228 protein-coding genes, 2 tRNA genes and 4 pseudogenes (2 of these 234 cut by a window edge) are annotated in these 223542 nt (G+C 60.2%); 96 read left to right on the top strand and 138 right to left on the bottom strand.

Features of this window, described 5'->3' with window-relative positions:
- Nucleotides 1-438: the 5' portion of an anti-sigma factor antagonist RssC gene (rssC, locus tag AACV02_RS09675; protein ID WP_003172602.1), read on the bottom strand. 45 nt of this gene lie to the left of the window's left edge; 438 of the gene's 483 nt are visible here — the first part of the coding sequence; it begins with the start codon at nt 436-438; its stop codon lies off the left edge, out of view.
- Nucleotides 438-1619, bottom strand: coding sequence for a two-component system response regulator RssB (gene rssB, locus AACV02_RS09670; RefSeq protein ID WP_064451404.1), 1182 nt, complete (start codon nt 1617-1619; stop codon nt 438-440). The genes rssC and rssB overlap by 1 nt, the downstream gene beginning before the upstream one ends.
- A gap of 276 nt (nt 1620-1895) precedes the next feature.
- Here rssB and AACV02_RS09665 point away from each other — a divergent pair, with 276 nt between their 5' ends.
- The gene (locus AACV02_RS09665) at nt 1896-2192 is read left to right on the top strand and encodes a PilZ domain-containing protein (protein WP_106576914.1); all 297 of its coding nucleotides are present in this window, start codon (nt 1896-1898) and stop codon (nt 2190-2192) included.
- A 60-nt stretch (nt 2193-2252) separates the two neighbouring features.
- Here AACV02_RS09665 and AACV02_RS09660 read toward each other — a convergent pair whose 3' ends face one another.
- Entirely contained in the window at nt 2253-2942 is a 690-nt protein-coding gene (locus AACV02_RS09660) for an MlaA family lipoprotein (RefSeq protein ID WP_106576915.1), read from the bottom strand.
- Nucleotides 2943-3138: 196 nt separating this feature from the next.
- Here AACV02_RS09660 and AACV02_RS09655 point away from each other — a divergent pair, with 196 nt between their 5' ends.
- Together AACV02_RS09655 and AACV02_RS09650 are read left to right on the top strand one after the other, a co-directional pair.
- Nucleotides 3139-3747 (top strand): phosphatase, encoded by a 609-nt coding sequence (locus tag AACV02_RS09655; protein WP_106576916.1) that lies wholly within the window; start codon nt 3139-3141, stop codon nt 3745-3747.
- A 110-nt stretch (nt 3748-3857) separates the two neighbouring features.
- Nucleotides 3858-4124: a DUF4404 family protein gene (locus AACV02_RS09650; protein ID WP_106576917.1), complete on the top strand. Its 267-nt coding sequence runs from the start codon at nt 3858-3860 to the stop codon at nt 4122-4124.
- A 136-nt stretch (nt 4125-4260) separates the two neighbouring features.
- On the opposite strand, the gene queF is transcribed toward AACV02_RS09650, so the two are convergent.
- Both queF and copI read right to left on the bottom strand, forming a co-directional pair.
- Nucleotides 4261-5091: an NADPH-dependent 7-cyano-7-deazaguanine reductase QueF gene (queF, locus tag AACV02_RS09645; protein WP_119739219.1), complete on the bottom strand. Its 831-nt coding sequence runs from the start codon at nt 5089-5091 to the stop codon at nt 4261-4263.
- A gap of 66 nt (nt 5092-5157) precedes the next feature.
- Nucleotides 5158-5679 (bottom strand): copper-resistant cuproprotein CopI, encoded by a 522-nt coding sequence (copI, locus tag AACV02_RS09640; protein WP_119739217.1) that lies wholly within the window; start codon nt 5677-5679, stop codon nt 5158-5160.
- Between the two features lie 156 nt (nt 5680-5835).
- Here copI and AACV02_RS09635 point away from each other — a divergent pair, with 156 nt between their 5' ends.
- Nucleotides 5836-6516: a heavy metal response regulator transcription factor gene (locus AACV02_RS09635; RefSeq protein WP_119739214.1), complete on the top strand. Its 681-nt coding sequence runs from the start codon at nt 5836-5838 to the stop codon at nt 6514-6516.
- Entirely contained in the window at nt 6513-7868 is a 1356-nt protein-coding gene (locus tag AACV02_RS09630; RefSeq protein ID WP_119740782.1) for a heavy metal sensor histidine kinase, read from the top strand. The genes AACV02_RS09635 and AACV02_RS09630 overlap by 4 nt, the downstream gene beginning before the upstream one ends.
- Nucleotides 7869-7983: 115 nt before the next feature.
- Here AACV02_RS09630 and AACV02_RS09625 read toward each other — a convergent pair whose 3' ends face one another.
- From AACV02_RS09625 to AACV02_RS09615, 3 genes are read right to left on the bottom strand one after another with little or no spacing between them, the layout of a single operon-like run.
- A complete protein-coding gene (locus AACV02_RS09625) occupies nt 7984-9228 on the bottom strand; it encodes a lipoprotein-releasing ABC transporter permease subunit (RefSeq protein ID WP_119739212.1) in 1245 nt (414 codons plus the stop codon).
- A gap of 60 nt (nt 9229-9288) precedes the next feature.
- Nucleotides 9289-9972 carry a lipoprotein-releasing ABC transporter ATP-binding protein LolD gene (lolD, locus tag AACV02_RS09620; protein ID WP_164487915.1) on the bottom strand — a complete coding sequence of 228 codons (684 nt, stop codon included), beginning with the start codon at nt 9970-9972 and terminating at the stop codon, nt 9289-9291.
- Nucleotides 9973-9979: 7 nt separating this feature from the next.
- Nucleotides 9980-11230: a lipoprotein-releasing ABC transporter permease subunit gene (locus tag AACV02_RS09615; RefSeq protein ID WP_119739210.1), complete on the bottom strand. Its 1251-nt coding sequence runs from the start codon at nt 11228-11230 to the stop codon at nt 9980-9982.
- Nucleotides 11231-11324: 94 nt separating this feature from the next.
- Here AACV02_RS09615 and AACV02_RS09610 point away from each other — a divergent pair, with 94 nt between their 5' ends.
- On the top strand, nt 11325-11909 hold the full coding sequence (locus AACV02_RS09610) for a PilZ domain-containing protein (RefSeq protein ID WP_119739208.1): 585 nt from the start codon (nt 11325-11327) through the stop codon (nt 11907-11909).
- Nucleotides 11910-11953: 44 nt separating this feature from the next.
- Nucleotides 11954-12676 carry a glycerophosphodiester phosphodiesterase gene (locus AACV02_RS09605; RefSeq protein ID WP_106576925.1) on the top strand — a complete coding sequence of 241 codons (723 nt, stop codon included), beginning with the start codon at nt 11954-11956 and terminating at the stop codon, nt 12674-12676.
- A gap of 42 nt (nt 12677-12718) precedes the next feature.
- Here the strand turns inward: AACV02_RS09605 and sthA are convergent, their stop codons facing one another.
- Entirely contained in the window at nt 12719-14113 is a 1395-nt protein-coding gene (sthA, locus tag AACV02_RS09600) for a Si-specific NAD(P)(+) transhydrogenase (protein WP_005786183.1), read from the bottom strand.
- 234 nt (nt 14114-14347) lie between these two features.
- Here sthA and AACV02_RS09595 point away from each other — a divergent pair, with 234 nt between their 5' ends.
- A complete protein-coding gene (locus AACV02_RS09595; RefSeq protein WP_119739206.1) occupies nt 14348-14890 on the top strand; it encodes a chalcone isomerase family protein in 543 nt (180 codons plus the stop codon).
- Nucleotides 14891-15147: 257 nt separating this feature from the next.
- Entirely contained in the window at nt 15148-16446 is a 1299-nt protein-coding gene (locus tag AACV02_RS09590) for an MFS transporter (protein WP_106576927.1), read from the top strand.
- Between the two features lie 164 nt (nt 16447-16610).
- On the opposite strand, the gene AACV02_RS09585 is transcribed toward AACV02_RS09590, so the two are convergent.
- Nucleotides 16611-18074 (bottom strand): glyceraldehyde-3-phosphate dehydrogenase, encoded by a 1464-nt coding sequence (locus AACV02_RS09585; RefSeq protein WP_023659083.1) that lies wholly within the window; start codon nt 18072-18074, stop codon nt 16611-16613.
- A 340-nt stretch (nt 18075-18414) separates the two neighbouring features.
- Between AACV02_RS09585 and mfd the strand changes: the two genes are divergently transcribed.
- From mfd to AACV02_RS09570, 3 genes are read left to right on the top strand one after another with little or no spacing between them, the layout of a single operon-like run.
- Nucleotides 18415-21864, top strand: coding sequence for a transcription-repair coupling factor (gene mfd, locus AACV02_RS09580; RefSeq protein WP_106576928.1), 3450 nt, complete (start codon nt 18415-18417; stop codon nt 21862-21864).
- A gap of 11 nt (nt 21865-21875) precedes the next feature.
- Nucleotides 21876-22445, top strand: a complete 570-nt coding sequence (locus tag AACV02_RS09575; RefSeq protein ID WP_119739204.1) for a CsiV family protein — start codon at nt 21876-21878, stop codon at nt 22443-22445.
- A gap of 9 nt (nt 22446-22454) precedes the next feature.
- The gene (locus AACV02_RS09570; protein ID WP_119739202.1) at nt 22455-25145 is read left to right on the top strand and encodes a DEAD/DEAH box helicase; all 2691 of its coding nucleotides are present in this window, start codon (nt 22455-22457) and stop codon (nt 25143-25145) included.
- Nucleotides 25146-25246: 101 nt separating this feature from the next.
- Here AACV02_RS09570 and nagZ read toward each other — a convergent pair whose 3' ends face one another.
- Nucleotides 25247-26257: a beta-N-acetylhexosaminidase gene (gene nagZ / locus AACV02_RS09565; RefSeq protein WP_119739200.1), complete on the bottom strand. Its 1011-nt coding sequence runs from the start codon at nt 26255-26257 to the stop codon at nt 25247-25249.
- A 144-nt stretch (nt 26258-26401) separates the two neighbouring features.
- Nucleotides 26402-27109 carry a TetR/AcrR family transcriptional regulator gene (locus tag AACV02_RS09560; protein WP_119739198.1) on the bottom strand — a complete coding sequence of 236 codons (708 nt, stop codon included), beginning with the start codon at nt 27107-27109 and terminating at the stop codon, nt 26402-26404.
- A gap of 263 nt (nt 27110-27372) precedes the next feature.
- Here AACV02_RS09560 and lexA point away from each other — a divergent pair, with 263 nt between their 5' ends.
- Both lexA and sulA read left to right on the top strand, forming a co-directional pair.
- Nucleotides 27373-27981 carry a transcriptional repressor LexA gene (lexA, locus tag AACV02_RS09555; RefSeq protein ID WP_119739196.1) on the top strand — a complete coding sequence of 203 codons (609 nt, stop codon included), beginning with the start codon at nt 27373-27375 and terminating at the stop codon, nt 27979-27981.
- Nucleotides 27982-27991: 10 nt separating this feature from the next.
- Entirely contained in the window at nt 27992-28465 is a 474-nt protein-coding gene (gene sulA / locus AACV02_RS09550; RefSeq protein WP_106576933.1) for an SOS-induced cell division inhibitor SulA, read from the top strand.
- A 299-nt stretch (nt 28466-28764) separates the two neighbouring features.
- On the opposite strand, the gene AACV02_RS09545 is transcribed toward sulA, so the two are convergent.
- From AACV02_RS09545 to AACV02_RS09515, 7 genes are all read right to left on the bottom strand, one after another.
- The gene (locus AACV02_RS09545; RefSeq protein WP_053255041.1) at nt 28765-28998 is read right to left on the bottom strand and encodes a hypothetical protein; all 234 of its coding nucleotides are present in this window, start codon (nt 28996-28998) and stop codon (nt 28765-28767) included.
- A gap of 261 nt (nt 28999-29259) precedes the next feature.
- A complete protein-coding gene (locus tag AACV02_RS09540; RefSeq protein WP_119739194.1) occupies nt 29260-29781 on the bottom strand; it encodes a DUF6586 family protein in 522 nt (173 codons plus the stop codon).
- 127 nt (nt 29782-29908) lie between these two features.
- Nucleotides 29909-32530, bottom strand: coding sequence for a type I DNA topoisomerase (gene topA / locus AACV02_RS09535; RefSeq protein ID WP_119739192.1), 2622 nt, complete (start codon nt 32528-32530; stop codon nt 29909-29911).
- Nucleotides 32531-32644: 114 nt separating this feature from the next.
- Entirely contained in the window at nt 32645-32881 is a 237-nt protein-coding gene (locus tag AACV02_RS09530; RefSeq protein WP_021490990.1) for a DUF1653 domain-containing protein, read from the bottom strand.
- A gap of 97 nt (nt 32882-32978) precedes the next feature.
- A complete protein-coding gene (gene fadA / locus AACV02_RS09525) occupies nt 32979-34154 on the bottom strand; it encodes an acetyl-CoA C-acyltransferase FadA (RefSeq protein WP_106576936.1) in 1176 nt (391 codons plus the stop codon).
- 29 nt (nt 34155-34183) lie between these two features.
- Entirely contained in the window at nt 34184-36331 is a 2148-nt protein-coding gene (gene fadB, locus AACV02_RS09520) for a fatty acid oxidation complex subunit alpha FadB (RefSeq protein ID WP_119739190.1), read from the bottom strand.
- 495 nt (nt 36332-36826) lie between these two features.
- Nucleotides 36827-37264 (bottom strand): hypothetical protein, encoded by a 438-nt coding sequence (locus tag AACV02_RS09515; RefSeq protein ID WP_119739187.1) that lies wholly within the window; start codon nt 37262-37264, stop codon nt 36827-36829.
- A 105-nt stretch (nt 37265-37369) separates the two neighbouring features.
- On the opposite strand from AACV02_RS09515, the gene AACV02_RS09510 reads away from it, so the two are divergent.
- Nucleotides 37370-37822 (top strand): universal stress protein, encoded by a 453-nt coding sequence (locus AACV02_RS09510; protein ID WP_106576939.1) that lies wholly within the window; start codon nt 37370-37372, stop codon nt 37820-37822.
- Nucleotides 37823-38006: 184 nt separating this feature from the next.
- On the opposite strand, the gene AACV02_RS09505 is transcribed toward AACV02_RS09510, so the two are convergent.
- Nucleotides 38007-39929, bottom strand: coding sequence for an ATP-binding cassette domain-containing protein (locus AACV02_RS09505; RefSeq protein WP_119739185.1), 1923 nt, complete (start codon nt 39927-39929; stop codon nt 38007-38009).
- A gap of 213 nt (nt 39930-40142) precedes the next feature.
- Here AACV02_RS09505 and AACV02_RS09500 point away from each other — a divergent pair, with 213 nt between their 5' ends.
- Nucleotides 40143-42071, top strand: coding sequence for a transglycosylase SLT domain-containing protein (locus AACV02_RS09500; protein WP_106576941.1), 1929 nt, complete (start codon nt 40143-40145; stop codon nt 42069-42071).
- Nucleotides 42072-42417: 346 nt separating this feature from the next.
- On the opposite strand, the gene AACV02_RS09495 is transcribed toward AACV02_RS09500, so the two are convergent.
- Nucleotides 42418-44205, bottom strand: a complete 1788-nt coding sequence (locus tag AACV02_RS09495; RefSeq protein WP_169368494.1) for an ABC transporter transmembrane domain-containing protein — start codon at nt 44203-44205, stop codon at nt 42418-42420.
- A 258-nt stretch (nt 44206-44463) separates the two neighbouring features.
- On the opposite strand from AACV02_RS09495, the gene AACV02_RS09490 reads away from it, so the two are divergent.
- Nucleotides 44464-44637 carry a PA1571 family protein gene (locus tag AACV02_RS09490; RefSeq protein WP_027604248.1) on the top strand — a complete coding sequence of 58 codons (174 nt, stop codon included), beginning with the start codon at nt 44464-44466 and terminating at the stop codon, nt 44635-44637.
- Between the two features lie 84 nt (nt 44638-44721).
- On the opposite strand, the gene pdxB is transcribed toward AACV02_RS09490, so the two are convergent.
- Nucleotides 44722-45864 carry a 4-phosphoerythronate dehydrogenase PdxB gene (pdxB, locus tag AACV02_RS09485; RefSeq protein WP_119739181.1) on the bottom strand — a complete coding sequence of 381 codons (1143 nt, stop codon included), beginning with the start codon at nt 45862-45864 and terminating at the stop codon, nt 44722-44724.
- Between the two features lie 301 nt (nt 45865-46165).
- Here pdxB and AACV02_RS09480 point away from each other — a divergent pair, with 301 nt between their 5' ends.
- Complete coding sequence (locus AACV02_RS09480) at nt 46166-47548, top strand: MATE family efflux transporter (RefSeq protein WP_119739177.1); 1383 nt, start codon at nt 46166-46168, stop codon at nt 47546-47548.
- On the opposite strand, the gene tusA is transcribed toward AACV02_RS09480, so the two are convergent.
- Both tusA and rlmM read right to left on the bottom strand, forming a co-directional pair.
- The gene (gene tusA, locus AACV02_RS09475; RefSeq protein WP_119739175.1) at nt 47545-47796 is read right to left on the bottom strand and encodes a sulfurtransferase TusA; all 252 of its coding nucleotides are present in this window, start codon (nt 47794-47796) and stop codon (nt 47545-47547) included. The genes AACV02_RS09480 and tusA overlap by 4 nt on opposite strands.
- A 152-nt stretch (nt 47797-47948) precedes the next feature.
- Nucleotides 47949-49025: a 23S rRNA (cytidine(2498)-2'-O)-methyltransferase RlmM gene (gene rlmM, locus AACV02_RS09470; protein WP_119739174.1), complete on the bottom strand. Its 1077-nt coding sequence runs from the start codon at nt 49023-49025 to the stop codon at nt 47949-47951.
- A gap of 196 nt (nt 49026-49221) precedes the next feature.
- Here rlmM and acnA point away from each other — a divergent pair, with 196 nt between their 5' ends.
- A complete protein-coding gene (gene acnA, locus AACV02_RS09465; RefSeq protein WP_119739172.1) occupies nt 49222-51963 on the top strand; it encodes an aconitate hydratase AcnA in 2742 nt (913 codons plus the stop codon).
- Between the two features lie 133 nt (nt 51964-52096).
- On the opposite strand, the gene AACV02_RS09460 is transcribed toward acnA, so the two are convergent.
- Both AACV02_RS09460 and cysK read right to left on the bottom strand, forming a co-directional pair.
- Complete coding sequence (locus AACV02_RS09460; RefSeq protein WP_106576949.1) at nt 52097-53035, bottom strand: aspartyl/asparaginyl beta-hydroxylase domain-containing protein; 939 nt, start codon at nt 53033-53035, stop codon at nt 52097-52099.
- 468 nt (nt 53036-53503) lie between these two features.
- Nucleotides 53504-54478 carry a cysteine synthase A gene (gene cysK / locus AACV02_RS09455; protein WP_119739169.1) on the bottom strand — a complete coding sequence of 325 codons (975 nt, stop codon included), beginning with the start codon at nt 54476-54478 and terminating at the stop codon, nt 53504-53506.
- Between the two features lie 124 nt (nt 54479-54602).
- On the opposite strand from cysK, the gene AACV02_RS09450 reads away from it, so the two are divergent.
- From AACV02_RS09450 to AACV02_RS09435, 4 genes are all read left to right on the top strand, one after another.
- The gene (locus AACV02_RS09450) at nt 54603-55676 is read left to right on the top strand and encodes a DUF748 domain-containing protein (RefSeq protein ID WP_106576951.1); all 1074 of its coding nucleotides are present in this window, start codon (nt 54603-54605) and stop codon (nt 55674-55676) included.
- 78 nt (nt 55677-55754) lie between these two features.
- The gene (locus tag AACV02_RS09445; RefSeq protein ID WP_119739167.1) at nt 55755-55988 is read left to right on the top strand and encodes a hypothetical protein; all 234 of its coding nucleotides are present in this window, start codon (nt 55755-55757) and stop codon (nt 55986-55988) included.
- Nucleotides 55989-56081: 93 nt separating this feature from the next.
- Complete coding sequence (locus tag AACV02_RS09440; RefSeq protein WP_003210690.1) at nt 56082-56927, top strand: AAA family ATPase; 846 nt, start codon at nt 56082-56084, stop codon at nt 56925-56927.
- The gene (locus AACV02_RS09435) at nt 56927-58105 is read left to right on the top strand and encodes a vWA domain-containing protein (protein WP_119739165.1); all 1179 of its coding nucleotides are present in this window, start codon (nt 56927-56929) and stop codon (nt 58103-58105) included. Before AACV02_RS09440 ends, AACV02_RS09435 begins: the two co-directional genes overlap by 1 nt.
- 121 nt (nt 58106-58226) lie before the next feature.
- Here AACV02_RS09435 and AACV02_RS09430 read toward each other — a convergent pair whose 3' ends face one another.
- From AACV02_RS09430 to AACV02_RS09420, 3 genes are read right to left on the bottom strand one after another with little or no spacing between them, the layout of a single operon-like run.
- The gene (locus tag AACV02_RS09430; protein WP_119739163.1) at nt 58227-59141 is read right to left on the bottom strand and encodes a 5-oxoprolinase subunit C family protein; all 915 of its coding nucleotides are present in this window, start codon (nt 59139-59141) and stop codon (nt 58227-58229) included.
- Nucleotides 59138-59842: a 5-oxoprolinase subunit PxpB gene (gene pxpB, locus AACV02_RS09425; RefSeq protein ID WP_119739161.1), complete on the bottom strand. Its 705-nt coding sequence runs from the start codon at nt 59840-59842 to the stop codon at nt 59138-59140. Before pxpB ends, AACV02_RS09430 begins: the two co-directional genes overlap by 4 nt.
- Entirely contained in the window at nt 59839-60579 is a 741-nt protein-coding gene (locus AACV02_RS09420; RefSeq protein ID WP_119739159.1) for a 5-oxoprolinase subunit PxpA, read from the bottom strand. Before AACV02_RS09420 ends, pxpB begins: the two co-directional genes overlap by 4 nt.
- 189 nt (nt 60580-60768) lie before the next feature.
- On the opposite strand from AACV02_RS09420, the gene AACV02_RS09415 reads away from it, so the two are divergent.
- Nucleotides 60769-61683, top strand: a complete 915-nt coding sequence (locus tag AACV02_RS09415) for a LysR family transcriptional regulator (RefSeq protein ID WP_119739157.1) — start codon at nt 60769-60771, stop codon at nt 61681-61683.
- 124 nt (nt 61684-61807) lie between these two features.
- Here the strand turns inward: AACV02_RS09415 and AACV02_RS09410 are convergent, their stop codons facing one another.
- Genes AACV02_RS09410 through AACV02_RS09400 form a run of 3 tightly spaced genes read right to left on the bottom strand, consistent with a single transcriptional unit; the run spans nt 61808 to nt 63705 of the window.
- Complete coding sequence (locus AACV02_RS09410) at nt 61808-62350, bottom strand: DUF2937 family protein (protein ID WP_106576957.1); 543 nt, start codon at nt 62348-62350, stop codon at nt 61808-61810.
- 11 nt (nt 62351-62361) lie between these two features.
- Entirely contained in the window at nt 62362-63138 is a 777-nt protein-coding gene (locus tag AACV02_RS09405; protein WP_106576958.1) for a class II glutamine amidotransferase, read from the bottom strand.
- Between the two features lie 30 nt (nt 63139-63168).
- Nucleotides 63169-63705 (bottom strand): MFS transporter, encoded by a 537-nt coding sequence (locus AACV02_RS09400; protein WP_106576959.1) that lies wholly within the window; start codon nt 63703-63705, stop codon nt 63169-63171.
- 21 nt (nt 63706-63726) lie between these two features.
- Here AACV02_RS09400 and AACV02_RS09395 point away from each other — a divergent pair, with 21 nt between their 5' ends.
- The gene (locus AACV02_RS09395) at nt 63727-65781 is read left to right on the top strand and encodes a S9 family peptidase (RefSeq protein WP_119739155.1); all 2055 of its coding nucleotides are present in this window, start codon (nt 63727-63729) and stop codon (nt 65779-65781) included.
- Nucleotides 65782-65851: 70 nt separating this feature from the next.
- Entirely contained in the window at nt 65852-66325 is a 474-nt protein-coding gene (locus tag AACV02_RS09390) for a cyclic nucleotide-binding domain-containing protein (RefSeq protein ID WP_119739153.1), read from the top strand.
- Here AACV02_RS09390 and AACV02_RS09385 read toward each other — a convergent pair.
- On the bottom strand, nt 66322-66606 hold the full coding sequence (locus tag AACV02_RS09385; protein ID WP_106576962.1) for a hypothetical protein: 285 nt from the start codon (nt 66604-66606) through the stop codon (nt 66322-66324). The two genes, AACV02_RS09390 and AACV02_RS09385, sit on opposite strands and share 4 nt — an antisense overlap.
- Nucleotides 66607-66684: 78 nt before the next feature.
- On the opposite strand from AACV02_RS09385, the gene AACV02_RS09380 reads away from it, so the two are divergent.
- Entirely contained in the window at nt 66685-67371 is a 687-nt protein-coding gene (locus AACV02_RS09380; RefSeq protein WP_058411058.1) for a spermidine synthase, read from the top strand.
- Nucleotides 67372-67409: 38 nt separating this feature from the next.
- Here the strand turns inward: AACV02_RS09380 and AACV02_RS09375 are convergent, their stop codons facing one another.
- Nucleotides 67410-68330, bottom strand: coding sequence for a ParB/Srx family N-terminal domain-containing protein (locus AACV02_RS09375; RefSeq protein WP_119739150.1), 921 nt, complete (start codon nt 68328-68330; stop codon nt 67410-67412).
- Between the two features lie 151 nt (nt 68331-68481).
- On the opposite strand from AACV02_RS09375, the gene AACV02_RS09370 reads away from it, so the two are divergent.
- The 3 genes from AACV02_RS09370 (at nt 68482) to AACV02_RS09360 (ending at nt 69940) form a co-directional block, all read left to right on the top strand.
- Nucleotides 68482-68856: a YajD family HNH nuclease gene (locus AACV02_RS09370; RefSeq protein WP_003210675.1), complete on the top strand. Its 375-nt coding sequence runs from the start codon at nt 68482-68484 to the stop codon at nt 68854-68856.
- 198 nt (nt 68857-69054) lie between these two features.
- Entirely contained in the window at nt 69055-69522 is a 468-nt protein-coding gene (locus AACV02_RS09365) for an RNA methyltransferase (RefSeq protein WP_003189607.1), read from the top strand.
- A gap of 67 nt (nt 69523-69589) precedes the next feature.
- A complete protein-coding gene (locus AACV02_RS09360; protein WP_119739148.1) occupies nt 69590-69940 on the top strand; it encodes a YgaP family membrane protein in 351 nt (116 codons plus the stop codon).
- 143 nt (nt 69941-70083) lie between these two features.
- On the opposite strand, the gene AACV02_RS09355 is transcribed toward AACV02_RS09360, so the two are convergent.
- On the bottom strand, nt 70084-71304 hold the full coding sequence (locus tag AACV02_RS09355; RefSeq protein ID WP_106576965.1) for a hypothetical protein: 1221 nt from the start codon (nt 71302-71304) through the stop codon (nt 70084-70086).
- 13 nt (nt 71305-71317) lie between these two features.
- Complete coding sequence (locus AACV02_RS09350; protein ID WP_106576966.1) at nt 71318-71767, bottom strand: YcgN family cysteine cluster protein; 450 nt, start codon at nt 71765-71767, stop codon at nt 71318-71320.
- Nucleotides 71768-71920: 153 nt separating this feature from the next.
- Between AACV02_RS09350 and AACV02_RS09345 the strand changes: the two genes are divergently transcribed.
- Nucleotides 71921-72505 carry a nitroreductase family protein gene (locus tag AACV02_RS09345; protein ID WP_119739146.1) on the top strand — a complete coding sequence of 195 codons (585 nt, stop codon included), beginning with the start codon at nt 71921-71923 and terminating at the stop codon, nt 72503-72505.
- 106 nt (nt 72506-72611) lie between these two features.
- Here AACV02_RS09345 and AACV02_RS09340 read toward each other — a convergent pair whose 3' ends face one another.
- The 5 genes from AACV02_RS09340 to AACV02_RS09320 form a co-directional block, all read right to left on the bottom strand.
- Nucleotides 72612-73544 (bottom strand): D-2-hydroxyacid dehydrogenase, encoded by a 933-nt coding sequence (locus tag AACV02_RS09340; RefSeq protein WP_106576968.1) that lies wholly within the window; start codon nt 73542-73544, stop codon nt 72612-72614.
- 106 nt (nt 73545-73650) lie between these two features.
- On the bottom strand, nt 73651-73944 hold the full coding sequence (locus AACV02_RS09335; protein ID WP_056857316.1) for a YcgL domain-containing protein: 294 nt from the start codon (nt 73942-73944) through the stop codon (nt 73651-73653).
- On the bottom strand, nt 73941-75074 hold the full coding sequence (rnd, locus tag AACV02_RS09330; protein ID WP_119739143.1) for a ribonuclease D: 1134 nt from the start codon (nt 75072-75074) through the stop codon (nt 73941-73943). Before rnd ends, AACV02_RS09335 begins: the two co-directional genes overlap by 4 nt.
- A 122-nt stretch (nt 75075-75196) precedes the next feature.
- The gene (locus AACV02_RS09325; RefSeq protein WP_106576970.1) at nt 75197-75796 is read right to left on the bottom strand and encodes a class I SAM-dependent methyltransferase; all 600 of its coding nucleotides are present in this window, start codon (nt 75794-75796) and stop codon (nt 75197-75199) included.
- 216 nt (nt 75797-76012) lie between these two features.
- Nucleotides 76013-77383, bottom strand: a complete 1371-nt coding sequence (locus tag AACV02_RS09320; RefSeq protein ID WP_119739141.1) for a glutamine synthetase family protein — start codon at nt 77381-77383, stop codon at nt 76013-76015.
- Nucleotides 77384-77785: 402 nt separating this feature from the next.
- Here AACV02_RS09320 and AACV02_RS09315 point away from each other — a divergent pair, with 402 nt between their 5' ends.
- Nucleotides 77786-78559, top strand: coding sequence for a transporter substrate-binding domain-containing protein (locus tag AACV02_RS09315; protein ID WP_119739139.1), 774 nt, complete (start codon nt 77786-77788; stop codon nt 78557-78559).
- A gap of 51 nt (nt 78560-78610) precedes the next feature.
- Nucleotides 78611-79447 carry a cache domain-containing protein gene (locus AACV02_RS09310; protein WP_119739137.1) on the top strand — a complete coding sequence of 279 codons (837 nt, stop codon included), beginning with the start codon at nt 78611-78613 and terminating at the stop codon, nt 79445-79447.
- A gap of 59 nt (nt 79448-79506) precedes the next feature.
- On the opposite strand, the gene AACV02_RS09305 is transcribed toward AACV02_RS09310, so the two are convergent.
- Nucleotides 79507-81024 (bottom strand): MDR family MFS transporter, encoded by a 1518-nt coding sequence (locus tag AACV02_RS09305; protein WP_119739135.1) that lies wholly within the window; start codon nt 81022-81024, stop codon nt 79507-79509.
- Nucleotides 81025-81091: 67 nt separating this feature from the next.
- Entirely contained in the window at nt 81092-82285 is a 1194-nt protein-coding gene (gene pobA / locus AACV02_RS09300; protein ID WP_119739133.1) for a 4-hydroxybenzoate 3-monooxygenase, read from the bottom strand.
- Nucleotides 82286-82465: 180 nt separating this feature from the next.
- Here pobA and AACV02_RS09295 point away from each other — a divergent pair, with 180 nt between their 5' ends.
- Nucleotides 82466-83350, top strand: a complete 885-nt coding sequence (locus tag AACV02_RS09295; RefSeq protein ID WP_106576975.1) for a helix-turn-helix domain-containing protein — start codon at nt 82466-82468, stop codon at nt 83348-83350.
- Here the strand turns inward: AACV02_RS09295 and AACV02_RS09290 are convergent.
- A complete protein-coding gene (locus tag AACV02_RS09290; protein WP_164487913.1) occupies nt 83343-83519 on the bottom strand; it encodes a hypothetical protein in 177 nt (58 codons plus the stop codon). The two genes, AACV02_RS09295 and AACV02_RS09290, sit on opposite strands and share 8 nt — an antisense overlap.
- Before the next feature lie 99 nt (nt 83520-83618).
- Nucleotides 83619-84524 (bottom strand): LysR family transcriptional regulator, encoded by a 906-nt coding sequence (locus AACV02_RS09285; RefSeq protein WP_119739131.1) that lies wholly within the window; start codon nt 84522-84524, stop codon nt 83619-83621.
- Nucleotides 84525-84628: 104 nt separating this feature from the next.
- Between AACV02_RS09285 and AACV02_RS09280 the strand changes: the two genes are divergently transcribed.
- Together AACV02_RS09280 and AACV02_RS09275 are read left to right on the top strand one after the other, a co-directional pair.
- Entirely contained in the window at nt 84629-85495 is an 867-nt protein-coding gene (locus tag AACV02_RS09280; RefSeq protein ID WP_119739129.1) for an MBL fold metallo-hydrolase, read from the top strand.
- A gap of 33 nt (nt 85496-85528) precedes the next feature.
- Nucleotides 85529-86143, top strand: coding sequence for an NAD(P)-dependent oxidoreductase (locus AACV02_RS09275; protein ID WP_119739127.1), 615 nt, complete (start codon nt 85529-85531; stop codon nt 86141-86143).
- Nucleotides 86144-86278: 135 nt separating this feature from the next.
- On the opposite strand, the gene AACV02_RS09270 is transcribed toward AACV02_RS09275, so the two are convergent.
- Entirely contained in the window at nt 86279-87151 is an 873-nt protein-coding gene (locus AACV02_RS09270; RefSeq protein ID WP_119739125.1) for a LysR substrate-binding domain-containing protein, read from the bottom strand.
- Nucleotides 87152-87261: 110 nt separating this feature from the next.
- Here AACV02_RS09270 and AACV02_RS09265 point away from each other — a divergent pair, with 110 nt between their 5' ends.
- The 4 genes from AACV02_RS09265 to AACV02_RS09250 all read left to right on the top strand — a co-directional run bounded on the left by AACV02_RS09265 (nt 87262) and on the right by AACV02_RS09250 (nt 92792).
- Nucleotides 87262-88887 (top strand): 5-guanidino-2-oxopentanoate decarboxylase, encoded by a 1626-nt coding sequence (locus tag AACV02_RS09265; RefSeq protein WP_119739123.1) that lies wholly within the window; start codon nt 87262-87264, stop codon nt 88885-88887.
- Entirely contained in the window at nt 88884-90326 is a 1443-nt protein-coding gene (locus tag AACV02_RS09260) for an aldehyde dehydrogenase family protein (RefSeq protein ID WP_119739120.1), read from the top strand. The genes AACV02_RS09265 and AACV02_RS09260 overlap by 4 nt, the downstream gene beginning before the upstream one ends.
- Nucleotides 90327-90531: 205 nt before the next feature.
- A complete protein-coding gene (locus AACV02_RS09255) occupies nt 90532-91719 on the top strand; it encodes a cyanate transporter (RefSeq protein WP_119739118.1) in 1188 nt (395 codons plus the stop codon).
- 137 nt (nt 91720-91856) lie between these two features.
- Complete coding sequence (locus AACV02_RS09250; protein WP_119740780.1) at nt 91857-92792, top strand: LysR family transcriptional regulator; 936 nt, start codon at nt 91857-91859, stop codon at nt 92790-92792.
- Nucleotides 92793-92795: 3 nt separating this feature from the next.
- Here AACV02_RS09250 and AACV02_RS09245 read toward each other — a convergent pair whose 3' ends face one another.
- The 3 genes from AACV02_RS09245 to AACV02_RS09235 form a co-directional block, all read right to left on the bottom strand.
- On the bottom strand, nt 92796-93158 hold the full coding sequence (locus tag AACV02_RS09245; RefSeq protein WP_106577293.1) for a 5-carboxymethyl-2-hydroxymuconate Delta-isomerase: 363 nt from the start codon (nt 93156-93158) through the stop codon (nt 92796-92798).
- Nucleotides 93159-93229: 71 nt separating this feature from the next.
- Complete coding sequence (locus AACV02_RS09240; RefSeq protein WP_119739116.1) at nt 93230-94417, bottom strand: low temperature requirement protein A; 1188 nt, start codon at nt 94415-94417, stop codon at nt 93230-93232.
- 26 nt (nt 94418-94443) lie between these two features.
- Nucleotides 94444-95379 carry a LysR substrate-binding domain-containing protein gene (locus AACV02_RS09235; protein WP_106576984.1) on the bottom strand — a complete coding sequence of 312 codons (936 nt, stop codon included), beginning with the start codon at nt 95377-95379 and terminating at the stop codon, nt 94444-94446.
- Nucleotides 95380-95508: 129 nt separating this feature from the next.
- Between AACV02_RS09235 and AACV02_RS09230 the strand changes: the two genes are divergently transcribed.
- Complete coding sequence (locus AACV02_RS09230) at nt 95509-95688, top strand: hypothetical protein (protein WP_119739114.1); 180 nt, start codon at nt 95509-95511, stop codon at nt 95686-95688.
- 42 nt (nt 95689-95730) lie between these two features.
- A complete protein-coding gene (locus tag AACV02_RS09225; protein ID WP_106576986.1) occupies nt 95731-96123 on the top strand; it encodes a VOC family protein in 393 nt (130 codons plus the stop codon).
- 122 nt (nt 96124-96245) lie between these two features.
- Here AACV02_RS09225 and AACV02_RS09220 read toward each other — a convergent pair whose 3' ends face one another.
- Nucleotides 96246-96392 (bottom strand): hypothetical protein, encoded by a 147-nt coding sequence (locus tag AACV02_RS09220; RefSeq protein WP_164487912.1) that lies wholly within the window; start codon nt 96390-96392, stop codon nt 96246-96248.
- 198 nt (nt 96393-96590) lie between these two features.
- On the opposite strand from AACV02_RS09220, the gene AACV02_RS09215 reads away from it, so the two are divergent.
- Both AACV02_RS09215 and AACV02_RS09210 read left to right on the top strand, forming a co-directional pair.
- Nucleotides 96591-97895: an MFS transporter gene (locus AACV02_RS09215; protein ID WP_106576988.1), complete on the top strand. Its 1305-nt coding sequence runs from the start codon at nt 96591-96593 to the stop codon at nt 97893-97895.
- Entirely contained in the window at nt 97895-98653 is a 759-nt protein-coding gene (locus AACV02_RS09210; protein WP_119740778.1) for a substrate-binding domain-containing protein, read from the top strand. The genes AACV02_RS09215 and AACV02_RS09210 overlap by 1 nt, the downstream gene beginning before the upstream one ends.
- Here AACV02_RS09210 and AACV02_RS09205 read toward each other — a convergent pair.
- A complete protein-coding gene (locus tag AACV02_RS09205) occupies nt 98645-99547 on the bottom strand; it encodes a LysR family transcriptional regulator (protein ID WP_106577295.1) in 903 nt (300 codons plus the stop codon). The two genes, AACV02_RS09210 and AACV02_RS09205, sit on opposite strands and share 9 nt — an antisense overlap.
- Nucleotides 99548-99951: 404 nt before the next feature.
- Here AACV02_RS09205 and AACV02_RS09200 point away from each other — a divergent pair, with 404 nt between their 5' ends.
- The 7 genes from AACV02_RS09200 (at nt 99952) to AACV02_RS09170 (ending at nt 106339) form a co-directional block, all read left to right on the top strand.
- Entirely contained in the window at nt 99952-100803 is an 852-nt protein-coding gene (locus tag AACV02_RS09200; RefSeq protein ID WP_119739112.1) for an STAS domain-containing protein, read from the top strand.
- 2 nt (nt 100804-100805) lie between these two features.
- Nucleotides 100806-101168 carry an STAS domain-containing protein gene (locus AACV02_RS09195; protein WP_106576990.1) on the top strand — a complete coding sequence of 121 codons (363 nt, stop codon included), beginning with the start codon at nt 100806-100808 and terminating at the stop codon, nt 101166-101168.
- Nucleotides 101165-101569 (top strand): ATP-binding protein, encoded by a 405-nt coding sequence (locus AACV02_RS09190; protein ID WP_106576991.1) that lies wholly within the window; start codon nt 101165-101167, stop codon nt 101567-101569. The genes AACV02_RS09195 and AACV02_RS09190 overlap by 4 nt, the downstream gene beginning before the upstream one ends.
- A complete protein-coding gene (locus AACV02_RS09185; protein WP_119739110.1) occupies nt 101560-102567 on the top strand; it encodes an ATP-binding protein in 1008 nt (335 codons plus the stop codon). Before AACV02_RS09190 ends, AACV02_RS09185 begins: the two co-directional genes overlap by 10 nt.
- Entirely contained in the window at nt 102560-103423 is an 864-nt protein-coding gene (locus AACV02_RS09180) for a sensor histidine kinase (protein ID WP_119739108.1), read from the top strand. Before AACV02_RS09185 ends, AACV02_RS09180 begins: the two co-directional genes overlap by 8 nt.
- The gene (locus tag AACV02_RS09175; protein WP_119739106.1) at nt 103413-105347 is read left to right on the top strand and encodes a response regulator; all 1935 of its coding nucleotides are present in this window, start codon (nt 103413-103415) and stop codon (nt 105345-105347) included. The genes AACV02_RS09180 and AACV02_RS09175 overlap by 11 nt, the downstream gene beginning before the upstream one ends.
- 98 nt (nt 105348-105445) lie before the next feature.
- A complete protein-coding gene (locus AACV02_RS09170; RefSeq protein WP_164487911.1) occupies nt 105446-106339 on the top strand; it encodes a hypothetical protein in 894 nt (297 codons plus the stop codon).
- Nucleotides 106340-106367: 28 nt separating this feature from the next.
- On the opposite strand, the gene AACV02_RS09165 is transcribed toward AACV02_RS09170, so the two are convergent.
- The 4 genes from AACV02_RS09165 to AACV02_RS09150 all read right to left on the bottom strand — a co-directional run bounded on the left by AACV02_RS09165 (nt 106368) and on the right by AACV02_RS09150 (nt 110246).
- The gene (locus tag AACV02_RS09165) at nt 106368-106499 is read right to left on the bottom strand and encodes a hypothetical protein (RefSeq protein ID WP_256586935.1); all 132 of its coding nucleotides are present in this window, start codon (nt 106497-106499) and stop codon (nt 106368-106370) included.
- Between the two features lie 74 nt (nt 106500-106573).
- The gene (locus AACV02_RS09160; protein WP_119739104.1) at nt 106574-107596 is read right to left on the bottom strand and encodes a histone deacetylase family protein; all 1023 of its coding nucleotides are present in this window, start codon (nt 107594-107596) and stop codon (nt 106574-106576) included.
- A gap of 66 nt (nt 107597-107662) precedes the next feature.
- On the bottom strand, nt 107663-108913 hold the full coding sequence (locus AACV02_RS09155) for a Zn-dependent hydrolase (protein WP_119739101.1): 1251 nt from the start codon (nt 108911-108913) through the stop codon (nt 107663-107665).
- A gap of 13 nt (nt 108914-108926) precedes the next feature.
- The gene (locus AACV02_RS09150) at nt 108927-110246 is read right to left on the bottom strand and encodes an MFS transporter (protein ID WP_106576997.1); all 1320 of its coding nucleotides are present in this window, start codon (nt 110244-110246) and stop codon (nt 108927-108929) included.
- Nucleotides 110247-110403: 157 nt separating this feature from the next.
- Here AACV02_RS09150 and AACV02_RS09145 point away from each other — a divergent pair, with 157 nt between their 5' ends.
- Entirely contained in the window at nt 110404-111363 is a 960-nt protein-coding gene (locus AACV02_RS09145; protein ID WP_119739099.1) for a LysR family transcriptional regulator, read from the top strand.
- Between the two features lie 2 nt (nt 111364-111365).
- Here AACV02_RS09145 and AACV02_RS09140 read toward each other — a convergent pair whose 3' ends face one another.
- The 5 genes from AACV02_RS09140 to AACV02_RS09120 form a co-directional block, all read right to left on the bottom strand.
- Nucleotides 111366-112133: an anti-sigma factor family protein gene (locus AACV02_RS09140; RefSeq protein ID WP_119739097.1), complete on the bottom strand. Its 768-nt coding sequence runs from the start codon at nt 112131-112133 to the stop codon at nt 111366-111368.
- The gene (locus AACV02_RS09135) at nt 112130-112615 is read right to left on the bottom strand and encodes an RNA polymerase sigma factor (protein WP_119740774.1); all 486 of its coding nucleotides are present in this window, start codon (nt 112613-112615) and stop codon (nt 112130-112132) included. The genes AACV02_RS09140 and AACV02_RS09135 overlap by 4 nt, the downstream gene beginning before the upstream one ends.
- Nucleotides 112616-112687: 72 nt before the next feature.
- The gene (locus AACV02_RS09130) at nt 112688-113239 is read right to left on the bottom strand and encodes a tetratricopeptide repeat protein (protein ID WP_177410078.1); all 552 of its coding nucleotides are present in this window, start codon (nt 113237-113239) and stop codon (nt 112688-112690) included.
- A gap of 34 nt (nt 113240-113273) precedes the next feature.
- A complete protein-coding gene (locus tag AACV02_RS09125; RefSeq protein WP_119739095.1) occupies nt 113274-113831 on the bottom strand; it encodes a cytochrome b in 558 nt (185 codons plus the stop codon).
- A 172-nt stretch (nt 113832-114003) separates the two neighbouring features.
- Nucleotides 114004-114630 carry a response regulator transcription factor gene (locus tag AACV02_RS09120; protein WP_119739093.1) on the bottom strand — a complete coding sequence of 209 codons (627 nt, stop codon included), beginning with the start codon at nt 114628-114630 and terminating at the stop codon, nt 114004-114006.
- A gap of 176 nt (nt 114631-114806) precedes the next feature.
- Between AACV02_RS09120 and AACV02_RS09115 the strand changes: the two genes are divergently transcribed.
- The 5 genes and pseudogenes from AACV02_RS09115 to AACV02_RS30890 all read left to right on the top strand — a co-directional run bounded on the left by AACV02_RS09115 (nt 114807) and on the right by AACV02_RS30890 (nt 121501).
- Nucleotides 114807-115088, top strand: a complete 282-nt coding sequence (locus AACV02_RS09115) for a hypothetical protein (RefSeq protein ID WP_119739092.1) — start codon at nt 114807-114809, stop codon at nt 115086-115088.
- A 6-nt stretch (nt 115089-115094) separates the two neighbouring features.
- Entirely contained in the window at nt 115095-118418 is a 3324-nt protein-coding gene (locus AACV02_RS09110; protein ID WP_119739090.1) for a transporter substrate-binding domain-containing protein, read from the top strand.
- A gap of 108 nt (nt 118419-118526) precedes the next feature.
- Entirely contained in the window at nt 118527-119735 is a 1209-nt protein-coding gene (locus AACV02_RS09105) for an EAL domain-containing response regulator (protein ID WP_119739087.1), read from the top strand.
- A gap of 140 nt (nt 119736-119875) precedes the next feature.
- Nucleotides 119876-120646: pseudogene (locus AACV02_RS30895) on the top strand (MCP four helix bundle domain-containing protein); the annotation flags it as partial.
- A complete protein-coding gene (locus AACV02_RS30890) occupies nt 120638-121501 on the top strand; it encodes a methyl-accepting chemotaxis protein (RefSeq protein ID WP_437128614.1) in 864 nt (287 codons plus the stop codon). The pseudogene AACV02_RS30895 and the gene AACV02_RS30890, both read left to right, overlap by 9 nt.
- Nucleotides 121502-121594: 93 nt before the next feature.
- On the opposite strand, the gene AACV02_RS09095 is transcribed toward AACV02_RS30890, so the two are convergent.
- Nucleotides 121595-121849 carry a hypothetical protein gene (locus AACV02_RS09095; RefSeq protein WP_119739083.1) on the bottom strand — a complete coding sequence of 85 codons (255 nt, stop codon included), beginning with the start codon at nt 121847-121849 and terminating at the stop codon, nt 121595-121597.
- A 274-nt stretch (nt 121850-122123) separates the two neighbouring features.
- Between AACV02_RS09095 and AACV02_RS09090 the strand changes: the two genes are divergently transcribed.
- The gene (locus AACV02_RS09090) at nt 122124-123350 is read left to right on the top strand and encodes an MFS transporter (protein WP_119739081.1); all 1227 of its coding nucleotides are present in this window, start codon (nt 122124-122126) and stop codon (nt 123348-123350) included.
- Between the two features lie 423 nt (nt 123351-123773).
- Here the strand turns inward: AACV02_RS09090 and AACV02_RS09085 are convergent, their stop codons facing one another.
- Both AACV02_RS09085 and AACV02_RS09080 read right to left on the bottom strand, forming a co-directional pair.
- Nucleotides 123774-124505 carry a DUF4225 domain-containing protein gene (locus AACV02_RS09085; RefSeq protein WP_237266698.1) on the bottom strand — a complete coding sequence of 244 codons (732 nt, stop codon included), beginning with the start codon at nt 124503-124505 and terminating at the stop codon, nt 123774-123776.
- A complete protein-coding gene (locus AACV02_RS09080) occupies nt 124502-124987 on the bottom strand; it encodes an Hcp family type VI secretion system effector (RefSeq protein ID WP_119739079.1) in 486 nt (161 codons plus the stop codon). The genes AACV02_RS09085 and AACV02_RS09080 overlap by 4 nt, the downstream gene beginning before the upstream one ends.
- A gap of 1122 nt (nt 124988-126109) precedes the next feature.
- Here AACV02_RS09080 and AACV02_RS09075 point away from each other — a divergent pair.
- The gene (locus AACV02_RS09075; RefSeq protein WP_218568294.1) at nt 126110-128062 is read left to right on the top strand and encodes a BbrUII/HgiDII family restriction enzyme; all 1953 of its coding nucleotides are present in this window, start codon (nt 126110-126112) and stop codon (nt 128060-128062) included.
- Between the two features lie 81 nt (nt 128063-128143).
- Here AACV02_RS09075 and AACV02_RS09070 read toward each other — a convergent pair whose 3' ends face one another.
- The 4 genes from AACV02_RS09070 to AACV02_RS09055 form a co-directional block, all read right to left on the bottom strand.
- Nucleotides 128144-129178 (bottom strand): DNA cytosine methyltransferase, encoded by a 1035-nt coding sequence (locus AACV02_RS09070; RefSeq protein ID WP_119739075.1) that lies wholly within the window; start codon nt 129176-129178, stop codon nt 128144-128146.
- Between the two features lie 31 nt (nt 129179-129209).
- Nucleotides 129210-129557, bottom strand: coding sequence for a hypothetical protein (locus AACV02_RS09065; RefSeq protein ID WP_119739073.1), 348 nt, complete (start codon nt 129555-129557; stop codon nt 129210-129212).
- Nucleotides 129558-129700: 143 nt separating this feature from the next.
- Entirely contained in the window at nt 129701-130978 is a 1278-nt protein-coding gene (locus AACV02_RS09060) for a Y-family DNA polymerase (RefSeq protein WP_119739071.1), read from the bottom strand.
- Entirely contained in the window at nt 130971-131396 is a 426-nt protein-coding gene (locus AACV02_RS09055; RefSeq protein WP_119739069.1) for a LexA family protein, read from the bottom strand. The genes AACV02_RS09060 and AACV02_RS09055 overlap by 8 nt, the downstream gene beginning before the upstream one ends.
- A gap of 103 nt (nt 131397-131499) precedes the next feature.
- Here AACV02_RS09055 and AACV02_RS09050 point away from each other — a divergent pair.
- Nucleotides 131500-132210, top strand: a pseudogene (locus tag AACV02_RS09050) (SOS response-associated peptidase family protein).
- A 545-nt stretch (nt 132211-132755) separates the two neighbouring features.
- Here the strand turns inward: AACV02_RS09050 and AACV02_RS09045 are convergent.
- The 34 genes and pseudogenes from AACV02_RS09045 to AACV02_RS08885 form a co-directional block, all read right to left on the bottom strand.
- A pseudogene (locus AACV02_RS09045) lies at nt 132756-133549 on the bottom strand (DNA adenine methylase).
- A 148-nt stretch (nt 133550-133697) separates the two neighbouring features.
- Nucleotides 133698-134240: a lysis system i-spanin subunit Rz gene (locus AACV02_RS09040; protein WP_119739067.1), complete on the bottom strand. Its 543-nt coding sequence runs from the start codon at nt 134238-134240 to the stop codon at nt 133698-133700.
- Nucleotides 134222-134785 (bottom strand): glycoside hydrolase family 19 protein, encoded by a 564-nt coding sequence (locus tag AACV02_RS09035; protein WP_119739065.1) that lies wholly within the window; start codon nt 134783-134785, stop codon nt 134222-134224. Before AACV02_RS09035 ends, AACV02_RS09040 begins: the two co-directional genes overlap by 19 nt.
- Before the next feature lie 48 nt (nt 134786-134833).
- Nucleotides 134834-135880, bottom strand: coding sequence for a phage late control D family protein (locus tag AACV02_RS09030; RefSeq protein WP_119739063.1), 1047 nt, complete (start codon nt 135878-135880; stop codon nt 134834-134836).
- Between the two features lie 99 nt (nt 135881-135979).
- A complete protein-coding gene (locus tag AACV02_RS09025; protein WP_119739061.1) occupies nt 135980-136186 on the bottom strand; it encodes a tail protein X in 207 nt (68 codons plus the stop codon).
- A complete protein-coding gene (locus AACV02_RS09020) occupies nt 136161-137006 on the bottom strand; it encodes a phage tail protein (RefSeq protein WP_119739059.1) in 846 nt (281 codons plus the stop codon). Before AACV02_RS09020 ends, AACV02_RS09025 begins: the two co-directional genes overlap by 26 nt.
- A gap of 10 nt (nt 137007-137016) precedes the next feature.
- Nucleotides 137017-139884 (bottom strand): phage tail tape measure protein, encoded by a 2868-nt coding sequence (locus tag AACV02_RS09015; RefSeq protein WP_119739057.1) that lies wholly within the window; start codon nt 139882-139884, stop codon nt 137017-137019.
- A gap of 150 nt (nt 139885-140034) precedes the next feature.
- Nucleotides 140035-140319, bottom strand: a complete 285-nt coding sequence (locus AACV02_RS30885) for a phage tail assembly protein (protein ID WP_256680519.1) — start codon at nt 140317-140319, stop codon at nt 140035-140037.
- A gap of 39 nt (nt 140320-140358) precedes the next feature.
- A pseudogene (locus tag AACV02_RS30880) lies at nt 140359-140634 on the bottom strand (phage tail assembly protein); the annotation flags it as partial.
- Between the two features lie 14 nt (nt 140635-140648).
- Nucleotides 140649-141152, bottom strand: coding sequence for a phage major tail tube protein (locus AACV02_RS09005; RefSeq protein WP_119739053.1), 504 nt, complete (start codon nt 141150-141152; stop codon nt 140649-140651).
- Between the two features lie 12 nt (nt 141153-141164).
- Complete coding sequence (locus AACV02_RS09000) at nt 141165-142331, bottom strand: phage tail sheath subtilisin-like domain-containing protein (protein WP_119739051.1); 1167 nt, start codon at nt 142329-142331, stop codon at nt 141165-141167.
- A gap of 102 nt (nt 142332-142433) precedes the next feature.
- Nucleotides 142434-142865: a phage tail assembly chaperone gene (locus AACV02_RS08995; protein ID WP_119739049.1), complete on the bottom strand. Its 432-nt coding sequence runs from the start codon at nt 142863-142865 to the stop codon at nt 142434-142436.
- 2 nt (nt 142866-142867) lie between these two features.
- On the bottom strand, nt 142868-144472 hold the full coding sequence (locus AACV02_RS08990; RefSeq protein WP_119739047.1) for a phage tail protein: 1605 nt from the start codon (nt 144470-144472) through the stop codon (nt 142868-142870).
- Nucleotides 144469-145074, bottom strand: coding sequence for a phage tail protein I (locus tag AACV02_RS08985; RefSeq protein WP_119739045.1), 606 nt, complete (start codon nt 145072-145074; stop codon nt 144469-144471). The genes AACV02_RS08990 and AACV02_RS08985 overlap by 4 nt, the downstream gene beginning before the upstream one ends.
- Nucleotides 145071-145958, bottom strand: a complete 888-nt coding sequence (locus tag AACV02_RS08980; RefSeq protein WP_119739043.1) for a baseplate assembly protein — start codon at nt 145956-145958, stop codon at nt 145071-145073. The genes AACV02_RS08985 and AACV02_RS08980 overlap by 4 nt, the downstream gene beginning before the upstream one ends.
- A complete protein-coding gene (locus AACV02_RS08975; RefSeq protein WP_119739041.1) occupies nt 145955-146281 on the bottom strand; it encodes a GPW/gp25 family protein in 327 nt (108 codons plus the stop codon). Before AACV02_RS08975 ends, AACV02_RS08980 begins: the two co-directional genes overlap by 4 nt.
- Before the next feature lie 5 nt (nt 146282-146286).
- Nucleotides 146287-146565, bottom strand: a complete 279-nt coding sequence (locus AACV02_RS08970; protein ID WP_119739038.1) for a hypothetical protein — start codon at nt 146563-146565, stop codon at nt 146287-146289.
- A 56-nt stretch (nt 146566-146621) separates the two neighbouring features.
- Complete coding sequence (locus AACV02_RS08965) at nt 146622-147155, bottom strand: phage baseplate assembly protein V (protein WP_119740770.1); 534 nt, start codon at nt 147153-147155, stop codon at nt 146622-146624.
- A 29-nt stretch (nt 147156-147184) separates the two neighbouring features.
- The gene (locus AACV02_RS08960) at nt 147185-147700 is read right to left on the bottom strand and encodes a hypothetical protein (protein WP_119739036.1); all 516 of its coding nucleotides are present in this window, start codon (nt 147698-147700) and stop codon (nt 147185-147187) included.
- The gene (locus AACV02_RS08955; RefSeq protein WP_119739034.1) at nt 147693-148358 is read right to left on the bottom strand and encodes a hypothetical protein; all 666 of its coding nucleotides are present in this window, start codon (nt 148356-148358) and stop codon (nt 147693-147695) included. The genes AACV02_RS08960 and AACV02_RS08955 overlap by 8 nt, the downstream gene beginning before the upstream one ends.
- Nucleotides 148355-148675 (bottom strand): head-tail joining protein, encoded by a 321-nt coding sequence (locus tag AACV02_RS08950; RefSeq protein ID WP_119739032.1) that lies wholly within the window; start codon nt 148673-148675, stop codon nt 148355-148357. Before AACV02_RS08950 ends, AACV02_RS08955 begins: the two co-directional genes overlap by 4 nt.
- A gap of 2 nt (nt 148676-148677) precedes the next feature.
- A complete protein-coding gene (locus tag AACV02_RS08945; protein WP_119739030.1) occupies nt 148678-149673 on the bottom strand; it encodes a major capsid protein in 996 nt (331 codons plus the stop codon).
- Nucleotides 149674-149736: 63 nt separating this feature from the next.
- Complete coding sequence (locus tag AACV02_RS08940) at nt 149737-150075, bottom strand: head decoration protein (protein WP_119739028.1); 339 nt, start codon at nt 150073-150075, stop codon at nt 149737-149739.
- Nucleotides 150072-151208, bottom strand: a complete 1137-nt coding sequence (locus AACV02_RS08935) for a head maturation protease, ClpP-related (protein WP_119739025.1) — start codon at nt 151206-151208, stop codon at nt 150072-150074. Before AACV02_RS08935 ends, AACV02_RS08940 begins: the two co-directional genes overlap by 4 nt.
- On the bottom strand, nt 151205-152686 hold the full coding sequence (locus AACV02_RS08930; protein WP_119739023.1) for a phage portal protein: 1482 nt from the start codon (nt 152684-152686) through the stop codon (nt 151205-151207). The genes AACV02_RS08935 and AACV02_RS08930 overlap by 4 nt, the downstream gene beginning before the upstream one ends.
- Nucleotides 152686-152892 carry a phage head-tail joining protein gene (locus AACV02_RS08925; protein ID WP_119739021.1) on the bottom strand — a complete coding sequence of 69 codons (207 nt, stop codon included), beginning with the start codon at nt 152890-152892 and terminating at the stop codon, nt 152686-152688. Before AACV02_RS08925 ends, AACV02_RS08930 begins: the two co-directional genes overlap by 1 nt.
- Before the next feature lies 1 nt (nt 152893).
- Entirely contained in the window at nt 152894-154924 is a 2031-nt protein-coding gene (locus AACV02_RS08920) for a phage terminase large subunit family protein (RefSeq protein WP_119739019.1), read from the bottom strand.
- A 3-nt stretch (nt 154925-154927) separates the two neighbouring features.
- On the bottom strand, nt 154928-155530 hold the full coding sequence (locus tag AACV02_RS08915; RefSeq protein ID WP_119739017.1) for a terminase small subunit: 603 nt from the start codon (nt 155528-155530) through the stop codon (nt 154928-154930).
- A gap of 167 nt (nt 155531-155697) precedes the next feature.
- Nucleotides 155698-156042 carry a phage holin family protein gene (locus tag AACV02_RS08910; RefSeq protein WP_119739015.1) on the bottom strand — a complete coding sequence of 115 codons (345 nt, stop codon included), beginning with the start codon at nt 156040-156042 and terminating at the stop codon, nt 155698-155700.
- Between the two features lie 528 nt (nt 156043-156570).
- Complete coding sequence (locus AACV02_RS08905) at nt 156571-156930, bottom strand: PA0613 family protein (protein ID WP_119739013.1); 360 nt, start codon at nt 156928-156930, stop codon at nt 156571-156573.
- Nucleotides 156923-159139, bottom strand: coding sequence for a VapE domain-containing protein (locus AACV02_RS08900; RefSeq protein WP_119739011.1), 2217 nt, complete (start codon nt 159137-159139; stop codon nt 156923-156925). The genes AACV02_RS08905 and AACV02_RS08900 overlap by 8 nt, the downstream gene beginning before the upstream one ends.
- The gene (locus tag AACV02_RS08895; RefSeq protein ID WP_119739009.1) at nt 159129-159359 is read right to left on the bottom strand and encodes a TraR/DksA family transcriptional regulator; all 231 of its coding nucleotides are present in this window, start codon (nt 159357-159359) and stop codon (nt 159129-159131) included. Before AACV02_RS08895 ends, AACV02_RS08900 begins: the two co-directional genes overlap by 11 nt.
- A complete protein-coding gene (locus AACV02_RS08890) occupies nt 159352-159870 on the bottom strand; it encodes a phage regulatory CII family protein (RefSeq protein ID WP_177413691.1) in 519 nt (172 codons plus the stop codon). The genes AACV02_RS08895 and AACV02_RS08890 overlap by 8 nt, the downstream gene beginning before the upstream one ends.
- 331 nt (nt 159871-160201) lie before the next feature.
- Entirely contained in the window at nt 160202-160462 is a 261-nt protein-coding gene (locus AACV02_RS08885; RefSeq protein WP_119739004.1) for a hypothetical protein, read from the bottom strand.
- A gap of 79 nt (nt 160463-160541) precedes the next feature.
- Here AACV02_RS08885 and AACV02_RS08880 point away from each other — a divergent pair, with 79 nt between their 5' ends.
- Nucleotides 160542-161273, top strand: coding sequence for a LexA family protein (locus tag AACV02_RS08880; RefSeq protein WP_119739002.1), 732 nt, complete (start codon nt 160542-160544; stop codon nt 161271-161273).
- A gap of 35 nt (nt 161274-161308) precedes the next feature.
- On the opposite strand, the gene AACV02_RS08875 is transcribed toward AACV02_RS08880, so the two are convergent.
- The 3 genes from AACV02_RS08875 to AACV02_RS08865 are packed head-to-tail and all read right to left on the bottom strand — an operon-like array spanning nt 161309 to nt 162787.
- The gene (locus AACV02_RS08875; protein WP_119738999.1) at nt 161309-162124 is read right to left on the bottom strand and encodes a hypothetical protein; all 816 of its coding nucleotides are present in this window, start codon (nt 162122-162124) and stop codon (nt 161309-161311) included.
- A 2-nt stretch (nt 162125-162126) separates the two neighbouring features.
- A complete protein-coding gene (locus AACV02_RS08870) occupies nt 162127-162375 on the bottom strand; it encodes a hypothetical protein (protein WP_119738997.1) in 249 nt (82 codons plus the stop codon).
- A gap of 10 nt (nt 162376-162385) precedes the next feature.
- Nucleotides 162386-162787, bottom strand: coding sequence for a hypothetical protein (locus AACV02_RS08865; RefSeq protein ID WP_157986824.1), 402 nt, complete (start codon nt 162785-162787; stop codon nt 162386-162388).
- 253 nt (nt 162788-163040) lie between these two features.
- Between AACV02_RS08865 and AACV02_RS08860 the strand changes: the two genes are divergently transcribed.
- The 8 genes from AACV02_RS08860 to AACV02_RS08825 all read left to right on the top strand — a co-directional run bounded on the left by AACV02_RS08860 (nt 163041) and on the right by AACV02_RS08825 (nt 168710).
- Nucleotides 163041-163631: a hypothetical protein gene (locus AACV02_RS08860; protein ID WP_119738991.1), complete on the top strand. Its 591-nt coding sequence runs from the start codon at nt 163041-163043 to the stop codon at nt 163629-163631.
- A gap of 10 nt (nt 163632-163641) precedes the next feature.
- Nucleotides 163642-163926 (top strand): phage antirepressor KilAC domain-containing protein, encoded by a 285-nt coding sequence (locus AACV02_RS08855; RefSeq protein ID WP_119738989.1) that lies wholly within the window; start codon nt 163642-163644, stop codon nt 163924-163926.
- A gap of 158 nt (nt 163927-164084) precedes the next feature.
- Entirely contained in the window at nt 164085-164402 is a 318-nt protein-coding gene (locus AACV02_RS08850) for a pyocin activator PrtN family protein (RefSeq protein WP_119738984.1), read from the top strand.
- 58 nt (nt 164403-164460) lie between these two features.
- Nucleotides 164461-164880, top strand: a complete 420-nt coding sequence (locus AACV02_RS08845; RefSeq protein ID WP_119738982.1) for a hypothetical protein — start codon at nt 164461-164463, stop codon at nt 164878-164880.
- Nucleotides 164877-165485 (top strand): hypothetical protein, encoded by a 609-nt coding sequence (locus AACV02_RS08840; RefSeq protein ID WP_256680485.1) that lies wholly within the window; start codon nt 164877-164879, stop codon nt 165483-165485. The genes AACV02_RS08845 and AACV02_RS08840 overlap by 4 nt, the downstream gene beginning before the upstream one ends.
- Nucleotides 165482-167284, top strand: a complete 1803-nt coding sequence (locus AACV02_RS08835; RefSeq protein WP_119738980.1) for a DNA cytosine methyltransferase — start codon at nt 165482-165484, stop codon at nt 167282-167284. The genes AACV02_RS08840 and AACV02_RS08835 overlap by 4 nt, the downstream gene beginning before the upstream one ends.
- A complete protein-coding gene (gene xisR / locus AACV02_RS08830) occupies nt 167281-167496 on the top strand; it encodes an excisionase family protein (protein WP_119738978.1) in 216 nt (71 codons plus the stop codon). Before AACV02_RS08835 ends, xisR begins: the two co-directional genes overlap by 4 nt.
- Nucleotides 167493-168710, top strand: a complete 1218-nt coding sequence (locus AACV02_RS08825; RefSeq protein ID WP_119738976.1) for a site-specific integrase — start codon at nt 167493-167495, stop codon at nt 168708-168710. Before xisR ends, AACV02_RS08825 begins: the two co-directional genes overlap by 4 nt.
- A gap of 15 nt (nt 168711-168725) precedes the next feature.
- Here AACV02_RS08825 and AACV02_RS08820 read toward each other — a convergent pair whose 3' ends face one another.
- From AACV02_RS08820 to dapA, 7 genes are all read right to left on the bottom strand, one after another.
- Nucleotides 168726-169334, bottom strand: coding sequence for a hypothetical protein (locus AACV02_RS08820; protein ID WP_157986823.1), 609 nt, complete (start codon nt 169332-169334; stop codon nt 168726-168728).
- A 5-nt stretch (nt 169335-169339) separates the two neighbouring features.
- The gene (locus tag AACV02_RS08815) at nt 169340-170314 is read right to left on the bottom strand and encodes a hypothetical protein (protein WP_119738972.1); all 975 of its coding nucleotides are present in this window, start codon (nt 170312-170314) and stop codon (nt 169340-169342) included.
- Between the two features lie 243 nt (nt 170315-170557).
- A tRNA-Ser gene (locus AACV02_RS08810) sits at nt 170558-170647 on the bottom strand.
- A gap of 83 nt (nt 170648-170730) precedes the next feature.
- Entirely contained in the window at nt 170731-171444 is a 714-nt protein-coding gene (gene purC / locus AACV02_RS08805; protein WP_119738970.1) for a phosphoribosylaminoimidazolesuccinocarboxamide synthase, read from the bottom strand.
- A gap of 27 nt (nt 171445-171471) precedes the next feature.
- The gene (locus tag AACV02_RS08800; RefSeq protein ID WP_119738968.1) at nt 171472-172230 is read right to left on the bottom strand and encodes an MBL fold metallo-hydrolase; all 759 of its coding nucleotides are present in this window, start codon (nt 172228-172230) and stop codon (nt 171472-171474) included.
- A gap of 4 nt (nt 172231-172234) precedes the next feature.
- Entirely contained in the window at nt 172235-173350 is a 1116-nt protein-coding gene (bamC, locus tag AACV02_RS08795) for an outer membrane protein assembly factor BamC (RefSeq protein ID WP_119738966.1), read from the bottom strand.
- 17 nt (nt 173351-173367) lie between these two features.
- Nucleotides 173368-174246: a 4-hydroxy-tetrahydrodipicolinate synthase gene (gene dapA, locus AACV02_RS08790; protein WP_106577012.1), complete on the bottom strand. Its 879-nt coding sequence runs from the start codon at nt 174244-174246 to the stop codon at nt 173368-173370.
- 273 nt (nt 174247-174519) lie between these two features.
- Between dapA and AACV02_RS08785 the strand changes: the two genes are divergently transcribed.
- Nucleotides 174520-175080: a glycine cleavage system protein R gene (locus tag AACV02_RS08785; RefSeq protein ID WP_003172487.1), complete on the top strand. Its 561-nt coding sequence runs from the start codon at nt 174520-174522 to the stop codon at nt 175078-175080.
- Nucleotides 175081-175091: 11 nt separating this feature from the next.
- A complete protein-coding gene (locus tag AACV02_RS08780; protein ID WP_119738963.1) occupies nt 175092-175565 on the top strand; it encodes a peroxiredoxin in 474 nt (157 codons plus the stop codon).
- Nucleotides 175566-175600: 35 nt separating this feature from the next.
- On the opposite strand, the gene AACV02_RS08775 is transcribed toward AACV02_RS08780, so the two are convergent.
- Together AACV02_RS08775 and AACV02_RS08770 are read right to left on the bottom strand one after the other, a co-directional pair.
- Nucleotides 175601-176671: an AI-2E family transporter gene (locus AACV02_RS08775; RefSeq protein WP_119738961.1), complete on the bottom strand. Its 1071-nt coding sequence runs from the start codon at nt 176669-176671 to the stop codon at nt 175601-175603.
- A 31-nt stretch (nt 176672-176702) separates the two neighbouring features.
- Nucleotides 176703-176942, bottom strand: a complete 240-nt coding sequence (locus AACV02_RS08770; protein ID WP_010212198.1) for a sulfurtransferase TusA family protein — start codon at nt 176940-176942, stop codon at nt 176703-176705.
- A 95-nt stretch (nt 176943-177037) separates the two neighbouring features.
- Between AACV02_RS08770 and AACV02_RS08765 the strand changes: the two genes are divergently transcribed.
- Nucleotides 177038-178471, top strand: a complete 1434-nt coding sequence (locus tag AACV02_RS08765; RefSeq protein ID WP_119738958.1) for a M48 family metalloprotease — start codon at nt 177038-177040, stop codon at nt 178469-178471.
- A gap of 55 nt (nt 178472-178526) precedes the next feature.
- On the opposite strand, the gene AACV02_RS08760 is transcribed toward AACV02_RS08765, so the two are convergent.
- The 4 genes from AACV02_RS08760 to rpoE form a co-directional block, all read right to left on the bottom strand.
- The gene (locus tag AACV02_RS08760; protein ID WP_106577016.1) at nt 178527-179966 is read right to left on the bottom strand and encodes a DegQ family serine endoprotease; all 1440 of its coding nucleotides are present in this window, start codon (nt 179964-179966) and stop codon (nt 178527-178529) included.
- A gap of 234 nt (nt 179967-180200) precedes the next feature.
- Entirely contained in the window at nt 180201-181163 is a 963-nt protein-coding gene (locus tag AACV02_RS08755; protein WP_119738956.1) for a MucB/RseB C-terminal domain-containing protein, read from the bottom strand.
- Between the two features lie 16 nt (nt 181164-181179).
- The gene (locus AACV02_RS08750) at nt 181180-181767 is read right to left on the bottom strand and encodes a sigma-E factor negative regulatory protein (RefSeq protein WP_003172479.1); all 588 of its coding nucleotides are present in this window, start codon (nt 181765-181767) and stop codon (nt 181180-181182) included.
- A 32-nt stretch (nt 181768-181799) separates the two neighbouring features.
- A complete protein-coding gene (gene rpoE / locus AACV02_RS08745) occupies nt 181800-182381 on the bottom strand; it encodes an RNA polymerase sigma factor RpoE (protein ID WP_003172477.1) in 582 nt (193 codons plus the stop codon).
- Between the two features lie 463 nt (nt 182382-182844).
- Between rpoE and nadB the strand changes: the two genes are divergently transcribed.
- Complete coding sequence (gene nadB, locus AACV02_RS08740; RefSeq protein ID WP_119738954.1) at nt 182845-184461, top strand: L-aspartate oxidase; 1617 nt, start codon at nt 182845-182847, stop codon at nt 184459-184461.
- On the opposite strand, the gene AACV02_RS08735 is transcribed toward nadB, so the two are convergent.
- Complete coding sequence (locus tag AACV02_RS08735; protein ID WP_119738952.1) at nt 184430-184876, bottom strand: protein YgfX; 447 nt, start codon at nt 184874-184876, stop codon at nt 184430-184432. The two genes, nadB and AACV02_RS08735, sit on opposite strands and share 32 nt — an antisense overlap.
- Nucleotides 184860-185114, bottom strand: coding sequence for an FAD assembly factor SdhE (locus tag AACV02_RS08730; RefSeq protein ID WP_014717362.1), 255 nt, complete (start codon nt 185112-185114; stop codon nt 184860-184862). The genes AACV02_RS08735 and AACV02_RS08730 overlap by 17 nt, the downstream gene beginning before the upstream one ends.
- 140 nt (nt 185115-185254) lie before the next feature.
- Between AACV02_RS08730 and ygfZ the strand changes: the two genes are divergently transcribed.
- Nucleotides 185255-186196, top strand: coding sequence for a CAF17-like 4Fe-4S cluster assembly/insertion protein YgfZ (gene ygfZ / locus AACV02_RS08725; protein ID WP_119738950.1), 942 nt, complete (start codon nt 185255-185257; stop codon nt 186194-186196).
- Nucleotides 186197-186232: 36 nt separating this feature from the next.
- The gene (locus AACV02_RS08720) at nt 186233-187054 is read left to right on the top strand and encodes an HDOD domain-containing protein (protein ID WP_106577021.1); all 822 of its coding nucleotides are present in this window, start codon (nt 186233-186235) and stop codon (nt 187052-187054) included.
- Here AACV02_RS08720 and AACV02_RS08715 read toward each other — a convergent pair whose 3' ends face one another.
- Both AACV02_RS08715 and AACV02_RS08710 read right to left on the bottom strand, forming a co-directional pair.
- The gene (locus AACV02_RS08715) at nt 187055-188440 is read right to left on the bottom strand and encodes a sensor histidine kinase (RefSeq protein ID WP_119738947.1); all 1386 of its coding nucleotides are present in this window, start codon (nt 188438-188440) and stop codon (nt 187055-187057) included.
- Nucleotides 188433-189104: a response regulator gene (locus AACV02_RS08710; protein WP_083359659.1), complete on the bottom strand. Its 672-nt coding sequence runs from the start codon at nt 189102-189104 to the stop codon at nt 188433-188435. The genes AACV02_RS08715 and AACV02_RS08710 overlap by 8 nt, the downstream gene beginning before the upstream one ends.
- Before the next feature lie 235 nt (nt 189105-189339).
- Here AACV02_RS08710 and AACV02_RS08705 point away from each other — a divergent pair, with 235 nt between their 5' ends.
- From AACV02_RS08705 to AACV02_RS08685, 5 genes are read left to right on the top strand one after another with little or no spacing between them, the layout of a single operon-like run.
- The gene (locus AACV02_RS08705; protein ID WP_119738945.1) at nt 189340-190632 is read left to right on the top strand and encodes an OprD family porin; all 1293 of its coding nucleotides are present in this window, start codon (nt 189340-189342) and stop codon (nt 190630-190632) included.
- Nucleotides 190633-190665: 33 nt separating this feature from the next.
- Nucleotides 190666-191649, top strand: coding sequence for a Bug family tripartite tricarboxylate transporter substrate binding protein (locus AACV02_RS08700; RefSeq protein WP_106577024.1), 984 nt, complete (start codon nt 190666-190668; stop codon nt 191647-191649).
- 60 nt (nt 191650-191709) lie between these two features.
- Nucleotides 191710-192168, top strand: a complete 459-nt coding sequence (locus AACV02_RS08695) for a tripartite tricarboxylate transporter TctB family protein (protein WP_119738943.1) — start codon at nt 191710-191712, stop codon at nt 192166-192168.
- A gap of 1 nt (nt 192169) precedes the next feature.
- Nucleotides 192170-193684: a tripartite tricarboxylate transporter permease gene (locus AACV02_RS08690; RefSeq protein WP_106577026.1), complete on the top strand. Its 1515-nt coding sequence runs from the start codon at nt 192170-192172 to the stop codon at nt 193682-193684.
- Entirely contained in the window at nt 193677-194714 is a 1038-nt protein-coding gene (locus AACV02_RS08685) for an AbrB family transcriptional regulator (protein ID WP_119738941.1), read from the top strand. Before AACV02_RS08690 ends, AACV02_RS08685 begins: the two co-directional genes overlap by 8 nt.
- A 126-nt stretch (nt 194715-194840) precedes the next feature.
- On the opposite strand, the gene ung is transcribed toward AACV02_RS08685, so the two are convergent.
- Complete coding sequence (gene ung, locus AACV02_RS08680) at nt 194841-195533, bottom strand: uracil-DNA glycosylase (protein WP_106577028.1); 693 nt, start codon at nt 195531-195533, stop codon at nt 194841-194843.
- A gap of 136 nt (nt 195534-195669) precedes the next feature.
- Here ung and AACV02_RS08675 point away from each other — a divergent pair, with 136 nt between their 5' ends.
- Complete coding sequence (locus tag AACV02_RS08675; RefSeq protein WP_119738938.1) at nt 195670-196782, top strand: enoyl-CoA hydratase/isomerase family protein; 1113 nt, start codon at nt 195670-195672, stop codon at nt 196780-196782.
- 7 nt (nt 196783-196789) lie between these two features.
- On the opposite strand, the gene AACV02_RS08670 is transcribed toward AACV02_RS08675, so the two are convergent.
- Together AACV02_RS08670 and AACV02_RS08665 are read right to left on the bottom strand one after the other, a co-directional pair.
- Complete coding sequence (locus AACV02_RS08670) at nt 196790-197218, bottom strand: DUF3757 domain-containing protein (protein WP_119740768.1); 429 nt, start codon at nt 197216-197218, stop codon at nt 196790-196792.
- A 161-nt stretch (nt 197219-197379) separates the two neighbouring features.
- Entirely contained in the window at nt 197380-197721 is a 342-nt protein-coding gene (locus AACV02_RS08665; RefSeq protein WP_119738936.1) for a hypothetical protein, read from the bottom strand.
- Between the two features lie 343 nt (nt 197722-198064).
- Between AACV02_RS08665 and AACV02_RS08660 the strand changes: the two genes are divergently transcribed.
- The 6 genes from AACV02_RS08660 to AACV02_RS08635 all read left to right on the top strand — a co-directional run bounded on the left by AACV02_RS08660 (nt 198065) and on the right by AACV02_RS08635 (nt 201471).
- Nucleotides 198065-198277, top strand: a complete 213-nt coding sequence (locus AACV02_RS08660; RefSeq protein WP_119738934.1) for a cysteine-rich CWC family protein — start codon at nt 198065-198067, stop codon at nt 198275-198277.
- Nucleotides 198277-198969, top strand: coding sequence for a 16S rRNA pseudouridine(516) synthase (locus AACV02_RS08655; protein WP_106577032.1), 693 nt, complete (start codon nt 198277-198279; stop codon nt 198967-198969). Before AACV02_RS08660 ends, AACV02_RS08655 begins: the two co-directional genes overlap by 1 nt.
- 305 nt (nt 198970-199274) lie before the next feature.
- Entirely contained in the window at nt 199275-200159 is an 885-nt protein-coding gene (locus AACV02_RS08650; protein ID WP_119738932.1) for an alpha/beta fold hydrolase, read from the top strand.
- A 194-nt stretch (nt 200160-200353) separates the two neighbouring features.
- A tRNA-Gly gene (locus AACV02_RS08645) sits at nt 200354-200427 on the top strand.
- A gap of 189 nt (nt 200428-200616) precedes the next feature.
- Nucleotides 200617-201141 carry a DUF3833 domain-containing protein gene (locus tag AACV02_RS08640; protein WP_119738930.1) on the top strand — a complete coding sequence of 175 codons (525 nt, stop codon included), beginning with the start codon at nt 200617-200619 and terminating at the stop codon, nt 201139-201141.
- 24 nt (nt 201142-201165) lie between these two features.
- On the top strand, nt 201166-201471 hold the full coding sequence (locus AACV02_RS08635; RefSeq protein ID WP_106577035.1) for a DUF6482 family protein: 306 nt from the start codon (nt 201166-201168) through the stop codon (nt 201469-201471).
- Nucleotides 201472-201486: 15 nt separating this feature from the next.
- Here the strand turns inward: AACV02_RS08635 and AACV02_RS08630 are convergent, their stop codons facing one another.
- Both AACV02_RS08630 and AACV02_RS08625 read right to left on the bottom strand, forming a co-directional pair.
- Nucleotides 201487-202680, bottom strand: a complete 1194-nt coding sequence (locus AACV02_RS08630; protein ID WP_119738928.1) for an MFS transporter — start codon at nt 202678-202680, stop codon at nt 201487-201489.
- Nucleotides 202677-203840 (bottom strand): MFS transporter, encoded by a 1164-nt coding sequence (locus tag AACV02_RS08625; protein ID WP_119738926.1) that lies wholly within the window; start codon nt 203838-203840, stop codon nt 202677-202679. The genes AACV02_RS08630 and AACV02_RS08625 overlap by 4 nt, the downstream gene beginning before the upstream one ends.
- A gap of 95 nt (nt 203841-203935) precedes the next feature.
- Between AACV02_RS08625 and AACV02_RS08620 the strand changes: the two genes are divergently transcribed.
- Entirely contained in the window at nt 203936-204829 is an 894-nt protein-coding gene (locus AACV02_RS08620; protein WP_119738924.1) for a LysR family transcriptional regulator, read from the top strand.
- Nucleotides 204830-204877: 48 nt separating this feature from the next.
- Here the strand turns inward: AACV02_RS08620 and AACV02_RS08615 are convergent, their stop codons facing one another.
- On the bottom strand, nt 204878-205039 hold the full coding sequence (locus AACV02_RS08615; RefSeq protein WP_157986822.1) for a hypothetical protein: 162 nt from the start codon (nt 205037-205039) through the stop codon (nt 204878-204880).
- A gap of 48 nt (nt 205040-205087) precedes the next feature.
- Here AACV02_RS08615 and AACV02_RS08610 point away from each other — a divergent pair, with 48 nt between their 5' ends.
- Both AACV02_RS08610 and AACV02_RS08605 read left to right on the top strand, forming a co-directional pair.
- Nucleotides 205088-205588, top strand: a complete 501-nt coding sequence (locus tag AACV02_RS08610) for a methylated-DNA--[protein]-cysteine S-methyltransferase (RefSeq protein ID WP_119738922.1) — start codon at nt 205088-205090, stop codon at nt 205586-205588.
- Between the two features lie 114 nt (nt 205589-205702).
- Nucleotides 205703-206128 carry a low affinity iron permease family protein gene (locus AACV02_RS08605; RefSeq protein ID WP_106577040.1) on the top strand — a complete coding sequence of 142 codons (426 nt, stop codon included), beginning with the start codon at nt 205703-205705 and terminating at the stop codon, nt 206126-206128.
- A 55-nt stretch (nt 206129-206183) separates the two neighbouring features.
- Here the strand turns inward: AACV02_RS08605 and AACV02_RS08600 are convergent, their stop codons facing one another.
- The 4 genes from AACV02_RS08600 to AACV02_RS08585 form a co-directional block, all read right to left on the bottom strand.
- The gene (locus tag AACV02_RS08600) at nt 206184-206711 is read right to left on the bottom strand and encodes a DUF4142 domain-containing protein (RefSeq protein WP_106577041.1); all 528 of its coding nucleotides are present in this window, start codon (nt 206709-206711) and stop codon (nt 206184-206186) included.
- Nucleotides 206712-206830: 119 nt separating this feature from the next.
- Nucleotides 206831-207472 carry a LysE family translocator gene (locus tag AACV02_RS08595; RefSeq protein WP_106577042.1) on the bottom strand — a complete coding sequence of 214 codons (642 nt, stop codon included), beginning with the start codon at nt 207470-207472 and terminating at the stop codon, nt 206831-206833.
- 54 nt (nt 207473-207526) lie between these two features.
- Nucleotides 207527-207937 carry a fosfomycin resistance glutathione transferase gene (gene fos / locus AACV02_RS08590; RefSeq protein ID WP_119738920.1) on the bottom strand — a complete coding sequence of 137 codons (411 nt, stop codon included), beginning with the start codon at nt 207935-207937 and terminating at the stop codon, nt 207527-207529.
- Between the two features lie 25 nt (nt 207938-207962).
- The gene (locus AACV02_RS08585; protein WP_445261925.1) at nt 207963-208868 is read right to left on the bottom strand and encodes a LysR family transcriptional regulator; all 906 of its coding nucleotides are present in this window, start codon (nt 208866-208868) and stop codon (nt 207963-207965) included.
- A gap of 77 nt (nt 208869-208945) precedes the next feature.
- On the opposite strand from AACV02_RS08585, the gene AACV02_RS08580 reads away from it, so the two are divergent.
- Nucleotides 208946-209434: a DMT family transporter gene (locus AACV02_RS08580; protein ID WP_119738916.1), complete on the top strand. Its 489-nt coding sequence runs from the start codon at nt 208946-208948 to the stop codon at nt 209432-209434.
- On the opposite strand, the gene AACV02_RS08575 is transcribed toward AACV02_RS08580, so the two are convergent.
- The 6 genes from AACV02_RS08575 to yiaY form a co-directional block, all read right to left on the bottom strand.
- Nucleotides 209435-210766, bottom strand: a complete 1332-nt coding sequence (locus tag AACV02_RS08575; protein ID WP_119738914.1) for an MFS transporter — start codon at nt 210764-210766, stop codon at nt 209435-209437.
- A gap of 59 nt (nt 210767-210825) precedes the next feature.
- The gene (locus tag AACV02_RS08570) at nt 210826-211767 is read right to left on the bottom strand and encodes a hydroxymethylglutaryl-CoA lyase (RefSeq protein ID WP_119738912.1); all 942 of its coding nucleotides are present in this window, start codon (nt 211765-211767) and stop codon (nt 210826-210828) included.
- On the bottom strand, nt 211764-212957 hold the full coding sequence (locus AACV02_RS08565) for a CaiB/BaiF CoA transferase family protein (protein ID WP_106577048.1): 1194 nt from the start codon (nt 212955-212957) through the stop codon (nt 211764-211766). Before AACV02_RS08565 ends, AACV02_RS08570 begins: the two co-directional genes overlap by 4 nt.
- Nucleotides 212958-213173: 216 nt before the next feature.
- Complete coding sequence (locus AACV02_RS08560; protein ID WP_119738910.1) at nt 213174-214085, bottom strand: LysR family transcriptional regulator; 912 nt, start codon at nt 214083-214085, stop codon at nt 213174-213176.
- Entirely contained in the window at nt 214085-214759 is a 675-nt protein-coding gene (locus tag AACV02_RS08555) for an NAD(P)H-binding protein (protein ID WP_106577050.1), read from the bottom strand. The genes AACV02_RS08560 and AACV02_RS08555 overlap by 1 nt, the downstream gene beginning before the upstream one ends.
- Before the next feature lie 92 nt (nt 214760-214851).
- Entirely contained in the window at nt 214852-216000 is a 1149-nt protein-coding gene (gene yiaY, locus AACV02_RS08550) for an L-threonine dehydrogenase (RefSeq protein ID WP_106577051.1), read from the bottom strand.
- Between the two features lie 123 nt (nt 216001-216123).
- Here yiaY and AACV02_RS08545 point away from each other — a divergent pair, with 123 nt between their 5' ends.
- From AACV02_RS08545 to AACV02_RS08525, 5 genes are all read left to right on the top strand, one after another.
- Nucleotides 216124-217140 (top strand): DUF4917 family protein, encoded by a 1017-nt coding sequence (locus tag AACV02_RS08545; protein ID WP_119738907.1) that lies wholly within the window; start codon nt 216124-216126, stop codon nt 217138-217140.
- Nucleotides 217141-217250: 110 nt separating this feature from the next.
- The gene (locus tag AACV02_RS08540; protein ID WP_106577053.1) at nt 217251-217790 is read left to right on the top strand and encodes an RNA polymerase sigma factor; all 540 of its coding nucleotides are present in this window, start codon (nt 217251-217253) and stop codon (nt 217788-217790) included.
- Nucleotides 217787-218755: a FecR family protein gene (locus AACV02_RS08535; RefSeq protein WP_106577054.1), complete on the top strand. Its 969-nt coding sequence runs from the start codon at nt 217787-217789 to the stop codon at nt 218753-218755. The genes AACV02_RS08540 and AACV02_RS08535 overlap by 4 nt, the downstream gene beginning before the upstream one ends.
- Nucleotides 218756-218883: 128 nt before the next feature.
- Nucleotides 218884-221442: a TonB-dependent receptor gene (locus AACV02_RS08530; protein WP_119738905.1), complete on the top strand. Its 2559-nt coding sequence runs from the start codon at nt 218884-218886 to the stop codon at nt 221440-221442.
- Nucleotides 221443-221716: 274 nt separating this feature from the next.
- Complete coding sequence (locus AACV02_RS08525; RefSeq protein WP_119738903.1) at nt 221717-222616, top strand: DMT family transporter; 900 nt, start codon at nt 221717-221719, stop codon at nt 222614-222616.
- 131 nt (nt 222617-222747) lie between these two features.
- Here AACV02_RS08525 and AACV02_RS08520 read toward each other — a convergent pair whose 3' ends face one another.
- Nucleotides 222748-223542, bottom strand: the 3' portion of a protein-coding gene (locus AACV02_RS08520) for a class I SAM-dependent methyltransferase (RefSeq protein ID WP_119738901.1). 423 nt of this gene lie beyond the right edge of the window; 795 of the gene's 1218 nt are visible here — the last part of the coding sequence; its start codon lies off the right edge, out of view — the gene reads right to left on this strand; its stop codon occupies nt 222748-222750.

Raw genomic sequence — 223542 nt, 5'->3', positions numbered from 1 at the left:
GTTGGACTCGTTCAGGCCCATCAGGATCTTGTGCGCTTCGAGCACCTTGACCCGTACCACTTCTTCGGACTGGTCTTGCGACGGCAGGTCGGTCAGGCATTCCGGGCACGGGATCGGGCGGTCAACGATGTTGAACACTTGGTCGAAGCCCATGGACTGCAGCAGCCGGGTGATGTCTTCGTGGGTGGTGACCACAGTCGGCAACAGACCGACCTTCTGCCGAGACAGAATGGACAACTTGGCCAGCAGGCCCAGGGTGGTGCTGTCGATGCTGCGGGTTTCGGTCAGATCGATCACGATCGCCGAGAAATTCAGGGCAGTGAAAATCCGCTCAATCGTTGCATCCAGCGCCGAACACAAGGTCAGGCGCACTTCACCGACAAACTTCAGGACGAAGGTCCCGTCTTGCTCGGCGAATTGGATTCTTCCGGTACTCATCAAAGATTCCTGCTCAACACCAATAGGGCGATATCATCCGGCATCTCCCCTAGCGTGGCCAATCCAAAAACCTGCCGCAGGCCATCCAGGCTGCCGCCCGCCGACTTGACCTTTTCAGGCAAGGCGGCTTCTTTCTCTTTGAGTGTAGGCTCTGGAAGCAGGTCCAGGATGCCGTCGGACATCAGCGTCAGGCTGAAGGTCGGCGGCAGTTCCAGGATGTGGTCTTCGTAGGTGGCTTCATTGAACAAGCCCACCGGCAGACCACGGCCTTCCAGGTAACGCACACTGTCTGGAGTGTATAAAACCGGCATCGGCAGGTGACCGCCGATGCTGTAGGTCAAAAGACCGGTTTCTTCATCTATAACGCCGCCGACCATCGTTACGTGCTTGCCCAGCTTGCAGCTGATCAGGCCTCGGTTGATGTGGCCCAGCACCTCGGAGGGGGTGAACTCCGGCAAGGTGCCATTGCGCTTGGATTCGAACAACAGCCGTGTGGTCATGAACTTCAACAACACGGTGACAAAAGCTGAGGATGCACCGTGGCCGGAAACGTCGGCCAGGTAGAAGGCCACACGTCGCTCATCCACACGGAAATAATCGACAAAATCACCCGACAGGTACAGCGACGGGATGATCTGGTGCGCGAACTTGAACTCATCAATGGTCCAGGGGCTCACCGGCAGCATGTTCATCTGCACCTGGCGACCGGCGTTCTGGTCTTCCTGAAGCAGGTTGAGGCTGGCTTCGAGTTCGCGGTTGGCGGTTTCGAGCTTTTCGCGGTAGCGCTGGTTTTCGAGCAGCAGGCGGGCACGGTCGAGTGCGCGGCGCACCGAGTGCTCCAGCACGGCCAGGTCTTCCAGGGGCTTGATCAGGTAATCGGCGGCGCCCAGGCGCAGGGCCTCGACGGCATCGTTCATCACGCCGGCACCGGACACGACAATCACCGGCGTCTGCGGGGCGAGCTCAGTCACCTGGCGAATCAGCTCGAGGCCGCCCATCTGGGGCATGCGCAGGTCGCAGATCACAAGGTCGGGCTTGTCGCGCTCGAATACCTGGAGACCCTGTTGGCCATTGCTGGCCTGCAGGACGCTGAAGCCACTGTCTTCCAAATAGGCCGCGAGGCTCGCGCGCACTACTTCGTCGTCATCGATTATCAGCAGCGTGGCACTGGTTTTTTGCATGTGGGCAAACGGCGCCAGAATTAGGTTGGCGTAGGCGGCTCGGCAATGGCCGGGCTCACGTACTGGATTCGCTTTCTAGCCACTCTGTCCTACAAAGCATTGGGATTTCGCCCATGCACAACGGTAAAGCAGAGGTGCCCTTCTAAGGCGCAGACGGTACTCCCATCCGTCAGGGGTTTCAAGCTCATGCCGATGGTCGCCGGGCGTCTTTACACCGCAAATCACCGGGAGTTATAAGAACACCCACGACCACAACACAAAGTAAGGATGGAACCCGTGAGCGAACACGAGCGCGACTACGCCGAAAAACGCGATTTCATCCGCATGCGAGTGGATGCCGATGTGTCGCTGATCCACGCCGGACAGGAGATTGCCGGGGTCTGCGTGGACCTCTCCAGCTCCGGCATGCAGGTTCAAGCGCCCCGCCAGTTTCAGGTGGGCGACCCGTTGACCGTGCGCATTGACTCGGAACACGCCGCCCTCGCGGGCCTGGAGGCAGATACCGAAGTGGTGTGGGCCAAAAACGAGGGCGAGCGCCAGCACCTAGGCCTCAAGATCCTGAAAATGCACTAAAAGCCGCGCACAAAAAAGGCGACCACTCGGGTCGCCTTTTTCATTTCAAAACGTCACGGCTTAAAAATCGTCGACGACCTTGCCGTCTTTGACCTTGAACTCGCGGTTCTGCAGGTAAGCGTTACGGATGAAGGTGTACTTATCACCGGTGATCAGCTTCTCGCTGTCGAGCAGGCTGGCACGGGTATCGACGATGTTCAGGCCGAAGGTGCTGTTACGCCAGCCGATGTCGTTCATGTAGCGATACGGTTGGGTGTAGCTGTCGACGTATTTGGACGGCGCATCACGCAAGGTGCTTGGGCCGAGCAGCGGCAGCATCACGTAAGGACCGCTGCCGACGCCCCAGTAACCGAGGGTCTGGCCGAAGTCTTCATCGTTGCGTTGCAGCCCCATTTTGGTGCCGACATCAATAAAGCCCAACACGCCAAAGGTGGTGTTCATCAGCAAACGGGCAGTGTCGACACCGGCCGCGTGCGGCTTGAGCTGGAAAACGTCGTTGGCAAAGTTGCCGACATCACCGATGTTGCGGAAAAAGTTATGGATGCCGGTCTGGACGAATTGCGGGGTGACAAACTGATAGCCCTGGGCCAATGGCTTGAGCGCGTAAGTGTCAACGGTGTCGTTGAAGGTGAAGATCGGACGGTTAACGGCTTCCCATGGATCGTCTTCCGACGCAGCGTTAGCGGCGAACGGGGCCAAAAGAACAGTGGCACACACAGATAGCTGAGCGAAATAGTGGCTCCAGCGCATAGCTTTGGCTCCTTGAATGGTCTGTCATGGGCGCTATGCCCTGAATAAGGCCGTCAGTATATGACGGAAGTGTCGAATAAGGCATCCAGTAGGATCGCTCTCATAGGAAATGCACAAAATTCCTACAATTACTGCCGATGTCACGCGCTTGTCATCCAGCCCCGATAGCGTCACAGCTATTTCAGGGATGTTGAAAATGCCTCACGCCGAGATTGCCGTCGCCAGCGCACCCTCCTTGACTGCCGTACTGTTTGGCCTTAGTGGCTGCCTGGTGGATTTTGGTTCCCTGGCGCGCACCGATAGCCCTTGCCCCGACTCTCACGCCACACCTGGCGCGCTGAAAATCCTGCGCAGCCTCAAAGACCAGGGCGTGCCCTGCGCCTGGCTGGATGAACTCCCTGGCGCGGTAACCACCCCTCTGGCCGCCGTGCTGCCTGATTGGCTCAAAGCCGCATCGCCCTCCTCGATTCGCTGGCCGGCGCCGCATGCGTGTTGGCAGGCCTTGATGGAGTTGAACATCGAACGCCTTGAAGGCTGCGTGCTGGTCAGCGGCGAACCACGCTTGCTGCAATCGGGGCTCAATGCCGGGTTGTGGACCATTGGCCTGGCGTCCTGCGGCTCACTGTGCGGCCTGGCGCCCGAACAATGGCAGGCGCTGACCGAGCAGCAACGCGAGCACAAGCGCGCCAAGGCCACGGTGGCGCTGTATGGCTTGGGCGTGCATTCGGTGATCGATCACCTCGGCGAGCTCGGCACCTGCCTGGCGGACATCAGCCTGCGCCAGCTCAAAGGCGAGAAGCCCTGATCGAGATCATGCACGGTCGGCGCCGGTGGATTAGTCTACTGCTCAGCCCGTAGACCTTTCCCGGCGTGCCGCGGTCTATGCCAGTGCCTATCGATAAAAGGAAGAACGCCATGCCTGCCCGCGAACAGCTGAAAGACCAAGTCAGAGAATTGCGCGAGCAATTGAATAGCGACCCGCTGATGTCGGCGGAGAAACGCGACGAACTCGAAGCATTGATTGCCGAACTTGAAGTTCAAGAGCCTTTGGAAGGCGCGATTCAGGACCCCAGCATTGCCGATGGCGTGAACCTGGCGGTGGAACGCTTCGAGCTGGACCACCCAGGCATTGCCGGGACCTTGCGCAATATTGTGGTGACGCTGGGCAATATCGGGATCTAACCCGAGCTCAAGCCGAACACACAACCAAAATGTGGGAGCTGGCTTGCCTGCGATGACGGTGTATCAGTCGCCAGATGTATGACTGAAAGACCGCTATCGCAGGCAAGCCCGCTCCCACATTTGTTTTGCGTGAACACTACTGGCGGGCCAGGCGCAGGTTCTGGAACTGCATGGCCTCAGTGCTGCGGTAAGGGTTGATATCCAACCCGCCGCGGCGCACATAGCGCGCATACACGCTCAGCTTCTGCGGCTTGAGCAAACGCTGCAGGTCGAGAAAGATTCGCTCAACACATTGTTCATGGAAGTCTGAGTGCTGGCGAAAGCTGACGATGTATTCGAGCAGGCTGGCGTGATCCAACGCGTGGCCACGGTACTCGACCACCACACTGCCCCAATCCGGCTGGCTGGTGACTGGGCAATTGGATTTGAGCAAGTGGCTGTGCACGCTCTCCTCGACAATGCGCGAGTCATCGCAACGCAGCAGTTCCGGGCGCGGGTGTTCGTAGTTGCTGACGCTGATGTCGAGGTCGTCAATGCACGCGCCCGGCAGGGCTTGCACGCCTTCGGCTTCAACCTCGGCCAGGCTGCGGATGCGCACGCTGACCGGCTTGCCGGCGGCAGCGCTGAGGTCGGTGCGCAGTGTCGCTTCCAGGCTGGCCGTGTCGGCAAACGCGGTCTGGTTCAACGAATTGAGATACAGCTTGAAAGACTTGGACTCGATGATGTTCGGCGAGTCGGCCGGGATGCTGAACTCTGCGATAGCCACTACCGGCTTGCCCGATGGCAGCAGCCAGGACAGCTCGAAGCAGTTCCAGAAATCCACACCTTTATACGGCAGGGTTTCGGCGCTCAGGCCCAGCTCGGCCCACTTGGCGGCGCGAGGGATCGGGAACAGCAACGACGGGGTGTACGTGGAGATGTATTCACTGGACTTGCCCAGCGGCGAATGTTCGGCTGCGGGATGCATGGCGGAAACCTGGCTAAATAAACCGCGCCAGTCTACCAGCCTTTGCCCCCGCCCTTAAGAATCGCCTCACTCAACGGTCAGCGTGCCAACCATGCCCGCCTGGTAATGCCCCGGAATGTTGCAGGCAAACTCAAGGCCCGTGGCCTTGGTGAAGGTCCAGGTCAGCTCGGCGGTCTTGCCCGGCTCGACCAGCACGCTGTTGGGATCGTCATGCCGCATGCCCGCCATATCGCCGTGCCCCATTGCACTGTGGTCCATCTTGCCCATGCCGGTGGCGGTGAGCATGCCGCTGGCTTGCATCTTGAGCATCTCTTTCTGGTGTTCGGCGTGCATCGCCGCGTCACCCAGGTTGAATTCGTGAAGCAACTGGCCTTTGTTCACCAGCACAAAGCGCACGGTCTCACCGGCTTTTACGTCCAACGCCTTGGGCGAAAAGGAAATGTCCTGCAGCACCACTTCTACCGTGCGCGTGGCTTTATCGGCGGCGGCTGGCTGGCCGAAGGCGAAAGTGTGGGCCGTGTCCGCCAGCGCATCAAAACTCAATGCCAACAGGCAACCCGCCAATATCAGAGGTGTACGCAGCGCCATGTCGATTCTCCAAAAGTGTGTGAACAGCTCTGTCAGCACTCTAAGATGGCGCCGCTGCCAGCCAGCTGACTGCTAGATTACAACTTTGTCAGGTTGCGCCCCTGCCCTGGCACCCACGGTATAAAGCCCGTTGTTCACCGCTGCCAAGAGTCGTCCATGAAACTGCTGATCGTCGAAGACCAACCGAAAACCGGCCATTACCTGCGCCAGGGCCTGAGCGAGGCGGGCTTTACCACCGAACTGGTGGCCGACGGCACCACCGGGCAGCACTTGGCACTGACCGGTGATTACGACCTGCTGATCCTCGACGTGATGCTGCCGGGCCGCGACGGCTGGCAAATTCTGCAAGCGGTACGCGGCGCCGGCCTGGACATTCCGGTGCTGTTCCTCACCGCCCGCGATGCCGTGGAAGACCGCGTGCACGGCCTGGAACTGGGCGCCGACGATTACCTGGTCAAGCCTTTTGCCTTTTCCGAACTGCTGGCCCGCGTGCGCAGCCTGTTACGCCGTGGCAGCAGCACGCCACAGGAAACCGCGCTGCAACTGGCCGACCTGCGCCTGGACCTGATCCGCCGCCGCGTCGAACGCGACGGCCAACGCATCGACCTCACCGCCAAGGAATTTTCCCTGCTGGAACTGCTGCTGCGCCGCCAGGGCGAAGTACTGCCCAAATCGCTGATTGCCTCGCAGGTGTGGGACATGAACTTCGACAGCGACACCAACATCATCGAAGTGGCCATCCGCCGCTTGCGCCTGAAAATCGACGACCACTTCCCCAACAAACTGATCCACACCGTGCGCGGCATGGGTTATGTGCTGGAGGAGCGGTGCAATTGATCAAGCGCCTGTCCCTGGCCAGCCGTCTGGCGTTGCTGTTTGCGGCGTGCACCGCCGTGGTGTCGTTGCTTGCCGGCGTGCTGTTCAACCACGCCAGTGAGGCGCACTTTATCGAGCTGGACCAGCAACAACTCGACAGCCAGCTGGTGGCGCTGCGCAGCACTTTGCAGGGGGTCGACTCGCCACCATTATTTGCACAACGCGAAGCGCAACTGCGCGCCGAGCTCAATCGCCAACCCGAACTGGCGCTGCGCGTTACTGCCCAGGGCCAGCGCTGGTTTGACGGCGCGCCCGGCATCAGCCTGCCTGAAGCGCCGGGCTTGCACAGCCTGCAAAATGGCGGGACTGAGTATCGCGTCTACAACGCGCCGCTGGTCGCCGGTCAACCCGGCTCGCCGCAATTGACGCTGATGCTCGACATCACCCATCACCAGCACTTCCTGCAACGCATGCAGCACCTGATCTGGCTGACCGTCGGCCTCTCGGCCCTGGCCACCGCGCTGCTCGGCGCCTGGGCCGCGCGCAGCGGGTTGCGGCCGCTACGGCGCATGGGTGAAGTGGCCGCCAGCGTGTCGGCGCACTCCCTGACCCAACGCCTGCCCCAGCAACACATGCCGGTGGAGTTGGCTGAACTGGCCCAGGCCTTCAACGCCATGCTCGGGCGCCTGGACGACGCCTTCCAGCGCCTCTCGGCCTTCTCCGCCGATATCGCCCACGAACTGCGCACGCCCCTCTCCAACCTGCTGACCCACACCCAAGTGATCCTCACCCAGCCGCGCCCGCTGGAGGATTACCGCGAGGCGCTGCACAGCAACCTCGAAGAGCTGCAATGGATGGCGCAGTTGGTGAATGACATGTTGTACCTGGCCAAGGCCGACCACGGCTTGCTCATGCCCAAGCGCGAGGCTTTGGTGCTGGGCGATGAAGTGGAAGCGTTGATCGAGTTCTTCGCGTTGCTGGCCGAGGACGCGCACGTCAGCCTGGTGCGCGAGGGCACGGCGCATACGGCGGGTGATCGCGGCATGTTGCGCCGGGCGTTATCGAATTTGCTCGATAACGCGCTCAGGTTTACCCCGGCCGGTGGCGAGGTGCGGGTGCGGATGGTTGAGACCGAGCGAGGTGTGACGCTGGCCGTGGAAAATACCGGGGAAGGTATTCCTGCGGCGTCGTTACCGAAGTTATTTGATCGGTTCTACCGGGCCGACCCGGCGCGCCGAGAAGGCAGCAGCGAGCATGCGGGGCTGGGGCTGGCGATTACCCAGTCGATTGTGCGGGCACATGGCGGGAGGATTTATTGTGAGTCTGAGGTGGGGCGGACGCGGTTTGTGATTGAGTTGCCCAAGGGGGATTGATGCAAGCTGGGCCGGCCCCTTCGCGAACAAGCCCGCTCCCACATTTGTCCGCGTACATCCTTTGGAAAGCGGTCGAATGTGGGAGCAGGCTTGCCTGCGATGGCGGTCTCAGCCCTTACGAATACCTGAGCGCATGTGCCGGCTCAATCTTCGCCGCCCGATACGCCGGGTAAATCGTCGCCAAAAAGCTCAACACAAACCCGGCCGTGCAAATCAGCAGCACATCCCCACCCTGCAGTTCCGAAGGCAGGTTGCTGACGAAATACACGTCCGAACTGAAGATATGCTGCCCGGTCACGCGCTCCAGCCAACCCACCAGTTCGCTCACGTTCAGCGCCGCAATCACGCCCAGCACGCCGCCGATCAAAGTGCCGACGATGCCGATCACGGTGCCCTGCACCATGAAGATCGCCATGATCTGCCGTGGCGTGGCGCCAATGGTGCGCAAGATCGCGATGTCGGCGCCCTTGTCGTTCACCACCATGATCAAGGTGGCGATGATGTTGAACGCGGCGACGGCGACGATCATCAGCAGCAACAGGCCGATCATGGTCTTTTCCATCTTCATCGCGCTGAACAGGCTGCCCTGGGTGTGGGTCCAGTCATCCGGCTTGTAGGCCACCCCGAGGCTGGCGGCGATGTCCGCCGAGACCTTCGGTGCCGCGTACAGGTCTTTCACCGCCAGGCGCACGCTTTGCACCTGGTTCGGCTGCCAATGCTGTATTTCGGCGGCGTCGGCCATGTTGATCAGGGCCATGGAGCCATCCAGCTCGGCGCCGACCTTGAAGATACCGACCACGTTGAGCCGCTGCATGCGCGGGGTGATGCCACCCGGCGCCGTGCTGATTTCCGGCACGATCAGGGTCAGCTTGTCACCCACGTTCAGGCGGAAGCGCCGTGCAGTGATGTCGCCGATGACCACACCGAACTCGCCGGCTTTCAGGTCGTCCAGTTTGCCGCGCACGATGTGCTGGGCCACGATCGAGACTTTGCCTTCCTGGGCCGGGTCGACGCCGCTGATCTCGATCGGCTGCATCGCGCCCTTGTAGGAGAACATCCCGTCCATCTGCGTGAATGGTACGGCGGCAGTCACTTGCGGGTTCTTCATGGCGGCGGCGGCCACCGGCTGCCAGTCATCAATCGGGTTCACGCCGACGATGGTCGCGTGGGGCACCATGCCGAGGATGCGTGAGCTCATTTCGCGCTGGAAGCCGTTCATCACCGACAACACCACGATCATCGCCAACACGCCCAGGGCGAGGCCGATCATCGAGGTCATCGAGATAAACGAAACAAAACGGTTGCGGCGCTTGGCGCGGGTATAGCGCGTGCCGATGAAAATCGATAACGGTCTGAACATTCGCGGGCACCGTTTAAAAAAATGAAAAAGCCCAGCGCCAGGCGCCGGGCTTGAAACGGGTCAGATGGCGACCAAGTGACCTTCCTGCAGGTGCAGCACGCGGTCCATCTGGCGGGCCATGCTCATGTCATGGGTCACCACCAGGAACGCGGTGCGCATCTGGGTGCTCAGTTCGAGCATCAAATCCTTGATGCCCTGGGCGGTGTGGGAGTCGAGGTTGCCGGTTGGCTCATCGAGCATCACCAAGCCTGGGTTGTTGACCAGGGCACGGGCAATCGCTACACGCTGGCGCTCGCCACCGGACAACTCGGCCGGCTTGTGCTCCAGGCGATGACCGAGGCCGACGCGCTCCAGCAACGCCTTGGCGCGCTGGCGCGCTTGCGGAATAGCGGTCTTGCCGATCAGCAGCGGCATGCAGACGTTTTCCAGCGCAGTGAATTCCGGCAGCAGGTGGTGGAACTGGTACACGAAACCCAACGAGCGGTTACGCAGTTGGCCACGCGCCTTCTCACCCAGGGCCGACAGCTCTTCGCCAGCCAGCCACACGCTGCCCTGGGACGGCGTATCCAGGCCGCCCAACAGGTTGAGCAAGGTACTTTTGCCGGAGCCGGAACTGCCGACGATCGCCACGCGTTCGCCCGGGTGCAGTTCAAGTTGCAGGTTGGACAACACCACCACCGATTCCGGACCTTCCTCGTAGGATTTGCCCAGGTTGCGGCAGCTCAGGATTGCTTTTTCACTCATGCCCGATTCACTCATAACGTAAGGCCTGTGCTGGCTGGGTACGTGCCGCGCGCCAGGCTGGATACAGGGTGGCAAGGAAGCTCAATACCAACGCGGCGCCGCCTACCATCAACACGTCCTGGGCCTGAACCTGGGACGGCAAGTAGTCGATGAAGTAGACGTCGGCGTTGAGAAACTTGTGACCGATGACTTTTTCCAGCGCGGCGATGGCGGCGCTGACGTTCAGCGCGGCCAGGATGCCGACCGCGGTGCCGATCAAGGTGCCGACCACGCCGATCACGGTGCCCTGCACCATGAAGATCGCCATGATCTGCCCCGGCGTGGCGCCCAGGGTGCGCAGGATGGCGATGTCGCCCTTTTTGTCGTTCACCACCATCACCAGGGTGGAGATGATGTTGAACGCGGCCACGGCGACAATCAGCAGCAACAGCAGGCCGATCATGGCTTTTTCCATGCGGATGGCCTGGTAAAGATTGCCGTGGGTGCGGGTCCAGTCGCGGGCGTAGTACTGGGATTCACCCAAATGCTGGGCGATTTCCCAGGCGCCGCGCGGGGCGTCGAACAGGTCGTTGAATTTGAGGCGCAGGCCCTGCACCTGATCCGGCTTCCAGCGGTGCAGGCGGGCCAGGTCGGTGAGGTTGGTCAGGCCGAGGTAGCCATCGATTTCGCCGGCGCCGACGTGGAAGGTGCCGACCACGGTGAAGCGCTTCATGCGCGGGAACATGCCGGCCGGGGTCACGGTGACTTCCGGAGCGACGAAGGTCAGCTTGTCGCCGACGCCCACGCCAAGCTTGGCCGCCGCCTTGTCGCCGATCACGATGCCGAAGCTGCCGGGCGCCAGGTCGTCGAGTTTGCCCTGCAACATGAACTTGTCGATGATCGACACGTTACGTTCCTGGGCCGGGTCGATGCCATTGAGCAGGATCTTCTGCACCTTGCCGTCGTTGGTCAGCAACCCCTGCATCTGGGTAAACGGCGCAACGGCCACCACCTTGGGGTTCTGCTTGACCTTGTCGGCAAGGCTGGGCCAGTCGCTGATGGGCGAATCGCCCTCGATGGTTGCGTGGGGCACCATGCCCAGCACGCGGGTGCGCATCTCATGATCGAAGCCGTTCATCACCGACAGCACCACGATCATCACGACCACGCCCAAGGCGAGCCCGATCATCGAGGTCAGGGAAATGAACGACACAAAATGATTGCGACGCTTTGCACGGGTATAACGCGTGCCGATAAATACGAAGAGAGGTCTGAACATGTCGGGGCTTGTTCGGAGGAAAAGAAGACGTCCCGGTGGCGGGGTCAGGTAAGCAGCTTTACACTCAGACCATTACCGCTACTTTGGGTTCGCCATGTCGACATTAGATGAAGAAGAACGCCGCGAATACTACCGTATCGACGACATGATCGCACTTCAAATCAGCACCCTCTCTGCCCCCGAAGCGGCGAGCAAGGAAGTGTTGCTGGATGATTCGCCGCTGTTCAACCTGCTCAGCGAATTGCACCTCAGCGAATTCGAAGCCCAGCACCTGCTGCGCCAGATCAGCGAGAAAGATCGCAGCCTGGCCGCCTTCCTCAAAGTCCAGAACAAACGCGTGGACCTGCTCAGCCAGATCATGGCGCGCGGCCTGCTGGATGAGGTGGGCGCGCCGCAGCCGGTGATCCTTTCCGAAGGCGGCATCGACTTCAAGCACCCAACGCCGCTGGCGCCCGACACACACCTGGCGGTCAAGCTTGTATTGATGCCCCAGGCGCTCGGCTTGCTGCTGCGTGCCCGCGTGACGCATTGCGACGCCAAGGGCGACGGCTTTGACGTGGGCACGGAATTCGAATCGATGACCGATGCCCAACGCCAATTGCTGGCGCGCTACATCCTGCAGAAACAAGCCCAGGAACGACGCCTGGCGCGGGAACAAAGCGACGCCCAAGACACCTGAATTTCGTATGACCCCGCCGGGCTATCTGGCGCAAAGGAGCAACTGTGACCCTGATTTATGGCCACCGCGGTGCCAAAGGCGAAGCACCGGAAAACACCCTGACCAGCTTTCAGGAGTGCCTCAAGCACGGTGTACGCCGCTGCGAACTGGATTTGCACCTGTCCATGGACGGCGAGTTGATGGTCATCCACGACCCGACCCTCAAACGCACCACCGACCGGCGCGGCAAAGTCGTCGAGTATTCGGCAGCCGACCTTGTGAAGATGGACGCGCGCAAAGGCGGCCCGGGTTGGGTCAGCCCCTGCCCGATCCCACGCCTTGAAGAGCTGTTCGAAAAATGCGACTTCGATCACTGGCAGCTGGAAGTCAAAAGCGCTTCGCGCACCCGCGCCGCAACGACCGTACTGGCAATTCGTGAGATGGCCGTGCGTCATGGCCTGATGGACAAGGTCACCGTGACCTCAAGTTCGCGGGAAGTCTTGAAAGCGGCCGTGGAGCTTACCCCGGACCTGTCACGCGGCCTGGTCGCCGAATACGCGTGGCTCGACCCGCTGAAGGTCGCGCAAAACTACGGCTGTGAATACCTGGCATTGAACTGGACGCTGTGCACCCCCGAGCGTCTGGAAAAAGCCCAGCGTCAGGGTTTGCACGTGTCCGTGTGGACGGTCAACGAACCGGCGCTGATGCGCAGGCTCGCTGACTTCGGCGTAGATAGCCTGATTACAGACTTTCCCGGTTTGGCCACTGCCACCCTCGAGAATTACTGAAATCGGTCTCCCCGGCCGGCTCAGGCCACCGGCCGGAGCCGCTCAAAAAAGCCGGTTGAGGCCGTCGTAGGCCGCTACCCGATAGGCTTCGGCCATGGTCGGGTAGTTGAACGTGGTGTTCACAAAATACTTGAGGGTATTTTGCTCGCCCGGCTGGTTCATGATGGCCTGGCCGATGTGCACGATCTCCGAGGCCTGGTAGCCGAAGCAATGCACGCCGAGGACTTCCAGGGTCTCGCGGTGGAACAGGATCTTGAGCATGCCTTGCGGCTCACCGGCGATCTGCGCACGCGCCATGCTCTTGAAGAACGCCTTGCCGACTTCATAAGGCACCTTGGCCTTGGTCAGTTCGTGTTCGTTCTTGCCGATCGAGCTGATCTCCGGAATCGTGTAGATACCGGTCGGCACGTCGTTCACATAACGCCAGCTGCCATTGTCGACAATGCTGCCGGCCGCTGAACGGCCCTGGTCATGCGCGGCACTGGCCAGGCTTGGCCAGCCGATCACGTCACCGGCACCATAGATATTGGTCACGCAGGTGCGGTAGTTCTCGTCCACTTCGATCTGGCCACGGCTGTTGACCTTCACGCCGATGTTTTCCATGCCCAGCTTGTCGGTGTTGCCGGTACGGCCGTTGCACCACAGCAAGGCGTCGGCCTTGATCTTCTTGCCGGATTTGAGGTGCAGGATCACACCGTTGTCCAGGCCTTCGACCCGCTCGTACTCTTCGTTGTGGCGCACGGTGATGTTGTTGTTGCTGAAGTGGTAGCTCAACGCCTGGGAAATTTCCGAGTCGAGGAAGCTCAGCAACTGGTCGCGGTTATCCACCAGCTCCACCAATACGCCCAGGCCGCTGAAAATCGAGGCGTATTCACAGCCAATCACGCCGGCGCCGTAGATGATCAATTTGCGCGGGGTGTGGCCCAGGCTCAGGATGGTGTCGCTATCGTAGATACGCGGGTGATGGAAATCGATATCGGCCGGGCGATACGGGCGCGAACCGGTGGCGATGATGATGTGCTTGGCCACCAGCTTCTCGACCACGCCGTTGGCGCAGACCACTTCGACGGTTTGCTCGTCGGCAAAACTGCCGGTGCCGAAGAACAGGTCGACGCGGTTACGGGCGTAGTAGCCGGTGCGCGACGCGACTTGCTTGGAGATGACTTTTTCGGCGCTTTTCAATACGTCCGGGAACGAGAACCAGCGCGGCTCACCAATGGCCCGGAACATCGGGTTGGTGTTGAACTGCATGATCTGGCGCACCGAGTGACGCAAGGCCTTGGACGGGATGGTACCCAGGTGGGTGCAGTTACCGCCGACCTGGCGACGGCTATCGACCATCGCCACCTTGCGCCCAGCTTTGGCGGCGTTCATCGCCGCACCTTCTCCAGCCGGGCCGGAACCCAGTACCACCACGTCGTAGTTGTAGACAGCCATGCGTACTCCTCAGAACAGGCCAGGCGTACGGTTGGACGCCTGGCTAAATCATGCCGCGGCCAGCGGGCATGAAGGACAATTTGGCTCAAGTGTGTGAGCCGGGGCACAGTCTATAGAAGGCTCAACGCCGCGAACATTAACCCTTGGTCGCGTCGTAGGCCAGTCTTGCCTTTACTACAGAACCCGCAAATTGCAATTAGACTGCTGACACGCACCTTTGCAGGAAGAGCCATTATGCGGCATGTCGTTTTCTGTTTATTGCTGATTTTCTGTGTGGCAGTGCAGGCCAGTGAGGCGGACCGCCTGAAGCAGGCCGGTTTTCCTGCGCAATCTCATGACCTGGTGCTGAAAAACCAGACGGTGCTGGTGTATCTCTGGGCGGATGTGTATGCGGCAGCGGTGTATGCCCCCGCCGACACCAGCGCGAAAGCCGCCTGGGACCAGCAAAAGAATCTGCGCCTGGCGCTGTATTACTTTCGCGACATCGACCGTAACGACGTGATCAAGGCGGCCACCACGACCTTGGAGCGCCAGCAAAGCAGCGCCACCCTCGCCCGCTTGAAGCCGCAACTGGACCAACTGCATGCACGCTTTCGCAATATCCGCAGCGGCGATCGTTACGCCCTGGACTTTCGGCCTGGGCGCGGCTTGAACCTGGAAATCAATGATCAGGTGGTGTTCAGCAGCCATGATGATGAATTGGCGAAAGCCTATCTCGGCATCTGGCTGGCGCCCAAAGGCCTGTCCGACAGCCTGCGCAACTCCCTCCTCAACTGATCAACACAAAATCCTGTGGGAGCTGGCTTGCCTGCGATAGCGGTGGGTCAGCCACTCATTTGCTGACTGACACACCGCTATCGCAGGCAAGCCAGCTCCCACAGTGATTTTTACCCGCCAAGACACCTGCGCATTTAGTCAGCTTGCTATCAGTTTTTATTGCGGGTAGTGGCCAATACACATATGGTTACAAAGAAGCAGCAAGGATGAGCGATGACCAGGGATCACTAATAAGATAGCCAAAATGAGTGCATGACATGTCCACTACCACGGGCAAAGGCAAGGCGATTTTTCGCGTTGTCAGCGGCAACTTCCTCGAGATGTTCGATTTCATGGTCTATGGCTTCTACGCCACGGCCATTGCCAAAACCTTCTTTCCCACCGACAGCGCGTTTGCTTCCTTGATGCTGTCCCTGGCGACCTTCGGCGCCGGCTTCCTGATGCGGCCCCTGGGCGCGATCTTCCTCGGCGCCTACATCGACCGCCACGGCCGTAAGAAAGGCCTGGTCATCACCCTGGCCATGATGGCCGCCGGCACCGTCCTCATCGCTTGCGTCCCTGGCTATGCCACCCTGGGCGTGGCGGCGCCGTTGCTGGTGCTGTTTGGTCGCTTGCTGCAAGGTTTCTCCGCTGGCGTCGAGCTGGGCGGTGTGTCGGTGTACCTGGCGGAAATCGCCACACCCGGGCGCAAGGGCTTCTTCGTCAGCTGGCAGTCCGCCAGTCAGCAGGCCGCGGTGGTGTTCGCCGGGTTGCTCGGCGTGGGCCTGAACCACTGGCTCAGCCCCGAAGAAATGGGTGACTGGGGCTGGCGCGTGCCGTTCCTGATCGGCTGCCTGATCGTGCCGGTGATCTTCGTGATTCGCCGCTCGCTGGAAGAAACCCCTGAGTTCCAAGCGCGTAAACACCGCCCTACCCTGCAGGAAATTGTGCGCTCGATCGGTCAGAACTTCGGCATCGTCATCGCCGGCATGGCGCTGGTGGTGATGACCACCGTGTCGTTCTACCTGATCACCGCCTACACCCCGACCTTCGGCAAGGCCGAGCTGCACCTGTCGGACTTCGACGCGTTGCTGGTGACCGTGTGCGTGGGCATCTCCAATTTCATCTGGCTGCCGGTGATGGGCGCGGTGTCCGACAAGATCGGACGCAAACCCCTGCTGCTGGGCGCGACAATTCTGGCGATTCTTACCGCGTATCCGGCGTTGTCGTGGCTGGTGGCCAATCCGAGCTTCAGCCATCTGCTGATCGTGCTGCTGTGGTTGTCGTTCCTGTATGGCTCGTACAACGGTGCGATGGTGGTGGCGCTCACCGAGATCATGCCGGTGGAAGTGCGCACTACCGGGTTTTCCCTGGCCTACAGCCTGGCAACCGCGACCTTTGGTGGGTTTACACCGGCGGCCTGCACCTACCTGATCCACGTGCTGGACAATAAGGCAGCGCCTGGGATCTGGCTCAGTGGTGCGGCGATACTCGGCTTGATCGCTACATTGATACTGTTCAAGGGCAACCGGCATGAACTGCGCACTGCGCAGGCGTCAGTGGTGGGCGGCGCCTGATAGACCGCTATCGCAGCCAACCCAGCTCCCACCTTTGACTGTATTCACACATCAACCCTGTGGGAGCCGGGCTTGCCCGCGATGAGGCCCCAACATTCACCACAAAACAGCAGCCATAAAAAAAGCCCCGAACCAGTCGGGGCTTTTTCATTTACCGCAAAGGCTTAGCGCGGGAATGCAGGCGGGTTGACCCCGGCCATGTCTTCCATCACGCGAACCACTTGGCAGCTGTAACCGAACTCGTTGTCGTACCAGACGTACAGCACAACGCGGTTGTCCTGGGTGATGGTTGCCTCGGCATCCACCACACCGGCGTGGCGCGAGCCCACGAAGTCGGTCGACACCACTTCCTGCGAGTTAACGAAGTCGATCTGCTTATGCAGGTCCGAGTGCAGCGCCATGTAGCGCAGGTACTCGTTCATTTCTTCACGGGTGGCGGCTTTCTCAAGGTTCAGGTTGAGAATGGCCATCGACACGTTCGGCGTCGGCACGCGGATCGCGTTACCGGTCAGCTTGCCGGCCAGCTCAGGCAGGGCCTTGGCAGCAGCGGTGGCAGCACCGGTCTCGGTGATGACCATGTTCAACGCGGCGCTACGGCCACGGCGATCGCCTTTGTGGAAGTTGTCGATCAGGTTCTGGTCGTTGGTGTACGAGTGAACTGTTTCAACGTGACCGTTGACGATGCCGAACTTGTCATTAACAGCCTTCAGCACCGGCACGATGGCGTTGGTGGTGCAGGAAGCAGCCGACACGATCTTGTCGTCAGCGGTGATTTCGCCGTGGTTGATACCGTGAACGATGTTCTTCAGCTTGCCTTTGCCAGGCGCGGTCAGCACAACGCGGTCGATACCCGGGCAGGCCAGGTGTTGGCCCAGGCCCTCGGCATCACGCCATACGCCGGTGTTGTCCACCAGCAGGGCGTCCTTGATGCCGTACTGGGTGTAATCCACCTCAGACGGGTTCTTCGCGTAGATCACCTGGATCAGGTTACCGTTGGCGGTGATGGTGTTGTTTTCTTCGTCGATGACGATGGTGCCGTTGAACGGACCGTGTACCGAGTCGCGGCGCAAGAGGCTGGCGCGTTTGGTCAGGTCGTTCTCGGCGCCTTTGCGCACAACGATGGCACGCAGGCGCAGGCCGTCGCCGCCACCGGTTTTTTCGATCAGGATGCGCGCCAGCAGGCGGCCGATACGGCCAAAGCCGTACAGCACAACGTCAGTGCCTTTACGGGCAGCGGCGTTTTGCTGGCCAACCACATCGGCCATTTCTTCACGCACGAACTGCTCGGCGGTGCGGCCAGCGCCTTCTTTGCGGAATTTGTAAGCCAACTTGCCCAGGTCTACCGAGGCCGCGCCGAGCTTGAGCTCGCTCATGGCTTTAAGCAGAGGGAATGTTTCGTGGACGGAGAGTTCGCTGTCGTCGGCGGAACGATGGCGAGCAAAGCGATGCGCCTTGAGAATCGCGATGACTGATTGGTTGATCAGGCTGCGGCCATAGATCGAGCTCACCACATTGTTATTGCGGTACAGCTGACCGATAAGCGGAATCATCGCTTCAGCGAGTGCTTCACGGTCGATCCATTCACCAAGACACTGGTCGGGCTTCTGAGTCACGGGAACCTTCCACATGTAGGGGCAGAAAAAAGGGGCTACATTATGTCGTCCGACCGGCCGTTGAGCAATGCGCCAACCACAACAAAAAGCGCTTGCAAAAAAACACTACCCCGCTACAGCCCAGTAAATACGCGGGTTCCAGAAGGCCACCAATGACGCCGCGCCGCCAACTTGTCCGTAACCCTCCGAAACATCCGTACTTTTTGGCACTACATATTGAGTCAAAACCCACCATTGTTTGTCTTAGCCACTACATTTCCTGCAAACCGTAATAGGCTCAGTCAGCAACTGACAGGCGGCACCTCGGGCCGTTACAATTACCGACTTTGTCGCAACGCTTGGAGCTCAACCTTCCGTGCCCGTTCTGCGTCTACCGATTCTCCCTGCCGCGGCAGGTAAACAGCACTGGGGCAACCTGCCCGGTGCCGCCCTGAGCCTGGCCATCGCCGAGGCTGCCAGCGCAGCCAAGCGCTTTACCCTGCTGCTCACCGCCGACAGCCAAAGTGCCGAGCGACTGGAGCAGGAGCTGAGCTTCTTCGCCCCCGATTTGCCGGTGCTGCACTTTCCCGACTGGGAAACCCTGCCTTACGACCTGTTTTCGCCGCACCAGGACATCATTTCCCAGCGCATCGCCAGCCTGTACCGCTTGCCGGAACTGGCCCACGGCGTGCTGGTGGTGCCGATCACCACGGCCCTGCATCGCCTGGCGCCAACCAAGTTTCTGCTGGGCAGCAGCCTGGTGCTGGATATCGGCCAGAAGCTCGACGTGGAACAGATGCGCACGCGCCTGGAAGCCAGCGGCTACCGCTGCGTCGACACGGTGTACGAACACGGCGAGTTCGCCGTGCGTGGCGCGCTGATCGACCTGTTCCCGATGGGCAGCAAGCTGCCGTACCGCATCGACCTGTTCGACGACGAAATCGAGACACTGCGCACCTTCGACCCGGAGAACCAGCGCTCGATTGATAAAGTCGAGTCGATCAAACTGTTGCCGGCGCGGGAATTCCCGCTGCAAAAAGATGCCGTCACACGCTTCAAGGCCCGCTTTCGCGAACGCTTCGACGTGGACTTCCGCCGCTGCCCGATCTTTCAGGACCTGAGCAGTGGGATTACGCCGGCCGGTATCGAGTACTACCTGCCGCTGTTCTTTGACGAAACCTCCACCCTGTTCGATTACCTGCCCCAGGACACCCAAGTGTTCTCGCTGCCAGGCATTGAGCAGGCAGCGGAAAACTTCTGGAACGATGTGCGCAATCGCTATGAAGAGCGCCGCGTCGATCCATCGCGGCCTTTATTGCCGCCTGCCGAGCTGTTCCTGCCGGTAGAAGACTGCTTCGCTCGCTTGAAAAACTGGCCGCGCGTAGTCGCCAGCCAACAGGACGTGGACGCCGGCAGCGGCCGCGAGCGCTTCCCGGCGAGCACGCTGCCGGACCTGGCGATTCAGGCCAAAGCCACGCAGCCGCTGGAAGCGTTATCCAACTTCCTCGGCGACTTCCCCGGCCGCGTGCTGTTTACCGCCGAGTCCGCCGGCCGCCGCGAAGTGCTGCTGGAGTTGCTCGAACGCCTGAAGCTGCGCCCGAAAACCGTCGACAGCTGGCCGGACTTTGTTAAGAGCAAAGACCGCCTGGCGATCACCATTGCGCCGCTGGATGAAGGTTTGTTGCTGGATGACCCAGCACTGGCGCTGATCGCCGAGAGCCCGCTGTTCGGCCAACGCGTGATGCAGCGCCGCCGCCGTGAAAAACGCGCCGACATCAACAACGACGCAGTGATCAAGAACCTGACCGAGCTGCGCGAAGGCGCGCCGGTGGTGCATATCGACCACGGCGTGGGCCGCTACCTCGGGCTGCAAACCCTGGAGATCGACAACCAGGCCGCCGAATTCCTCACCATGGAATACGCCGAGGGCGCCAAGCTTTACGTGCCGGTGGCCAGCCTGCACCTGATCGCGCGCTACACCGGCAGCGACGACGCCCTGGCGCCGTTGCATCGCCTGGGCTCCGAGACCTGGCAGAAAGCCAAGCGCAAAGCCGCTGAACAGGTGCGCGACGTCGCCGCTGAACTGCTCGACATCTATGCACGCCGCGCGGCCCGCGAAGGCTACGCGTTTGCCGACCCGAAAGCCGACTACGCCACGTTCAGTGCCGGCTTCGCCTTCGAGGAAACCCCGGACCAGCAAACCACCATCGAAGCGGTGCGCGCCGATATGCTCGCGCCCAAGCCGATGGACCGTCTGGTGTGCGGCGACGTGGGCTTCGGTAAAACCGAGGTGGCCATGCGCGCCGCCTTTATTGCCGTGCATGGCGGCAAGCAGGTGGCGATTCTGGTGCCGACCACCCTGCTCGCCCAACAACACTACAACAGCTTCCGCGACCGCTTTGCCGACTGGCCGGTGAGCGTGGAAGTGATGAGCCGCTTCAAGTCCGCCAAAGAGGTGAACGCCGCTGTCGCCGACTTGGCTGAGGGCAAGATCGACATCGTGATCGGCACCCACAAGCTGCTGTCGGACGATGTGAAAATCAAAAACCTCGGCTTGGTGATCATCGACGAAGAGCACCGCTTCGGAGTGCGCCAGAAAGAACAACTGAAGAACCTGCGCAGCGAAGTCGACATCCTCACCCTCACCGCCACGCCGATTCCGCGCACGCTGAACATGGCCGTGTCGGGCATGCGTGACCTGTCGATCATCGCCACGCCGCCGGCACGTCGCCTGTCGGTGCGCACCTTCGTGATGGAACAGAACAAAAGCACGGTCAAGGAAGCGCTGTTGCGTGAACTGCTGCGCGGCGGCCAGGTGTACTACCTGCACAATGACGTCAAAACCATCGAGAAATGCGCCGCCGACCTTGCCGAACTGGTGCCGGAAGCCCGCATCGCCATCGGCCACGGGCAGATGCGCGAGCGCGAACTCGAACAGGTGATGAGCGACTTCTACCACAAGCGCTTCAACGTGCTGATCGCCTCGACCATCATCGAGACGGGCATCGACGTGCCGAGCGCCAACACCATCATCATCGAGCGCGCCGACAAGTTCGGCCTGGCGCAGCTGCACCAATTGCGCGGCCGCGTCGGGCGCAGTCACCACCAGGCCTATGCCTACCTGTTGACGCCGCCGCGTCAGCAGATTACCTCCGACGCCGAGAAGCGCCTGGAGGCGATCGCCAATACCCAGGACCTCGGTGCCGGCTTTGTGCTGGCCACCAACGACCTGGAAATCCGTGGCGCCGGCGAACTGCTCGGCGACGGCCAGAGTGGGCAGATCCAGGCCGTCGGTTTCACCCTCTATATGGAGATGCTCGAGCGTGCGGTGAAAGCCATCCGCAAGGGCGAACAACCGAACCTCGATCAACCCTTGGGTGGCGGCCCGGAAATCAACCTGCGCTTGCCGGCATTGATTCCCGAAGACTACCTGCCGGATGTGCACGCGCGGCTGATTCTGTACAAGCGCATCGCCTCGGCCACCGACGAAGAAGGTCTCAAGGACCTGCAAGTGGAGATGATCGACCGCTTCGGCCTGTTGCCGGAGCCGACCAAGAACCTGGTGCGCCTGACCCTGCTCAAATTGCAGGCCGAGCAGTTGGGCATCAAGAAGGTCGACGCCGGGCCGCAAGGCGGGCGTATCGAGTTCGAAGCGCAAACGCCGGTGGACCCACTGGTGCTGATCAAGCTGATTCAGGGCCAGCCCAACCGCTACAAGTTCGAAGGGGCTACGCTGTTCAAATTCATGGTGCCGATGGAACGTGCCGAAGAACGCTTTAATACATTAGAGGCGCTGTTTGAGCGCCTCATCCCGAAATCTGCTTGAAGGACGCCCCAATGCGCCTGTTCCGCATTTTGAGCTTGTTGTTGGTGGTCGTTGCTCCTTCGGCGTTTGCCGACAGCCCCTATCTGGTGGAAATGATTCTGGTGCGCCAGAACGCCGAGCCGGTGATCAATAGCCGCGCGGCACCGGAAAACTGGGACGCCGGGGCACCACGGCTGCCGGCGGACAAAATCAGCCCGCCGCGACTGGGCAACATCGTCGACAAGCTCAGTGCCGACACCGGTTACACGGTGCTGCTGCACCGGGCCTGGGACCAGAACCTGGGCGAGCAGCCGGTGAAGCTGGCCATCAGCAATGGCCAGGAGCAGTTTGGCCAGTTTCCCATCGAAGGCACGCTGAACCTGCAACTGGGGCGCTTTACCGATATCGACGCAGACTTCTGGATCAACCAGTTCGACGCCAACGGCAGCGTCATCGCCAGCGAACACTTGAGCCAGCAAGGCGTGCGCACCAAGAACAACCAGCTCAACTACCTGGACGGCGGCCACTTGGCCCTGCTGATCAAGATCACTTCGCTGACCGCCAAACCACCCAGCGCACCACCGCCCGACGCTCAGGACTGATCCAGCGCCATGCCCCTGACATCGTCACTGACCAAACCCCTGGCCCCTTCGTGGGCCAATCGCTTTAAAGAGCAAAGCCTTGAGCGCGGGCGGCGCTACGCCCTCGAAAACCGCGTGCGCATCGTCGAGTCCGGCGACAGCACCATTGTTGCCAGCTGCGAAGGCTCGGGCGGTAACGTTTACCGGCAGACCATCTCGCTGCGCGAATCGGCCAAGGGCATGCTGATTCTGGTGGACAGCCGCTGCACGTGCCCGGTGCACACCAACTGCAAACACATTGCGGCGGTGCTGCTCAAGGTCCAGGAAACCCTGGCTTACCCCGCGGCTGCGCAAGATGCCGAGCTGCTGGAGAAACTCCAGGCCGTGCTGGATAACCGCGTGGTACTGCCGCAAGTGGTGATGGAAGATGTGCGGCCGGTGCCGCGCCTGTGGCTGGCGAGTGTCGAGTTCAGCGCGTTTGAACCGCGCAATGGCAAGATGCAGCGCTATATCCAGCACCGTGCGGCGTTGTCGTTCAACTACCTGGGCAACTATGTCAGCGGGCAAAAAAATGCCGACATCGTGGTGCGCCAAGAAACCCAGAGCCTGCGCATCAAGCGCCATCCGGAGCTGGAGCAGCCGTACCGCGAGCAACTGCGCCTGCTCGGCTTCAAGATCGCCACGCGCCAGAGCAAGGCGTTGCCGGAGAGCGCCGGCGAATTGTTCGAGATGGTCAACGACAGTGCCTGGCTGAATTTCACCCTCAACGCCTCGCCGACCTTGCGCGCCGAGGGCTGGGAGTTGCAGATCGATGAGGATTTCGGTTTCGACTTGAGCGCCGTCGATGACTGGTATGCCACCGTCGATGAAGGCCCGGAACGCGACTGGTTTGACCTGGAGCTGGGCATCATCGTCAACGGCGAGCGCCTGAGCCTGCTGCCGATTCTATTGAACCTGATGCGCTCGCACACCGAGATCCTCAACCCGGAAAAGCTCGCCCGACGCCGCGATGACGAGCTGATCCTGGTAAACATCCCCGGCCTGCCCAACGGTCACGGCCCGCTGCAAGTGGCGCTGCCCTACGGCCGCTTGAAACCGGTGCTGGCCACCCTTGGCGAGTTTTACCTGCAGGAATCGGGCACCACCACCCTGCGCCTGGCCAAGGCCGATGCGATTCGCCTCAACCCGCTGGAAGACCTGCCGCTGCAATGGGAAGGCGGCGAGAAGATCCGCAACTTCGCCCAGCGCCTGCGCGACATCAAGGATTTCACCTGCGAGGCGCCCGAAGGCTTGAACGCAACACTGCGCCCGTATCAACTCGAAGGCTTGAGCTGGATGCAGTCGCTGCGCCAACTCGATGTGGGCGGGATTCTTGCGGATGACATGGGTCTGGGCAAAACCCTACAGACGCTGGCGCATATTCTCAGTGAAAAAATCGCCGGGCGCCTGGATCGGCCGTGCATGGTGGTGATGCCTACCAGCCTGATCCCCAATTGGCTCGATGAAGCCGCGCACTTTACGCCGCAACTCAAGGTATTGGCGCTGTATGGCGCGACACGCAAAAAGCACTTCGCCAACCTGCAGGACTACGACCTGCTGCTGACGACTTATGCGCTGCTGCCCAAAGACATCGAGCAACTCGCCGCCCTGCCCTTGCATGTGCTGATCCTCGACGAAGCCCAGTACATCAAGAACCCCAACAGCAAGGCCGCTCAGGCCGCGCGCGAGCTCAATGCGCGCCAGCGCCTGTGCCTGAGTGGTACGCCGCTGGAAAATCACCTGGGTGAGCTGTGGTCGCTGTTCCACTTCCTGCTGCCGGGCTGGCTGGGCGACGTGAAAAGCTTCAACCGCGATTACCGCGTGCCCATAGAAAAGCGCGCCAGTGATGTGCGACTGCAGCACCTCAACGGTCGGATCAAACCTTTCCTGCTGCGCCGTACCAAGGAACAGGTGGCCACGGAATTGCCGCCCAAGACCGAGATCATCCATTGGGTCGATCTCAACGAAGCCCAGCGTGATGTGTACGAAACCATGCGCCTGGCCATGGACAAGAAGGTGCGCGACGAAATCACCCGCAAGGGCGTGGCGCGTAGCCAGATCATTATTCTTGAAGCGCTGCTCAAGCTGCGCCAGGTGTGCTGCGACCTGCGCCTGGTCAACGACGCCGCCCTGCCCGCGCGCGGCAGCAGCTCGGGCAAGCTCGACAGCCTGATGGAAATGCTCGAGGAGCTGTTTGCCGAAGGACGCCGGATTTTGCTGTTCTCGCAGTTCACCTCGATGCTGAGCCTGATCGAAGTCGAGCTGAAAAAACGCGGCGTGGCTTACGCACTGCTGACCGGCCAGACCCGCGACCGACGCACACCGGTGAAGGATTTCCAGAGCGGCAAGTTGCAGATCTTTCTGATCAGCTTGAAGGCTGGTGGTGTGGGCTTGAACCTGACAGAAGCCGATACGGTGATCCACTATGACCCGTGGTGGAACCCGGCCACGGAGAACCAGGCGACTGACCGCGCGTATCGCATCGGTCAGGAGAAGCCGGTATTCGTCTACAAAATGATTGCGCGGGGCACGGTGGAGGAGAAAATCCAACACCTGCAAAAGGAAAAGTCCGACCTGGCGGCGGGCGTGCTGGATGGGCGTACGACGGGAGATTGGCAGTTGGGCAATGAGGACATCGAAGCGTTGTTTGCGCCGCTGCCCAATAAGCAAGAGAAGCGCTGACCTTCAGATTGCTATCGAGGGAAAGCCCGCTCCCACATTTTGATGCGTGAATACATTCAAGTGTGGGAGCGGGCTTGCCTGCGATGGGCGCACCACGGTGTTCAGCCGATCAGTTGAGCATCCCGCAACGCAGTAAGCGCCGTCAGCCACCGCGGGTCCTGCTTATAGTCCGTCGACGCAATCGCCTGCCCGCGCATCCGCGCAATTCGTGCAGACGGCGTGACCTTCATCCGCTGCGCCGCGGTGAGAGCAAGCTCAGCAGCCGCACGGTCGTTGCACACCAAGCCCATGTCGCAGCCGGCGGTCAGCGCCGCTTCGATCCGGCTGGCCGCATCACCGACCACATGTGCCCCGGCCATGGACAGGTCATCACTGAAAATCACCCCATCGAACTGCAACTCGCCGCGCAGGATGTCCTGCAACCAGCGCCGCGAGAAGCCAGCGGGTTGAGCATCCACCTGCGGATAGATGACGTGCGCCGGCATAACCGCTGCCAATTGCTTGCTCAGGCGTGCGAAAGGCACCAGGTCATTGGCGCGAATCTGTTCCAGGCTACGCTCGTCATTGGGAATGGCGACGTGGGAATCGGCCTCAGCCCAGCCGTGGCCAGGGAAGTGTTTACCGGTGGCGGCCATGCCGGCGTTGTTCATGCCGCGAATGAAGGCACCGGCAAGCACGGCGGCGCGCTCGGGGTCGCCTTCAAACGAGCGGGTGCCGACCACGGCGCTGCGCTGGTAATCCAGGTCCAGCACCGGGGCGAAACTCAGGTCAAGGCCAACCGCCAGTACTTCAGTGGCCATGATCCAGCCGCACTGCTCGGCCAGGTATTCGGCATTCGGCTTATCCGCCAACAAACGCATGGCCGGCAGACGCACAAAGCCCTGGCGCAGGCGCTGCACGCGCCCGCCTTCCTGGTCGACGGCCAGCAGCAGGTCGGGGCGCACGGCACGGATCGCCGCGCTCAACTCGCGCACCTGGCGTGGGTGCTCGATATTGCGTGCAAAAATGATCAGGCCGCCCACTTCAGGCTGACGCAACAGGTGACGATCCTCGGCCGTCAGCCAGGTACCGGCCACATCAACCATCAAAGAACCTTGCAGGGCAGCAGTCATAAACCTTCCTTAAATAACGCACACAACCCGTTGCCCTCACCTGGCGCAATAAGCGCGGTGAGCACAACGGGTTGCGAGTAAATAGCTGAAATCGGCATGGCGGCTAGCTTAGCGGATGCAAGGGGCCGCGCACACCCGCGGCAATCACGCCTTGGCGACGGCTGGCGTGGATTTACTGCGTGGGCGCAACTGCGCGGCCGCCATGGCCTGGTCGGTCACACCGGTTTCGGCGCGCATGCCGGCGGCAAGGAACGGCACCATCAGGCGCATCACTTGTTCAATGGAGGTATTCACGCCGAAATCGGTCTCGGCAATTGCGCGCAAGGCTTTGATGCCGGACATGCTGAATGCGGCAGCACCGAGCATAAAGTGCACGCGCCAGAACAGTTCGATTGGCGGAATACGCGGCGCGGCTTCGTTGACCAGCAACATGTAGCGGCGGAACACTTTGCCGTACATGTCTTCCAGATAACGCCGCAAGTGGCCCTGGCTCTGGGTGAATGCCAGGCCGAGCAAACGCATGAAGATCGACAGGTCATTGCCGCTGCGCGGTTGAACCACCAGCGCTTGCTCAACCAGAATTTCCAGCAGGTCTTCCAGGCTTGGCTTGTTTTCAGGCTTGGTCTGACGGCGCTCCAGCTCACGGTCGAGGCTGGCGCAGAACGGCCCCAGAAAGCGCGAAAACACCGCCTGGATCAGGGCTTTCTTCGAGCCGAAATGGTAATTCACTGCGGCCAGGTTAACCCCAGCCTTGCTGGTGATCAGCCGCAGTGAAGTTTCAGCAAATCCTTTTTCCGCGAACAATTGCTCGGCAGCATCGAGAATGCGTTCAACGGTTTCCGACTGGGCCATGGCTACTCCGCCTGACAAACACTTGTTTGAAACATACGTTTCAGGGTGTGTCTTGTCAAGCCTGCGAGTCCGTTTTCCGGCCGGGCAGTCATCTATTTAACCGCTATTTAATCACATCCTTCCTGGTCTGTAGGCAGCGCGGTCTCTGCCTTGTAGGAAGGGTGACGAATGACCGTCCAGCGGTGTGCCCAAAAAGGATGATTGCCAAGCGCAGTTCACTGTATATAATCCCAGTCACTGTATAAAAAGACAGAGCGATCAACATGCTAAAACTGACGCCACGCCAAGCTGAGATTCTGGCTTTTATCAAGCGCTGCCTCGATGACAACGGCTACCCGCCGACCCGAGCGGAAATTGCGCTGGAGCTGGGGTTCAAATCCCCAAACGCTGCTGAAGAACACCTCAAGGCCCTCGCTCGCAAAGGCGCGATCGAGATGACCCCAGGGGCTTCTCGCGGTATTCGCATCCCTGGCTTTGAAGCCAAGGCCGACGAATCGACCCTGCCGATCATTGGCCGCGTCGCCGCCGGTGCGCCGATTCTGGCGCAACAGCACGTCGAGGAATCCTGCAACATCAACCCGACCTTCTTCCATCCGCGCGCCGACTACCTGTTGCGCGTACACGGCATGAGTATGAAGGATGTGGGCATTTTCGACGGCGATCTGCTGGCCGTCCACACCACCCGTGAAGCCCATAATGGCCAGATCGTCGTTGCGCGTATCGGCGATGAAGTCACCGTAAAACGCTTCAAGCGCGAAGGCAGCAAGGTCTGGCTGATGGCCGAAAACCCTGAGTTCGCCCCGATTGAAGTGAACCTGAAAGATCAGGATCTGGTGATCGAAGGCTTGAGCGTCGGCGTCATTCGCCGCTAAAGGAGGCACCATGCAGCTCGTGCACACCCCACAACACACACAACTGTCGCTGTTCGAGGCCTTCATGGCTCAACCCCTTGCGCCTATCCTCAAGGAAACGGTCGAGGCCCCGTGGGGCTCCGAACCTGAGGCGTTCAGTGAATTGTCGTTGCGCGGTGCAGCTGGAAGCTGCCTGAGCCTGCTGGCGCCGATCCTGCGTGAACTGAGCGAGGAGCAGGACGCACGTTGGCTGACGCTGATCGCTCCACCTGCCAGCCTGACCCAGGCCTGGCTGCGAGACGCCGGCCTCAACCGCGAGCGCATCCTGTTGCTGCAACCACGTGGCGCGCAAAGCGCCCAACAGTTGACCTGCGAAGCCTTGCGTCTGGGACGTAGCCATACGGTGGTGAGCTGGTTGAACCCGTTGAATACTGCGGCCAAGCAACAACTGATCAGCGCCGCACGGACGGGCGATGCGCAGAGCTTGAATATTCGATTGGGGTAACAGGGAGCTAGCTGATTGCGTAGGTGACAGATAGGTATCTGTGCCACGCGGGCTTCTGTAGCGAGCGGGCTTGCCCGGCGTTGGGCTGCGGAGCAGCCCCATAACCAAGCACCGTGGAATACCTGATATACCGCGTTATCCATTAGGGCCGCTTCGCGCCCCAACGCGGGGCAAGCCCGCTCGCCACAACAAGCCCGCTCACCACAGCAAGCTGACTCGCCTCAGAGGCCTGCTTACTGCAGCGACCTGCTCACTGCAACAAGACCGCCTACAACGAAAAGCACACTTAACTGCAAAACTCAGTGCAGAACTCGCGGCCCGTCGTCCTTCTCCGGTTCGCCTTCTGCCAGGCGACCCGCCATCTGCACACCAACGCTCAACATGGCTTTCGCCACTTCCACGTGCTGGCCTTGCAGGAATGCTTTTGCGTCTTCGGAAAAATCCAAGATAACCAGAGAACCCTCGTCCTCAGCCCGACGCAGCTCGATTCGGCCGTCAGGCAATTCAACAATTTCCAGAAAGGACGTTGGCATAAAAGTCTGTTCTCCACGAAAGGCCGGGATTATATCAGTCATCCACCCAGCCTCGCTGAGGATCTGAACAGGTTTCTCTACGGCTTGATGAATGGTGCCTTTTGAGCCCCGCACCGGACTTTCTCTCTAACTCGGTACAAATGTGGGAGCGGGCTTGCTCGCGAATGCGGCGGATCAGTAATGAATCTGTCGACTGACACTCCGTTTTCGCGAGCAAGCCCGCTCCCACATTTTTGACCGTGTTCAGTCAGCGACTCCGTCTCAGCACTCGTTCAAGCCTTCACGAAACCGCAGCGCCATCTTCTTCAGCTCCTGGCGCCAGCTCTCCAGCTCTTCGCGACTCAGCGGCTTGGGCTCATCCTCTTGCAGGGCAACAGCGACGATCAGCGGCTGCGTCACGTCCCCCTTGGGCACATGAGGAATACGTGGCGGCTGGAACATGTCGGCATGTGCCTTAAGCAGGCGGGCCACCCAGCTGTCGGGGCTTTGGGCCATTTCCACCAACTCGGCCAGCTCAGGAATGGCCATGCTCTCCAGCACTTCGCGGTTCATGATCAGTTCTGCACGCGGCGAACCGGCCTGGGGCAAACGGTAGAACCCGGCGATTTCATGGCACAGCCCCAACAGGGCGCCGTAGAGATGGAACAATGCAGCCTCACGCCCCGCCTGGACCAGCGCGATGGCGTTCATCTCCTTCCCTTCCTCGGCACGGCCAAGGGCTTCCAGGGACAAACCCGCGAAGTAAATTTTCTGATTGGTACGGGTATAGAGTTCGTTGGCCATAACGGCAGTCTCCACAACGAAATAAGCCTGATGCTGGCTCAACAGTGTCACGGATCAGCCGAGACTCCTGCAAGCGCAAAAAAAGGCCGCCCATGCAGGCGGCCTTTGTATTTCGCAGCGTAGTCGATCAAGCGCCCTGGCGCTTGTCCTCGACCTTCCACTTGCCGCCGTCGTAGAACGCTTTCCAGCCCGTAGGCTTGCCGTCCACTTCGGTCTGCACGTACTGCTCCTTGGTTTTGCGGCTGTAGCGGATCACGGCCGGGCGACCGTCGGGATCCTTCTTCGGCGCTTCGCACAGGAAGTGGTACTTGGGATCGATCTCGTCCTTGTGCGGCACGATTTCCAGCACCAGCGGCGCTCGGGTCTCGCGGTTTTTCGGGAACTGGCTGGCCGCCAGGAACAACCCCGAGGCGCCGTCACGCAGAATGTAGGTGTCGTTGACCTTCTCGCACTTGAGTTCAGGCATCTTCACCGGGTCCATCTTCGGCGGCGCCGCGTCACCGCTTTTCAGCAGTTTGCGAGTGTTCTTGCACGTCGGGTTGGTGCAACCGAAGAACTTGCCGAAACGGCCGGTCTTGAGCTGCATCTCACTGCCGCACTTGTCGCATTCCAGGCTCGGGCCTTCGTAGCCCTTGATGCGGTAGCTGCCCTCTTCGATTTCGTAGCCGTCGCAATCCGGGTTGTTACCGCAGATGTGCAACTTGTGCTTCTCGTCGAGCAAGTAGGCATCCATTGCCGTGCTGCAGATCGGGCAACGGTGCTTGCCACGCAATACCAGCGACTCGGATTCACCCTCGTCGTCAGCAGCGATTTCATCACCCGGCACCAGGTTGACGGTGGCCTTGCAGCGCTCTTTCGGCGGCAGGCTGTAGCCCGAGCAACCGAGGAACACGCCGGTGGACGCAGTACGAATCTGCATCGGACGGCCGCAGGTCAGGCACGGGATGTCAGTCATCACCGGCTGGTTGGCACGCATGCCGCTTTCAGGGCTTTCGGCCACTTCGAGCTTCTTCTTGAAGTCGCCGTAGAACTCATCCAGTACGTTTTTCCAGTCGCGCTCGCCCTGGGCCACGTCGTCGAGGTTCTCTTCCATGCCGGCGGTGAAGCCGTAGTCCATCAGGTTGGAGAAGCTCTCGGACAGGCGCTCGGTAACGATGTCGCCCATCTTTTCCGAGTAGAAACGACGGTTGTGCAGCGCGACGTAGCCGCGGTCCTGGATGGTCGAGATGATCGCCGCGTAGGTCGAAGGACGACCGATACCGCGTTTTTCCATCTCTTTTACCAGGCTGGCTTCCGAATAACGCGCCGGCGGCTTGGTGAAGTGCTGGGACGGGTCGAGCTTGATCAGCTTCAACGTGTCGCCCTGGGCCATGTCCGGCAGCACATCGTCATCGCCAGGCTTGGCGATTTGCGGCATCACGCGGGTGTAGCCGTCGAACTTGAGGATACGGCCCTTGGCACGCAGCTCGAAGTCGCCAGCACCGACACTGACAGTGGTGGACAGGTATTGCGCCGGCAGCATCTGGCAGGCCAGGAACTGGCGCCAGATCAGCTCGTAAAGGCGCTCAGCGTCGCGCTCCATGCCGGTCAGCTTGCTTGGCTCGGTATTGGCGTCGGAAGGACGAATCGCTTCGTGAGCCTCCTGTGCGCCTTCCTTGCTGCTGTAGACGTTCGGCTTTTCCGGCAGGTACTTCTTGCCGAATTCGGTTTCAATATAAGTACGCGCCATCGCCACCGCGTCTTGCGACAGGTTGGTGGAGTCGGTACGCATATACGTGATGTAACCAGCTTCATACAGACGCTGAGCCATCATCATGGTTTTCTTCACACCAAAGCCCAGGCGGTTACTCGCGGCCTGTTGCAGGGTGGAGGTGATGAACGGCGCCGACGGCTTGCTGCTGGTCGGTTTGTCTTCACGCTTGACGATGCTGTAGCTGGAAGCCTTGAGCTTCTCCAGCGCGGCCATGGCCTGGGCTTCGTTCAGCGGCTTGAAGGCCTCGCCTTTCTCGCGGGCCACTTCAAAGCGCACATTGGCACCCTTGGCGGTGCCGAGGTCAGCGTGGACTTCCCAGTACTCTTCAGGGTTGAACGCACGAATCTCGCGCTCACGCTCCACCACCAGCTTTACCGCCACCGATTGCACACGACCGGCCGACAGGCCACGGGCGATCTTGGCCCACAGCAGTGGCGAGACCATGTAACCCACGACGCGGTCGAGAAAACGACGGGCCTGTTGAGCGTTTACACGATCGATGTCCAGTTCGCCCGGCTTGGAGAAGGCTTCCTGGATGGCTTTCTTGGTGATTTCGTTGAACACCACACGCTTGTAGCGGCTGTCATCACCACCGATGGCTTCGCGCAGGTGCCAGGCAATGGCTTCCCCTTCGCGGTCCAAGTCGGTTGCGAGATAGATGGTGTCAGCATCCTTGGCGAGCCGGCGCAGCTCTTCGATGACCTTTTCCTTGCCAGGAAGGATCTCGTACTTGGCCTTCCAGCCATGTTCCGGGTCTACACCCATGCGCGAGACCAGCTGCTTGCGCGCTTTCTCTTTAGGTGTGAGCACCGGACCTTCGCCCGCAGCCGCCTTGCCGCGCTTGGCGGCAGGCTCCTTGCTGGCGCTAGCCGAACCGCTGGTGGGCAGGTCTCGGATATGGCCGATACTCGACTTCACCACGTACTCGTTGCCCAAGTACTTGTTGATGGTCTTGGCCTTAGCCGGGGATTCCACAATGACCAGCGATTTGCCCATGGATCGGAAAATTCCTGAATTCGAGAAGTGAAAGGCAGTTGGCGCCTGTCGCGGCAACGCTATATATAGTGGCAACAAGGTGAGGTCAAGCGCAGCATTCTGCGCGACCTGCCGTTATTGCCCTGAAAAAAGACTGGGTTCGGCCTGGACCAAAGCAAAGCGCGGGACCTGCTCGCCGTCAACTTCGACGGTCTCCAGGAACATGCTCAATGGGCGCACCCAAAAGCCGTAATCGCCATACAGTGCTTGGTAAAACACCACTTCTTCTTCGGTCTCGGAGTGCCGCGCCACGTTAAAAACGCGGTACTGCGGCCCCTTATAATGTTGGTAGAGCCCTGGTTCGACTTTCATGCTCTGGCCCTCTTACAAAATTTGTTGAAAAAAAATATTAAAAATTCCAAAAAACAAAAACCGGGGCACTGGGCCCCGGCTTCCGTCAACGCAACGCTTAGACGCGTTCGAAGACGGTGGAAATGCCTTGGCCGAGACCAATGCACATGGTGGCAACCCCAAGGTTGCCGCCATTTTGCTTCATCACGTTAAGCAAAGTGCCGGAAATACGTGCACCGGAGCAACCGAATGGGTGGCCCAGGGCAATCGCACCGCCGTGCAGGTTAACCTTCTCGTTCATCTTGTCGAGTACTTTCAAATCTTTCAGCACTGGCAGGGCCTGTGCGGCGAAAGCTTCGTTGAGCTCGAAGAAGTCGATATCGGAGATGGTCAGGCCCGCGCGCTTCAAGGCTTTTTGTGTGGCCGGTACTGGACCATAGCCCATGATTGCCGGGTCCACACCCGCCACGGCCATCGAACGGATCACGGCCATCGGCTGGATACCCAGGTCCTGGGCACGCTGCGCCGACATCACGATCATGCACGAAGCACCGTCGGTGATTTGCGACGAAGTACCGGCTGTCACGGTGCCGCCCTTTGGATTGAAGGCAGGTTTCAAGGCTGCCAGGCTTTCCAGGGTGGTGTCCGGACGAATGGTTTCGTCGTAGTCGAACAGTTTCAGGAAACCATTTTCGTCATAGCCGTTCATCGGGATGATTTCATCCTTGAACTTGCCTTCCACTGTCGCCTTGTGGGCGAGCTGGTGGGAGCGCAGGCCGAACGCGTCCTGGGCTTCGCGGGTAATGCCGTGCATTTTGCCGAGCATTTCTGCGGTGAGGCCCATCATGCCCGAGGCTTTTGCCGCGTACAGCGACATGTGCGGGTTAGGGTCGACGCCGTGCATCATGCTGACGTGGCCCATGTGCTCCACGCCGCCGACCACGAACACATCGCCGTTGCCGGTCATGATCGCTTGGGCAGCGGTGTGCAGCGCGCTCATCGAGGAGCCACACAGGCGGCTGACGGTCTGGCCGGCTGCGGTGTGCGGGATCTGGGTCATCAACGACGCCATGCGCGCGATGTTCCAACCCTGCTCCAGGGTCTGGTTGACACAGCCCCAGATCACGTCTTCGACTTCGTTCGGGTCGACCTTGACGTTACGCTCCAGCAATTTGCTGATCAGGTGCGCCGACATGTCTTCGGCGCGGGTGTTGCGGTGCATGCCGCCCTTGGAGCGGCCCATCGGTGTGCGACCGAAGTCGACAATCACCACGTCTCTTGGATTCAAGCTCATAAATATTCTCGCTCTATTCGTCTGGGCGCTTAACCGAAGAAGCTCTGGCCATTTTTGGCCATTTCACGCAGCTTCGCGGTCGGGTGGTACAGCGGGCCCAGATCAGCGTATTTGTCAGCCAGGGCAACGAACTCGGCCACACCGATCGAATCGATGTAACGCAGCGCACCACCACGGAATGGAGGGAAACCAATACCGTACACCAGGCCCATATCGGCTTCGGCGGCGGTTTCAACGATGCCGTCTTCCAGGCAACGTACGGTTTCCAGGCACAGGGCGATCATCATCCAGTTGATGATGTCCTCATCGGACACCTCACGCTGCTCGTAGATGACCGGCGCGAGTACTTCGTGAACCGAAGGGTCGGCCACTTTCTTCTGCTTGCCCTTCTTGTCGGCCTCGTAGGCGTAGAAGCCCTTGCCGTTCTTCTGGCCCAGACGCTTGGCTTCGTAGAGTGCGTCGATCGCCGAACGGCGGTCGTCTTTCATGCGGTCCGGGAAGCCTTCAGCCATGACGTCACGACCGTGGTGTCCGGTGTCGATGCCGACCACGTCCATCAGGTACGCCGGGCCCATTGGCCAGCCGAATTTTTCCATGACCTTGTCGATACGCACAAAGTCCACACCGGCGCTGACCAGCTTGGCGAAACCGCCGAAGTACGGGAACAGCACGCGGTTGACCAAAAAGCCCGGGCAGTCGTTAACGACGATCGGGTTCTTGCCCATTTTCTTGGCGTAGGCAACGGTGGTGGCAATCGCCAGCTCGCTGGACTTCTCGCCACGAATCACTTCCACCAGCGGCATCATGTGCACCGGGTTGAAGAAGTGCATGCCGACGAAGTTTTCCGGACGCTTGAGGGCCTTGGCCAGCAAGCTGATGGAAATGGTCGAAGTGTTCGAGGCCAGAATGGTGTCTTCTTTAACCTGAGCTTCCACTTCCGCCAGTACGGCTTGCTTGACCTTCGGGTTCTCGACAACCGCTTCGACCACCAGGTCGACGTGGCCGAAATCGCCGTAGGACAGCGTAGGACGAATGCCGTTAAGCACTTCAGCCATCTTCGCTGCGGTCATGCGACCTTTATCAACGCGGCCAACCAGCAGCTTGGCGGCTTCCGCCAGGCCTTGCTCGATACCGTGTTCGTTGATGTCTTTCATCAGGATCGGCGTGCCTTTGGAGGCCGACTGATAAGCGATACCGCCGCCCATGATACCGGCGCCGAGTACGGCAGCCTGTTTCACGTCTTTGGCGATTTCGTCGTAGGCCTTGGCCTTTTTCTTCAGTTCCTGATCGTTCAGGAACAGACCGATCAGGCTCTGGGCTGCCGAGGTTTTCGCCAGTTTGACGAAACCTGCAGCTTCCACTTCCAGGGCTTTGTCGCGACCGAAGTTCGCGGCCTTCTGGATGGTCTTGATCGCTTCAACCGGCGCCGGGTAGTTCGGGCCGGCCTGGCCTGCCACGAAACCTTTGGCGGTTTCGAACGACATCATTTGTTCGATGGCGTTGAGCTTGAGTTTTTCAAGCTTCGGCTGACGCTTGGCCTTGTAGTCAAATTCGCCGCTGATGGCGCCTTTGATCAGGTTCAGTGCCGCTTCGGCGAGTTTGTCCGGGGCAACCACAGCATCGACGGCACCGACTTTCAGCGCGTCTTCTGCTTTGTTTTCCTTGCCGGCGGCAATCCACTCGATGGCGTTGTCGGCACCGATGATGCGCGGCAGGCGCACGGTGCCGCCAAAACCTGGGTAGATGCCCAGTTTGACTTCAGGCAGGCCGATTTTGGCGGTGACCGACATGACACGGAAGTCTGCGGCCAGGCACATTTCCAGACCGCCGCCCAACGCGATGCCATTGATCGCGGCGACGGTTGGCACGTTGAGGTCTTCGAAATCGCTGAAAATCTTGTTGGCTTCGAGGTTGCCAGCCACCAGCTCGGCATCGGGCAGCTTGAAGTTGTCGACGAATTCGGTGATGTCAGCGCCGACGATAAACACGTCCTTGCCGCTGGAGACGATCACGCCCTTGACCGAAGCATCTGCTTTGATGGTGTCTACGGCCTGGCGCAGTTCGTTCAGGGTTAGACGGTTGAACTTGTTGACGGACTCACCCTTGAGGTCGAATTTCAATTCGACGATGCCACTTTCAAGAGCCTTAACCGTGATGGCTTTACCTTCGTAAATCATCAACTGATCTCCACGATATGGAAGCTGAACAGTACACATTGGACGCTGGCCTCTGGTTGGACATTGATTATTGGGTCAATGCTCATGCCAATCCGCCAGGCACACCCGCCAACGCGCTAGTCGGGGTTCTGTATGAGCGGTCTGACAGACAAACGCTCAATTCATACGCCCGTTTGATTTGGGTACGTCACCTTCATCCAATTCCGGGCAATTGTCAATCGCTCGAAAGGCTAGGAAAAACGCGACTTTCCAGTCAGTTCAGAACCCAGGCCCACGCCTTACGCCGCGCCAATATTCGACTATTCACGAAATCAATAACGGAAATTATGTGGGAAAAGGCTGTACAGAACAGGATATGCCGCTAGGCTAGCGACAACCTTAATGCGCCTGGATGAACATCCGACGCATGCGTTACAGATTTACCGGCCTGCCTGGCCAACTCCAGCCCGATGATGATGTCGGGCTTTTTATTGCCTGGGTTTTATTCGGCAGGCATCAAGCCAGGGCCTTGAGCAACGCATCAATATCCTTCAACACGCTCGCCTCGCCCTTCTCGCCCCAGTACAGGGCGATCATTTGTTTGTCCGCCTCGACCTTGTAGACGTTATCCGGCAGGGTCGCAAAATGCGCCAACAACGTTTCATCGACGCACACTTCGCGCCACTGATTGACCCAAACCCCGGGCTCCAGCTGCCAGTAACACCAAAGGGCCGGCGCATTTGCGCGGCGCGGTCGGCAGTACTGCGCGCAAGGGCTTGGCGGCTCGTGCTTGAGCCAGTACGGCCAGTCCTGCGGCGCCAATTGCATGGCCAGGCCGATGCGGCGCGCCTCCATGCGCAGGGCCATGCGCCCGCTCTGATGGCGCGAGGGACGCAACCAGGCCAGAGGGCTCAGCACCACGAGAAGGATTGACACCACTATCCAGACCGTCATATGTGTACTCCCGAATTTCTAGATGAGCGGATTTGACCTGACGCAACCCCATCCGCTTGAAAGCAGCCATACTGAACTTATTGCAGTCCCCTGGAGAAACGCGCCATGCCCAACGAACACTCCTACAAACATATCCTGGTCGCTGTCGATCTGACCGAAGAGTGCGACCCAGTGATCAAGCGCGCGCAGGCTTCAGCAATCGCCAACGGCGCCAAGCTGTCACTCGTGCATATCGTCGAGCCTATGGCCATGGCGTTTGGTGGCGACGTGCCCATGGACCTTTCCCAGTTGCAGCAACAACAATTTGACCAGGCCAAAGAGCGCCTGGACCGGTTGATCCTCAAGTACCCGGAAGTAACCAAGGAAAATTCCCACCTCACCTACGGCCAGCCTCGTCAGGAAATCCACCACCTGGCCAAGGAACAGGGCTGTGACCTGATCGTGGTCGGCAGCCACGGCCGTCATGGCCTGGCGCTGCTGCTGGGCTCGACTGCCAATGACGTACTGCACGGTGCGCCGTGTGATGTGCTGGCAGTAAAACTGGTAAAAAATACGTAAGCACGGCGCTAACCAACTGTGGGAGCGGGCTTGCTCGCGAAAGCATTCTGTCAGTTGACGCATCCGGCGACTGATATACCGATTTCGCGAGCAAGCCCGCTCCCACATTTCTAATCGCACTCCATATAAAAAGCCCGGCGTTCATACAAATGGGCGCCGGGCTTTTTTAGTGCGCTTGAATCAATCAGGCATCCAGCTCGGCCCAACGCTCAACCAACACTTCCAGCTCCTGGTTCAACGTTTCCAGGGAAGCAATGACCTTGGCAGTTTCCGCCGCCGGACGCAGGTAGAAACCCGCGTCCGCCATCTCTGCTTCTACTGCGGCAATCTGCTGTTCCTTGGCGTCGATATCGCCCGGCAAGGCTTCCAGCTCACGTTGCAGCTTGTAGCTGAGCTTTTTCTTGGTCGACGGTGCAGCGTCCTGGGCCGGAGCAGCAGCGCCCGCCACTGGCGCAACGACGGCGGAGGTCAGGTCGGCCTTGCCGGACTTGCTCTCGGTCACGCCCAGCAGGCGCGGCGAGCCGCCCTGACGCAGCCAGTCCTGATAACCACCGACGTATTCACGCACTTTGCCTTCGCCTTCGAAGACCAGGGTGCTGGTGACCACGTTGTCGAGGAATGCCCGGTCGTGGCTGACCATCAGCACGGTGCCGTTGAAGGTCAGCAAGACCTCTTCCAGCAGTTCGAGGGTTTCCACGTCGAGGTCGTTGGTCGGTTCGTCGAGCACCAGCAGGTTGGCCGGCTTGCTGAACAGCTTGGCCAGCAGCAGGCGCGCACGCTCACCACCGGACAAGGCTTTCACCGGCGTACGTGCGCGTTGCGGGCTGAACAGGAAGTCGCCCAGGTAGCTCAGCACGTGGCGGCTCTGGCCGTCGATGTCGATAAAGTCGCGGCCTTCGGCGACGTTGTCGATCACGGTTTTTTCCAGGTCCAACTGATGGCGCAACTGGTCGAAGTAGGCCACGTCGATGCGCGTACCCTCTTCCACCGTGCCGCTGGTCGGTTGCAGACCATTGAGCATCAGCTTGAGCAAGGTGGTCTTGCCGGTGCCGTTGGCGCCCAGCAGGCCGATACGGTCGCCGCGCTGCAGCACCATCGAGAAGTCCTTGATCAGGAACGGGCCGTCCGGGTGATGGAAGCTGACGTTCTCCAGCACCATCACCTGCTTGCCCGACTTGTCGGCGGTATCCAGCTGGATATTGGCCTTGCCGGTGCGTTCACGGCGCTCGCTGCGCTCAACACGCAGGGCTTTCAAGGCGCGTACGCGGCCTTCGTTACGGGTGCGACGGGCCTTGATGCCCTGGCGGATCCAGACTTCTTCCTGGGCCAGCTTTTTGTCGAACAGCGCGTTGGCGGTTTCTTCAGCGGACAGTGCGGCTTCCTTGTGCACCAGGAAACTGGCGTAGTCGCCGTTCCAGTCGATCAGGCCGCCACGGTCCAGTTCGAGGATGCGCGTGGCCAGATTCTGCAGGAAGGAACGGTCGTGCGTGATGAACAGCACGGCGCCCTGGAAATCCTTGAGGGCTTCTTCCAGCCAGGCGATTGCGCCGATGTCCAAGTGGTTGGTGGGTTCGTCGAGCAGCAACAAATCCGGCTCGGACACCAGCGCCTGGGCCAGCAGCACGCGACGACGCCAGCCGCCGGACAACTCGGCGAGGGTCTTGTCGGCCGGCAGCTGCAGGCGGCTCAGGGTACTGTCGACCAGTTGCTGCAAGCGCCAGCCGTCACGGGCTTCGAGGTCTTGCTGGACGTGCATCAGCTTGTCCAGGTCCTCTTCGGTGACGCAGTTCTGCGCCAGGTGATGGTATTGCGCGAGCAACTCACCAACGCCGTCCAGGCCTTCGGCAACCACGTCGAACACTGTCCGTCCGTCGGCCACCGGCAATTCTTGCGGCAATTCGCCGATCTTCAGGCCCGGGGCACGCCAAACAGAGCCGTCATCGGGCTTCTGATCGCCTTTAACCAGCTTCATCATGCTGGACTTGCCGGTGCCGTTGCGGCCGATGATGCACACCCGCTCACCACGGGCGATCTGCCAGGACACCTTGTCCAACAACGGCATAGCGCCGAAAGCAAGGGACACATCGCTGAATTTGAGCAGGGTCATACGCTTCTCCAAAAACTGGGCGCGCATTCTACCTGACTTGAAGGTGGGATGCGGTCGGCATTTTCGCTGTCGACACGTTCTGCAGGACATTTACGATGAACTTCAGCCAGCCGGCCGGCAAAGCTTTCGCCGGTCGCTGGCAAAAGGCTAAGCTAGGGGCAATCAGTGTCGGCGGTGCCGGTGCTAGTCGTGATTTCTCTGCACGGACGTCTCATGCGCAGTCGCCTTTTCAACTTTTTATCTTGTCTGCTTCTTTCCGCCACCGCCGTTCAATCCGCCCAGGCCGTGGACCTCACCACCCAACGTCAATATTACGATGAAGCCAAACGCGCCCTCGCCAAAGGCGACAGCGGGCCGTACATGCAATACAGCCAGGCCCTGGCCGACTACCCGCTCACGCCGTACCTGGCCTATGACGAGCTGACCGCGCGCCTGAAAACCGCGAGCAACGAGGAAATCGAACAGTTCCTCGCTAAAAACGGTGACCTGCCCCAGGCCAACTGGATGAAGCTGCGCTGGTTGCGCTGGCTGGCCGACCGTGGCGACTGGCAGACGTTTGAAAAGTACTACGACGCCAAACTCAATTTCGTCGAACTGGACTGCCTGCATGGTCAGTACCAGCTCACCCATAACTTGAAAGCCGAAGGCTACAAGACCACCGAAAAACTCTGGCTGACCGGCAAATCCCAACCCGCCGCGTGTGACGCCACGTTCGGCCAGTGGGCCGCCGATGGCCAACTCACTGAACAGAAAATCTGGGACCGCGCCAAGCTCGCCGCCGAAGCACGCAACTACGCGCTGGCCAACAGCCTGGTGAAAACCCTGCCGACCCTTGGCGCCCAAGGCCGGCTGATGGTCGACGTGGCGCAAAAGCCGGACATGCTCAGCGACCCGTCACGCTTCCTGCCGGCCAACGAGGCCATGTCTGACGCCGTCGGCCTGGGCCTGCGCCGCCTGGCCCGCCAGGACCCGGACAAGGCCATGGCGCTGCTCGACGGCTACGCCAGCAGCATGCACTTCTCGCGTGACGAAAAAGTGTCGATCGCCCGCGAAATCGGCTTGACCCTGGCACGCCGCTACGACCCGCGCGCGCTGGACGTGATGACCAAATACGACCCCGAGCTGCGTGACAACACCGTCTCCGAATGGCGCCTGCGCCTGCTGCTGCGTCTGGCACGCTGGGAAGATGCCTACCAGTTGACCCGCAAACTCCCACAAGACCTGGCGACCACCAACCGCTGGCGTTACTGGCAAGCGCGCAGCCTGGAGCTGGCCGAGCCGAAAAACCCGCAGCCGCTGGTGCTGTACAAAAACCTTGCACAAGAACGGGATTTCTACGGTTTCCTTGCCGCCGACCGCTCCAAGGCGCCGTATCAGCTGAAAAACAAGCCGCTGGTGATGAGCCAGGCGCTGGTCAACAAGGTCCGTAACACGCCCGGCGTACGCCGCGCGCTGGAATTCTATGCACGTGGTCAGATAGTCGATGGCCGCCGCGAGTGGTACCACGTCAGCCGCCACTTCAACCGCGATGAAATGGTCGCCCAGGCCAAGCTGGCCTACGACATGAAGTGGTACTTCCCGGCGATCCGCACCATCAGCCAGGCCCAGTACTGGGATGACCTGGATATCCGCTTCCCGATGGCCCACCGTGACACCTTGGTGCGCGAAGCCAAGGTGCGTGGCCTGCATTCCAGCTGGGTGTTTGCCATTACCCGCCAGGAAAGTGCCTTCATGGACGACGCGCGCTCCGGCGTCGGCGCCAGCGGCCTGATGCAACTGATGCCCGGCACCGCCAAGGAAACCGCGCGCAAGTTCAGCATCCCACTGGCCTCCCCGGCCCAGGTGCTGGACCCGGACAAAAACATCCAGCTTGGCGCCGCCTACCTAAGCCAGGTGCACAGCCAGTTCAACGGTAACCGCGTGCTTGCCTCCGCCGCCTACAACGCCGGCCCAGGGCGTGTACGCCAATGGCTGCGCGGTGCTGATCACCTGAGTTTCGATGTGTGGGTGGAAAGCATCCCGTTCGACGAAACCCGCCAGTACGTGCAGAACGTGCTGTCTTATTCGGTGATCTACGGGCAAAAGCTCAACTCACCGCAGCCGTTGGTGGATTGGCATGAGCGGTATTTTGACGATCAGTAAGGTTGACTGACGAAGAGCCTGTGGTGGTTTTTTCTGGTGCGGGGCTCGGCTTGGCCAGCAGGTTTAATGTGGCCAGCAGGCTTGTTGTGGCGAGCAGGCTTGCCCTGCGCTGGAGTGCGAAGCGCTCCCCATCGCGCCTCGGCATAACCGCTCAAACGAGTAGTCAGGTTTTGGGGCTGCTACGCAGCCCAACGCGGGGCAAGCCCGCTCGCCACAACATGCCTACTTGCCACAACAAGCTTGCTCACCACAACAAGCCTACTTGCCACGACAAGCCCGCTCGCCACATCCGGCCTGCTAGCCACAACAGGCCTGCTCACCACAGGAACAGCGAAACGCAGGCCGGCTATGCCTCGCTTTTCGCGACCTCATCACCATCATTGAACTGCAACGCCGCCAACCGCGCATACAAAGGATTGCTCGCGATCAGTTGCTGATGCGTGCCCACCGCCACCAGCTTGCCCTGGTCCATCACCGCAATGCGGTCGGCGTTTTTCACCGTTGCCAATCGATGCGCAATCACCAACGTGGTGCGGCCCTGCATCAGTTGCGGCAACGCCTGCTGAATCAAATGCTCGCTCTGGGCATCCAGTGCGCTGGTGGCTTCGTCCAACAGCAGAATCGGCGCGTCCACCAACAATGCACGGGCGATGGCCAGGCGTTGGCGCTGGCCGCCGGAGAGGCCCATGCCGCCGTCGCCAAGGTGAGTCTGATAGCCCTGGGGCATTTGCAGGATGAAGTCGTGGGCATGGGCGATGCGCGCCGCAGCCTCGACCTGCGCGGTGGTGGCGGACGGGTTGCCGTAGCGGATGTTTTCTTCGACGCTGCCGAAAAACAGCGCCGGGCTTTGGGACACCAATGCGAAGTGGCGGCGCAGGTCCATCGGGTCGAGCGCGGTCAGCGCGTGGCCTTCGAGCAGAATGCGGCCGTGCTGGGGATCATAAAAACGCAGCAGCAGGTCGAAGATCGTGGATTTACCGGCGCCGGACGGCCCGACCAGTGCCAGGGTTTCGCCGGGATTAATGGTCAGGCTCAAACCATCGATGGCATAGCTGTCCGGGCGCGACGGGTAGGAAAAGCGCAGGTCTTGCAGTTCCATGCGGCCGCTGACACGCTCCGGTAACCGTACGGTGCCATCGGCTGGAGCCTGAATTTCATTGCTCGACTGCAACAACTCGCCAATCCGCTCGGCAGCACCGGCGGCGCGTTGCAGTTCGCCAAGTACTTCGCTTAACGTGCCGACCGCACTGCCGACGATCAGGCTGTAAAACACGAACGCGGCCAGCTCACCGCCGGAAATGCGCCCGCCAATCACGTCCATCCCGCCAACCCACAGCATCACGCCAACGGCGCCGAGCACCAGCATGATCACCAGCGTAATCAGCCAGGCGCGTTGCACGATCCGTTTGCGCGCGGTGGCAAAGGCCTCTTCCACGGTAACGGCAAAACGCTGCTCGTCCTGGACCTGATGGTTGTAGGCCTGCACGGTCTTGATCTGGCCGAGGGTCTCGGACACATAACTGCCGACGTCAGCGATGCGGTCCTGGCTCAGGCGCGAGAGGCTACGCACACGCCGGCCGAAAATCAGGATCGGCGCCAGCACCAGCGGCAGCGCGATTACCACGATACTGGTGAGCTTGGGGTTGGTGACAAACAGCAGCACGATGCCGCCGATGACCATCAGGGCGTTGCGCAGGAACAGCGACAGCGAGGAGCCGATCACCGATTGCAACAAGGTGGTGTCGGTGGTCAACCGCGACTGGATTTCCGAGCTGCGATTGTTTTCGTAAAAGCCGGGGTGCAGGTAGATCAAATGGTTGAACACTTGGCGGCGAATATCCGCCACCACCCGCTCGCCGATCCACGACACCAGGTAAAACCGCGCAAACGTACCCACGGCCAGGCCCAGCACCAGAATCATGAACAGGCCAATGGATTGGTTGAGCAGGTGCGGCGACTGCGTCATGAAACCCTGGTCGACCAGCAGGCGAATGCCCTGCCCCATGGACAAGGTGATGCCTGCCGTGACGATCAGCGCCAGCAAGGCACCCAGCGCCTGCCAACGGTAGGGCGCGATAAAGCGGCTGGCCAAGCGGATCGCACGGCGTTGACGGACTGAGAACATGGAGGGCATCACCTGCGCAGGGGAGATAAGTATCTACACCACAACATTGGGGGAACTTGAGTAAATAACAATGAGTCAGGTTAATTATGCCCGCCGATGCTGATCCCTAGAGGTTATCGGTCTAACCCCCAGCTGGAAATTTGTATCGCTTTCTGGTGGACTGGTTGTTCGAACCGGTGACTTTGTAAGGAGTTGTAATAGCTTGGTCACGCGGGGGGCTTAATGTAAGAAACACAGTAGGTACACAACCTGATGAGGAGACAGGCCATGACCTTGCAAAACAGCAGCGATGCCAAGATTGAAGTAATCCGCCAACCGCAGCATCTGCCTTGCTCCGTGATCGACGCTCAAGGCCGCGAAGTGCAGATTACCGAAGAGATGATCCAGCAAGCGTGCCGCGAACTGGAACAGCGCCTGGTCAAGCCTGCGCAGCAAGGCTGATACGCCCGAGCTCTTTCAAACCCGGCCCTGTGGCCGGGTTTTTTATGCCTTGCGTATGCGCACGCCCCTTACCGGCGCGTTGCGTTAAAGCAGTTCGGCGCCCAGGGCGGTGACGATCGCCGACAGCGCGGCAGAGTCGCCATTGATTCGCACCTTCAAGCCGTCAATCTCACGGCGCTGCGGATAATGCTTGCGCAGCAGGTCGAACGCCTTGCGTTGCTCGTCCACAGAACCTACGAGGCTACGGCGAAAATCCGCGTCATCACGGCGCGGGTCGTACACGCTGCGGCACAAGGTCGCCAACGCCCAGGCCGGGTCGGTCGAAGCGTTCAAGTGCACCTCGGCCAGCCAGGGCTGCGGCAGCAGATCACTTAGCTGGATGCTCGGCGCCTGGCCCAGATGGGCGCAGAACGCCTGATAAATCTGTGCAGTGCCGCGCTGCTTGCCGTCGAGGCTGTACCCGGCGATATGCGGAGTGGCCAGCACACACAGGTCAGCCAGGTCGGCGTCCACTTCCGGCTCACCCTCCCACACGTCCAGCACGGCCTGCAGGTCCTCGCGCGCCAGCAACACTTCGCGCAGGGCCGCGTTATCCACCACCGGACCACGGCTGGCGTTGATCAGCCAGGCGCCAGGCTTGAGGCGGTTGAGGCGCTCGCGGTCAAACAAATGCCAGGTGGAGACGTTGCCGGACTTGCTCAGCGGCGTGTGCAGGCTGATGACGTCGCACTGCTGGATGATCTGTTCGAGGCTGACGTAATCGCCGTCTTCAGCGATCTGGCGCGGCGGGTCGCACACCAGCACGTTCCAGCCCAGGCCCTTGAGCACCTTGACCAACCGCCCGCCGACTTCACCGGCACCCACAACGCCGTAGGTGCGCTGATTGAGGTCAGCGCCTTCGATTTCGGCCAGGGTCTGCAAGCTGCCCAGCACATAGTCCACCACGCCACGCGCATTGCAGCCCGGCGCGCTGGACCAGGTGATGCCGGCCTGCTTGAAGTAATCCAGGTCCAGATGGTCGGTGCCGATGGTGCAAGTGCCGACAAACCGTACCTGCGTGCCTTCCAGCAACGCGCGATTGACGTTGGTCACCGAGCGCACCAGCAGCACGTCGGCCTGCTCGACCGTGGCGCGGTCGATGGACCGGCCGGGCACCCGGCGAATCTCGCCAAACCCTTCGAAGAATGCATCGAGCAGCGGGATATTTTCGTCGGCAACAATCAGCATGGCAGGCTCCTTTCGCGGACCAGCAGTGTACAGGGATGCGACTTGTGTAACACCGCAGATCCCAGGTGGGCAGTGCTTATGTGGGCGCCGGGCTTGCCCGCGATAGCATCACCTCGGTACAGCTGATGGACCGAGGCGTCTGCATCGCAGGCAAGCCAGCGCCCACACAAGCCAGCACACACAGGATTAATGCGGCTGGCGCAGGAGCGCTTACAAATCGCTAACACAGGTTTTTTCCTGACCGTTGCGTCAGCGCGTAGACTTCGCCGTCCTTTGCAATACTTTTACTGGACACTCGCACGTGAACACCGCCACTACCGCCCTCTCCCGCCCCGCCCGCGTCAGCCGCGAGGTGCGCAGCCTGCTGACCCTGGCCCTGCCGATCATGATTGGCCAACTCGCGACCACCGCCATGGGCTTCGTCGACGCGGTGATGGCCGGGCGCGTGAGCCCGCGAGACCTGGCAGCGGTGGCCCTGGGCAACTCGATCTGGATTCCGGTGTACCTGCTGATGACCGGCACCTTGCTGGCCACCACGCCCAAGGTCGCCCAGCGCTTCGGCGCCGGCCACTACACCGAGATCGGCCCGCTGGTGCGTCAATCGCTGTGGCTGGCCGTGGTGGTCGGGCTCACCGCGCTGCTGATGCTGGTCAGCGCCGAGCCGATCCTGCATGCGATGAATGTCGACCCCGAGCTGATCAAACCGTGCATGGCCTACTTGCACGGCATCGCCTCCGGCATGCCGGCCATCGCCCTGTATTACGTGCTGCGCTGCTTCAGCGATGGCCTGGGCCGCACGCGCCCGAGCATGGTCATGGGCCTGTGCGGGCTGGCGCTGAATATTCCGCTGAACTACGTGTTCATTTATGGCCACTTCGGCGTGCCGGCCATGGGCGGCGTGGGTTGCGGCTGGGCCACGGCAATCGTGATGTGGGTGATGATGCTCGGCCTGGCCGCGTGGACGCGCTGGGCACCGGCCTATCAGAGCAGCGAGTTGTTCAAGCGTTTCGACTGGCCACAATGGTCGGTGATCAAGCGTGTGCTGAGCATCGGCCTGCCGATTGGCATCGCGGTGTTTGCCGAATCGAGCATCTTTGCGGTGATCGCCCTGCTGATCGGCAGCCTGGGCGCCAGCGTAGTGGCCGGGCACCAGATCGCGCTGAACTTCAGTTCGCTGGTGTTCATGATCCCTTACTCGCTGAGCATGGCCGTGACCGTGCGTGTCGGCCAGGCCCTGGGCCGCGGCGAGCCGCGTGAGGCGCGTTTCGCCGCTGGAGTCGGCATGGGCACGGCGCTGACCTATGCGTGCCTGTCGTGCAGCCTGATGCTGCTGTTTCGCGAGCAAATTGCCACGATCTACACCCCGGATCCCTCGGTGATCCACGTGGCGTCGATGCTGATCGTGTTTGCGGCGCTGTTCCAGTTTTCGGACGCGATCCAGGTCACGGCCGCCGGCGCGCTGCGGGGCTATCAGGACACACGGGTGACCATGGTGCTGACCTTGTTCGCGTATTGGGGCGTGGGGTTGCCGGTGGGTTACGCGCTGGGGCTGACCGATTGGCTGGGCGCCGCCAGTGGGCCCAGTGGCTTGTGGCAGGGACTGATCGTGGGCTTGAGCTGCGCCGCCGCGATGCTGGTGATCCGCCTGGCACGCAGCGCGCGCCGGCGGATTCGCCTGGTTTAATCGGCCTTCTTGCGAATCCAGTACAGGTACGTACCGGCCTGTTCCTGCTGATCCACCAGTTCGTGGTCCAGGAACACGCAGAACTTGGGAATATCGCGGCGGGTGGACGGGTCGGTCGCAATCACCTTGAGCAAGCCGCCGGGCGGCAAGTCGCGGATGTGCTGGTGCAGCATCATCACCGGCTCCGGGCAGTTGAGGCCGGTGGCGTCGAGCACGGCGTCTGCCGGCAATTCGAGGGGCTGGTTCATACGTCACTCCTGAAACGTGCACCGCTCAAATGTGGAAGCGGCGGTTCGACTTGCTCGCGAAGACGCGGGCACATTCAACATAAATTTCGACGGTTATACCGCTTTCGCGAGCAAGCCCGCTGCCACATTGGTCTTGTGGTTACCTCAAGGTGTCAGCGGGACTTCTGTTTCTTCGCATCCACCAGCCGACGCAAGTGGCAGGTCACTTCCTCACGGTCGTGGTACAGCTGCTTGCAGCCGATCTCAACACGAATACCACGCGCCTTGAAGCCGTCTTCGATGCGCTCCAGCAAACGCTTCACCTCGGCGTAACGCTGCTTCATCGGCAACTTCAGGTTCACCACCGCCTCACGGCAATAGCCTTCGCCAATCCAGGTTTCCAGCAGGGCCGCGTTACGCGCCGGCTTCTCGACGATATCGCACACCATCCAGTCCACCGGCTGCTTGGGCACAAAGGTAAAGCCGTCGGCCATCAGGTGCTGAACCAGGCCGGTGTCCATCAGGCTTTCGGCCATTGGGCCGTTGTCGATGGCCGTAACCAACATGCCACGGTTGACCAATTGCCAGGTCCAGCCGCCAGGGGCTGCGCCGAGGTCGACGCCGGTCATGTCGCTGTGCAGGCGCTCATCCCACTGGTCGCGGGGGATGAAGTGGTGCCAGGCCTCTTCCAGCTTCAGGGTGGAGCGGCTAGGCGCCTCACGCGGGAACTTGAGGCGCGGGATGCCCATCGGCCACATCGCCGAGTTGTTCGACTCGGCCAGGCCCATGAACACTTCGCGGCCGCTCTTGAACGTCAGCAGCAGGCGCGGCTTGTTCGGGTCGTCGACCAGCTTGCCGGCATTCAGCAAGGCTTTGCGCAGGTGCACTTCGAATTTCTTGCAGAAGTTCGACAGTTCCTTGCCGTCGTTGGTGTCGACCATCTCCAGCCACAGGCTGCCGCACACCGGGAAGCCTTGCAGGTGCGCGAGGATCACGCTGATACGGTCGGTTTCCGGCAGGTCGATGAACACCCCGCGCGCCCACTGCCTTGGGAAGATCAGCTCGGCAAAGCGCTGGCCGTGCATCAGGCGCTGGGCGCCGTCTTCTTCGGTGCAGACAAATTCGGCACACGCGCTGCCGGTCTTGGTCTTGGCATAGCCGGAAACGTTGAGGCGCGCGGCGTGTTCCGCGATCTCGGAACAGACTTCGCCTTCAAAACCCGGCCGGCAGTGCATAAAAAGGGTGTTCATCAACTCTCCTGGTGAATCAACCGGCATTGCGCTATCGCACTACCTGTCATGAAAACGCGCGCATGATAGCCGAGTTCGGAACCTTGGACTTAACGATAGAGTCCAGTTATTAGCCTGCTAATGAAAACAGGGCTAAGTTGATAGCTCTGTTCGTCCCGTCAGGTCCGTAGCCGTGCGGACCATAAGGAGTCATGTAATGTCATCCCTTGATAGCCTGAGAACCCTTAAAACCCTGCAAATCGACGACAAGACCTACCACTACTTCAGCTTGCCCGAAGCCGCCAAGAGCCTGGGTGACCTGGACAAGCTGCCGATGTCCCTCAAGGTGCTGCTGGAAAACCTGCTGCGCTGGGAAGATGACAAAACCGTCACCGGCACCGACCTCAAGGCCATCGCCGCCTGGCTCAAAGAGCGCCAGTCCGACCGCGAAATCCAATACCGCCCGGCCCGCGTGCTGATGCAAGACTTTACCGGCGTGCCCGCCGTGGTCGACCTGGCCGCCATGCGCGCCGCCGTGGCCAAGGCCGGTGGCGACCCGCAGCGCATCAACCCGCTCTCCCCCGTGGACCTGGTCATCGACCACTCGGTGATGGTCGACAAATTCGGCAGCACCAGCGCGTTCGAGCAAAACGTCGACATCGAAATGCAGCGCAACGGTGAACGCTACGCCTTCCTGCGTTGGGGCCAAAGCGCCTTTGACAACTTCAGCGTGGTGCCACCGGGCACCGGCATCTGCCACCAGGTCAATCTTGAATACCTGGGCCGCACCGTGTGGACCAAGGACGAAGACGGCCGCACCTACGCCTTCCCGGACACGCTGGTAGGCACCGACTCGCACACCACCATGATCAACGGCCTCGGCGTACTCGGCTGGGGCGTAGGCGGCATCGAAGCGGAAGCGGCGATGCTCGGCCAGCCGGTGTCGATGCTGATTCCGGAAGTGATCGGCTTCAAGCTCACCGGCAAACTCAAGGAAGGCATCACCGCCACCGACCTGGTGCTGACCGTCACCCAGATGCTGCGTAAAAAAGGCGTGGTGGGTAAGTTCGTCGAGTTCTACGGTGACGGCCTGGCCGACCTGCCGCTGGCCGACCGCGCCACCATCGCCAACATGGCGCCGGAATACGGCGCCACCTGCGGCTTTTTCCCGGTGGATGAGGTGACGCTGGACTACCTGCGCCTGTCCGGTCGCCCTGCCGAAACGGTCAAACTGGTGGAGGCCTACACCAAGGCCCAGGGCCTGTGGCGCATCGCCGGCCAGGAGCCGGTATTCACCGACACCCTGGCGCTGGACATGGGCAGCGTCGAAGCCAGCCTCGCCGGGCCGAAACGCCCGCAGGACCGTGTGTCTCTGCCGAATGTAGGCCAGGCCTTCAGCGATTTCCTCGACCTGCAATTCAAACCGACCAGCAAAGAAGAAGGCCGCCTGGAAAGCGAAGGCGGCGGCGGTGTCGCCGTGGGCAACGCCGACTTGGTGGGCGAAACCGACTATGAGTACGACGGCCACACCTATCGCCTGAAAAACGGCGCCGTGGTGATTGCCGCGATTACCTCATGCACTAACACGTCCAACCCCAGCGTGATGATGGCCGCAGGCCTGGTGGCGAAAAAAGCCGTGGAAAAAGGCCTCACCAGCAAACCCTGGGTAAAAACCTCGCTGGCGCCTGGCTCCAAAGTGGTCACCGACTATTACAAGGCGGCGGGCCTCACCCAGTACCTCGACCAGCTTGGCTTTGACCTGGTCGGCTATGGCTGCACCACCTGCATCGGCAACTCCGGTCCATTGCCCGAGCCGATCGAAAAAGCCATCCAAAAAGCCGACCTCGCCGTCGCCTCGGTGCTCTCCGGCAACCGTAACTTCGAGGGCCGCGTACACCCCCTGGTGAAAACCAACTGGCTGGCCTCGCCGCCCCTGGTGGTCGCCTACGCCTTGGCCGGTACGGTGCGCATCGACATCAGCAGCGAGCCGCTGGGCGAAGGCAAAGACGGCAAGCCGGTGTACCTGAAAGACATCTGGCCAAGCAGCAAGGAAATCGCCGACGCCGTGGCTCAAGTCAGCACCGGCATGTTCCACAAGGAATACGCCGAGGTGTTTGCCGGCGATGAGCAGTGGCAAGCGATTGAAGTGCCGCAAGCGGCGACTTACGTATGGCAGAAAGACTCTACGTATATCCAGCACCCACCGTTCTTCGACGACATCGCCGGGCCACTGCCGGTCATCGAGGACGTCAAAGGCGCCAACGTACTGGCCTTGCTGGGCGATTCGGTGACCACCGACCACATCTCCCCTGCTGGCAACATCAAGGCCGACAGCCCTGCCGGGCGCTACCTGCGCGAGCAGGGCGTGGAGCCGCGTGACTTCAACTCCTACGGCTCACGCCGGGGCAACCATGAAGTGATGATGCGCGGCACGTTTGCCAATATCCGTATCCGCAACGAAATGCTCGGCGGCGAAGAGGGCGGCAACACGCTGTACATCCCCACCGGCGAGAAAATGCCGATCTACGATGCGGCCATGAAATACCAGGCGTCGGGCACGCCGCTGGTGGTGATCGCCGGCCAGGAGTACGGCACCGGCTCAAGCCGCGACTGGGCAGCCAAGGGCACCAACCTGCTGGGAGTCAAGGCAGTGATCGCCGAGAGCTTCGAGCGCATTCACCGTTCCAACCTGGTGGGCATGGGCGTGCTGCCGTTGCAGTTCAAGCTGGATCAGAACCGCAAGGCGCTGAAACTCACCGGCAAGGAGAAGATCGACATTCTTGGGCTGACCCATGCCGAGATCGAGCCGCGGATGAACCTGACGTTGGTGATTACGCGCGAGGATGGCAGCAGCGAGAAGGTCGAAGTGCTGTGCCGGATCGACACCCTCAATGAAGTGGAATACTTCAAGGCGGGCGGGATTCTGCACTATGTGCTGCGCCAGTTGATCGCCTCTTAAGCAATACTGCAAAACCAATGTGGGAGGGGGCTTGCCCCCGATGGCGGTGGATCAGGTATAGATACTCAACCTGACACACCGCTATCGAGGGCAAGCCCCCTCCCACCTTTCAACCTGTGTTTAACCTTTCAAATCAGCTGAACAGCCACTTCCACAGCAGCACCAGCACGATAACCGCCAGCACCGGCCGCGCAATGCGGTAGGCCTTGGGATGCTTGCGCTTCCATTGCTTGACCACACCGCTGAACTTGTCGCTGAAGGTCTTGCTCCAGGCATACGCCTGGTTGATCCCGCCAACGCGTTCATCGTCCAAGTTCTGCGGCGCAGTGGCGCGACCCAGTTGCTTGCTGACCCAACGGTTGACGCGGGTCATGATGCGGTTGCTCAGCGGGCGTTCGATGTCGCAGAACAGGATCACGCGGGTCTGGTCGGTTTCGTTCTTCACCCAGTGCACGTAGGTTTCGTCGAACATCACGTCCTCACCGTCGCGCCAGGCATAGACCTGGCCGTCGACGAAGATGCGGCAATCGTCGGAGTTAGGCGTCGACAGTCCGAGGTGATAGCGCAGGGAACCGGCAAACGGGTCGCGGTGCGGGTTGAGGTGACTGCCGCCCGGCAACAGCGCGAACATCGCACCCTTGACGTTGGGGATGCTGCTGACCAGGGCCACGGTTTTCGGGCACAGCGCCTCGGCCGATGGCAGCGGTTTGTCGTACCACTTGAGGTAGAAACGCTTCCAGCCCTTCTTGAAGAACGAACCGAAACCGGCGTCGTTGTTCTTTTCGGCGGCGCGGATGTAACCCTCGTCGAACAGGTGCATGGCCTCTTCGCGGATCACTTCCCAATTGTCCTTGAGCACATCCAGTTCCGGGAACTTGCTGCGGTCCAGGTACGGTTTGGACGGCACGGCCGAGAACAGGTACATCAGGGCGTTATAGGGTGCAAACAGCGCCGAATGGTTGACGAACTGACGCAACATCGGCAAACGCGCCTTGCCACGCAGGTGCACATACAGCGTGCTGCCGATAAACAACAGCAACACCGACAGTTTGGCGGCCAAAGAAAAGGTCATGCAGCAACTCCTGGAAATAAGCGCCTGGCCAACAGCCTCCCGTCGACGGGAAACCAGACGTAGCAGCCGGCCATGATAAACACTTGGGCCATTATGCAGAAGGCCCAGGCCGACCGGCTGACATAAATCAACACCCTGGGGCCCTTTTGGCTTGCGGGCCGGTAGTGGCCTGCAAGCGTGTAATGGCCTGCAAGCTTGTAGTGGCCTGCGGGCTTGTAGTGGCCTGCAAGCTGGTCGTGGCGAGCGGGCTTGCCCCGCGTTGGAGCGCGCAGCGCTCCCACTTCAGACGTCGCGGTGTACTTGATAGACCGCGTTGTCAGGTTTTAGGGGCTGCTTCGCAGCCCAACGCGGGGCAAGCCCGCTCGCCACGGTAAGCCTGCTCGCCACAGCAAGCCCGCTCGCCACGACAAGCCCACAGGCCACATCAAGCCGCTCGCCACAACAGCCCTACTTGCTACACGGTACCGATCAGGCCTGGGTTTCCTGATCGGTGAACAAATCGCTGAACAGCATGCTCGACAGGTAGCGCTCACCGGAGTCCGGCAGGATCACCACGATGGTCTTGCCCTGCATTTCCGGTTTCTCGGCCAGGCGCACGGCCACGGCCATTGCGGCGCCACAGGAAATACCGCACAGAATCCCCTCTTCCTGCATCAGGCGCAGGGCCATGGCCTTGGATTCCTCGTCGGTGACCAGCTCCACGCGGTCAACCATCGACAGATCGAGGTTTTTCGGCACAAACCCGGCGCCGATGCCCTGGATCTTGTGCGGGCTCGGCTTGATCTCTTCACCGGCCAACGCCTGGGTGATGACCGGCGAGACAATCGGCTCTACCGCCACCGACAGAATCGGCTTGCCCGCCGTGTTCTTGATATAACGCGACACGCCGGTAATGGTGCCGCCAGTGCCTACGCCCGCGACCAGCACGTCCACGGCACCATCGGTGTCGTTCCAGATTTCCGGGCCGGTGGTTTTTTCGTGGATCGCCGGGTTAGCCGGGTTTTCGAACTGCGCCGGCATGAAGTAGGTGGCCGGGTCGCTGGCGACGATCTCGCCAGCCTTGTCGATCGCGCCTTTCATGCCTTTGGCCGGCTCGGTCAACACCAGCTCGGCGCCAAGCGCCTTGAGCACTTTACGCCGCTCGATGCTCATCGACGCCGGCATGGTCAGCAGCAGCTTATAGCCACGGGCGGCGGCCACAAACGCCAGGCCGATGCCGGTGTTGCCGGAAGTCGGTTCTACAATCGTCATGCCCGGCTTGAGTTTGCCGGTGCTTTCGGCGTCCCAGATCATGTTTGCGCCGATGCGGCACTTCACCGAATAACCTGGGTTACGCCCCTCGATCTTGGCCAGGATGGTCACGCCACGCGGTGCGATGCGGTTGATCTGCACCAGGGGCGTGTTACCGATGGAGTGCGCGTTGTCTGCAAAGATACGGCTCATGACGGGTCCTTAAGGCAATTTCAACAAGGCCACAAGGGTATGCCTCAGGCTGGTAGGCGTCCAGTCAGAGGAACGTTGGGCCAGTGCGCGCGGTCCATCGCCTATAACGTTGGAGAACCTGCACATGAAACGTCGCTACAGTGGGCTGCTATGGATCGTCGCCGTACTGGTGGTAGTACTGATTGCCCTGGACCTCGCCCTGCCCTACCTGGTGCGCAACTACCTGAACGACAAGCTCGCCGACATGGGCGACTACCGCGGCCAGGTCACGGATGTGGACGTGGCGCTGTGGCGCGGGGCCTATAAAATCAACGGCCTGCAGATCGTCAAAGTCGACGGTAAAGTGCCGGTTCCGTTCGTCAAAGCGCCGGTGATCGACGTGTCGGTGAGCTGGCATTCATTGTGGTACGACCATGCGGTGGTGGCCGAGGTGCAGTTCTTCCAGCCGGAGCTGAACTTCGTCGACGGTGGCAACCAACAGGCATCGCAGACCGGTAAAGGCACCGACTGGCGTGAACAGTTGGGCAAATTGTTGCCGATCACCCTCAACGAAGTCCGCATTCAGGACGGCAAGATTGCCTTTCACAACTTCAATTCCAAGCCTGCGGTGAATATCTACGCCACCCAGGTCAACGCCAGCTTCTACAACCTGACTAATGTGGTGGACATCAAAGGCAAGCGGGACGCCACCTTTGAAGGCAAGGCGCAATTGCTCGGCCAGGCGCCCCTGGAAGCCACCGCGGCTTTCGACCCGCTGAGCAACTTCGAAGACTTCGAATTCCGCTTTCGCGCCAAGGATATTCAACTCAAACGCCTGAATGACTTCGCGTCGGCGTACGGCAAGTTCGACTTCAAGGCCGGCACCGGTGATGTGGTGGTCGAAGCACAGGCTGAAAAAGGCCAACTGAGCGGTTATATCAAGCCGCTGCTGCGCGACGTAGAGGTGTTCGACTGGAAACAGGATGTCGAAAACAAGGACAAGAACATCTTCCGCTCAATCTGGGAAGCCGTGGTCGGCGCCAGCGAGACCGTATTAAAAAACCAGAACAAAAACCAGTTTGCCACCCGCGTGGAACTCAGCGGCAGCGTGCACCAGCAAAATATCAGTGCGTTCTCGGCATTCTTGGCGATCTTGCGTAATGGTTTTATCCAGGCATTTAATGCGCGGTATGAACAACCCAAGCCCAGCGCGGACTGAGCCGCACGCCGACCGGGAGATGGCTTAGCGATTAGCGTGCCGACGGGTGAATGACAACAACGAGTAAGGACACTGAGCATGCGCATTACAGGCTGGATACTGACAATTATTGGCTACCTTTTGGCCTATTCAGGCTTCGTGAAAATAGTGGGGTTCGCCATGCACGGCGGCCCCATCGCTGGCATGATGATCCTCGCCGGGACGGTCACCCTGGTGCTGGCCGCGCTGGCCCTTTGGGGCGGCAGCAAGCTCAGGGACAAAGCGGACGCGCGGGCGTACGCGTTGGAGAAAGCCACCAAGGGTCGCACGTGACCGGCCATTCAGAGACTGAATAACCCGTCTGCGTTCACAGTCGCCGGGGCTGCACGGTATAGTCCGGGCATTGATGAATTCGAGGAATGACCGATGAAGTTCGAAGGCACCCAGGCCTATGTGGCTACCGATGACCTGAAACTGGCCGTCAACGCCGCCATCACCCTGGAACGGCCGCTGCTGGTCAAGGGCGAGCCCGGCACCGGCAAGACCATGCTTGCCGAGCAGCTGGCCGAATCCTTCGGCGCCAAGCTGATCACCTGGCACATCAAATCCACCACCAAGGCACATCAGGGCCTCTACGAGTACGACGCGGTCAGCCGCCTGCGCGACTCGCAACTGGGCGTGGACAAGGTCCACGATGTGCGCAACTACTTGAAGAAGGGCAAGCTCTGGGAAGCCTTCGAGTCCGAGGAGCGCGTGATTCTGCTGATCGATGAAATCGACAAGGCCGACATCGAGTTCCCCAACGACTTGCTGCAAGAACTCGACAAGATGGAGTTCTACGTCTACGAAATCGACGAGACCATCAAGGCCAAGAAACGCCCGATCATCATCATTACCTCCAACAACGAGAAAGAGCTGCCGGACGCGTTTCTGCGCCGCTGCTTCTTCCATTACATCGCCTTCCCTGACCGCACCACCCTGCAAAAGATCGTCGATGTGCACTACCCCGACATCAAGAAAGACCTGGTCAGCGAAGCGCTGGACGTGTTCTTCGACGTGCGCAAGGTGCCAGGCCTGAAGAAAAAGCCGTCCACCTCCGAACTGGTCGACTGGCTCAAGCTGCTGATGGCCGACAACATCGGCGAAGCCGTGCTGCGCGAACGCGACCCCACCAAAGCCATTCCGCCGTTGGCCGGCGCCCTGGTGAAAAACGAGCAAGACGTGCAGTTGCTGGAACGTCTGGCCTTCATGAGCCGTCGCGGTAATCGATAATGTTGCTCAACCTGTTCAATGAGATGCGTGCCGCCAAGGTGCCGGTGTCGGTGCGCGAGCTGCTCGACCTGATCAATGCGCTGAAGCAGCGTGTGGTCTTCGCCGACATGGACGAGTTTTACTACTTGGCCCGTGCGATTCTGGTCAAGGACGAGCGGCATTTCGACAAGTTCGACCGCGCGTTCGGTGCCTATTTCAACGGCCTGGAAAAGCTCGACGACCACCTGCAGGCGCTGATCCCCGAAGAGTGGCTGCGCAAGGAGTTCGAACGCTCGTTGAGCGATGAAGAGCGTGCGCAGATCCAGTCCCTCGGTGGCCTGGACAAGCTCATCGAAGAATTCAAGAAACGCCTGGAAGAACAGAAAGAGCGCCATGCCGGCGGCAACAAGTGGATCGGCACCGGCGGCACCAGCCCGTTCGGCTCCGGCGGCTACAACCCGGAAGGCATCCGTGTGGGTGAGGCCGGCAAGCGCCAGGGCAAGGCGGTAAAAGTCTGGGACCAGCGCGAGTACAAGAACCTCGACGATCAGGTGGAGCTGGGCACGCGCAACATCAAGATTGCCCTGCGCCGCCTGCGCAAGTTCGCGCGCCAGGGTGCGGCCGAAGAGCTCGACATCGACGGCACCATCGACCACACCGCCCGCGATGCCGGGCTGCTGAATATTCAGATGCGTCCGGAGCGGCGCAACACCATCAAACTGCTGTTGCTGTTCGACATCGGCGGCTCAATGGACGCCCACGTGAAGATCTGCGAAGAGCTGTTCTCTGCGTGCAAGACCGAGTTCAAGCACCTGGAGTACTTCTACTTCCATAACTTCGTGTACGAGTCGGTGTGGAAGAACAACCAGCGCCGCACCTCCGAACGCACCTCCACCCAGGACTTGCTGCATAAATACGGCGCCGATTACAAGGTGATCTTTATCGGCGATGCGTCGATGGCGCCGTATGAAATCACCCAGGCCGGCGGCAGCGTCGAGCACTGGAATGAGGAGCCTGGGTACGTGTGGATGCAGCGCTTCATGGCCAAGTACAAGAAGCTGATCTGGATTAACCCGTACCCGAAAGACACGTGGGGGTATACGGCGTCGACGGGAATTGTGCGCGAACTGGTGGAAGATCAGATGTATCCGCTGACGCTGCGGGGCCTGGAAGAAGGGATGCGCTTTCTCTCCAAGTAACTCAAACCTCCCACGCAACGCACATCCCATGTGGGAGGGGCTTGCCCCCGATAGCAGGGTGTCAGCCAATGCAACGGGCACTCAAAGGCCGCTATCGGGGGGCAAGCCCCCTCCTACATTTTTAGCCTTCGCTGAAGCGCTGCAAAAAGTCCACATGCTGCCGATGCGCCGTCTCCTGCACTACCGGCGCCAAGCGCACCTTTTCCCCCGGCAAACATTGCGCCAGCCGCGCCAGCGCCAAAGGCGTCAACGCGCCTAAACGCGGGTAGCCACCAATGGTCTGCCGATCATTGAGCAACACAATCGGCTGCCCATCCGGCGGCACCTGGATCGCTCCCAGCGGAATCCCTTCAGAGATCAACGACGGCCCCTGATACTGCAACGGCGTGCCCAGCAGGCGCATGCCCATGCGGTCGGCGCGGCTGTCCAGTGCCCAATCGGTGTTAAAGGCATCGAACAAACTCTGGCCGCTGAATTGGCCGATTTGTGCGCCGACTATCACCTCCAATGGCGCCTTGGCAGGCAAGTCCGGCGCGTTTAACACCTTCATCGCGCCGCCCACCCCGGAGTAAGCCAGCCGCGTGCCTTCGGCCAGCGGCGTGCCGAAACCATCCACGCCGCCCAACGCTTCACGCACCACCGTGGCGCAACTGCCCAGCACCTGCGGCGCATCAAAGCCGCCCGGCGCCGCGAGGTAGGCCCGCGCGCCATTGAACGGCTGGGTAAAGCGCAAACGCTGACCCTTTTGCAGGATAAAACTGCGTCCCGGGCTGATCGCACGCTCATCGATGTACGCGCCCAGGTCCGCGCCGGCCAATGCCAGCAAGCAATACTCCTCGGCCTGCACGGTGAACCCGCCCAAGGTGATTTCAACCACTGGCGCATCCAGCGCATTGCCCAGCAGCCAGTTGGCCCAGGACATCGACACCCAGTCCAGCGCGCCGCCCTGGGTCACGCCCAGGTGCCGAACGCCAAAGCGGCCGGCATCCTGCAACAGGCACAGCGGCGTGCTGGCCTCGATCAACAAGCGGCTCATGCCTGCGCCTCCAACGGCGTGTCATCGCCACCCAGGTTGATGAATTCGGCGTGACCGACCGCCTCGAAACGCACCGTATCGCCGGGCTGCATCAGGCTGTAACCGTCGCGTTCACGGTCGAACAGCTTGGCCGGGGTGCGGCCGATCAGGTTCCAGCCACCGGGCGAAACCACCGGGTACGCGGCGGTTTGCCGCTCGGCAATGCCGACGCTGCCGGCCGCCACACGCTTTCGCGGGGTATTGAGGCGCGGCGTCGCCAGGATTTCGTCCACCAACCCCATAAAGGCAAACCCGGGGGCAAACCCGAGGGCGAACACCTGGTATTCATGGGCGCTGTGGCGGCGGATCACGTCCTCAACCGACAGACCGCTGCGCTGGCTGAGCAAGCTCAGTTCCGGGCCGACACTCAGGTCGTACCACACCGGCAACACGTGACACTGGCCACTGCCCTGGGCCTGGGGTTGCAAATCGGTCAGCGCCTGGCCGATCAACGCGCGCGCCTGGGCCGGGGTTAAGGCGGTGAGGTCGTAATGCACCATCAACGTGGTGTAGGACGGCACCAGGTCCACCAACGCCGCGCCAAACTCCTCGCGCAGGCGTTGAGTGGCGGCGAGCATCCACGGCATGTTGGCTTCGGCAATGACATCAAACAGACGCACCATCAGGCAGTCGATCGCCACCACTTCAATGCGTGGCTTCATGCTGGCTTCAGCGCCTCGCGGATACGTTTCACGGCGGCCACCGAACTGGCGTTGTCGCCATGCACACACAAGGTGTTGGCCTGCAACACCAAGGCGCTGCCATCGCTGGCGGTCAGGGCGTCGCCACGGGAAATCGTCAACGCCTGCTGCACGATGGTTTCGGCATCATGGTGCACGGCGCCCGGCAACTGGCGCGAGACCAGATGCCCCTTGGGGTCGTAAGCGCGGTCGGCAAAGGCCTCGAACCACAAGGTCACCCCGTACTCATCGCCCAAGGCCTGGGCCGCGCTGTTGTCGCGGGTGGCCAGCAGCATCAGCGGCAGGTCCCCATAAGCGGCCACGGCCTGGATCACTGCGCGCAATTGCGCAGGGTTGGCCATCATGTCGTTGTACATCGCGCCATGGGGTTTGACGTAGGTGACCCGCCCGCCTTGCGCACGGCAGATGCCGTCGAGGGCGCCGATCTGGTAGTGCAGCAGGTCCTGGATTTCCTGCGGTGTGTAGGCCATGGAGCGGCGACCGAAGCCTTGCAGGTCCTGGTACGCCGGGTGCGCCCCCACTTGCACGCCGTGCTTGAAGGCCAGGCTGACGGTCTTGCGCATGATGCTCGGATCACCGGCATGAAAGCCGCAGGCCACGTTGGCGCAATCGATGAACGGCATGACCTCGGCGTCCAGACCCATGGTCCAGTTGCCAAAGCTTTCGCCGATGTCGCAATTCAATAGCAGACGGCTCACGGTGGGTGCTCCTCCAGGCGTTGTTTTTCAGGCGTTGTATTTTTTGTAGTGTGGGATTTTTCGTACAGAACTGGCAACTTGTCCTCACACCCCAACGACGCTTATCGTGGAATAGCTCGATTTTTGGCGTTTGCCCGGTGCGGCGTCCAACTAATAAAAACCGATCCATGCATAAGAAAAGTTGATCCCATGAATTTGAAGTTCCTCGAAACCTTCGTCTGGGTGGCCAAGCTCAAGAGCTTTCGCCTGACCGCCGAGAAGTTGTTCACCACCCAGGCCTCGATTTCCAGCCGCATTGCCGTGCTCGAGAGCGAGTTGGGTGTGAAGCTGTTTCTACGCGACTCACGCGGCGTGAGCCTGACCCCGGAAGGCTTGAAGGTGCTCGATTACGCCGAGCAGATGATGGTGACCATGCAGGGTTTGAAGCAGTCACTGGAGACCACCAGCAGCAAGGTCGGGCGGATTCGCATCGGCGCGATGGACACGGTGATTCACACCTGGCTCAGCCCCTTGGTGGCCGAATTGATGGACCACTTCCCGTTGGTGGAAATCGAGTTGGTCGCCGATACCGCATTGAACCTCAGCGATCAGCTGCAAAAAGGCTTCCTCGACCTGATCCTGCAAACCGACCTGCTGCGCCTGGAAACCGTGCGCAGCCTGGAACTGGCCAGCCACCCGATGGCCTGGATCGTCGCCAGCCACTCGCTCTACAACCGCGACTACGCCTCCCTCGCCGAACTGGCCCAGGAGCGCATCATCACCTACTCGAAAAACTCCCACCCGCACCAGGACGTGCTGAGCCTGATGCAGGCCAACGGCGTCGCCGCGCCGCGCATGAACTGTGTGAATTCGGTGTCGGCGATCACCCGCCTGCTGCGCGATGGCTTCGGCATCGGCGCCCTGCCGCCGGTGCTGGTCAGCGAGGAACTGGCACGCGGGGAGTTGGTGATGCTGCCGATGGCGCAGAAGCTGCCGAATCTGCAGGTGGTAGTGTCGTGGCGAGTAGGTGTGGAGTTGGTGGAGGAGATTGTCGGGCTGTGCCAGAAGGTGGTGGCCCGCTATGCCGAAGAGGTCGGCAAAGCGCACATGGTGCTAAGCCACTGAAAAAACCGGGGCCACATGTGGGAGCGGGCTTGCTCGCGAATGCGCAGTGTCAGCCAACCTATCAGGCGACTGATCCACCGCATTCGCGGGCAAGCCCGCTCCCACATTTAGATTTTCAGCGGTTCTAGAGGCCCTTCAAATCCCGCTCTTCAATCGGCCGGCTCTGACGCAGGCGCTTGCCGCCCAACACCACCCAGTCGATCAAGCGGAACAGGCATTCAATGCCGAACGACAACAGCATAGCCCCGCCCAAGCCCCAGCCCATCGCTTCCGGCGTCAGCAGGATCTGATAGCTGTAGCCGTTCCACGTTTCCAGGCGAATCGCCGGGTCCGCGGCCACCGCCACCTGCAGGGCGCGGATGTACCACGGGCCTTGCATGGCCTGGAATTGCTTGTCCAACGCCACCTGGCGATCCAGCAGGGTGCCCAGGCTGTTGGCATCGCTCTGGAACACCGGATCATCACTGGCGCGGTAATGCGCCACCAACGCCTGCAAATCACCGTTGAAGAACTGCCGTGCAGTGGTTTCAAACCCGCTGAGGCCGGTCTGAGCCTCGATCAGGTGGGCCTCGACGCGCTTGGCGTAGTCGTTGATGAAACCCGGCACCTGCACGCCGACCAACAAGCCAATGGCAAACAGCACCAACCGCAAATAACTGAGCAGCATGGTCGATATCCTTACTCGGTAATGCCCTGACTGACGCATTCACCGCGTCGCCACAGGCTCCATTGGCCCGGTTCGTAGCGGGTCCAGTTTTCGTTGTCGGTCAACGGCTCGGTGGCGATCACGGTGACCACGTCATTGGGCGTGGTTTCGGCCTGAAAATCGACGATCACGTCGACATCTTTCAAGCGCGCCGGGCCGAACGGTGCGCGCCGGGTAATCTGCGCCAGCTTGGTCGAGCAGTAGCAAAACAGCCAGTCACCGTCGCTGAGCAGGCAGTTGAACACGCCTTTGCTGCGGTATTCGGCGCAGGCGGCGATCAGGTCCGGCAGCACTTGTTCGATCTCTACCGGCTCGGGGAAGGCTTCGCGCACACGGTTGAGCAGGTCGCAGAACGCTGCTTCGCTGTCGGTATCGCCCACCGGCCGGTAGAACGTGGCGCGCGGGTTGAAGTCCGCCAGCTGGCCGTTATGGGCAAAACACCAGTTGCGGCCCCACAGCTCGCGCACGAACGGGTGGGTATTGGCCAGGCTCACCTTGCCCACGTTGGCCTGGCGGATATGGCCAATCACCACTTCACTTTTGATCGGATAACGCTGCACCAGCAGCGCGACTTCCGACTCGCTGCTGGCGGCCGGGTCCTGAAACAGGCGCAGGCCACGGCCTTCGTAGAACGCGATGCCCCAACCGTCGCGGTGGGGGCCGGTACGCCCGCCCCGCTGCATCAGCCCGGTAAAGCTGAACACGATGTCGGTGGGGACGTTGGCACTCATGCCCAATAATTCACACATGCCAGGGCTCTCGCTGCAGGGCGGACGACGTCAAAGGCGCGGTTCGACGCGCATTCCGCTGGCAGGCGCCGGGCGACGGAACGGCTCGTCGTCTTCGTCAACCGTCTCGGCAGCCAGGGCGGCGTCGACAGCGGCCTTGCGCTCACGCCGGGCGTTGGCGGCGCGCTCGATGGGCCAGCGGATCAGCGCAAACACGATATACACGCCAAACGCGATCATCGTGTACATGAACAAATCGGAAATGGCCCGCCAGGCGTTATTGCCGACATGCAGCACCAGGTCCAGGGCCGTGATCGCCACCGCCGGCGCGAACTGGGTCTTGACCGGATCGACGATGGTCGGGCTGAACAGCAGCACCGCCATCAGCAACTGCAGCGGCTCGCGCAGCCAGCGCCAGATCCAGCGGGTCATGCGCCACCACACCAACAGGCAGCCCAAAGCGGCGAAGGCGTAAAGGCCCCAAGCGGTCAGATAGTCGTTCTCGGTCATGGTGTCCATGGCAAGGTAGGCAAACAGGCGGCTATGATAACGGCTTTTGCGTGTCTCGGCTGCAATGCCTGCCACCATCCGCCAGACAGAGAGTGATCCATGCCTTCATCGACCCACATCACTGCCGCCCCGATTGCCCGCAAGGCCGAAGGGCAGGACCCGTACGCCTGGCTGCAAGAGCGTGACACGGCTGAAGTCCTCGATTACCTCAAAGCCGAAAACGCCTGGCAGGAAGCGCAACTCGCCGATCAGCAGGCACTGCGCGAAACCCTGTTCGACGAGATCAAGGGCCGCATTCTCGAAACCGACCTGTCCCTGCCCTCGCCGTGGGGTCCGTACCTGTACTACACGCGCACCACCGCCGGTGACGAATACGCCCGCCATTACCGCTGCCGCCGCCCGGCAGATGACAGCAACACCGTGGACGACAGCAGCGAAGAATTGCTGCTCGACCCCAACGTACTCGCCAACGGCGGCTTTTTCTCGCTGGGCGCATTCAGCATCAGCCCCGACCACCAGCGCCTGGCCTACAGCCTGGACACCAGCGGTGAAGAGATTTACACCCTGTACGTGAAGGAACTGGCTAACGGCAAAGTCAGCGAACTGGAGTTTCAGGACTGCGACGGCAGCATGACCTGGGCCAATGACAGCCTGACCCTGTTCTTCGGCGAGCTGGACGACACCCATCGCCCACACAAACTGTATCGCTACCGCCTGGATGGCACGGCAGCGCAGGAAGTGTTCCACGAGCCTGACGGACGTTTCTTCCTGCATTGCTACCGCTCCAGTTCCGAGCGCCAGTTGCTGCTGGCCCTCGGCAGCAAGACCACCAGTGAAATCTGGGCGCTGGACGCCAACCAGCCGCACCTCGACTTCACTTGCCTGGCGCCACGGGTCGAAGACCACGAATACGATGTCGACCATGGCCAGCGCAATGGCGAGTGGACCTGGTTTATCCGCAGCAACCGCGACGGCATCAACTACGCGCTGTTCGTCGCCGCCGACACCGGCAGCGTGCCCACCGAAGATCAATGGCAAAACCTGATCCCGCACAGCGACGAAGTGATGCTCGACGGCGTGAGCCTCAATGCCAGCGCGATGACCTTGAGCCTGCGCATCGGCGGCCTGCCAGTGATCGAAGTGCACCCTGAGGACGTGCCGGCCTATCGCGTCGAATTGCCCGACGCCGCTTATAGCCTTTATGTACAAAACAGCCTGGAATTCCCGAGCGACAAGATCCGTCTGCGCTATGAAGCGCTGAACCGTCCGGCCCAGGTGCGCCAGCTGGAATTGGCGACCGGCGCGCAAGCCGTGCTCAAGGAAACGCCGGTACTCGGCGAGTTCAACGCCGACGACTACGTCAGCCAACGCCTGTGGGCCACGTCTGCCGATGGCACCCAGGTGCCAATCAGCCTGGTGGTCAAACGCGACCAGTTAGGCAAACCGGTGCCGCTGTACCTCTACGGCTACGGCGCCTACGGCCACAGCCTCGACCCCTGGTTCTCGCACGCACGCCTGAGCCTGCTCGACCGTGGCGTGGCGTTTGCCATCGCGCACGTACGCGGCGGCGGCGAATTGGGTGAAGCCTGGTACCGCAACGGCAAGCAGGCACACAAACAGAACACCTTCAGCGACTTTATCGCCTGCGCCGAGCACCTGATCGCCCAGGGCCTGACCACCTCCAAACAACTGGCCATCAGCGGCGGCAGTGCCGGCGGCCTGTTGATCGGCGCGGTACTCAATCAACGCCCGGAGCTGTTCCAGGCGGCGATTGCCGACGTGCCGTTCGTGGATGTGCTCAACACCATGCTCGACCCCGAGCTGCCGCTGACCATCACCGAATACGACGAGTGGGGCAACCCTGAAGAGCCAGAGGTGTACGAACGCATCAAGGCCTACGCGCCGTACGAGAACGTCAGCGCCCAGGCGTACCCGGCCCTGCTGGTGATCGCCGGCTACAACGACAGCCGCGTGCAGTACTGGGAAGCGGCCAAGTGGGTGGCCAAGCTGCGCGACACAAAGACGGACGACAACCTGCTGTTGCTCAAGACTGAACTGGGCGCCGGCCATGGTGGCATGAGCGGGCGTTATCAGGGATTACGTGATGTAGCGCTCGAATATGCATTTGTGTTCAAGGCGCTGGGGTTGATTTAAGGAACTTAGGGCGGCGGTCCTGTCTGAACACACAGACCGCCTACTTGATTGATGGACCAAGATTGCAGCTATGCCTCAACCAACTTTATTGAACAATGAAATCCGCGACATGCTCATGGACTGCGGCCTGTTCAACGCTTTGCTGCCGGAAGATTTTCACGTCGCCGCCGGCTACTTCAACATCAGCAGCATTGCCCGGGGCGAAGTGATCTTCGTTGAGGGCGATGCCGGCACGTTCATGTGCATCATCCACAGCGGCCAGGTGGCCGTGCAGAAAACCAACCATGAAGGCCAGCGCCTGACCATCGCCACCCTGCGCAGTGGGCGGGCGTTTGGCGAAATGGCGGTACTCGATGGCGAGCGGCGCTCTGCCAGTTGCCTGGCGGCAAGTGACTGCGTGCTGCTGAACCTGGGCAAGGACTCGCTGGAAAAAATGCTCAACGAAGCGCCCAGGGTCGCGGCCAAGATCATCCGCGCGATTGCGATCGCCTTGTCCAAACGCCTGCGCATGGCCGACGGGCAATTGCTCTCGCAACCGTTTTAACCGCCGGGCGTCTTCGGCTTGCTGTCATTTTGCAGCAGGCCAGGCACGCTCTGGTCCTTGGGCGGCGTTGGCAACACAATCGGCACCAGCGCGGGTGAACCGTTGGCGGTGGCTTTGGGCGCCACAGGCGGGGTGACTTGCGGGTACAACGTCGGTGTCGGTGTACCCGGCGCACCGGGCGTTGGCGCGGGTGCGACCGGAACGGTTTGCACCTCCTGAGCCTGGGCCGCACCCAATGTGAGCGCGCCAAGCACAATGACCGTTAGAATGCTGCACTTCATCGATGGCTCCATGGCCTGACCGGAATGTCGTAAGGCTACTCCCAACCGCGCAAGAATGCCCTTCCCAATGAGATTTCAATGAAACGTTTCGTTCTGCTCGACACCACTCCAATCCCCGATAACGGCGGTGCCTTGTGCCTGTTCGAATACGGCGAGGATTTTGTCATCAAGATCCAGGGCGGTGACGGCGGCCAACTGATGAACACGCGCATGCACGGCTCCGAAGACGCGCTGGCGGAAATTCCCTGCCGCAAAGTCGCCGGGCGCCCGGGTTCGCGGGTGTTGATCGGCGGGCTGGGCATGGGCTTTACCCTGGCCTCAGCGCTCAAACATCTGGGCAAGACGGCCGAAGTGGTAGTCGCCGAATTGGTGCCCGGCGTCGTGGAATGGAACCGTGGGCCCCTGGGTGAAAAGTCCGGCCGCCCGCTGCTCGACCCACGCACCGTGATCCGCATGGAAGACGTGGCCAAGGTGCTGCAAGCCGAGCCTCAAGGCTTTGACGCGATCATGCTGGATGTCGACAACGGCCCCGAAGGCCTTACGCAAAAGGCCAACAGCTGGCTCTACTCGGCCGGTGGCCTGGCTGCCTGCGCCAAAGCCCTGCGCCCCAAGGGCGTACTGGCCGTGTGGTCGGCCAGTGCCGATAAGTTGTTCAGCGACAAACTGCGCAAGGCCGGGTTCAAGGCCGAGGAAGTGCAGGTGTTCGCCCACGGCAACAAGGGCACCCGGCACACTATCTGGATCGCCGAAAAGCTCAAGGGCTGAGCAACATCCCCAAAACACCACACATCTTTTGTCCTGAGTCAGCTTCGGGATTTGCGGTAATCGATCACATACGGCACTTTTTTCTCGACGGTCTTCTTCAGCTCGGCTCGATCCAACTGGGCCATGCCGCCCAACTGGTGGGCGGTGAACCCGCTGTCCCCCACCTGTGAACCGGGCGCCAGGCTGACCATGCGCTGGGCGACGGCTTCAATCGCGTCCTTGTAACCGCCTTTCTTGTTCAGGTTGAAAGCACGCAGGTCGATCTGCGTGCGCAGCCAATTGCCCCAGTAAAACTCCAGGAATTCCGGCGCGACGGCGCCATCGTCCGGCTTGCCGTAGGCGGCCTTGCGGGTGAAATACACCAGGCTGCGAAAGGTGTCGTCCTGCAGGTTCTTGAAGCCCAAGTGCGCCGGCAATTGCTGCGGTGACAGCGGCTGGCCGTGATCGCCTTTGAGCCAGACCTTGCGCGCCGTTTCCATACGCTGCCAGAAGGTAGCCATGTCCGGGCTGTTGCTGAAATCATCGGTCACCTTGACCCACATGTGCAGCTGCGGGCCGCCGCCGGGGACTTCCCACAAGGTAGTGAAGCTATGGTGACCGTCGGTCAGGTACAACTGGCCACCAGGGCCGACCACGACGGTTTTCATGTCATCGGGATGCGTGCCCACCGGGTCTTTGCACCTGAAGCTGGCGGGTTGGTGCAGGTCAGCCTTTTTGGGCACCTTGTCGGCCGCGCCCTGGCCGTTGGTTTCGCAGTATTCATCGAAGACCTTGGCCGGCGTATCGGCAAACAGGCCCAGGCTGTAGTAAATCTGGTCAAAGCCCACGACAGCCTGGGTCGGGTGCAATTGTTCAAGGGCCACCTCGATGATCTGGCCAGGCTTGGGCGTGGAGAATGCCTGGGCTTGGGCCGCCAGGACGCTGAGTAGCAGTGCTGCGGTCCATGTGTATAAACGCATTGGTTTCAGATCCTTGAGAATGAAGTGAGCCGATACTACAAACGATTGCCGCCGGCAGGCTGTACCGCAGCTGAAAAAGCCAGCAGTCATTTACCCCGCAAGCGGCTAGAATCAACCTTATCCGTGAACCCCCAAATAGCCAGGAGCCATGATGAGCTCGACCAACCCGCCCTCCCACACCGCCAAGCTGGACCGCATCCTCGCCGATGCCCAGCGCGACCGGGAAATGGGCTATCGCGACAAAGCCTTGAAGATGTACCCGCACGTGTGTGGCCGCTGCGCGCGTGAATTTGCCGGCAAGCGCTTGAGCGAACTGACCGTGCACCATCGCAACCACAACCATGATGACAACCCCCAGGACGGTTCCAACTGGGAGTTGCTGTGCCTGTATTGCCACGACAACGAACACTCACGCTACACCGACCAGCAGTACTTCGGCGAAGGCTCCACCAGCAGCCCGACGATTGCCAAGGCCACGCACAACCCGTTTGCGGCGTTGGCTGGGTTGATGAAAAAAGACGACTGAAATCGTCGCTGCCTCTCATGGCCTCTTCACGGGCATGCCCGTTCCCACATTTGTCCGCGTACATGCTTTGAAATGCGGTCGAGTGTGGGAGCGGGCTTGCTCGCGAAGGCGGCAGCTGTAACGGCACCCAACTCGCGACCGACCGCAGCCCGAGCATTCCCCGTATAATCGCCGTTTTTCTCCAAGGCACCCTTCCCCGTGGGCAATAAACGCTACAGCTGCATCGGTCTGTATAACCCCAAATCCCCCGAAAACGTCGGTTCGGTGATGCGTGCCGCCGGCTGCTACGGCGTGGCCTCGGTGTTCTACACCGGCGTGCGTTACGAGCGCGCCCGGGATTTCATCACCGACACCAAGAAGGTCCATCACGACATTCCGCTGATCGGCATCGACGACCTGAAAAAAATCCTGCCGCTGGGTTGCATCCCGGTCGCCGTGGAGCTGGTCGAAGGCGCCCGCCCGCTGCCCGAATACACCCACCCTGATCGCGCGTTGTACATCTTCGGCCCCGAAGACGGCTCGCTGGACAAAGAGATTCGCGACTGGTGTGAAGACGTGGTGTACATCCCGACCACCGGCTGCATGAACCTCGCCGCCACGGTCAACGTGGTGCTCTACGATCGCCTGGCCAAGGGCAACAACACCCGCTCGGGCCCCAAGTACTGATTTTTTGGGAACATCCGGCGCCTGCAGGCAGTCAGCTACATATCACTTGCCTTGTTGGAGACAGATCATGAGCGACAGCAAAATCCTGCGACCTATCATCGAACACACGCCGTTTGAAACCCAACCGCCTCAAAACGTGCACGGCTGGGAGCGCATTGGCTCGGTGGCCGGTGGCGTGATGATGGTTGGCAAAGGCCTGCGCCGTGGCGGGATCTTCGGGCTCATCCAGGTGGCGATTGGTGGCGTGGCGCTGGTGCGCGGCGTTACCGGGCGCAGCTCGCTCAAAGACAAGCTGGAACAGGGCCGCCAGGAAATGAACAGCGTGCGTACCAAAATCGAGCGCGCGGGCGAAGAGCTGAAAAACCTGAAGACCAAGGCCGAAGTCGCCGCTGAAAAAGCCACTAAAACCACTGGCTGACGCCCCTCTCCACCTATTGGAGAGCTGAATGTGGGAGCGGGCGTGCTCGCGAAAGCGGTGAATCAGTCGCCAAGTATTTGGCTGACACACCGTATTCGCGAGCACGCCCGCTCCCGCATTTTTGCTTTGTGTATGGCCTAAGCTCAGCGCAATAGTTTGCTATCCAGCACCACCGACGACTCACCGATCACACTGTCGGCCAACTGCACAAACTCCGCCGTCGTTATGCTGTTCGCGCGCATCACCGCCTGCGCAAGGTCATCCAGCGAGCGCTTGTTGTGGGTTTTCACGCGAATCTCGCGGTCCAACTCCTGCAACACCACCACCGCCCTCGCGACGGTCGCGCCGTTGACGTGGTCGCCACGCAATGTGGTCACGTCCTTGCCCTCTTTGCTCAAGCGCGCCTGAATCGCGGCATACCGCTCATCGGTGATGCCGCCCGCGCGGCGCAGCAGCTCGATGGCGTAATACTCGCCAAGCCCTTCGCTGATCCAGTCACTGGTGTCGTGATCGTTGAAGCGCCCGATCGCCTGCACCACCTCACGGATCAACGCGCTGCTGCCGTTCTCGCTGACCAGCGGCGTGCGGCTGTTGAGGTAGATCGAGTCGCGCGACGCAAACACGCCACGGCGCATCGGGTCGCTGGCGCCCACCACCAGCAGCTTGGCCGGGTGGCGCGGGAACGCGGCCTCCACTTGAGGCCAGACGAAGGTCAGCAGCGTCAGCACGTCCATGCGGCGCATGGCCTGGCCTTTGGGCGAGGCCACGGTGACCTCGGTTTCGCCCAGGCGCACGCGGCGGCTGCCGAGGGTGCCGGCGAGCATCCAGCCGGTAGGGCGGTCGAACAGGCGGGAAACGTTGTCGATGCGGAATTTGTGCTTGCCGATGCGCGGCCAGGCGGTTTCGACGCTTTTCCAGCCTGCCGGCAACTCGAACACCAGGCGCGAGACCAGCTCGACGCCGTCCTGCTGGTCGAGCCGCGCAGCCGGCACCAGGTCTTCGCCTCGGAACAACGCCCAACTGGGCGTCATCCGCGCTTCATACACGCCAGGTTTGCGCGCGTGGGTCAGGCGTACCCGGTAGCTCAGGCTGGCCTTGTCGGCGCTGGGTTGCCACAGGCCATGGGTGCCGGTGACCTTCCACTGGCCATCGGCCTTGAAGTCGCTGTAATCACCGTCGCGGCCCAGGTCGAAATTCAGGCTGCGCACCGCCGAGCCTTGGGACAGGCTCACACGCACCTCGGCTTGATCACTCTGGGGCAGCAGTTTGACGTGGTAGTCGAGGTCGACTTTCTTCGCGCACCACGCGGGCAGGCTCAGCGCCAGCAACACACAAGAGGCCGCCAGCTTGGTTGCCACCGTCATACACACTCCTTTTTCAGCCTGCGCGGAAGATCAGGTAATCCTCCCAGTCGTCTTCGGGCACGCTGCCTTCGGCGAGCATGCGACCGGACTGGGAAATGCGTTCGTGGTGCACGGCATCGCGGTCGCCGCAGACCAGGTGGTGCCACAGCGGCAGGTCCTTGCGCTCGCTGACCAGGCGGTAGCCGCAGGTTGGCGGCAGCCACTTGAACTGGTCGGCCTGGCCCGGCGTGAGCTGGATGCAGTCGGGCACCGAGGCGCGGCGGTTGGGGTAATCGGTGCACTGGCAGGTGTTCAGGTCGAGCAGTTTGCAGGCAATGCGCGTGTAATAAACGCTGTTGTCCTCCTCGTCCTCAAGCTTTTGCAGGCAGCACAGGCCACAGCCGTCGCACAACGACTCCCACTCCTCCTGGTCGAGGTGTTCAAGGGTTTTGCGTATCCAGAAAGGTTCGACTTTAGCGGCCATGGCTTTACATCAGTATCGGTCGGTGAAAAGGCCGCCAGTCTAGTGCCCAAGGCCCCTGGGGCCAAGCGCTTACGACTGGCGGTGTAACAACACTTGTCAGTCCAGTGGGCGCGCAGTAGCTTTGAACGCCGAATCGCACCTCAGGAACTGCCCATGACACGCGTTGCCGACTACCCGATCCACACGCAATTTACCGAACGCTGGTCGCCTCGCGCCTTTACCGGCGAGAGCATCCCGAAAGACACCCTGCTGAGCTTTTTCGAGGCCGCACGCTGGGCGCCATCGGCCTATAACTCGCAACCTTGGCGTTTTCTCTACGCGCGGCGTGACACGCCGGATTGGGAACGCTACCTGGGCCTGCTGAATGAATTCAACCGTGCCTGGGCGCAGCATGCGTCGGCCTTGGTGATCATCGCGTCAAAAACCGACTTCACCGCCCCCGGCGCCAGCGAAGAAACCCCGGCGCTGTGGCACACCTTTGACACCGGTTCGGCCTGGGGCCACCTGGCACTGCAAGCCAGCCTGAGCGGCTGGCACACCCACGGCATGGCCGGTTTCGATCAGGAACTGACCCGCAAAGAACTGAAGATTCCCCAAGGCTATGCGCTGCACGCGGCGGTGGCCGTGGGCAAGGTGGGCGACAAGTCGAGCCTGCCCGAGTACTTGCAGGGCCGTGAAGCGCCAAGCCCACGCAAGCCGTTGAGCGAGCTGGTGTCCGAAGGCGACTTCAGCCTCTAAGCCTTGCTGATATCCCCTGTGGAAGCGGGCTTGCCCGCGATAGCGGACGGTCAGTCACGGCATCCTTGACTGACGCGCTGCTGTCGCGGGCAAGCCCGCTCGCACCTTAATAACCGCGTTCGAAGCTCACTTCTCCGCGTAACGCTTGCTTGGCTTGATACGCCCGTAGATTGTGCACAAACAACTCCACCATCATCCCCGGCGAGGTTGGTGCCGAGCTGTGCCCGGTCAGCAGCAGCCCCCACGCAGTCCAGAACGGATGGCGCTGCGGCAGCGGTTCCTGGCGGCACACGTCGATCACCGCACCGGCCAGGTGCCCTTCTTTCAGCGCCTCGACCAGGTCAGCATCGACCACGGCCACGCCGCGGCCAACGTTGATAAACAAGCCGGTCGGTTTGAATTGCTTGAACAACGCCGCGTCGTACAAATCATGCGTGTTGGGCGTGTTGGGCAGCAGGTTGATCACGTAGTCCACCTCGCCCACCAGGCGGCCCAGTTGATCCAGCCCGGCCACTTCGATAAACGGCGCCTGCTCACGCGCGGTGCTGGCGATGCCGTACAGCTTGACGCCAAACGGCAGCAGAAAATCGGCAACGCTCTGGCCGATATCGCCCGTGCCGACGATCAGCGCCTTGCGCCCGGCCAGGCTCTGGCCCATGCGGTTGTCCCACTTGCGCTCAACCTGGCTGACCAGCCGCGCGAGCACTTCGCGCTCGTGGCCGAGCATGTAGGTGAGCACAAATTCGGCCATGACCTGGCCAAAAATGCCCACCGCGCGGGTCAGGCGATAGTCGCGTGGCAAGCCATCGGCCAGCAGCGGCGTGATGCCCGCCCAGGTCGATTGCAGCCATTGCGGCTGGTGGCCTTGGCGCAACAGGGTGGCGAGCAGATCCGGCTGGCCAAGCCATACCGGGCAATCGGCGGCCAGGCGCGACAGTTCGGCCGAGTCGCCGCTGGTCAGCACTTCGACGTCCGGCGCGGCGTCACCCAGCAATTGGGCGTAGAGCGGGTAATCCTGTTCAGCAATCAGAACACGCATGGTTCAAACCTTTCAAAAACACTGCAGACGGCCGCCCGCATCCTTACGGCCACCGCCAACGAATACGTTTGCATTGAAGAAGGTGCCCGGTTCGGGCACTGACCGATCACATCGGGTCGTTGCGGCGCAGCAGCTCTTCGGGCAAGTGCTCGATGTACTCATCCTCGGCCGGTGGCATTTGCAGGTGGTAGCCCTGCTTGTCGAGGTTTTCCAGGACCACGGTGATGTCCTCGCGGGACAGCTTGCGCTCCGGCGTCAGGATCATCTCGAACGCAAGATGGGCCTTGCCGAAGGCCGCCATCAACGGTTCCGGCACACGCTCCAGCGCGTCGCTTTTGAGCACGTAGAGGTACATTCCGTCTTTTTTCAAGCTGCGGTAGATGGAGCAAATACGTTTCAAGGCTGTTCTCCGGCAGTGGCCAGGCTGTCGAGCAGCGCCTGGCCCATCAACTCGCGGCGCCAGCCACGCAGCGAGTCTGGCAATGTATAAGGCCCATCGGGGTAGCCACTCTTGACCAGGGCTTCGAGGGTTTTCTTGCGCAGCATCAGTTCCGGCGCCATGTCCAGGCGTTCGGCTTCGGCCTGGCCCAAGGCCCGCAGATGCTTGATCAGCGTGGCGGCGTCCACCGGCAGCGGCTCGGCAACAGCCGGTGGCCATTGGTCCATGGGCACGCTGGCGGCGCGCTTGATCAGGTCCAGCAGAAACTGGCCGTCCTGACGCACGGTGCGCGGGTGCATGTCTTCGATTTTGCCCAGCGCGGCGAGGTTGTCCGGCTGGGATTTGGCCAGAGGCCACAACGAGTGTTCGCGAATGATGCGGTTGCGCGGCAGGTCGCGGGCACGGGCCTGCTGCTCGCGCCAGGCGCACAGTTCACGCAGCACGGCGAGCTGGGCGCGGGACAGTTTCCACGCCAGCTTGGCGTCGCGGTACACCTCATACGGGTCGACTTCGCGGCGCAGGTTGGCCACCAACTCGGCGCCGTCTTCCAGCACCCAGGTGTATTTGTCGTCTGAGAGCTGCGGACGCAGGCGGATGTAGACCTCGGCCAGGTGCACCGCGTCTTCGGCGGCGTAGCTCACCTGGGTCTCGGACAACGGCCGCTGCAGCCAGTCCGAGCGGGTTTCACCCTTGGGCAACTCGATATCCAGCACGGCCTGCACCAGGCGCGAATAGCCCATGGAGAAACCGAGGTTCAGGTAAGCCGCCGCCAATTGGGTGTCGAACAACGGCACCGGCAGGCTGCCGGTCAGGCGCAGCAACACTTCCAGGTCTTCGCTGCACGCGTGCACCACCTTGATCACCGCCGGGTTTTCCAGCAAGGCGGCCAAGGGTTGCCAATTGTCGATGGTCAGAGGGTCGATCAGGTAAGCGCGTACGCCATCGCCGATCTGGATCAGCCCGGCAATGGGGTAAAAGGTGTCGACCCGCATGAATTCGGTGTCGAGGGCGACGAATGGCAACTGCTGCCATTCGGCGCAATGCTGGCCGAGGCTATCGTTGTCGCAGATCCAGTGAATATCGATGGCCACACGGCTCTCCCTTGAAGAATGGCGCGCAGTATATATCGCGAAAGACGCTTGCGAGCATCCGCAGTGCACACGCCTTCATGAAAACTCCGACAAGAGAGGAAGAATAGTCCGACGGGCGGGAGTTAGCTTCTCTTACGCAATACGTAAACCCGCCACAGCTTGGAGCCCGGCAGGAATTCCTGATGATTGAGTATTTTGAAACCGGCCTGGCGAAACTCGCCCTCGACAGGCGCAGGTGCGTCCACGGAAACGATCACGGTGTCGCGGCTGACCCGATGGAACTCGCGCAGCAGCGCCAAACGCCCTTCACTGCTGGGTACATGGCGAAACAGTTCCATGCAGAAAATGCAGTCCACCGCATTGGCCGACAAGCCGATGGAAAACGCTGATCCCTGGAAGGTTTTGACGCGTTTGAGCAGTGCCGCCGGGTGATGAGTGCGCGCATGGTCGAGCATGGCCTGGGAGTTGTCGGAGGCCAGAATCACGCGGTTGATATGTTCTGCCAACACCGGCCAGAACCGGCCGGAGCCGCAGGCCAGGTCGAGGATCAGCCCAGGTTCGCCAGCCACTTTCAATGCCTGGCGCACCAACCGCTCATCGCGCCACGCTGCCACGCGCTGGCGCAGGCGTGGCGGGCGTGTGTCGCCGCAGACCCTGGCATGCTCGCGGTCACAGCGCTCGGTGAACTCAATCTCGATGGAGGAAGGTGGTTGTGACGACATCACGGGCTCATGTGTGTGGAACGGTAGTGAACGACCTTGAACCGCAGCTTACCCACTGCAACGTGAAAAAAAGGTCGAAGCCGTCACGGCCACCCAACACCCAAGATCCATTGTGGGGGTTGTCGAGCTTTAGCGAGGCTACGAGGGCGGTGGGCCAGGCAACCCATCACTGGCTGACATACCGCTATCGCAGGCGAGCCCGGCTCCCACGGTGGATTACGCCTGGTGCAGATACCAGCGCCAATCCTGCTCGCCTACCTCGCCCATGAACTGCCGGTACTCGGCGCGTTTGACCGCCAGGTACACGCCGAGGAATTCAGTGCCAAACGCATCCCGCGCCCAGCTTGACTCTTCAAGCGCACGCAGAGTCGTGAGCCAGTCGGTGGGCAGCAACTGTTTGGCCTGCGCGTAGCCGTTGCCTTCCACCGGCGCGCCGGGATCGCGTTGCTCACGGATACCGCGATGGATACCCGCCAGGATTGCGGCGCCAGCCAGGTAAGGGTTGGCGTCGGCGCCGCAGATGCGGTGCTCGATGTGTCGGGAATTGGCCGGCCCACCGGGCACGCGCAGGCTTACGGTGCGGTTGTCCACGCCCCAGGTGGCGGCCAGCGGTGCGTAGCTGTTGGTCTGGAAGCGGCGATAGGAGTTGGCGTTGGGGCAGAACATCAGCAACGAATCGAGCAAGGTGCTGAGCATGCCGCCCACGGCCTGACGCAGCAGCGGCGTGCCGTCGGCGGCCTCACTGGCGAACAGGTTATTGCCGTGGGCATCCGCCAGGCTGACGTGCATGTGCATGCCGGTGCCCGCCAGGTCGTCGAACGGCTTGGCCATGAAGCAGGCGGTCATCCCGTGTTTATGCGCCACGCCCTTGACCAGGCGCTTGTAGCGCACGGCTTCGTCCATGGCCTGCAAGGCATCGGCGCGATGTTCCAGGGTGATTTCAACCTGGCCCGGGGCGTATTCGGAGATCGCCGTGCGCGCCGGAATGCCTTGCAGTTTGCACGCGCTATAAAGGTCGGCGAGGAACGGCTCGATCTGCTCCAGCTCGCGCAGGCCATACACCTGGGTCGAGCGCGGGCGATTGCCGTCCACATCCCGCGCCGGTTGTGGGCGGCCATTGCTGTCGGGTTTCTGGTCGAGCAGGTAAAACTCCAGCTCCGCCGCCATTACCGGGTAGTAACCGTCGGCTTTCAGCCCGTCGATGACCTTGGCGAGCAAATGCCGCGGGTCGGCCACGGTGGCGGGCATGCCCTCGGTGGGGTGCATGCTCACTTGCACGGCGGCCGTGGGAATCAGGCGCCATGGCATGCGCTGCAGGCTCCCGCTGATCGGGTAGGCGCGGCAGTCGATGTCACCGACTTCCCACACCAGCCCGGAATTTTCCACGTCGTCGCCATTAATCGTCAGGCCAAGGATGGTGCTGGGCAACGGCCGGCCACTTTCGTACACCGCCAGCAGCTCATCGCGGTGCAGCAATTTGCCGCGTGGCACGCCGTTGTTGTCGAGGATAAACAGCTCGAACATCTCGATGTCCGGGTGCTGTTCAAGGAAAGATCGGGCTTCTTGCAGGCAGGCAAAATCACTCATGGCAAGTCTCATACGTTTGCGTCAGGCAGGAACATAGGCAACGCGCGCAGGGGCGCCTGGTCTATGGGAGAGATCAACGTAGGAGAGCGGTATCCGGAGGGCGTGCGTGTCGGCAGTGGAACAAGGCCCAGAAGGCCAGCTCGGAAGGAAGGGCCTCGACAACCGCGGTACAGCTGGGCACTAAAGCGCCAGGCAATGTCGCGGGATGAGTGTCGGGGGAACCGTCCATGCGGGATTCACAGTGAGGTAGATGCCCGGCAGCGTCACACGCCTGCACAGGGTGGTTAAATTCAGGGTTGATGGAGTTTGGTTGCGGCCTGGCTAAACATTCACGCCGCTTGCTACCTCGGCGCGCTCCTGGAAATAATGGCCGCCCCGATCATGCCCCAAGGACTCGACCGCATGAAAGCTCCCCTGGCCCTGTGTGTATTGGCGAGTTTGGCAACCACCGCCCTGGCCGATACCGCGCCCTCGCGCCTCGATGAGGTGGTGCAGCGCGGCACGCTCACCGTTTGCACCACCGGCGATTACAAGCCTTACACTTCGCTGCGCGCCGATGGCCGCTATGAAGGCATCGACATTGCCATGGCCGAGTCGCTGGCCAAAAGCCTGAACGCGACGATCACGTGGGTGCCCACCACCTGGAAAACCCTGATGCCGGACTTTCTGGCCCAGCGCTGTGACATCGCGGTGGGCGGGATTTCGGTGTCGCTGGAGCGCCAGAAAAAGGCCTTCTTCAGCCAGGCGCTGGGTGTGGACGGCAAGATCCCTTTGGTGCGTTGCGCCGATGTGCAGCGCTACCAAAGCGTTGAGCAGATCAACCAGCCGCAGGTGCGGGTGATCGAGCCGGCCGGCGGCACCAACGAAGTGTTTGCACGCATTCACCTGGGCCAGGCGCAGATCCGCCTGCATGACAACGTAACCATCTTCGACGAGTTGCTGGCGGGCAAGGCGGACGTGATGATCACCGACGCCAGCGAGGCGCGCTTCCAGCAAAAGCTCAAGCCGGGACTGTGCGCGGTCAACCCGCAGCAGCAGATGCAGTACAGCGAAAAGGCCTTCCTGCTGCCCCGCGATGATGTGGCGTGGAAAAGCTATGTCGACCAGTGGTTGCACTTGAGCGTCGCCACCGGGGCGTACGACGCCATCGTCAATCAATGGCTGGCGGCGCCCTGAGCCGCAGCCGTCTACGCTGTGGTCACATCAAACAATAACGAGGGATGAGTAATGAAGGGATTGCTCCGAATCACCTGGCTGCTGCTGTTGTGTTGCAGCCAGGTGCACGCGGCCACTCAGGAGGAGGACGCCCACGCCGCCAAGGCGCTGCTGACCAAGGCCCTGGCCTATTACCAGAGCAACGGCGACAAGGCGTTTGCCGCGTTCAGTCGCCAAGGGGAGTTTGTCGACCATGACCGTTATGTGTTTGTGGTCGACACCCAGGGCGTGTTGCTGGCCAGTGGCGGGCCTTCCTCGGCCTTGATCGGCCGCGATGTGTCCGAGTTGCTCGGGCCTGACTTGCAAGCCTCATTCAAACAAGCGCTGGCGGTGCCCGAAGGCCAGGGCATCCAGCAGGCCGATTATCGCTGGCAGAACTGGAACGACGGCAAAGTTGAGCACAAGCACGTGTTTTATCAGCGGATCGGCGAGCGGATTCTGGCCGTCGGCTATTACCTGCCACGCGCCACGCCAGAGCAGGCTCGCGGTTTGCGCGACAAGGCGGTGAAAGCACTGGTCAAGGATGAAGCCGGCACGCTCAAGGCGATCAATTCGTTGCAGGGCGACTTCCTGCAGGATGACCTGTACGTGTTCGTGGTCGACCTGAATACCGGGCGCTATGTGGCCCACGGCACCAACCTGCGGCTGGTGGACACCGACTTCGCCAAGATCAGGGACCCGGACGGCAAGCCGGTGGGCGAGCCGATTTTGAAGCTGATGGCCGAGCAGGATCAGGGTGAGTACAAGTACCGCTGGAAAAACCCGGTGACCGACAAGGTCGAGAACAAACACGCGTATGTGCGCAAGGCCGGGCATTTCATGGTGGCGGTCGGGTATTACAGCCCCTGATCAGCATTGAAATGCAGTCACCTGGGGGAGCTGGCTTGCCTGCGAAAGCGGTGGGTCAGTTACTTGGCCTTGTCTTCACGCCCACGCAGCACTCGGTTTGGCATCGCAATCGCCGCCGCCAACCCCAGCAACGACACCGCCGCACTCACCATCAGCAAGTGCCGGAACGTCACCGCCAACTCCCCGCGCAGGGCATCCTGCGCCGGGCCGGGCGCGGCGTTCAAGCCGTCCAGCAAGACGTTGCCGGAACTGCCTTCGGCCACCAGCGCGCCGCTGGCCAAATGCGCAAAGCTCGAATCCTGCAACAGCGCCAGCAACAAGGCCGACATGCAGGCCACGCCAACGGCCCCGCCCAGGGAGCGAAACAGGTTGGTGGTGCTGGTCGCCACGCCAATGTCGCGCTGCTCGACCGAATTCTGCGTGCCCACCAGCGACGTCGGGAACTGCATCCCCGCCGCAATCCCACACAGCAACATGAACACCGCCGTCATCCCGACCGCCTGCGGCGCACTGTAGGCCATGCCCAGAATCGCGAACGGGCTCAGCAACGCCCCGCTCAGAATCATGGGCTTATAGCGCCCGGTCACCGAGGTCATGCGCCCGGCAAAATAAGCCCCCACCGGCAGGCCGAACGCCAGCGGCAGCAGGTGCAGCGCGGCGCTGTCCGCGCCCGAGCCGGTCACCGTCTGATACCGCAGCGGCATCAACACCGTCAGGGAAATCGCCTGAAAACTGGTGAAAAAAATCGTGCACCAACACAACACGGCGCTGCGATTGGCGAACAGGTGCATCGGCAGCAAAGGCTCGCGCGCGCGGCGTTCATGCCAGACAAACACCGTCAGCGCCACGCCCGCACACACCAGCAGCCCGAGCACTTGCTGGTCGCGCCAATGATGGCCCTGGCCGATTTCGGTGATGCCCAGCAGCAAGGCCGTGAGGCCGATGATCATCAGCAAGGTGCCGACATAATCGATGATCGGCTTGCGCTGCGGCACCGGCAACCCGACCAGCGTGCGATGCGCCACATACCAGGCGCCAGCGCCCAGCGGCAGGTTGATCAGAAACACCCAACGCCAGGACAGGTACTCGGTCATGTACCCGCCAAGCACCGGCCCGGCCACGCTGGCCACCGCGTACATGCTGCTGAAATAACCCTGATAACGCCCGCGCTCGCGCGGTGGAATGATGTCACCAATGATCGCCTGGCTCACCGAGATCATCCCGCCAGCACCGATGCCCTGCAGAATGCGCGCCAGCACCAGTTGCTCCATGTTTTGCGCCATGGCGCAAAACAGCGACGCCAGCGTGAACACGCCCATGCCGATCAGCATCATCGGGCGACGCCCGTACAAGTCACCGAGCTTGCCGTAAATCGGCACCGCCACCGTCATCGCCACCATGTAGCCGGAGATCACCCAGGCCAGCAGGTTGACGTCATGGAACTGCGCGGAGATGGCCGGCATGGACACGGCGACGATGGTCTGGTCCAGCGCGCCGAGGAAGATCGCCATCATCAAGGCGGCGAGCACACGGCGCACGGCGGGAACGGGTTGGGTGGGCTGGTTGAGGTTGGTCACGGCAGAACCTTCGAGCAAGGCCCACGGGGCAGAAAGGGCCCGCGGGAATGCTCGATACGATAGCAGGCTACTCGATAGCTTCGTAAGCAAGCCCGACGTAATTTTCTGCAATGGTTGTGCGCCCTGCCTGCGAATCGACGAAATACGCCAGCTCACTCTCGGCGATGCGCTGGCTGAAGCCATCCGCGTCCGCAAACTGGTGCAGCATGGAGGTCATCCACCAGGAAAACCGCTCGGCCTTCCACACCCGGCGCAGGCAGATCGCCGAGTATTGCTGCAATAAGTCCACACGCCCCTCGCGATACACCTTGAGCAGGATGCGAAACAGCGTATTCACGTCACTGGCCGCCAGGTTCAACCCCTTGGCCCCGGTCGGCGGCACGATATGCGCCGCATCCCCGAGCAGGAACAGGCGCCCGTATTGCATCGGCTCCACCACAAAGCTGCGCAGCGGCGCGATGCTTTTCTCGATGGACGGCCCGGTCACCAACTGTGCGGCCAAGGCGCTGGGCAGGCGGGCTTTCAGCTCATCCCAGAAACGCTCATCCGACCATTCATCCAGCGCCGTTTCAGCCGGCACTTGCAGGTAATAACGGCTGCGGGTGGGCGAACGCATGCTGCACAGCGCAAAGCCGCGCGGATGCCTGGCGTAGACCAGTTCGGCATGCACCGGTGGCGTGTCGGCGAGGATGCCCAGCCAACCAAAAGGGTAAATGCGCTCGAAAACCTTTAACGAATCAGCCGGAATGGATTGGCGCGCCACGCCGTGGAAACCATCACAGCCGGCAATGTAATCGCACTCCAGACGAAAGGCTTCGCCCTGATGCTCGAAGGTCAGCCACGGTCGATCACTTTTAAGGTCATGGGGCTGCACGTTGTGCGCTTCGTACAGCGTGAGGGCGCCGGCGGCTTCGCGCGCTTGCATCAGGTCGCGGGTCACTTCGGTCTGGCCGTAGATCATCACCGACTGGCCGCCGGTCAAGCCCTTGAGGTCGATATGGCTGAGCTGGCCATTGAGCGCCAGTTCGAAACCGTCATGCACCAAGCCTTCGGCGTCCATGCGCTGGCTCACGCCGGCTTCGCGCAGCAGGTCGACCATGCCTTGTTCCAGCACCCCGGCACGGATGCGGCCTTGCACGTAATCGGCACGCTGGCGCTCTAGCACCAGGGTCTGGATACCCGCGTTGTGCAGCAGTTGACCGAGCAACAGTCCGGAGGGACCGGCGCCAATAATGGCGACTTGGGTTTTCAGCGTTTTCATTATTTTTAGGGTCCGCGAGGCTCATCCGAACGGATAAGGTGAAAGAGTTGTCATTGATCTTGTTGCTGACATTTTTCACTTGAGTGACCGCCATAAGAAGGTGAAAACTGAGACAAAGCCTGCGCTTTTTGCCAATCGGGGCGATTACCGAACCACTATCCTGAGTATCGGATTGAAACCATGACCAAAACTGCCAGTACCGCGATTCCGGTCTTCAAGCTTTACGGGGAAAGCCAGCAATGGCCGACGCCCGATTTGTTGCACTGTGAAACCATTTCCCGGCGCAGTCGGGAATACCAGTGGGAAATCCAGCCCCACCGGCACGCGGACTTGTGCCAGTTGTTGTACGTGCATAAAGGTCAGGCGCAACTGGAAATCGAAGGTCAGCGCACCACACTCAACGAGGCGACCTTGCAGGTACTGCCGCCCTTGTGTGTGCATGGGTTTCGGTTTGCCGAAGATGTCGAAGGGTTCATCGTCACGCTGTCAGCGCCGCTGGTCAGCCATTTGCAGGCGCAGCTGGGCTCGGCGGTTGACGGCTTGCAAGCCCTGGGCAACTACCCGGCAGGCAAGGACAGCGACTACCTCAATAGCCTGTTTGCGCGCCTGCAAGATGAATACGCCGATGAGCAACCGGCGCGCGACATGATGATGCACGCCTTGGTCAGCGTGCTGCTGGTGTGGATCAGCCGCCAGGCCATCCAGCGCCGCCACGCGCGTGCGCCGCGAGGGCGTGAATATTTCCGGCGCTTTACCCAACTGGTCGAACAGCATTACCGCGAGCACCCCAAGATCGAAGACCTGGCCCACAAGCTGGGCATCTCGGTCTCACACTTGAACGGCACGTGTCGGGAATTGGGTGGGCAACCTGCGCTGCAGATCATGCATGACCGCCAGTTGCTGGAAGCCAAGCGCCTGCTGACTTACACCAGCATGACCATCAATGAGATGTCGCAGGTGCTGGGGTTTTCCGACCCCACCAACTTCTCGCGACTGTTTCGTCGGCGGGTCGGGTTTTCGCCCAAAGCATTCCGCGAGCAGTTGAAGGCCGAACAGCCTACCTGAGCGCGCTGAAACTGCCGGTACGCGGCAGGCACATGTCCTGATGGCAACTGACCGCAAAGGTCGGCTGCATGCGGGTCTGTTCAACCCGGTAGGCAGCCGTGCCGTACAGCGCGGTAGCCAGGGCGCACAGGATGAAGATCATCAGGTACTTTCTGATTTTTAGAGTCATGGCACACCTCTGAACGGATCGACTCGGTGCTGTTTAAAGCATAGGTCAGTCAGCAAGAGTTGCCATTATTGGACGCCATTCAACATCTTTATGTCGGCTTCAAAGGCCGACATCCCACACCGGCTCCTCAGGAAAGCGCAGCACCAGAAAATCCAGCAGGCTGCGCAGCGCCAACGGCATGTGCTTGCGCGAGGCGTACACCGCGTAGACATTCATTTGCTGGGGCTCTGCCTCGGGCAGCAAACGGATCAGTTCGCCACTGCAGATGTAATCACCCGCCTGATAACTGGGAAGCCGCGCCACCCCTGCCCCCGCCAACGTCACCCGTAACAGGGCGGTCGCCTCGTTAGCGCTGATATTGCCCTGCACCGCCACCGACACTGGCTCAGCGTTTTCTGTGAAATGCCACAGGCTTTTGCCGAAGTAGGTGTGCGTCAGGCAGTTGTGCTTCGCCAGGTCGTGCACGTGCTGCGGACGCGGATGTTCCAGCAGGTACGCCGGGGACGCGCAAATGACCGAGCGGCAGAGCGTCAGCTTGCGAGCGATCAGGTTGGGGTCCAGCTCAAAACTGGTGCGAATCGCCAGGTCGATCCGCTCATCCACCAGGTTTACCGTACGGTCGAGCATCTGCAGATCGATACTGACCAACGGGTTGCGCTTGACGAACTCGGCCACGGCGTCCGCCAATTGCGCCTGGCCGAACGAGCTGCTGACACTCAGCCGTAGCTGGCCGCGCGGCGCTTCGTCCGGCTCGCTGACGGCCGCCTGCATGTCGTTGCACAACTCCAGCATCTGCCGCGCTCGAGGCAGCATTTCGCTGCCCGCTGCGGTGAGACTGAGCTTGCGCGTGGTGCGATGCATCAGCCGCGCGCCCACCCAATCCTCAAGCTCCGCCAGATAACGTGAAACGACCGGCCGCGACAGGTCCAGCTGATCCGCAGCCGCCGACTGGCTTCCCAGGTCAACGACCGTGACAAACACCCGCATTGCTTGAAGACGATCCATGATTTGCACGCTTTTAGAAACAAACTATGTTCAAGCATGGCATTTTTTGTGACGTTTAGTGCAACTAAGCTCTGTGCATCCCTTACCTGCCGCTGGAGTTGCACATGATCTCGACGCTTAAACGATTGGCCACGGCCATGGCCGCCCTGGCGTTCGCCGCCCATGCCGCGGCGGCCGATCTGACGCTGGACGCTTACAACCCTGGCACCTCGGCAATGATGCCCGTCAGCTCGGTACTGGTCAGCGGCAAGCACGACGTCATTTTGGTGAACGCGCAATTCGGCAATGCCCAAGCCGAGCAACTGGTGACAAAGATTCGCGCCAGCGGCAAGCGCCTGACCACCATCTACGTCAGTGACGGCGACCCGGATTACTACTTCGGCCTCGACGTCCTGACGCAGGCATTCCCCGCCGCCAAGGTGGTAGCCACCCAGCCGGTGGTCGACCATATCAAGGCCACCGCCGAGCAGAAACTCGCGTTCTGGGGCCCTAAGCTGGGTGCCGACAAACCGGCCAAAGCCATCATCCCGCAGGTGCTCCAAGGCCGTAGCCTGACCCTGGAAGGCAAGACGCTGGAAGTGGTCGGCCTGGACGGCCCGCAGCCGGACCGCACGTTTGTGTGGATTCCATCGATCAAGGCCGTGGTGGGCGGCGTTGTGGTCTTCGAAAACACCCACGTGTGGATGGCCGATACGCAAACCGCTCAGTCCCACGCCGACTGGCTGGCAACCTTGCAACGCATCGAAGACTTGAAACCGCGCACCGTGATTCCAGGTCATTACCTGGGTACGCCGACTGTGCAGTCCGTGGCATTCACCGCGGGCTATATCAAAGCGTTCGATGAGGAAACCGCCAAGGCCAAGGATTCGACTGCGCTGATCGCGGCCATGAAAAAACGTTACCCGAAACTTGAAGATGAGAGCAGCCTGGAACTCGGTGCCAAAGTCGCCAAGGGCGAAATGAAGTGGTGAATGGTTTTAAACCTTAACGTACTGGAGAACGTCATGAGCAAGATCGCAATCATTGGTGCCACCGGCCGCGCCGGTAGCCAACTGCTGGAAGAAGCGCTGCGTCGTGGGCATACCGTCACCGCCATTGCGCGTAATACCGGCACGCTGGCCGCGCGCCCGGGCGTCACCGTCAAACAGGTCGACGCCCTGGATGCCAACGCCTTGCAACAGGCTGTCAGCGGCAACGACGTGGTGATCAGTGCGGCGCACTTCGCCACACTGCCGGCCAGTGCCGTGATCGGCCCGGTGAAGAGCGCCGGGGTGAAACGCCTGCTGGTGGTCGGCGGTGCAGGTTCATTGTTGTTGCCGGATGGCAGCCGAGTCATCGACAGCCCTGGCTTCCCGGCAGAGTACAAGGCCGAAGCCAGCGCCGGCGCTGAGTTTCTTGATGCGCTGCGTCAGGAAAAAGAGCTGGACTGGACCTTTCTGTCGCCGTCGGCGGAGTTCGTTGAGACTGAGCGCACCGGCAAATTCCGTGTCGGCCAGGATGACTTGCTGGTGAGCGCTGAAGGGCGTAGCTGGATCAGCTTTGCGGACTACGCGATTGCGTTGATCGACGAGGTTGAGTCGCCGAAGCACTCGCGCCAGCGTTTCACCGTCGGCTACTGAACCGACACGGTTAAAACTGTGGGAGCTGGCTTGCCTGCGATCGCATCACCGCGGCATGACTGACACACCGAGGTGCCTGCATCGCAGGCAAGCCCGCTCCCGCACAAGCCTCCTCCCACATTCGGGTCTTCGGTGTTACGACGGTTGTGCCTGGCTTACCAACCACTCCATCAAGGCGACTAATCCAGTAGACGGCTCAATTCCCGGCGGATACACCAGGTAATACCCCATCCCCGTCGGCACGCGCAGTTCAAACGGTGTCGCCAACCGCCCCGCCTTCACATCCTCGCCAATCAACGCGCTGTCGCCAATCGCCACTCCCGAGCCCTGGGACGCCACCGTCATTGCCAGGTCCAGCGTTTCAAAATGATGCCCCTGGGCCAGGTTGCTCAAGCGCGTATTCGCAGCCTTCAGCCACAACGCCCAATCGCGCTCGTCCCGCGTGGGGTGCAGCAGCACCTGTCGCTGCAGATCAGCCGGTGTGTGCAGGCTGGCGAGCAACGCCGGCGCGCAGACCGGGGTGAGTTGTTCATCGAATAAATGCCGCGCCTGCGCCGACTGCTCGGCGATGGGCGCATAGATCACCGCCGCGTCGAATTGCTCGCGGCGAAAGTCCACGGTGTAGGCCACCGTGGTGGTGAGTTCCACCGGCACGTCCGGGCGCTCCTGTTGCCACTGCATCAGGCGCGGCAGCAGCCAGCGCATCACGCAGGTGGAGGCCTTGAGTTGCAGGGTCTGGCGGCGGCTGCCGATCTGCTCCACCGCGTCACCGATCAAGCCAAACACCTGCTGCGCCCGCAGCGACCACTCGCGCCCTTCTTCGGTCAGGCTCAAGCCCCGCGCCTGGCGCTGGAACAAGGCATAGCCCAAATGGCTTTCGAGCCCGGCAATCTGCCGGCTCACCGCACCTTGGGTGATGTGCAGTTGCTCGGCGGCGCGGGTGAAGTTGCAGCACTGGGCCGTGACCCAGAAGGTATGCAGCGCGGGCAGCGGTGGCAAGCGTTTCATCGGGCGCAGCCATGACGTGGGGACATGGCTAGTATGACTTTTTATCGATTGTTGGCGCTACCGGCCAGCCGCTCCAATAGCGCCTCGAATCCATAACAAGAGCGACATGTATGGCGACCTGCGGCGAAGTATTGGTCAACCTCCTGGAACGCTACGGCGTAGACCAGGTGTTCGGTATTCCCGGCGTGCACACCGTGGAGTTGTACCGTGGCCTGGCACGCTCGAGCATCCGCCACGTCACCCCGCGCCACGAACAGGGCGCAGGCTTCATGGCCGACGGCTATGCACGCACCCGCGGTAAACCTGGCGTGTGTTTCATCATCACCGGCCCCGGCATGACCAACATCACCACCGCCATGGGCCAGGCCTATGCCGACTCGATCCCGATGCTGGTGATTTCCAGTGTGCAATCGCGCAGCCAATTGGGTGGCGGGCGCGGCAAGCTGCATGAGCTGGCGAACCAGAGCGCGATGATCGCGGGCGTGGCGGCGTTCTCGCACACCTTGATGTCGGCGGCGGAGTTGCCTGGCGTGCTGGCGCGCGCGTTTGCGCTGTTCCAGGCCGGTCGACCGCGCCCGGTGCACATCGAGATCCCGCTGGATGTACTGGTCGAAAACGCCGATGCCCTGCTCGGCAGCGAGCCGGTCAGCGTGGCGCGCGCCGGTGCCGCGCCGGCGGCGGTGAAGCAGATGAGCCAGTGGCTGGCGGCAGCAAAACGCCCGCTGATCCTGGCCGGCGGCGGCGCCATCGAGGCGGCCGCCGAACTGACGCGCCTGGCCGAACGGCTGGGTGCACCGGTGGCCCTGACCATCAACGCCAAAGGCATGCTGCCGGCCGCGCACCCGTTGCTGATCGGCTCGACCCAGACGCTGGTCGCCACCCGCGCCCTGGTGGCCGAAGCCGATGTGGTGCTGGCCATCGGCACCGAGCTGGCGGAAACCGATTACGACGTGACCTTCGCCGGGGGTTTCGAGATTCCCGGCACGCTGCTGCGCATCGATATCGACCCCGACCAGACCGTGCGCAATTACCCGCCTCACGTCGCACTGGTGGCCGATGCGCAGATCGCAGCCCAAGCCTTGTTGGCCGCGCTGGACACCCAGGTATCGGGCGATCGCGCGCCCGATTGGGGCAGCGCACGCGTCGCACGTCTGTGGGCTGAATTGACGCCCACCTGGGACGCCGCTACCCGCGCGCAAACCCTGTTTCTCAACACCGTGCTGGCGCAACTGCCCGGCGCCGTGCTGGTGGGCGACTCCACCCAACCGGTGTACAGCGGCAACCTGACGCTGAACCTCGACCACCCACGCCGCTGGTTCAATTCCTCCACCGGCTACGGCACCTTGGGCTACGCCCTGCCCGCAGCGATTGGCGCCTGGCTGGGACGCGGCGACGGGCAACCGGTGGTGTGCCTGATCGGCGACGGTGGCCTGCAATTCAGCCTGCCGGAACTGGCCAGCGCGGTCGAGGCGCGCGTGCCGGTCATCGTGCTGCTGTGGAATAACCAGGGTTACGAGGAGATCAAGAAGTACATGCTCAACCGCGCCATCGAGCCGGTCGGTGTGGACATCTACACCCCGGACTTTATCGGTGTGGCCACAGCCTTGGGCTGCGCCGCCGAGAGCATTCAGGGTATCGCGCAGCTGCGCACGGCATTGCGCGCAGCCGCTGATCGCCAGGGACCGACGCTGATAGAAATCGACCAGGGACTGTGGATGCAGGAGGTAGCGGTATGAACGCAGTATTGGACGGTGTGTACATCGCGGGCGAATGGCGCGCAGGCCATGACGTTATCGAGGTGATCAACCCCGCCACCGAAGCCACCCTGGCCCACGTCAGCGTGGGCGACGCGAGCACCGTGGCCCACGCGGTGGCGGCGGCCAGCGCGGCGTTCATCGATTGGTCGAAAAGCACCGGCCGTGACCGCGGCGCCGTGCTGCGTAAGATCGCCCAGGGCGTGAGCGCCCAGCGCGACCAGCTGATGCAGTTGCAGTCGAGCAACAATGGCAAGCCGCTGTTTGAGGCCGGCATTGATGTGGACGATGTGATCGCCACCTTCGACTACTACGCCGGCATCTGCGACGACATGGACGCCGCGCAAGACCGCCCGGTGGCACTGCCCGGCGAGGACTTCAGCGCACGCCTGCGCCGTGAGCCCTGTGGTGTGGTCGGGCTGATTGTGCCGTGGAATTTCCCGATGGTGACCACCGCCTGGAAGCTCGCCCCGGCCCTGGCGGCCGGATGTTGCGTGGTGCTCAAGCCATCGGAAGTCACGCCGTTGGCGGAGTTGCTACTGGCGCAAATTATTGCCCAGGCAGGGCTGCCGGCGGGTGTGTTCAACCTGGTCTGCGGCACGGGCCTGGCGGTGGGCGCACCGCTGGCCGCAGACCGCCGCGTGGCGAAGATTTCCTTCACCGGCAGTAACGCCGTCGGCGTGCAAGTGATGCAGCGCGCGGCAGAAACCATCAAGGGTGTAAGCCTTGAGCTGGGTGGTAAATCGGCGTTGCTGGTGCTCGCGGACGCCGACCTTGACCTGGCGGTGGAGCTGGCCTGTGGGGGTGGCTTTTTCAACGCCGGGCAGATGTGTTCGGCCACCAGCCGCGTGCTGGTGGCTGACAGCCTGGCGGACGCGTTCCTGCAGCGTTTGCAGACACGGGCCGAGGGGATTCGCGTGGCAGACCCGTTTGCCGATGAGGTGCAAATGGGCGCGTTGATCAACCGTGCGCAGTATCAGCGAGTGCTGGGGCATATTCAGCGAGGCATCGCAGACGGCGCGCGTTTGCTGTGCGGTGGTGAACGACCGGCCGACCTGACAAAGGGCTATTTCATCCGCCCGACCGTGTTTACCGATGTGCCGTTGAACAGCGCGTTGTGGAACGAGGAGATCTTCGGCCCGGTGCTGTGTGTCCGACGTTTTACCACTGCCGAGGAAGCCATTGCCCTGGCCAATGACAGCGATTTCGGCCTGGTCGCCAGTGTGGTGAGCGCCGATGTCGACACCGCCGAACGCGTGGCCAACGCCTTGCAGGCCGGGCTTGTGTGGATCAACGCGCCGCAGGTGATCTTCCCGCAAACGGCGTGGGGTGGTTACAAGCAGAGCAGCATCGGCCGCGAGTTGGGCCCGTGGGGCTTGGCGGCGTTTCAGGAGATCAAACATGTGATCCGCGCCCTCTAGCGACGCAGGTCCCTCGTGGGAGCTGGCTTGCCTGCGATAGCGGTGTATCAGGCAGTCATTTCTGGACTGACCCACCGCCATCGCAGGCAAGCCAACTCCTACATGTTTGATCACCTGCAATTTTTAGATAGCCCCAACGATTTTCTGATTTGCTCCCCTCTCCCCTGCGTGGCCTGATTCGCCCTTGTCTCTTCAAGGTCCACCCATGGAAAACGTTCGCGCAACGCCCACCACCGCCGTCTGGCTGATGATCAGCGTCGTACTGGTTGCCCTTAACCTGCGCCCGTCGATGGCCGCCGTCGGTCCACTGTTGTCATCGATTCGCGGCGATGTGCCGTTGAGTTTCAGCAGCGCCGCGCTGCTGACCATGCTGCCGGTCATGGCCATGGGCCTGGCGATGTTCTTTGGCATGGGCCTGGGTAAACGCGTGGGCGAGCACCGCAGCATTGTGCTGTCACTGCTGGTGATTGGCTTGGCCACGCTGTCGCGGCTGTTTGTGGATTCGGCGTCGGCGTTGATCGTCAGCGCCATCACTGCCGGCGTCGGTATCGCGATGATCCAGGCGTTGATGCCGGCGCTGATCAAGACGCGCTTCAGCGCCAACGTCTCGCTGTTCATGGGCCTGTACGTCACCGCCATCATGGGGGGCGCGGCACTGGCCGCTTCGTTCGCGCCGCTCGTGCAGGTGCAGACCGGCAGCTGGCGTATCGGCCTGGCCATCTGGGCAGCGCTTGCGCTATTGGCGCTGGTGTTCTGGTACGCCCAGCGTTCGGCAATGCCGCCACTGCCCCAGGCCGGTGCCGGCGCGCAGGAATCGTTTTTCGGCAATCGTCGCGCATGGTTGTTGGCGATTTTTTTCGGCCTCGGCACCGCCGCCTACACCTGCGTGCTGGCGTGGCTGGCGCCGTACTACGTGGAGCAAGGCTGGAGCGAACAACAGGCCGGCCTACTGCTGGGGTTCTTGACCGCCATGGAAGTCGTGTCCGGCCTGATCACCCCGGCCATCGCCAACCGCCGTGAGGATAAACGCGGGGTAGTTGCGGTGTTGCTGGTGCTGATCATCTGCGGTTTTTGCGGCCTTATTCTCAGCCCTCAATACCTGAGCCTGCTGTGGCCTTGCCTGCTGGGCCTGGGCATTGGCGGTCTGTTTCCGATGAGCCTGATCCTGTCCCTCGACCACTTGGACAACCCGCGCCGCGCCGGCGGCCTGACTGCGTTTGTACAAGGCATCGGCTACCTGATTGCTGGCCTGTCGCCACTTATTGCCGGGATGATCCGCGACCAACTCGGCAGCTTCGAATGGGCCTGGTGGTCACTGACCGCCGTGATTGGGGTAATGCTGCTGATCGTCACGCGTTTCAATCCGAAGCATTACGCACGACATATCCGCTGACGTCGTATTGCCAACATTTTTTGTCCCACACCAAACATAGAAACGCCCTACAGAGCTTTCTAATGGCACGACCGTTCCGTTAAGCTTTTGCCCTTGTCGCGCGCTGCCTCAGTGCCAAGGCTTACCGGATGGAACGGATGCTAAACAGTAATTTGCTCAGAAAGCTCGATATGCAGGACTTGATGGTGTTTATCGCCGTCTACGACCAGAGCAGCGTTACCGAGGTGTCTGAAACGCTGTTCGTCAGCCAGTCCACTGTGAGTTACAGCCTGAAGAAACTGCGCACCAGTTTTGAGGATGAGCTGTTTATCAACACGCGGGCAGGCATGCGGCCTACGTACAAAGCCACGACCATGTACGGGCATGTGCAGAAGATCCTCGAGAGCATCAACCTGTGCCACGCCGGCGGCCAGACCTTCGACCCGACGCAGAAGGCCGTGACCTTCAACGTGTGCGCGCCGGAGTACTTTGAGCAACTGATCCTGCCGCGCCTGTTGAAGAACTTCGACCGCGCCGACCTGCCAGTGATCGTCAATGTGCAAAAGCTGGAAACCGAGATTCCCGCCGAGGACTTGCGCGAAGGTCGCCTCGACCTGGTGATTTGTTTCGGCCCGAACTTTCACCGCGCCCACAAAGACTTCAAGGTCCAGATGCTGCTGGAAGATGACTTGGTGTGTGTGTTCGATAAACGCGCGACCCCGCGCGAGCCGGCGTTCAGCCTGCAATCCTTCGTGGAGCGGCGGCACGTGTTTCCCACGCCCTGGAGCTCCCACACCAACATGATCGACGGCTGGCTGGCACGCCAGGCCCACACGCGCCAAGTGGTCGCCAGGGCCAACAGTTACAGCGCCGCGTTGAAGATGATCACCGGCACCGACTTCATCGTCACTCTGCCGCGCCGTGTGCAAAAGCTCTTGGCGCCCGCCAGCGTGTTTGGCCATTGCGAGGCGCCCAACGGGCTGCCGGGCTTCACCCTGGACATGCAGTGGAACGAAACCAGCGGCCAGGACAGTGCCAATACCTGGTTTCGTGAGCAAGTGGTGAAGGTGTGCGCCGATCAGGGGTTGTTGTAGCCCTCAGCCAATCGCGACTTTGCTGTAGGAATCGCGATCCATGTCGACCAGCAGGACGCTGAGTTGAACCTGAATATTCGCTGGCCATTCGCCCTGGTCCTGCAACGCCGCCAACAGGCTTTCCGACAATTGCTTCTTGACCTGCGGCGAGCGCCCGCTGAGCAGTGACAGCTTCAGCGCAATAAACCCTCGTGGGTTGAGTGAGGTGCCGACCTGGAACGTCTCAACCTTGACGGCGCGGCTTTTGATATCGAACTCGGAACCGAACTGCCCGGACGCCATCAGCACATTGTTGAGCCGCAACAGGGTTTTCTCGACGGCCAGGCCGGTCAGATTGGCGGTGTATTCCAGGTGCAGGTGCGGCATGAAAAGCTCCGAATAGTTGTAGGAAAAAGAGCGATACATATAGCACGCAGCCGAACCGAATCAGAACGCTTTCAGTGTGAAACTTCGTTCAGGCTGCGCAGCGCACGGTTTTCCCAAACGGCCACGATCACCAACACCGCCGTGGTCAGCGCGCCCAGCACCAAGGCCGAAAACACCTGCTGCAACCCAAGCGGCAACACCACCAGCAACATCAGCAACCCGCCGAGGTGCGACAGCGGTGGCAATGACCGGTCACTCATTACCCACTTGAACAAGGCGCTGCCCACTAGAAACAACCATGGACCGGCGATGATCGCCACCACGCCGGCCTGGCTGGCATGGCCCGGATGCACCAGCACCAGTTCGTCGGCCACCGCGCTGACAATGATGCCGGCGACGATCAACACGTGCAGGTAGGTATAGGCAATCCGCGCCTGGCGGCCCGGGTCGGCAGAGCTGGCAATCCGGTGATGGGCGCGCTCGGCACCGCTATCGAAATAGATCCACCACAGCGCAATGCTGCCCACCACCGCCACCAGGAATGCGCCCAGGCCTTCTACGCTCCAGGGCAATTCGGCAAAGGTGGCGCCGGTCACCAGCAATGATTCGCCAAGGGCAATGATCACAAACAGGCCGCAGCGCTCGGCCATGTGGTTGCCTTCGACGTTCCAGTCCGCCAGGGTCGAACGCCCCAGGCCCGGTACCCAGAAATACACCGACGGCGATATCAGTTCGATCAACAGCGCCAGCGCCCAGAAAGCCAGGCGCTGTTGACCTTCGAGCAGGCTGCCGGTGATCCAGAACACGCCGGAACACAGCATCCACGCCAGGATTCGCTGAAAATTGCGAATCATGTTCAGCGACTCGCCACGCACTGCCCACAATGCAAACAGCGTGCGTCCTACCTGCATGAATACGTAGGCGCCGGCAAACAGTACACCTCGGTCGGTAAAAGCCTTGGGGATCGAGGAAGACAACAGCAGACCGGCCACCATCAAGCCGAACAGGCCGAGGCGGATCGGGATTTTTTCTGGATCGAGCCAGTTGGTGATCCACGACGTGAAGATCCACACCCACCACACCGCAACCATCATCAGCGCCACCTGCACCGCCCCGTCCAGGGTCAGATGCGCCAACAGCGAATGGGACAATTGGGTCACGGCGAACACGAACACCAAGTCGAAAAACAGCTCGACCATGCCGACTTTGCCACTGTCATGACTGCCGCGCCCACGCAGCAAGGAACGGGATGGAATCATCGGTGGCACTCCCTGAAGGGGCTATCTCAAGATTTTGTCGCCAGCACCGGCAGCATGTCGCGCTCGCTCATGAACGCTTCCAGCCGCGAGCGCATCCAGCGTTCCGCCGGGTCGGTGTCGACGTGGCTGAGCCAGACCATGGACAAGTCCAGGGTCGGGGTTTCGAACGGAAACGGTTCGCAGAACAGGTTGCCGCCAGCGGCCATGGCCTGGGCGGTGTAGTCCGGCAAGCTGGCGATCATGTCAGTGCCGGCGAGCAGTGCCGGCAGCGCACTGTATTGCGGCACCGACAGCACCACATGGCGCTTGCGGCCAATTTCGGCCAGCCATTCATCGGCAAACCCGGACACGTTGGCGGTGTGGGACACCAGCACATGAGGGCGTGCGCAATATTCGTCGAGGGTCAGCGGTTTATCCGAGGCGTCGGCGCGCAGCAGGCAGGGGCGGATATGCCGCAGCAGTTTACGTTTGGCATTCGCCGGCAGGCCGCGGGTCTGGGTGATGCCGACGGTGATATCGCCGGACGCCAGCAGGTCAGGGATGCGCCAGTAATCCACATGCTGCACCACAAACACCACCAACGGCGCTTCCTGGCGCAACGCCCGCAGCAAGGGCGGCAGCAGGCCGAACTCGACGTCGTCGGACAAACCGATGCGAAAGGTCATGGTGCTCTGGGTGGGATCGAAATCGTGGGTCAGGCTCAGGGCCGACGACAGTGAATCCAGGGCCGGCGACAGGTGCTGAATGATCTCCTCGGCGCGCGCGGTGGGTTCCATACGGTGGCCGACGCGAATAAACAGCGGGTCATTGAACAATGTGCGCAAACGGTTGAGGGCCGAACTGATGGTCGGTTGACCGAGAAACAGCTTCTCCGCCACCCGCGTGACATTGCGCTCGAGCATCAGTGCTTCGAAGACCACCATCAGGTTGATGTCGGCCTTGCGTAATTCATTGCGATTCATCGGCACCTGCCCCTTTCCCCAAGACAAGCCGCAGTTTAGAAAGCCCGTGGGGCTGCGTCTATGTGAACACTGTTCATCGGACGGCTTTGGGATTATAAATCAGCGCTTGAAGGCCACAGGAACACCATCGTGCTGTTCATTATTGCCTCGGCCATTGTGGTGGCCGGGTTCTGCCTCTGGGTAGTCAAGGGGATCGCCAACCCCACGGTGAGAACGCTGACGCGGGTGTTTGTCGGCCTGTGCCTGGCAACCGTGATCGCGTTTGTGGTGTTGGCGTGGGGGGTTCCCGTCTCCGTGCTGCTGTCATGAGGCATTTCATTCATCCACTCTTTCAGCAAGGACCGCCTGATCGTGAAATTTGCCTACACCATCATCTATGTACCCGACGTTGCCGCCTCTCTGATGTTTTTCGAGAAGGCCTTCGGCTTCAGTCGCCGTTTCCTGCATGAATCCGGCACTTACGGCGAGCTTGAAACCGGCGACACCACGCTCTCGTTTGCGGCGCATGAGTTGGGCGAATTGAATTTCGACGGGGGCCATGTCCAGGCGCATGCCTCTAAAAGGCCGCTGGGGATGGAGGTCGGGTTCATGACCGAAGACGTGTTCGTCGCCCATGCCAAAGCGCTGGCCCACGGCGCGACGGAACTGGCGCCACCCGCCACCAAGCCTTGGGGCCAGGTGGTGTCGTATGTGCGCTGCCCGGATGGCACGCTGGTGGAATTGTGCACGCCAATCGTAGGCTGAACGTGGCGCCGATGTAGGAGCGGGCCTGCTCGCGAAGGCGGTGAATCAGTGAGCCTGTTGGTTACTGACACATTGCCTTCGCGAGCAAGCCCGCTCCCACGCTTCTGCGTCCGCTCATTATTTCAGGGCTTGAGCGGCCGCTCCTGATCTCGCTCGGAAAGCTCCGTACCATCGTCCGGATGCTTCCAGGTCTGCGGCTTTTCCTCTTCAGGCTGCCGCCGAGGTTGCTCATGCGCGTGCTCATCCCGGTGCTCGTGTTTGTCGGCCATTGCCACCTCCCATCCGTAAGAATTGGTCACAGCTTCAAGCATAGAACAGTGGCGAGATTTTGGACGCTAGCAGCGATTGATAGCCAGGACGCATCAATGCATCCAAATTACTCACTTATCATTTCTAAATGTGTCAGCCACTATCCGCGGTCTTAAGCGAAACAAGCACTTTAAAAAGAACGCTGGAGACACAAAACCATGACTAGCCCTTCCCGGCCCGACTCTGCCCGCTCGAAAGTTGGTGCGGTATTCCGCGTTACTTCGGGCAACTTCCTCGAACAGTTCGACTTCTTTCTGTTCGGCTTCTACGCCACCTACATCGCCGCCGCGTTCTTCCCCGCCGCTAATGAGTTTGCGTCATTAATGATGACCTTCGCCGTGTTCGGCGCGGGCTTCCTGATGCGACCGTTGGGCGCGATCATTCTGGGCGCCTATATCGATGACGTCGGTCGCCGCAAAGGGTTGATCGTGACCCTGTCGATCATGGCCAGCGGTACGCTGTTGATCGTGTTGGTGCCGGGTTACCAAACCATCGGCCTGTGGGCGCCGTTGCTGGTGCTGTTGGGTCGCTTGCTGCAAGGCTTCTCTGCCGGTGCGGAGCTGGGCGGCGTGTCGGTTTACCTTTCCGAAATGGCCACCCCGGGCCGCAAAGGGTTCTACACCAGCTGGCAGTCGGGCAGCCAACAGATTTCCATCGTGGTCGCCGCCGCATTGGGTTACGGCCTGAACGTGTGGATGCAACCGGCCGTGGTTGCCGATTGGGGCTGGCGTATTCCGTTTGCCATCGGCTGCGTGATTATCCCGTTCATCTTTTTGCTGCGTCGTAACCTGCAGGAAACCGAAGAGTTCGCCAACCGCAAGCATCGCCCGACCATGCGCGAAGTGCTGGCGACCCTGGTGAAGAACTGGACCGTGGTGATCGGCGGCATGCTGATGGTGGCGATGACCACCACCGCGTTCTACCTGATTACCGTGTACGCCCCGACCTTCGGCAAGACCGTGCTGCAACTGAGCACCTCCGACGCCCTGCTGGTGACCTTGCTGGTGGCCGTGTCGAACTTTGTCTGGCTGCCGATCGGCGGCACCCTGAGTGACCGTTTCGGCCGCAAGCCGGTGCTGGTGGCGATGACCGTGCTGACCGTGATCACCGCTTACCCGGCACTGTCGTTTGTGGTCAACGCACCAAGTTTTGGCCACATGCTGGAAACCCTGCTGTGGTTCTCGTTCCTGTACGGCATGTACAACGGCGCGATGATCCCGGCGCTGACCGAAATCATGCCGGTGGAAGTGCGCGTGGCGGGCTTCTCGCTGGCCTATAGCCTGGCGACAGCGATCTTTGGCGGTTTCACGCCGGCGATCTCCACCTGGTTCATTCACATCACCGAAGACAAGGCCTCGCCGGCCTACTGGATGATGTTTGCCGCGTTGTGCGCGCTGTGCTCGACCCTCGCGTTGTACCGCCGCGCCAATACCCGCGGGCAGGTGATGCAGGGGGCCGCATGATCAAGCCGCTGTGCAAAACCCTGACCGCCCTGGCCCTCGGCGCTTTGGCGCTGACGGCCCAGGCCGAAGAACTCAAGGTGATGACCTCCGGTGGCTTCACCGCCGCCTATAAACTGCTGGGCCCGCAGTACGCCCAGCAAAGCGGCGACACCCTCGACACCATTCTCGGCCCGTCCATGGGCAAGGCGCCGGAAGCGATTCCCAACCGCCTGGCCCGTGGCGAACACGCCGACGTGGTGATCATGGTGGGCTATGCCCTGGATGACTTGATCAAGCAGGGCAAGGTCGACAAGGCGTCGCGGGTGGAGCTGGCCGATTCGCGCATCGGCCTGGTGGTCAGGCAAGGCGCCGCGAAGCCGGCGATTGGCACTGATGCCGAGTTGAAAGCGGTGCTGAGCCAGGCCAAATCCGTGGCGTATTCGGACAGCGCCAGCGGTGTGTATGTCGAGAAGGAGCTGTTCAAAAAGCTCGGCATGCCCGCCAAGGGCAAGATGATCGAGCGCATCCCGGTGGCTTCGGTGGTCGCCAAGGGTGAATACGAGGTGGGCCTGCAGCAGGTGGCGGAATTGCTGCCGGTGCCGGGCGTGACTTACGTCGGCAAGATCCCGGAAGACGTGCAATCGGTGACGCGCTTTGCGGCGGGCATTCCGGTCAACGCCCAACATCCGGCGCAGGCCAAGGCACTGTTGCAGTACCTGGCCTCGCCCGAGGCGCAACCGCTGGTGCAATCCACCGGGTTGGACTCGGTATCACACTGACCGAAACGGCATCTCCCGCACCAACCGTTCCAGTTCCAGCGCCGCCGGCGGCAACGTCCGCCCGCGGCGCTTGATCAAGCCCACATTGCGCATCACCTGCGGTTCTACCAGCGGCACGCTTACCAGAATCGGGTGCGTGCCCGCCGGCATCGCAATCGACGGCACCATCGCCACGCCCAGCCCTGCCTCCACCAAGCCGATCATCGTGGTCACGTGGTGGGTCTCGCAAATACTCGGTTTTTTCACCCGCACCCCACGCAGCGCCTGGTCCAGCAGGAAGCGGTTGCCCGAGGTTTTGTCCACGGTGATGTAATCGTGCTCGTAGGCCTCGGCCCAGGTCACGCTCTCGCGCTCGGCCAACGGATGATCACGCCGACAGGCCAGGACGTAGCGCTCCTGCAATAACAGTTCAAATTCCACTTCGTCGGCCAGGCTGCCACTGAAACTCACGCCAAAATCCGCCTCGCCACTTTCTACCGCGTTGCACACCTCGCCGGCGCTGGCGTCCAGTACGCGCAGGCGAATCTTGGGGTACAGCTTGTGGAATTCGGAGATCACGTGGGGCATGAAGTAGTAAGCGGTGGACGGCACGCAGGCAATGGTCACGTTGCCCATGCGCGTGGACGCCACGTTACTGATGCCCATCAAGGCGACATCGAGGTCGTCGAGCATGCGCTCCACTTGCGGCAAGAATGCCCGACCGACCATGGTCAGGCTGACCCGCCGCGTGGTGCGTTCGAACAACTTCACCTCGAGGGCGGACTCGAGCTTTTCGATGCGCCGGCTCAGCGCCGGCTGCGAGATGCGGATGGCTTCGGCGGCGCCGCGAAAACTGCCCTTGTCTACCACGGCGCGAAAAGCCTGGAGGTCGTTGAGGTCGAAGTTGATGATCACGGGATGGGCCAGGGTGGTCGATTTGGGGGGCATTATCGTATGGGCAGTGGTGGCGCGCCATGTGTGCCTGCACGGGTTTGGATTGATAACCCGGCGACAACGATGAAGCCGGCGCTATCAGCGCGTCAGGTGCGCCCGCACCGCGACTACCTGCAACCTTAGCGGCGTACCCTGCCATCTTCGCGCTTCATCGCATTTACGGTGGATAAATCCAGTGAAGCGGGTGTCGATACAGGCAGTCTTCAAGCGAGGGCAGCGTTGACGCCGCTGATCGGCTTGAGTAGCAGAGACGAAAGTGAGCAATACGGCCGGATTTGAACACGAAAATTCCACGAAACAATTCAAAAAACCCCAACTTAGTATAAATTGCACCGCAACAACTAAAGCCGTTCAAGGAGACTCTCGTGGCAACTCTTCAAGCTCATACAATCCAGGCGCTGCAAACCCAACGCCCTGCCCTGCTGACCGAATGGATTACGAGCCTCGAGGCTTCGGGAGCCACACGAAACGTCAAGGGTGATGACGTCAAACAGCAAGCGGGCGACTTCCTTAATTTGCTGATCGACGCGCTTCTGCAAGGCGGCTCACAGCAGGTAAGCCATGAAAACTGGGCCGAAACCCGGGTCTTCCTGGAAAAGCTGTCGCACAGCCGTGCCTTGATCGGCCAAGACTCGCAACAGACTGCCAGCTTCATTTTCGCCCTTAAAGGCCCAGTGTTCAGCCTGCTGCAACGTGAGTACGCCGAACAACCGGCGCAACTGGCCGAGCAACTGTGGGAAGTGTCCGAACTGCTCGATTCGCTGGGCATGCACACCATCCGCACCTTCCAGAAGTCCCGTGAGTCGGTCATCAAACGCCAGCAGGAAGAATTGCTGGAGTTGTCCACCCCCGTAGTGAAGCTGTGGGACGGCGTGCTGGCCCTGCCGATGATTGGCACCCTGGACTCGCAACGCACCCAGGTGGTCATGGAGTCCCTGCTGCAACGCATCGTCGACACCGGCTCGGAAATCGCCATTATCGACATCACCGGCGTGCCGACCGTCGACACCCTGGTGGCCCAGCACTTGCTGAAAACCGTCACCGCCATCCGCCTGATGGGTGCCGATTGCATCATCAGCGGCGTACGCCCACAAATTGCCCAGACCATCGTGCACCTGGGCCTTGACCTGCAAGGCGTGGTGACCAAAGCCAACTTGGCGGATGCCCTGGCGCTGGCCCTCAAACGCCTGGGCGTCACCATCAGCAAGGCTGTCTAAGCATGGAACGCATCCCTATTTTGCAGATGGGCGAATTTTTGCTCGTGACCATTCAGGTCGACATGCACGACCAGTTGGCCATGACGCTGCAGGACGACCTGTCCGAGCGCATCAGCCGCACGTCGGCGCGCGGCGTGCTGATCGACATTTCGGCGCTGGACATGGTCGACTCGTTCATCGGGCGCATGATCGGCACCATTTCCGGCCTGTCGCGCATCATGGACGCGCAGACCGTGCTGGTGGGCATGCAACCGGCGGTGGCCATTACCCTGGTGGAACTGGGCATGACCCTGCCCGGCGTGGCGACCGCACTGAACGTCGAGCGCGGCATGAAACTGCTGCGTGACCGGGTAGAACACTTATGAGCCAAGCCAGCAGCGGCACGCATCCCGTGCTGATCGAACAGGACGTTGTGCTGGCCAGACAATTAGTACGCAGGCTGGCACAGGACTGCGGCATGCGCCTGATCGACCTGACCAAGCTGGTCACGGCCGTCAGTGAGCTGGCGCGCAACACCGTGGTCTACGGCGGCGGCGGGTACATGGATTGGAGCGTCGTCGAAAGAGACCATCGCCCCGGCCTGCGCCTGACCTTTCGCGATGAAGGCCCCGGCATTCCCGACCTCAAGCTGGCCCTGACCGACGGCTGGACCTCCGGCAGCGGCCTGGGCCTGGGCCTGACCGGCGCCAGGCGCCTGGTGGACGAGTTTGAACTGGAAACCGCACCCGGCGAGGGCACACGCGTGACGATCACCCGATGGACCTGAATATTCCCAGCGCCTTGACCCAAGTGCTTTTGATCGAAGATGTCAGCCAAATCGGCTATGCCCGGCGCAGCGCCCAGCAGCTTGCCGAGCTGCTGGGTTTTGATGAAACCGACGCCGGGCGCGTGGCCCTGGTGGCGACCGAACTTGCCAGCAATATCCTCAAGCATGCCGCCCATGGCGAGCTGCACCTGCGCGCCACGGGCAACCAGGGCGTAGAAATGATCGCCGTCGACCGTGGTCAGGGCTTCGACCTGGAAAGCTGCCTGGTGGATGGGTTCTCCACGGGCGGCACGCAAGGCATCGGCATGGGCGCCATATCGCGTGTGGCCCAGGTCTTTGATGTGCATGCCGATCATCGGGGCACGGCGATGTTGGCGCGGCTCTACCCACGCACGTCGAACACGCGGGATATCCGCTATGGCGTCAGCCAGCATTCCTTGCACGACGATCCGGCCTGTGGCGACGCCTGGCACCTGGCAATCGAAGCGGGCCGGTTCAGCGTGATGGTTGCCGACGGCCTGGGCCATGGCAGCGAAGCCGAACGGGCAGCGCGCGCGGGCGAAGAGGTGTTTGCCCAAGACCCCTTCCAGGACTCGGCCACGCTGCTCAACGACATGCATATCGGCATGAACGGCACCCGGGGCGGCGCAGTGGCCGTGGCGCAATACGACGCCGTGGCTGACCGGCTGCGTTTCACCGGCGTGGGCAACATCGGCGCCAGCCTGATTGCCTTCGGCAAATCGCGCGGGCTGGCGTCCCACCCGGGCATCGTCGGCGTGCAGTTTCGCAAGGCGCAACCCTTCGACTACGCTCAGGTCAGCGGCCAACTGCTGATCCTTTACAGCGACGGGCTGCAGTCACGCTGGAACCTTGCGGACTATCCCGGGCTTTGCCACCGCCACCCCGCCCTGATCGCCGCCATCCTTCACCGTGACTTCTGTCGCGGCCGGGATGACGTTACCGTCTTCGTGATTGCCCTGGAGGCCATTGATGGCTGACACCATTGCTTCGCTCACTGAGCAAGTGCAGCGCCTGCACCAGGAAGCCGACGCCTTGCGTACCGAGTTGGATGAGACCAACCAAGGTGTGCTGGCACTGTATGCCGAACTGGATATGCAGGCCGATCAGTTGCGTCAGGCATCAGACCTGAAAAGCCGCTTCCTGTCGTACATGAGTCATGAATTCCGCACGCCCCTGGGCTCGATCCTGAGCATCACCAGCTTGCTTGCCGATGAACTCGACGGCCCCTTGAGCCCCGAGCAGCAGACCCAGGTAGGCTTCATCCGCAGCTCGGCGCGCGAGCTGCGCGAGATGGTGGACGACCTGCTGGACCTGGCCAAGATCGAGGCCGGGCGCATCACCATCTCGCCTGCCTGGTTTGACATGTTCGACCTGTTCTCGGCATTGCGCGGGATGTTCCGCCCGATTGTCGACGCCTCGTCGGTGGACCTCATCTTTGAAGAGCCCGCAGGCTTGCCCAAGCTCTACACCGATGACAAGAAGCTGGCGCAGATCCTGCGCAACTTTATCTCCAATGCCCTGAAGTTCACCTTGCAAGGTGAGGTGCGCGTGTCGGCCCGCATGGAAAGTGCGCACGAGATCCGCTTTGCGGTACAGGACACTGGCCTGGGCATTCCTGCCGAGCTGCACAACAACCTGTTCGAAGACTTTTCCCAGATCGACTCACCGCTGCAAAAACGCCTGCGCGGCACCGGCCTGGGGCTCTCGCTGTGCAAGCGCTTTGCCGAGTTGCTCGGTGGCAGTGTCGGGGTGCAAAGCGCCCCAGGCGTCGGGTCGATGTTCTTTGTGATCATTCCTCTGTCTATCGCGGGCGGGCCTGCTGATGAATCGTGACATCCAGCTGCTGATCGTCGACGACAACGCCGCCACCCGCTATGCCCTGCGCCGACGCCTGGAAAGCCATCACTACCACGTGCTCGAAGCCGGCACCGGCCAAGAGGGCCTGGACCTGATCGCGAGCAAAAAGATCGACGGGCTCATCCTCGACGTCAATCTGCCGGACATGAGTGGCTTCGACATCGTGCGCGCGCTGCGCGCCGACCCGGTTACCGCTCTGCTACCGGTGGTGCACGTCTCGGCTGCGTCCATCGAGACGGGCGACATCATCACCGGCCTGGACGCCGGCGCCGATGCCTACCTGATCCACCCGGTGGATCCGGACGTGCTGCTGGCAACCCTGCGCACGTTGCTGCGCGTGCGTGATACCGAATACGCCTTGCGCGAGAGCGAGGCGCGCTTTCGCGAAATATTCTTCAACATCAGCGCGCCGATCGCCGTCATGGACCCGCAGTTGAAGGTGCATGAATGCAACCACGCGTTCGCCCAACTGATCCAGGACAACCTGAACCCTGACGCCTTGCTCGAATGCTTCGCCAGCGATCAGCAGGCCGTCATTCAGGAGCTGCGCCTGCGTCTCGCCGCGGGCGAGCGCTGGAAAGGCACCTTGCAAATGCAAGTCGATGGCCAAGTGCGCGAAACCGAGTGGCAAATCTCGCCCTATCGCCGGGCCGAACTGAGCCTGGTGTTTGTCGAAGACATCACCGAGCATCGCCATCGCGAGCGCCATCAGCTGGCCGAGCTGACCAACGCCACCACGCAGCTGGCGCGCACCGAGGCGCAGTTGTTGCAGGCACAGAAGATGGACGCGCTGGGCAAACTCACCGGCGGCATCGCCCACGACTTCAACAACCTGCTGACCGGGATCATCACCAGCCTTGAGCTGATCAAAAAACGCCTCGACACTCAGCATACCGAGAAGGTCAAGGCTTATGCCGACGCCGCATTGAGCTCGGCCCTGAGCGCCGCCGGCCTGACCAACCGCCTGCTCGCGTTTGCCCGCCAGCAGCCTCTGGACACGCGCCCGGTGGATATCAACGCGCACATCCGCTCACTGGAAGAGCTGCTGGTGCGCACGATCGGTGAACACATCGCGCTCAAACTCGAGCTGACGACCCACCCGGCCGTGGCGCTGGTCGATCCGATCCAACTGGAAAGCGCAGTGCTGAACCTGGTCATCAATGCCCGCGATGCGCTGCCCAAGGGCGGCAATATCTGGGTGACCACCTACCCTGCTTACTCCAACGGCAACCTGAAACTGGAAAACGGCGCCTACATCGCGCTCTCCGTGCGCGATAACGGCGTGGGCATCGAACACAGTGTGATCGACAAAGTGTTCGACCCTTTCTTCACCACCAAACCGCTGGGCCAGGGCACCGGGCTGGGGCTGTCGACCATCTACGGCTTTGCACGCCAGTCCGGCGGCGATGCACAGATCCGCAGCGTCACCCGCCAGGGCACCGAGGTCACCATCATGCTGCCCGCTGCCTCGGGCCCGGCGAGCGCAACCACCAAGCCCGTTGCGGCGCCCGGGCTCAGCAGCGGCGAACACGTGCTGATCGTCGAAGACATGCCCTCGGTGCGCAGCTTCGTCGCCGAGGTGCTGGTCGACGCCGGTTACCGCTGCAGCCTGGCGGCCGACGGTGATGAAGCGATCGCCACCCTGAACCAGGACACCAGCATCGACCTGTTGCTTACCGATGTCGGCCTGCCTTACATGACCGGGCGGGAATTGGCCGATGTCGCCCGTGGCCTGCGTCCTACGTTGCCGATTCTGTTCATGACCGGTTATGCGGAAAACGCAGCGAATCGCCAAAGCTTCCTGGGGGAAGGCATGGACCTGATCTCCAAACCGTTCCATATCGACGAGTTGCTGGAGAAGATCCGACGCGGGCTGGATGGCCTGCCAGGCACCGAGTAAGGGGGACACGCAGGCCGCCCCGGCTAAATTGCAGGATGCCGTGCGGTGACAGGCTTGGTACCGTGACCGGCCTTGCAAGCTGCTACCGGCACCGAACAATGACTCAATCCAACAAGAACTATCGGCCCCTGCGCCTCGCATCGTGGGCGCTCGGCCTGCTGTGCACCGCCACCCTGGGCTTTTTTGCCTGGCAAAGTTTCTACCCGGTGCGCGCCGCCGATTCGTGGAGTTACCAGGTTTTGCACACCGATGTGGCCAAGGCCGCGTCGTTGATGCCCATGGCTGACGGCTCGTTGATGGTCACCCAGGAACTCAAGGACGGGCTGGGCAGCATCGTGCACATCCGGCTGGATGGAACGCGCGACGTCGTGCTGGGCAACCTGTCCAAACCCGACGGAATGTTGGCCACGCGAGGCGGCTGGGTGTTCAGCCAGGAAACCGGCAACGCCCCCGTCAGCTTTCTCAAGGACGGCGCGGTCACCGAATTGTTCAACGGCGAAAACGTGCAGGGCCTGTGGGATGACGGCGACTACCTCTATGCCATCGAAGACCGCAGCCATGCAGGGCGCCTGCTGCGCTATCGCTGGAGCGACCAGAGCGTAAGCGTAATACGCGAGGGCCTGGACCAGGCGGAGTCGATTATCCGCTGCACGGATGGCCGCATGCTCTACACCAAAAAGAAAGAAGGCATGGTGCGCGAACTGACCGCCGACGGCAGTGACCCGGTGGTACTGGCCAAACTTAACCAACCGACCTTTTTGATGTGCGATGAGCGGGGCCTGTGGGTCAATGAAGATTCCACCCACCGCGCACGCTTGTTGCTGATCGACAAACAGGGGCGTCAGCAGACGATTCTGTCGTTTTTGAAGGCGCCGCAATCGATTGTGCGAACCGCAGACGGCACTTACCTGGTGGCCGAAGGTGGACGCAATCGGGTACTCAAACTGGTGAACAACGCGCTGGCGGCGGCCGGCAACGGCCACAAGCCCTGACGGCGCCCCGAGACAGACCGAACAGCGGCTACTGGCAAGTGCCGCCTTTGTGGTGCGAGCCTGTGCCGCCCACCGGATGCGTGCCCTTGGGGCACGCCGCCGCGAACATCGGGGTAACCATCAAGACCACCAGCAACCCAACCAACGAAAGCTTTTTCATACGACCCTCCGTGACGATCACGATGCGTGATGGCACAAAGATATCACGCATCCACGGAAGTTATCGCCTGCGCATTACACCCACGCCTTGGCGCCGCTGAAAAACGCCTGCGCATTGCTGTCCAGTGTTTCCAGGTGATAGCCACCCTCCTGCACAATCACGCAGGGTAAGCCCAACTGCCGGACGCATTCGCCCAAGCGCGCAAACCCTTCACGCGTCACCGCCACTTTGCTTTGTGGGTCGAGTTCGTAGATATCGAACCCCAAGGACAACACCAGCACATCCGCCGAGAATGCCTTGACCGCCGCCAAGGCCAGCGCCAGCTTTTCGAAGAACACCGCTTCGCTGGCGCCATGGGCCATGGGCAGGTTGAGGTTAAAGCCTGCACCGCCAGCCACGCCGCGCTCGTCGGCAAAGCCTGCGACGCCCGGGTAGAAGTTGGTCGGGTCGCCGTGGATCGACACATACAGCACGTCGTCACGGTCGTAGAAAATCTCCTGGATGCCTTGGCCGTGGTGCATGTCGGTGTCCAGCACGGCCACGCGCGCAAAGCCTTCGCGCAGAACCTGAGCGGCCACCGCCGCATTGTTGATGTAGCAGAAACCACCCGCCGCATCGTAACGAGCATGGTGGCCCGGCGGGCGACACAGCGCATAGGCCGCCGGCGCGCCGTCAAGGATGTGCTTGGCGGCGGCGACGGCACTTTGCGCCGACCAGTACGCCGAACGCCACGTCAACTCGCCGACCGGGCAACTGCCATCCGCCAGGTAACGCGCAGCTTGGGCGAGGATGCCGCGCAGGGCGTTGGGTTCGCGCACGAAGATATTCGACATGACTTCGTCGCCCCAGTCTTCGGGGATCTCCTTCCAGCGCGAATGCGCTTCCCGCAAAAACGTCAGGTAAAGCGCGCCGTGCACGCCCAGCAATGGTTCAAGGCCGTAGTCAGCAGGCGGCTGGATATCGAAGCCCAAGGTCTGTGCGGCCAACAGCAAGTTGCGCGCGCGCTCGGGGACCTCCTGGGGCGTGCGCATCTGACCGCGGGAGTAGTAGCCGCGCGGGTGGTGCAACAGTTGTTCGGGGTGGAAAAACGTACGCATGAGATGCTCCTGTATAAACACCCAACCTGCAGGCGCTGGCGTGCCGGCGCCTGCATTCGAATCTGGTCAGGCGTTAGCGTTGAGTCGTTGATCAGCTTGGCCTGCGCGCTGCAACACGGCGTTAAGCAGCACATCGGTGCCTTGGCGCACATCCTCGGGCAGCACGTCTTCAGCTTCGTTATGGCTGAGTCCACCGACACACGGGATAAAAATCATCGCCGTCGGGCAGTACCGTGCCAGGTGAATGGCATCGTGGCCGGCGCCGCTGACGATGCGTTGCTGGCTGTAGCCCAAGGCATCCACCGACGACTGCACGCACGCCACACAATCGGCATCGAACGGCGTTGCCGGGCTGATCCAGTGCGCACTGATGCTGACCGTCAGGCCGCGCTTCTGGGCGATGGCGTGCAGGCGCGCGCGCACCTGTTGCTCCATGGCTTCAATGTCGGCGTCGCGGTGATGACGCAGGTCGACAGTGAAGGTCAACAAGCCGGGAATGGTGTTGCGCGACGACTTGCTGATGCTTAACTCGCCGACCGTGGTCAGGCCTTCGGGGGCGAAATCGGCGGCGAGGTTTTCCAGCGCCTGGATCATTTTTGCCGCGCCATACAGCGCGTCCTTGCGCAGGGGCATCGGCGTGGTGCCGGCATGCGCGGCCACGCCTTGGACCCGCACGTCGAGCCAGCGGATCGCCTGGCCACCGGTCACCACGCCAATGCTCTTGGCGTTGTCCTCCAGGATCGGACCCTGCTCGATATGGGCTTCAAAATACGCGTCCACCGCGCCACCCAGGGGTCGCTCGCCGTTGTAGCCGGTGCTGCGCAAAGCCTCGACCACGCTGATGCCGGCGCCATCGGTGGTGGCCAGCGCCTGGTCGAGTGCCAGGCTGCCGGTGAACACGGCCGAGCCGAGCATGGCCGGGGTAAAACGGGCGCCCTCCTCATTCGTCCACACCGCGATTTCCAGCGGCTTACGGGTTTGAATGCCGTGATCGTCAAGGCTGCGGAGCACTTCCAGGCCGGCCAGCACGCCGTAAACCCCATCGAACCGCCCGCCTTCCGGCTGCGTGTCGAGGTGGCTGCCCATCATCACCGGGGCTGCGTCCTTGTCGGTACCGGCGCGGCGGGCGAACAGGTTGCCGATCGCGTCCACGCTCAACGTCAGCCCGGCGGCGTTGCACCAATGGCTGAACAGTTCACGACCCGCCTGGTCTTCGGCACTCAAGGCCAGACGGCAACTGCCGCCACGCGCCGTGGCGCCGATCTCGGCCATGGCCATCAGGCTCGCCCACAGGCGTTGGCCATTAATCTTCAACATTACGCACGCTCCATTAAACGCTGTGGGCCATTTCAAGACGGTGGGCGGTGGCGTGGCGGCGCGACAATGCCAGCACGCACACCAACGAGACCGCAGCGATCAGGCTGTAAAATACTGCCATGGGCCACCATTGGCCCTGGTATTCGTGGGCCAGCCACGTACCGATCAACGGCGTCAGGCCACCGGCCAGCGCGCCGCACACCTGGTAGGCCAGGGAGATCGCGGTGTAGCGCACGCGGGTTTCAAACAGGCCGCTGACAAACCCGGCGATCACCGCGTAGAACGAGGCCATGCACACCACAGCCAGGGCGATGCCGAGAATGATCAACGGCGCCTGCCCGCTGCTGACCAGTACGAACATCGGATAAGGCGAGGCCATCGCCAGTACGGTCATGGCGCACAGAAAACGCGTGGCCCCAACCTTCTCGGCCACCCAGGCAGCCAGTGGCTGAATGCAGAACTGGATGATGGCGACGACAAACAGGCATTCCAGAATCAGCGAACGTGGCAGGCCCAGTTGCTGAGTGCTGTAGGCAATCATGAAGGTGTTGGTGAAATACACGCCGGCAATGCCCAGGGTGTTGGCGCCGATGCACAACAGCAATGGGCGCCAGGCGGTTTTCAGCACTTCGATCACGGGCGCCTGGTCTTTCTGGATCGCCCGCGCTTTTTCGGCGATGGCCTTGTCTTCAAGGAACTCTGGAGACTCGTTGACCCCCAGGCGAATCGCCAGGCCGACGATCAACAGCAAGGCGCTGGCCAGAAACGGCAGGCGCCAGCCCCAACTGAGCAAGTCCTCTTCCGGCAACCGGGTGACCGCGCTGAACGCCAGCAGCGACAGGATCAAACCCGCCGGGCTGCCCAGTTGAGCGAAAGACGCAAAGAAGTTTCGACGACCTTTCGGCGCATGTTCGCCGGCCATCAACACCGCACCGCCCCACTCACCGCCCACGGCGATGCCTTGCACCACGCGCAGCAGCACCAGCAATACCGGCGCCGCAACACCAATCTGAGCGTAGGTCGGCAACAGGCCGATGCACACGGTGACCACGCCCATCATCACCAAGGTGATCACCAGGGATTTCTTGCGGCCGATGCGGTCGCCGATATGCCCGAACACAATGCCGCCCAACGGCCGCGCGAAGAAGCCCACGGCGAACGTGCCGAACGCCGCCATGGTGCTGAACAGTTTGTCGTCGGAAGGGAAAAACAGTTGGCCGAACACCAGCGCGGCGGCGGTGGCGTAGATGTAAAAGTCGTACCACTCGATCATGGTGCCGATAAAAGCGGCGGCCGCGGCACGGCGCGGCTGCGGCGAAGCGGAAGGCTTCATGGGGCTGGCTCCTTTGGTTATTTTTTTGGCAGGAGAATGTCGAACGCACGCGCTCTGATGGCGCTTGTTGAGGGTGATTTATCGTCGCGCGGCTATGATTAGTCAATTTTCTATTTATTATTCCTATTATAAATCCTGCTTATTATCGAGCTGTGCCATGCCCGAATTTCGTCGCGACAGTCACCCTCTGCTCAACGACCGACTGGACTGGAACCTGCTGCGCACTTTCCGTGTCATCGGCCAGGAACTGAGCATCAGCCGCGCCGCTGCGCGCCTGCACCTGACCCAACCGGCCATCAGTCAGGCGCTCAAGCGCCTGGAAGAACAACTGGGCTGCCAACTCATCGCCCGCCGTGGCCCGCGCTTCGCGCTCACCGAAGCGGGTGAACAGATTTTCACCATCGCCGGCGAGATGTACGGCCAGGTCTCGCAGATGAGCAATGCGCTGCAAAAACCCGGCGATGAAGTGCTCGGCAAAGTGCGCTTGCTGATGATCAGCCGGATCAACTCGGAGACCTTCGACGACTTCCTCGCCGCCTTTCACCGTGAGCATCCACGCGTGGACCTGGAGGTTGAAGTGATGCGCAGCTCGGACATCGTCGCCGCCCTGCTGGAAAAAACCGCAACCCTGGGCCTGAGCCTTAATCGCCGGCCACAGCCACGCCTGGAACAGCACCTGTTCCTGCGCCAGCGCTATGCGTTTTTTTGCGGGCGCCACCATCTGCTATTCGGGCGCAGCGGCTTGGCGGAAGGCGATTTGCAGTCGGAGAATTTTGTAAGTTTTACCAGCGACCAGATTGGCGGCATGTTGTCGCCGCTGACGATCTTTCGTGACCAGCAAGGGTTCAGCGGGCGCATCGTGGCGTCGTCATCAAGCCTGGAAGAGGTGCGACGCCTGGTGATTGCCGGTTTTGGCTTGGGCTGTTTGCCGATTCATGTGGTGGCCGACGATGTGAAGCACGGGCTGCTGTGGCGGCTACCGCCGGATGACGGGATCGCCGATGTGGACATTCATCTGCTGTGGAATCGCGAGCAGAAGATGAGTCGGGCGGAGACGGTGTTTATCGAGCGTCTTTCGGCTCGGCTGGCGGGCGCTGCTGAGGATGCCAGTCGCTGATTTCAACCCGCCAACGCCCGCTCGACGCTGCCAGCCATGGCCTGCAAATCGTCGAAAGGGTTTCGACCGATCAGCATGAACCCATGGGACAGGTTGGCCCAATACACCAAATTCAGGCCTCGGCGCTGCTCCGTCGCGACGGGCTGAGCGCCTCTTTTACTGGCCGTGATGCACAAGGCCAATGGCCCGTGGCGCGGGTCCAGGTAGGTCAGTTGACCGATCAGGGCGCCGTCATAATCGAGGATCTGCGCGCGCCGAAACTCGGCACCGGGCAGCTCTACCGCGCCAAGGGTTAACGGCAGGCCCAGTTGTGCGCCCACGGAGCGCAGTTGGGCGGCCTGCGAAGCGGGGTCGGCGCTGAGGTTTTCCAGGGTCTGCGGCGTGTACAAAGCCATGTACTCGGCAACCGAGGCGCGCCAGCCTTGGCCAGACTCCGCCCGTGGCCAGCTCATGAACACGCGGTCGGCGACCACACCGGCCACGGCAAATCCCGCCGCCACAGCCAGGAAACGCCGGCGACTCAAGGCGGGAGCCTGTACCGGTGGCAGCGCCTTGAGCATGGCCTGCAGGCGTTCGCTGGGGGCTTGGTCAAGCATCGCGTCGAACGCGGCCTTGAAGGGTAAGTCGGCGCACTGCAAGGCCTCAACGCGTGCAGCAAGTGCCGGGTTAGTGCTGACCTGATCGGCGATAAGCCGATGCTGCCGAGCCTCCAGTTCGCCATCCAGGTAAGCCACCAACAGTTCATCGGACACTGGGGTTGTGTGCGTCATTGCTGTGCTCCGCTGGCGTGATCCTGCCGGTTTTTTGCAGGGGCGGTCTCTGCCAGCTTCAAACGCGCGGCCGCCAGCCGGCTCATTACGGTTCCCACGGGAATACGCAGGACTTCGGCAATTTCCTTGTAGGAAAGCCCTTCGACATACGCCAAAAACACCGTTTCTCGCTGCGCCTCGGGCAAGCCGTTGACGCGTTTGATCACCTGCGCGGCCAACACCTGTTCCTGCGCCTGGCGTTCGCCATCGAATGACAACGCCTGTTCGGCATCGATAAAACCCTGGCCCTGACGCACCCGTTGCGAGCGCACTTCGTTGAGCCAGATGGAATGCATGATCGCCAGCAGCCAACGGTCCAACCGCGTGCCGGCCGCGAACTGGCCGGCACGCTCCAGCGCGCGGACGCAGGTGGCCTGCACGAGGTCTTCGGCCAGGTGCTTTTGGCGCGACAGCACCCACCCGTATCGCCACAAACGCGGCAACAGCAGGCCTAACTCGCGACGAAATTCAGCCTCGTGGGTAATGGCTGCCCCCTGCTCGCGCACTCAGTGGATTCAAGCCTGTGGCGCAGCGGCAATCGCTTCGGCCAGGTCTTCGTATTCTTCGCAGGTGGTGCTGCACAGGGCTTTGATTTTCACCAACTGCTCCTGCGCCAGGTCGACGCGGCCCTTGATCACGTAAGCCTCACCCAGGTACTCGCGAACCTGGGCGTAGTTGGGATCGAGCGCGACCGACTTCAGGTAATAACCGATGCCTTCATCGGTGCGCCCCAGTTTGCGCGTGGCATAACCGCGGTAATTGAGGGCCTTGGCGGTGTTCGGGTTTTGCAGGGTGTCGAGCAAGGCCAGAGCCTCGTCGTAGCGCCCATCTTTGGCCAGGCGGTAGGCGTAGTCGGTGCGGTCGGCATCCGAGGTGGCTTTGCTGGTTTGCAGCACGCATTTTGCGGTCTTGGTGTCCCAGACCTGGCCTTTGGGGCAATTGGGCTTGGGCGGTGCCGACTCGTCACCAGAGGCGTGGGCCTGGCCTGCGAGTAACGCAGCAGCCAGGCATGCGCCGTAGAACAGCGCGGTGCGGTAAGTAACGGGGTGTGGGTGGCGGTTTTTCATGGCGGTAATGCTCCGTAGCGATTGGGAGGAAACATCACTTTTGAAACACATTGCGTGAGCCCGGCAGCATGCGCCGCAGCGTGCTGTCGCCCAGTACACAGTGGTGCCAGAGCGCAGCCGCAGCATGCAGGCCCGCCAGCAGGATGATCGCCCAGGCCACGTTGTTATGCAGGCCGCCCAGGGTGCTGCGCCATTGGTGATCGATCACAAAGGGCGCAGGAACCGGGAACAGCCCGAAAAAGTTGAAGGGTTCACCCTGAGCCCAGCGAAACACAAAGCCCAAGGCAATCTGCGCCAGCAACAACAGGTACAGGCAACCATGCGCCATTTTTGCGAACAGGTTAAGCGTTGGGTGACTGTCGGCCTTCGGGCGATTGCCGCCGAACACACGCCATACAATTCGCACCACGATCAACAGGGCCATGGCGATGCCGAGCGAGATATGCACCGATTGCAGGCCCTTGCGCAGCGGCGTGCCCTTTTCGAGGTTTTCCCAGATGTGCGCACTGGCAAACATGAAGATCACCACGGCGGCGGTGAGCCAGTGCAAAGTGCGGGTCAGGCGGTCGTAGCGGTCGGCTTGGCGGTTCATGGGCGTTCTCTGGGTGGTCTGTGAGGTGAACACCGCAGCGGCCCAGGTTATTCGGTGAGGCGCGAAAAATTTATTCGAAGAGGACGTGGCAAGGGTTTTGGCTATGTACAGGGACGAAGCGGCGCCAGCGTTTTGCGGGGTGCATAGCCATCACCCTGAGGAGCATCGCGGGCTAAATCAGATTATTGCGCCTGGCAATATCCGCCAGGTCCACCACCGATTTCACATTGAGCTTGGCCAGCAAACGCGCTTTATAGCAACTCACCGTCTTGCTGCTGAGCAAAATATTCTGGGCAATGTCCTTGTTACTCATGCCTCGAGACAACTGCTGAAATACCGAGAGTTCACGGTTGGACAGCGAGGCGATCAACTGCGCTTCATCCACGGCCAATGCGCGCTTGCGCGAAAATGCCACCACCGTCTCCGGGTAATAAACATAGCCCTTCATCACGGTTTTCATGGCCTGGGCCAGTACGCTCAGTTCATCGGTCTTGCTGATGAAGCCCGAAGCCCCGGCGCTGATGCAACGCGCGGCGTAGTGCTCCGAGGAAAGCGAGGTGAGGACGATGATCCGAGTGTTCACTTCAAGCGCACGGATTCTTTCGATCACCGCAATGCCGTCCAGGCGCGGCATGGTGATGTCCAGCAACACCAGGTCCGGGGTCAGTTGACGGACCTGGCTGATGGCATCGACGCCATTGTCGGTCTCGCCCACCACTTCATAACCTTCCTCACTCACGAGCGTACGCAGCGCGGTCCTGATAAAAGGGTGGTCATCGACCACCAGGACTTTATACATCTGCAGCTTTCCTCGGGAATTAGTCGGGCTTTGTCGGCAATAATGCCGACAATGTACCATAGTGCTTTAGTGCCACTACCCAATTCCGGACGGGCTACTCAGTGGGTGGACATTGGCGCTGTACGCATAAAGCGCCGCCGGTGCGCCCTCTCTTCTACGCATTAAGGACCTTTGATTTGAAGTTGTTCGCAGCCCTGCTGGCGTTATGGGCGAGTGCTCACATGGCATGGGCGGCCGATTCGCCCGTCACGTTAACCGTGTTGGGCCGGTCCAGCGTGCAGGAGGGCCAACTGCATTTGAGCCCCGCCGATCTGACGTGGCTGACTACGCAAAAACAGCTGCGTGTCGGCACGTCCGAGCCCGACTATCCGCCCTTTGACATCACCAACCACAGCAACGAATTCGAGGGCATCAGTGCGGACTACCTGGCGCTTATCGGTCAACTGCTGTCGGTATAGATCCAGGTGCAGCGCTACCCCAACCGCAGTGCGGTGATTCAGGCGCTCAAACGCGGAGAGATCGACCTGCTGGCGTCGGCCAACGATTTTGAACGCGCAGACCCGGACCTTCGCCTGTCCGCCCCCTACACCCTGGACCAGCCGACACTCGTGGCGCGCACCCATGATTCACCGCTGCTGGACCCCACCCTGGCGGGTAAAACCGTGGCCATGGTCGAACACTATTTGCCGCTGAGTAAGGTTCAGGCGTTTTATCCGGACGCTACGTTCACGCTGTACCCCTCGATCCTCAACGCCGTAGGCGCAGTGGCGTTTTCCAAGGCTGATGTTTACCTGGGGGACTCGGTCAGCGCCAGTTACCTGATCAACAAGAGTTACTTGAATAACGTGCAACTGGTGGATTTCTCGCGCATGGAAGTCAATAACTTCTCGTTCGCTGCCACTCGCCAGAACAGTGAACTCCTGCACCTGATCAATGCGGCGCTGCAAGCCATTCCCGCCAGTGAACAGATGGCCATCGCGCGCCGTTGGAACGCCGGTGGCGTGAGCATCTCGGGTACTCACCAGGTGCAATTCAGCGTCGAGGAACAGCGCTGGCTGGCGCACCATCCGCGCCTGAAAGTGGCGGTCAATGAAGACTTCTTGCCCTTCACCTTTTTTGATGAGCACGACCGTTTCCGTGGCCTGAGTGCCGACGTGATGGCCAAAATCAGCCTCAGGACCGGGTTGAAATTCGACCCGCAAAAAGGCGGCTCGGTGGACGCGATGATCACCCGTGTCAACCACGGGGAGGCTGACATGCTGGCGGCATTGACCCCAAGCTTTGATCGCGAACAGCGCGTCAGTTTCAGTCGGCCGTACCTGTCCACCCCGTTTGTGCTGGTCACGCGCAACCACGCCGACAGCTCGAACAACCTGCAGGATTTGTCGGGCAAACGCCTGGCGATCATCAAGGGCAACGCCAGCCGGGAGCTGATTGAACAGCAGTTTCCGCAGGTGCGCATTGTCGAAGCGCAGAGCCTCGCCGATGCGTTTTCAATGCTCGCCAAAGGCAGTGTCGAGGCCTGTGTCAGCACCCTGGTCAGCGCACGTTATCTGATTGCCCGAAACTACCCCGACCAGTTGAAGATCAGCGCAACCGTCGGCGCCCGTGCTGCGCAGTTGGCGTTTGCGGTGGATCACACCTCGTCGATATTGCTCTCGATCCTCAACAAGTCGCTGCTGAGCATCTCGCCTGAGGAAATGGACGAACTGACCAATCGCTGGCGCAGCCCGGTGGTGCTCGACGACAGCTACTGGAGCAAACACCGGGCGGCAATCCTGCAGGGCTTCGCGCTGGCAGCCGTGCTGCTGCTGAGTGCGTGTGTATGGATTGTGTTGCTGCGCCGCCAAGTGCTGCGCCGCAAGCTCGCCGAGCGAGCACTCAGTGCCAGGCTTGAATTCGATCGTGTGCTGATCAACGGCATGCCCCACCCTACTTACGTAAGGGATCGCCAGGCTCGGTTGCTGGTGTGCAACAAGGCCTATCGCGAGGTTTTTAGTGTTGAGGACGAGCGACAGTTGCTCGGCACCACCGTGATGCAAAGCCTGCTCTCCAGCCAGGAGCAGGCCCTGGAATACCACCGCGACTACCTCGCCGTCATGGACGCCGACGAACCCTTGCTGCGTGACCGGCAGATCGTCCTGCGCAGCGGCGAAGTGCTCACCATCTATCACTGGATCCTGCCTTTTCGCGGCAGCGAAGGCCGTGTCGACGGCCTGATCGGTGGCTGGGTCGACGTCAGTGACCGCCAGCGCCTGGTCGAACAACTGCACGCCGCCAAGCAGGAAGCCGATAACGCCAACCGGGCCAAAACCACGTTTCTGGCGACCATCAGCCACGAGATCCGCACCCCGATGAACGCCGTGCTCGGCATGCTGGAAATGGCTGCGCGCAAGTCTGAACACGGCATTTTCGACCGCGCCGCCATTGATGTTGCGTCGGGCGCTGCCAAGGAGTTACTGGCGCTGATCGGCGATGTCCTCGACATTGCCCGCATCGAATCCGGTCGCCAAAGCCTGACGCTCGAAAGCGCCAACCCGCACCTGTTGTTGAACGCGGTGACGCGCGTGTTCGACGGCCTGGCGCGCGAAAAGGCCATCGCGCTGACGCTGGTGATTGATCCGGCCGTCAACCGCCATGTGCTGATGGATGCCCTGCGCTTCAAACAAATTATCGCCAACCTGTTGAGCAATGCGATCAAGTTCACCGCCGTGGGTGAAGTGCGCATCAGCGCCCACGCGCAACCGGCTGACGCCACCCAGCCGATGCAGTTATCGGTGAGTATCGTGGACACCGGCGTGGGCATCTGCGCGGCCGATCAGCGGCAATTGTTCGCGCCGTTCAGCCAGGCCGGCAATCAGCAGCAAGGCTCCGGCCTGGGGCTGGTCATCAGCCGGTCGTTGATCGAAATGATGGGCGGCAGCCTGGCGTTAACCAGCGCTCCCGGCAAAGGCACGCAGGTCACGGTCAAGCTCGCTCTGCCTGCCGCAGACGTTCCTTCACCGCAGGACGACGTGCCGCTGGAGATGACGCCGGGCATGGCGCTAAGCGTACTGATCGTGGATGACTACGCCGCCAATCGCCTGGTGCTGTCACAACAACTGGCCTATTTGGGCCACGACGTTCAACACGCCAGCGACGGCGTCCAGGCGTTGGCCTTGTGGAATGCGCAACCGTTCGATGTGGTGGTGACAGACTGCGACATGCCAGGCATGAACGGCTATCAATTGGCCCAGGCGATTCGCCAGGCGGAGCAGTCCAGAGGCGAACCTGGTTGCTTGTTGCTGGGGTTCACCGCCAACGCCGTCGCCGAAGAAAAACAGCGCTGCCTGGCGGCCGGCATGGACGACTGCCTGTTCAAGCCCATCAGCCTGGAACAACTGAGTGCACGGCTGCAGCCACTGCAAACCGAATACTTCGACAACGAGGCGAGCACGGAGCTGACCGCAGCCTCACTCGATGCCCATCTGAAAACGCTGGTTCCGGGCAAGTTATCGGCGCTGCAAACCGTGCGTGAAGAGCTGCTGTCGAGCACCCGCGCCGACCTGCAACAGCTCACCGAACTGCTGGCGTGCGACGACCGGCAGCATTTGGCTCACGTGGCTCATCGGGTCAAAGGTGGGGCAAGGCTTATCCGCTACGAACAGCTGATCCTCACCTGCGAAAACCTTGAAGCCCACTGCGCAAATGGCGCAGCGCGAGCCGAGCTGATTGCCTCGACCGCCGCCCTGCAAACGTGCATGCGGCAGCTGCTGACGCTGCTGCAGGAGGACCCCGCGCAGGAGTAGGCGCCAACCAGCTTAAGAAATTTCTTGCAAAGACGTAGGGTGTTTCGCCATTAAAAGGCCACCACCTTTTGGCAAGCTAGCGTCTGAGAATTTCGATGAGCTATTCAAATGCCACTGTCCACCCTTCGCGTCCTGATCCTGGAGGACCAGCCCGTACAGCGCCGTTACGCCGTGACGCTCCTCGCTCATCTGGGCTGTACCCGCATTCTTGAAGCCTCGGACGGCTGGGAGGCGCTGCAGTTGCTGGAGAGCAACGGGCCGGTAGACATCGCCTTCTGCGACATCTGCATGGAGGGCATGGATGGCATTACCTTCCTGCGCCGCGCAAGCCAACGGCACGCGCTGAAGTCGGTGGTTATCACCAGCAGCATCGCGTTGGACGTGCGCCAAGCCATCAGTCATATGGCGACACTGCTCGGTCTGCGGGTACTCGGCCAGTTGTGCAAACCGCTGCACGAGCACGAGTTGAAAAGACTGGCAGGCAAGTACCTGGACGACGACTCGCACCCAGCCTGCCCGCTGCACGTTGCCGGTGAGACCAACGAACATCAGGTGCTCAGCGCACTCGAGAACGGCGAGCTGGAGGTCTTCTATCAGCCAAAATTCGACATCAGGACATTGCAGGTCACCTCGGTGGAGGCGCTTGCTCGCTGGAATCATCCTGAGCGGGGCATCTTGGCACCCGCGTCATTTATTCCGGTACTGGAACGGCACGGCCTGATGGACAGTTTGCTGTATCGCCAGATCGATCACTGCCTGACGCTGCGCAAGCAAGCGCTGGCCTCTGAGGTGTCGCTCACCTTCGCGGTGAATGTCAACGCGAGCCAATTTGCCAACCCGCAGATGAGTGCGCACGTGGCCCTGCTGCTCAAGCGCTTCGACGCGCCCGGTTCCAGCCTGTCGTTTGAGATGACCGAGACCGGCACACTCGACCCAGGCTCCATCAGCCTGGAAAACATGGTGCGCCTTCGCATGATGGGCTGCGGTTTGTCCATCGACGACTTCGGCGGCGGCTATTCGTCATTGCAGCGCCTGTGCAGCCTGCCGTTCAACGAAATAAAAATACAGGCCGAATTTATTCGCGACCTGTCTTCGGAGCCGCGCAGCCGTGCAGCGATTTCGAGCGTCTTGTCCCTGGCGCGCGAGCTGAACATTGGTGTGGTGATTGAAGGCATTGAAACCGTTGAACAGCGCGACATTCTGATAACCCTGGGCTGTGAAACGGGCCAGGGCTACCTGCTTGCTCGCCCAATGCCGGCCCACACCCTATTGCCATGGCTGATCGGCAGAAACGCCATCACGCAGCGCCTGGGATGACGCTCAACACCGGTCAGCACCGCTGACTGGCGCCTTATAAAACATTCAAACCAACAGAGGGTGCAGCCGGTGCCTCCTGCGCTTTCGCGTGGACAACGGCGTGCTGCAACCGCTCTTTTTTCCTGTTACCGGGGGAGTTCATGAGTTTAAGAAAGATGAAAATAGCGTTGCGTTCGGCCTTTGGCTTCGGCCTGGTCGGGCTGCTCGTGGTATTGCTGGGCCTGTTCTCTTTGAGCCAGATGCGCGACATGGCCAGCGAGTCGGATGAAGTCGACAAAAACTGGCTGCCCAGCATCCTCGCCTTGGGCGACCTGCAAACCGCCGTGTCCGAGATTCGCGCCGCGACCTACCGGGTGATGCTGGTGGACAGCGCCGAGCAGGTAAAGGCCAGCCAGCGGGCTTTTTCGCAGCTGCGCCAACAGATTCAGGCCGACAACGCGCAGTACGCAAGCAAGCTCACGGTGGACGCCGAGCGAGTCACGTTCGAACGTTTCAAGTCGGCCCAGGACCAATACCTGCAGGTCCAGCAACAGGTATTGGCCCTGGCCGCCAACGGCGAACGCTCACAGGCGATCGCGCTGCTCAATGGCGAACTGATCGCCCTGGGCGACAAGCTTGGGACCGAGCTGGCGAACCTGCTGTCGATCAATATTCAGGAAGCCGACGACGCGGCCACGAGCTCCGACGCCACGTACCACGGCGCAGTGAAATGGGTATTCATCGCCATGGCACTGGCGACATTCCTCACCGCACTGCTGGCGACGCTGTTTACCCGCAGCATCGTGCTGCCATTGGACCAGGCGGTGCGTATCGCCGAGCAAGTGGCCAAGGGCGACCTGACTGTGTCGATTGTGGTGGACGGCAACGACGAGCCTGGGCAGCTGTTGCGTGCGCTGGAAACCATGCAGTCGGACCTTCGCGAAACCATCCACCAGATTACCGACTCGTCCAATCAACTGGCATCCGCGGCGGAAGAACTCTCGGCGGTCACCGAGGAGTCCACACGGGCCTTGCACGAACAGAACGGTGAAATCGAACAGGCCGCCACGGCGGTCAACCAGATGACCGCAGCGGTGGATGAGGTCGCACGCAACGCCATCAGCACTGCCGACGCCTCCCGAGACGGTGATGCCATGGCAGGCAACGGTCGCAGCCACGTCATGGACACCGTGGAGTCGATTGCTTTGCTGGCCGAGGAAGTGACGTCGGCGACCGAAGAAATCCAGAGCCTGGCCGACAGTGTTCAACACATCACCAAAGTATTGGACGTGATCCGCGCCATTGCGGAACAAACCAACCTGCTGGCCCTGAACGCGGCCATTGAAGCCGCCCGCGCCGGTGAGGCCGGACGCGGTTTTGCCGTGGTGGCCGACGAAGTCCGGGCCCTGGCGCATCGAACCCAGCAGTCGACCCAGGAAATCGAGCAGATGGTCAGCGGGGTGCAGAAGGGTTCGGCCCAGGCGGTATCGGTGATGCACAGCAGCAATGAACGCGCACGCTCGACACTGACGGTGGCCCACTGTGCGGGCGAGTCGCTGGAGCGGATCACCCATGCAATCACCCGCATCACCGAAGGCAACCTGATCATCGCCAGCGCTTCCGAAGAGCAGGCGCAAGTGGCCCGGGAGGTGGATCGCAACCTGACGAATATCCGTGATTTGTCGGCCCAGACGGCCGCCGGGGCCAACCAGACCACCGCCGCCAGTCAGGAGCTTTCGCGCCTGGCGGTTGACCTGAACACAATGATTGCGAAGTTCGTGGTTTAAGCCCGCCGCAAGCTGCTGGAACAAAACATCGGAAACGAAAAAGCCCCGTAGCGTGTTCAGCTACAGGGCTTGTGCCTTGGCGGCGTTGTTAACTCAGCATCCGCGTTCTCTATTGGCCTGGGAGAGGACCGAGGCAGCGAGGGATTTGGTCTGGTCGCTGTATTTATCGCTCTGAAGCGCCTTCGCTGCTTTCTCCTCCATCCCGGCGCTCGTCTGCTTGTCTGTACCGCTCTGGGCCAACGCCGAAGCGGCAAGGCTTTTGGCAAGGGCCGAAGCGTTTGGATTATTGAGGGTTTCCGCCGCCAAAGTGGCCATCTTGCCGGAGGTTTTCTTGGTGTTTTTGCTCATGATGCAACTCCTTTGCTGTGTGGGATTTCCTACCTGAAAATCGCTGGACCACGATAGTGAGTTGCAGAACAGGTCGCAACGCGCTGCCTGTAGGCAACGTTTGGGAAACCGGTACGAAAGGCGCAAGCGTGATGTAAGGCGTCTAATCGATTGCACTGATGGTTATTATCGAAACGCTCGCCTGTGTGATTGCCCAACCCGCTTCCTATAATCGCCCCCACTCTCCCTTCCCCTCGCCTGCTTCAGGCGACATGTCCCTATGGAACCCAATACCATGCCAAGCGCCAGCCCGGCTCCCAGCGGCCTTCCCGAACATAATCAACAGAGCGTCAAACAGCAGTGGCTGGCGATTCTCTCGGTCGCCGTGGGCGCCTTCGCCTTGGTGACCAGTGAGTTTCTGCCGGTGGGCGTACTCAACGACGTTGCCAGCGACCTCGGCATCACCGCCGGCCACGCCGGCCTGATGGTGACCCTGCCCGGCATCATGGCCGCCCTGGCCGCGCCGTTGCTGTCTGTCAGCATTGGCGCCATGGACCGTCGTTACCTGCTGATCGGCCTGACGCTGATCATGATCATCGCCAACTCGGTGGTGGCCTACGCCAGCGATTTCAGCGTGCTGTTGTTCGGCCGCGTACTGCTGGGCATCAGCATCGGCGGCTTCTGGGCGACAGCGATCGCCCTCAGCGGGCGCCTGGCACCCAAGGGTGTGGGCGTAGCGAAGGCCACGTCGATCATCATGATGGGAGTGACGCTGGCCACCGTGCTTGGCGTGCCTGTTGGCACCTGGCTCAGTGGCCTGATGGGCTGGCGCATGACCTTTCTGGTGACCGCGCTGGTGGGCGTGCCGGTGCTGCTGGCGCAAGTCCTCCTGCTGCCACGCCTTACCCCGGAAAAAGCCATTCAGGTCCGCGACCTGCCGGCCTTGTTCATCAACCCACAAGCACGGGTCGGGTTGATCGCCGTCTTGCTGATCGGGCTGGCGCACTTTGCGGCCTACACCTATGTCGCGCCCTTCTTCAAAAACAGCTCCGGCTTCGACGGCCCAACGATTGGCTCACTGCTGCTGCTTTACGGTGTGGCCGGCGTGATGGGCAATGTCTTTGCCGGTTTCGCCGCCAACCGCAGCGTCCGTTACACCTTGCTGCTGGTCGCGCTGATGATCGGCACCAGCACCGCGCTGTTCCCCTACTTCGCCACCGGCATGACCGGCGCCGCGATGTTGATCGGGCTGTGGGGCTTCGCCTTCGGCGCCTTCCCGGCTTGCGCCAGTATCTGGATGTTTGTAGTAGCGCCCAAGGATGTCGAACGCGGCATGCCACTGTTTGTTGCCTTGTTCCAAGTGATCATTGCCTTGGGCTCGTTCTTTGGCGGACGGATCGTCGATCAGATGGGCAGCGCGATGTTGTTGAGTTTGGCGACGGCGTTGGTCGGCTGTGGGTTTGTGACGGTCTGGGTGCTGGGGCGCAATGTGAGCAACAGCTTGGTGGCGCAGCCCGGCTGACCAGGGAGGAATGACTGAAAGGCCTGCTGGGCGTTGAGCTCAGCAGGCTTTTTTAGTTTTAGATGTTAGACAGGATCTGCCGTGTTTATCCGCCGGGAAATCATGCTCAAATAGATCCACCAGCGTTTGGCTTGTGCATTGTTTTGCTAGGAATACATATCGCTTGAAGGATAGCACTGATGAATGCAATCCATCGAATCCAATAATTACTCACAAGAAACTCCAGAGGGGACGAAAAAAATAAAATAGATCCGTGACGAGCTACGTTATATTGCACCGCCCCCCCAAAGTAGAACGCCAGCAAGGCACAGCCAAAACCATTTCTCTTTAAAGCCTTCACCAGAAAGACGCCTGCTAATTGAATAACTACACAAGAAAACCAAAACAGAAACTATAAAATAAAATAAAGTTAAAAAAATATTATCACTGCTCATTATTCTTTATATCTCTAGTCAAATTATCCATCGTCACTCCGTCAGCAAACGCGTCAAAAGCTAAGGCAAATTTGCTAGCCTCGACATATCCACGTTGATAGTCATTACGAACATAACGAAACAGACGCCAAGAATCAGGCTTTAAAACCAACCTGGTCGCACCATACACTGACATCAATAAATCGCCGCCTCCATACGCCATATTCCCTTCAAACTCACCACCGCCCATTGCTTTAGCAACTTGGTGGTAAACCTTGCGCACCGGCCCTTGAGTGTCCGAGCGGCGCTCCCACAAATTGCGTCCGCCCTCATAGACATTATTGGCTCCGTGCGCCATCAACGGCACTCCAGGGACCACACATAGCGCACCGATAGACCCGTAACAAATCCCTGCTCCGGCCGCGAATTGCAGTGCACCTGCAATCATCCCAATACCCTGTCGAGAAATCTCCATTGACTGGTCAAGCAGGCTTTTTTGCTCGTTCTCCAAGTCCCTAAGACCCTGCTCTGGGGACTTTTTACCCTGCTCCACATCGTGGACAATACTTCTCGCGAAAAACGCTACCTCACGGTTGAACTGCAGTCGCAGAACTCCATCTTTAATATGCCGTGCGCTCACGGTACACGCCTGGTTAGCCAGAATGCTCCCAGCACGACTGACCTGCCAAAAATCGCAACTACCGAACCTGTCGCCATCCTCTCTGTCCGTCAAGGGTTTCACTCATCGCCTCCCCAAGCGCTATAGCCTGTTGTGCCAGCAAGGTGGTGAGCCCACGTGATGCTCCGATAACGAATCGCTAGATGTTCCTGTGGTTCGGCATCGTTTTGTAAAATGACATGCGGCATATCCAGCGTCAGGTCTGTGATAACACCGCCTTCAATGGAGATTGAGTAAAACTTTTGCTGCTGTCCAAAGGAAGATATTCGATAAAAGTTAATCGTACATTCAATTTCCTCTCTACTTGAAAGCGCTTGAGCGAGTAAGGGTGACGATTTATCAACATTTTTTGTGAGCACAATTGGGCGATGCGTCGGCTTGTTCACGTTGCCAATATTCGCCATGTTATGGCTGTATGAGAGCACCATGATTTCATCTAAATGGCCCGGCTGACACTTATTACCTATCGAATCCTGACTTGAACAACCCGCTGAAATCAATCCTTGAACCTTACCGGTGATCGACATATAACCAGTGTTCGCCATGGGTAACCTTCTCATACTCAATCAATCGGCTGAGTAGACTATTACAGCGATCAAGGATGCACGTGTAGGACGCGTCCGGTTCTCAGGAGAATCTGAGACTTCTGATTTCAGCGCACTGTCGTCGTCATAAATGGCTTGAGCGCATCGGTAGGTCGGGAGTAAGCCTTTTCACGATGTAACAACACGTTATGAAGAAGTTACTAATCTCTGCTTTCAAACAGGACTGGGTGGCAGTTGTCCTCGGGTGTTCTGATGACCGAGGAAGATCAAGCCATTGAAGGAATGGCAAAAACTTGGCGATAACGTTCGTCAGTCGCTCACGGAGGAATGGGTATAAGTACTGAAGATTTCCGGATTGACGCTAACCGACCGCATGGAATGTCTGATGGCTACAGCCCAAGCGACGTGGCAGCCAGGCTAATTTTTCAGGTGACTGAGTAGAAACAACGTCGCTGGGGCGACCTTTAATATACCAGATCGTGATCAGGTTTATCGGAAAGCAACTGAGCGATTGAGCCTGCCGCCGATTTATAAGCCAACGCAAAAAAGCCCCGTAGCTTATTCAGCTACGGGGCTTTTTCTATGTAATGGCGGAGAGATAGGGATTCGAACCCCTGCACGCCTCCTAGCAGGCCGCTGTATACCACTAAAATGGGCATCTACGAAACGCCGTAGGGGTGTATAGCGGCCTATAACGGCCCAGTTTATGCCCTAAAAATGCCCTAATCCTATCGCTCAGACAAGCCTCATATCCTCCCAAAGCCCATCCTCGTAATGAGAATCTAGCTGAGCTTAGTAGTCAGCGCACCGATTATTCCGCACACCCGTGGCGCCAACGCCATCATCGTTGCCCACCAGCCCGAAGGTAACGCAAGGGCAGAACAAATACAGTCGCGTGCCATTGTAATCACCTTGAATAGCCCCATCTGCGCACCAGCTGTGAATTTCTATCCGTTCCCCTGACTCTCTGCCGCCGATGCATGATCCGTAGGATCTAGTGATTCTCTTGCGAGCCGCTGGTAAGCTTCCCCAAAACCGCTAGCTTGAGGAATATCTATGCTAGGTATCCCTGCTGGAAGCCTCGGAAGCGGAAAATGTGTCCAGCTCAAGTAAGGAACGCTTGTGAACTCTCCATATGAAATGACAATTGATTTAAACGTTCTGGACCACTTAGGCATCAACCTTTATAGCAATGTCGCTGCGGTACTTACTGAAATCGTAGCAAATGCTTGGGATGCTGACGCGACAATAGTAACTATTGATTATGACTATGCAAAACAGCAGATCACCATTACTGATAATGGCATAGGAATGACCGTCAAAGACATGAACGATAAGTTTTTGAAGGTCGGATATAGACGAAGAGTACAAGAAACTACTACCACTGCGCGCGGCCGCCACGTGATGGGCCGAAAGGGCCTGGGCAAGCTATCACTCTTCTCAATAGCCGAAAGTGTTAGGGTACAATCGATTAAAAGTACGGAAAAGCATGGACTAAAAATGGCAGTTTCTCGAATTCGAGAAGCGATAAATGGCCAGCAAAGTCGATATGTTCCTGACGCAATTCCTGCTGATGAACTGGATGTAAGCGTAGGAACAAAAATCATACTCTCCGAACTCAAAAAAGGCCGTGTCCCATCTACTTTGGTGGCATTACGCCGCCGACTGGCTCGACGCTTCTCTGTTGTAGGAAGTAAAGATTTCTCAGTCTTGATTGACGGATCACCCGTCACAGCCGCGGATCGAGATGATATACGTGCCGTAGAGTATATTTGGCATATAGGCGACGAGAATACAGAGCGCACGGCTTCTGCCCCTAATTTAAAAGCACAAGCCTTACTGCCCAATCGATTGGACGGCTGGGACCCAGCCTGGGTTGTAAGTGGCTGGATCGGTACCGCTGTAAAACCAAAAATGCTTGTAGATGCAGACAACAATAACCTGAACTCTATTGTGCTTATGGCGCACGGCCGTCTAATCCAGGAAAACATTTTAGACAATATAAACGACGGGCGTTTGTACACCAAGTATCTGACAGGCCAATTAGAAGCAGACTTTCTAGATTTCGACTCAGATGACGATATTGCCACAAGTGACCGGCAGCGAATCCAAGAAAGCGATCCACGATCTGCCGCAATGTCCGCATACCTCAAAGTCTTGCTATCAAAAATAGAACCTCAATGGGCGAAATGGCGAAGAGAATTTGGCGCTCTTGAAATAGCGGAAGAGCATCCGGTAATCAAGGAGTGGTTTGACTCTCTGGACGACAGCTATCGCGAGCAGGCCAAATCCCTACTATCGAAAGTTAATAGCCTACCGATAGATGATGCTGAAGACAGACGCATGGTTCTACGAGATAGCATCATGGCATTTGAGCGCCTAAAACTGAGAGGGACCGTTCATGAACTAATAAATGCCGTTGAGATTGGTGCTGATAAATTAATCCCCCTGATCGCTCAACGAGACACCCTTGAGGCATCTCTTTACAGGGACATTATAAAATCAAGAATAGAAGTGATACGTGTATTCAACAAAATTGTTGATGACGATGAAAAAGAGAAAGCTTTACAACAACACCTTTTTGATCACATGTGGCTCTTGGATCCAACATGGGAACGCGCAGACGGATCCGAACTTATCGAATCTCGGCTGATGCAAGAAGGTGTGGTGGTTGACGATCTTACTGAAAAAGAAAGCTTAGGACGTGTCGACATAAAATACCGTACTGTTCTTGGTACCCACATTATTGTAGAGCTAAAACGGGCTCACCGAAGAATGGGGATTCTCGAATTACAACAGCAGGGAATGCTTTACGTTGACAAACTTCAGAAAATTCTAGCTGCACAAGGTCTGCACGGAGAAAAAATTGAAGTCGTTTTTGTAATAGGCCCACCATTAGTTGATGAGGGCTACAACCATAACCGAGTTGCAAATATGCTGGAAGCCATCTCTCCAGGCTCCCGAATTGTCCATTTCGACACGTTAATTAACGGCGCTCTAAAGGCATATCAGGCATACATCGATAGCAATAAAGAGCTAGACCGAATCGACAAAGTAGTCGCTCGACTATCTTAAATTTTTTTGGCAAGAAGAATGCACCTGGTCATCAGGTGCATTTAATATTTACAGATTAACAAGTATAAATTCGACTGTCTTTTAACCAAACTCTTGAACATGGCGCATCAAACTTTCACCGATCACCTCTCCCAATCGCACTGGTACAGCATTCCCTATCATGCGGCCAACTGCTTTGAACGTAATTTCCTCTGGTCTCATGAACTTATAATCTTTAGGAAAAGATTGCAGAATTGCAGCTTCACGCAACGAGATCGCACGAGCTTGCTGAGGGTGCCCGAACCGACCATTACCAAACCCATAGCACAAGGTGGTCATGGTAGGGCTCGGTTCACTCCCCTTCATTCGGCCATAAACGCTGCCGTAGGTTTTACCGCTCTCCTTACGATGGCAGGCCGCTACCAGGTGCTGGGGCCAGTCTCGCCATGTCCCACCCTCTTTAGAACACAAAATTCGTTGCATATTGAGCGGAGTAAGTGTTGCTGAGCGATGCATAGGGTCATTTGGATCACAATCCCCAGCAGCGATTCTAGGCAGATCTCCAATTACATCCATAACGCTGACTGGTCGTCCTGCATGCGTAGGAGGAATCAACTGAATGGGACCTAGCTTTGACGCAAGCAACACATGGCGTCGGCGAAGTTGTGGAAGGCCATATTCCACACACAATACTTTATTCGCCCAGATTTTATAATTCTGCTTTTCAAGACTTTTCACAAAGTCGTTGTATACCTTGTGCTTGGTCACATCCGGAACGTTTTCCATAGTGACCAACTCTGGCTGCACCTCTTTAATCAAGCGAGCAAAGTGATACAGTAGTGGCCACTTGCGATCACTACTAGTATCCTTCCCCTGGTTGTAGCTGGAAAAAGGCTGGCATGGCGCGCATCCGGCCAGTAGCCGATAACGTCCTTCACCCTGCTCATACCAAGAATTCAGCTCATCACGGGTCACTTTCTTGACGTCCTTCGCCACGAAAGCTGCACCACTGTTTTCGTGATAGGCATACTCACACTGGCGCTCAATGTCGTAGCCAGCATGCACGGTAATGCCCGCATTGCTCATGCCAGCGGTGAGGCCGCCGGCGCCACAGAATAGGTCTACTGCGTCAATCATGGTGAACGTAGTCTCTTAGTCGAGGCGCATTTTAGCCATTCACGGCTTTAAGTCTAGGAGGGATTTTCTTCGGATTGAGCCAGCCGTCCTGAAGCCTGAACGTCACCTCATCCTTCAGGAAAACGTCCTCAGGAAAACTGCTGATGAACGCCCCTAAGAAGCTAGCTACGTCTTTTTCAAAATACTCGATGATCTCAACGTCCCAAGTAAATAATCCATGTGGCGTTTCTATCTCAAATGGAATTCTTATCTTCGCCCAATCATTTCCAGAGCGCTCAAACTCATCTGCTTCTAACTCAACGATCCCTTCAGTTGAGATGAAATACTCCTTTTCACCAAAGACATAGCTGCCGTCTGTGCAAATTTCTATCCAGTACATACTTCTCATCCTTGCTGTACCAATTTATACGATGATTGATCACGCAAAGGATCACGTCAATCACCAGAGATGCTGCCCACCCTCCGAATCGTCAGTGTCTATGACGAAGCTGGCCAATCTATGTATTTTTTGCCGGTTAGGAGCTACCTGCATGCTACGGACCACAACTGATCGACTCGGGTAGTGAAGCTCTGACTCATCATCTCACGCCGCATCCCCCAACCTGGGTCAAGTGGCACGCTGGCCGAACGCAATGTCCCCCTCCCCCACCGCTCATTGATCTGATCCAACACCGTCATCACCCGAGTTACCTCGGCCGGCTGCGATATAGCGAACATATCGTCGGTGTACTCACCGGGCTGACACAGATTGAGCAACATCACCTCGGCCTTACTGTATTTGAAGCCTTGCCGAAATATGCGATCAAGTGCACCCACAGCTTCCTGGGTTAGCAGACGCACGTCGTCAGTGGGATACGGCATATCCACCACTACCCCATTCGCATACTTCGCTTCCTCAGGATTAAACATCCCGGTGCGAATAGAAACGCGCACCTTCTTGCACAGAGAGTTTTGGGCGCGGAGCTTCTCAGAGGCACGCATCATGTAGGTGGCCACAGCCTCTTTGATGGGCTGTAGCTGCGTCAGCCGCTTGCCGAACATGCGGCTGCAGCAGATCTCCTGCTTTGGCGGATCCGGCTCATCCAGCTCCAGGCAAGGCGTGCCGCCCAACTCCCTGGCCGTCTTCTCAATCACAATGCTGAACTTCTTGCGGAGCGTCCACGGATCGGCCTTAGCCAGGTCCATAGCCGACTTGATACCCATGGCATCAAGATGGAGTTTCATCTTGCGGCCAACGCCCCACACCTCCGCCACGTCCGTATTACGCAGCACCCAGTCACGCTTAACCGGATCGGTGATGTTTACCACCCCACCGGTTTCGGACTGCAGGCGCTTCGCGGTGTGGTTTGCCAGCTTTGCCAGGGTCTTGGTGTGAGCGATGCCTACGCCGACAGGGATCCCGGTGCAACGGAGCACCTGGGCGCGAATCTGTCGGCCTAAGGCATCCAGTCCACCGATACCGGTCAAATCGGCGAATGCCTCGTCGATGCTGTACACCTCGACTGCCGGCACCATCGCCTCAATCAGGCTCATCACGCGCTCGCTCATGTCGCCATACAGTGCATAGTTGGAGGAGAACGGCACTATGCCGAGCTGCTTGAGCTTGTGCTTGATCTGGAAATACGGCTCGCCCATCTTGATGAAGGGCTTCGCGTCGTAGCTACGGGCGATGACACAGCCATCGTTATTGCTCAGCACCACGATGGGCACCTTCGCCAAGTCGGGCCGAAATACCCGTTCGCAACTGGCATAGAAACTGTTGCAATCGATCAATGCGAAGGTTGGCTGCTGCTTAGACATGGCTGCGCACTGTGCTGGTGATCACGCCCCAGATCGACAGTTCGTCGCCTTCGAGGACATAGCGGGCCGGGAACTTAGGGTTTTCGGAAAGCAGGACCACCTCCCGGCCGCGTTTACAGAGGCGCTTGCAAACAGGTTCATTGTTCAGCAGGGCCACCACCACATGCCCATGGATCGGCTCAATGGCACGATCCACCACGGCCAGGTCACCATCGAAGATCCCGACGCCCTGCATGCTCTCACCGGTGATTGCTACCAGGTACACGTGGGGCGCACGGATACTCAAGACCTCATCCAATGAGATGTGCTGCTCGATGTGGTCCGCTGCCGGCGAAGGAAAACCGGCCGGAACCTGGAACGAGCACAACGGCAACTTCGCGCCCACCTCAGCGAGGGGACCTAGAATGGTGAAGCTCATGATGCGGCGGCCTTTTACAATTACTGTATGAATGTACAGTTAACTTTGTAGGACGCTTGCGGTCAATTTTTCTGTAGGGATTTCGACAGGCGGAGAGGTGCATATGTGTGGGCGATTCGTGCAGTACGAAGGTATGGCGATCTTCATCGAAGAGCTGAGCCCGCAGATAGAGCTATTCAGCGGGTATGACGCTCAGCCTATTGATCGCTACAACGTCGCACCTTCAACGAGGGTGCAGGTTCTACACACAGATGAGGATGGGCTGCATATCGATGCAGTGAAATGGGGATGGGCGCCGTTCTGGGCGAAGGGTAAACGCCCGGATCCGATCAACGCTCGGGTCGAGACGGTCACCAGGGGAAGTTCTTCAAACAGCTCTGGCCGAATGGCCGAGCCCTTGTGCCGAGTGAAGGTTGGTATGAGTGGGTCAAAAACCCTGACGAAGCGAAGAGAAAGCAGCCCTACTTCATTCGCCTGAAGAGTCAGATGCCCATGTTCTTTGTTCTTTGGCGCGCTCGCCCAAGTGCACCCTGGCCTGGATCCGCACTTGGACGACGGGTTTGTGATCATCACGGCGTCCAGTGATCAGGGCATGGTGGATATCCACGACCGCAAGCCATTGGTGCTGACGCCTGAGCATGCCAGGGAATGGATCGACCCCAGCCTTACTCCAGGCCGAGCCGAGGAAATAGCGAAGACGTGCTGTCAGCCAGCGGATGACTTTGAGTGGTTTCGGGTTGGCACCTCAGTAGGCAACGTTCGAAACCAAGGTGCAGACTTGATCGTACCAATAGCAGGCTCAGAGCAGAGCTAACGCAATCAATTCCAAATAAACAGAGGAAGCTGGGCGAGGACATCCAAAGCGTGCCAGACGAATATGGCAAGGATATTTACGCAATATGAGTTAGATATCTTCTCAGTAGCTAGCGGACATCCACCAGATATCTTTTTGGTAGCTAATGGATACTCACTAGATATCTCTAGATAGCTAAAAAGTTAGCCAGCAAGAAAGTTACGTATGTACGTAAGTAAGCAAACACGTAACTTAAATAGCCCACACAAGCTAAACAGCCTATTTAACTTGTTTAGCCTAGAAACTTTCACCACCCACACCCCCTTGACAGCGGCGGGCTGCGGCTTAGCGGCCAACCATTAGAAAATAACCTTAAGAGCATTGACAGCTAAGCCAAACTTTCTATCTAATCTCCAAGCCATCTAAAGCAATCCCCACAATCGACGCCATTCAACGCGCCGAATAGGCGAACTCACCCCGGAGAATTATATGACCGCCAAACTTATCGAACTCGCCCTCATCTTAGCCATCGAAATCGTTAGACTACTTCAGATGCGCTTTCTAAATTAAAACAGACTACCCAGAGCAGAGGGTATCCAGTTCATGATGACAAGCTCACTGGCTACCTCTGCCTTGCCTTGGCGCTGATTGGAATTGCTGTAACGAATGCTCAGGTGTTCGAAATGAAAGCCATCAAATACCTTCCGGATGTCCGGATGATCGTTGATGCTAACCATCACCTTCCCTTTGCAACTCCGCATGAAATCAGCCATACGCTCGTAATTCTCAAATGGAAAATCCACGCCATAACCTGCCGTCTGCCAGTAAGGCGGGTCCATGTAGTGAAAGGTGTGCGCACGGTCATAGCGTTCGGCGCAGTCCAGCCAGGATAGGTTTTCAACGTAGGTGCCGGACAACCGCTGCCACGCTGCAGACAGGTTTTCCTCAATCCGCAGCAGGTTGATGGCCGGGCCGGTGGTAGCGGTGCCAAACGTCTGCCCCGTCACCTTGCCAGCAAAGGCGTGGTGCTGCAGGTAGAAAAATCGGGCTGCACGCTGGATGTCGGTGAGGGTTTCAGGGCGGGTCATCTTCTGCCACTCGAACACCTGGCGGGAACTGAGCGCCCATTTGAACTGGCGCACAAATTCTTCCAGGTGGTTCTGCACCACGCGGTACAGCGTCACCAGGTCGCCGTTGATGTCGTTGAGGACTTCAACCGGCGCGGCCTGGGGACGCATGAAGTAAAGCGCAGCGCCGCCGGCAAAGACTTCGACGTAACATTCATGGGGTGGGAGAGCGGGATAAGGCGGTCGGCTAGGCGGCGCTTGCCACCCATCCAAGGGATGATAGGTGTGGACATATGAAAGCAAGACCTTTGCTGTATGGATAAACAGTGCTAGGCTCGCTCCGCTTTGTGCACTAAGCAGGAGCCTTGGCTGGACTTGCAGGGACGATCTGCGGGGAAGGTGGCCGGGCTGGATGTAGACGCATCCTGCCCGGCCGCTCCTTTACTTCGGTGTAGAAACTTCTTTTGCGTAGGCCTGACAGGCCCGCAGGGCGATCAATCCTTGGTCGCCGGCATCGGTGATTCCGATAATTCGTTGAGCATGCACTGGGTCAAGTTGGGCTCTTGCGGAGCCATGAACCACGCAGCCGGTGGTGGCGGCGGTTGACACTGAACAGCTGCTGGTGGCATCGGTGGCGGCGAGTACGACTGACAACCGCAGATCAGCAGTAGCCAGGCGATCACGCAGACGAGCCTGCTTCGTTTGCTCATCGGTCAATTCCTTGTGGTGGGTTTCGTCTTTGTTCTGCAGGCGCTGCTCCAGAGCGAAGCGCTTTTCCTGCTCAGTGCGCTGCAGGACAGCAGCGGCTTGGGATAACTCGTTGAGGGTGTCAGCCTGCAGCCTGGCCTGGCGCTCCAACTGCTGGCCGTAACGCCAGCCTTGAGCGGTCCATGCCAGGGCCGCAGACCCGGCTACCAAGATCATGAGCAACACACCGATGGCCGCGATGCGGTATTGAGCAGGGATCAGGTCGAGGAGACGCATAGCACCTCCCTCGCCCTGGCCCAGATCTGCAAGCGATCCTCCAGGCCATTCAACCCGCCGTTGATCCGCCGGGTGATGGTGTTGAATTGCTCCTGATCAGCGAGCGTGTTCAATCCGTTTACCGACCAGAACCATGCAGCAGACTCTGCGGCCCACTGCGGCAGCTCCAGCAATTCCGGCGTGCGCAGCAATCGCTCATCGCCGAACAGTGCCAGGCTGCAGCGCAGGTAGTTGTCGTGACCGGTGATCTGGATCAGGCCGCGACCACGATAGCGCTGGCCATCGCCGTCTGGCTCCAGGGTATTGCCGAGTTTCGCAGCCAGGTTGCCGGTGTCGTATTTGCTCAGGTACTGATCGCCGCCCAGCTCACGGACGTACTGCAGTTGACCCGACTCGTGGCCGACCTGCGCCAGGAACGCGGCCTGCCGTTTGGGTGTGTTGATCTGTCGGTGCCCCATAGCCGCGTTCAGGGCAGAAACAAAAACGCCCGCTTGGCGGCGGGCGTTCGGCATGATGCGTTGCAGCTGTTGCTCGGTAACAGACATAAAAACTCCAGACATAAAAAAACCGCACTCAGGCGGCGATGGGGTGCACTACAGCTTCTCGACGCTCACAACCTTGAGCGGCTTCTTTTCTTTCTTTTTCTTGCCCTTGGATTTGCCTTGCTTGCCGGCATTGCACTCCACCGTGGTCGACCAGCCAGACTGGGTAAACACCTGCTCGACCGAATCCACCAGGTAGTCCCCATCCAGGCCGACTTTGAAGCCCTGGGCGTTGATCAGGCGTTCGGCAAAAATGTCTGTCCGGCCAGGCATCTCAAAACGCACGTCGGCGGTCGAGCGATTGAACGCCGCCAGCCGTGCCTTGGCAGCAGCCTCGGCGGCGGTCTTGTTCGGGTAGATATGCCGATCGGTATGCACGGCCGGCAATCCATCTGGGGCGTCGTCGTTGTCAACGGTGACCACCGACAGCTTGCCGTCCTTCTTGTTCTGATGCTTAGTTGCCACTGCCTTGTGCGAGTTGCGATCCCCAAGGCTGAATTGCCATCGACTGAGATCGCTCTTCGTCAGGGTGATCGCGCCGAAGGTCTTGCCGCTGGCAGTCTGGCTGCCTTGACGCGGCATCACCAACAGCTTGCCGTCGGCCACCTTGGCCGTGCAGTCGTATTGCTTGGCAAGGCGCGTGATGAAATTAAAATCGGACTCGTTGAGCTGATCCACCCGGGCGACCTTCGTTGCCACCGGACACACCGACTGCCAAACATTACGCGCCGCGATGTCGGCCACGATTTTCGACAGCGGCACGTCCTCCCAGCTTCCGCTACGGATGGTCTTGCCACTGCCGCGCATGTCGCTGGCCTTGCCCTTGATCACTATCGTTTCCGGCGGCCCCGACACTTCGACCGTGTCCACCGCGTAACGCCCCAGGCGCATCAAAGATGTTTCCGCGTAGCCCAGGTAGACCTCAATAGAGCTGCCACGCCGAGGCAGCAGCACCTGCCCATCACGGTCATCGATGCGCAATTCAAACTCGTCGGACTCCATCCCGGGCTTGTCAGAGGTGCGCAGTAGCAGCAACCGATCATTGATTTTGGCTGTTACATCGGCGCCATCCGCCACGATTCGAAACATGGGAGTCATGGATTTAGTCCAAAAAAAGCCCGCGCATGGCGGGTCACAGAAAATCAAATGGCCGTCACGCGTAACGCAACGGGCCGGCGGCGTCGGGAGCGCCCGAGGTCAATCCCACAAGCTCACCCCCTCCCCGGTCGGGCCGGGCAGATCGGGCAGATAGATCACCACGCCGGCGCGGTAGGGCTGGGGTTCATCCGCCAGCCCCTGATTGGCGTCCAGCACCGCCTCGGTGCTACCGTTCAGATGGCCATAAACGTTATGGCAAATGACATCGAGCATGTCCCCGTCAGACGTTCTGCATGTCGTCGCCATAGCGCACAAACTCCAGACTGAACCCTTGTTTACGCGGAATCCCGCCGTGCAACAGCGCGCCCTGCTCCTCGTTGATGTTTTTCAGGCACCAGGTGCCGATCACATCGCCGTAGCCGGTGGTCAGGCTCAGCGGCTGAAGCTTTGCCCCAATGCTGCGCAACGTGTCGAGCTGCTTAAGCCCGCCCTTGAAACCCGGGTAAATCGTCCCTTTGAGCGTTAACTTGTCGTCTCCGATGCCTACAGCCTGCTGCGCCGGGCGGCGCGACAAACGCTCCTGTGAGGCCCAGCGGAATTCGGTCGAGCGGCTCAGCTCGTCAAAGGCCGCAGTGTCCAGGTTGAAATAGTAGGGCTGCTCCTTGGGGTCACGGGGCTGGATAATCAGCAAGTGTGGGAACGGCTTCACGGCTTCCGGTGCCGGTGTGGCATCCATGGCAAATGCGCTGGTGGGCACGATGTTGGCCAACGACGGGCTGACCTTTCCGGCGATCTTATTGATCGCCGTCGCAGCCTTGCCCGCCTGCTCTTTCAACGCGCCCATCCGTTCCTGAACTTCGGCGGCCGCCCGTGTCGCACGGCCGTACACGGATACCACCTGGCCGACCTTGGCCTGTGCTGCATCCACGCCGCGCATCACCCGCTGCAGCTTGGCACCGACAGTCGGCCCCACGAACGGGATGTTTTCCAGCTCGGACGCCGCGCCGGTTAACTCCCGAATGGCGCCATTGACCGGCCCCAGCATGCCGTCAGCACTGCGCCGCCCAGCCTCCCCAGCTTCGACCAGGTACTTGAGGCTCGACAGCATTTGTTCCATGTAAGCCATGGAGGCCTCCTTACAGGTGCGGTTCGTCATACAGCTTCGCAGCGTTTTGTTTCGCCGCATCCGCCATCATTAACCGCATGTGCGGCATGAGGTCTTGCGCCAGGCGCTGCGGGTCTTTCACATCCCCCTGCACCGTTACCGGCATGCTCAGTGAGTATTCAAACTTCTGATCTACCTTGGCCGGTGCGGGCCTCTCCGTCTCTTTAGTCTGAATTGCCACCGCCGCCGATTTGATCGGCGCGGACACTGCCAGGGAGCGTGCCGCATCCCCCATCGCCGATGCCTGAGGTGCTGGTGCCATCAGCAGCGCACCCGAACCACTCGCGCCATTGAATGACTTGCCCATGGTAGCCAGGCTCGGAATAGCTGGACCCGGCCGGGGCGTCATCAGCAACGGCGTTACCGGTGGAGCGGGCTTTTCGTCATCACCACCAAACCAAGATTTACCCGCTGCGCCACCCAGCGCAGAGCCGCCTATGCTGCCCAAGTAAGCACCCACCAGCCCGCCAATTGCAGTGCCAATGATCGGCACCACGGAGCCAATCGCCGCCCCGGCTGCAGCGCCCGCCATAGTGCCGGCAAGGTTGCCGGCGGCAGCGCCATAGCCCTCGGCCTTTTCATCCTTGGTCTTGGCGGTCTCATAGGTCTCGAAGGCCATGGCGCCGGCCTCCATCAGCGAGCCCCCGGGTATCATCTTGGCGGCTTTACCGATCTTACCGACCGCTTGCACTACCCCACCCAGCTTGGACAAAGCACCGCTGGGCACCGGAACCGGTGGAATCGGTGGCCGTGGGATGGGCACCGGGGGGCGTGGCACTGGCGGTCGCGGTGGTCGACCCGCCCGTGGAGGCGTCGGCCGACGTCGCGGAGGGTTGCGCTTTGACCCGGGCTTACGCCGACGAGCTTCCCCCGGGCCTCCAGCACCGCCACCAAGGGATCCGGCGTTGACCACGAAAACTTTCTTGACCCCGTCGCCCTCCAATCCCGCCGCCGCACCACCATCACCATCAGCGCCTGAGGCGGCGTCCTTGGCAAGAGAAACCACCTTGAGGCCGGTCGCTATCACATCGAACTTGCCCGGCTTCTTGCCACCTTCCCCCGCCGCATCTGCGTCGCCATCGACAGACTGGCCCTTGAAGGCAGCAACCGCCTTGAGCCCGGTCTCCACCAGCGACAGCGCTTTGCCGGCCTTACCTTTGGGCTCGCCATTATTTCCGCCGCCGTTGCCGTCCTCAGCGTTGGTCACAAAGACCTTTTGTACGTCGCCAGACTTGCCACCCAGCGAACCTCGCGCCACGTTGAGCAACCCTTTAGCGATTTTGAAGGAGCTAAGCAGGCCTTTGAGTGCAATCAACCCGCCACCAACCGCCGCGATCCCCGTCACAACCCCGGGCGCGCTGTCAGACAGCGAGGTAATGCCCTTGGTGACTTTGGTCAGCGTTTCGGCCACGGTATCCGTGACAGGCCGCAGTGCGTCCCCCACGCTGCGCATGGCGTCATCCATCGACTGAGCCATTTCGGCCCACTTCTGCGACGACGCCTCACGCCGCTCGCTGAGGTTTTTGTCGAGAATGCCCGTGGCATCACGCGAATCGTTTTTGAGCTGGCTGTACAGCGCCTTGTTCTGCATGTAGGCAGACAGGGCGGCCTTCACCTGCATGTCAGCGAACAGGTCGCCAGTGCGCAAGGATTCCTCCAGCGAGGCCATCATGGCCTTGGCTTTCTCCGGGTCGGACTCCTTGCTGATTTTTGCCGTGGCCTCGGCCATCGCCGCTGCACGCTTCGGATCGGTGGCTTGAATATACTTCTGCGCCAACGCCATGCTGGTTTCCAGCGTGGACATACCGTTCTGCAAACCGGTCTGCATCGAGCCCTTGTAGTCGATACCGGCCTTGGCATACGCCTTAACGGTATCGCCGGAGCCGATTTTGCTCATCCAGTTTTTGAGGTTGTTGGCTGCCTCATCGGCGCCGCCGGCAGACTTCATCTGCACTTGCAGCATGGCACCCAACTGCGTCACCGCATCCATGCCGGTGATGCCAAGGCTACCCATGTTAGCCAACAGCTCAGGGAACCATTTAGCCATGTCGGCCGCTTCAAAGCTGCCCGCCTGCCCTTGATAGGCAATCGCCTCCAGCGCCTGCTGCATCTGCTTGGCGTCGGTGATCTTGGCGTTTTGCCCCAGGGCGTTGATCATCTTCGCCGTGTCGACACCGCTCGACCCTTGGCCCACAACAAACTTGGCCGCGACCGGCGCATATTCGAGGGCCTTGCTCAACTCCATGCCAGCGCCGACCAACTGGTTGACGACGTCGGCTACATCGTTACGCGCCATGCCGGTGTCGCGAGAGGTATCGATGATCTTGCGCGACATCTCCTTTTCTTGTGGTTTGTTGGCAATGCCGGCCTTGATCGCGATGTCACGAACAATGGCCCCGAAGTCCGCGCTAACCTTGGTCGGTACAGCGAGCATGCCGACACCACCAACAGCGGCGCCGACTGTGCTTTTCATGCCGTTCTTACCAGCATCCAGTTGCTGATGCCCCCGGGCCTTAAGCTCGGCTTTGTTGGCGGTCTGTCCCATGGAACGATAGGCTTTTTCCAGCCGACCGACCTCGATGCCCTGTTTTTTCAAACTGTCGAGATTGGAGTTCAATCGCCCCAGCAGCTTGGAGGCGCCCTCAGAGCCGCTGTCATGGGCTTTCTTCCATTCGTCACGCAAGCGAATGGTGTCGCCGATAGTGCGCTGTAGAACACGCGCCTTATTGCCTTCCGCCTCAAGACGCTTGATGCGCCCTGTTACATCTTTAAACGCAGCACCGACAGTCGAACTGACGGCGCCGCCGATCACCAGCCCGAGGGCGATTTTGTTCGCCATGTCATGGCCCTCATTTGCACAGCGTTACCGAAGGCAGCTCAATCCGTGAGCCACCACACCATCTCGGCAAACGGCATTGACTGAATCTCGGCGGCGGAAAATCCGGTTTCCGCCGCCAGACGTTTCGCGGCCATTTTTATGACGGCAGGATCAAATCCCGTCGTCTTGGTCCATGCGAAAATAGCCGGCCTGCAGGCGGTTAAAATCCACCAGCTTAAGGCCCTCCAGATCCGCAACAGGCGCGCCGGCCAGCGAGGCAAACAACACCAGCTCACGCTGCTCAGCATCACCGGCAGCGTCCCGATTTGCCGCGCGCACGTCGCCCACTGTCGGGGAGCGCAGGGCCAATGTATCGACCGACACCCCGTTGATTTCACTCGGACAGGAAAGCGTCACCACGGCCTGATCGGTGGTCACCGACAACCACGACGGCATTTCGTCCGTGTAGTCGGTTTCGGGAACCAGGTGCGAATAAGCGGCTTGAACACGGCGATAGTCCGTCAGCTTGAGGCCTTCAAGATCCTTAACACCCACCTCGGCTAACCCGGCGAACAACATCAGCTCACGCTGTTCCTCATCGCCATTCGACGCCTTGTCAGCGGCTCGCACTTCACGCACAACCGGGGCACGCAAGGTGAGCGTTTCGATCAGCACGCCGTTGGCGTTGCTTGGCCGCGTGAGCGTCACGCCGGCAGCCAGCGCGCTGAGAGACAACCAGGCCGGCACTTTTTTAACAGTTGCTTGATTCATCTGGATGTATTCCCTTAAAGGCCGAGTGCGGTGCGAATGTCAGCAAGTTGGTCTTTGCCATCGACGACTTGAATACCAGCGACCATGTCGATTTCGTACATGACGCGGCCGTCGATTTCGAGCTTGTAATAGGACGGCGCAATGGCGTGTTTGATCTCTGCAGGATCACCCGCCTTCCAGTCGCCGAGATCGACCTCTTTGAGCAAACCGCGCAGGGTTGCGACAACGGCCGTCACCGCTCCTTTTTGCCCCCTGAAAGCCCCTCGGAACGTCGCATTGAAGGCTGAGCCATCGGCCAAGCCGAAGTACTTCAATGACTCACGGCGCACGCCCTTGGTGACAAAGGATGCTTCCAATTTTTCCAGCCCTTGGGCCATCTCAATGGGACCGGCCATGCCACCACCTCGATACTCGTCGGTCTTTACCGTCACCTTGGGCAGGGTCAGACTTGGCACGTCGCCGGAGAAGTTCACGCCGTCGACAAACAGGTTGGTGTTAAACAAAGTTTGAGGAATCATTGACTAGGCCCCTTAGGCTGCTTCAAGAACTTCGGTCATCCACTGATCGGTGACTTCGAAAAGGAAATTCGGGTTTTCTGCCGGCGGCACGTCGGTGAAGCGGATGCGCCAATAAACTTTGCCCTGGGCGATCTGGCTGGCCGTGTTCAGCTCAGTGTCCGGGTAAACCTCGAAATTGATAATCGCGCCCTGGGCTTTTAGGTCGCGCATGAACGCTTCCAGGCCGTCAGTCACATCCTTGACGTAGGTCTTGGTGATCGAACGGTCTACCGCCCACTTGTGGCCCGCCTGCACCGCATCCATGAGGATGAACAGCGTGCGAACGCGGGTGACGAACGCCCACTTCGGATCACTCGACAGGGTGCGGTTACCCCACAGGCGATAGCCGTCGTCACGGATGATCGTCGCGATATTGGCGTTGTTCAGCAGGTTGGCACGGCACGTCTCGTCTCCGTCCAGGTACTCGACAGCCCGGGTCGTGCCGGTGATACCGGTGAACTCCTTGTTCGACGGCGAGGCCCAGAAGCCATATTCGGCATCGGTCCAGGCGAACAAGCCTGCCGCCCAGGCCGAGCCCGGCGCATCAACCGTTTGGCTGAGGTCGGTGTCCCAGTACTGCACGCCCGGGTCAACCATGAACAGGTTGCGGCTGCCGAAGTTATCGGCGTAGAGCATGGCGGCCTCATCGGTGGTACCAGGACCGTCGAGAATGCCGATTGCACGCAGCTTCTGCGCCAGGCTATCGAGTGCGGTTGCCACCGCTTGCTTGGCCGTGTGCCCAGGCGCAATCAACAGCCGCGGCTGTGCGTTGAACAGGCTTTTGCCGTCGAGCAACGCCTGCAGGCCGGTGCGCTGACCCGACGCCAGAACCCCGCCGATAATCGCCGAGGTTTGCAGCGCCGCGTCTTCCAGCTTCGGCACACCGATGGCGACGATCACAGCCTTAGCCTTGGTATAGATCGCCTTACAAGCCTTGGTGATCGCCGAATTAGCACCGAAAGCGGCAATGGCTTCGCGCTCAGAGGTGATCAACTTCAACTCGCCGGCCTTGGCAGTGCCACCATCCAGCCCGCCCGGGGTGAAGGTGTCGCACAGCCCGATAATGGAAGACGACGGCAAGGAAATAGTGCGCGCCCCTGTCTTGATGTCGGTCGTGGTAACGCCGTGAAAGAAACTCATAAATCTCGATCTCCAGAAACGAAAAAGCCCCGCGTGAGCGAGGCTGTTGGGATGTTCGTGTTAGTCGTGACGCAATAGAAAACGCCCCGTCTGTACGGGGCGTTATGTTAGGTCTGCAAGCCAGTCAGGTAAGACCGGACGATGAGCATCAGAAGGAAACGATCGGTTCGCGGGCCAGTCACGTAGATCCAGCCGATAGGCCTGCATCTGCTGATACTGGGCAGCCGTTAGCGTTGTAGCACGCCCAGCGTCCTGTTCATCACGATGTCGGGTGACCATCGTGTCGGTTTTCGCCAGAAGCGAATCGCGCCAGAACCGCTCTCGCTCACACTGCTGCTCTATGGTCGGGCCCGGGCGATCTACAGCCACCGGCTGACCGGCCTTGTCGGCAACGATTTGCTTGCCAAGGGATTGAGCCTCTAGCAACTCCTGACGCAGATCCTCGGTAATCTCTACCGCGTCTTCTGGCAATTGATCGCCGTAGATGTCGGCATCGAAAAAGGACGCGCTGGACGGACAAAAAAAGACGGTCATAGTTATTCTCCAATTACCAAAAGACGATAGATGCGTGTTGTGTCGTCATTGGAATACACATAGCCGGACGCGCCGCTAAGGCTTAAGCCTTCGACGCTGCAGGACAGTGAAGTCGCGCCAATGCCGTTGCCAATGCTAATTACCGATTGCATGACTCGCAGAGGAAAGGAGGTAGGGAATGTAAGATTCCACCCAACCGCAGCGCCCGCAACGTGCTTAACTGAGAATTCGCACCACTGCATAATCTGCCCATTCAGAAACCGCCCCCAACCATTCTTGGCGGAGGACTTCATCAGCGCTTTGATTCGACCCGCTTCGCCGCCGTCAACCCTGAAAACGAGGTCGGAGTTACTGGCGGATAAGCCACCTTCGGCAAACATCCCTGTATCACCGTCTTCTTCGAACGAATAACCAGCCAGGGCGGATGAGTTGCCCGCATCAGGCGCGCCCTTTGGCACTCGAATTTGCCGGAGGGACTGCACCGCTCCGGCTGCATGCTTGCGCAACAAAACATCGCCGTTCGATACCAGCGCGATCTCTCCGTCACCACTGCTGAATAACCCAGTGTCTGGATCAAAGACAAAGCCGCAGTTGTTCGGGTTGTTGTAGCCCGCCGCGCCAGTTTTTCCACGAAGTGCGCCGGTCATAATTCCGCCCGCTAACGGGAGCTTTGCGGCTATAGCGTTGGTCACCGTGGTAGCAAAGTTGGCATCTCCCCCCAGCGCTTTGGACAGTTCCTCAAGTGTATCTAGGGCACCTGGCGCACCATTGACCAAAGCATCAATCGCTTTCTTTACAGCTGCTTGAACAAACTCAGTATTTGCCAAGCCGGTATTGACTGTTCCAGGGGGGGCTGTCGGGATGGTGCCCCCCGTAAGTAATGCGTTGGGAACCTTTGATCTCAAGGCACCGAAACTGGCTAACTCAACCGCGTCAGACATGATGACGATGTCGCTACCTGCTTGAGGTGTAGAGCCTTCAGTCGCAAACAGGCCAGTGTCGCCATCTGCGACAAATGCAAAACCAAGGTTCGCTGCATCGCTTTTCGGTAGGCCCTTTTTAGACCGGATGCCCGCGCCCGCCACAAGCAGCCCGGTTAGGGTACCGCCAGCAAGGGGGAGTTTTTTTGCGTCGCCTTGATCGACGTATTCCCGTGTCGCCAAAACTACCGAAGGGTCAATTTTCAACTCGATGTTGGCGGAACTGGATACAACGAAGTTCATGCGGATGACTTGAGTACGACCCGACCCCTGTGAAAGGAGTGACTTGTAAGTGGGGGCGCAGTTGGCCACCGCAACCAAATCGCCCGCCTCGTCGTATAAGCCTATTTCACGAATCCAACGCCCGCCTTCATCGGGTGGAATGATCTGCTCAGCGATCAGGATAGCGGAGTTCGCCGGGTCGATACGCAGTTGGTTGAGTGGCCGTCGCCGCCACTCATTGATCAGCTTGGTTTGTTTTGAGGACGGGATAGGGTCTGTGTTATTCGCATCTCCGACCCCCATATGAGTGAGCTTCCACGGGATGCCCAACGCATTGGCATTGGCCTGTTTTGCCGCCCCCACATCTGTAAGGACCGCGAAGAACTGAGAGTTCGCATCAATCATGAGTACACGTCCAAGGTATCAATAGTGTGTTCGCGCCCGGCCACACCGAAGGTGCCAGTGACCTCAATGTCACGCATGACAGGTGGGTAGACGTCGATTTCATCGCCGTCGTAAAGGGAAACGCCGATGTATATGTCGCCGCGTGCTTCGAGACTGATTGCTAAACCGGTCAGATGCCTGCTTACAGGCTTCGCGTCATCAATTAGGCGCTCCAGCTCCTGGTACATCTCTTCGGTGATGCCCGTATCCAGCACACTAACTTTCAACGCGAAGGTACCAGGCACACCTAGGGGCACCGTCTGCCACCACTCAATAACCTCGATCAGGTAGCCCAGGGGCTCCACCACACGGCGCAGCGCGCCAATCGTGCCTTTGTGTTTGTGGATGTAGTAAGAGGCCTTGATGGCGGCCCGCTTGGTCGCCTCGGTCCATCGGTAGTCCCAGCGGTCTACCGACCACGCCCACGCCAGGTGGGGCAGCAGGTGGACAGGGCAGGTATCGGCGTTGTACAGGGTCCGCAGCGGGATAATCGTTTTCTCGAAAAACGTCGCCTCCATGGCGCGTTCCAGTTGCGTGCTATTGAGCGGCAGTAGGCTTTTCATGTCTGCCCTGCCAACTTCACGGTGTAGCCCGTACAGAACGCGGCCTGAGCCTTGGTCGGGGACAAGTCCTGCCAGCCGACCAGTTCAACCCGGGAAACGCCGGCAACGTGCAACTGAGCATCTACCCCGGACTGCGCCACCTCAACACCCAGCCGCTTGCGCGGATTGATCCAGGCCCCCAATCGACTTTTCGCCTCGGCCAAACTGGCATCTGATTCGGGCCCAGCGCTGGTCATGTGCAAAATCGCCTCAATTTGGTAACGAATCACCTGGGCGCTCTGCACCGTCACCCGATCAGCCACGGGCCGCACGTCGTCGTCATTCAGCGCGACGGCCACCGTAGCCAGCAGCTCCGGTGACGCCTCGCCTTCACCGTCCAAACTCAACACCGTCACCGTAACGTAACAAGGTGCCGGACTTTCGGTGGTCGCATCGGCAACCAACCCCGAGGCATTGCGCGCATGAAGGATGTAGCTGTTACGCGGGCCGGCCGTGGTCAACCCTTCATAGGCCAACTGGATACGCTCGCGAAACGGATCGTCGTCCTCCTTGACCTCAGGCACCGGCGGTACCGCCAGCAGATCCTCAGCCTGGATGACCAAGCGCTTGAGATTGACGTTGGCCCCCAAGTGATCAAGGTCACCGCCGATGGCATGCGCCAGTAACACCGCTTTGGCGGCGTCGTTGACCCGCGCGCGGTTGCCGACCTTGATATAAGCGCCAACCTCCAGCACCTTAACCACGGGATCGCTTTCCAGCGCGGCAGTCCAGTTGCCACCCATGTATCCGCGAAAAACCCCCAGCCCTTCTTGATAAACTTCTTCGAAGTCCAGCGGTTCCAACACGGTCGGAGCCGGCAACGACGACAGATCTACGATACTCATGCGGCCACCTCCAGCGTGACACTGTCGCCCAGGTATTGCCCGACGATCCTCAGGTTAATTTGTCCGCCGATAACAGACAGGACACGCACCTGATCGAGTTTCAAGCGCGGTTCCCAGCGTCCCAGTGCGCGGGCGACTTCCGCCTGTACAGCGCTTTTCCAGCCTTCAGTAACGGGCAAGTCAACGAACCGCCGTAGCTTGCTGCCGTAACCCAACCGATGCCGGCGGCTGCCCAATGGCGTGCCCAAGATGTCTGGAACTGATTGGCGCAAGTGCGCGATGCCGGAAATGGGCTGGCCGGTGTGGCGGTCCATTCCGATCATTGTGATTACCCCTTCAATTGCTCCAGGTCTGGATGCGCTTTCAAGAACGCATATTGATCATCGCCACATGCGGTGACGCGTCCTGCAATAACAGAAAGCGTCTCGCCACTGGGCAGGACCAGTGTTCGCGAGGTGAAAACCTTGTCGCGAAACACGCGTGCGGGGCCGATGGATTCCACCGCGTCAGCAGTCCCGGGAAAACCAAGCGGTGCGGGCTTCAACCCCGGAACCGCGATAGCTTCGGCAACCTCGGTCGAATCGCTGTCAGTTCTAGGCTTACTCATAAGACAGACTCCAGGCATGAAAAAGCCCGCACTGGGCGGGCTGTCGTGAATCGAAATTAATGCGTGTGATGGTTGCTGTTACCGCCGGCATCGATGATCGCCCCGGCGCTGGTGATGCCCTTCGTGACGTGTAATGCCCCATCGATTAGCACCGCCGCTTTCAGATTGATGTTGCCGGCGGTCACGTTCACAGCACTGTCCGTGATGACGGCCTCGGTGGTGGCGACTTTGATGGTCACCGTACCGCTCGGCACGGTGATGCTGTAGCTCTTGGCCTGCCAGTCGTAGATCAGCGAGCCACCATCGTCAAAGCGCCAGACCTCCACATGATCGCGGTTATCCGGTGGAGGGCCGGCATTGCCATACAAACCCGGGATGAAAGTGCCTTGGGCCACGTCACCGCTAGCACTGACCAAAGTCCCCTGCTCGCCCATGGATGGCGCCCGCCAGTGCCTTGCCTTGCCGGCGGCAATACTGTGCCAGCGCACCCAGGCGCTGACCCATTCGCCATCGGACACCCGGCACACCGGCGGCGAGGCGACCAGGTCGAGCGCCACCACATAACAATCCTTCACCACCCCGGCGAGCATGCGGTCATGCTGGGCGCTGGCATAGCCACTCACATGTCCTCCGCCGGCACAAAGTCCTCTTTGACATCGTTGTTGAAGCCAAACAACAGCATGCCCGGCGGCTGGTCAGGCCAAGGCCATTCCTCGGGACCGACATACACTTGCTGCGTCCACTCCACCAGCCACACCGTGTAGCCATCCAAAGCCGGCTGTGCCCAATCCTGCAAGGCCTGAACGAACGCTGCTGGCTCGACCGCCAGCCCCCAGGTCTGTGCCCGCAGTAAAACGGCGAGTTGGGTAACCAACTGCACCGCCTGCTGCTGATGCAATGGATCGATGGGGTCAACGATGATCCGCGCTTCGAACTTACACACCAATGCAGTTTCGCCCGTGCCGATATCGGTACCGGGCTCGATCTCGGCCAGCTCCAGGAACACTGCCGGTAACGCAATGCGATCCTGAATGTTCGGCCAGGCTCTCACTGTCTGAACTCCTGGCAAATGACTCACCAGGTGTTGCTCGACCGCTTGGTAAAGCTGGTCCAGGCTAAAAGGTTCGTCAGCCATTACCGATCCTCTTGAGATATTTCTGCAGCTCAAAGTTGAGTTCCTGTTTCAGGATCTCCAGTAAGCGTTCATCAGCCTTTTGTACCCAGCTTTCAAAGTGGGGACGGGCTTGCTCCAGAGAGACCTTCGCCTTTGCCAGCGGAAAGCGACTGCCATTTTCCGCCACCCATCCCGAACTCGGCCCGCGCCCCGGCGACACCGTGCTGTCAGGGTAATCGTCAGCATTGAAGTGCTTGCTCGCAGTACGGATCCAAATATCCGGCTGGTTTCCGTAAACCTTCTTGAGAAACGCGCCTTGATACCGCCGCCCCGCCACCGACACACCGCTGCCTGTCTGTCGCGCGCGGCCGATCCGGCTGGACTCGATAGCGTTCAAACCGAACCACAGCTTGCCGCTCGAAGCCCCGCCGGACACCGGGTAACTGCGCAACCGTTGACGCACCGCCGCGACAGCAATGCGCTCTTGCCGACTGACCGCCCGGGCAATGTGCGTGCGCAACCACCCGAGCGTCTTGTTGATGGCTCGACGATGAGCAGTCGCAGCAGCCTTGGGCACCAACTTGGCAAAGTCCTGAAACGCCTGCAGGTCTGCGGCGGACGACTGGATGGAGATCATGCCGCCGCCAGCCGAGGGCTTATAATGGCTACCGATGCTCATGGGCGTAACCTCAGAATCAAGGCGACCAGACCGTCGCCGCTCGGCTCCAGCTGCAGCAGGTCGTAATCGCCGCCGCCATCCAAGGGTGGCAAATCGACGCTGACCAATAGGCCGCGTTTCAAGCCTTCCGAATCGCTGACGCGAATCTCAAACCGAGGCTCACGCAAGCCGGTGTTCAGCTTGCCGAGCTTGGGCTGCAACCAGGGCGCCGCGAACATGCCGAGCACTGGTTCGTCACGACCCTCGATCCGTGCGGTATCGCCCAGTGTTTCGAACACCACCGCGTCGATGTCGTCGATCAGTTCGCGGAAGGCCACGGTCACATCTCCAGCAGGATCTGCGCCCGAGGCCGCGTGCACAGGTGCAGCGGGTTGGACTGGGCTTCACCGGCGACGCCCTTGTTGAACGGCAGCGGCTCGATCTTGCTGTAGTACGGGATGCCCTGGGTGTTGACCGTTTCCATGTAGTCAGCCGGTGCGAAGGACGAGATATACAGGTCCGGCACGCCTTCAGGGATCAGCAGCGCCTTGTCGTCGTGGACGAACGAAACGCCGGCAACCTTGCCGCGATAGCGCTCCCAGACGATCCCGCCGAACTCGAAGCTCTCACGGGCATCGCCACGCAGGGACGCGGCTTGCATGGTGTTGAGGTATGTCTCTTTCACCGACTTGTGGACGATCAGCTTGTTCCAGAAGTTTTTGCCGCACATGCCTCGGGAGCCGCTGCTGGTGACGCTGCCGAGGGCTTCCTCCTGCATGTCCAACGCTTCGCCGCATTTGACCCGCAGCTCGGTGTCTGGACTGTTCAAGCCCATCTGAAGCTTCTGGCGATTCACGCCGAACGATTTATAGATGTCCAACAGGACCGTCTTGCCATCGGCGTCCAGTACCTGGCCGTTCAACGCGCCCATGCGCTGAAACTCGTGGGTGGCATCCAACTGGCGGCGCGCTTTCGCGAGGCGCTTGTTGACCACGTCCTGCACGGCCTGCAACTCACTGCGGGTACCGAACGCGCGAATGCCCTGGATCTCGTCGGCCTTGATGGTGAAGCGTTCGGGCAGGTGCACGGTGTTGAACGGAATCAGCTGACGCTTGGTCGCGCCGACCACCAAGCCCGAAGTACCGCGTTCACCCGCCGGTACCAGGGCCAGGGTGTCGCCGTCCTTCTCGATCTGCACGGTCAGCGTGCTGATACCCTCTTCGCGGAACAGGCCCAGGCTGCTGATGCGCCCTGGCAGGTATTCCTGGTCATTGATTGCAGCGGTCAGCGAGGAGACGCTGAACGCATCGTCTTCAAAAATGGCGATATCGGCCATGGGTACTCTCCAGAAATGAAAAATCCCGCACGCAGCGGGATGAATAAAAAGGGGGTGAACGTCTTACCGGACGATCACGAAATGGGTAGCCAGGGCCTTTTCAGCAGCGGGATCAAGGCCGGTCAAATGTGCTTCGCTGACCTCGGCAAGCCGCACGATCGCGCGACCGCGACGTGGCACATCCGATTCGCCCAGCGGCCCGTAGAGGATAGCGATAGCGTTTTCGGTGCCGTCTTCGGCGGTCGACTTATACGGGGCGAACTCGCCGGTGAGTGTGACCAGGCCAAGAATCTGACCAGGCTCCAAGGCGGCACCAGCGGCGACGTTGATCGCTTCGCGGGAAATGTTGCCAGCGCCTTCGGACAGCAGGAACTCGCCCGCGTGCATCGATTCAATTTTCATGCTCTTGCTCCTTTCGAGGTTCCGCTCTGTGCCGCCTGACGGGTGGCCCAGATTGAGTGGGTATCGACCTGTTTGGCCTTGACCGTTTGTGCCGGGTCATCATCCAGCGGCAGGCTGTTGTTGATTTCAAAGCCGCCGCCGCTGCTCACCAGCTTGTCGAACAACCGCGCGCGTACTGCCGCTTCGTCGAGACCGGCGCTGATGAACTCGCCGGTCAGTTCTGGCAATCGTGCCGCTACGCACAGGCCGTGAAGGGCTTTGGCCTGGGTCAGCGCCGCCTGGATCACGGCTTCGCTTTCCAGCTTCGTCGTAGCGAGTATCGGATCCACCAGGTTGCTGATGCCTGCTGCTGCACACCCTTTGGTGACCATCAGCGCCAACCCGGCAGCGTCCAATACAGGTGCCGGTGGATCGACAGGCTCAGCCGGATCGACTTCCGGTTCTTCATCAAGCTGGGCAAGCAATTCAGCAGGGGCATGCTGGAAACGCTGCAGCACACTGCCCTGGCCGAGACAGGCGCTGACCTTGAGGCCGTCGCCCACTTCATCGGCCAAGCCCAGCGCCACCGCCTCGTTGGCCGTGAGCCAGGTTTCAGCATTGACCATCCGCCGTAGCTCGGCTTCGTCAATGTCCGGCGCCTTGGCCTTGTAGGCCGCAATGATCGCTTCCAGGGTCTGGTCCAGCACATCCGCAACACGGCGGAAGTCTTCGGCATCACCACCGGCGTAGGTGTATGGGTTGTGGATCATCAGCATGGCATTGGCCGCGATCACCACTCGGTGAGCGCCGCACACCGCGACACTGGCCGCACTCGCCGCCAGGGCATCAATGCGTCCGGTACAACGCTCGCCCAGGCGCGACAATGCGTTGTGGATCGCCAGGCCGTCGAACAAGTCCCCGCCGATGCTGTTGAAGGCAACAATCACCGGTGACGCGCCGTCATCCATGGCGCGCAGGTCCTGCACGAACTGATTGGCGGTGACGCCCCAGGCGCCGATCTCGCCGTACACAAAGATTTCGATGCTACGTTGCTCGGCTTCGCCGCTAGCCTGAAGGGTGTACCAGCTTCTGTCGGCGACCTTGACCTGCTTGCCCGCCTTGTCAAAGACGCGGGGCTTGGCTTTTTTACTCATGATTGTTCCTTGTCGTCATTCGGCTCGATGGCATCAAGCGTGGTGTAGTTGAGGCCGAGTTCCGTGGACCGGGCGAGGTCGGCGGCGTTTTCCGCGTCAATGGTCTCCGCGTCGTAGCCGTTGCGCAGGCACATCTCGCTGCGCGAACCAAAGCCCGCCTGCACTTCCATCCGCCGGGCCTGGACGTCCTGCACCGGCTGAATGTAGGCCCAGCCTTGTGGCACCCAGCGTGTGCGCAGGTATTCGCGGCGACGCTGCGCGTAGTCCGGCAGCACCAGGGCACCGGACAACACCGCCATGTCCATCCAGGCAGCCCGCACCGGACGACACAACTGGTGCACATACACGCCGAACTGCAGTTGCTCCAGACGCCGCCGGAACTCGTTGAGCACTACCCGGAGTGCCCGGTCGTTGACCTCGCGCATGTCGCCGGTAAGGATCTCGTACGGGGTGCCCGAACCCGCCGCCGCCGCCATCAACTGCTGCCGCATGAAGTCCGGGTAGTTGTTGCCGGCATCCGGTGGCTTGGAGAATTCCACCTCTTCACCTGGCCCCAGCTCCTGCATGGTGCCGGGCTCCAAGGCGACCATCGGCGTGAAGCCGTCGCGGTCAACGTTCAATGGCATGCCAGTAACTGGATCGCGAGGCTGCTGCGTAGCCTCCGGTGCCGGGCGCTTGATGAAGCCCGCGAACAGATTCGCCACTTCCTGCCGGAACAGCACCGCGTCGTCGTAATTGTCGAGGCTGCGCAGGCGCTTCAGCACCGGGGCCAAACGTGGGACGCCGCGCAACTGCCCAGGCTCCATCGGTTCGAAGATATGCAGCACCTGTGTTGCCGGTACTCGCACCAACTGGTTGTAGCCAGCGTTCAACGACGACGAGTCGCGGGGATGCGATAGGTACATGTAATACGCCACACGCTTGCCCGCCGGGTTGAACTCGATCCCGGCGCGGATCACGTTGCCGTTTTTAGCCATCTCGAATTTATCGTGAGGGACAAATTCAGGGGCCAGCGCCTGCAGCTGCAGCGGTACCGCCAACCCTTCGCTCGGGCTGCGGGGTCGCAATCGCACAAAGCATTCACCGGCCGTTTCAACGGTGCGCGCTACCAGGGCCTGCATGCCGTAGAAGTCGGTCAGCTCATCGGCATCCGCCTCATCCACCCAGTCATCCCACAGCTGCTGCTTGAGCTTGCGCAGCTCGGCGTCGTCCGTGGTCGGCCTGGGCGTGATGCCGGTGCCGATCAGGTTGCTTACGCGTTTGTCGATGACGTTGAACGCGTACGGGTCATTGCGCACCGCCGCCCGCGAACGCGCACGTAGATTGCGCAGGGCCGGGGTGTTGATGCTATTGATGCCGTTGTCCGTGGCTTCCCAACTGGCCGAACGTCGGCCCTCACCGGCGCCTTCGTAACTGGCCTTGATGTTCGACGGCAGCAAGAATCCGTTACGGGTCAGCGTCGGATAATGTCGGGCCATTAGATTCCCTTGCCTCCGTGGGTAAGCCGGATCACGCGAGAGCGCGGCCCGGCGGTTTGGCTCAGCGACGTGCGGATCTCGTCGCGGGCCTTGAGCAGTTCGTCGATAGAGCGGTACTCCACCGTGCGGTCGCTGTAGCGCACGGTCTTTTCACCGCGTGCGATGGCGCGCTCGATGACTTCGAGGTGCTTCGGGGTAAACGACATATCAATTTCTCTTCAGATAGCCGCTGGTGGAACGACGGCGTTGCGGGGGTGCGGCAGGTCGCGATTGGGCGACAGGTGCAACCGGTGCGGGTGATGGAAGCGACTGACGCGCCGCAACCGGTGCCGGTGCCGGTGTGTCGTCAGCGTCGACGCGTTCGCCCTGCACCGGCTTTACGCCCACCACATCGTCGAACAAACCGGACTGAGCCAGCGCTTGTCGCACCCGCTCCCAGTCGTGTTCCTGGTACCGGTTGATGCCGAGGTAGTGCGCCATTGCCAGGCAGTACACCATCAGGTCGAGAGCTTCGTTGCGCTCTGCCTTGCCCTTGACCCACTCGATACGCTTATAGCCTTTGACGTATCGGGCGACCTTGCGCTCGGCAACGCACTGGGCGAAAAACTCGTCCGGCAGGTCGTTGGCAAAGTGCAGCGAGCCAGGGCCATCCTCGAAGGCGTAGCGGTTGTAGATCCAGTCCTTCGCGGTGTCGGTGCCGACAAACCAAAGCTCGGCGCCGCCGCGTTCGGTCTGGCCCTTCCAGGTCACGTCGACCATGGACGGCCGCTGAGCAATCACCGGTTTGCCGGGCTTGCTCGCGCCCTTGATGGCGAAGATGTTGCGCCAGCGCCGCACACGGCAGAACTGGTATACCTCGTCAGTGTGATGACCTCCGGAGTCGACGCCCGTCGCCAGAATAGCCAAACCGACACCGCAAGGATGCCGGTATCGAACCTTGAGTTTCTCGTCCAAAACCGCCCAGGTGCGCTCATCGGCAGGGTCGCCCCAGATCACCTGGTGATCGACCACCCAACGCTCCATGCCGACACCGAAACCCATCACCATCAGCTCCAGGCGGTTGGCCTGAACGTCGACGGCACCGGTCAGCATTAATACGCCCGCCGGCATACTGCCGAGGGTGTAGGTCTCCAGTCGTGCCCTAGCGACCAGCACTTCGGCCTTGGTCTGCTCTTGCGCGCTGTCCCATACCTTGGCGAGACGGGTGTTGTAGAACACCTGCATCAAGCCCATGTCGCCCTTGGCCTGGGCCTTCTTGGCGTCTTCGAACTCCTCGGCAAGAGAGGCCCAGTCCTTCCAACCAATCGGCGAATAGAGCGCGTTCAGGTGGAAACCCACCGTCTTGCCGTCGCCGCTGCCATGGGCACGCCACTCACCACGGGCGAGCATGTCGGTCTTGTGATGCTCCTCGATCAGCACATCACATTCAGGCGCGGCGCACTGGTAGTGAACCGTGCTGTAGTCCTTGCTGTAGAGCAGCCGCTCCCATTCCAACACCTGCATATGCCCGCATGTAGGGCATGGCACGTAGTAGTAACGCTGGTCACTGGACTCGAACAAGTCCGAGATCCGCGAGGCGCCCTTGATCGTCGGCGAGCTGGAGAAGTAGATCTTGGCGTTGCGCCCGAAGTTGGTAGCACGCGTTTCCGCCAGCACGATGGGGTCACCTTCCTGGCCGACGTCGTTCTCCCAGCGGTCAACCTCGTCGCCGTAGATGTAGCGTGCCGACAGCTCGGACAGGTTGGCCGCAGAGCCCGCCGTCGTGACGTACAAGGCCCCGCCCTCGAACTCCTTGGTGTCCATGGTATTGCGGGCATCCCGCGAGCGGCTGGCGGCTACCCGCTTTGCCAGCTCAGGGGTTGCCTTGATCGTTTTGCTTATCCGCCCGGAAACACGCTTGGACAGGCCAAGGCTGGGCAACAACGCCAAGATGTTGGACGGCGCCATATGGATCAGGCCGCCCATCCAGTTTAAGGCGATCTGCGTTTTCATCAGCTGCGAAGCCACCATGGTGACCACTCGCCGGCACGGGTGCGCCGGTGACAGGCACCGCATCGGCTCTCGGGCATAGGGCGTCCGGTCGGTGCGGTACTGGCCCGGCTCAGGCGCGCCAGTGTCTCGCGGGATGCGCATGTACTCGTCGGCCCACTCGTCGATCCAGAGGTCTGGGTCAGGTCGTAGCCCACGGAAATACGCCTCACGGTACGCACGGTCACCGTCAGGAAATTCCGTGGTCATAGGTCAGCTCGTCGTCATCGCTCGTTCAAGATCGGATGAGGACATGCGTTCAGCCTCTTCCAGTGATTTACGGAGTGTCGCCGTCAGGTGTTTTTCGATGTCCCAGGGGTCGGTCATGGCTGCCAGCTTGTGGGACAGCTGGGGCAGCAGGCCGAACAACTGGTCGCGCAGATGGCGCCCCGCGTTGTACGCGCCAAGCTCTACGGCGTCCCTGGCAACCAGCGAGCCCTGAGCCTTGTGCAACTCGATCTCGGCCAGTTGCGCCAGGTTGTGTTCGCGCATAGCGCGAGCTTTCTGGAAGTCGTGGCCCTTCGCGCCGCCTGAGATAAGCTGCTGCGGCGCAGCCGTGTTAGTCGGCTCGACCAGGGGGGACAGTTGACTGTAAACGTCACGCTGGATCCGGTCCTGCTGGTGTCGAGCCGCGACGGCAGCCTTGCTGGGATCGGCGGTTTCGAGGATCAGCGCTTCAGTTGCCAGCACGTCGACCTTCTTGCCATCCGCCGAAAGCACCAGGCGATTGTTGTCTTTCAGCCAAGTGATGTAGCTCGGCGTCCTGCCGATGCGAACCGCGAAAGCGCTTTTAGACAGGAACAGTGGATCCGTCATAAGCCCTCCTTTTCAACGGCTTTTCAATGGAAACCTTTCAATTTCAATGGATTGAATTTCAGTAAGCTGGCGGGCCTGCCGCTAACGCTTTCCCGCGGGTTTCCGACCCCGTGTCCTTCAGATACCCCTAGGGTCCCCGGCGGTTTTCGGCGCACCAGATCGGTGCATCACCCCTGCTCGCCCCCAGCTGGCGGGACTTCGCAGACGCCCAGCCGCTTGGCAGCCCAGCGTTCGTACAACCCGATGGCAACATCGGCACCGGCCATTGCCGTCAGGCAACCCAAGGCGCCCGCCGTCCAGATCGTCATGCCGGCGGCGATCATCAGCATCATCGCCGACACCCCGCAGACAATGCAGGCGCCAGACCGAAGTGCCAGCCGGCGCAACAATGCCCAGCCCCGCGCCCCATCCTTGTCAGCCCGCCACATCTCCCCCGATATGCCGCCGACCAGGGCCAGGACGATCACTAACCAGATCGGCATTTCTGCAAGTGCTTGCTGCTCGTTTGTCATCGCCTACCCCATGAACGCAAAAACCCGGCGCAATGGCCGGGTTTGGTGGTGTGGTGCCTGCCGCTCTCTGCGGTCGCACCTATCGAAGATGACTACTTTTTACAGGTCGATTCCGGTGGCAGCAACCCTGTTTTAATGCCACCCGATGAATAAGTGGGTAACGCAGGGTGAACGCCTAGCGAATGTCGGTGAATACACCACCACGGCATTCTGTTGCTTCAGCGGTGTCCCATTCGTCCCAATTCCTAGAATCGAAGTGGGACGCCTGAGAGCGCCTAAATTCGGGGCTTCGCCCCACTGTCCTACTTATCTTTCTCCTTTCTCGTGTAAAGGAGGAAATTTAAAGAACACGCTTGCGCGTGAAACGCGCGTACTGCTGCCCGCTACGCTTACACGGGCGGGAGGCACTTTGTAGCGGGACGGTGGGACAGCCCAACAACGACAAGGCCCGCACCTGTCCCACTGCATCAAAACGCAGCGAGACAAGACGGGCCAGTGGGACAGCAACAGCGGGAGCAATGCCTGGGGTCACGCAGCCAGCCCCATCATCACGCCGAAGATCTGCAGATGCGCCTCATGCAAACGCTGGTAGTACGTGTCGCGGCCACAACCGCAGTGGGCATACCGCAAGCGCATATCCACATCGAGCGTGCAGTAATGCTCACGCACCACCGTCACCAGCTCCGGCGCGAGGTGCTTGGTCACGATCAGCTCGATGTCCAACGAACTTTCCAGCGGCGCACGGAAGGCCCGCCGCCCCCTGATCAGTTGCCCGTTGCTCTCCATCATCATCGCAACCATGTTCCCCCCAGCAAGCCCTCCTTTCGAATGTTCGGAGTGCAGCTCCTGCGCCCACAACCTCAGCAGCGAATCGATCTCCTTAATCAAAGCAAGGTTCCTCGAACGCTTCCCGCTGCAACGCCGAAGCACCGCCCCAGCCTGCTGGCTTCTTGTAAGCCCACGGCCGCTGCCCACTTTTCACCAACGCAGGCAATCGCACGCGCCGCCACCCCAGCCGATGCATGATTGCACCGACACGCATCTGCTCCGGCTTACCCCAATGCCCGAAGTCCAGCTTCAGCGCATTGGCCAGCACCTCGCTGCCCGTGGTGGTCTCGCCAATCTGCGACTCCTCTAGCCAAGTCAGAATTGGACCTTCCCACTCATCCACCACAAAGCGCTCGTCCTGCTCCTCAACGAACATCGACGCCTCATCCAGCGTCACCCACCAAAAGTCGCCCGCGTCATAGCAGAACACCGCCTCGGCCCAGAGCTGTTCACGGATCGAACGCAACAATTCCAGATCCACCTTGGTACACGCCACCGGCCAGTAACGCCGGTTACCAGTTGCGTCCTTGAGGTACTCGTCTTGGTTGGTCGTACCAACGAACACGCACTGACGCGGCACGTCCATCGTCCGTCGGCCATAGCTCTCGCGGTAGGTATCGGTGGACGCGGAGAAAAACTGCTTGGCCTTGGTGCTCTCGGCCTTGTTGAAACTGTCCAGTTCACCCAGCTCGACGATCCACTTACCCCGGATCGCCTGAAAGCCGTCCTTGTCACCGAGCGCAAACGGCGTATCCATGAACCACTCGCCGCCGAGGATGCTCATTGCGGTCGACTTACCAGCGCCCTGCGCGCCTTCCAGAATCATCACCGAGTCAGCCTTGCAACCTGGCTTCATCACCCGAGCCACGGCCGACAACATCCAGCGCTTGCCGACCTTCGACGAGTAGTCGGTGGCCTTAACTCCCATGACATCGGTAAGCCAACTTTCAAGCCGGGGCACCTGATCCCACTGCAGCTTGCGTAAGTACTGCCGCACCGGATGAAATGCATGGTCATGAGCAACCACACTCACCGCCTCGATCACATGCGAGGCCTTGACCCGCAAGTTGTACTGCTGCGCGAGCCACTTCATCACCCGCACATCATCAATGTCCGCCCAATCACCCGTGCCGCCGCCATAAGGCGCCGCACGCAGCTTCACGATCTTCGAACTGAACGCGCTGTAGCTGATCACCCCGGCCCAGCGTTCGTCATTGGCAAGGATCAACTCGACGTTTTGCATGTGCGCAATCAACGCGCCGCTTTCACTGCGGGCCAGCATGTCCTTCCAACCACCAGCAGCCGGCGGCTTGACCACGGCCAACACCTGACGGCGCACCGCTTCCAAACCTTCCGCCACATGTAGATCGTTGAAGTCGGTCCACTTGGCTTCCCGCTCTCCGGAAAAGATCGGCGCGACCACCTGGCCACCGACAATCAGCGCCGCGTTGTTGGCTTTCTCTTCACCGGGATTCCACGCGTCACCATTCGGCTTCGTGGTCTTCCAGTCATCGTCTCGGCAGATGATCAGCGGACAACCGGCGAAACGCTCGCGCATGGCCTTGCAAACCACCAGCAAATTGCCCGCGTCAAACGCAACGGCCACGGTCAATGACGTGGCCATATGCAGGCTTGCGCCGGTCGCGTAACCCTCACACACCAGCACCGGCTCGCCCGGATCCGGGTGCGGCCCGATTAGATGGAAAGCGCCCTCTTTCGACATGCCATAAGGCCAATAGGACTTATCGCGACCGGTGTCCTCTTGCTTGGTCGGGAACACCACCTGCAGGCCGACAATCTCGTCGCGCACGTTGCTCATTGGTACCAAAAACGCCCCGGTGCGCGGCGCATACCGAACGCCAAAGCCGACAATCTGCTTGCGATCCAGATAGTCGCTACGGCCCTTTTCCGGCATACGCTTGAACATCCCCGCCGCCCGACTCGCCGCACGCCGTGCTGCGTTGGCCGATATCTCAGCCGCGCGGCGTTTGGCCTCTTCCTGCCGAGCGCGCATAACTTCGCGTTCTTCAGGCGACATTCGCCCGGCCTTGACCTTGATCTTCTGAGACTCGCCCGAACGCCAGTCACCGAACGCACCGAAGATCAGCGTCTCGCCTTTCTCCGTATGCTGCTCATGAACGACATACCAGCCGTTCTTTTCCTTGCCCTTGTCTTGCGTCGTCTTACAGCGGGTCAGCTTGCCGAACACCAAAGGCTGCGCAGGCTCAAGGCCGTAATCAGCGAATTGCCCCAACACCTCATCGAGCATGACGAGCCTCCATCATTTCCTCAATGGCAAGGCATCCCACGCACTGCGTACAGCCGGGCTGCGCCAAGCGGCGAGCCTCCGGGATAGGGTCATCGCACGTTTCGCAGAAGAGAAACGAATGCGCCGCCAAGGCAGGCTTGGTGGCGAGAAGACGTGCAGCCAGCGCTTGATCAACGCGCTCCTGCACCAGGTCATTTGCGAAGTCAGCAATGTCAGCCACGATCAACTCCCCGCGTCGTCTGGTTGACATACGTGGCGCGGTTGAACAATCCCAATAGCCCCTGAATCCCACGGAACACCTGCAGGCGAATCGCGGCGAGTTCCTCATCGGAAACCACCCCGTCGCCAATGCTCTTGGCCCAGGTATCCGCCAGATCCGCTACTTGCCGGAAGTACTCGGCAATCCCGGTGGTCAGCGTCTCGGGCATGTCGTTGGTGTACGCCTCAGCCAGCTCCTGCCAAGTAGTATCACCGACCAAGGCATGCACTGCATCCAGAATGCGGCGATCCTTTGTCAGCTCCAGAATCTCGCCGAACTCTTGAATGTTCACCGTGTGGCTGGGGTGGGTTGGGGAAAGCTTGTGCTGCAGCGTGGTTGCATTTCGACCGGTGGTGGCGGCGATAGCAGCGGCGCCGCCGGGGTAATCCCGTGCGGCATGGTAAAGCGCGAGATCGAGCGGCAGGACCTCCCGCTGCGCCCGGTCTAGAGAGCTCAGAATGATACGGCTCATGGCATTAATCCTTGTAAGTTGCCAGTGCCGCGCGGCATGCAGTGGTGATACATTTGCCGCGTGGCTTGAAAGGGCCCAAACGCCGGCTAGATCTTCGGGATCGACACCGGCACCGTGCCGGGGCGAGCAATCCGTTGCTCACCCCTGGCGCAACAGCTGCCCAATCTGTGGTGGAAAAGGCAGCAACACCAAGGCTTCCGAGCCTTGGAAAAGCGCGATAAAGAGAGGTGGTTGCATGTGGTGTGCCCGCCTTTCTTTATCGCGACCCGACAGCGCTGTGGTGGTGCGTGCCGGGAGGAACTGGGCGACCTTTGGGTCGCCTTTTTTCTTGCTACGCTGCAGCTTTCTGAGGGGCCGAAGCGGTCAATAGCCAAGCAGCTTGGAATGTATTGCCTTTCTGCATCGCAGCCGTCGCCAACAATTCGGCGTAGTTGGTTTCACCTGTGTAATCCGTTCGCGGCAGGCATGCAGCCTGACGCCATTTGTTCAACGCCTGATAGCTTCTATTGCATACCTTTGCGGCGGCCCCAATGCCGCCTACGGCTTCAAACGCGAATGCAATCGCGCTCGGAAAATCTGCGGGGTCCAACATGACAACCTCCATTTATCAACTCGTGGTTGATGTTATAGATCAACTGACTATTGCGCAACCTTTGTGAGACTCTCAACCTATGGTTGATAAAAATTCTCTCCGCGCAGCTTTCAGCGAGCGCCTACACGAAGCCCTCGATGATGCCGGCGTACGAAGCCGGGGTCGTGGTGTGGATATTCATCGTCAGCTGAAAAGTTTTGGGGTGGAAAAGACCACTCAGGCAATTAGCAAGTGGCTTAACGGCGAAGCTATGGCTGAGGCAGACAGTATGTCTGCCCTTTGCTCATGGCTGAAGGTTAGGAGGGAATGGCTCGAATACGGTGTGCTGCCGAAAGAGCAAACTGGCGATAGTAACGTTCGTACGATAGCCGCTAATGGCGTGAGCAACATCAGTGAGATCAATCAGCGCTTTGGTAAAGTACCTTTGATCTCGTGGGTTCAGGCAGGGGCTTGGTGCGAGGCGATCTCAAATTTTGAAGCTTACGAAGCCGATTCTTGGCTTTCGTGCCCTGTTCAAATTAGTTCCAACGGATATGCGTTGAAGGTACTTGGGGATTCGATGACGAATCCTGGACCTGGCCGTAGTTACCCAACAGGATGTATTATTTTCGTGGATCCTGAGGCAGAAACCAAGACGGGTGACAGGGTAATTGCCAGGGTTCCACGCACCAACGAGGCTACTTTCAAGATATTAGTCGAAGATGCAGGCCGTCAATTTCTTCGACCGATTAATCCGCAATATCCAATAATTGATATTACGGAGGAGACTCACATCTGCGGAAAGGTTGTGGGAAGCTTCATCCCCGAATAACTTCCGCAGTTAAGCTGTAACCAAAAAAATCCAAATTACTTAGTGGAGGTTTCTACAGATGAGGCCGGAGCATTCCGTTCAGCTCGCTTATCAGCATCCAAGTGAGTATTCATTGCCGGAGGATTCATTGTGTAAAGAAAAACGAAAGCGGCTAAAGCTCCACCGGAACGTAACCATTTGCCAAGTTTGACCTCAATAAAACCTGGATACATAGCAACTACACCTGCGCCGGCGATAGCTCTGAAAGTGTGTAGAGTCGCATATTGATAATCACTAGGATGCGGAAGAAAGAAGCTAATTACAACGGTCAGCAAAATCGCTATCACACCAAAAGTTGACGACAATATAATCTGAAGTTTCTTACTCATAAAGTCCTTTTCTTCGTTATCAAAACCATACACTGGCAGAGACGCGCTTACAAAAGCCTCCCTTATTGGCTCGCCAACATCAGGCTCAAGGTATTTCTTCACCATTCGCTGCATATTGGCAAATGCAGTCTTGCTTGGGAGAGTGACAGCCGGGGCAATTGAGGAATGCTTTGAAAACTCGACTTTCAACAGCTCATAGTACTCAGGCATCTCGTCTAGAATCGCTGCGCAATCTTCAGCATATCCTTGGGCCCAAAGGGCGGTTTTATGAGCCCCTAACAGCGAACTCTCGCCCACAAACGTTTCTACGTAATTAAAGTAAGTGGACGCAACGTCTTGCAGGTTCAATATTGCAGCTAAAGCATTATCCGAACTTACGGGAGCAGAGGTCAAATAAAGTTTTATAGCCTCTTTATACAACCCCCTCAACTCCGTTATTTTCTTTCGCGCTTTAAGTACACTTTTTTCATTTACCCTAGGCATCCTTAGCCCTTTGATTTAGCAACTTGAATAGCAAGTGCTAGCAAAGTTTTTATTTCAGAATTATCAATCCCCTGCAAGTCCAGATACAATTGATCAGGGCAGACCTTAGCAACAACGACATGAACATCTTGAAGTGTTGGAGAATGCAACTTCGAAAGTTGACGAGCAATCTCCACCAATTCCACATCGGTGGGCTTCCAATTTAGAATCCGACAAACCTTAAGAATTTCTTCTTTCAACTGCTCTAACATTTTACGACCCTTATCTTTTTGCGACTTGGAGAGCAAGCGCCAACATCACTTTGACATCCGAATTATCAATACCGGAATAGCTAAACTTTCCCGCTGTAGGACAGTACATATGCACTGCATTGAACAAGTCAGACTCACTTGGAATCTTCCCTGAGTCTTGAACGGCCGCTATATATGCCTTGATTTTTTGAAGCTGATAACTGGTTGGTTCTCCAGCACCTGTGCCGAACCTAATCATAATTGAATGAGATAGATTCTGATCCGACATATAAAATCCTTTTAGCTTGTTGAAAGTAGGTATGGAATTAATTAAATAAATTGGCGCTAAATGCGCGCACAAGAAAGCTACCAATTCGCCATCATTCTGTCCAGCAAAGGCCTGAGGCCAAATCGACAAAAGTCTAAAACCCACTTAAATCAACCAATGGTTGACATAATATAAGCCAATGGTTGATATTGCTCGAACTCTTCACCACAGAGCGAGCCGAAATCATGCACACCACAGCAACACTGCACGTCCACCCAGCTGCTGCAACACCCCTCATAATCTTCGAGATTCGCCGACTAGCTCGCGAGAGCGGCTGCTCGTTTGTCACCACCAAACAGAAGCAGCAACCACCCACTGCCTCCACTCCATTCGATCCGAACGGCGGAGGGCACGCGGCATGATCAAGTTCAAAATCGACAACCGCACACTGCAGTTGTTAAACGCCCAGGTCAACCTGTCCGAGACCTTCAATCACTTACTCCGCACAGCGCCCACGCGCGAGTGTCTGGCGTTCCGCTTGAAGGCTGAACGTGGGTCTACGGAAAGCACTTTCGTTGTCGAGCTGGGCAGCGAACGCCACACGCTGACCCTACAGAACGACAAGAAAACACACCTCAAACTGGCCGACTTCATCGAAGATATTGCCAACGGCCCGTTCGACGTGAGCAACACCAGCGACCTGCTGCACCGCCCGCATGCCAGCCGCGAATACGGCCGCTTCGAGGTCTCGGACAAACAACGCGTTCTGGAACTGGTACGCAGCGGCGGCGTGCTGAGCCTCGACATGGGCTTCGACTACCCCCTACACGTTGCGCTGCACCGCACCCAATCGCGCTCGGGCGTCACCACCATCCTGAGCATCGGCAACACAAGCCCGCACACCCGGTGTTTCACCGTATACGGCAGCGATGTCGAGATCTACGGCAAGGTCACCGAGTCCATCAACCACCTCGCTGCAGCGGCCACCCCAGCCGCGCATGCGGCATGAGGGGGACGCCATGGAACGCACCCTCGCCCAGGCCGCAACCCAACTCGGCCTGACCCGGCCCAAGCTCATAGCTCGCATGCGGGAAAAAGGCTTGCTCACCGAGCGGAATCTGCCGACCTACCCCAACCTTGACCGCGACTACCTGCGGATCAAGGACGGCCAGTGGTACCACGACCAACTCGGCATGCAGTACAGCCAGTCGACCAAGGTGAAACAACCAGGCATCCGCTGGCTGGCGGAAGAGTTGGGCATCGACCTACCTGCCATACCGGCAGACAACCGTGACGTGGCCTAGGGAATACGCCCGCCAGATCATCGCCATGCGGACACGAGAGGAGCGCAACACCGCGCTCCTCGAAGTGCCCGAACATCTGCGCGAGCTGACCAAACGGCACTGCCTGAACGCCTGGAATCACCCGGGCAGAAAACAACGCAAGGAGGCCCAACAAAGCCATGAGTAACACAGCACAAAATCCACTCCGCCTGCTCCCGGCCCCGGAGTCAGCCACCGTCGAATTGCTCTACCGCATCTTCGGCGACGTCCTGATTCCGCTGGACAAAGTGCGCGAGCAGTACTTTCGCAACCTCAACGAGCAATCGTTCGTGGCCGAGATCAGCAGCGGCCGCATCCAGCTTCCCATCACCACTCTGGATACCAGCCGCAAGGCACCGAAGTACGCCCACATCCGGCACGTCGCCTCACTGATCGACATCCGCGCCTACAAGGCCGACGAAGAGATGCAGCGACAGCAGGAAGAGTCCACCGAATAACACCCACAAACCGAATGGCTGCCACCACCAGCCAATGACATCACCAGGAGCACACCACATGACTGCAGTTCAGATCTGCGCACTCATCGCCCTTATCACCTTGGCTGGATTACTAGTCTGGGCCGGCTACTTCTTGGGGTACAGCGACGGCATGTCCGCCGGCAGGAAAGAAAGCGACGATATCCTGTGCGCCGAAAGCGCCAAGACCATCCGCGAGCTAAGAGCCTCCCTCGACTTCATCAAAGCCGACCACGCCCACTTGGCGCAATTCAGCAAACGTCTCCAGCAAGCATTGACGCTTGGTGAACCCGAACGCCAGACGTTGCTCCACATCGCTGAAAAGCTCCGCATTGCCGCCGAGACGTTCGCAGCCTTCCGCACAGGGAAGGGACTCGAGCGCGATACCCGCGCCTTGCGCGATCAAGCGCTCGCCATCGCAGCCCTACTTGATCCGGCAAATCAGGAGAGCGCCGCATGAGCCAGATCGGCCATCAATTCAACACCCACCGCAACCCGGCTCACGCCCCTTTCGCGGCTGATGAACCAACGCGCACTCGAACCTCGGAGGAAAGCGGCATGCAAAAGGACCAGCACAACACCCAATCCACGACCGCTTTGCTCCGCAAGGAAACCAGCGTCGACACGCCAGAAACAAACAGCCTCTGCTGCGCAGCAGCAGGCGTTATTGCTCCTTCCAGCAGCACCACCGAGGCGCTTATACCCCACGAAAAGCTGCGCGAGGCAGCCACACCCAATGCAACGCTAATCGCTCAGAATCGCCCGCCCGCGCAGCCTGTTGTGGGGTATACGCACCCTGACAGCAACTCTCAAAGCACATCACAAAAAGCCGTCTACGGGATGCAGATCGACGAGCGCGTTGAGTTCGAGAAAGAGTTCCCAGTCCCCGAAGGCCTGCAGTACTGCGCCCAGCGAGGCACGTACATCACCGCACCAGGTGCAAAGACATCCGACTCGTTCGCCCGTGAGCATTACGCGTACCGGGCTGGCTTCGCCGCATGGAAGCGCAGGGCGTGGAAGCACATCGCACTCGTTGGTCAGCAAGCAAAAGGAGTTCGCCCATGATCAAGCGCACTCTCAAGCACTTTCACATGTGCTGCGGCCTGGGCGGTGGCGCTAAGGGGTTTAACCGGGCCAAGCCCATCGTTGGGCATATACAGGGCGAGTGGCAATGCATCGGCGGTGTCGACGTAGATCCAGCCGGCTTGCGCGACTTCCAGCGTCTTTCTGGTGTTCCAGGCACGCTGATGGATCTGTTCACCCACGACCAGTACACACGGTTCCACGGTAAAGAGCCACCAGCCGGTTGGAGTGAGGCGAGCGCCGACGATCTGCGCCGCGCCGCCAACAACGAACGTCCAGACGCCGTGTTTATTTCCAGTCCCTGCAAGGGTGCTTCGGGCTTGCTGTCGGAAACAATGAGCCTGAGGCCGAAGTACCAGGCCCTGAATGAGCTGACGTTGCGATGCATCTGGCTGATGTGTGAGACGTGGAAGGACGACCCGGTGTCGTTGATCGTCTTCGAGAACGTTCCGCGCCTTGCCACCCGTGGCCGCCACCTGCTCGACCAGATCAACAAGCTGCTGAACCACTACGGATACGCAGTCGCCGAAACCACGCACGACTGCGGCGTCATTGGCGGACTGGCCCAGAGCCGCAAGCGCTTCTTGCTGGTGGCCCGCCATATCGAGAAGGTGCCGCCATTCCTGTACGAGCCGGAAAAGAAGACGCTGAAGTCAGTCGGCTCGATCCTCGGTCGCATGCCGCTGGCCGGCGATGTCGAAGCCGCTGGCCCGATGCACCGGGTGCCGGCGTTGCAATGGAAAACGTGGGTTCGCCTCGCCCTAGTCACCGCCGGCAAGGACTGGCGCAGCCTGAATGACTTGGCGATCGAGGACGGTTACCTGCGTGACCTGGTGATCGTGCCGGAATACCGCGCCGGCTATCTTGGTGTGCATGAATGGCAGGACACCGCCGGTACCGTTGCTGGGCGAAGCAGCCCAACTAACGGCGCGTTCTCGGTAGCAGATCCGCGCGCCAAGGCAGGCGCCCTGCAATATCAGCAGTACGGCGTGCGCCGCTGGGACGAAACGAGCGGCGCGGTAATCGGCGTCAAATCTCCCGGGCAAGGGACGTTCAGCGTTGCGGATCCTCGCCGGCCTGGTGATGGCTTCGGCAAGTACCTGGTAACGCCGTTCGACAATGACGCAGGAACGGTCATCGCCGGCAGCACCACGGGGCAAGGCGCCTTTGCAGTTCAGGATCCTCGGTATCACAACTGGCACCCAGGAGCGAGCAGTCGGAAGCTTGGCGTTTGCCCTTGGGATAAAACTGCTGGGACTGTCACAGGATCGCAACAGGTAGCCAGTGGGGCATTGTCGATCGCAGACCCGCGCCCAGGCATGAAGCGCACGAAGGGCGACGCGTACCTGACTGGCGGCCACTACGGCGTCGTCGGCTGGAACGAGCAATGCGGCGCCGTGTCGGCCAGCGCCAAACAGGACAACGGCCGTTGGTCAGTGGCGGATCCCCGCATGCCAGAAGCCAACGACCGTCTGACCTGCGTCGTCGAAAGCCTCGACGGCACCTGGCACCGACCATTCACCACGCTGGAGCTGGCTGCGCTGCAAAGTCTAGTCGAACCGGAAGAGCAGTTCGAGCTGGACGGCCTGAGCGATCAGGCATGGCGCGAGCGGATCGGCAACGCAGTACCGCCGGCAGCCGCCGAAGCTATCGCCCATGTGATGGGCACCACCCTACTACTGGCCGAAGCCGGCGAAACCTTCATGCTGAGCAACATGCCGGTGTGGGTGCGCCCTGTCGCAGTGGGATTGAGCGTGAGTCAGAGGGAGGAGGCAGCATGAGCGCTGCAGAGAAACTTGATATTCAAATCACACCAGGCGCTTGGTTCCGCCAAGACCTGCTTTATCCAGTGTTCGGACTCAGCACAGAAGCTGTCCGCAAGTATCGTTCTCGCGGTCTGTGGCTGGAGGGCAAACACTACCGTACCGACCCCGCCAATGTGCTGGTTTACAACAAGGAAGCAATTGAAAAGTGGATGGCAGGTCAACCATGAGTGACAAGATGCCCACAGGTGTCGAGATGAACGGCAAACAGCTGCGCATCTGGTTCATCTTCAATGGCCAGCGATGCCGGGAACCACTTGAGGGGATCTCGAAGGTTAACAAGGCTGCGATTGCCTATGCCGACAACAAACGCCGCACAATCCTTGCAGAGATCAAAGAGGGCCGCTTTGACTATGCGACCCACTTCCCCAACTCTCCCAGGGCAGCAATGTTCACCGGGACTGGTGGACCGTCTCTCAAGCGCACCGTGAAGGAAGGTATCGACCGATGGTTGGAGGTTCAGCGCGCACTCAAAGCATCAAGTACCGTTGTTAACTACGTCAGCAAGGCCAAGCACGTCGAAAACAAATTCGGCAAACGCCGAATCGTAGACATCAGCAAGAGCGACGTTGAACTGTTTCAAGCGCAACTCCTGAAGCAAGGCCTATCCCCCAAGACAGTAAACGACATCTTCACCGTCGTCCGAGGCGTCTGGGCTGACGCCTTCGGCGACGGCATCTTGAAAGCCAACCCACTGGACCGAATCAGCAACGTTGGTTCGGACGTCGACCTCGAGCACGCCGATCCCTTCAGCCGCACCGAGATTGATTTGATCGGCAAAGCGGATCCGGAACGACGATCCGATACCAGGATGATTGAGTTCAACTGCTGGGCCGGACTATCGCTATCCGAACTCATCGCACTCGCTGTTGAGGACATCGACCTTGATGCCGGCTTGGTGCATGTCCGACGGGCGCTAGTCGTAGGCGAGTTCAAAGTCCCAAAGGAACGCTCCAGGGTAAGAGTCGTCGAGCTGATAGACCCTGCGCTGGAACTCATGCAAGTGATCGTTGCGGCGGCCAAGGAAGCGCCCGCTGAAGAGATTACCGTTATACAACGTGACAACATCACGTCGAAGCGGATGAAAGTACGGTTTCTTTTCCACAGCTCAACTAGTGGGTTGTTGTGGAGCGGCAAAACTCTGAGCAATTGGTTTACCGCGCATTTGAAAAAGGCCAATGTGCGTCACCGAGGCGCCAACCAATGCCGCCACACCTTCGCGAGCCAGGCCCTATCTAGCTACGTGCCAGTGGAGTGGGTTGCACGTCAATTGGGACACAGCGATACAACAATGGTGAGAAAGCATTATGGACGCTGGATACCAAGAGATACCAAAAGCATGGCAGCCCTCGTATCCGAGCAGATGGGTTTTCGAACGCGGTAGCAGCCAATCAGCATATTACTGAATAGCTTTCCAGCGAATCGCAGTCATGACGGTATGATAGACATTGTAAATAAAGGATTTTAATTGCATCAACAAAAAAAACATTCCCGTATAAAGAGTGACGTAAGCCATACCAACCAACCACTCCGTGATTTTCCATGAAATTGGGGAGAGCTGGACTATCTTATGCACCAGCCCTCCTTTAATAGCAAACACAATGATCAGCAAGCAGAAAACCGTATACACCAAATAATAAATAAACACTCGCATAAAAATAAAAAAATTATTTTTAAGAAAAGATAGCTGTGATTTGTCATGCCTATGTTTAGACATTGCCACAAGCATGTCTGGCTGACTGATCGTTGCAAAAATGGTAAAGCCAGCCAAAATAAAACCCAAAACAGAAACCACGACCCCTAAAGCCATGGTACTGAACTCCCGCACAATCTTAAGCTTCTCATCCAATGAGATTTCCAACATACAGTATTGAAGCGTCACCAAAATAAAAACGATGAACGTCATCCAAAAATTAAATGAACTGAATGGGATCCTTCTCGCCTTAACGTAAATCGCCCACAAGCTTTTTTCATCCATTAATGCCTTGGGAGACAAATCATCGTTCACCTGGTTCACCTACGATAAGGAGTGAGTTTGGCAATCGCTGCTCGGGTTGGAGCCGCAACTTGGATCATACCATCGCCTACTAACTGAATAAATTTTTGAAACAAAGTAGGCGCAGCCTGTGAAGGCGAGTTCGTTGTCAACTCAACATAACTCTTAAGTTGAAAGTTCTCATTATCACCACGCAACTCAGTACCCGAACTATCTTTACCTACAAGCGTTACCTTTTGATTACCCTGAACCGTGGCAGCCTGTACTTCTTCAATGACACTATCCTTATCCAACCCCTCAGAATTTGAGTGACGAACTGTTGTTGTCTTACTATTAACTTCATCTTTCTGACGCTGCACAGCTTCGAAAAAACCTTCGTTATCATGCTCATCATTTCGATCAGAAAACTTATATGTAACAGAACTTAAAACTTCATACTGCCTAACAAACGAATCGATACTCTGCGCAGAAGTTAGTGGAATCAATTCTAATGTAGGGGGAAAAGTATCAAGCATCAACTGTTTCTTCGTTACCTTTTCACCACTCTCTTTACGCTTTTCATATGTAGTATCAATGTAAGCCTTATGATTACGCTTCAAAAAGCTCTCAAGTGTCGATTTGAAATTATCCAGCGTTGGAGCAAACTTTGTTTCTTTAAGAAAGATAAGTCGATGAATATCAAGAACCAGAACAAAAATAGATGAAGGAGAGGATTGCATTTCTTCATGATCTTCTACCAATCCTGTTTTCGTATAAATTTGCTCTCGCTCTAAGACCATGTCCTTTATAAATCGACCTACAAGCAGTACTCGCCCGTCAACTGTAACCAATTCAACGTTCTCAAAGAAAAATTCCGTCGTCCCATAAACCCTTTTGAGATCAGGATTAGAAAAGGACGGAAGAACTATTTCTGCAAAATAATCGAGAAGGTTTTGATTCCCGAACTTGCAAACGAGATTCGCCATTTCAACCGGGTACTGGCGTTTAGACATTAGATCCCTCTAAATGAGCACTGAAGCTCTTGGTAGCCATTTGATGGCTAACCTTAGCGCTCCAACGAACCTTTGTCACTGAGATCTGCTGAATGGACAGCAATTGCCTTCGACAGAAAAAGAGAGCCTGCACCGGCCCAGTCCAACATGGCTTTTGCCCTAAAAATGCCCTAACTAAATCGCCATAAACGAAAAAGCCCCTGAAATGTTCAATCATTTCAGGGGCTTAGTCGTATTCAATAATGGCGGAGAGATAGGGATTCGAACCCTAGGTACCGGTGAAGGTACAACGGATTTCGAATCCGTCCCATTCGGCCACTCTGGCATCTCTCCAACGGCGCGCATCATAACAGTGTGTTTCGCGGAAGCAAACCCCAAATGCGATTTTTTTCCGTGCTATCAGATGCTTGCGTCGATTAAAGCGGTACGCCGAGACGATTGGCGACTTCTTCGTAGGCTTCGATAACGTCACCGAGGCCCTGGCGGAAGCGGTCTTTGTCCATCTTCTTCTTGGTGTCTTTGTCCCACAGGCGGCAGCCGTCCGGGCTGAATTCATCGCCCAGGACGATGGAGCCGTCGTGGAATACGCCGAATTCCAGCTTGAAGTCGACCAGCAGCAGGCCAGCGTCGTCGAACAGCTTGCTCAGCACCTCGTTGACCTTGAGGGACAACTCCTTCATGCGTGCCAGTTGCTCAGCGGTGCCCCAACCGAATGCCACGACGTGGGATTCGTTGATGAACGGGTCGCCCTTGGCGTCGTCCTTCAGGAACAGCTCAAACGTGTAAGGGTTGAGCTTGAGGCCCTCTTCCACGCCCAGACGCTTGACCAGGCTGCCGGCGGCGTAGTTACGCACAACGCATTCAACCGGGATCATGTCGAGCTTCTTGACCAGGCACTCGTTGTCGCCCAGCAGTTTGTCGAATTGGGTCGGGACGCCCGCCGCTTCGAGTTTCTGCATGATGAAGGCGTTGAACTTGTTGTTCACCATGCCTTTGCGGTCGAGCTGTTCGATGCGCTTGCCGTCGAACGCCGAGGTGTCGTTGCGAAACAGCAGGATCAGGCGGTTGGCGTCGTCGGTCTTGTACACCGACTTGGCTTTGCCGCGGTAGAGTTCTTCACGTTTTTCCATGATGGGCTCCGCTTGCTAAATGGTGGGCTAGGCGATGTGTCGCCAGTCGAGCCCTGAATCTTGATCGGCCAGTTGCAGCCAGTCCGGGTCGCACCCGAGGGTGTCGACAAAACATTGCCGGGCCAGCTGCGGCAGGTTGTTCTTGCTGCTCAGGTGGGCCAGGACCAAGTGCTGCAGGTCTTGCCAGCCCAACTCATACACCAGGTACGCCGCCTGGTGGTTATTCAAATGTCCCAGCTCGCCGCCCACCCGTTGCTTGAGGAAGTACGGATAATGACCGCGCGCCAGCAAGTCTCGACAGTGGTTGGACTCGATCATCAATGCATCGAGGTTGCGGTATCCGTCCAGCACCTTGGAACAGTAGGAACCCAGGTCGGTGAGCACGCCAAAACGTCGCTCTCCGTCGCTGAATACATACTGCGTGGGCTCCTGGGCATCATGCGCAACGGCAATCACATCGATGCTCAACGCACCAATCTGCAGCTGCTCGCCGCCAGCCAGGAAACCTGCAGGTTCTATGGGTTTGCGCATCCCGCGCTGTGTGCCGCGACTCAGGTACACCGGAAGATTGTAGCGCCGAGACAGCAAACCCACGCCATGCACGTGGTCGGCATGTTCGTGGGTCACTAGAATCGCGCTCAGCTGTGCGGGGTGAACCCCCAGGCGCAGCAGGCGCCGCTCGGTTTCTTTTAACGAGAAACCACAATCCACCAGCACGTACGTGTCGTCGTGGGCGACCAGCGTGCCGTTCCCTTGGCTACCGCTGCCGAGAACGGCAAAACGCATTGGATCAGCCCAGGTTGTCCTGAATCACGCCCAACACTTTGCGCGCTGTTTCAGCCGGCGCAACGGTGTTGATGTTTTTCTCGACGGTGACTTGCACGCTTTCGCCCACTTTGCTCAAACGAATCTGGTAGCGCTCGGCGCGGGTTTCGACCTCTTCCTTGGTCGGCTTGCTGCCGAACAGTTTGCCGAAGAAACCTGGCTCGTCGTCTTTCTTCTCGGCTTTTTCAGCCACGTTGATGTAGTACAGACCCAGGCTGCGGTTGATGTCTTCAACGCGCCATGGGCCTTTCTCCAACGCGCGGCCAACACTGGCCCAGGCACGGTCGAGGTCTTCACCCAGGTTCAGTACCACGTTACCGCTGCCGTCCTCGGTGAGGCTGACGCGGTTCGGCGTGTCGTAATCACGCGCAGCGAGAAGCGACACCGAACCGCCCTTCTCGGAGATACGGCTCATGCTGGCCAGCATCTCGTCGACCAGCGCGGCGTCCACGCCCATGTTGACCGAACGCGGGGTGAAATCGACAGCGGCGGTGCTGCCGACGGGACGCTCGGCGCTGACCACGTAGACTTCACTGGTATTGCGCTGCACGCCCGGCTCGATGCGCACACGCACACGGGCTTCGCTGTCAGCGGCTACACCGCCGGCCTGCAGGCGCTGGGCCATGTTGGCGGACAGTTCGCTGCTGCGCTGCCAGGCAGTGGTGAATTCACCGGTCTGCGGGCGTTGCTGGTCAATGCGAAAACCGTTGTCCTGGAAAAACTGCACCGCCACTGGCCAGACTTCGGCAGGTGGGCGCTGGGCGATAATCCAGCGGTTGTCGCCGCTCTTCTGCAGGCTGTAGTCGCTGGCATCAGCCACGGCCGAGATCGGCTGTGGACGTGGCACCACGTATTCACCCTTGGTGGTGTCGTCGGCAACGTTGCGCGGAATAGGCAGCAACGGGTCAAGGCGCTTGGCGACGTTGACGTCCGGCGGCAGTTGCATCGGTTTGGTTGCTTGTGCTTCCAGGTAATCGCTGCCGCGGTCACGGAAGTAACCATCCGGGCCCCAAATCCAACCGCAGCCACTGGTGCTGGAGATAATCAAGGCAAGTGCGGAAAGTCCGGCCAATCGCTTCATGCGTAGTGCTTCCTCAATTAAACCAGGACGCCGGACTGGCGCAGGGCCTGTCGCAGCGGTTCGTGACAGGCTTCGCTGAGCCGGGTGAGCGGCAGACGGATACCGTCCGGCATCAAGCCCATCTCAAACAGCGCCCATTTCACGGGAATAGGGTTGGATTCAATAAACAGTGTCTTGTTGAGCGGCATCAGCTTCTCGTGGATCGCGCGGGCGGTCACGGCATCACCGGCGATGGCGGCGGCGCACAGTTCGCTCATGGCGCGCGGGGCGACGTTGGCGGTCACCGAGATGTTGCCCTTGCCACCCAGCAGGATCAGCTCGACAGCCGTGGCGTCGTCACCGGAATACACCAGGAAGTCGCTGCTCACGCCGGCCAGAATGTCCTTGGCGCGCTGCAGGTCACCGGTGGCTTCTTTGATACCAATGATGTTCGGCACGGTGGACAGGCGAATCACGGTCTCGGCCTTCATGTCGCAGGCAGTGCGGCCGGGTACGTTGTAGAGGATCTGCGGGATATCAACGGCTTCGGCAATGGTGCGAAAGTGCTGGTACAGGCCTTCCTGGGTCGGCTTGTTGTAGTACGGGGTCACCAGCAGGCAGGCATCGGCGCCGGCTTTCTTGGCGTTTTTGGTCAGCTCGATCGCTTCACGCGTCGAGTTGGCGCCCGTACCGGCGATCACGGCGATACGGCCCGCAACGCGCTTGACCACGAATTCGATCACCTGGATGTGTTCTTCCACATCCAGTGTGGCCGACTCACCTGTAGTGCCGACCGCCACAATGGCGTTGGTGCCCTCTTGCAGGTGGAAGTCCACCAGTTTGCCCAGGCTATCCCAGTCGAGATGACCTTGTGCATCCATGGGTGTGACCAGTGCCACCATACTGCCCGCAATCATGCAACCGCTCCTGCCGGAAAAAGAGAGCCGTAATGGTACTGGCGCCAAGATGCTTGTACAAGCGAAGTACCGCCTGAGGATGCGTTCTGGGGCAACTAAACGATGGGCAATGCCATCATTGGGTCAAAGCGTGCCTTGAAGCACGCTGAAATCAGACCGATCACGCAATGAAAACGCCACCTCCTATCCCTTGGCGGCGGTTTTCGCTACCCTTCATCCTTTGATCGATACAGCCCTGACCGTATCGACCGCTCATCGTTTTAGGAAGGCTGCATGTCCACCCCCACAGTTCGCGAACAATTCCTTGTTATCAGTGCCCTCGGCGCCAACCCCATGGAGCTGACCAACGTCCTGTGCCGCGCCAGCCATGAAAACCGCTGCGCCGTCGTAACCTCTCGCCTCACGCGCCATGGCGAGTGCAGCGCGCTGGTGCTGCAGATTTCCGGCACCTGGGACGCCTTGGCCCGCCTGGAAACCGGCCTGCCGGGCCTGGCCAAGAAGCATGATTTCACCGTCAACGTAGTGCGCAGCGCTGCACTGGAAAACCGCCCGCAGGCCCTGCCTTACGTGGCATACGTCAGCTCGGCTTACCGTTCGGACATCGTCAATGAGCTGTGCCAGTTCTTTATCGACCACAACGTCGAGCTCGAGAACCTGACCTGCGACACCTACCAAGCGCCACAGACCGGCGGCACCATGCTCAACGCCACGTTTACCGTGACCTTGCCGGCGGGCGTGCAGATCAGTTGGTTGCGTGACCAGTTCCTGGATTTCGCCGATGCCCTTAACCTCGACGCCTTGATCGAGCCATGGCGCCCACAGAACCCAATGTAAGGAATCTATCCATGCCGGTAGTCATCGATAAACCCGTGGCCGATTTCGAAGCCCAGGCCACCAGCGGCCAGACCTTCAGCCTCGCAGCCCTCAAGGGCAAGCAAGTGGTGATCTACTTCTATCCGAAAGACAGCACGCCGGGCTGCACCACCGAAGGCCAGGGCTTTCGGGACCAGTACGCAGCGTTCAAGGCCGCCAACACCGAGGTGTTTGGCGTGTCGCGCGACAGCGTGAAGTCCCACGAAAACTTCAAGGCCAAGCAGGAATTCCCCTTCGAGCTGATCAGCGACAAGGACGAAGCGGTTTGCCAGCTGTTTGATGTGATCAAACTGAAGAAGCTTTACGGCAAGGAATACCTGGGCGTTGATCGCAGCACCTTCTTGATCGACAAGGACTGCGTGCTGCGTCAGGAATGGCGTGGCGTGAAAGTGCCAGGGCATGTGGACGCCGTCTTGGCGGCGGCGCAGGCGCTGAGCAAGGCTTGAATGGTTGGGGCGAACACCGGGTGTTCGCCCCATCATTACAACAGAGGCGCCACCACCGGTTCTTGCCGCGGCCACGCATCCAGTACGGCCTTGAACAGTGTCGCCAGGGGAATCGCAAAGAACACGCCCCAAAACCCCCACAGCCCGCCAAACAACAACACCGCACAGATGATCGCCACCGGGTGCAGGTTGACGGCCTCCGAGAACAACAGCGGCACCAGTACGTTTCCGTCCAGGGTCTGGATAATGCCGTACACCGCCATCAGGTAGATGAACTGATCACTCCAGCCCCACTGGAACAGCGCGATCAACATCACCGGCACCGTTACCACCACCGCGCCGACGTAGGGCACCACCACCGACACCCCCACCAGCAACGCCAGCAATGCCGCGTAGTTCAGGCCGAGCGCGACGAAAGCGATGTAGGTGACGCCCCCGCAGATGACGATCTCAATGACCTTGCCGCGGATGTAGTTGGCAATCTGCCGGTTCATTTCCTCCGCCACTCGGGTAATCAGCGCTCGCTCACGCGGCAAGTAACCGCTTACCCAGCGGCCAATCATCGCGCGGTCCTTGAGAAAGAAGAACACCAGAATCGGCACCAACACCAGGTAGATCATGATGTTGACCAGCAACGGCAGACTGGACAGGGAAAAGGTCAGCGCCCATTGCCCGAACTTTCCGATCTCGCCGCGCGCCACTTCGATGGCCTGCAGCACCTGCTCGTCAGACACCAGGTGCGGATAGCGTTCAGGCAACAGCAGCAACAGCGATTGCCACTTGGCGAGCATGCCCGGCAACTCGTTGAATAACGTAATCAGCTGATGCCACAGCAACGGCAGCACCACCACGATGAACACCACCAACAACCCCATGAACAACGCAAACACCAACCCTACCGCGACCCCGCCCGGCAAACGCATACGCTCCAGCGTGGTGACCAGGCCTTGCATCAGGTACGCCAATACCATCCCCGCCAGCACCGGTGCCAACATGCCGCCCAAGGTGAGTACGGCGGTAAAAGCCAGGAACAGCAGGACCGCCAGCACCACGGCTTCCTCATCGGAGAAGTAGCGCTGAATCCAGTCTCGTAGCACTTTGAACATCAATCAACCTCGGGCGGTAGGGGCGAACGGTTCAGGCCTTGCGCAACCAATAGCGGTATACACCGGCGGCGTCTTCTTCATGCAACAGGGTGTGGCCAGCCAACTTGGCAAACGTGCGGAAATCACGCTGGGAGCCTGCGTCCGTGGCGATCACCTTGAGCACTGCACCGCTGGCCAATCGATTGAGTTCCAGCTTGGCCTTAAGCAACGGCAACGGGCAATTGAGGCCGCTGGCATCGAGTTCGGCATCAAAGGCTACAGCGTCGGTCATGGTTTTACTCCGGGCACGCGTTTGGGGTGCTTAGAATATCTGGTCCGAAGCTCAGTGTCCGGCTACAGTAAGCTCTTTGTCGAAAGGCTCTGTGCATGACTTTTTTGCGCCCTACCCTGCTGACGCTGGCCTGCCTGCTGGCCTCTCCGGGCTTCGCTGACGACCTGCCGTCACTTGGCGACGCCAGTTCTGCCATTGTCTCGCCACAACAGGAATACCAGCTGGGCCGTGCTTGGCTTGCTTACCTGCGCGGCCAGGTCTCGCAACTCAATGACCCACAACTCAAGGATTACGTCGAAACCAGCGTGTACAAGCTGGTGGAGACCAGCCAGGTCAATGACCGGCGCCTGGAGTTCATCCTGATCAATAGCCCACAGCTCAACGCCTTCGCCGCCCCCGGCGGGATCGTCGGGGTCAACGGCGGTTTGTTCCTCAACGCGCAAACCGAAGGCGAATATGCTTCGGTACTCGCCCACGAATTGGCTCACTTGTCCCAGCGCCACTTTGCCCGCGGCGTGGAAGCGCAGTCACGCATGCAGATCCCGATGATGGCCGCTTTGCTCGGCGGCATCATCGCTGCGGCAGCGGGTGCGGGTGATGCCGGTATTGCCGCGATTGCCGGCAGCCAGGCGGCAGCCATCCAGGAGCAACGCCGGTTCTCCCGTCAGAACGAACAGGAGGCCGACCGTATCGGCATTCTTAACCTGGAAAAAGCTGGTTACGACCCACGCTCCATGCCGACCATGTTCGAACGGCTGATGCGTCAATATCGCTTCGACGCCAAGCCACCGGAGTTCCTGCTGACTCACCCGGTTACCGAATCGCGGATCGCAGATACCCGTAACCGCGCCGAGCAAGCCAAACCCGGCGGCACGGAAGACAGTCTGCGCTATCAACTGATTCGCGCGCGCGTGCAGTTGCAATACGAGGACACGCCCGGTCTTGCGGCCAAACGCTTCCAGGCGCAGTTGGACGAGAACCCGAAGAACGATGTGGCGCGCTATGGCCTGGCCATCGCCCAGATCAAGGGCACTCAACTCAAGGAAGCGCGCGAAACCCTGGCACCGCTGCTGGCCAAGGCACCCAACGACATCACGTACAACCTGGCGCAAATCGAGCTGGACATCACCAACAACCGCTTGCCGGATGCTCAGCAACGCACTGATCGGATGCTGACCCAATACCCCGGCAACTACCCACTCAACCAGGTGCGCGTGGACTTGCTGCTTAAGCAGAACCGAACCGCCGATGCGGAGAAAGCGTTGGATGCGCTGCTCAAATCTCGTCCCGACGACCCCGACGTCTGGTACCAGGTCGCCGAGACACGCGGACTGTCCGGCAACATCATTGGCTTGCATCAAGCCCGCGCCGAGTACTTTGCATTGGTGGGCGACTTCCAGCAGGCCATTCAGCAACTGGATTTTGCCAAACGCCGGGCTGGCAACAACTTCCCGCTGTCGTCTCGTATCGACGCGCGCCAGCGTGAGCTGATCGAGCAGGAACGCTTGGTAAAAGGGATGATGAGCTAAATACGTCGCCCACAAAAAAGCCCCGCTTTCGCGGGGCTTTTTATTGGCCTGGAAGTTACTCGGCCAGTTTGAAGGTAATGAAACTCGCACGCCCTTGACGCAAGACACGCATCGACACCGAACGGTTCTTCGGCAGCGCCTTGGCGATGTCGGTGAACTGCTTGGTGGAGTCGATGGCCTGATTGTTCAGGTGAGTGATCACGTCACCTGGTTGCAGGCCAATCAAAGAGGCAGGGCCGTCCTGCACTTCTTTGATCACTACGCCGCTTTTAAGGTCGAAGCTTTTCTTCTGCTCATCAGTCAGCTCAGCCACGGCAATGCCCAGGCGATTGCTGCTGCGCTCGGCACCCGGTTTGGCGTTGCCCAGAGCGTCAAGGGTGGCGCCCTCTTCCGGGATAGCACCAACGGTCAGCTCAACGTTCTGGCGTTTGCCGTCACGAATCACTTCCAGCTTGGCTTTGCTGCCGGCCTTGAGTGCACCGACCAGGTGTGGGAGGTCGGCCGACATGATGATTGGTTGGCCATTCATGCTCAGAATCACGTCACCGACTTGCAGGCCACCTTTGGCAGCCGGGCCGTCGTCCTGGATCTGGGCGACCAGGGCACCGGCCGGCTTATCGAGACCGAAAGACTCGGCCAGGTCTTTGTTCACTTCCTGGATCACTACGCCCAACCAGCCACGGCTGACCTTGCCACCGCTTTTGAGCTGGTTGGAAACGTCCATGGCCACGTCAATCGGAATGGCGAAGGACACCCCCATGAAGCCACCGGAGCGGGTATAAATCTGCGAGTTGATCCCGACCACTTCGCCCGCCAGGTTGAACAGCGGACCGCCGGAGTTACCCGGGTTGATCGGCACGTCGGTCTGGATGAATGGCACGTAGTTTTCATTTGGCAGGCTGCGGCCAATCGCACTGACAATGCCTTGGGTGACGGTATGGTCAAAGCCGAACGGTGAACCGATCGCTACTACCCACTGACCGGCTTTCAGGTCCTGGGATTTACCCAGTTTCAGTACCGGCAAATCTTTGCCGTCGATTTTCAGCAAGGCCACGTCGGAACGCGGGTCCGTGCCGATCAGCTTGGCCTTCAATTCACTGCGATCAGCCAGGCGCACAAGAATCTCGTCGGCGTCGGCAATCACGTGGTTGTTGGTGAGGATGTAGCCGTCAGGCGAGATGATGAAGCCCGAGCCCAGGGACTGCGCCTCACGCTGGCCACCGCCGCCGCCACGCGGGGAACGCTGTTGCGGCATGCCGCGCTCGAAGAACTCGCGCAGCATTGGCGGCAGGCCTTCCAGGTCGGGCATCTGCTGGTTCGAGACTTTACGATCCGGCAGTTTTTGCGTGGTACTGATGTTCACCACGGCAGGCGAGGCCTGCTCCACCAGTTGGGTGAAGTCAGGCAGTTCGGCCGCTTGCGCGGACACGGCCTGACCCAGCACCAGCACCGTGGCGACTATGGATAGGTAAGACTTCAAACGTGGTATCGACATACAGCTCCCGTTACGACGAGCAGGGTTGAGCGACAGGGTTCAAGAAACGCCGAAAAGTGCGACCGACATCTTTGTTCCGCGAACAAAACAAGGCCAGGGCCGACAAGCCCTGACCTATAAAAAACATGGGGATTTTTTGCAAGTGAAAATACCGATCCTGAAGTTTCATGCTTCCAGCCTCCAACCAAGCATAGGCTCACATTGAAAGGTCAGGATGAACATAGGATTAACGACTCACGGCTTGGCGGTGGCGGGTTTTTCACCGCGCACCGACAGCGCAATGCGCTCGGCAGTGCCGATGGGGATTTCGCCCACAACGGTCACCATCACTTCACCATCTACCGTGTTCAAGCGGCGCGATACGGCAACAGTCGGGCCCAGCTGGGTGCGGGTTTCGCTCACACTGGCGCCATCGGTCGACTCAAGAAACACTGAAAAACGTGCCAGCCCATCGTCGTACATCAAGCTATCGACGGTGGACTTGGTCTGGGTATCTTTGCGTGCAGTACTGCTGGTGAGCTGAAAACCCGGAGGCAGCCAATCCAAATGCCACGCATGGGTGGCGGGGATTTCAGGCGCTTTGCTATTGGCAAGTGCAATAGGTGCGCAATCACCGCTGGGCTGCAAGTCTCGATCAGAGAGCGCGACCGACGTGTTCAGTCGAGTGAACTGGAAACGCTCCAACAATTGTCCCTGTTCATTAAGTAACAAGGATTTGAGCGGCAACGCCGTTTGACGATCAAGGTGCAATTCGAACCCATACCGATACTGATCGCGCGGCGTGATCGAGACAATCACCGCATTTCGACCGGCCACGCGAGATTTGCCGATGACGGCCAATTCGTAGAGTTGAGTGAGTTTTTGCGGATCAAGAGCGCGCGATGGCGCTTCGGGCGAATTACCCAGGCCAGCAACCAGAGCGCCACTGACGCATTGGGTTCGACCGTCTACCCGGACCAATTCCTGAGCTGATCCGTCGAGCTGCAAGAGCCGCTCACGGACGTGCCCGTTTTGAATACGGTGCCAGATATCATGGGTAGAGAAACTGCCGTTACGCTCGTAGACGAACGTACCTTCAAAGCTTTGCTGCTGTTCTGCACGCCCAAGTCGAGTCAGCCAGTCTTGGGCTTCGTCGGCATGGGCGGATAGTGCAAAACAACCACTGAGCAAAAGCGTAAGGAGCGGTATGGCGCGCATAGGGCTCCTTAACGGTTTAGCGGTTTTCCAGACTTGCTGCACGGGCGTATGGCAGAGCGCTTTCAGTGCCTTTCAAAGCCGATTCCTGTGCGTGTTGACGCAGGTAGCCTGGAAGACGCTGATCCTGCCAGCCGGATTGCCCTTGAAGTACACCGTTAGCCATAGGGCCGGTGGTATCGGAGCTTTCCTTATAGCCGGCCAGCACTGCTGGACCTTTGACTTGCGGACCGGCCATGACCGGCTGCTGAGTCTGTTGGGCCAGTTCGGCACCGGCTATTTCGTCCTGGTTGTACAGGCGAACACCGGCCAATACGGCAACAGTTACCGAAGCAGCTACTGCCAAACGACCCAGGCTACGCCATGGACCACGAGCAGCTTTTGCCGGAACGGCTTCATCAGCCAGCGCAGCAGAAACGGCCGCAGCAATATCCAGACGAGGGATTAAAAGATCCTTGTGCATCACCGCCCGAGCGACTTGGTAACGAGACCAGGTATCACGGGTTTCGGCATCATCAAATGCATTGAGCACTCGACGAAGTTCCAGTTCATCCGCTTCGTTATCCATCACTGCGGACAGCGATTCCTGCAGGGCATCACGACTCATGGCGGTTCCTCTCTTGGCTGTCGCCGCTGTCTTTAGTTTTCCTGCAACAACGGTTGCAAGGCTTTATCGATGGCTTCCCGGGCCCGGAAAATCCGTGACCTTACAGTCCCCACCGGACACTGCATGACGCTCGCAATGTCTTCGTAACTCAGACCATCGAATTCACGTAAAGTTAACGCCGTACGCAAATCTTCTGGAAGTTGCTGAATTGTGCGATGAACGGTGCCTTCGATCTCGTCGCGCAGCAATGCACGCTCCGGCGACTCGAGATCTTTGAGGCCGTGATCACCATCATAAAATTCTGCATCTTCTGAACTTACATCACTGTCCGGTGGGCGGCGGCCGCGAGACACCAGATAGTTCTTCGCCGTGTTAATGGCGATGCGGTATAGCCACGTATAAAACGCACTATCACCGCGGAAGTTTCCAAGTGCACGGTACGCCTTGATAAAGGCTTCCTGTGCAACGTCCTGCGCTTCATGGGTGTCGTGCACAAAACGCACGATCAACCCGAGAATTTTGTGCTGGTATTTCAGCACTAGCAGATCAAATGCTCGCTTGTCGCCGCGTTGAACGCGCTCGACCAGCTGCTGATCCTCTTCCTGGGTTAGCATGAACACTCCTCGTTGTACTTGGAGGAGGCTTGCATAACTAAACGATCAGGCTTGCAAACATAGACTCGGACTTTTCGCAAAAGTTCTCCCCCTCCAAGCAAGTTTCCGGCGCGCACTGATTTGGCACACACGAAAAACGCAGCACGGGCATTGCCGGCTGCGCGAATAATCTTGTCGCCGGTTTTCTGACGCGTCCAATGCTCCCGACGGGCCAATAAACTCAACGTTTTCCCAGCTTTCGGGCAACCTGCTATTGAGTCGGGGCTTATGCAAAAAGTTCCCGCCTTAATAACCAGCCGATTTTACCCAAGCTGCGCACCGTAATCTCACATTGCCACGAATGCCCGGCTATTGTGCCGCTCCCCCCCTCTATATACTAGTGGCCCGTGTGACCCTTTGATTCGCCGATCCAGGCGTCCTGTTCGCGCCGCCCCTTTGGATCGCTTTTTGCGGAATCCTGCTAATGAGCCAACAGTTTCAACACGATGTCCTGGTGATCGGTAGTGGCGCGGCCGGCTTGAGCCTGGCGCTGACGCTCCCCAGCCACTTGCGCATTGCGGTCCTGAGCAAAGGCGATCTGGCCAACGGCTCGACATTCTGGGCCCAGGGCGGCGTCGCGGCAGTGCTGGACGACACTGACACCGTGCAATCCCATGTCGAAGACACCCTTAACGCCGGCGGCGGCCTGTGCAACGAAGACGCCGTACGCTTCACCGTCGAGCACAGCCGCGAAGCTATCCAATGGCTGATCGACCAGGGTGTGCCGTTCACCCGCGACGAGCATGCCGGCAGCGACGACGGCGGATTTGAATTCCACCTGACCCGTGAAGGCGGTCACAGCCATCGCCGCATCATCCATGCGGCCGACGCCACCGGCGCCGCCATTTTCAAAACCCTCCTCGACCAGGCCCGTCAACGCCCCAATATCGAGCTGTTGGAACAACGGGTAGCCGTCGACCTGATCACCGAAAAACGCCTGGGCCTGGCAGGCGAACGCTGCCTCGGCGCCTACGTGCTCAACCGCGCCAGCGGCGAAGTCGACACCTACGGCGCGCGCTTCACCATTCTCGCCTCGGGCGGCGCGGCCAAGGTTTATCTCTACACCAGCAACCCCGACGGTGCCTGCGGCGATGGCATTGCCATGGCGTGGCGTTCGGGCTGCCGCGTCGCGAATCTGGAATTCAACCAGTTCCACCCCACCTGCCTGTATCACCCGCAGGCCAAGAGTTTCCTGATCACCGAAGCCCTGCGCGGTGAAGGCGCGCACCTGAAACTGCCAAATGGCGAGCGCTTCATGCAACGCTTCGACCCTCGCGCTGAGCTCGCGCCGCGGGATATCGTCGCCCGCGCCATCGACCACGAAATGAAGCGCCTGGGCATCGACTGCGTCTATCTGGACATCAGCCACAAGCCCGAAGCCTTCATCAAGACCCATTTCCCCACCGTCTACGAGCGCTGCCTGGCGTTCAACATCGACATCACCAAAGGTCCGATCCCGGTAGTGCCGGCCGCGCACTACACCTGTGGCGGGGTCATGGTCGACCAACACGGTCGCACCGACGTGCCTGGCCTGTATGCGATCGGCGAAACCAGCTTCACCGGCCTGCACGGCGCCAACCGCATGGCCAGCAATTCGCTGCTCGAATGCTTCGTCTATGCCCGTTCCGCCGCCGCCGACATCCTCGAACAACTGCCCCGCATCCCGGTGCCCGCCGCCCTGCCCCGCTGGGACGCCAGCCAGGTCACCGATTCGGACGAAGACGTCATCATCGCCCACAACTGGGACGAGCTGCGCCGCTTCATGTGGGACTACGTGGGGATCGTGCGCACCAACAAGCGCCTACAACGCGCGCAACACCGCGTGCGGTTGCTGCTGGACGAAATTGACGAGTTCTACAGCAACTATAAAGTCAGCCGGGACCTGATCGAATTGCGCAACTTGGCCCAGGTGGCGGAATTGATGATTCGCTCTGCCATGGAGCGCAAGGAAAGTCGCGGCCTGCACTACACCCTCGACTACCCGCAGATGCTGCCCGAGGCCCGTGACACTATTCTGGTGCCAGCCACCTACGGCGGCTGAACTTCAAGCGAACCCGCAGGCGTCGATGCACATCGGCAGCCTGCGCGTCCCTCGGCACACAGATCGAACGCACCCGCCATTCCCCCTGCACCCGATAGCGCAGCACCACGATCAGCGGTAATGCCAGGCTGTCGGGACGCAGTTGCACAGGGTGCCAACCGCGCTCGTCACACAATAATTGCCAGCCGTCTTCATCGCGGCGCAGGCCACGAATCGACGAACGGTGGTTTAACAGGATATGACGCGGTAAAACCCACACGGCGTGAGCCAGGCACAACAGAATGCCGAGGCCGTAGAACGGTAGATCCCCAAGCAGCAAGGCGCCCAACGCGAACAGTTGGGCAAGCAAGTAGGCCGCCAGCAATAGCCGTGAGGCCTGCCAGCGGCATTCGAAGCGATTACTTGGGCTGGACACGATCCAGAATCATCCGAACCATGCGCTGCAGCTCCGGATCTTCAGATTCGGCGCGCTCCATGAACCAGCCGAACATGTCCTGATCTTCGCAAGTCAGCAGCCTGACGTAGAGGTCGCGGTCCACTTGATTGAGCGTCGCGTATACCTCTTTGGTGAAAGGCACCAGCAACACATCCAACTCCAGCATGCCGCGACGGCTGTGCCAGTAGAGGCGATTGATTTCTACATCTTCGACCATGGAGCGCTCCTCAAATAGAGCGCAAGTATACAGGCCCGACGGCACCGGACCAGTCGGCTTTGGTCGCACCATACGGAAACTATCCATTTGCCGGGCGCCCCTCTATGATGCACCCATGACTTTTTGACCTGCGATGACCCATGGCTGACTCTGCTTTTTTCTGCCCCTTGTCACACGAAGGCGTTCTCGCCGTCCGCGGCGCCGACGCTGCCAAGTTCCTGCAAGGGCAACTGACCTGCAACCTCAATTACCTGAGTGACACCCAGGCGAGCCTCGGCGCTCGCTGCACGCAAAAAGGCCGCATGCAGTCGAGCTTTCGCATCCTGCTGCAAGGCGACGGCGTGCTCCTGGCCATGGCCAGCGAATTGCTCGAACCGCAACTGGCAGATTTGAAAAAATACGCGGTGTTCTCCAAATCCAAACTCACCGACGAAAGCGCCGCCTGGGTGCGTTTCGGCCTGTCGAATGCGGATCAGGCCCTCGCCTCCCTTGGCCTTGAGCTGCCTGCCGAAACCGACAGCGTCGCGCGCAGCGACACATTGATCGCCATTCGCGTCTCCCCTGGCCGCAGCGAACTCTGGGTGCCCGTCGAACACGCCGAAGCCGTACGCGCTCAGCTGGCCACACAGCTACAACCTGCTGACTTGAATCAATGGCTGCTGGGCCAGATCCGCGCTGGCATCGGCCAAGTCATGCCCCAGACCCGCGAACTGTTTATCCCGCAGATGCTTAACCTGCAGGCCATCGGCGGCGTCAGCTTCAAGAAAGGCTGCTACACCGGCCAGGAAATCGTCGCGCGCATGCAATACCTGGGCAAACTCAAGCGTCGCCTGTACCGCCTGAGCCTGGATGCAACCGAATTGCCCGAGCCGGGCACCCCGCTGTTCGCGCCCAGCCACAACAGTGCTATCGGTGAGGTGGTGATTGCAGCAAAAGCTGACCAATGCGTTGAACTTCTGGCCGTGCTGCAAGCCGAAGCTGCCGACAGTGGCGATGTGCACTTGGGCGCTCTGGAAGGCCCCGGCTTACACCTGCTTGACCTGCCGTACTCACTGGATCGCGATCGAGAGATCCAGCGTTAATCGCCGTACTTTTTTGCAACACCCTAGAGAGCATGAATGAACAAGCTGGCGGAAAAAGTCCAACAGGCTTTAGTGACGGCCATCGACAACGATGACCTGGTTCTGCCGACATTACCGGAAGTGGCCCTGAACATACGACAGGCCGCCGAAGACCCGGAAATCAGCATCAGCCACTTGAGCAAAGTGATCGGTCGCGACACCGCCCTGTCGGCACGCCTGATCAAAGTGGTCAACAGCCCGCTGCTGCGCGCGACCCAGGAAGTCACCGACCTGCATACCGCAATCACCCGGCTGGGCACCAACTACAGCAGCAACCTGGCCATCGGCCTGGTGATGGAACAAATTTTCCACGCCCGCTCCGAAGTCGTCGAATTGAAAATGCGCGAAGTGTGGCGCCGCAGCCTGGAAGTGGCGGGCGTGAGCTACGCCTTGTGCCGCAGCCACAGCCAGCTGAAACCTGATCAGGCAGCGCTCGGCGGTCTGGTGCATCAGATTGGCGTGCTGCCGATCCTCACCTATGCCGAAGACCATTACGAACTGCTCTCCGACCCCGTCAGCCTCAACCATGTGATAGAGAGCATTCACCCGCTGCTGGGGGACAAACTGCTGGGCGGCTGGGATTTCCCGGAGATGCTCGCGAAGCTGCCAGGGCAATACCTGGACCTGGAACGCGACTCCGCGAGCCTGGACTACATCGACCTGGTGCAAGTCGCCGTGCTGTATTGCCACCGGGGCACTGATCATCCGCTGGCGAATGTATCGGTTGCCAGCCTGCCGGCGATCCAGAAGTTACGGGTCGACCCGTACAGCAATGCCCTGCGTGCCGAACTGGATGAAGCCCGCTCGATGTTTTACTGATCAGCCCGCGATAAAGCTTACGCGCACCTTCAACCCCGCCAACTCGCCGTCATGCAGGCTGATCTGCGCCAAGTGTGCGCGGCAGATCTCACCTACAATCGCCAGCCCCAAACCTGAGCCCATGCCCTGTTGACTGCGGCGGTAGAAACGCTCGAATACCCGGTCCCGCTCATCCAGCGGGATACCCGGGCCATCATCCTCCACCTCCAGGATCGCGGGCGCCGTGACCCGCAAAATCACATTGCCTCCAGGCGGTGTGTGGGCCAGGGCGTTATCGACCAGATTGCTCAGCAACTCGTTCAACAAGGTCGGCTCACCCCGCAGCCACACCGGCTCATCCGCCTCCAACGCCAGCGCAACGCCGCGCGCATGCGCCAGCGGCGCCATGGCCATGCCCAATTCCCGCGCCAGCTGGCTGAGGTCGAGCAATTGCGCCCCGCCTTCGGCAATCGCCCGCGCGCCGTTTTCAATGCGTGCCAGCGACAGCAGTTGATTGGCCAAATGGGTGAGGCGGTCGGTGCCTTGGGCAGCGGTTTCCAGGGTGCTGTGCCACGTCGCCGGGGCGTCGCTGCGCAGGCCGAGTTCCAAACGCGCCTTCAGTGCCGCCAGCGGGGTGCGCAATTCATGGGCGGCGTCGGCGATAAACTGCGCCTGGCGCTCGAACTGGCCGCGCAGGCGCTCGGTAAAGTGATTGAGGGAGCGCACCAGGGGACCGAACTCATGCTGCACTTCCACCAACGGCAATGGCCGCAAGTCGTCGGGCTGACGCTCCTCCACGGCAGTGCGCAAGCGCTCCAGAGGACGCAGCGCCGCGCTGACGGCAAACCACACCAGCAGCAATGCGCCAACGGCCAACATCCCAAGGCGCAGTAAGGTGTCGGCCAGCAGGCTACGGGCCATGCTTTCGCGCGCTTCATCGGTTTCTGCAACGCGTATTTCGGCCATGCCATTCATGTTCGGTTCGGAGACAGCCTTGAGCAAACTCACCACGCGTACATGCTGGCCCTTGTAGGTGGCGTTGTAAAACCGCGCCAGCGCTGGGTAGTCGTCCGTGCGCGGCGTGCCCGGCGGCGGGCCGGGGAGGTTTTCGTAACCGGAGATCAGCTTGCGATCAATGTCATTGACCTGATAGTAAATACGCCCGGCGCTGTCGTAGGCAAAGGTGTCCAGCGCCACATACGGCACGTTCGCACTCAGGGTGCCATCCACCTGGGTCAATCCGGCGGCGATGGTGCGCGCTGACGCCAGCAAGGTGCGGTCATAAGCGGTGTCGGCGGCTTCGCGCCCATTCCAGTAGGCGCTCATGCCGCTGGCCAGCATCAACACCACCAGCAACAGCGCCAGGTTCCACAGTAGGCGCCAGCGCAGGCTGCTGGGCTTATGCATCGCGGGCTTCCAGCAGGTAGCCAAGGCCGCGGAAAGTCACGATGGCAATAGGCTGGCCGTCGAGCTTCTTGCGCAGGCGGTGCACGTAGATTTCGATGGCGTCGGGGCTGGCCTCTTCATCCAGGCCGAACACCTGCGACGCCAATTGCTCCTTGCTCATCACGCGACCAGGGCGTGCGATCAGCGCTTCAAGCACCGCCTGCTCGCGGGAAGTCAACGTCAGCAGCTCGCCACCCACGGTGAAACGCCGGGTATCCAGGTCATAGACCAGCACGCCGCACGCCTGCTGACGCTCGCCCCCCAAGACGCTGCGGCGCAACAGCGCTTTGACCCGCGCTTCCAGCTCGGTCAATTCAAACGGCTTGGCAAGGTAGTCATCGGCGCCCAGGTTCAGGCCATGCACGCGGTCTTTCACATCACTGCGTGCCGTCAGCATCAATACAGGCAGATTTTTCCCACGCGCGCGCAGGCGCGCCAACACTTCAAAACCGTCCATGCGCGGCAGCCCCACGTCGAGGATCACCACCGCATATTCCTCACTGTTCAGGGCCAGGTCCGCGGCCACGCCATCGTGCAACACGTCGACAGTCAAACCCGTGCTCTTGAGCGCCTGGGCGACACTTTCAGCGAGTTGCAAATGGTCTTCAACCAGGAGGACACGCATGGATTTTCACCTCATTCGGGCATGGTCGACGCCACGCTTTGCGGGGCAGTTTACAGGCGCCGCCTGCCCTGTGAAGCCCGAAAACATTGAAAGGCAACTGAAAGGTTAGTGAAAGCTTCGCCCTTTAGCATCCAGCCACGGTGGGTTATGCCCGCCGAGCTACCTGATCCGTAGTGCCAGAAAAACGCCTCGAAGCGTTTTCGCCAAAATAAGAACAATAACGGAGTACACAACGATGCTGTCGACACAGCCACAGGCTTACCCGCCTGTTCGTTTTTCTCGCCTTGCCCAGACCGCCCTTGCCAGTGCCGCCGCCCTTGCCGGCTTTTCGCCACTGAGCCAGGCCGCCTTCTTCGAAGACAGCAGCGCCACCCTCGAAACCCGCAATATGTACTTCAACCGCGACTTTCGCGACGGTACCAGTGCCCAGCAATCCAAGCGTGACGAATGGGCCCAGGGGTTCATGCTCAACCTGCAATCGGGCTACACCGATGGCACTGTCGGGTTCGGCGTGGATGCGTTGGGCATGCTTGGGGTCAAGCTCGACTCCAGCCCCGACCGCACGGGCACCGGCCTGTTGCCGACCCACGACGACGGCCGCGCCGCCAACGAATACTCCAAGCTGGGCCTGACCGGCAAAGTGAAGATCTCCGCCACCGAACTGAAAATCGGCGCGCTGATCCCCGAACTGCCGATCCTCAAACCCAACGACGGGCGCATCCTGCCGCAGACCTTCAACGGCGGCCTGCTGACCTCCAAAGAATTCAAAAACCTGGTGTTCACCGGCGGCCGCCTCGACAAAGCCAAAGACCGCGACGACACCCACTACGAAGACATCGCCCTCAACAACAAAAACAGCCGCTTCGTCAGCGGCGCCACCGGCAAGCACTTCAATTTCGGCGGTGCGGACTACAAGTTCGCCGACAAGATCACCGGCAGCTACCACTTCGCCCAGCTCGACGACGTCTACCGCCAGCACTTCCTTGGCCTGGTGGCCTCACGCCCAGTGGGCCCCGGCATTTTCGGCGCCGACCTGCGCCTGGCCATCAGCGATGACACCGGCAGCGCCCGTGGCGGCAACATCGACAACAAATCCCTCAACGGCCTGTTCAGCTATGCCCTCAATGGCCATAAGCTCAGCGCCGGCTACCAGCACATGTCCGGCGACAGCGCCTTTCCCTACGTGGATGGCAGCGATCCGTACCTGGTCAACTTCGTGCAGATCAACGACTTTGCCGGCGCACAGGAGCGCTCCTGGCAGGCGCGCTACGACTATGACTTCGCCAAGTTGGGCATTCCCGGCCTGAGTTTCATGAGCCGTTATTTGTCGGGTGACAACATCAGGCTTCGCAACGGCGAGACCGGCAAGGAGTGGGAGCGCAACAGCGAGATCCGCTACGTGGTGCAAAGCGGCACGCTCAAGGATGTCGCCCTGCGCCTGCGTAACGCCACCTACCGCTCCAACTATTCGGCACGTGATGCCGACGAAGTGCGTGTGCTGGTGAGCTACAGCATTGCGCTTTGGTAGTCGCAACTCATAACAACAAAGAAGGAGATAACCATGACCTATTCACTGCGTAAATTGGCCCTCGCCGCCGGCTGCATGCTGTTCGCCGGCCAACTGCTGGCCGCCGACGAACCCAAACGCCCGGAGTGCATCGCCCCGGCCTCGCCCGGCGGTGGCTTTGACCTGACCTGCAAACTGGCGCAAAGCGCGCTGGTCAACGAAAAGTTGCTGAGCAAGCCGATGCGCGTCACCTACATGCCAGGCGGCGTGGGCGCGGTGGCCTATAACGCGGTGGTCGCCCAACGCCCGGCGGACGCTGGCACGCTGGTAGCGTGGTCCAGCGGTTCGCTGCTGAACCTGGCCCAGGGCAAGTTCGGCCGCTTTGATGAAAGCGCCGTGCGTTGGTTGGCGGCCGTCGGCACCAGCTACGGAGCCATCGCGGTGAAAGCCGATTCGCCCTACAAGACGCTCGACGATTTGGTCAAAGCCCTGAAGAAAGATCCGGGCAGCGTCGTCATCGGTTCTGGCGGAACCGTCGGCAGCCAGGACTGGATGCAAACCGCACTGATCGCCAAGGCTGCCGGGATCAACCCGCGCGACCTGCGTTACGTGGCACTCGAAGGCGGCGGTGAAATCGCCACCGCACTGCTCGGCGGTCATATCCAGGTGGGCAGCACCGACATCTCCGACTCCATGCCGCACATCCTCAGCGGCGACATGCGCCTGCTCGCCGTGTTTGCCGAAAAGCGCCTGGACGAGCCGGAAATGAAGAACATTCCGACCGCCAAGGAGCAAGGCTACGACATCGTCTGGCCGGTGGTACGCGGCTTCTACCTCGGGCCAAAAGTCAGCGATGCCGATTACGCGTGGTGGAAAGAAGCGTTCGACAAACTGCTGGCCTCCGAAGAGTTCGCCAAGCTGCGTGACCAGCGCGAGCTGTTCCCGTTCGCCATGACCGGCCCGGAGCTGGACACCTACGTGAAGAAACAGGTGGCTGACTACAAAGTGCTGGCCAAAGAGTTCGGCCTGATCCAGTAATCGCCTCGCTTTCGCACGGCCGCGCCCTCCTCGACGGGCGGCGCGGCCCAGGAGTTTCACATGCTCTTACAACGCATTTTCGCCTCAGTGATGCTGCTGGTCTGCGCCGGCCTCGCGCTGATGGCATGGCCGTATCAGGCGGCGTTTTCCTACGAGCCGGTCGGGCCTCGCGCCTACCCGCTGCTGATGCTCGGGCTGATGAGCCTGGGCCTGATCTACATGCTGTTTCGCCCACAGCCCACCAAGCACACCGAAGAAGAACCGGCCCTGGACCGCGACACGCTGATCAAGATCGGCATCTGCGTGGCGCTGCTGATCGTGTTTGCCGGCACGTTCGAGGCTCTGGGCTTCATCCTCAGCAGCATGCTGATCGGCATTCCGATGGCGCGCCTGTATGGCGGCCGCTGGGTGCCGAGCGTGGTAATCGTCACGCTGATGGCCATTGGTCTTTACCTGCTGTTCGACAAAGCCATGGATGTACCGCTGCCCCTCGGCCTGCTTGAAGTTCTGGAGAACTGATATGGATACGTTCAGCTATTTGGGCCAGGGCTTCGGCGTTGCACTGACCCCTTACAACCTGGTGACCGCCCTGTGCGGCACCTTGATCGGCACCGTGGTCGGCCTGCTGCCAGGCCTGGGCCCGATCAACGGCGTGGCCCTGCTGATCCCCATCGCGTTCGCCCTGGGTCTGCCGCCGGAATCAGCCTTGATCCTGCTCGCTGCCGTCTACCTGGGCTGCGAATACGGCGGCCGCATCAGCTCGATCCTGCTGAACATTCCCGGCGAAGCATCCACCGTAATGACCACCCTCGACGGCTACCCGATGGCCCGCAAAGGCCTGGCCGGTGTGGCACTGTCGTTGTCGGCGTGGAGTTCGTTCATCGGCGCGTTCATTGCCACCTGCGGCATGGTGCTGTTTGCGCCGCTGCTGGCCAAATGGGCGATTGCCTTCGGCCCGGCGGAATATTTCGTACTGATGGTGTTCGCGATTGTCTGCCTCGGCGGCATGGCCGGAGACAAACCGCTGAAGACCTTTGTGGCAGCGCTGATCGGCCTGTTCCTCTCAGCCGTCGGCATCGACGCCAACAGCGGCGTGTACCGTTTTACCGGCGACAACATCCACCTCACCGACGGCATCCAGTTTGTCGTATTGGTCCTGGGTTTGTTCTCCATCAGCGAGATCCTGTTGCTGCTGGAAAAAACCCACCGCGGCCAGGAAGCGGTAAAAGCCACCGGACGAATGATGTTCAACCTGAAGGAAGCGTCTGCAGTCTTCGTGGTTAACATCCGTTGCGGCCTGCTGGGTTTCATCATGGGCGTCTTGCCGGGTGCCGGCGCGACGCTCGCCTCGGCCGTTGCCTACATGACCGAAAAACGCCTGGCCGGCGCCAGCGGTAAATTCGGCCAGGGCGACATGCGCGGCCTCGCCGCTCCGGAAACCGCAATCGGCGCCTCCGCCTGCGGCGCGCTGGTGCCGATGCTGACCCTCGGCGTACCCGGTTCAGGCACCACCGCTGTGATGATTGGCGCATTGTCGCTGTACAACATCACCCCTGGCCCGCTGCTGTTCCAACAGCAACCGGACATCGTCTGGGGCCTGATCGCGTCGCTGTTTATCGCCAACATCATGCTGGTGATCCTCAACATCCCGATGATCCGCATCTTCACGCGCATCCTCGCCGTGCCGAACTGGGCGCTGGTGCCGGTGATCGCGATCATCACCGCGATTGGTGTGTACGCGGTTCACGCCACCACCTTCGACCTGTTCCTGATGGTCGGCATCGGCATCTTCGGCTACATCCTGCGCAAGCTGGACTTCCCGCTGTCGCCCGTGCTGCTGGGCTTCATCCTCGGCGGCCTGATGGAACAGAACCTGCGCCGCGCGCTGTCGATTTCCAACGGCGCGCTGGACATCCTCTGGTCCAGCCCGATCACCTTTGGTGTGTGGGTGCTGACCGCGCTGATGCTGGCTTTCCCGCTGGTGCGCATCTACCGCAAACGTGCCCTGCAGCGTCGTGCCCTGGCCGATGTCTGAGGTCACCTTTAAGCAATGGTGGGCAACACCGCTGGTCGGCCTGGCCGGCGGTTACCTGGCCAGCCTCGTCGGCTGGCCTTTGCCTTATATGGTCGGCTCGTTGCTGGCCATTATCCTGGTGCGCTGCCTCACGCCATGGCAACTGGCGGAGATTCCCGGCGGGCGCAAATGCGGCCAATGGGTGGTGGGCATCGGCATCGGGCTGCACTTCACCCCGGTGGTGATCGAGCAAGTCATGAGCCACTTCGGCCTGATCTTCTTCGGCGCGCTGATCACCAGCCTGTCGAGTATTGTCGGCGTGTGGTTGATGCGCCGCAGTGGGGAAGACCGCGCCACCGCGTTCTTCTCCAGCATGCCGGGCGGTTCCGGAGAGATGGTCAACCTCGGCGCACGCAATGGCGCGGTGCTCAGCCGTGTCGCGGCCGGGCAGAGTCTGCGTGTGCTGGTGGTGGTGTTGTGTGTGCCGGCGATCTTCAAGTACGTGCTCGAAGGCGGCGCGCCGCAGTTTCATCCGGCGCCGGTGAACTGGGCGTGGCTGGCGCTGCTGTTTCCGCTTGGGGCGCTGGTGGCCTGGGGCTGGCAGCGTTTGCGTCAGCCCAACCCGTGGCTGTTCGGCCCGCTGTTGGTCAGTGCGACCGCCAGTGTTGTGTGGGATTTGCACATCGGCCTGCCCGATGGCGGCAGCCAGATCGGCCAATGGCTGATCGGCAGCGGTTTGGGCTGCCACTTCAACCGTCAGTTCTTTCGCCGTGCACCGTCGTTCATGGCGCGTACGCTGCTAGGCACGGCGTTGACCATGGCGCTGGCGACGTTGGCGGCGGTGGGCTTGAGTGCACTGACACATCTGGACTTACGCTCACTCACGCTGGGCATGATGCCGGGCGGTATTGCTGAAATGAGCCTGACGGCCGAAACCCTGCAACTGTCGGTGCCGTTGGTGACGGCGATGCAGGTGATGCGCTTGTTGTTTGTGCTGTTTCTGGCGGAGCCGTTGTTCCGGCACTGGAACCGTCAGCCGGAAAAAATCTAAGCCTTCACAAAATTCCAATGTGGGAGCTGGCTTGCCTGCGATAGCGGTGGTTCAGTCAATAAATATATCGGCTGACAGATCGTCATCGCAGGCAAGCCAGCTCCCACATTGGGTTGCGGTTAACCTTTAGAGTGGCGGCAACCGCCACTCAATCGGCGTCTCGCCATTCTGCTCAAGAAATTTATTGGTACGGCTGAAATGCCCGCAGCCCAGGAACCCGCGATACGCCGACAACGGTGACGGGTGCACCGACGTCAGTACCAGGTGCTTGGTCGCGTCCACCAGCTTCTGCTTGCTTTGCGCATGGGCGCCCCACAGCAGGAACACCAGGTGCGGCTGATGTTCACTGACCACCTCGATAATCCGATCCGTGAAGAACTGCCAGCCCTTGCCCGCATGGGCGTTGGCATTGGCGCGCTCAACGGTCATGGTGGTGTTGAGCATCAGCACGCCCTGATCCGCCCAGCTTTGCAGGCAACCGTGGTTGGGAATATCGATGTTCAAGTCGCGCTTGAGTTCTTTGTAAATATTGACCAGCGAGGGCGGCGTCGGCACGCCCGGCTGCACCGAGAAGCACAACCCGTGGGCCTGACCGGGCCCGTGGTACGGGTCCTGGCCCAGAATCACCACTTTGACCTTGTCCAAAGGCGTTGAGTTGAGCGCATTGAAAATCAGCGGGCCTGGCGGGTAAATCTCTTTGCCAGCGGCGTGTTCCTGGCGCAGGAACTCGCGCAGTTGGGCCATGTAGGGCTGCTCGAACTCATCCCGCAGGGCGTGTTTCCAGCTGGGTTCGAGTTTGATACGGTCGCCTTCGGTCATGGTGTGTTCGTCGCGTAGAAAAAGAATGGGCGAACCCTAGGAAAGCAGGCCCCGCTTGTCAATTGATCTGACACACCACCGGCACTTTCCGTTGAACCGATCATACTGATCCTTCACTTTCTCGATTGAGGTCACGATGAACCTGCACTTCGAAGAGCTGACCGGCAGCGACGGTGCCCGCCTTGGCATCGCCAGCCTGGACGCTGAAAAATCGCTCAACGCGCTTTCCTTGCCGATGATCCTGGCCCTGACCGAACGCCTGGATGCGTGGGCCAAAGACCCGAATATTGTCTGCGTACTGCTGCGCGGCAACGGGCCAAAGGCCTTTTGCGCCGGCGGTGAAGTACGCAGCCTGGCCCAGGCCTGCCGTGAACGGCCCGGCGTTGTGCCAGCACTGGCCGCCGATTTTTTTGCGGCCGAATACCGCCTCGACTATCGCCTGCACACCTACCCGAAACCGCTGATCTGCTGGGGCCACGGCTATGTGCTGGGCGGAGGCATGGGCCTGCTGCAGAGCGCAGCAATACGCATCGTCACCCCCAGCAGCCGTTTGGCGATGCCCGAAATCAGCATCGGCCTGTACCCGGATGTGGGCGCAAGCTGGTTCCTGTCACGCTTGCCCGGCAAGCTGGGATTATTCCTGGGCCTCACCGGCGCGCATATGAACGGCCGCGACGCAGTGGACCTGGGCCTGGCCGACCGTTTCCTGCGCGATGACCAGCAAGACGAACTGATCGAAGGCCTGCTGCAACTGAACTGGCAGGAACAGACCGCGATGCAGCTCAACAGCCTGCTCAAGGCACTGGCCCAGGAAGCCGTCAGCCAGCAACCGGAGACGCAATGGCTGCCCCGTCGCGCACAGATCGATGAATGGTTGGATGTGGGCGATGTGCGCTGTGCCTGGCGCGCCTTGAACCTGCTGCGCGACCACGCCGACCCGCTGTTCAGCCGTGCCGGCAAGACGCTGGCCGAAGGTTGCCCGCTGACGGCGCATCTGGTGTGGGAACAGGTCGAGCGCGCCCGGCACTTGTCATTGGCCGAGGTCTTCCAGATGGAATACACCATGAGCCTCAATTGCTGCCGTCACCCGGAATTTGCCGAAGGCGTACGCGCACGCTTGATCGACAAGGACCAGCAACCGCACTGGCACTGGCCCGATATCAACACGGTGCCGGAGGCTGTGGTGCAGGCGCACTTCACCAAGGTGTGGGAAGGCAGGCACCCTCTGGCAGACTTGTCCGACTACTGACAGGCAATCAATTCAGGCGCCCGACCGTAAATGCACAATTGTCCGGCTGGCTGTCCTGGCAAATGTAGACGTCTTGCTTGAGTGGATCGGTGGCGAGTTCCCAGTGTAGGGACTTGGTCAGCGACATCGTGCTGAGGGCCCCCGGCATGTCATACCGCAACGCCAGGCTTCGCCCGCTGCCCATCAGATAAACGCAGCGGTCCAGGTAGCCGTTCTCGCGATCCTGGCCCTTGCCGGGGGTGAAGAGCGCACCGATAAACCGATCCGCGAAATCATGGGCGTCGACCTTCGGGCTTCGCCAATGAGACTGTTTATCCGACGCTTGAAAATAGCCGCTCACGTACTTGACCGATGACGGGTAGGGACAGCCCTGTTCCGCATTCGCTTGCGCGACGCCACCCACCCACAATAAGAACAAGCACACACGTTTGATCAAAGAGCATTCCATAGACCTACTGCCTCCTCAGAGACGCACAACGGCGTCCCCAGCAGTGGAATGCAGATCAAACGCTTGCGATAGCTGTTAGAAATGACAGTGCCGACAAACGGTCTGCATAAAAAAGCGGCGCCTGGGGCGCCGCTTGAGGTCATGACCTGTCAACGATGGCCGCCACCGCCACCGCCGCCGCGTCCACCGCCATGGCCCGACCCGCCATTGCCCCAACGATTGTTCCAGCCCTGGCCTGGATAAGGCCGGTAAGCGGGCCGTGGGTAATAACGCGGGGCCGGTTGGTAATAGCGCGGCGCCGAATAGTAACGTGGCGGCGGCGCATAGTAGCTGCGCCCATATTGATAGTAAGCGGGGCCGCCGTAGTAATAGGCCGGTGCCGGCGCGGTGTAGACCTCGGAGCGATAGTAAGTAGCACCTCCATCGTAATAGGGCACACACGCAGAAAGGGTCAACCCGAGTAACGCAGTGAGCAGCAGTCGTCGATACATGGCGGCCTCCTGGACCGCTTGAGAGCACCTCCAGCGACGCTGGAGAGCGGCATTCGTCTTTCATTGAATGACGAAATATCTGACATCGAAATCCGAATCTGGTGCGTTTTAGACACAGGTTGTAACACCTGTTTCGGACGAGCTGAACACCTCATCGCCCGCGCGTGGCAAGGTGCAACTCGCTGACGGCCAGTGGCAAACCCACCTCATCGGTGAGCCTCACGGCCTCGCCGATACCGTCAACATCAGCCACTTCAGCGGCCGGCGCGGTAACCTGCGCAGCTTGCAATAGCGGGACGGCGCTGTATCGTGCTGAAAACTGCGCGATACAGCACGAACCCACATGACCACGCCAACCCTCTGCCCCGCCTGCGGTGCCCGTAACGACTGCGCGCTGGCTGACCCGCGCACCGCCGACCAGGCCTGCTGGTGCTACAGCGTCACCCTCGATCCGGCGGTGCTTCAAGCCTTGCCCGATGAACTGCGCAACACCGCCTGCCTGTGCCCGCGCTGTGCCCAAGTGGATGCGCAATTGCGTGAGGCGGCGATTGAGTAATGCGCGTTGATCGTTTCCTCAGTAACCTGCCGCGTTTCAATCGTCAGCAAGTGCGCGTGCTGCTGGTAGAGCGACGGGTGACCGTCGATGGCGTGGCGGTCAGCGATCCGCACCATGAGGTGCGTGAGTTCAGCCGCGTGTGTGTCGACAATGACGTGCTGCAAGCCGGCAAACCGGCGCGCTACTTCATGCTGCACAAACCTCAAGGCTGTGTGAGCGCTACCTCAGACCCGCAGCACAGGACGGTCCTCGATTTGCTCAATGAACCGGACAAAGGCGAGCTGCATATCGCCGGTCGTCTGGATTTCAATACCACCGGGCTGATGCTGATCACCAACGACGGCCAATGGTCACGGCGCCTGACGCAACCGCAGACCAAGCTGCCCAAGGTTTATCGCGTGGAAACCGAACAGGCCATCACGCCGGCGTACGCGATCACCTTCGCAGCCGGTGTGTATTTCGCGTTTGAAGACCTCACCACGCAGCCCGCCGAGCTGGCCCTGCTGGGGCCGACGACTGCGCGGCTGAGCATCATTGAAGGCCGCTATCACCAGGTCAAGCGCATGTTCGGGCACTTTGATAACAAGGTTATCGGCTTGCACCGTGAGCGGATGGGGCCATTGGCGCTGGATGACTCGCTGGCGCCGGGCGAATATCGGGCACTGACTGAAAACGAAATCCTCGCGGTCTGATGACCGTTCGGCCGGTGCTGGCAATAAACCAGCTGGTCGCCTTGCGACCTGGCGTCTGTGCTGCTTGAATCAAACCGTCAGCCAAATCATGACTGGCGAGTCGCCTTATAACCTCCAAGAAACACCTTGCCCCGCCCGCGCGTGATCTACGGGCCTCTCAGGCAAACAGCCCGCCCTGACAACAGCCGTCGGCCAGCCGTCATCGGACCGACATGGGCGCTCCTCTTCCAGGCGTATGCCTACCTGTCATAAAGCTCGTGCAGAGTGATCTGCGCGCCCTACCCGCTTGCCAGGAGTCTTACGACATGAGGCCAGAAATCGCTGTGTTGGATATACAGGGTCAGTATCGGGTTTACACGGAGTTCTATCGCGCGGATGCTGCTGAAAAGACCATCATCCTGGTCAACGGCTCGATGGCCACCACGGCGTCCTTCGCCCAAACCGTGAAAAGCCTGTACCCGCAGTTCAACGTGGTTTTGTACGACCAGCCCTACGCTGGCCGCTCCAAAATCCACAACCGCCATGAGCAGATGCTGACGAAAGAAGTCGAAGGCCAGATTCTGCTGGAACTCATCGACCACTTCGCCGCCGAACACGTGCTGTCATTTTCCTGGGGCGGCGCTGCCACCCTGGTCGCCCTCGCTGCGCGCCCGCGCCGCGTGGAAAAGGCCGTGATCAGTTCGTTTTCCCCGGTAATCAATGCACCGATGCGCGATTATCTGGAACGCGGTGTGGACTACCTCGGCAACCTTGACCGCGACCGCGTCGGCCACCTGGTCAACAACACTATCGGCAAACACCTGCCGTCGCTGTTCAAGCGCTTCAACTACAAGCACGTCAGCAGCCTGGCCGAGCACGAATACGGGCAGATGCACTTTCACATCAGCCACGTGCTCAACAGCGACCGCCTGTGCTACCTCAAGGCAGCGCGGCAAATCAACATCCCAGTGCTGTTTTTGAATGGCGAATGGGACGAGTACACCAGTGCCGAAGACGCCAAGCTGTTTGGCCAGCATGTGGCCAAGAGCAGCTTCAGCACTATTCAGGCGACCGGGCATTTTCTGGATATGGAGCACAAGGCGGCGTGTCGGGACAGCCGGGACGCGGTGGTGGGCTTTTTGAAACCGCAGCGACAGGTCAGTCGCTTGCGCTACCACCAGGGCCAGACGCAGCATGCCTTTGCGATTTGAAATGACAGAGCTGAAACGCCCGCTTGGGCGGGAGCCGGGCTTGCCCGCGATGCACGTACCTGTGTGTCAGTCACACAGGCGATGTATCGCAGGCAAGCCAGCTTCCAACTGAGCTTGAGCGACGCAACCCACACATTTTTCGAAGAAAAACTTCAAATCCCGATGAACATCTGGTACAAAGTCAGCCGCTCTGAGCGGGTATAGTTTAATGGTAGAACAGTAGCTTCCCAAGCTTCCGACGAGGGTTCGATTCCCTCTACCCGCTCCACTCACATTTCGCGCCTACGTCGGTTACGACGCAGATGCCAAAAAAACCGGTCCCTGTGACCGGTTTTTTTATGGGCGCAATTTGTACATTCGTCACTTGCCGCGCGCAAACCTGTACAAATCAATATTTTTGTACAAGTATAAATACCAAGCGTTGGCGCTTCGCCGCGCATGATCACGGAGCCCGGCAATGACACGTCTACTGATTTCATTGTTGCTGGCGTTGAGTTTGAGCAGTTGCGGCAACGTCGAGGTCGCCCACTACGCCGACCAGAAACCGCAATTGGACCTGGAGCGTTTCTTCAGCAAGCCCGTCAAGGCCTGGGGGATTTTCCAGAAGCGTTCGGGCGAAGTGGCCAAGCGCTTTGAGGTCAATATCGCCAGCCGCCGCGAGGGCAACGCCCTGATTCTCGACGAGCGCTTTCTGTACAGCGATGGCACGCGTCAGCAGCGCGTCTGGACGCTGACCCCGGATGGTCCGGGACGCTGGCGCGGTCGGGCGGGTGACGTGGTCGGCGAAGCGATCGGCGAAGTTGCGGGCAATGCACTGCGTTGGCGCTACCGACTCAACCTGCCGGTGGACGGTTCGGTCCACGAGGTGAGTTTTGATGACTGGATGTACTTGATGGACGAGGACACGCTGATCAACCGCTCCAGCATGACCAAGTTCGGCGTCGAATGGGGCCAGGTCACACTGTTCTTTCGTCGCCAATGAAACAACCCACCGTGAGGGTGAACTATGAACCTGAAAATGCTCACTGAATTGGCCGAGAAAGGCGAGATACGGGAGTTGGAGCTGCTGTCGCTGGAGGGTGGCTTCTACATCGCGCGGGTCAGGTTGGATCATGTCGAAATGACGCTGGTGGACGATGACGCCAAGCCCATGCGCATCGGCTCGACCACGCACTTGCGCGACCTGTTGCAGCGGGTTCCGCCGTTCCCGTGTGTGCTGGTGCAGCACAGCGTGCACGATGAAATGTGCGGTGCGCGCGAAGGGCCGATCGGCGCGTTGCGCATACCGTTTACGCTGGCCTCGCCCCTTTAACCAGGGAATGTGCGGTTAAATCCCATCGCGCATTCCTCGCTGTACCACCCACGCCAACGGCAAGGTCAGCAGCAACATCCCCGCCAGTACCATCACCGCCACCGGCACACCGAGCGCATCGCCGACCCCGCCGAACACCAGCGGCGCCAGCGCTCCGCCGCCAATGGTGCCGGTGTAGAACACCGCAAAAGCCTGTTCGCGCCTGCCTGCGCTCGCCAGGTCCGGGACGGCGCCGTAGAGCACAGAAGACGTGCCGTTCAGCGCCAAACCCAGCAGCGGCAACATCACCATCAAGCCACTCAGCGGCAGGTACACGGCCGTGACGATCAACAGCGCGGTGCTGGTTTCGGTCAACCAGACGGTTTTCATCATGCCAATGCGAGCCCCCAGGTAGCCGCAAAGCAATTTGCCAAACGCACCGCCAATGAACAGCATCGTCAGCGCCAGCCCAATGCCCGCCGTGCCTGCACCTTTGGCTTGCAGCAGAAACGGCAGAAACGTGAGAAAGCCCATGCGCACGGCGCTGTCGAGCGTACCGGTCAGGATCAGCGCACGCAGGCCTGCCACCGAGCCCGTGCCACTCGGTGGTCGGGCTTTTCTTATCGCACTGGACTCGCGAACTTCAGCCGGCACCAGCCACCACAGCATCCCCGCTGCCGCCAGACCGAGCAGCCCCAGCAGTGTGGCGCTGGCGCGCCAGCTGACGACGGTCAGCAGCAGGCCCACCACCCCAGGAATCAGGGTTTTGCCGATATCGCCGCTGAAGTTGTACTGGGACAGCGCCTGCTTGACGCCACCACCGTCCTCATAAGCGTCGGTGATCATCGAGGAGGCCAATGGGTGTTGGGTGCTGGCCCCCAAACCGCCCAGCAGCAACGCCAACAGCAACAGGCTCAGCCCGGTGGCTTGCCCCACCAGTAAGTAAGCGACACCCGCAAGCGCAGTGCCACCCACCAGCAACGGTAAACGGCCCCAGCGTCGGGCGGCGCGGCTGGCCATCAGTTGGAACACGGCCATCATTCCGGAATAGGCGCCACGCAACAGGCCGATCTGGGCGTAGGACAAGGCGAACTGCGCCTGCCAGATCGGCAGCAACACGTAGATAACGTCCGTGAGGCCATCGTGTACGGCGTGAGCGCTGCAACCGGCGATCAGCGCGCGGCGCCGGCTGGAGGTTTCGCGGACAGGCACGGCTACAGTGTCATTCATGGTGTCGGCACCCGCTCAGGTTTGAGTGGCTTCCAGCCCGTCAGGGCGATCAGCAGCGTCAGCAGTTGAAAACCGATAATCAGCGCCACACAGCCGGCCCAGCCCCAGCGTTCCCAGATCAATGCCGGAACGATGGCACCGCAACTGCCGCCCAGGTAATAGCACGTCAGGTAAACCCCCACGGCGCCAGACTTGCTCTCACCGGCGGTGGCACTGATGAACGCATTGGCGGCGGCCTGGGCCAGGAACACGCCGGTGGAACTGAGCGCCAGGCCCACCACAATGCACCCCAGCGACGGCGCCAGGGTCAGCGCCGAACCACCGACACCGAGCGCGGCGGCGACCGCCAGCAGTTCGGCGTGAGGCCTGGCTTTGCTGAGGCGCCCGGCGAGGGGAATCACAATCAACGCCAGCAGAAACACCATGTAAAGCGTGCCCAGCGCCGCAGGCCCCAAGTTGAACGGTGGCAGGCCGAGGTGCAAACCTGCGTAAGTAAATGCCGCAACCTGGGAGAACAACACGCAAAAACCTACGCCGTACGCCGCCAGCAAAGGTCGGCTAAAAACACCTGAAGCAACCGCTCCAGGCCGTTCGCCGCGCAGTCGATTGGCGGGCAACAGGAACTGAATAAACCCACCCACCATCAAGCTCAACACCGCCAGCAGTTCGAACGCTTCGCGCCAGCCGACGTATTGCGTCATCACACCGGTGACGAAACGCCCGGCGAACCCGCCCAGTACCGTGCCCGCCACGTACAGGCTGGTGACCTCGGTCACCGTCGCGCCACGCCAGCGGTCGCCGATGTAAGCCACGCTGGTGGCAAACACCACCGGGATCACCATACCTTGCACAAACCGCCACACCAGCACTTCGGCAAAACTGCCGGCGTAGGCGGTCATCAGCGCAGGGGCGGCCAGCAGCAGCGCGGCCACGGCGATGACCGTGCGCTGTTCGAAGCGCCCGGTCAGCCGGCTGACAAAGGGCGCGGTGATCGCCACCGCCAGGGTGGTGACCGTGATGCTCCAGCCCGCTTCCTTGGCGCTGATATGAAACTGTGCGGCAAAGGTCGCGAGGATGCTCTGGGTGGCGTAAAGGTTGAGAAACGCAGCGCAGCCACACAGGAACAGGGCTAGACGGGCACAATGCAGGCGCGGTTTCATGAAACCTCTCGTTTTATTTTGTAACGCCTTTATAGAATGGCCGTCGGGTCTTAAACCAATACCGATTTCGAACCGATCAATACCCAAGGATCAGGATGCTCGACCTACGCAAGCTGCGTTACTTTCTGACGGTCGCCGAAGAATTGCACTTCGGCCGCGCGGCACTGCGCCTGCACCTGGCCCAACCGCCGCTGACTCGGCAGATTTCAGCGCTGGAGACAGAGCTGGGGTTCAAGCTGTTTGATCGCACCAGCCGCACGGTGTCTCTCACCGCCCAGGGGCGTTCGTTCTTGCCCTACGCGCGTGGCGTGTTGGAGCAGGTTGAATTGGCACAGGTCATCGCCGGCAAACTGGCAGCGGGCACCGCAGGCCAATTGGCACTCGGGTATGTCAGCTCGATCGCTTTGTCGGACCTGTTCAGCCAAGCGATCCAGGCCTTCGCCCAGCGCTTGCCCGATGCGCAGTTGACCCTGGTGGAGTGCGCCTCTGGCAGCCTCGGCGCGCAGGTGGCAGACGGCCGGCTGGATATCGGATTGAGTCGGCTTTTGCCGCACACAGCAGACGTTCACGCGTTGTCGTTGGGCGAAGAGCGGCTGGTGGCCGCGGTGTCCAGCGACAGCCCGCTGGCCAAGCTGGCGCAGGTCAGCTTGACGCAACTCAGTGCGTATCCGCTGATCCTGTTCCCGGCCGACTACGGGTCGGGTCTGAACCAATCCATCGAGCACCTTTACCGCCGCCACGCCCAGCCTTTGCGCGCGGGGCCAACCGGGCGGCAGATCACCTCGATCATTGCCTTGGTGGCCGCCGCACAAGGCGTGGCGTTGGTGCCCGCCTGTACCCAAAGCCTGATGAACAAGGGTGTGACGTATCGGCCGCTGGTGGAGGCGGATGCGTGCGCGCAATTATTGGTGTTGACGCCCGCGCAAAGGAAAAATGTATTGGCTGATGCATTTCTCGCCATCCTTGCGCAGGTGTTACACAGCCGGTAATGCCTTGGAAAAAACCGCAAACCTCTTTCCAATACCCCACCAGGGCGCTCATTCAACACCGACCGAAACCCGGTCATCGGCCGTCGTGAGCCGGCGGTTTTGTCGCTCGGTAACGGGTATTTTCATCGCCCCGACGGGCGCTACTGGAACGGCGAGCCCCTTGAGGAATTTGATCGCAAGAAACGCGGTTTCCTGACAGGCAGATGGCATTACAGTAGCGTCCTGGCTTTTAACACCCGTCCTTCGAGGAGCCCGCTCATGCCGTACGAATACACGCTCATGCCCTCCCCCGTCGGCCAGCTCACCCTGGTGGCCCGCGACGGCAAGCTCACCGCGATCCTGTGGGAACAGGAACGCGCCAACCGCGTACGGCTGGGCGAATTGCGCGAGGCCAACGACAGCCCGGTGTTGTTGGAAACCGCGCGCCAGCTACGCGAGTATTTCGCCGGCGCACGCAGCCAGTTCGAGCTGGAACTGGACTTCAACGGCACGCCTTTTCAACAACAGGTCTGGCGGGCGCTGCTGACCATCCCGTTCGGCGAAACCCGCAGCTACAGCCAGATCGCCGAGCAAATCGGCAACCCCAAGGCCGTGCGCGCGGTGGGTGCCGCCAACGGGCGTAACCCCATCTCGATCGTTGCGCCCTGCCATCGGGTCATAGGCGCCTCGGGTGGGCTGACCGGGTTCGCCGGAGGGCTTGGCGCCAAACACTATCTGCTCGCGCTGGAAAGTGCAGGCCAGGCAGAACTGGGCTTCTGAGGCGAACCGCGACAAAAACGTACAACTTTGCTCACCGACGCTTTTGTAAAAAGAAATTTCAAAGAACCGCTGCGGTCCATAATTTCATCACCCACCCATTAAGGAAAAACGGTCATGAAATTCTCCGCAGTCTCTCAATCCTTGTCCCGCTGGGCAGGCAGCGCCCGGACGTTCTATGCGGCCGTCGCGTTGATATTCCTGTGGAGCCTGAGCGGACCCTATTTCCACTACAACGACACCTGGCAGCTGATCATCAACACCTCGACCACCATCATCACCTTCCTGATGGTCTTCCTGATCCAGAACACACAAAACCGCGACAACGACATCCTGCATATCAAGATCGACGAACTGCTGCGCGTCTCCAAGGATGCCCAGAACGCCGTGCTGAGCCTGGATGGCCTGGACCGCAAAGAACTGGAACAACTGCGCAAGCAATACCGCAGCATCGGCGACACTGGCACGGTCAGCTTGAGCACCAGTTGTGGTGAAAGGGTCGACGATGCGCACCCCAACAAAACCGATCTGAATCAAGCCTAAAAAAAACGGCGGTTGGAAATCATCCAACCGCCGTTTCTCGTTTCAGGTGAGGCAATCAACCGTCGCCTTGATGACCTTTACCGTAAGTCGAGGCCAGGGCACGGGCTTTTTGCAGACGCTCTTCAAGCTTGGGCAGCGTCTCGTCCACCAGCGCTTTTATCTCTGGCACATCCGACGCCGCGCCTTCTTTCTTGAACAGGGCGATGGCGTCTTCGTTTTCCTTGACCTGCTGCGCGGTGTAGGCCGCGTCAAAGGAGTCGCCGTCCTTGAGTTCAGGCATCAGGGTTTCGGCCTTGTCGACGATCTTCTCGCGCGGGGCCACGGGCAAGTCGAGCTTCTTGGCGATGGCCGCCAAGTGCTGGTTGGCCAGGGTGCGTTCGTTGATGACCTCGATGGTGTAGTCCTTGATTTCCTGGGACGACGTCCTGGCGTGGGCCATGCGACTGGTTTCGATATCGGCCATCCCTTTGGCCGAAGCCTGCTCGATGAATTCAGCAGGCGACTGGGCGAAAGCATTGCTGGCGCCGAGGCCCAGCAGCATCGCGAAACTGGCGGTGCGTAACCGGATAGCCATGCGGCTCATGATGGGTTCCTCCAGGGCAAAAATAGGTGCGGGGAAATACGCCCCGCCCTGAATTCGAATTTTCAGGGCGGCAAAGGTTTAGAAAAAACTCGCCAGTGCGACGAACGGTCGTCGTCGCCTCAAGCCGGTTTGCTGCCGAACAGGCCCGGCAACGCGTGCGCCAGGGCGTTAATGGCGAAGCCGATAAACATCACGCCGCACAGCCGGGTGATGAGGATTTCATGCCGCTGGTACACCGTACGCACGCGCTGGGCGCCCACCACGCCGATCAGAATCGCGTAAGCCAGCAGGCCGCCGATGAAACTCAACAAGATCAACGACGGCAGCATTGCCCATGTCAGCAACTCGGCACGGCTGGACAGCAGCGCGGTAAAGGTTGCAACCGCCACAGGGTAGGCCTTGGGGTTGGTCAAGCCGAACAGGATGCCGTGCCAGAACGGATGGCGCGCCGCGCCCTGAGGCGCATCGCTGCTGCGGCGCTGGGTGCGAATCGCCCGCCAGCCAAGCCAGAACAAGTACACACCGCTGAGCACGCCCAGCACATCAAAGGCGCTGCTGCCCACTTCCCGCGCGCCCACAATGGCGACCAGCGCCGTACTGCACCACACCACATCACCCAGCAAGTGCCCGCACAGAAAACCCGCCCCGGCGCGACGGCCACGAGACGCGCCGATCCCAAATACCGCCAGGACGCCCGGCCCAGGCGTGATCCCATAGATAAAACCCGAAGCAAGAACGGCGAGCAGCAAGGAGGGGGTCATGGACGCGACTCTGACAGGCGATTGAAAGGTGCAGCGATTCTGCACGTTCTGGCGCTACGGGTAAAACTGCATGCCTGCATAAGGCTTGGCGCGGCAGGCCTGAAGGCGCGAAGCCAAGTTGCCGACATGCGCCTCGAGCTTGTGCCCATCCGGGTCGAGAAAGTAGAACGAGGCCCCTTCGCTGCGGTTGTCGCGCCACTCCTGCACCTTGGCGTCTCGCAAGCGCGCCACCAGCGCGGCGAACGCATCGGCGGCGGCGGTGAACGCGTAATGGGTGTAATCCACCGCAGGTGTGGTTGAACGCGAAGGATCGAGCGACAGGCACAGCCACAAACCGGGTAACGAGAGGTAGGCGCCCTGGTCCCAGGTGGCGTCGAGCTTAAGCTGCAGCAGCTCATGGTAGAAGCTGACGCTGCGGTTCAAGTCGGTAACGGCAAGGGTCAGGTGGTTCAAGCCTGAGAGCATGAGTTTTTTCCTGTGATCGATAGCCTTAGGACAGCACACCTTGCACCTGCCCAATCAGCCACTGCAACCCCGAATCGCCGCCCCGCCGTGCATGCCACGCCAGTTCGACGGCGAACGAGGGAATATGAAACGGTGGCGGCACGGCCAGCAGAAGCTGTTGATCGATGTTGAGCAAGCCCCTGGATGACACCGTCAGAATCAGGTCGGTGCCCTGAATCAGCTGCGGCGCCACGCCCCAATGCGGCAGGCTGATTGCCACATGGCGCCGTTCACGAATCGCCGTTAACGCCCGCTCGATTTCCGGGGTGCCACTGCCGCGCATTTCCAACAGCACGTGCGGGCGCGACAAATAGGTGGGCAGGTCAAGCACGCCACTGGACGGCAGGCTGTTGCGGTCGACCAGGCAGGTGTAATGCTCCTCAAACAAAGGCGTGGTGCGCAGTTCGGCGGGCATATCGGGGAATACCCCGGCGGCCAGGTCGATGTCGCCGTTGAGCACGGCGTCTACCATGCCTTCGCGACTGGCCTGGACGATTTGCAGGTCGATGCCAGGGGCTTCACGGCGCAGAACGCGGACCAGCTCCGGCAGGAAAATCGCCGCGCTGTAGTCCGACATCGCCAGGCGAAATCTGCGCTTGGCCGACGCCGGGTCAAACCGGTTCGGTGCCAGCAGTGCTTGCACCTGGGCCAGGGCTTCAGCCAAAGGCGTCGCCAACTCCAGGGCTCGCGCGGTCGGCACCAGTGTTCCGCCCTGGCGCACCAGCAAGGGATCACCCAGCAGATCCCGTAAACGCGCCAGAGCGTGGCTGACTGCCGGCTGGCTCAGGTGCAAACGCTCGGCGGCGCGGGTGACGTGTTGCTCACTGAGCAAGGCCTCCAGGATCACCAGCAGGTTGAGGTCGACGCGACGCAGATCATTCATCGGCTGCATGCCAAGCATAAGAATTTGGAATTTAAATTTGCGCGACGAATAGCCTAGAGTCCAGCAAAACCTCTGGGAGATTCGAAATGACGACGTTGCATTGGCTGGGTTTGCTGGCGCTGGCGGTGATCGCCGGGGCGGTGGTGCCGTTTCAAAGCGCAATCAACGCCAACCTCGGGCGCGGGCTCGGTCACCCGTTGTGGGCCACGCTGGCGTCACTGTTGGTGAGTATTATCGTGCTGCTGCCGGTCATTCTGGCGCTGCGTTTACCCCTGCCGAGCCTGGCCTTTATCATTAAAGCGCCGGTGTGGATGTGGGCCGGGGGTGCATTTGGCGTGTGCTTTATTTCCCTGGCGCTGATGCTGTTGCCCAAGCTCGGCGCGTCGGGGTTCATTGCCTTGGCCATGGCCGGACAGATTCTCGCCTCACTGGTGCTCGATCACTTCGGGCTGTTCGGCCTGGTGGAGCGCCAACTGACAACGCCCCGTGTGTTGGGGGCGCTGTTGTTGATTGGCGGCGTGGTGTTGATTCAGTTCAGCAGCACGCCTGCCCGAGCATTGGTAGCGCCAGGCTGATCAGGCCTTGTCGAGCGTGCGCAACTTGTGTGGCAAGCCCCACAGCAACAAAGCCGCGGCCAGCAGGGCGCACACGCCAATCACATACAGCGCCGGGGTGGTGCTGCCGGTGAGGTCCTTGATCCGCCCCACCATCACCGGGCTGACAATGCCGCCGAACTGACCGAGGGTGTTGATCACCGCGATGCCGCCGGCCGCACCGGCTCCCGCGCCCGCCAGCAGTTTGGGCGGCAAGGTCCAGAAGGTCGGGATCGAGGCGATGATGCCCGCCCCCAGCATGCCCAGGGCGATGATCAGGAACGTGGTGTGGTCGGCAAAAATCCCGGCGCTGAAAAAGCCAATCGCCCCCAACACCACCAGGCCGCAGACAAACTTGCGCCGCTCGCCGGTGGCGTCCGACAGCCGCCCGATCACCACCATGCTGATCGCGCCGCACACATAGGGAATCGCGGTGAGCAGGCCGATCATCACCGGGCTCTGGGTGCCGGCGCTGCGGATCAATTGTGGCGCCCAGAAGTTGAGCCCGTAGGACGCGACCTGGATCAGGAAGTAGGTAAAACCGAGCATCAAAAAGCCTGGGATGCGGATCGCCGACAGCAATGAACCACCGTGGGTGTTGGGCTCATGCTTGGCAATTCGGCTGGACAGCAAGGTCTTTTCCGCTGGCGTCAGCCACTGCGCGTCTTCGATACGGTCTTTGAGCAGCGTCAGCACCAGGAAGCCCAGGCCGATGCAGGGCAAGCCGCCAAGCAGAAACAACCAGTGCCAGCCGCGCAGTTGCAGCACGCCGTCGAGATGCTCCAACACCAGGCCGGAGAACGGCGCGCCAACCAAGCCCGCGAAGGCCGAAGCCAGAAACAGCAGCGAGGTGATGCGTCCACGAAAGTGCTGTGGAAACCACAACGTCAGGTAATACAGCACGCCCGGTGCGAAGCCAGCTTCCATGGCGCCAATGATGAAACGCAGGCCGTAGAACTGCCATTCGGCGGTGACAAACACCATGGCCGCCGTGGCCAGGCCCCAGGACATCATGATCCGCGCGATCCAGCGCCGTGCGCCGACCTTGTACAGCATCATGTTGCTCGGCACTTCGAAAATCACATAGCCGACCACAAACAGCCCGGCGCCGAGGCCGTAAGCGGTGTCGCTCAGGCTCAGGTCGGTTTGCAGTTGGAACTTGGCGAAGCTGATGTTGATGCGGTCAAAAAACGCGAACAGGTAGCACACCATGATCAGCGGCATCACGCGCCAGGCGACCTTGCTGACCAGGGCTTTTTCGGCATCGATCTCAGCGGCCGGGCGCGCGCCGGCCTCTAACGTATTAGTGCTCATGCTTTCTCTCCAGCGGGTAGCTCAACGGCGCCCGATTGTTTTTGTTGTCTGGTGCGGTGTTACAGGGTGGCGATGTAATCGGGTGGCGGATGCAGGTCGCCATTGCGCCCTGCCTTGGCGACCTGCCCGGGCAGCTCATGGCCAAGCAGCGCCGGCAGTTGGCGGGACATGTGCAACAGGTGCGGCAGGTCGATACCGGTGTGAATCCCGACCTCGTCGCACAGGTTGACCAGGTCTTCGGTGCAGATATTGCCCGACGCCCCCGGCGCGAACGGGCAGCCGCCGAGGCCGCCCAGGGCCGCATCAAATCGGCGCGCGCCGGCCTCGTAGGCCGCCAGCACATTGCACAAGCCCAGGCCACGGGTGTTGTGAAAATGCAGGGTCAGATCGCTGGCTGGCACATGCTGCAATACACGTTTGACCAGGCGCTCAACTTGGCGCGGGTTGGCCATGCCGGTGGTGTCGGCCAGGGTGATGCCCTGGATGCCCAACTCGCGATAGGCATCGACGATGTGCAGCACGCGGTCTTCATCAATCTTGCCTTCGAACGGGCAGCCGAAGGTGGTGGCGATGCTGCCGTTGAGGCGCACCGGGTAGTCGGCGGCAAAGCTAACGATGTCTTTAAAAGCCGCCAACGAGGCCTCGCAACGCATGCGCATATTCGCCAGGTTGTGGGTCTGGCTGGCCGACATCACCAGGTTCAACTCATCGGCGCGGGACTCGATGGCGCGCTGGGCACCCTTGAGGTTAGGGATCAGCGCCACATAGATCACACCGGGGTTGCGCGCGATGCCCTGGAACACTTGCTCGCCATCGCGCAATGCCGGAATAGCCTTGGGCGAGACGAATGAACCAGCCTCGATTCGCGAAAACCCGGCCAGCGACAGCTGGTTGATCAACGCGATCTTGTCGGCGGTTTCAACCCAGGTCGGTTCGATTTGCAGGCCATCGCGCGGGGACACTTCCTGCACGATCAGCGGGTCAGAATAATCGGTGATCATTGCACCACTCCCGAGGTTTTCAGGCGTTGGATATCGGTATCGGTCAGGCCGAGGCTGCCGAGGATGTCGTCGGTGTGCTGGCCCAGGCTCGGGCCTTGCCAGTTCACCGCGCCGGGGGTTTCGGAGAGCTTGGGCACGATGCCCGGCATTTTCACCGACACGCCGCCAGGCAGTTCGGCATTGAGCAGCATGTCGCGCGCCTGGTAATGCGGGTCGCTGACGATATCAGCCACCGAGTAGATGCGCCCGGCCGGCACTTCGGCGGTCTCCAGGGCAGCAAGCACTTGGTCGATGGGCAGGCTGCTGGTCCAGTGCGTGATCGCCGCATCCAGCAAACCACTTTTCGCCGCGCGGCCATCGTTGTGGGCAAACTCCGGCGCGTCGGCCAGGTCGGCGCGGCCGATGGTGGTCATCAAACGCTTGTAGATCGGGTCACTGTTACCGGCGATCACCACATAGGCACCGTCGGCGGTCAGGTAGGTATTGGACGGCGCGATGCCGGGCAAGGCGCCACCGCTGCGCTCGCGCACGTGGCCGAGCATGTCGTATTCAGGCACCAGGCTTTCCATCAGGTTGAACACGCTTTCGGCCAGCGACACATCGACAATCTGCCCGTCGCCCTGGCCGGTCTTGACCCGCAGCAGCGACATCAGCGCGCCGATCACGCCGTGCAATGACGCAAGGGAATCGCCCAGGCTCACGCCCACCCGCGCCGGTGGCGAATCGGGGTTGCCGGTGGTGTAGCGAATGCCGCCCATGGCCTCGCCGATGGCACCGAAGCCTGGACGGTCGCGATACGGGCCGGTCTGGCCGTAGCCGGAGATGCGCACCAGGGTCAGCTTGGGGTTGAGGGCGTGCAACACGTCCCAGCCCAGGCCGAGTTTTTCCAGGCCGCCGGGGCGCAGGTTTTCGATCAGCACGTCGGCGTCGCCGAGCAATTGCTTGATCAAACCCAAGCCTTCCGCTGACTTGAGGTCCAACGCCAGGGACTTCTTGTTGCGCGATTGCAGGTACCACCACAGCGAAGTGCCTTCGTGCAGCTTTCGCCATTTACGAAGCGGATCGCCCTGGCCCAGGGCTTCGATCTTGATCACCTCGGCGCCAAACTCGGCCATCAGCCGGGCGGCGAACGGCGCGGCAATCAGGGTGCCGATCTCAATCACCTTGATACCGCTCAATGGAGCCGTCATGGGGTGTGCCTCTTATTCTTGGAATGTGTGGCCAAGGCTAGAGGACAGCCGTAGGAGAAATCCAACCGTCAGTTGGCAAGCAGCGTTCGTGGATGGCGAACGGTTACGCCCTGTCGGCGCCATTCAAATCGCTATCGCGGCAAGCCCGGCTCCCACAGATGAGCGGGTTTCCATGTGGGAGCCGGGCTTGCCCGCGATGAGGCCCACGGCGCTGGTTTATTTCAGCGACGTGCGCAGATAGTCAAACAATAACCGGCTTACCGGCGACAGCTGCGCTTGATCACGTATCACCACAATCAAGCTGCGATCCGACCAGGCATCCGTGAGCGGCACGGCGTGCAATCCCAACGCGCGGCCGAACAGCTCGTAAGCTTTTTGCGGCAGGATACCGATGCCCATGTTCGCCTGAACCATCCGGCACATCGCATCAAACCCTGGCACGTGGATGCGCAGGCGCAGCATCTTGCCGGCCTCGCGCGCGGCCGCGTGGGTGCGCATATTGATCGAGCTGGCGGCATGCAGGCCAACGTAATCACTGTCGAGTGTTTCGGCGAACGCCAGGGTCTCGCGTGCAGCCAACGGATGCGCCGCCGGCATCAGCACCACCAGTTTGTCGTGGCGGTAGGTCACGCTGGGCAGGCCTTTGGTGTCAGTGTCACTGGAACAGATCCCAAGGTCGGCCACGCCGTCCAGCACGCCCTGTACCACGCCATTGCTGGGGCGTTCTTCCAGGTCGGTTTTCACCTCGGGGTGCAGTGCAGAAAAGTCCCGCAAGTCTTCCGGAAGAAACTGAATGATCGCCGACAGATTGGCCAGCATGCGCACATAACCGCGCACGCCATGGCTGTGCTCGCCCAGTTCCAGGCCCATTTTTTCGACGTTGAACAGCATCTGCCGCGCGTGGTGCAACAGGGTTTCGCCCGCCGCCGTCAGGTCCATGCCCTTGGCCCGGCGCACAAACAGGCTGACGCCCAGCACCTGTTCCAGCTCCATCAGCCGCTTGCTCGCGGCCGATACCGCTATGGCTTCACGGGCCGCCGCGCGAGTCAATGTGCCCTCTTCAAACACCGCAACGAACAGCTGCAAGGTGATCAGATCCAGGCGACGCACCAGGCTCTTGTGCAACATCAGTGACGCTCGGCAGCCAGGCGATTGATCTCGCCCTGCTCCACCACCGCGTGCGGCGCGCCATGGCGCACGGCCGCCAACATGGCCTGACCGACGGTCTCGGTGCTCACTACCCAGGCGGGCTTGACCCGGCGCACAAAGGTGAGCAGCGGCCCGAGCACGGAATAAAAGGATTGGTACAACGGCGTTTTCGAGCGCACGCCATGCAGCGGCTGAATCACCCCCGGCCGAAACAGGTACACCGCCTTGAACGGCAAGCGCAGCAAAGCGTTTTCGGTCTTGCCCTTGACCCGCGCCCACATCGACTTGCCCGCTTCGGAGCTGTCGGTGCCGGCACCGGACACGTAGATAAAGGTCATCTGCGGATTGAGCCGCGCCAGGGTACTGGCGGCGACCAACGTCAGGTCATAGGTGAGGTGGGTGTACTTGGTTTCATTCATGCCCGCCGACGAAACGCCGAGGCAGAAGAAACACGCATCAAAGCCCTGCAGCAAGTTTTCCAGCGGCTGGAAATCCAGCATGTCGCTGTGCAGCACCTGATGCAGCTTGCCATGTTCCTGAGTCAAGGGCGTGCGGCCAACGGCGACGACTTCCTGCACGTCTGCGGCCAGCAGGCACTCGCGCAGCACGCCTTGGCCGACCATGCCGGTGGCGCCGAATAACAGAACTCTCATGGGGGGACCTCAGCGGCAAGCCGCAAGCTTCGTGCTCAAGTTGAATGCAGTTGAGCCTGTAGCTTATCGCTTGCCGCGTGCGACCGCCCTCTTTAGAACGCGCTGCGGAAAATCTCCTCGATCTGGCGCTGATCGGCGCGCCGCGGGTTGGTCAGCCCACAAGCGTCCTTCAACGCATTGGTGGCCAGCAGCGGAATGTCTTGCAGCTTGGCCCCCAGCTCGCGCAAGCCGGCCGGGATCTCAACCTCCTGGGCCAACGCACGGATGGCAGCGATCGCAGCCTGGGCGCCTTCTTCCGGCGTGATCCCCTTGATGTCGGCGCCCAGGGCGCGCGCCACGTCGCTCAAACGCTTGGCGCAGACGCTGGCGTTGAAGCTTTGCACATGGGGCAGCAACACCGCGTTGCACACGCCATGGGGCAGGTCGTAAAGGCCGCCAAGTTGGTGGGCCATGGCGTGCACAAACCCCAGGGACGCATTGTTGAACGCCATCCCGGCAAGGAATTGCGCGTAAGCCATGTTTTCCCGCGCGACCTTGTCGCTGCCGTCGCGTACCGCCAGGCGCAGGTTGGCGCTGATCAGCTCGATTGCCTTGATCGCGCAGGCGTCGGTGATCGGTGTGGCGGCGGTCGACACGTAGGCCTCGATGGCGTGGGTCAACGCGTCCATGCCGGTGGCGGCGGTCAGCCCCTTGGGCATGCCGACCATCAGCGTCGGGTCGTTGACCGACAGCAGCGGCGTCACGTTGCGGTCGACGATGGCCATTTTCACGTGGCGGGTTTCGTCGGTGATGATGCAAAAACGCGTCATTTCACTGGCAGTACCGGCGGTGGTGTTGATGGCCACCAGCGGCAGTTGCGGCTTGCTGGATTGATCGACGCCTTCGTAGTCGCCGATATGCCCGCCATTGGTGGCGCACAAGGCAATGCCCTTGGCGCAGTCATGGGGCGAACCGCCGCCCAGGGACACCACAAAATCGCAGTGGCTGTGCTGCAACAGCGCCAGGCCTTTCTCGACGTTTTCCACATTCGGGTTGGGCTTGGCGCCGTCGTAGATCACCGAGTCGATGTCCTGCATCGCCAGCTTCTCGGCGATCATGCTGGCCACGCCCGCTTTGGCCAGGCCCGCGTCGGTGACGATCAGCGCTTTGCGAAAGCCGTAATTGCGGATGGCAGTCATGGCTTCGTCGAGGCAGTCGGTGCCCATGATGTTGACGGCGGGAATGAAGAAGGTGCTGCTCATGGCGAATCCTCAGAGGCGTTATGCCTACAGCATCAACCTGAGTGGGCCGTGGCATCTTGATCAGGATCAACGCCGGCTCGTGATAAAGTCACCACCCAGCCGATTTCGAGTAGACCCGCCGCAATGAAGGATTTCCAGGATATTGACGCCCACCTTGAAGACTGGAGCGCGCTGCGCAGCGCTGTCGACTTCAGTGGGATTCTGATCGGTAACGGCGCGAGCCGCGTGATTTGGGAAGACTTTGCCTACGACTCGCTGTTTGAAAACGCCCGCACCGTCGAAGAAAAACCCCTCAGCCAATCCGAGCTGAGTGTGTTCGACGCCCTGCAAACCCGCAGCTTCGAGCAAGCACTGGGCGCACTGAAAACCACCAGCCGGGTCAACAAGGCGCTGGCGGTCAGCTCGGCGGCGCCGCGTAATCGCTACTACGCGATCAAGGAAGCGCTGATCAATACCATCCACGCCGTGCACATTCCGTGGCGCCTGGTGCAGCCGTCCACGCTGGCGACGATCAACGCGGAACTGGCCAACTACGCCACCGTCTTCACCACCAACTACGACCTGCTCAACTACTGGGCGATCCTGCACACGCCGGGCATCGATGACCTGTTTCGCAGCGCCGACTCAAGCTTCGACCTGCGCAACACCCGCGCCGATGCCACGCGCATTCTGTACCTGCACGGCGGCCTGCACCTGGTGCGTAACCTCGATGGTACGGCGCGCAAATTGCCGTCCACCGACAGCACGTTGCTCAGCAGTTTTGCGATCAACAACACGATCAAGACCCTGGACGACGTGCCGCTGTTTGTCAGCGAAGGCAAGGTGGAAGAGAAGCTCAAGACCATCCGCAGTTCGGACTACTTGTCGTTCTGTTATGAGCAGTTGCTGACCCATACGGGCGCGCTGTGCATTTTCGGCCACGACCTGGGGCCGCAGGATAAGCACTTGGTGGATGCGCTTTGCCAGGCGAGGATCACGACCCTGGCGATTTCGGTGTCGGGGCGCAGCGACGGGTTTATCCGCCAGCAGAAGCGCCGGTATTCGGAGCTGTTTGAGGGCAGCGGAGTGGAGTTGAAGTTTTTTGCGGCGCGCACGCATCCGCTGGGTAATTGGGCATTGTCAGTGCCGGTCGAGCGCTGATCCCCCGCCCACATTTTGACTGAGTGCATCGGTTACATAGAGACAAATGACAATAGTTCTCGATATCATTCGCGACTTTTCTACGTCGTGCTTCGTCAAGAAGGATATCCATGTCTCGTCCCAAGCCCGACCCGTTGTCGGCCGATGCCTTTCGCGGGTTTTATGCAGACATTCTGTATTTCCTGCGCAAACGCACGGACAACGCCAGCGACGCGGCGGACATGACCCAGGATGTCTTCACCCAATGGCTGGACTACCGCGACCGCGCCAAGGTCGAGCAGCCACGGGCGTTTCTGTTCCAGATGGCGCGCAATCTGCTGCGCGATCACTGGCGTAAACAGAAGGTACGGCAGACCGTCCACTCAGACCCGGCCGCAAGGGACGCCGAGCCGGTCACCGATGAGCAAAACGACCCCATGGCCGCCGCGCAACGCTTGCAACGCCTGGAACAGTTGAAAGAAGTCCTCGCCGAGCTCTCGCCCCGCAGGCGAGAAGCCCTTATGCTGCACCGCTTCGAAGGCCTGAGCCAGGCGCAGATCGCCGAGCGCATGGGCATTTCGACCAGCATGGTGGAAAAGCACATCGCCTTGGCCCTGCTGCATTGCAAGCGACGCCTTCAACACGAACCCGGCACGGAGCAGCCAGAATGAACCGCCTGAGCGACCTTGACGCGCTGGACATCGAAGCGAGCGACTCCATCGATGCCCAAGCCGCCAGCTGGTTTGCCCGCAACCGCAGTGACATGGGGCGCGCCGACCGCAGGGCCTTTGCGGCCTGGCAGGCCGAACCCGCCCATGCGCGCGCCTATGCCGAGTTCGAACAACTGTGGGCCGACCTCGCCCAGTTGCAGCAATTGAACAAACCGGTGCCGCTGCCCAAGCGCAAGCCGTCGGCCTGGCGCCCTGCCCTGGCGGCGGCCGCCGCGCTGGTGTGCGCCGTGCTGACCACACCTATCGGCGCACCGCGCGAGCTTTATCACAGTCAGGTTGCCGCTCATGCCAAAGGCATGCGCACCCTGAACCTGCCCGATGGCAGCACCCTCTACGTGAATGCCAACACACGCCTGCGCGTGGATTTCAGCGCCCACCAACGCATCCTTCACCTGGACAAGGGCCAGCTCTACATCGAAGTCGCCGCCGACAAGGAACGGCCGCTGTACGTGCAAGCCGGCGAGGCGAATGTGCGGGTAGTCGGCACCGGTTTTGATGTGCGCCGCAGCCAGCAGCAGCTGGTGGTGAGCGTCGCCCATGGCCAGGTGGCGTTCGAGCCCGACCGCAAAAGCCCGGTGAGCGTGCTCGGCGCTCAACAACGCGCCATCTACAGTTACGCCAAGGGCACAGTGCAACAACAAACCCTGAGCGCTGAAGAAGTGGCGGACTGGCGCAGCGGGCACCTGTCGTTTCGCAATCGCGACCTGGCCAGCCTGATCGACGAGCTGAGCCTCTATCGGCCGCAGGCACCGCTGCAGGTCAGCAAATCAGTGGCGCAACTGAAGGTCTCGGGCAATCTGGATGTGAATGACCCGGACGCCCTGCTCAACGCACTGCCTGCCCTGCTGCCGGTGAAAACCGTGGCCTCGGCCGATGGTGTGGTGAGAATCGAACCCATCAAGTAAGACCGGCACCGCCACACTTGAGAATATTTTGCATTCGCATGTGTGGTTTTTTTGGCCTGCCCCGTCTTCCTCCCGACTGTGTTTGATACGCACACCTTTTTGGCTATTTAGCCACCCCGGGGGATTTCATGTTTCGCGCGCCTTGCCACGCTTCGCACCTGTTTCTTCGACCGACGCTGATTGCCACCTGCCTGGCGTTCAGCCTCAATGCCCAGGCCGAGTCCCTCAAGCTGCAACTGCCCGCCCAGTCGCTGGCCACGTCCCTGAGCCAAGTGGCGCAGCAGGCGAAAATCCAGCTGCTGTTCGATGAAACACTGCTCAAGAACGTGCAGGCGCCCGCGCTCAATGGCGACTTCACCCCCGAAGTGGCGATTCGCAGCCTGCTCAAAAACGGCGAGTTCACCCTGATCAAGGTTGGCACCACCTACGTGGTGCGCCCCGACGAGGGCAAGACCACCCACAGCAGCGCGATCCAGCTGGACGCCCTCAGCGTGATCGGCACCGGTAACGAAGTCGACTCAAGCACCGTCAACCGTTCCACCCTCAGCCAGGCCGACATCGACCGCTACCAGTCCAATAACATTCCCAGCCTGTTGCAGACCTTGCCCGGCGTGAGCCAGGGCGGTTCGCTCAAACCCGGTGGCCAGACCATCAACATTCGCGGTTTCGGCGATGCCGAAGATGTACCGATGACCGTCGATGGCGCCACCAAAAGCGGCTTTGAGCGCTACCAGCAAGGCACGGTGTTTATCGAGCCCGAGCTGATCAAAAGCATCGAGGTGGAAAAAGGCCCCAACTCACCGTTCACCGGCAACGGCGGTTTCGGCGGCACGGTCAACATGACCACCAAAGATGCCCCGGACCTGCTCCAGGACGGTCGCAACAGCGGCGCGATGCTCAAGTACGGTTACTCCAGCAACGACCACGAACAGGTCTACAGCGGTGCCGTGTATGGCCGCACCGACGACGGCCGTTTCGACGCGCTGGCCTACCTGACCCAGCGCGACGGCGGCGACATGAAAGTGGCCGCCAAGCTGCCCAACGACAACAACCAATACCCGGTCAACCCGCAGCGCCTGCCCAACAGCGCCCAGGATGTGGACGGCAAGTTGTTCAAGGTCAACGCCCACTTGACCGAAGAGCACAGCGTCGGCCTCTCCTACTCGCGTTCCCACAGCAATCGCTGGACACCGTTTTCTGCTGCCAGCTACCCGACGCCGCCGACCCAGGCCAACATCGATCGCTACGGCTATGAAGGGGCGTTGAAGCGTTTTTTAGCCCAACGTGACACCGTCGACACCACGTGGTCGGGCAAGTACGAATACCAGCCCGTGGACAACCCGCTGGTGGACCTGACCGTCAAATATTCCCAGTCCAACACCGACCAGACCGACGAGCGCGACGCCACGGCGTTTTTCCAGCTGGCCACCGGCGGGCGCAAGATGGACACGTCCTACACCGACAAAAACCTCGACATCCGCAACGTCAGTCTGTTTGACACCGGGCCCTTGCAGCATGCCGTCACGGTGGGTGGGCAGATCCGCAAGCACATCCGCGAAACCGAGATGTGGATGCCGGGCACTGCCTACAACACGGCGCGCTACAACTACGGGCATTTCCAGCCGGGTTTCATGCCCCACGGCAAGGTCGATACCCACAGCTTCTTTGTCCAGGATGCAGTGACCGTGGGCGACGTGACCATCACCCCGTCCCTGCGCTACGACCACGTGCGCAACCGCGGCGAAGGCAACGATGCGCCGTACTACAACAACCCGGACCCCTCGTTCGGCCACGACTACAGTGACCGCACCTACACCGGTTGGTCGCCACGCCTGGCGTTGTTCTGGAACGTCACGCCGAACCTGGGGCTGTTCGCCAACTGGAGCAAAACCTGGCGCGCGCCGGTCATCGACGAGCAGTATGAAGTGCAAGGCCTGGGCAGCCGCACCGCCACCAGCGTCGACCTCGACCCGGAGCGCATCACGTCGATCACCGTGGGCAGCGTCGTCAGCTTCGATAACCTGATTGCCCATGACGACAACCTGCAAGTGCGCACCACGTTGTTCCACAACAAAGTCGAAGACGAAATCTTCAAGGCCACCGGCGTCGGCTGCCAGAACCAGGCCGTCAACGGTGGCACGATTTCCAGCGCCTGCCCGCCTGGGGCGATGTCCAATTACCGCAACATCGGCGGCCTGACCATCAAGGGCTTTGAACTCGAATCGTTCTATAACTCCACCTACCTGTTCGGCTCGGTGTCGTTCGCCTACGCCAAAGGTGAACACGAAGGCGCCTACACCAACCCGTGGGGGCCGGATGTGGCGGCACGTGACATTCCACCGACCAAATGGGTGTTGGTGCTGGGCACCAATATTCCGGCCTGGGATGCCCAGGTAGGCTGGATAGGCCAGTTCATCGGCGCCACCGACCGCTTGCCCAGCGACACATATTCCGGCGGACCGGGCAGCAGCGTGGGCGACCTGTTCTACGACCAGTACGGTAACAAGGCCTACAACACCCAGGGTCTGTTCGCCAAATGGAAACCGCAACAGGCTTACCTGAAAGGCACCGAGGTGAATTTCACCGTGGACAACTTGCTCAACAACAACTTCCGCCCGGCCCTGAGCGGCGACCGTGCCTACACCAAAGGTCGCGATGCGAAGATCAGCATCACGCGGTTCTTCTAAGGTTAGGTGCTGCGGGTGTGTGGGTTTGTCTGCACGACCGAGGCGCTCCCTTCGCAGCCTCGCTAAAGCTCGACAGCTCCCACATGGATCTCCATTTGCTCGCGATCTTCTGTGGGAGCCGTCGAGCCCTGGCGAGGCGGCGAAGGCGGCGGCACTGCCAACCCGAGCGATTGAAACTGTACGGATAAATCCGCACCCAGCTGTAGGCCAGCAATCGGCGAGGGTTGTGGCTAGATGGGCTTCCCTTGAAGCCCTCTAGATTCGGGTCGCCCTCATGAGCTCGCGCGAAAACACCGGCATGGCCCTCGGCCTGCTGGGCGTCATCATCTTCAGCCTCACCTTGCCGTTCACCCGCATCGTCGTGCAGGAGGTCCATCCGTTGCTCAACGGCCTGGGCCGTGCCTTGTTTGCGGCAGTTCCGGCGGCGGCGCTGTTGCTGTGGCGCCGCGAGCGCTGGCCCACCTGGCGCCAGGTGCGCGGGCTGTGCCTGGTGATAGCCGGCGTGATCCTCGGTTTTCCGGTGCTGTCGGCCTGGGCCATGCAAACCTTGCCAGCCTCCCATGGCGCACTGGTCAACGGCCTGCAGCCGCTGTGCGTGGCGCTGTATGCGGCGTGGCTGTCCCATGAGCGGCCGTCAAAAGCCTTCTGGGCCTGTGCGGCGCTGGGCAGTGCATTGGTGTTGAGTTACGCGCTGATCACCGGTGCCGGCAGTGTCCAGGCAGGCGATTTGCTGATGCTCGGCGCGATTGCCGTGGGCGGCCTGGGGTATGCCGAAGGTGGCCGCCTGGCCAAGGAAATGGGTGGCTGGCAGGTGATCTGCTGGGCGCTGGTGCTGTCGACGCCGGTGTTGATCGGCCCGGTGTGGTACTTGGCGGCGCAGCATCAAGGGGTAATTTCGACGCGTGCCTGGTGGGCGTTTGGTTACGTGTCGCTGTTCTCGCAGTTCCTGGGGTTCTTCGCCTGGTACGCCGGGTTGGCCATGGGCGGCATCGCGCGGGTCAGCCAGATCCAGTTGCTGCAGATCTTCTTCACCATCGCGTTTTCGGCGTTGTTTTTTGGTGAGCATATCGAGCCGATCACCTGGCTGTTTGCCTGTGGGGTGATCGTGACGGTGATGCTGGGACGCAAGACCGCGGTGCAGCCTGCGCCTGCGCCCAAGCCGAACGCTATCTAATGTGAAAGCACGCGTGTGTGGGGGCCGGGCTTGCCCGCGATGGCATCACCGCGGTTTAGCTGAAAGACCGAGTCGCCTGCATCGCAGGCAAGCCAGCTCCCACACAAGCCCGGCTTCCACAGGGCCTGTGTTCAGTTCAAGAAGCCATCCGCGCGCAGCAGGGTTTCCAGGCAGTGCTCGCTGATCTGGTAGAACGCCTTCAGCGCCTGGATTTTCTCCAGCAACTGCGCGTTGTCCACCGGCTCGCTGCGCTTGATCGCCAGAATCATCTTGTTCTTGTTGGTGTGTTCCAACGAGATGAACTCGAACACCTTGGTCTCATACCCACAGGCCTCGAGGTACAGCGCACGCAGGCTGTCGGTGACCATTTCCGCCTGTTGGCCCAGGTGCAGGCCGTATTGCAGCATCGGCTTGAGCAGCACCGGGCTCTGGATCTGCAGGCGAATCTGTTTGTGGCAGCACGGCGAGCACATGATGATCGACGCGCCCGAACGGATACCGGTGTGGATCGCGTAATCGGTGGCAATGTCACAGGCATGCAGCGCAATCATTACGTCCAGGTCACTGGGCGCCACGCTGCGTACGTCACCGCACTTGAACACCAGCCCAGGGTGTTCCAGGCGTGCGGCCGCGCTGTTGCACAACGTCACCATGTCTTCGCGCAGTTCCACGCCAGTCACTTCGCCCTCGGCCTTGAGGGTGTTGCGCAGGTAATCGTGGATGGCGAAGGTCAGGTAACCCTTGCCCGAACCGAAATCGGCGACGCGCACCGGCTGATCCAGTTTCAGCGGCGACGAGGTCAGCGCATGGCTGAACACTTCGATGAACTTGTTGATCTGCTTCCACTTGCGCGACATCGACGGGATCAGCGCCTGCTTGGCGTCGGTCACGCCCAGGTCGGCGAGGAATGGCCGGCTCAGGTCAAG

The organism is Pseudomonas sp. Larv2_ips (assembly GCF_963879675.1).
In the GTDB taxonomy this organism is placed as follows: domain Bacteria; phylum Pseudomonadota; class Gammaproteobacteria; order Pseudomonadales; family Pseudomonadaceae; genus Aquipseudomonas.
This window is presented reverse-complemented; position numbering and strand designations above follow the sequence as displayed.

What these genes read in the sequence shown, in the direction of transcription:
- rssB (WP_064451404.1), bottom strand. Translation starts at nt 1,619, where the DNA reads ATGCAAAAAACCAGTGCCACGCTGCTGATAATCGATGACGACGAAGTA.
- AACV02_RS09660 (WP_106576915.1), bottom strand. Translation starts at nt 2,942, where the DNA reads ATGCGCTGGAGCCACTATTTCGCTCAGCTATCTGTGTGTGCCACTGTT.
- AACV02_RS09655 (WP_106576916.1), top strand. Translation starts at nt 3,139, where the DNA reads ATGCCTCACGCCGAGATTGCCGTCGCCAGCGCACCCTCCTTGACTGCC.
- AACV02_RS09650 (WP_106576917.1), top strand. Translation starts at nt 3,858, where the DNA reads ATGCCTGCCCGCGAACAGCTGAAAGACCAAGTCAGAGAATTGCGCGAG.
- queF (WP_119739219.1), bottom strand. Translation starts at nt 5,091, where the DNA reads ATGCATCCCGCAGCCGAACATTCGCCGCTGGGCAAGTCCAGTGAATAC.
- copI (WP_119739217.1), bottom strand. Translation starts at nt 5,679, where the DNA reads ATGGCGCTGCGTACACCTCTGATATTGGCGGGTTGCCTGTTGGCATTG.
- AACV02_RS09635 (WP_119739214.1), top strand. Translation starts at nt 5,836, where the DNA reads ATGAAACTGCTGATCGTCGAAGACCAACCGAAAACCGGCCATTACCTG.
- AACV02_RS09625 (WP_119739212.1), bottom strand. Translation starts at nt 9,228, where the DNA reads ATGTTCAGACCGTTATCGATTTTCATCGGCACGCGCTATACCCGCGCC.
- lolD (WP_164487915.1), bottom strand. Translation starts at nt 9,972, where the DNA reads ATGAGTGAAAAAGCAATCCTGAGCTGCCGCAACCTGGGCAAATCCTAC.
- AACV02_RS09615 (WP_119739210.1), bottom strand. Translation starts at nt 11,230, where the DNA reads ATGTTCAGACCTCTCTTCGTATTTATCGGCACGCGTTATACCCGTGCA.
- AACV02_RS09610 (WP_119739208.1), top strand. Translation starts at nt 11,325, where the DNA reads ATGTCGACATTAGATGAAGAAGAACGCCGCGAATACTACCGTATCGAC.
- sthA (WP_005786183.1), bottom strand. Translation starts at nt 14,113, where the DNA reads ATGGCTGTCTACAACTACGACGTGGTGGTACTGGGTTCCGGCCCGGCT.
- AACV02_RS09595 (WP_119739206.1), top strand. Translation starts at nt 14,348, where the DNA reads ATGCGGCATGTCGTTTTCTGTTTATTGCTGATTTTCTGTGTGGCAGTG.
- AACV02_RS09590 (WP_106576927.1), top strand. Translation starts at nt 15,148, where the DNA reads ATGTCCACTACCACGGGCAAAGGCAAGGCGATTTTTCGCGTTGTCAGC.
- AACV02_RS09585 (WP_023659083.1), bottom strand. Translation starts at nt 18,074, where the DNA reads ATGTGGAAGGTTCCCGTGACTCAGAAGCCCGACCAGTGTCTTGGTGAA.
- AACV02_RS09575 (WP_119739204.1), top strand. Translation starts at nt 21,876, where the DNA reads ATGCGCCTGTTCCGCATTTTGAGCTTGTTGTTGGTGGTCGTTGCTCCT.
- AACV02_RS09570 (WP_119739202.1), top strand. Translation starts at nt 22,455, where the DNA reads ATGCCCCTGACATCGTCACTGACCAAACCCCTGGCCCCTTCGTGGGCC.
- nagZ (WP_119739200.1), bottom strand. Translation starts at nt 26,257, where the DNA reads ATGACTGCTGCCCTGCAAGGTTCTTTGATGGTTGATGTGGCCGGTACC.
- AACV02_RS09560 (WP_119739198.1), bottom strand. Translation starts at nt 27,109, where the DNA reads ATGGCCCAGTCGGAAACCGTTGAACGCATTCTCGATGCTGCCGAGCAA.
- lexA (WP_119739196.1), top strand. Translation starts at nt 27,373, where the DNA reads ATGCTAAAACTGACGCCACGCCAAGCTGAGATTCTGGCTTTTATCAAG.
- sulA (WP_106576933.1), top strand. Translation starts at nt 27,992, where the DNA reads ATGCAGCTCGTGCACACCCCACAACACACACAACTGTCGCTGTTCGAG.
- AACV02_RS09545 (WP_053255041.1), bottom strand. Translation starts at nt 28,998, where the DNA reads ATGCCAACGTCCTTTCTGGAAATTGTTGAATTGCCTGACGGCCGAATC.
- AACV02_RS09540 (WP_119739194.1), bottom strand. Translation starts at nt 29,781, where the DNA reads ATGGCCAACGAACTCTATACCCGTACCAATCAGAAAATTTACTTCGCG.
- topA (WP_119739192.1), bottom strand. Translation starts at nt 32,530, where the DNA reads ATGGGCAAATCGCTGGTCATTGTGGAATCCCCGGCTAAGGCCAAGACC.
- AACV02_RS09530 (WP_021490990.1), bottom strand. Translation starts at nt 32,881, where the DNA reads ATGAAAGTCGAACCAGGGCTCTACCAACATTATAAGGGGCCGCAGTAC.
- fadA (WP_106576936.1), bottom strand. Translation starts at nt 34,154, where the DNA reads ATGAGCTTGAATCCAAGAGACGTGGTGATTGTCGACTTCGGTCGCACA.
- fadB (WP_119739190.1), bottom strand. Translation starts at nt 36,331, where the DNA reads ATGATTTACGAAGGTAAAGCCATCACGGTTAAGGCTCTTGAAAGTGGC.
- AACV02_RS09515 (WP_119739187.1), bottom strand. Translation starts at nt 37,264, where the DNA reads ATGACGGTCTGGATAGTGGTGTCAATCCTTCTCGTGGTGCTGAGCCCT.
- AACV02_RS09510 (WP_106576939.1), top strand. Translation starts at nt 37,370, where the DNA reads ATGCCCAACGAACACTCCTACAAACATATCCTGGTCGCTGTCGATCTG.
- AACV02_RS09505 (WP_119739185.1), bottom strand. Translation starts at nt 39,929, where the DNA reads ATGACCCTGCTCAAATTCAGCGATGTGTCCCTTGCTTTCGGCGCTATG.
- AACV02_RS09500 (WP_106576941.1), top strand. Translation starts at nt 40,143, where the DNA reads ATGCGCAGTCGCCTTTTCAACTTTTTATCTTGTCTGCTTCTTTCCGCC.
- AACV02_RS09495 (WP_169368494.1), bottom strand. Translation starts at nt 44,205, where the DNA reads ATGCCCTCCATGTTCTCAGTCCGTCAACGCCGTGCGATCCGCTTGGCC.
- AACV02_RS09490 (WP_027604248.1), top strand. Translation starts at nt 44,464, where the DNA reads ATGACCTTGCAAAACAGCAGCGATGCCAAGATTGAAGTAATCCGCCAA.
- pdxB (WP_119739181.1), bottom strand. Translation starts at nt 45,864, where the DNA reads ATGCTGATTGTTGCCGACGAAAATATCCCGCTGCTCGATGCATTCTTC.
- tusA (WP_119739175.1), bottom strand. Translation starts at nt 47,796, where the DNA reads ATGAACCAGCCCCTCGAATTGCCGGCAGACGCCGTGCTCGACGCCACC.
- rlmM (WP_119739174.1), bottom strand. Translation starts at nt 49,025, where the DNA reads ATGAACACCCTTTTTATGCACTGCCGGCCGGGTTTTGAAGGCGAAGTC.
- acnA (WP_119739172.1), top strand. Translation starts at nt 49,222, where the DNA reads ATGTCATCCCTTGATAGCCTGAGAACCCTTAAAACCCTGCAAATCGAC.
- AACV02_RS09460 (WP_106576949.1), bottom strand. Translation starts at nt 53,035, where the DNA reads ATGACCTTTTCTTTGGCCGCCAAACTGTCGGTGTTGCTGTTGTTTATC.
- cysK (WP_119739169.1), bottom strand. Translation starts at nt 54,478, where the DNA reads ATGAGCCGTATCTTTGCAGACAACGCGCACTCCATCGGTAACACGCCC.
- AACV02_RS09450 (WP_106576951.1), top strand. Translation starts at nt 54,603, where the DNA reads ATGAAACGTCGCTACAGTGGGCTGCTATGGATCGTCGCCGTACTGGTG.
- AACV02_RS09445 (WP_119739167.1), top strand. Translation starts at nt 55,755, where the DNA reads ATGCGCATTACAGGCTGGATACTGACAATTATTGGCTACCTTTTGGCC.
- AACV02_RS09440 (WP_003210690.1), top strand. Translation starts at nt 56,082, where the DNA reads ATGAAGTTCGAAGGCACCCAGGCCTATGTGGCTACCGATGACCTGAAA.
- AACV02_RS09435 (WP_119739165.1), top strand. Translation starts at nt 56,927, where the DNA reads ATGTTGCTCAACCTGTTCAATGAGATGCGTGCCGCCAAGGTGCCGGTG.
- AACV02_RS09430 (WP_119739163.1), bottom strand. Translation starts at nt 59,141, where the DNA reads ATGAGCCGCTTGTTGATCGAGGCCAGCACGCCGCTGTGCCTGTTGCAG.
- pxpB (WP_119739161.1), bottom strand. Translation starts at nt 59,842, where the DNA reads ATGAAGCCACGCATTGAAGTGGTGGCGATCGACTGCCTGATGGTGCGT.
- AACV02_RS09415 (WP_119739157.1), top strand. Translation starts at nt 60,769, where the DNA reads ATGAATTTGAAGTTCCTCGAAACCTTCGTCTGGGTGGCCAAGCTCAAG.
- AACV02_RS09410 (WP_106576957.1), bottom strand. Translation starts at nt 62,350, where the DNA reads ATGCTGCTCAGTTATTTGCGGTTGGTGCTGTTTGCCATTGGCTTGTTG.
- AACV02_RS09405 (WP_106576958.1), bottom strand. Translation starts at nt 63,138, where the DNA reads ATGTGTGAATTATTGGGCATGAGTGCCAACGTCCCCACCGACATCGTG.
- AACV02_RS09400 (WP_106576959.1), bottom strand. Translation starts at nt 63,705, where the DNA reads ATGGTGGCAGGCATTGCAGCCGAGACACGCAAAAGCCGTTATCATAGC.
- AACV02_RS09395 (WP_119739155.1), top strand. Translation starts at nt 63,727, where the DNA reads ATGCCTTCATCGACCCACATCACTGCCGCCCCGATTGCCCGCAAGGCC.
- AACV02_RS09390 (WP_119739153.1), top strand. Translation starts at nt 65,852, where the DNA reads ATGCCTCAACCAACTTTATTGAACAATGAAATCCGCGACATGCTCATG.
- AACV02_RS09385 (WP_106576962.1), bottom strand. Translation starts at nt 66,606, where the DNA reads ATGAAGTGCAGCATTCTAACGGTCATTGTGCTTGGCGCGCTCACATTG.
- AACV02_RS09380 (WP_058411058.1), top strand. Translation starts at nt 66,685, where the DNA reads ATGAAACGTTTCGTTCTGCTCGACACCACTCCAATCCCCGATAACGGC.
- AACV02_RS09375 (WP_119739150.1), bottom strand. Translation starts at nt 68,330, where the DNA reads ATGCGTTTATACACATGGACCGCAGCACTGCTACTCAGCGTCCTGGCG.
- AACV02_RS09370 (WP_003210675.1), top strand. Translation starts at nt 68,482, where the DNA reads ATGAGCTCGACCAACCCGCCCTCCCACACCGCCAAGCTGGACCGCATC.
- AACV02_RS09360 (WP_119739148.1), top strand. Translation starts at nt 69,590, where the DNA reads ATGAGCGACAGCAAAATCCTGCGACCTATCATCGAACACACGCCGTTT.
- AACV02_RS09355 (WP_106576965.1), bottom strand. Translation starts at nt 71,304, where the DNA reads ATGACGGTGGCAACCAAGCTGGCGGCCTCTTGTGTGTTGCTGGCGCTG.
- AACV02_RS09350 (WP_106576966.1), bottom strand. Translation starts at nt 71,767, where the DNA reads ATGGCCGCTAAAGTCGAACCTTTCTGGATACGCAAAACCCTTGAACAC.
- AACV02_RS09345 (WP_119739146.1), top strand. Translation starts at nt 71,921, where the DNA reads ATGACACGCGTTGCCGACTACCCGATCCACACGCAATTTACCGAACGC.
- AACV02_RS09340 (WP_106576968.1), bottom strand. Translation starts at nt 73,544, where the DNA reads ATGCGTGTTCTGATTGCTGAACAGGATTACCCGCTCTACGCCCAATTG.
- AACV02_RS09325 (WP_106576970.1), bottom strand. Translation starts at nt 75,796, where the DNA reads ATGTCGTCACAACCACCTTCCTCCATCGAGATTGAGTTCACCGAGCGC.
- AACV02_RS09320 (WP_119739141.1), bottom strand. Translation starts at nt 77,383, where the DNA reads ATGAGTGATTTTGCCTGCCTGCAAGAAGCCCGATCTTTCCTTGAACAG.
- AACV02_RS09315 (WP_119739139.1), top strand. Translation starts at nt 77,786, where the DNA reads ATGAAAGCTCCCCTGGCCCTGTGTGTATTGGCGAGTTTGGCAACCACC.
- AACV02_RS09310 (WP_119739137.1), top strand. Translation starts at nt 78,611, where the DNA reads ATGAAGGGATTGCTCCGAATCACCTGGCTGCTGCTGTTGTGTTGCAGC.
- pobA (WP_119739133.1), bottom strand. Translation starts at nt 82,285, where the DNA reads ATGAAAACGCTGAAAACCCAAGTCGCCATTATTGGCGCCGGTCCCTCC.
- AACV02_RS09295 (WP_106576975.1), top strand. Translation starts at nt 82,466, where the DNA reads ATGACCAAAACTGCCAGTACCGCGATTCCGGTCTTCAAGCTTTACGGG.
- AACV02_RS09290 (WP_164487913.1), bottom strand. Translation starts at nt 83,519, where the DNA reads ATGACTCTAAAAATCAGAAAGTACCTGATGATCTTCATCCTGTGCGCC.
- AACV02_RS09285 (WP_119739131.1), bottom strand. Translation starts at nt 84,524, where the DNA reads ATGGATCGTCTTCAAGCAATGCGGGTGTTTGTCACGGTCGTTGACCTG.
- AACV02_RS09280 (WP_119739129.1), top strand. Translation starts at nt 84,629, where the DNA reads ATGATCTCGACGCTTAAACGATTGGCCACGGCCATGGCCGCCCTGGCG.
- AACV02_RS09275 (WP_119739127.1), top strand. Translation starts at nt 85,529, where the DNA reads ATGAGCAAGATCGCAATCATTGGTGCCACCGGCCGCGCCGGTAGCCAA.
- AACV02_RS09270 (WP_119739125.1), bottom strand. Translation starts at nt 87,151, where the DNA reads ATGAAACGCTTGCCACCGCTGCCCGCGCTGCATACCTTCTGGGTCACG.
- AACV02_RS09265 (WP_119739123.1), top strand. Translation starts at nt 87,262, where the DNA reads ATGGCGACCTGCGGCGAAGTATTGGTCAACCTCCTGGAACGCTACGGC.
- AACV02_RS09260 (WP_119739120.1), top strand. Translation starts at nt 88,884, where the DNA reads ATGAACGCAGTATTGGACGGTGTGTACATCGCGGGCGAATGGCGCGCA.
- AACV02_RS09255 (WP_119739118.1), top strand. Translation starts at nt 90,532, where the DNA reads ATGGAAAACGTTCGCGCAACGCCCACCACCGCCGTCTGGCTGATGATC.
- AACV02_RS09250 (WP_119740780.1), top strand. Translation starts at nt 91,857, where the DNA reads ATGCTAAACAGTAATTTGCTCAGAAAGCTCGATATGCAGGACTTGATG.
- AACV02_RS09245 (WP_106577293.1), bottom strand. Translation starts at nt 93,158, where the DNA reads ATGCCGCACCTGCACCTGGAATACACCGCCAATCTGACCGGCCTGGCC.
- AACV02_RS09240 (WP_119739116.1), bottom strand. Translation starts at nt 94,417, where the DNA reads ATGATTCCATCCCGTTCCTTGCTGCGTGGGCGCGGCAGTCATGACAGT.
- AACV02_RS09235 (WP_106576984.1), bottom strand. Translation starts at nt 95,379, where the DNA reads ATGAATCGCAATGAATTACGCAAGGCCGACATCAACCTGATGGTGGTC.
- AACV02_RS09220 (WP_164487912.1), bottom strand. Translation starts at nt 96,392, where the DNA reads ATGGCCGACAAACACGAGCACCGGGATGAGCACGCGCATGAGCAACCT.
- AACV02_RS09215 (WP_106576988.1), top strand. Translation starts at nt 96,591, where the DNA reads ATGACTAGCCCTTCCCGGCCCGACTCTGCCCGCTCGAAAGTTGGTGCG.
- AACV02_RS09195 (WP_106576990.1), top strand. Translation starts at nt 100,806, where the DNA reads ATGGAACGCATCCCTATTTTGCAGATGGGCGAATTTTTGCTCGTGACC.
- AACV02_RS09190 (WP_106576991.1), top strand. Translation starts at nt 101,165, where the DNA reads ATGAGCCAAGCCAGCAGCGGCACGCATCCCGTGCTGATCGAACAGGAC.
- AACV02_RS09185 (WP_119739110.1), top strand. Translation starts at nt 101,560, where the DNA reads ATGGACCTGAATATTCCCAGCGCCTTGACCCAAGTGCTTTTGATCGAA.
- AACV02_RS09180 (WP_119739108.1), top strand. Translation starts at nt 102,560, where the DNA reads ATGGCTGACACCATTGCTTCGCTCACTGAGCAAGTGCAGCGCCTGCAC.
- AACV02_RS09175 (WP_119739106.1), top strand. Translation starts at nt 103,413, where the DNA reads ATGAATCGTGACATCCAGCTGCTGATCGTCGACGACAACGCCGCCACC.
- AACV02_RS09170 (WP_164487911.1), top strand. Translation starts at nt 105,446, where the DNA reads ATGACTCAATCCAACAAGAACTATCGGCCCCTGCGCCTCGCATCGTGG.
- AACV02_RS09165 (WP_256586935.1), bottom strand. Translation starts at nt 106,499, where the DNA reads ATGAAAAAGCTTTCGTTGGTTGGGTTGCTGGTGGTCTTGATGGTTACC.
- AACV02_RS09160 (WP_119739104.1), bottom strand. Translation starts at nt 107,596, where the DNA reads ATGCGTACGTTTTTCCACCCCGAACAACTGTTGCACCACCCGCGCGGC.
- AACV02_RS09155 (WP_119739101.1), bottom strand. Translation starts at nt 108,913, where the DNA reads ATGTTGAAGATTAATGGCCAACGCCTGTGGGCGAGCCTGATGGCCATG.
- AACV02_RS09150 (WP_106576997.1), bottom strand. Translation starts at nt 110,246, where the DNA reads ATGAAGCCTTCCGCTTCGCCGCAGCCGCGCCGTGCCGCGGCCGCCGCT.
- AACV02_RS09145 (WP_119739099.1), top strand. Translation starts at nt 110,404, where the DNA reads ATGCCCGAATTTCGTCGCGACAGTCACCCTCTGCTCAACGACCGACTG.
- AACV02_RS09140 (WP_119739097.1), bottom strand. Translation starts at nt 112,133, where the DNA reads ATGACGCACACAACCCCAGTGTCCGATGAACTGTTGGTGGCTTACCTG.
- AACV02_RS09130 (WP_177410078.1), bottom strand. Translation starts at nt 113,239, where the DNA reads ATGAAAAACCGCCACCCACACCCCGTTACTTACCGCACCGCGCTGTTC.
- AACV02_RS09125 (WP_119739095.1), bottom strand. Translation starts at nt 113,831, where the DNA reads ATGAACCGCCAAGCCGACCGCTACGACCGCCTGACCCGCACTTTGCAC.
- AACV02_RS09120 (WP_119739093.1), bottom strand. Translation starts at nt 114,630, where the DNA reads ATGTATAAAGTCCTGGTGGTCGATGACCACCCTTTTATCAGGACCGCG.
- AACV02_RS09105 (WP_119739087.1), top strand. Translation starts at nt 118,527, where the DNA reads ATGCCACTGTCCACCCTTCGCGTCCTGATCCTGGAGGACCAGCCCGTA.
- AACV02_RS30890 (WP_437128614.1), top strand. Translation starts at nt 120,638, where the DNA reads ATGCAGTCGGACCTTCGCGAAACCATCCACCAGATTACCGACTCGTCC.
- AACV02_RS09095 (WP_119739083.1), bottom strand. Translation starts at nt 121,849, where the DNA reads ATGAGCAAAAACACCAAGAAAACCTCCGGCAAGATGGCCACTTTGGCG.
- AACV02_RS09090 (WP_119739081.1), top strand. Translation starts at nt 122,124, where the DNA reads ATGCCAAGCGCCAGCCCGGCTCCCAGCGGCCTTCCCGAACATAATCAA.
- AACV02_RS09080 (WP_119739079.1), bottom strand. Translation starts at nt 124,987, where the DNA reads ATGGCGAACACTGGTTATATGTCGATCACCGGTAAGGTTCAAGGATTG.
- AACV02_RS09070 (WP_119739075.1), bottom strand. Translation starts at nt 129,178, where the DNA reads ATGATTGACGCAGTAGACCTATTCTGTGGCGCCGGCGGCCTCACCGCT.
- AACV02_RS09065 (WP_119739073.1), bottom strand. Translation starts at nt 129,557, where the DNA reads ATGTACTGGATAGAAATTTGCACAGACGGCAGCTATGTCTTTGGTGAA.
- AACV02_RS09060 (WP_119739071.1), bottom strand. Translation starts at nt 130,978, where the DNA reads ATGTCTAAGCAGCAGCCAACCTTCGCATTGATCGATTGCAACAGTTTC.
- AACV02_RS09055 (WP_119739069.1), bottom strand. Translation starts at nt 131,396, where the DNA reads ATGAGCTTCACCATTCTAGGTCCCCTCGCTGAGGTGGGCGCGAAGTTG.
- AACV02_RS09040 (WP_119739067.1), bottom strand. Translation starts at nt 134,240, where the DNA reads ATGCGTCTCCTCGACCTGATCCCTGCTCAATACCGCATCGCGGCCATC.
- AACV02_RS09035 (WP_119739065.1), bottom strand. Translation starts at nt 134,785, where the DNA reads ATGTCTGTTACCGAGCAACAGCTGCAACGCATCATGCCGAACGCCCGC.
- AACV02_RS09030 (WP_119739063.1), bottom strand. Translation starts at nt 135,880, where the DNA reads ATGACTCCCATGTTTCGAATCGTGGCGGATGGCGCCGATGTAACAGCC.
- AACV02_RS09025 (WP_119739061.1), bottom strand. Translation starts at nt 136,186, where the DNA reads ATGGCGACGACATGCAGAACGTCTGACGGGGACATGCTCGATGTCATT.
- AACV02_RS09020 (WP_119739059.1), bottom strand. Translation starts at nt 137,006, where the DNA reads ATGGCTTACATGGAACAAATGCTGTCGAGCCTCAAGTACCTGGTCGAA.
- AACV02_RS09015 (WP_119739057.1), bottom strand. Translation starts at nt 139,884, where the DNA reads ATGGCGAACAAAATCGCCCTCGGGCTGGTGATCGGCGGCGCCGTCAGT.
- AACV02_RS30885 (WP_256680519.1), bottom strand. Translation starts at nt 140,319, where the DNA reads ATGCCGTCGTGGTTGTCGGTGACCACCGATCAGGCCGTGGTGACGCTT.
- AACV02_RS09005 (WP_119739053.1), bottom strand. Translation starts at nt 141,152, where the DNA reads ATGATTCCTCAAACTTTGTTTAACACCAACCTGTTTGTCGACGGCGTG.
- AACV02_RS09000 (WP_119739051.1), bottom strand. Translation starts at nt 142,331, where the DNA reads ATGAGTTTCTTTCACGGCGTTACCACGACCGACATCAAGACAGGGGCG.
- AACV02_RS08995 (WP_119739049.1), bottom strand. Translation starts at nt 142,865, where the DNA reads ATGACCGTCTTTTTTTGTCCGTCCAGCGCGTCCTTTTTCGATGCCGAC.
- AACV02_RS08990 (WP_119739047.1), bottom strand. Translation starts at nt 144,472, where the DNA reads ATGATTGATGCGAACTCTCAGTTCTTCGCGGTCCTTACAGATGTGGGG.
- AACV02_RS08985 (WP_119739045.1), bottom strand. Translation starts at nt 145,074, where the DNA reads ATGAAAAGCCTACTGCCGCTCAATAGCACGCAACTGGAACGCGCCATG.
- AACV02_RS08980 (WP_119739043.1), bottom strand. Translation starts at nt 145,958, where the DNA reads ATGAGTATCGTAGATCTGTCGTCGTTGCCGGCTCCGACCGTGTTGGAA.
- AACV02_RS08975 (WP_119739041.1), bottom strand. Translation starts at nt 146,281, where the DNA reads ATGATCGGAATGGACCGCCACACCGGCCAGCCCATTTCCGGCATCGCG.
- AACV02_RS08970 (WP_119739038.1), bottom strand. Translation starts at nt 146,565, where the DNA reads ATGAGTAAGCCTAGAACTGACAGCGATTCGACCGAGGTTGCCGAAGCT.
- AACV02_RS08965 (WP_119740770.1), bottom strand. Translation starts at nt 147,155, where the DNA reads ATGCTCGCCGGGGTGGTGAAGGATTGTTATGTGGTGGCGCTCGACCTG.
- AACV02_RS08960 (WP_119739036.1), bottom strand. Translation starts at nt 147,700, where the DNA reads ATGGCTGACGAACCTTTTAGCCTGGACCAGCTTTACCAAGCGGTCGAG.
- AACV02_RS08955 (WP_119739034.1), bottom strand. Translation starts at nt 148,358, where the DNA reads ATGAGCATCGGTAGCCATTATAAGCCCTCGGCTGGCGGCGGCATGATC.
- AACV02_RS08945 (WP_119739030.1), bottom strand. Translation starts at nt 149,673, where the DNA reads ATGGCCGATATCGCCATTTTTGAAGACGATGCGTTCAGCGTCTCCTCG.
- AACV02_RS08940 (WP_119739028.1), bottom strand. Translation starts at nt 150,075, where the DNA reads ATGAAAATTGAATCGATGCACGCGGGCGAGTTCCTGCTGTCCGAAGGC.
- AACV02_RS08935 (WP_119739025.1), bottom strand. Translation starts at nt 151,208, where the DNA reads ATGAGTAAAAAAGCCAAGCCCCGCGTCTTTGACAAGGCGGGCAAGCAG.
- AACV02_RS08930 (WP_119739023.1), bottom strand. Translation starts at nt 152,686, where the DNA reads ATGGCCCGACATTATCCGACGCTGACCCGTAACGGATTCTTGCTGCCG.
- AACV02_RS08925 (WP_119739021.1), bottom strand. Translation starts at nt 152,892, where the DNA reads ATGTCGTTTACCCCGAAGCACCTCGAAGTCATCGAGCGCGCCATCGCA.
- AACV02_RS08920 (WP_119739019.1), bottom strand. Translation starts at nt 154,924, where the DNA reads ATGACCACGGAATTTCCTGACGGTGACCGTGCGTACCGTGAGGCGTAT.
- AACV02_RS08915 (WP_119739017.1), bottom strand. Translation starts at nt 155,530, where the DNA reads ATGACGGATCCACTGTTCCTGTCTAAAAGCGCTTTCGCGGTTCGCATC.
- AACV02_RS08910 (WP_119739015.1), bottom strand. Translation starts at nt 156,042, where the DNA reads ATGACAAACGAGCAGCAAGCACTTGCAGAAATGCCGATCTGGTTAGTG.
- AACV02_RS08900 (WP_119739011.1), bottom strand. Translation starts at nt 159,139, where the DNA reads ATGCTCGATGAGGTGTTGGGGCAATTCGCTGATTACGGCCTTGAGCCT.
- AACV02_RS08890 (WP_177413691.1), bottom strand. Translation starts at nt 159,870, where the DNA reads ATGAGCCGTATCATTCTGAGCTCTCTAGACCGGGCGCAGCGGGAGGTC.
- AACV02_RS08885 (WP_119739004.1), bottom strand. Translation starts at nt 160,462, where the DNA reads ATGTTGGACCCCGCAGATTTTCCGAGCGCGATTGCATTCGCGTTTGAA.
- AACV02_RS08880 (WP_119739002.1), top strand. Translation starts at nt 160,542, where the DNA reads ATGGTTGATAAAAATTCTCTCCGCGCAGCTTTCAGCGAGCGCCTACAC.
- AACV02_RS08875 (WP_119738999.1), bottom strand. Translation starts at nt 162,124, where the DNA reads ATGCCTAGGGTAAATGAAAAAAGTGTACTTAAAGCGCGAAAGAAAATA.
- AACV02_RS08870 (WP_119738997.1), bottom strand. Translation starts at nt 162,375, where the DNA reads ATGTTAGAGCAGTTGAAAGAAGAAATTCTTAAGGTTTGTCGGATTCTA.
- AACV02_RS08860 (WP_119738991.1), top strand. Translation starts at nt 163,041, where the DNA reads ATGATCAAGTTCAAAATCGACAACCGCACACTGCAGTTGTTAAACGCC.
- AACV02_RS08855 (WP_119738989.1), top strand. Translation starts at nt 163,642, where the DNA reads ATGGAACGCACCCTCGCCCAGGCCGCAACCCAACTCGGCCTGACCCGG.
- AACV02_RS08850 (WP_119738984.1), top strand. Translation starts at nt 164,085, where the DNA reads ATGAGTAACACAGCACAAAATCCACTCCGCCTGCTCCCGGCCCCGGAG.
- AACV02_RS08845 (WP_119738982.1), top strand. Translation starts at nt 164,461, where the DNA reads ATGACTGCAGTTCAGATCTGCGCACTCATCGCCCTTATCACCTTGGCT.
- AACV02_RS08840 (WP_256680485.1), top strand. Translation starts at nt 164,877, where the DNA reads ATGAGCCAGATCGGCCATCAATTCAACACCCACCGCAACCCGGCTCAC.
- AACV02_RS08835 (WP_119738980.1), top strand. Translation starts at nt 165,482, where the DNA reads ATGATCAAGCGCACTCTCAAGCACTTTCACATGTGCTGCGGCCTGGGC.
- xisR (WP_119738978.1), top strand. Translation starts at nt 167,281, where the DNA reads ATGAGCGCTGCAGAGAAACTTGATATTCAAATCACACCAGGCGCTTGG.
- AACV02_RS08825 (WP_119738976.1), top strand. Translation starts at nt 167,493, where the DNA reads ATGAGTGACAAGATGCCCACAGGTGTCGAGATGAACGGCAAACAGCTG.
- AACV02_RS08815 (WP_119738972.1), bottom strand. Translation starts at nt 170,314, where the DNA reads ATGTCTAAACGCCAGTACCCGGTTGAAATGGCGAATCTCGTTTGCAAG.
- purC (WP_119738970.1), bottom strand. Translation starts at nt 171,444, where the DNA reads ATGGAAAAACGTGAAGAACTCTACCGCGGCAAAGCCAAGTCGGTGTAC.
- AACV02_RS08800 (WP_119738968.1), bottom strand. Translation starts at nt 172,230, where the DNA reads ATGCGTTTTGCCGTTCTCGGCAGCGGTAGCCAAGGGAACGGCACGCTG.
- bamC (WP_119738966.1), bottom strand. Translation starts at nt 173,350, where the DNA reads ATGAAGCGATTGGCCGGACTTTCCGCACTTGCCTTGATTATCTCCAGC.
- dapA (WP_106577012.1), bottom strand. Translation starts at nt 174,246, where the DNA reads ATGATTGCGGGCAGTATGGTGGCACTGGTCACACCCATGGATGCACAA.
- AACV02_RS08785 (WP_003172487.1), top strand. Translation starts at nt 174,520, where the DNA reads ATGTCCACCCCCACAGTTCGCGAACAATTCCTTGTTATCAGTGCCCTC.
- AACV02_RS08780 (WP_119738963.1), top strand. Translation starts at nt 175,092, where the DNA reads ATGCCGGTAGTCATCGATAAACCCGTGGCCGATTTCGAAGCCCAGGCC.
- AACV02_RS08775 (WP_119738961.1), bottom strand. Translation starts at nt 176,671, where the DNA reads ATGTTCAAAGTGCTACGAGACTGGATTCAGCGCTACTTCTCCGATGAG.
- AACV02_RS08770 (WP_010212198.1), bottom strand. Translation starts at nt 176,942, where the DNA reads ATGACCGACGCTGTAGCCTTTGATGCCGAACTCGATGCCAGCGGCCTC.
- AACV02_RS08765 (WP_119738958.1), top strand. Translation starts at nt 177,038, where the DNA reads ATGACTTTTTTGCGCCCTACCCTGCTGACGCTGGCCTGCCTGCTGGCC.
- AACV02_RS08760 (WP_106577016.1), bottom strand. Translation starts at nt 179,966, where the DNA reads ATGTCGATACCACGTTTGAAGTCTTACCTATCCATAGTCGCCACGGTG.
- AACV02_RS08755 (WP_119738956.1), bottom strand. Translation starts at nt 181,163, where the DNA reads ATGCGCGCCATACCGCTCCTTACGCTTTTGCTCAGTGGTTGTTTTGCA.
- AACV02_RS08750 (WP_003172479.1), bottom strand. Translation starts at nt 181,767, where the DNA reads ATGAGTCGTGATGCCCTGCAGGAATCGCTGTCCGCAGTGATGGATAAC.
- rpoE (WP_003172477.1), bottom strand. Translation starts at nt 182,381, where the DNA reads ATGCTAACCCAGGAAGAGGATCAGCAGCTGGTCGAGCGCGTTCAACGC.
- nadB (WP_119738954.1), top strand. Translation starts at nt 182,845, where the DNA reads ATGAGCCAACAGTTTCAACACGATGTCCTGGTGATCGGTAGTGGCGCG.
- AACV02_RS08730 (WP_014717362.1), bottom strand. Translation starts at nt 185,114, where the DNA reads ATGGTCGAAGATGTAGAAATCAATCGCCTCTACTGGCACAGCCGTCGC.
- ygfZ (WP_119738950.1), top strand. Translation starts at nt 185,255, where the DNA reads ATGGCTGACTCTGCTTTTTTCTGCCCCTTGTCACACGAAGGCGTTCTC.
- AACV02_RS08720 (WP_106577021.1), top strand. Translation starts at nt 186,233, where the DNA reads ATGAACAAGCTGGCGGAAAAAGTCCAACAGGCTTTAGTGACGGCCATC.
- AACV02_RS08715 (WP_119738947.1), bottom strand. Translation starts at nt 188,440, where the DNA reads ATGCATAAGCCCAGCAGCCTGCGCTGGCGCCTACTGTGGAACCTGGCG.
- AACV02_RS08710 (WP_083359659.1), bottom strand. Translation starts at nt 189,104, where the DNA reads ATGCGTGTCCTCCTGGTTGAAGACCATTTGCAACTCGCTGAAAGTGTC.
- AACV02_RS08705 (WP_119738945.1), top strand. Translation starts at nt 189,340, where the DNA reads ATGCTGTCGACACAGCCACAGGCTTACCCGCCTGTTCGTTTTTCTCGC.
- AACV02_RS08700 (WP_106577024.1), top strand. Translation starts at nt 190,666, where the DNA reads ATGACCTATTCACTGCGTAAATTGGCCCTCGCCGCCGGCTGCATGCTG.
- AACV02_RS08695 (WP_119738943.1), top strand. Translation starts at nt 191,710, where the DNA reads ATGCTCTTACAACGCATTTTCGCCTCAGTGATGCTGCTGGTCTGCGCC.
- AACV02_RS08690 (WP_106577026.1), top strand. Translation starts at nt 192,170, where the DNA reads ATGGATACGTTCAGCTATTTGGGCCAGGGCTTCGGCGTTGCACTGACC.
- AACV02_RS08685 (WP_119738941.1), top strand. Translation starts at nt 193,677, where the DNA reads ATGTCTGAGGTCACCTTTAAGCAATGGTGGGCAACACCGCTGGTCGGC.
- ung (WP_106577028.1), bottom strand. Translation starts at nt 195,533, where the DNA reads ATGACCGAAGGCGACCGTATCAAACTCGAACCCAGCTGGAAACACGCC.
- AACV02_RS08675 (WP_119738938.1), top strand. Translation starts at nt 195,670, where the DNA reads ATGAACCTGCACTTCGAAGAGCTGACCGGCAGCGACGGTGCCCGCCTT.
- AACV02_RS08665 (WP_119738936.1), bottom strand. Translation starts at nt 197,721, where the DNA reads ATGTATCGACGACTGCTGCTCACTGCGTTACTCGGGTTGACCCTTTCT.
- AACV02_RS08660 (WP_119738934.1), top strand. Translation starts at nt 198,065, where the DNA reads ATGACCACGCCAACCCTCTGCCCCGCCTGCGGTGCCCGTAACGACTGC.
- AACV02_RS08655 (WP_106577032.1), top strand. Translation starts at nt 198,277, where the DNA reads ATGCGCGTTGATCGTTTCCTCAGTAACCTGCCGCGTTTCAATCGTCAG.
- AACV02_RS08650 (WP_119738932.1), top strand. Translation starts at nt 199,275, where the DNA reads ATGAGGCCAGAAATCGCTGTGTTGGATATACAGGGTCAGTATCGGGTT.
- AACV02_RS08640 (WP_119738930.1), top strand. Translation starts at nt 200,617, where the DNA reads ATGACACGTCTACTGATTTCATTGTTGCTGGCGTTGAGTTTGAGCAGT.
- AACV02_RS08635 (WP_106577035.1), top strand. Translation starts at nt 201,166, where the DNA reads ATGAACCTGAAAATGCTCACTGAATTGGCCGAGAAAGGCGAGATACGG.
- AACV02_RS08630 (WP_119738928.1), bottom strand. Translation starts at nt 202,680, where the DNA reads ATGAATGACACTGTAGCCGTGCCTGTCCGCGAAACCTCCAGCCGGCGC.
- AACV02_RS08625 (WP_119738926.1), bottom strand. Translation starts at nt 203,840, where the DNA reads ATGAAACCGCGCCTGCATTGTGCCCGTCTAGCCCTGTTCCTGTGTGGC.
- AACV02_RS08620 (WP_119738924.1), top strand. Translation starts at nt 203,936, where the DNA reads ATGCTCGACCTACGCAAGCTGCGTTACTTTCTGACGGTCGCCGAAGAA.
- AACV02_RS08615 (WP_157986822.1), bottom strand. Translation starts at nt 205,039, where the DNA reads ATGCCATCTGCCTGTCAGGAAACCGCGTTTCTTGCGATCAAATTCCTC.
- AACV02_RS08610 (WP_119738922.1), top strand. Translation starts at nt 205,088, where the DNA reads ATGCCGTACGAATACACGCTCATGCCCTCCCCCGTCGGCCAGCTCACC.
- AACV02_RS08605 (WP_106577040.1), top strand. Translation starts at nt 205,703, where the DNA reads ATGAAATTCTCCGCAGTCTCTCAATCCTTGTCCCGCTGGGCAGGCAGC.
- AACV02_RS08600 (WP_106577041.1), bottom strand. Translation starts at nt 206,711, where the DNA reads ATGAGCCGCATGGCTATCCGGTTACGCACCGCCAGTTTCGCGATGCTG.
- AACV02_RS08595 (WP_106577042.1), bottom strand. Translation starts at nt 207,472, where the DNA reads ATGACCCCCTCCTTGCTGCTCGCCGTTCTTGCTTCGGGTTTTATCTAT.
- fos (WP_119738920.1), bottom strand. Translation starts at nt 207,937, where the DNA reads ATGCTCTCAGGCTTGAACCACCTGACCCTTGCCGTTACCGACTTGAAC.
- AACV02_RS08585 (WP_445261925.1), bottom strand. Translation starts at nt 208,868, where the DNA reads ATGCAGCCGATGAATGATCTGCGTCGCGTCGACCTCAACCTGCTGGTG.
- AACV02_RS08580 (WP_119738916.1), top strand. Translation starts at nt 208,946, where the DNA reads ATGACGACGTTGCATTGGCTGGGTTTGCTGGCGCTGGCGGTGATCGCC.
- AACV02_RS08575 (WP_119738914.1), bottom strand. Translation starts at nt 210,766, where the DNA reads ATGAGCACTAATACGTTAGAGGCCGGCGCGCGCCCGGCCGCTGAGATC.
- AACV02_RS08570 (WP_119738912.1), bottom strand. Translation starts at nt 211,767, where the DNA reads ATGATCACCGATTATTCTGACCCGCTGATCGTGCAGGAAGTGTCCCCG.
- AACV02_RS08565 (WP_106577048.1), bottom strand. Translation starts at nt 212,957, where the DNA reads ATGACGGCTCCATTGAGCGGTATCAAGGTGATTGAGATCGGCACCCTG.
- AACV02_RS08560 (WP_119738910.1), bottom strand. Translation starts at nt 214,085, where the DNA reads ATGTTGCACAAGAGCCTGGTGCGTCGCCTGGATCTGATCACCTTGCAG.
- AACV02_RS08555 (WP_106577050.1), bottom strand. Translation starts at nt 214,759, where the DNA reads ATGAGAGTTCTGTTATTCGGCGCCACCGGCATGGTCGGCCAAGGCGTG.
- yiaY (WP_106577051.1), bottom strand. Translation starts at nt 216,000, where the DNA reads ATGAGCAGCACCTTCTTCATTCCCGCCGTCAACATCATGGGCACCGAC.
- AACV02_RS08545 (WP_119738907.1), top strand. Translation starts at nt 216,124, where the DNA reads ATGAAGGATTTCCAGGATATTGACGCCCACCTTGAAGACTGGAGCGCG.
- AACV02_RS08540 (WP_106577053.1), top strand. Translation starts at nt 217,251, where the DNA reads ATGTCTCGTCCCAAGCCCGACCCGTTGTCGGCCGATGCCTTTCGCGGG.
- AACV02_RS08535 (WP_106577054.1), top strand. Translation starts at nt 217,787, where the DNA reads ATGAACCGCCTGAGCGACCTTGACGCGCTGGACATCGAAGCGAGCGAC.
- AACV02_RS08530 (WP_119738905.1), top strand. Translation starts at nt 218,884, where the DNA reads ATGTTTCGCGCGCCTTGCCACGCTTCGCACCTGTTTCTTCGACCGACG.
- AACV02_RS08525 (WP_119738903.1), top strand. Translation starts at nt 221,717, where the DNA reads ATGAGCTCGCGCGAAAACACCGGCATGGCCCTCGGCCTGCTGGGCGTC.